249 protein-coding genes, 9 tRNA genes, 3 rRNA genes and 5 pseudogenes (1 of these 266 cut by a window edge) are annotated in these 230,686 nt (G+C 44.7%); 90 read left to right on the top strand and 176 right to left on the bottom strand.

The genetic code is table 11. From position 1 onward, the window contains the following. Both H6759_01330 and H6759_01325 read right to left on the bottom strand, forming a co-directional pair. On the bottom strand, positions 1-246 hold the 5' end (the start) of the coding sequence (locus H6759_01330) for an NAD-dependent epimerase/dehydratase family protein (protein ID USN52702.1). Its footprint begins 768 nt before the window's first position; the window shows 246 of its 1,014 coding nt (coding positions 1-246); the start codon lies at positions 244-246; its stop codon lies beyond the left edge, outside the window. Positions 247-265: 19 nt separating this feature from the next. Then, entirely contained in the window at positions 266-1,465 is a 1,200-nt protein-coding gene (locus H6759_01325; protein USN52701.1) for a S8 family serine peptidase, read from the bottom strand. 54 nt (positions 1,466-1,519) lie between these two features. Between H6759_01325 and H6759_01320 the strand changes: the two genes are divergently transcribed. Continuing rightward, entirely contained in the window at positions 1,520-2,896 is a 1,377-nt protein-coding gene (locus tag H6759_01320; protein ID USN52700.1) for a sugar transferase, read from the top strand. A 3-nt stretch (positions 2,897-2,899) separates the two neighbouring features. Continuing rightward, on the top strand, positions 2,900-4,156 hold the full coding sequence (locus H6759_01315; protein USN52699.1) for an oligosaccharide flippase family protein: 1,257 nt from the start codon (positions 2,900-2,902) through the stop codon (positions 4,154-4,156). On the opposite strand, the gene H6759_01310 is transcribed toward H6759_01315, so the two are convergent. Beyond that, the gene (locus tag H6759_01310; protein USN52698.1) at positions 4,129-4,785 is read right to left on the bottom strand and encodes a class I SAM-dependent methyltransferase; all 657 of its coding nucleotides are present in this window, start codon (positions 4,783-4,785) and stop codon (positions 4,129-4,131) included. The genes H6759_01315 and H6759_01310 overlap by 28 nt on opposite strands. Before the next feature lie 32 nt (positions 4,786-4,817). Between H6759_01310 and H6759_01305 the strand changes: the two genes are divergently transcribed. After that, positions 4,818-5,483 (top strand): methyltransferase domain-containing protein, encoded by a 666-nt coding sequence (locus H6759_01305; protein USN52697.1) that lies wholly within the window; start codon positions 4,818-4,820, stop codon positions 5,481-5,483. On the opposite strand, the gene H6759_01300 is transcribed toward H6759_01305, so the two are convergent. The 18 genes from H6759_01300 to H6759_01215 all read right to left on the bottom strand — a co-directional run bounded on the left by H6759_01300 (position 5,458) and on the right by H6759_01215 (position 24,132). After that, entirely contained in the window at positions 5,458-6,123 is a 666-nt protein-coding gene (locus tag H6759_01300; protein USN52696.1) for a class I SAM-dependent methyltransferase, read from the bottom strand. The genes H6759_01305 and H6759_01300 overlap by 26 nt on opposite strands. After that, entirely contained in the window at positions 6,116-7,144 is a 1,029-nt protein-coding gene (locus H6759_01295) for a glycosyltransferase family 4 protein (protein USN52695.1), read from the bottom strand. Before H6759_01295 ends, H6759_01300 begins: the two co-directional genes overlap by 8 nt. Then, positions 7,141-8,226, bottom strand: coding sequence for a glycosyltransferase family 4 protein (locus H6759_01290; GenBank protein USN52694.1), 1,086 nt, complete (start codon positions 8,224-8,226; stop codon positions 7,141-7,143). Before H6759_01290 ends, H6759_01295 begins: the two co-directional genes overlap by 4 nt. A 1-nt stretch (position 8,227) precedes the next feature. After that, the gene (locus H6759_01285; GenBank protein USN52693.1) at positions 8,228-8,830 is read right to left on the bottom strand and encodes a class I SAM-dependent methyltransferase; all 603 of its coding nucleotides are present in this window, start codon (positions 8,828-8,830) and stop codon (positions 8,228-8,230) included. Then, positions 8,827-9,948, bottom strand: coding sequence for a glycosyltransferase family 4 protein (locus tag H6759_01280; protein USN52692.1), 1,122 nt, complete (start codon positions 9,946-9,948; stop codon positions 8,827-8,829). The genes H6759_01285 and H6759_01280 overlap by 4 nt, the downstream gene beginning before the upstream one ends. 3 nt (positions 9,949-9,951) lie before the next feature. Continuing rightward, a complete protein-coding gene (locus H6759_01275) occupies positions 9,952-11,082 on the bottom strand; it encodes a glycosyltransferase family 4 protein (protein USN52691.1) in 1,131 nt (376 codons plus the stop codon). A gap of 1 nt (position 11,083) precedes the next feature. Further along, positions 11,084-12,019 carry an SDR family oxidoreductase gene (locus H6759_01270; protein USN52690.1) on the bottom strand — a complete coding sequence of 312 codons (936 nt, stop codon included), beginning with the start codon at positions 12,017-12,019 and terminating at the stop codon, positions 11,084-11,086. 42 nt (positions 12,020-12,061) lie between these two features. After that, positions 12,062-14,404 carry an O-antigen ligase family protein gene (locus tag H6759_01265; GenBank protein ID USN52689.1) on the bottom strand — a complete coding sequence of 781 codons (2,343 nt, stop codon included), beginning with the start codon at positions 14,402-14,404 and terminating at the stop codon, positions 12,062-12,064. A gap of 171 nt (positions 14,405-14,575) precedes the next feature. Beyond that, complete coding sequence (locus tag H6759_01260) at positions 14,576-14,797, bottom strand: DUF559 domain-containing protein (GenBank protein USN52688.1); 222 nt, start codon at positions 14,795-14,797, stop codon at positions 14,576-14,578. A 474-nt stretch (positions 14,798-15,271) separates the two neighbouring features. Next, a complete protein-coding gene (locus tag H6759_01255; GenBank protein USN52687.1) occupies positions 15,272-16,828 on the bottom strand; it encodes a hypothetical protein in 1,557 nt (518 codons plus the stop codon). Next, positions 16,825-19,005, bottom strand: a complete 2,181-nt coding sequence (locus tag H6759_01250; protein ID USN52686.1) for a hypothetical protein — start codon at positions 19,003-19,005, stop codon at positions 16,825-16,827. Before H6759_01250 ends, H6759_01255 begins: the two co-directional genes overlap by 4 nt. 267 nt (positions 19,006-19,272) lie before the next feature. Next, positions 19,273-20,454 (bottom strand): hypothetical protein, encoded by a 1,182-nt coding sequence (locus H6759_01245; protein ID USN52685.1) that lies wholly within the window; start codon positions 20,452-20,454, stop codon positions 19,273-19,275. Then, positions 20,447-21,022, bottom strand: a complete 576-nt coding sequence (locus tag H6759_01240) for a sigma-70 family RNA polymerase sigma factor (protein ID USN52684.1) — start codon at positions 21,020-21,022, stop codon at positions 20,447-20,449. The genes H6759_01245 and H6759_01240 overlap by 8 nt, the downstream gene beginning before the upstream one ends. 85 nt (positions 21,023-21,107) lie before the next feature. Next, complete coding sequence (locus tag H6759_01235) at positions 21,108-22,298, bottom strand: glycosyltransferase family 4 protein (protein ID USN52683.1); 1,191 nt, start codon at positions 22,296-22,298, stop codon at positions 21,108-21,110. A 103-nt stretch (positions 22,299-22,401) separates the two neighbouring features. Continuing rightward, entirely contained in the window at positions 22,402-22,782 is a 381-nt protein-coding gene (locus H6759_01230; protein USN52682.1) for a YraN family protein, read from the bottom strand. Between the two features lie 52 nt (positions 22,783-22,834). Continuing rightward, on the bottom strand, positions 22,835-23,257 hold the full coding sequence (locus tag H6759_01225; GenBank protein ID USN52681.1) for a hypothetical protein: 423 nt from the start codon (positions 23,255-23,257) through the stop codon (positions 22,835-22,837). Continuing rightward, positions 23,254-23,871 carry a methyltransferase domain-containing protein gene (locus H6759_01220; protein ID USN52680.1) on the bottom strand — a complete coding sequence of 206 codons (618 nt, stop codon included), beginning with the start codon at positions 23,869-23,871 and terminating at the stop codon, positions 23,254-23,256. The genes H6759_01225 and H6759_01220 overlap by 4 nt, the downstream gene beginning before the upstream one ends. A 3-nt stretch (positions 23,872-23,874) precedes the next feature. After that, complete coding sequence (locus tag H6759_01215) at positions 23,875-24,132, bottom strand: hypothetical protein (GenBank protein USN52679.1); 258 nt, start codon at positions 24,130-24,132, stop codon at positions 23,875-23,877. Positions 24,133-24,174: 42 nt separating this feature from the next. On the opposite strand from H6759_01215, the gene H6759_01210 reads away from it, so the two are divergent. Beyond that, the gene (locus H6759_01210; GenBank protein USN52678.1) at positions 24,175-25,524 is read left to right on the top strand and encodes a methyltransferase domain-containing protein; all 1,350 of its coding nucleotides are present in this window, start codon (positions 24,175-24,177) and stop codon (positions 25,522-25,524) included. A 42-nt stretch (positions 25,525-25,566) separates the two neighbouring features. Here H6759_01210 and secA read toward each other — a convergent pair. Both secA and raiA read right to left on the bottom strand, forming a co-directional pair. Further along, a pseudogene (secA, locus tag H6759_01205) lies at positions 25,567-28,265 on the bottom strand (preprotein translocase subunit SecA). Positions 28,266-28,361: 96 nt separating this feature from the next. After that, entirely contained in the window at positions 28,362-28,664 is a 303-nt protein-coding gene (raiA, locus tag H6759_01200; protein ID USN52677.1) for a ribosome-associated translation inhibitor RaiA, read from the bottom strand. A 108-nt stretch (positions 28,665-28,772) separates the two neighbouring features. Here raiA and H6759_01195 point away from each other — a divergent pair, with 108 nt between their 5' ends. Next, entirely contained in the window at positions 28,773-29,210 is a 438-nt protein-coding gene (locus H6759_01195) for a hypothetical protein (GenBank protein USN52676.1), read from the top strand. 51 nt (positions 29,211-29,261) lie between these two features. Here H6759_01195 and murB read toward each other — a convergent pair whose 3' ends face one another. The 5 genes from murB to H6759_01170 form a co-directional block, all read right to left on the bottom strand. After that, the gene (gene murB, locus H6759_01190; protein USN52675.1) at positions 29,262-30,248 is read right to left on the bottom strand and encodes a UDP-N-acetylmuramate dehydrogenase; all 987 of its coding nucleotides are present in this window, start codon (positions 30,246-30,248) and stop codon (positions 29,262-29,264) included. Between the two features lies 1 nt (position 30,249). After that, positions 30,250-31,449: a hypothetical protein gene (locus H6759_01185; protein ID USN52674.1), complete on the bottom strand. Its 1,200-nt coding sequence runs from the start codon at positions 31,447-31,449 to the stop codon at positions 30,250-30,252. Then, positions 31,446-31,565: a hypothetical protein gene (locus H6759_01180; protein ID USN53021.1), complete on the bottom strand. Its 120-nt coding sequence runs from the start codon at positions 31,563-31,565 to the stop codon at positions 31,446-31,448. Before H6759_01180 ends, H6759_01185 begins: the two co-directional genes overlap by 4 nt. Beyond that, positions 31,561-31,656, bottom strand: a complete 96-nt coding sequence (locus tag H6759_01175) for a hypothetical protein (protein ID USN52673.1) — start codon at positions 31,654-31,656, stop codon at positions 31,561-31,563. The genes H6759_01180 and H6759_01175 overlap by 5 nt, the downstream gene beginning before the upstream one ends. Before the next feature lie 73 nt (positions 31,657-31,729). Then, the gene (locus tag H6759_01170; protein ID USN52672.1) at positions 31,730-32,011 is read right to left on the bottom strand and encodes a hypothetical protein; all 282 of its coding nucleotides are present in this window, start codon (positions 32,009-32,011) and stop codon (positions 31,730-31,732) included. A 60-nt stretch (positions 32,012-32,071) separates the two neighbouring features. Here H6759_01170 and H6759_01165 point away from each other — a divergent pair, with 60 nt between their 5' ends. After that, positions 32,072-32,821, top strand: a complete 750-nt coding sequence (locus H6759_01165; GenBank protein USN52671.1) for a glycosyltransferase family 2 protein — start codon at positions 32,072-32,074, stop codon at positions 32,819-32,821. On the opposite strand, the gene H6759_01160 is transcribed toward H6759_01165, so the two are convergent. The 8 genes and pseudogenes from H6759_01160 to H6759_01125 all read right to left on the bottom strand — a co-directional run bounded on the left by H6759_01160 (position 32,808) and on the right by H6759_01125 (position 36,963). Next, positions 32,808-33,251, bottom strand: coding sequence for an ATP-binding protein (locus H6759_01160; GenBank protein ID USN52670.1), 444 nt, complete (start codon positions 33,249-33,251; stop codon positions 32,808-32,810). The two genes, H6759_01165 and H6759_01160, sit on opposite strands and share 14 nt — an antisense overlap. Before the next feature lies 1 nt (position 33,252). Then, positions 33,253-34,377: a GNAT family N-acetyltransferase gene (locus tag H6759_01155; GenBank protein USN52669.1), complete on the bottom strand. Its 1,125-nt coding sequence runs from the start codon at positions 34,375-34,377 to the stop codon at positions 33,253-33,255. Positions 34,378-34,449: 72 nt separating this feature from the next. Continuing rightward, positions 34,450-34,935 (bottom strand): 2'-5' RNA ligase family protein, encoded by a 486-nt coding sequence (locus H6759_01150; GenBank protein ID USN52668.1) that lies wholly within the window; start codon positions 34,933-34,935, stop codon positions 34,450-34,452. Positions 34,936-34,992: 57 nt separating this feature from the next. Beyond that, the gene (locus H6759_01145) at positions 34,993-35,244 is read right to left on the bottom strand and encodes a hypothetical protein (GenBank protein ID USN53020.1); all 252 of its coding nucleotides are present in this window, start codon (positions 35,242-35,244) and stop codon (positions 34,993-34,995) included. Between the two features lie 161 nt (positions 35,245-35,405). Continuing rightward, positions 35,406-35,704 (bottom strand): annotated as a pseudogene (locus tag H6759_01140) (methylated-DNA--[protein]-cysteine S-methyltransferase). Beyond that, positions 35,701-35,904, bottom strand: a complete 204-nt coding sequence (locus tag H6759_01135) for a hypothetical protein (GenBank protein ID USN52667.1) — start codon at positions 35,902-35,904, stop codon at positions 35,701-35,703. The pseudogene H6759_01140 and the gene H6759_01135 overlap by 4 nt, the downstream one beginning before the upstream one ends. A gap of 547 nt (positions 35,905-36,451) precedes the next feature. Then, positions 36,452-36,691, bottom strand: coding sequence for a pentapeptide repeat-containing protein (locus tag H6759_01130; GenBank protein USN52666.1), 240 nt, complete (start codon positions 36,689-36,691; stop codon positions 36,452-36,454). Next, entirely contained in the window at positions 36,637-36,963 is a 327-nt protein-coding gene (locus H6759_01125) for a pentapeptide repeat-containing protein (GenBank protein ID USN52665.1), read from the bottom strand. The genes H6759_01130 and H6759_01125 overlap by 55 nt, the downstream gene beginning before the upstream one ends. A gap of 66 nt (positions 36,964-37,029) precedes the next feature. On the opposite strand from H6759_01125, the gene H6759_01120 reads away from it, so the two are divergent. Further along, the gene (locus H6759_01120; protein ID USN52664.1) at positions 37,030-37,383 is read left to right on the top strand and encodes a hypothetical protein; all 354 of its coding nucleotides are present in this window, start codon (positions 37,030-37,032) and stop codon (positions 37,381-37,383) included. Here H6759_01120 and H6759_01115 read toward each other — a convergent pair whose 3' ends face one another. Genes H6759_01115 through H6759_01105 form a run of 3 tightly spaced genes read right to left on the bottom strand, consistent with a single transcriptional unit; the run spans position 37,384 to position 38,282 of the window. Further along, complete coding sequence (locus H6759_01115) at positions 37,384-37,755, bottom strand: DoxX family protein (GenBank protein ID USN52663.1); 372 nt, start codon at positions 37,753-37,755, stop codon at positions 37,384-37,386. Positions 37,756-37,759: 4 nt separating this feature from the next. Then, the gene (locus H6759_01110; protein USN53019.1) at positions 37,760-37,999 is read right to left on the bottom strand and encodes a cytochrome b5 domain-containing protein; all 240 of its coding nucleotides are present in this window, start codon (positions 37,997-37,999) and stop codon (positions 37,760-37,762) included. Continuing rightward, positions 37,989-38,282 carry a hypothetical protein gene (locus H6759_01105; protein ID USN52662.1) on the bottom strand — a complete coding sequence of 98 codons (294 nt, stop codon included), beginning with the start codon at positions 38,280-38,282 and terminating at the stop codon, positions 37,989-37,991. The genes H6759_01110 and H6759_01105 overlap by 11 nt, the downstream gene beginning before the upstream one ends. An 82-nt stretch (positions 38,283-38,364) precedes the next feature. On the opposite strand from H6759_01105, the gene H6759_01100 reads away from it, so the two are divergent. The 7 genes from H6759_01100 (at position 38,365) to H6759_01070 (ending at position 43,149) form a co-directional block, all read left to right on the top strand. Further along, positions 38,365-38,772, top strand: a complete 408-nt coding sequence (locus tag H6759_01100) for an SRPBCC family protein (GenBank protein ID USN52661.1) — start codon at positions 38,365-38,367, stop codon at positions 38,770-38,772. Positions 38,773-38,840: 68 nt separating this feature from the next. After that, positions 38,841-39,104 (top strand): metal-sensitive transcriptional regulator, encoded by a 264-nt coding sequence (locus H6759_01095; protein USN52660.1) that lies wholly within the window; start codon positions 38,841-38,843, stop codon positions 39,102-39,104. A gap of 1 nt (position 39,105) precedes the next feature. After that, positions 39,106-41,400, top strand: a complete 2,295-nt coding sequence (cadA, locus tag H6759_01090; GenBank protein USN52659.1) for a cadmium-translocating P-type ATPase — start codon at positions 39,106-39,108, stop codon at positions 41,398-41,400. A 9-nt stretch (positions 41,401-41,409) separates the two neighbouring features. Continuing rightward, complete coding sequence (locus H6759_01085) at positions 41,410-42,093, top strand: sulfite exporter TauE/SafE family protein (protein USN52658.1); 684 nt, start codon at positions 41,410-41,412, stop codon at positions 42,091-42,093. 69 nt (positions 42,094-42,162) lie between these two features. Beyond that, the gene (locus H6759_01080) at positions 42,163-42,450 is read left to right on the top strand and encodes a sulfite exporter TauE/SafE family protein (protein USN53018.1); all 288 of its coding nucleotides are present in this window, start codon (positions 42,163-42,165) and stop codon (positions 42,448-42,450) included. Then, positions 42,443-42,835 (top strand): cupredoxin domain-containing protein, encoded by a 393-nt coding sequence (locus H6759_01075; GenBank protein USN52657.1) that lies wholly within the window; start codon positions 42,443-42,445, stop codon positions 42,833-42,835. Before H6759_01080 ends, H6759_01075 begins: the two co-directional genes overlap by 8 nt. Before the next feature lie 101 nt (positions 42,836-42,936). Next, positions 42,937-43,149: a hypothetical protein gene (locus tag H6759_01070; GenBank protein USN52656.1), complete on the top strand. Its 213-nt coding sequence runs from the start codon at positions 42,937-42,939 to the stop codon at positions 43,147-43,149. 93 nt (positions 43,150-43,242) lie between these two features. On the opposite strand, the gene msrA is transcribed toward H6759_01070, so the two are convergent. Together msrA and H6759_01060 are read right to left on the bottom strand one after the other, a co-directional pair. Continuing rightward, positions 43,243-43,737, bottom strand: a complete 495-nt coding sequence (gene msrA / locus H6759_01065) for a peptide-methionine (S)-S-oxide reductase MsrA (protein ID USN52655.1) — start codon at positions 43,735-43,737, stop codon at positions 43,243-43,245. Positions 43,738-43,761: 24 nt separating this feature from the next. Continuing rightward, positions 43,762-44,310, bottom strand: a complete 549-nt coding sequence (locus H6759_01060) for a hypothetical protein (GenBank protein USN52654.1) — start codon at positions 44,308-44,310, stop codon at positions 43,762-43,764. A 111-nt stretch (positions 44,311-44,421) separates the two neighbouring features. Between H6759_01060 and H6759_01055 the strand changes: the two genes are divergently transcribed. Then, positions 44,422-44,706, top strand: a complete 285-nt coding sequence (locus H6759_01055; GenBank protein USN52653.1) for a DUF2132 domain-containing protein — start codon at positions 44,422-44,424, stop codon at positions 44,704-44,706. A 115-nt stretch (positions 44,707-44,821) separates the two neighbouring features. Here the strand turns inward: H6759_01055 and H6759_01050 are convergent, their stop codons facing one another. From H6759_01050 to H6759_01000, 11 genes and pseudogenes are all read right to left on the bottom strand, one after another. Continuing rightward, positions 44,822-45,886 (bottom strand): glycoside hydrolase family 3 C-terminal domain-containing protein, encoded by a 1,065-nt coding sequence (locus tag H6759_01050; GenBank protein USN52652.1) that lies wholly within the window; start codon positions 45,884-45,886, stop codon positions 44,822-44,824. Continuing rightward, complete coding sequence (locus tag H6759_01045; GenBank protein USN52651.1) at positions 45,838-46,407, bottom strand: hypothetical protein; 570 nt, start codon at positions 46,405-46,407, stop codon at positions 45,838-45,840. Before H6759_01045 ends, H6759_01050 begins: the two co-directional genes overlap by 49 nt. Positions 46,408-46,412: 5 nt before the next feature. Then, positions 46,413-46,643 carry a hypothetical protein gene (locus tag H6759_01040; protein ID USN52650.1) on the bottom strand — a complete coding sequence of 77 codons (231 nt, stop codon included), beginning with the start codon at positions 46,641-46,643 and terminating at the stop codon, positions 46,413-46,415. Positions 46,644-46,714: 71 nt separating this feature from the next. Then, complete coding sequence (locus H6759_01035) at positions 46,715-47,212, bottom strand: NUDIX domain-containing protein (protein ID USN52649.1); 498 nt, start codon at positions 47,210-47,212, stop codon at positions 46,715-46,717. A gap of 26 nt (positions 47,213-47,238) precedes the next feature. After that, positions 47,239-47,627, bottom strand: a pseudogene (locus H6759_01030) (SET domain-containing protein-lysine N-methyltransferase). Positions 47,628-47,651: 24 nt separating this feature from the next. Then, complete coding sequence (locus H6759_01025) at positions 47,652-47,903, bottom strand: NAD(P)/FAD-dependent oxidoreductase (GenBank protein USN53017.1); 252 nt, start codon at positions 47,901-47,903, stop codon at positions 47,652-47,654. 165 nt (positions 47,904-48,068) lie between these two features. Continuing rightward, positions 48,069-48,350, bottom strand: a complete 282-nt coding sequence (locus H6759_01020) for an NAD(P)/FAD-dependent oxidoreductase (GenBank protein USN52648.1) — start codon at positions 48,348-48,350, stop codon at positions 48,069-48,071. Continuing rightward, the gene (locus H6759_01015; protein USN52647.1) at positions 48,341-48,895 is read right to left on the bottom strand and encodes an NAD(P)/FAD-dependent oxidoreductase; all 555 of its coding nucleotides are present in this window, start codon (positions 48,893-48,895) and stop codon (positions 48,341-48,343) included. The genes H6759_01020 and H6759_01015 overlap by 10 nt, the downstream gene beginning before the upstream one ends. Before the next feature lie 123 nt (positions 48,896-49,018). Continuing rightward, positions 49,019-49,225, bottom strand: a complete 207-nt coding sequence (locus H6759_01010) for a hypothetical protein (protein USN52646.1) — start codon at positions 49,223-49,225, stop codon at positions 49,019-49,021. A 3-nt stretch (positions 49,226-49,228) separates the two neighbouring features. Next, entirely contained in the window at positions 49,229-49,549 is a 321-nt protein-coding gene (locus H6759_01005; protein ID USN52645.1) for a hypothetical protein, read from the bottom strand. Between the two features lie 246 nt (positions 49,550-49,795). Further along, positions 49,796-49,912 (bottom strand): hypothetical protein, encoded by a 117-nt coding sequence (locus H6759_01000; GenBank protein ID USN53016.1) that lies wholly within the window; start codon positions 49,910-49,912, stop codon positions 49,796-49,798. 269 nt (positions 49,913-50,181) lie between these two features. Between H6759_01000 and H6759_00995 the strand changes: the two genes are divergently transcribed. Both H6759_00995 and H6759_00990 read left to right on the top strand, forming a co-directional pair. Beyond that, positions 50,182-50,742, top strand: a complete 561-nt coding sequence (locus tag H6759_00995; protein USN52644.1) for a YihA family ribosome biogenesis GTP-binding protein — start codon at positions 50,182-50,184, stop codon at positions 50,740-50,742. 36 nt (positions 50,743-50,778) lie between these two features. Beyond that, entirely contained in the window at positions 50,779-51,288 is a 510-nt protein-coding gene (locus H6759_00990) for a hypothetical protein (protein ID USN52643.1), read from the top strand. A 51-nt stretch (positions 51,289-51,339) separates the two neighbouring features. On the opposite strand, the gene H6759_00985 is transcribed toward H6759_00990, so the two are convergent. Continuing rightward, entirely contained in the window at positions 51,340-52,104 is a 765-nt protein-coding gene (locus tag H6759_00985) for a MerR family transcriptional regulator (protein USN52642.1), read from the bottom strand. Between the two features lie 90 nt (positions 52,105-52,194). On the opposite strand from H6759_00985, the gene H6759_00980 reads away from it, so the two are divergent. After that, a complete protein-coding gene (locus tag H6759_00980) occupies positions 52,195-53,484 on the top strand; it encodes an FAD-dependent oxidoreductase (protein ID USN52641.1) in 1,290 nt (429 codons plus the stop codon). Here H6759_00980 and H6759_00975 read toward each other — a convergent pair. Continuing rightward, positions 53,444-54,901: an NAD(P)/FAD-dependent oxidoreductase gene (locus H6759_00975; protein ID USN52640.1), complete on the bottom strand. Its 1,458-nt coding sequence runs from the start codon at positions 54,899-54,901 to the stop codon at positions 53,444-53,446. The two genes, H6759_00980 and H6759_00975, sit on opposite strands and share 41 nt — an antisense overlap. Continuing rightward, complete coding sequence (locus tag H6759_00970) at positions 54,885-55,094, bottom strand: NAD(P)-binding protein (GenBank protein ID USN52639.1); 210 nt, start codon at positions 55,092-55,094, stop codon at positions 54,885-54,887. Before H6759_00970 ends, H6759_00975 begins: the two co-directional genes overlap by 17 nt. Before the next feature lie 98 nt (positions 55,095-55,192). Between H6759_00970 and H6759_00965 the strand changes: the two genes are divergently transcribed. Beyond that, positions 55,193-55,969 (top strand): DUF817 domain-containing protein, encoded by a 777-nt coding sequence (locus H6759_00965; GenBank protein ID USN52638.1) that lies wholly within the window; start codon positions 55,193-55,195, stop codon positions 55,967-55,969. A 49-nt stretch (positions 55,970-56,018) separates the two neighbouring features. Here H6759_00965 and H6759_00960 read toward each other — a convergent pair whose 3' ends face one another. Next, complete coding sequence (locus tag H6759_00960; protein ID USN52637.1) at positions 56,019-56,456, bottom strand: MarR family transcriptional regulator; 438 nt, start codon at positions 56,454-56,456, stop codon at positions 56,019-56,021. Between the two features lie 73 nt (positions 56,457-56,529). Here H6759_00960 and H6759_00955 point away from each other — a divergent pair, with 73 nt between their 5' ends. Then, entirely contained in the window at positions 56,530-58,617 is a 2,088-nt protein-coding gene (locus H6759_00955) for an MFS transporter (protein ID USN52636.1), read from the top strand. Between the two features lie 22 nt (positions 58,618-58,639). Here H6759_00955 and H6759_00950 read toward each other — a convergent pair whose 3' ends face one another. The 4 genes from H6759_00950 to H6759_00935 all read right to left on the bottom strand — a co-directional run bounded on the left by H6759_00950 (position 58,640) and on the right by H6759_00935 (position 61,585). Further along, on the bottom strand, positions 58,640-59,383 hold the full coding sequence (locus H6759_00950; GenBank protein ID USN52635.1) for an SH3 domain-containing protein: 744 nt from the start codon (positions 59,381-59,383) through the stop codon (positions 58,640-58,642). A 111-nt stretch (positions 59,384-59,494) separates the two neighbouring features. Next, the gene (locus H6759_00945; GenBank protein USN52634.1) at positions 59,495-60,073 is read right to left on the bottom strand and encodes a DUF3486 family protein; all 579 of its coding nucleotides are present in this window, start codon (positions 60,071-60,073) and stop codon (positions 59,495-59,497) included. Positions 60,074-60,077: 4 nt separating this feature from the next. Then, a complete protein-coding gene (locus tag H6759_00940) occupies positions 60,078-61,010 on the bottom strand; it encodes a hypothetical protein (protein USN52633.1) in 933 nt (310 codons plus the stop codon). 2 nt (positions 61,011-61,012) lie between these two features. After that, entirely contained in the window at positions 61,013-61,585 is a 573-nt protein-coding gene (locus H6759_00935; GenBank protein USN52632.1) for an RNA polymerase sigma factor, read from the bottom strand. Positions 61,586-61,698: 113 nt separating this feature from the next. On the opposite strand from H6759_00935, the gene H6759_00930 reads away from it, so the two are divergent. The 4 genes from H6759_00930 to H6759_00915 all read left to right on the top strand — a co-directional run bounded on the left by H6759_00930 (position 61,699) and on the right by H6759_00915 (position 65,816). Then, positions 61,699-61,863, top strand: coding sequence for a hypothetical protein (locus H6759_00930; GenBank protein ID USN52631.1), 165 nt, complete (start codon positions 61,699-61,701; stop codon positions 61,861-61,863). Then, positions 61,842-62,081 carry a hypothetical protein gene (locus tag H6759_00925; protein ID USN52630.1) on the top strand — a complete coding sequence of 80 codons (240 nt, stop codon included), beginning with the start codon at positions 61,842-61,844 and terminating at the stop codon, positions 62,079-62,081. Before H6759_00930 ends, H6759_00925 begins: the two co-directional genes overlap by 22 nt. A gap of 63 nt (positions 62,082-62,144) precedes the next feature. Beyond that, complete coding sequence (locus H6759_00920) at positions 62,145-64,094, top strand: Zn-dependent oligopeptidase (GenBank protein USN52629.1); 1,950 nt, start codon at positions 62,145-62,147, stop codon at positions 64,092-64,094. A 219-nt stretch (positions 64,095-64,313) separates the two neighbouring features. Then, complete coding sequence (locus H6759_00915) at positions 64,314-65,816, top strand: DEAD/DEAH box helicase (GenBank protein USN52628.1); 1,503 nt, start codon at positions 64,314-64,316, stop codon at positions 65,814-65,816. Positions 65,817-65,847: 31 nt separating this feature from the next. Here the strand turns inward: H6759_00915 and H6759_00910 are convergent, their stop codons facing one another. The 8 genes from H6759_00910 to H6759_00875 all read right to left on the bottom strand — a co-directional run bounded on the left by H6759_00910 (position 65,848) and on the right by H6759_00875 (position 69,907). Continuing rightward, positions 65,848-66,372, bottom strand: coding sequence for a hypothetical protein (locus tag H6759_00910; protein ID USN52627.1), 525 nt, complete (start codon positions 66,370-66,372; stop codon positions 65,848-65,850). Positions 66,373-66,491: 119 nt separating this feature from the next. After that, complete coding sequence (locus tag H6759_00905) at positions 66,492-66,728, bottom strand: hypothetical protein (GenBank protein ID USN52626.1); 237 nt, start codon at positions 66,726-66,728, stop codon at positions 66,492-66,494. A gap of 199 nt (positions 66,729-66,927) precedes the next feature. Next, positions 66,928-67,902 carry a polyphenol oxidase family protein gene (locus H6759_00900; GenBank protein USN52625.1) on the bottom strand — a complete coding sequence of 325 codons (975 nt, stop codon included), beginning with the start codon at positions 67,900-67,902 and terminating at the stop codon, positions 66,928-66,930. Between the two features lie 48 nt (positions 67,903-67,950). Continuing rightward, positions 67,951-68,145: a hypothetical protein gene (locus H6759_00895; GenBank protein ID USN52624.1), complete on the bottom strand. Its 195-nt coding sequence runs from the start codon at positions 68,143-68,145 to the stop codon at positions 67,951-67,953. Positions 68,146-68,161: 16 nt separating this feature from the next. After that, positions 68,162-68,728 (bottom strand): hypothetical protein, encoded by a 567-nt coding sequence (locus H6759_00890; protein USN52623.1) that lies wholly within the window; start codon positions 68,726-68,728, stop codon positions 68,162-68,164. 9 nt (positions 68,729-68,737) lie between these two features. Next, positions 68,738-69,130: a DoxX family protein gene (locus tag H6759_00885; protein USN52622.1), complete on the bottom strand. Its 393-nt coding sequence runs from the start codon at positions 69,128-69,130 to the stop codon at positions 68,738-68,740. A 111-nt stretch (positions 69,131-69,241) separates the two neighbouring features. Beyond that, positions 69,242-69,315: transfer RNA gene (locus tag H6759_00880), tRNA-Gln, on the bottom strand. 91 nt (positions 69,316-69,406) lie between these two features. Beyond that, positions 69,407-69,907, bottom strand: coding sequence for a hypothetical protein (locus tag H6759_00875; protein ID USN52621.1), 501 nt, complete (start codon positions 69,905-69,907; stop codon positions 69,407-69,409). Positions 69,908-70,028: 121 nt separating this feature from the next. Between H6759_00875 and H6759_00870 the strand changes: the two genes are divergently transcribed. Then, positions 70,029-70,105, top strand: a tRNA-Val gene (locus tag H6759_00870). A gap of 45 nt (positions 70,106-70,150) precedes the next feature. Here the strand turns inward: H6759_00870 and H6759_00865 are convergent. From H6759_00865 to map, 10 genes are all read right to left on the bottom strand, one after another. Further along, positions 70,151-70,879, bottom strand: coding sequence for a ZIP family metal transporter (locus H6759_00865; protein USN52620.1), 729 nt, complete (start codon positions 70,877-70,879; stop codon positions 70,151-70,153). Positions 70,880-71,128: 249 nt separating this feature from the next. Next, positions 71,129-72,629, bottom strand: a 16S ribosomal RNA gene (locus tag H6759_00860). Positions 72,630-72,871: 242 nt separating this feature from the next. Next, positions 72,872-73,684 carry a ribosomal RNA small subunit methyltransferase A gene (rsmA, locus tag H6759_00855; GenBank protein ID USN52619.1) on the bottom strand — a complete coding sequence of 271 codons (813 nt, stop codon included), beginning with the start codon at positions 73,682-73,684 and terminating at the stop codon, positions 72,872-72,874. Positions 73,685-74,020: 336 nt separating this feature from the next. Next, positions 74,021-75,151, bottom strand: a complete 1,131-nt coding sequence (prfB, locus tag H6759_00850; protein USN52618.1) for a peptide chain release factor 2 — start codon at positions 75,149-75,151, stop codon at positions 74,021-74,023. A gap of 87 nt (positions 75,152-75,238) precedes the next feature. Further along, positions 75,239-76,459: a hypothetical protein gene (locus tag H6759_00845; GenBank protein ID USN52617.1), complete on the bottom strand. Its 1,221-nt coding sequence runs from the start codon at positions 76,457-76,459 to the stop codon at positions 75,239-75,241. An 81-nt stretch (positions 76,460-76,540) separates the two neighbouring features. Then, positions 76,541-77,212, bottom strand: coding sequence for a uracil-DNA glycosylase (ung, locus tag H6759_00840; GenBank protein ID USN52616.1), 672 nt, complete (start codon positions 77,210-77,212; stop codon positions 76,541-76,543). Further along, positions 77,199-77,948: a DNA alkylation repair protein gene (locus tag H6759_00835; protein USN52615.1), complete on the bottom strand. Its 750-nt coding sequence runs from the start codon at positions 77,946-77,948 to the stop codon at positions 77,199-77,201. The genes ung and H6759_00835 overlap by 14 nt, the downstream gene beginning before the upstream one ends. Positions 77,949-77,957: 9 nt before the next feature. Continuing rightward, entirely contained in the window at positions 77,958-78,776 is an 819-nt protein-coding gene (gene mutM / locus H6759_00830) for a bifunctional DNA-formamidopyrimidine glycosylase/DNA-(apurinic or apyrimidinic site) lyase (GenBank protein ID USN52614.1), read from the bottom strand. Positions 78,777-78,856: 80 nt separating this feature from the next. Beyond that, the gene (locus H6759_00825; GenBank protein USN52613.1) at positions 78,857-79,840 is read right to left on the bottom strand and encodes a hypothetical protein; all 984 of its coding nucleotides are present in this window, start codon (positions 79,838-79,840) and stop codon (positions 78,857-78,859) included. Between the two features lie 387 nt (positions 79,841-80,227). Then, entirely contained in the window at positions 80,228-81,007 is a 780-nt protein-coding gene (map, locus tag H6759_00820) for a type I methionyl aminopeptidase (GenBank protein USN52612.1), read from the bottom strand. Between the two features lie 48 nt (positions 81,008-81,055). Between map and H6759_00815 the strand changes: the two genes are divergently transcribed. After that, positions 81,056-82,303 (top strand): serine hydroxymethyltransferase, encoded by a 1,248-nt coding sequence (locus H6759_00815; protein USN52611.1) that lies wholly within the window; start codon positions 81,056-81,058, stop codon positions 82,301-82,303. Positions 82,304-82,307: 4 nt separating this feature from the next. Here H6759_00815 and H6759_00810 read toward each other — a convergent pair whose 3' ends face one another. The 29 genes from H6759_00810 to H6759_00670 form a co-directional block, all read right to left on the bottom strand. After that, on the bottom strand, positions 82,308-82,955 hold the full coding sequence (locus tag H6759_00810; protein USN52610.1) for a nucleoside monophosphate kinase: 648 nt from the start codon (positions 82,953-82,955) through the stop codon (positions 82,308-82,310). 89 nt (positions 82,956-83,044) lie between these two features. Continuing rightward, complete coding sequence (gene secY / locus H6759_00805) at positions 83,045-84,325, bottom strand: preprotein translocase subunit SecY (protein USN52609.1); 1,281 nt, start codon at positions 84,323-84,325, stop codon at positions 83,045-83,047. Positions 84,326-84,337: 12 nt separating this feature from the next. Beyond that, positions 84,338-84,784 (bottom strand): 50S ribosomal protein L15, encoded by a 447-nt coding sequence (gene rplO, locus H6759_00800; GenBank protein ID USN52608.1) that lies wholly within the window; start codon positions 84,782-84,784, stop codon positions 84,338-84,340. 2 nt (positions 84,785-84,786) lie between these two features. Beyond that, positions 84,787-85,479: a 30S ribosomal protein S5 gene (gene rpsE, locus H6759_00795; protein USN52607.1), complete on the bottom strand. Its 693-nt coding sequence runs from the start codon at positions 85,477-85,479 to the stop codon at positions 84,787-84,789. Positions 85,480-85,482: 3 nt separating this feature from the next. Continuing rightward, positions 85,483-85,845, bottom strand: a complete 363-nt coding sequence (locus H6759_00790; GenBank protein ID USN52606.1) for a 50S ribosomal protein L18 — start codon at positions 85,843-85,845, stop codon at positions 85,483-85,485. A gap of 11 nt (positions 85,846-85,856) precedes the next feature. Then, positions 85,857-86,402 carry a 50S ribosomal protein L6 gene (gene rplF, locus H6759_00785; GenBank protein USN52605.1) on the bottom strand — a complete coding sequence of 182 codons (546 nt, stop codon included), beginning with the start codon at positions 86,400-86,402 and terminating at the stop codon, positions 85,857-85,859. A 30-nt stretch (positions 86,403-86,432) separates the two neighbouring features. Beyond that, positions 86,433-86,825: a 30S ribosomal protein S8 gene (gene rpsH / locus H6759_00780; protein ID USN52604.1), complete on the bottom strand. Its 393-nt coding sequence runs from the start codon at positions 86,823-86,825 to the stop codon at positions 86,433-86,435. A 3-nt stretch (positions 86,826-86,828) separates the two neighbouring features. Further along, positions 86,829-87,014 carry a type Z 30S ribosomal protein S14 gene (locus H6759_00775; protein USN52603.1) on the bottom strand — a complete coding sequence of 62 codons (186 nt, stop codon included), beginning with the start codon at positions 87,012-87,014 and terminating at the stop codon, positions 86,829-86,831. A 3-nt stretch (positions 87,015-87,017) separates the two neighbouring features. Then, positions 87,018-87,554 carry a 50S ribosomal protein L5 gene (gene rplE / locus H6759_00770; GenBank protein ID USN52602.1) on the bottom strand — a complete coding sequence of 179 codons (537 nt, stop codon included), beginning with the start codon at positions 87,552-87,554 and terminating at the stop codon, positions 87,018-87,020. Between the two features lie 4 nt (positions 87,555-87,558). Next, entirely contained in the window at positions 87,559-87,822 is a 264-nt protein-coding gene (locus H6759_00765; protein ID USN52601.1) for a 50S ribosomal protein L24, read from the bottom strand. 6 nt (positions 87,823-87,828) lie between these two features. Further along, entirely contained in the window at positions 87,829-88,200 is a 372-nt protein-coding gene (gene rplN / locus H6759_00760; GenBank protein USN52600.1) for a 50S ribosomal protein L14, read from the bottom strand. Between the two features lie 5 nt (positions 88,201-88,205). Continuing rightward, positions 88,206-88,472, bottom strand: coding sequence for a 30S ribosomal protein S17 (gene rpsQ, locus H6759_00755; protein USN52599.1), 267 nt, complete (start codon positions 88,470-88,472; stop codon positions 88,206-88,208). A gap of 2 nt (positions 88,473-88,474) precedes the next feature. Next, positions 88,475-88,672, bottom strand: coding sequence for a 50S ribosomal protein L29 (gene rpmC, locus H6759_00750; GenBank protein USN52598.1), 198 nt, complete (start codon positions 88,670-88,672; stop codon positions 88,475-88,477). 3 nt (positions 88,673-88,675) lie between these two features. Continuing rightward, positions 88,676-89,086, bottom strand: coding sequence for a 50S ribosomal protein L16 (gene rplP / locus H6759_00745; protein ID USN52597.1), 411 nt, complete (start codon positions 89,084-89,086; stop codon positions 88,676-88,678). Between the two features lie 6 nt (positions 89,087-89,092). Next, positions 89,093-89,953 (bottom strand): 30S ribosomal protein S3, encoded by an 861-nt coding sequence (rpsC, locus tag H6759_00740; protein USN52596.1) that lies wholly within the window; start codon positions 89,951-89,953, stop codon positions 89,093-89,095. Positions 89,954-89,956: 3 nt separating this feature from the next. Continuing rightward, positions 89,957-90,370, bottom strand: coding sequence for a 50S ribosomal protein L22 (rplV, locus tag H6759_00735; GenBank protein ID USN52595.1), 414 nt, complete (start codon positions 90,368-90,370; stop codon positions 89,957-89,959). Between the two features lie 5 nt (positions 90,371-90,375). Then, positions 90,376-90,663, bottom strand: a complete 288-nt coding sequence (gene rpsS, locus H6759_00730) for a 30S ribosomal protein S19 (protein USN52594.1) — start codon at positions 90,661-90,663, stop codon at positions 90,376-90,378. Positions 90,664-90,666: 3 nt separating this feature from the next. Then, positions 90,667-91,506 carry a 50S ribosomal protein L2 gene (rplB, locus tag H6759_00725; protein ID USN52593.1) on the bottom strand — a complete coding sequence of 280 codons (840 nt, stop codon included), beginning with the start codon at positions 91,504-91,506 and terminating at the stop codon, positions 90,667-90,669. Positions 91,507-91,514: 8 nt separating this feature from the next. Next, on the bottom strand, positions 91,515-91,934 hold the full coding sequence (rplW, locus tag H6759_00720; GenBank protein USN52592.1) for a 50S ribosomal protein L23: 420 nt from the start codon (positions 91,932-91,934) through the stop codon (positions 91,515-91,517). 5 nt (positions 91,935-91,939) lie between these two features. Further along, on the bottom strand, positions 91,940-92,566 hold the full coding sequence (rplD, locus tag H6759_00715; GenBank protein USN52591.1) for a 50S ribosomal protein L4: 627 nt from the start codon (positions 92,564-92,566) through the stop codon (positions 91,940-91,942). A gap of 4 nt (positions 92,567-92,570) precedes the next feature. After that, complete coding sequence (gene rplC / locus H6759_00710; protein USN52590.1) at positions 92,571-93,176, bottom strand: 50S ribosomal protein L3; 606 nt, start codon at positions 93,174-93,176, stop codon at positions 92,571-92,573. A gap of 217 nt (positions 93,177-93,393) precedes the next feature. Next, positions 93,394-93,729, bottom strand: coding sequence for a 30S ribosomal protein S10 (gene rpsJ, locus H6759_00705; protein USN52589.1), 336 nt, complete (start codon positions 93,727-93,729; stop codon positions 93,394-93,396). Between the two features lie 99 nt (positions 93,730-93,828). Continuing rightward, complete coding sequence (gene tuf / locus H6759_00700; protein ID USN52588.1) at positions 93,829-95,019, bottom strand: elongation factor Tu; 1,191 nt, start codon at positions 95,017-95,019, stop codon at positions 93,829-93,831. 107 nt (positions 95,020-95,126) lie between these two features. Next, entirely contained in the window at positions 95,127-95,471 is a 345-nt protein-coding gene (locus tag H6759_00695; protein USN52587.1) for a hypothetical protein, read from the bottom strand. Positions 95,472-95,554: 83 nt separating this feature from the next. Continuing rightward, positions 95,555-96,067 carry a hypothetical protein gene (locus H6759_00690; protein USN52586.1) on the bottom strand — a complete coding sequence of 171 codons (513 nt, stop codon included), beginning with the start codon at positions 96,065-96,067 and terminating at the stop codon, positions 95,555-95,557. An 81-nt stretch (positions 96,068-96,148) separates the two neighbouring features. Next, a complete protein-coding gene (gene fusA, locus H6759_00685) occupies positions 96,149-98,233 on the bottom strand; it encodes an elongation factor G (GenBank protein USN52585.1) in 2,085 nt (694 codons plus the stop codon). A gap of 115 nt (positions 98,234-98,348) precedes the next feature. Then, a complete protein-coding gene (gene rpsG / locus H6759_00680) occupies positions 98,349-98,816 on the bottom strand; it encodes a 30S ribosomal protein S7 (GenBank protein USN52584.1) in 468 nt (155 codons plus the stop codon). Between the two features lie 14 nt (positions 98,817-98,830). Next, positions 98,831-99,259 carry a 30S ribosomal protein S12 gene (gene rpsL / locus H6759_00675; GenBank protein USN52583.1) on the bottom strand — a complete coding sequence of 143 codons (429 nt, stop codon included), beginning with the start codon at positions 99,257-99,259 and terminating at the stop codon, positions 98,831-98,833. Between the two features lie 92 nt (positions 99,260-99,351). Continuing rightward, positions 99,352-99,996, bottom strand: coding sequence for a site-2 protease family protein (locus tag H6759_00670; GenBank protein ID USN52582.1), 645 nt, complete (start codon positions 99,994-99,996; stop codon positions 99,352-99,354). Between the two features lie 66 nt (positions 99,997-100,062). Here H6759_00670 and rpmB point away from each other — a divergent pair, with 66 nt between their 5' ends. Then, on the top strand, positions 100,063-100,311 hold the full coding sequence (rpmB, locus tag H6759_00665; protein USN52581.1) for a 50S ribosomal protein L28: 249 nt from the start codon (positions 100,063-100,065) through the stop codon (positions 100,309-100,311). A 45-nt stretch (positions 100,312-100,356) separates the two neighbouring features. Here rpmB and H6759_00660 read toward each other — a convergent pair whose 3' ends face one another. From H6759_00660 to H6759_00645, 4 genes are all read right to left on the bottom strand, one after another. Next, positions 100,357-100,956 (bottom strand): TIGR00730 family Rossman fold protein, encoded by a 600-nt coding sequence (locus H6759_00660; protein ID USN53015.1) that lies wholly within the window; start codon positions 100,954-100,956, stop codon positions 100,357-100,359. Positions 100,957-101,322: 366 nt separating this feature from the next. Further along, the gene (locus tag H6759_00655) at positions 101,323-102,153 is read right to left on the bottom strand and encodes a hypothetical protein (GenBank protein ID USN52580.1); all 831 of its coding nucleotides are present in this window, start codon (positions 102,151-102,153) and stop codon (positions 101,323-101,325) included. A gap of 92 nt (positions 102,154-102,245) precedes the next feature. Further along, entirely contained in the window at positions 102,246-102,527 is a 282-nt protein-coding gene (locus H6759_00650; protein ID USN52579.1) for an HU family DNA-binding protein, read from the bottom strand. 204 nt (positions 102,528-102,731) lie between these two features. Continuing rightward, positions 102,732-103,385: a phosphoribosyltransferase gene (locus H6759_00645; protein USN52578.1), complete on the bottom strand. Its 654-nt coding sequence runs from the start codon at positions 103,383-103,385 to the stop codon at positions 102,732-102,734. Between the two features lie 161 nt (positions 103,386-103,546). Between H6759_00645 and secE the strand changes: the two genes are divergently transcribed. The 9 genes from secE to H6759_00600 all read left to right on the top strand — a co-directional run bounded on the left by secE (position 103,547) and on the right by H6759_00600 (position 110,266). Then, entirely contained in the window at positions 103,547-103,861 is a 315-nt protein-coding gene (gene secE, locus H6759_00640) for a preprotein translocase subunit SecE (protein ID USN52577.1), read from the top strand. Positions 103,862-103,884: 23 nt separating this feature from the next. Further along, on the top strand, positions 103,885-104,436 hold the full coding sequence (nusG, locus tag H6759_00635; GenBank protein USN52576.1) for a transcription termination/antitermination factor NusG: 552 nt from the start codon (positions 103,885-103,887) through the stop codon (positions 104,434-104,436). A gap of 110 nt (positions 104,437-104,546) precedes the next feature. After that, positions 104,547-104,972, top strand: a complete 426-nt coding sequence (rplK, locus tag H6759_00630; GenBank protein USN52575.1) for a 50S ribosomal protein L11 — start codon at positions 104,547-104,549, stop codon at positions 104,970-104,972. Positions 104,973-105,018: 46 nt separating this feature from the next. Continuing rightward, on the top strand, positions 105,019-106,146 hold the full coding sequence (locus H6759_00625) for a glycosyltransferase family 4 protein (GenBank protein USN52574.1): 1,128 nt from the start codon (positions 105,019-105,021) through the stop codon (positions 106,144-106,146). Between the two features lie 65 nt (positions 106,147-106,211). Beyond that, complete coding sequence (rplA, locus tag H6759_00620) at positions 106,212-106,901, top strand: 50S ribosomal protein L1 (protein USN52573.1); 690 nt, start codon at positions 106,212-106,214, stop codon at positions 106,899-106,901. Between the two features lie 103 nt (positions 106,902-107,004). Continuing rightward, positions 107,005-108,120 carry a 2'-deoxycytidine 5'-triphosphate deaminase gene (locus H6759_00615; GenBank protein USN52572.1) on the top strand — a complete coding sequence of 372 codons (1,116 nt, stop codon included), beginning with the start codon at positions 107,005-107,007 and terminating at the stop codon, positions 108,118-108,120. Between the two features lie 79 nt (positions 108,121-108,199). Continuing rightward, positions 108,200-108,709, top strand: coding sequence for a hypothetical protein (locus tag H6759_00610; GenBank protein ID USN52571.1), 510 nt, complete (start codon positions 108,200-108,202; stop codon positions 108,707-108,709). A gap of 210 nt (positions 108,710-108,919) precedes the next feature. After that, complete coding sequence (locus H6759_00605; protein USN52570.1) at positions 108,920-109,150, top strand: hypothetical protein; 231 nt, start codon at positions 108,920-108,922, stop codon at positions 109,148-109,150. 9 nt (positions 109,151-109,159) lie between these two features. After that, complete coding sequence (locus H6759_00600; GenBank protein ID USN52569.1) at positions 109,160-110,266, top strand: cytochrome P450; 1,107 nt, start codon at positions 109,160-109,162, stop codon at positions 110,264-110,266. A gap of 54 nt (positions 110,267-110,320) precedes the next feature. Here the strand turns inward: H6759_00600 and H6759_00595 are convergent, their stop codons facing one another. After that, positions 110,321-110,872, bottom strand: a complete 552-nt coding sequence (locus H6759_00595; GenBank protein ID USN52568.1) for an AAA family ATPase — start codon at positions 110,870-110,872, stop codon at positions 110,321-110,323. Positions 110,873-111,015: 143 nt separating this feature from the next. Here H6759_00595 and thyA point away from each other — a divergent pair, with 143 nt between their 5' ends. The 5 genes from thyA (at position 111,016) to gatB (ending at position 115,549) form a co-directional block, all read left to right on the top strand. Further along, positions 111,016-111,918, top strand: a complete 903-nt coding sequence (gene thyA, locus H6759_00590; protein USN52567.1) for a thymidylate synthase — start codon at positions 111,016-111,018, stop codon at positions 111,916-111,918. 18 nt (positions 111,919-111,936) lie between these two features. After that, positions 111,937-112,437: a dihydrofolate reductase gene (locus tag H6759_00585; protein USN52566.1), complete on the top strand. Its 501-nt coding sequence runs from the start codon at positions 111,937-111,939 to the stop codon at positions 112,435-112,437. Beyond that, on the top strand, positions 112,434-113,159 hold the full coding sequence (locus H6759_00580) for a hypothetical protein (protein USN52565.1): 726 nt from the start codon (positions 112,434-112,436) through the stop codon (positions 113,157-113,159). Before H6759_00585 ends, H6759_00580 begins: the two co-directional genes overlap by 4 nt. Before the next feature lie 58 nt (positions 113,160-113,217). Then, a complete protein-coding gene (locus tag H6759_00575) occupies positions 113,218-113,952 on the top strand; it encodes a hypothetical protein (GenBank protein ID USN52564.1) in 735 nt (244 codons plus the stop codon). 91 nt (positions 113,953-114,043) lie between these two features. Then, a complete protein-coding gene (gatB, locus tag H6759_00570) occupies positions 114,044-115,549 on the top strand; it encodes an Asp-tRNA(Asn)/Glu-tRNA(Gln) amidotransferase subunit GatB (protein USN52563.1) in 1,506 nt (501 codons plus the stop codon). Between the two features lie 61 nt (positions 115,550-115,610). Here gatB and H6759_00565 read toward each other — a convergent pair whose 3' ends face one another. Next, complete coding sequence (locus tag H6759_00565) at positions 115,611-115,868, bottom strand: RNA-binding protein (GenBank protein USN52562.1); 258 nt, start codon at positions 115,866-115,868, stop codon at positions 115,611-115,613. Between the two features lie 477 nt (positions 115,869-116,345). On the opposite strand from H6759_00565, the gene H6759_00560 reads away from it, so the two are divergent. Then, the gene (locus H6759_00560; protein USN52561.1) at positions 116,346-116,552 is read left to right on the top strand and encodes a hypothetical protein; all 207 of its coding nucleotides are present in this window, start codon (positions 116,346-116,348) and stop codon (positions 116,550-116,552) included. Positions 116,553-116,615: 63 nt separating this feature from the next. Here H6759_00560 and H6759_00555 read toward each other — a convergent pair whose 3' ends face one another. The 4 genes from H6759_00555 to lexA are packed head-to-tail and all read right to left on the bottom strand — an operon-like array spanning position 116,616 to position 119,144. Beyond that, complete coding sequence (locus H6759_00555) at positions 116,616-116,969, bottom strand: hypothetical protein (GenBank protein USN52560.1); 354 nt, start codon at positions 116,967-116,969, stop codon at positions 116,616-116,618. Then, positions 116,969-118,225 carry a DNA polymerase IV gene (locus tag H6759_00550; GenBank protein ID USN52559.1) on the bottom strand — a complete coding sequence of 419 codons (1,257 nt, stop codon included), beginning with the start codon at positions 118,223-118,225 and terminating at the stop codon, positions 116,969-116,971. Before H6759_00550 ends, H6759_00555 begins: the two co-directional genes overlap by 1 nt. 10 nt (positions 118,226-118,235) lie before the next feature. Further along, complete coding sequence (locus H6759_00545) at positions 118,236-118,487, bottom strand: hypothetical protein (GenBank protein ID USN52558.1); 252 nt, start codon at positions 118,485-118,487, stop codon at positions 118,236-118,238. 33 nt (positions 118,488-118,520) lie between these two features. Then, entirely contained in the window at positions 118,521-119,144 is a 624-nt protein-coding gene (lexA, locus tag H6759_00540) for a transcriptional repressor LexA (GenBank protein USN52557.1), read from the bottom strand. A 198-nt stretch (positions 119,145-119,342) separates the two neighbouring features. Here lexA and H6759_00535 point away from each other — a divergent pair, with 198 nt between their 5' ends. From H6759_00535 to H6759_00520, 4 genes are all read left to right on the top strand, one after another. Continuing rightward, the gene (locus tag H6759_00535) at positions 119,343-121,613 is read left to right on the top strand and encodes a lamin tail domain-containing protein (protein ID USN52556.1); all 2,271 of its coding nucleotides are present in this window, start codon (positions 119,343-119,345) and stop codon (positions 121,611-121,613) included. After that, entirely contained in the window at positions 121,610-121,792 is a 183-nt protein-coding gene (locus tag H6759_00530) for a hypothetical protein (protein USN52555.1), read from the top strand. Before H6759_00535 ends, H6759_00530 begins: the two co-directional genes overlap by 4 nt. Before the next feature lie 45 nt (positions 121,793-121,837). Continuing rightward, positions 121,838-121,912, top strand: a tRNA-Gly gene (locus tag H6759_00525). 142 nt (positions 121,913-122,054) lie between these two features. After that, positions 122,055-122,131, top strand: a tRNA-Ile gene (locus H6759_00520). Positions 122,132-122,206: 75 nt separating this feature from the next. Here the strand turns inward: H6759_00520 and H6759_00515 are convergent. The 7 genes from H6759_00515 to H6759_00485 all read right to left on the bottom strand — a co-directional run bounded on the left by H6759_00515 (position 122,207) and on the right by H6759_00485 (position 129,178). Continuing rightward, positions 122,207-122,761 carry a hypothetical protein gene (locus H6759_00515; protein USN52554.1) on the bottom strand — a complete coding sequence of 185 codons (555 nt, stop codon included), beginning with the start codon at positions 122,759-122,761 and terminating at the stop codon, positions 122,207-122,209. A gap of 34 nt (positions 122,762-122,795) precedes the next feature. Continuing rightward, the gene (locus H6759_00510; protein ID USN52553.1) at positions 122,796-123,524 is read right to left on the bottom strand and encodes an FAD-dependent oxidoreductase; all 729 of its coding nucleotides are present in this window, start codon (positions 123,522-123,524) and stop codon (positions 122,796-122,798) included. Position 123,525: 1 nt separating this feature from the next. Beyond that, the gene (locus H6759_00505; GenBank protein ID USN52552.1) at positions 123,526-124,068 is read right to left on the bottom strand and encodes an inorganic diphosphatase; all 543 of its coding nucleotides are present in this window, start codon (positions 124,066-124,068) and stop codon (positions 123,526-123,528) included. 648 nt (positions 124,069-124,716) lie between these two features. After that, on the bottom strand, positions 124,717-126,351 hold the full coding sequence (locus H6759_00500) for a transposase (GenBank protein ID USN52551.1): 1,635 nt from the start codon (positions 126,349-126,351) through the stop codon (positions 124,717-124,719). 658 nt (positions 126,352-127,009) lie between these two features. Continuing rightward, the gene (locus H6759_00495) at positions 127,010-128,704 is read right to left on the bottom strand and encodes a DEAD/DEAH box helicase (protein ID USN52550.1); all 1,695 of its coding nucleotides are present in this window, start codon (positions 128,702-128,704) and stop codon (positions 127,010-127,012) included. Then, a complete protein-coding gene (locus tag H6759_00490) occupies positions 128,613-128,861 on the bottom strand; it encodes a hypothetical protein (GenBank protein USN52549.1) in 249 nt (82 codons plus the stop codon). The genes H6759_00495 and H6759_00490 overlap by 92 nt, the downstream gene beginning before the upstream one ends. Before the next feature lie 35 nt (positions 128,862-128,896). Next, positions 128,897-129,178, bottom strand: a complete 282-nt coding sequence (locus tag H6759_00485; protein ID USN52548.1) for a hypothetical protein — start codon at positions 129,176-129,178, stop codon at positions 128,897-128,899. Between the two features lie 96 nt (positions 129,179-129,274). On the opposite strand from H6759_00485, the gene H6759_00480 reads away from it, so the two are divergent. The 3 genes from H6759_00480 (at position 129,275) to H6759_00470 (ending at position 130,853) form a co-directional block, all read left to right on the top strand. Next, a complete protein-coding gene (locus H6759_00480) occupies positions 129,275-129,751 on the top strand; it encodes a hypothetical protein (protein ID USN52547.1) in 477 nt (158 codons plus the stop codon). Between the two features lie 68 nt (positions 129,752-129,819). Then, positions 129,820-129,957 carry a hypothetical protein gene (locus H6759_00475; GenBank protein ID USN52546.1) on the top strand — a complete coding sequence of 46 codons (138 nt, stop codon included), beginning with the start codon at positions 129,820-129,822 and terminating at the stop codon, positions 129,955-129,957. Between the two features lie 5 nt (positions 129,958-129,962). Beyond that, positions 129,963-130,853, top strand: coding sequence for an A/G-specific adenine glycosylase (locus tag H6759_00470; GenBank protein ID USN52545.1), 891 nt, complete (start codon positions 129,963-129,965; stop codon positions 130,851-130,853). A 170-nt stretch (positions 130,854-131,023) separates the two neighbouring features. On the opposite strand, the gene H6759_00465 is transcribed toward H6759_00470, so the two are convergent. From H6759_00465 to rsmI, 4 genes are read right to left on the bottom strand one after another with little or no spacing between them, the layout of a single operon-like run. Continuing rightward, complete coding sequence (locus H6759_00465) at positions 131,024-131,872, bottom strand: TatD family hydrolase (GenBank protein ID USN52544.1); 849 nt, start codon at positions 131,870-131,872, stop codon at positions 131,024-131,026. A gap of 2 nt (positions 131,873-131,874) precedes the next feature. Continuing rightward, positions 131,875-132,360 (bottom strand): CvpA family protein, encoded by a 486-nt coding sequence (locus H6759_00460; protein ID USN52543.1) that lies wholly within the window; start codon positions 132,358-132,360, stop codon positions 131,875-131,877. A 3-nt stretch (positions 132,361-132,363) separates the two neighbouring features. Continuing rightward, on the bottom strand, positions 132,364-133,989 hold the full coding sequence (locus H6759_00455; protein ID USN52542.1) for a methionine--tRNA ligase: 1,626 nt from the start codon (positions 133,987-133,989) through the stop codon (positions 132,364-132,366). A gap of 1 nt (position 133,990) precedes the next feature. Further along, positions 133,991-134,665 carry a 16S rRNA (cytidine(1402)-2'-O)-methyltransferase gene (gene rsmI / locus H6759_00450; GenBank protein USN52541.1) on the bottom strand — a complete coding sequence of 225 codons (675 nt, stop codon included), beginning with the start codon at positions 134,663-134,665 and terminating at the stop codon, positions 133,991-133,993. A 64-nt stretch (positions 134,666-134,729) separates the two neighbouring features. Here rsmI and H6759_00445 point away from each other — a divergent pair, with 64 nt between their 5' ends. Both H6759_00445 and clpB read left to right on the top strand, forming a co-directional pair. Next, positions 134,730-135,434 carry a hypothetical protein gene (locus tag H6759_00445; GenBank protein USN52540.1) on the top strand — a complete coding sequence of 235 codons (705 nt, stop codon included), beginning with the start codon at positions 134,730-134,732 and terminating at the stop codon, positions 135,432-135,434. Between the two features lie 67 nt (positions 135,435-135,501). Further along, positions 135,502-138,132, top strand: a complete 2,631-nt coding sequence (clpB, locus tag H6759_00440) for an ATP-dependent chaperone ClpB (protein ID USN52539.1) — start codon at positions 135,502-135,504, stop codon at positions 138,130-138,132. Here the strand turns inward: clpB and H6759_00435 are convergent. Beyond that, positions 138,116-138,817: a 16S rRNA (uracil(1498)-N(3))-methyltransferase gene (locus H6759_00435; protein USN52538.1), complete on the bottom strand. Its 702-nt coding sequence runs from the start codon at positions 138,815-138,817 to the stop codon at positions 138,116-138,118. The two genes, clpB and H6759_00435, sit on opposite strands and share 17 nt — an antisense overlap. A 2-nt stretch (positions 138,818-138,819) precedes the next feature. Beyond that, positions 138,820-139,224 (bottom strand): YtxH domain-containing protein, encoded by a 405-nt coding sequence (locus tag H6759_00430; GenBank protein USN52537.1) that lies wholly within the window; start codon positions 139,222-139,224, stop codon positions 138,820-138,822. A gap of 78 nt (positions 139,225-139,302) precedes the next feature. On the opposite strand from H6759_00430, the gene H6759_00425 reads away from it, so the two are divergent. Together H6759_00425 and fba are read left to right on the top strand one after the other, a co-directional pair. Further along, positions 139,303-140,313 (top strand): carbohydrate kinase family protein, encoded by a 1,011-nt coding sequence (locus tag H6759_00425; GenBank protein USN52536.1) that lies wholly within the window; start codon positions 139,303-139,305, stop codon positions 140,311-140,313. Positions 140,314-140,315: 2 nt separating this feature from the next. Continuing rightward, entirely contained in the window at positions 140,316-141,233 is a 918-nt protein-coding gene (gene fba / locus H6759_00420) for a class II fructose-1,6-bisphosphate aldolase (GenBank protein ID USN52535.1), read from the top strand. Between the two features lie 70 nt (positions 141,234-141,303). Here fba and H6759_00415 read toward each other — a convergent pair whose 3' ends face one another. The 6 genes from H6759_00415 to H6759_00390 form a co-directional block, all read right to left on the bottom strand. Beyond that, positions 141,304-141,651: a hypothetical protein gene (locus tag H6759_00415; protein ID USN52534.1), complete on the bottom strand. Its 348-nt coding sequence runs from the start codon at positions 141,649-141,651 to the stop codon at positions 141,304-141,306. A 141-nt stretch (positions 141,652-141,792) separates the two neighbouring features. Then, a complete protein-coding gene (locus tag H6759_00410) occupies positions 141,793-142,254 on the bottom strand; it encodes a carboxypeptidase regulatory-like domain-containing protein (protein USN52533.1) in 462 nt (153 codons plus the stop codon). After that, the gene (locus H6759_00405) at positions 142,200-146,582 is read right to left on the bottom strand and encodes a hypothetical protein (GenBank protein USN52532.1); all 4,383 of its coding nucleotides are present in this window, start codon (positions 146,580-146,582) and stop codon (positions 142,200-142,202) included. The genes H6759_00410 and H6759_00405 overlap by 55 nt, the downstream gene beginning before the upstream one ends. Positions 146,583-146,672: 90 nt before the next feature. Beyond that, a tRNA-Leu gene (locus tag H6759_00400) sits at positions 146,673-146,759 on the bottom strand. A gap of 133 nt (positions 146,760-146,892) precedes the next feature. After that, the gene (locus tag H6759_00395) at positions 146,893-152,274 is read right to left on the bottom strand and encodes a hypothetical protein (GenBank protein ID USN52531.1); all 5,382 of its coding nucleotides are present in this window, start codon (positions 152,272-152,274) and stop codon (positions 146,893-146,895) included. A 125-nt stretch (positions 152,275-152,399) separates the two neighbouring features. Further along, positions 152,400-153,086, bottom strand: coding sequence for a VTT domain-containing protein (locus tag H6759_00390; GenBank protein ID USN52530.1), 687 nt, complete (start codon positions 153,084-153,086; stop codon positions 152,400-152,402). 73 nt (positions 153,087-153,159) lie between these two features. Here H6759_00390 and ruvB point away from each other — a divergent pair, with 73 nt between their 5' ends. Genes ruvB through H6759_00365 form a run of 5 tightly spaced genes read left to right on the top strand, consistent with a single transcriptional unit; the run spans position 153,160 to position 156,349 of the window. Then, the gene (ruvB, locus tag H6759_00385; GenBank protein USN52529.1) at positions 153,160-154,206 is read left to right on the top strand and encodes a Holliday junction branch migration DNA helicase RuvB; all 1,047 of its coding nucleotides are present in this window, start codon (positions 153,160-153,162) and stop codon (positions 154,204-154,206) included. Beyond that, complete coding sequence (locus tag H6759_00380; GenBank protein USN52528.1) at positions 154,203-154,451, top strand: hypothetical protein; 249 nt, start codon at positions 154,203-154,205, stop codon at positions 154,449-154,451. Before ruvB ends, H6759_00380 begins: the two co-directional genes overlap by 4 nt. 1 nt (position 154,452) lies before the next feature. Beyond that, the gene (locus H6759_00375) at positions 154,453-155,064 is read left to right on the top strand and encodes a PH domain-containing protein (protein USN52527.1); all 612 of its coding nucleotides are present in this window, start codon (positions 154,453-154,455) and stop codon (positions 155,062-155,064) included. 28 nt (positions 155,065-155,092) lie between these two features. Beyond that, positions 155,093-155,515 (top strand): hypothetical protein, encoded by a 423-nt coding sequence (locus H6759_00370; GenBank protein USN52526.1) that lies wholly within the window; start codon positions 155,093-155,095, stop codon positions 155,513-155,515. A gap of 3 nt (positions 155,516-155,518) precedes the next feature. Next, a complete protein-coding gene (locus H6759_00365) occupies positions 155,519-156,349 on the top strand; it encodes a hypothetical protein (protein USN52525.1) in 831 nt (276 codons plus the stop codon). Positions 156,350-156,393: 44 nt separating this feature from the next. Here H6759_00365 and H6759_00360 read toward each other — a convergent pair whose 3' ends face one another. Beyond that, positions 156,394-156,984 (bottom strand): hypothetical protein, encoded by a 591-nt coding sequence (locus H6759_00360; protein ID USN52524.1) that lies wholly within the window; start codon positions 156,982-156,984, stop codon positions 156,394-156,396. A 53-nt stretch (positions 156,985-157,037) separates the two neighbouring features. After that, a complete protein-coding gene (locus tag H6759_00355; GenBank protein USN52523.1) occupies positions 157,038-157,769 on the bottom strand; it encodes a class I SAM-dependent methyltransferase in 732 nt (243 codons plus the stop codon). A 19-nt stretch (positions 157,770-157,788) separates the two neighbouring features. Between H6759_00355 and H6759_00350 the strand changes: the two genes are divergently transcribed. From H6759_00350 to H6759_00320, 7 genes are all read left to right on the top strand, one after another. After that, positions 157,789-159,492 carry a tRNA uridine(34) 5-carboxymethylaminomethyl modification radical SAM/GNAT enzyme Elp3 gene (locus H6759_00350; protein ID USN52522.1) on the top strand — a complete coding sequence of 568 codons (1,704 nt, stop codon included), beginning with the start codon at positions 157,789-157,791 and terminating at the stop codon, positions 159,490-159,492. A 233-nt stretch (positions 159,493-159,725) separates the two neighbouring features. Then, a complete protein-coding gene (locus tag H6759_00345) occupies positions 159,726-160,124 on the top strand; it encodes a hypothetical protein (protein ID USN52521.1) in 399 nt (132 codons plus the stop codon). 72 nt (positions 160,125-160,196) lie between these two features. Then, on the top strand, positions 160,197-160,952 hold the full coding sequence (locus H6759_00340; protein USN52520.1) for a pirin family protein: 756 nt from the start codon (positions 160,197-160,199) through the stop codon (positions 160,950-160,952). Continuing rightward, positions 160,934-161,116 carry a hypothetical protein gene (locus tag H6759_00335; GenBank protein ID USN52519.1) on the top strand — a complete coding sequence of 61 codons (183 nt, stop codon included), beginning with the start codon at positions 160,934-160,936 and terminating at the stop codon, positions 161,114-161,116. The genes H6759_00340 and H6759_00335 overlap by 19 nt, the downstream gene beginning before the upstream one ends. A gap of 655 nt (positions 161,117-161,771) precedes the next feature. Then, positions 161,772-163,619: a ribonucleoside triphosphate reductase gene (locus tag H6759_00330; protein USN52518.1), complete on the top strand. Its 1,848-nt coding sequence runs from the start codon at positions 161,772-161,774 to the stop codon at positions 163,617-163,619. Beyond that, on the top strand, positions 163,613-164,314 hold the full coding sequence (locus H6759_00325; GenBank protein ID USN52517.1) for an anaerobic ribonucleoside-triphosphate reductase activating protein: 702 nt from the start codon (positions 163,613-163,615) through the stop codon (positions 164,312-164,314). Before H6759_00330 ends, H6759_00325 begins: the two co-directional genes overlap by 7 nt. An 18-nt stretch (positions 164,315-164,332) precedes the next feature. After that, on the top strand, positions 164,333-164,827 hold the full coding sequence (locus H6759_00320) for a hypothetical protein (protein USN52516.1): 495 nt from the start codon (positions 164,333-164,335) through the stop codon (positions 164,825-164,827). A 31-nt stretch (positions 164,828-164,858) separates the two neighbouring features. Here H6759_00320 and H6759_00315 read toward each other — a convergent pair whose 3' ends face one another. From H6759_00315 to H6759_00275, 9 genes and pseudogenes are all read right to left on the bottom strand, one after another. Next, the gene (locus H6759_00315) at positions 164,859-165,374 is read right to left on the bottom strand and encodes a metal-dependent hydrolase (GenBank protein ID USN52515.1); all 516 of its coding nucleotides are present in this window, start codon (positions 165,372-165,374) and stop codon (positions 164,859-164,861) included. A gap of 12 nt (positions 165,375-165,386) precedes the next feature. After that, positions 165,387-165,851 (bottom strand): annotated as a pseudogene (locus H6759_00310) (HIT family protein). A 20-nt stretch (positions 165,852-165,871) separates the two neighbouring features. Beyond that, positions 165,872-166,368: pseudogene (locus H6759_00305) on the bottom strand (NUDIX domain-containing protein). A gap of 510 nt (positions 166,369-166,878) precedes the next feature. Then, positions 166,879-166,952, bottom strand: a tRNA-His gene (locus H6759_00300). A gap of 446 nt (positions 166,953-167,398) precedes the next feature. Continuing rightward, entirely contained in the window at positions 167,399-168,139 is a 741-nt protein-coding gene (locus H6759_00295) for a slipin family protein (GenBank protein ID USN52514.1), read from the bottom strand. 129 nt (positions 168,140-168,268) lie between these two features. Beyond that, positions 168,269-168,345 (bottom strand) — tRNA-Arg (locus H6759_00290). A gap of 51 nt (positions 168,346-168,396) precedes the next feature. Next, positions 168,397-168,726: a nucleoside triphosphate pyrophosphohydrolase family protein gene (locus H6759_00285; protein ID USN52513.1), complete on the bottom strand. Its 330-nt coding sequence runs from the start codon at positions 168,724-168,726 to the stop codon at positions 168,397-168,399. After that, a complete protein-coding gene (locus tag H6759_00280; protein USN52512.1) occupies positions 168,723-169,250 on the bottom strand; it encodes a hypothetical protein in 528 nt (175 codons plus the stop codon). The genes H6759_00285 and H6759_00280 overlap by 4 nt, the downstream gene beginning before the upstream one ends. Beyond that, positions 169,180-170,187 (bottom strand): tyrosine-type recombinase/integrase, encoded by a 1,008-nt coding sequence (locus tag H6759_00275; GenBank protein USN52511.1) that lies wholly within the window; start codon positions 170,185-170,187, stop codon positions 169,180-169,182. Before H6759_00275 ends, H6759_00280 begins: the two co-directional genes overlap by 71 nt. Before the next feature lie 162 nt (positions 170,188-170,349). Here H6759_00275 and H6759_00270 point away from each other — a divergent pair, with 162 nt between their 5' ends. Genes H6759_00270 through H6759_00260 form a run of 3 tightly spaced genes read left to right on the top strand, consistent with a single transcriptional unit; the run spans position 170,350 to position 173,954 of the window. Further along, on the top strand, positions 170,350-171,777 hold the full coding sequence (locus H6759_00270) for a sugar transferase (GenBank protein USN52510.1): 1,428 nt from the start codon (positions 170,350-170,352) through the stop codon (positions 171,775-171,777). Positions 171,778-171,831: 54 nt separating this feature from the next. Continuing rightward, positions 171,832-173,004 carry a glycosyltransferase gene (locus H6759_00265; protein USN52509.1) on the top strand — a complete coding sequence of 391 codons (1,173 nt, stop codon included), beginning with the start codon at positions 171,832-171,834 and terminating at the stop codon, positions 173,002-173,004. After that, the gene (locus tag H6759_00260) at positions 173,001-173,954 is read left to right on the top strand and encodes a glycosyltransferase family 4 protein (GenBank protein ID USN52508.1); all 954 of its coding nucleotides are present in this window, start codon (positions 173,001-173,003) and stop codon (positions 173,952-173,954) included. The genes H6759_00265 and H6759_00260 overlap by 4 nt, the downstream gene beginning before the upstream one ends. On the opposite strand, the gene H6759_00255 is transcribed toward H6759_00260, so the two are convergent. Next, a complete protein-coding gene (locus H6759_00255) occupies positions 173,926-174,558 on the bottom strand; it encodes a hypothetical protein (GenBank protein ID USN52507.1) in 633 nt (210 codons plus the stop codon). The two genes, H6759_00260 and H6759_00255, sit on opposite strands and share 29 nt — an antisense overlap. Positions 174,559-174,830: 272 nt before the next feature. Between H6759_00255 and H6759_00250 the strand changes: the two genes are divergently transcribed. The 6 genes from H6759_00250 to H6759_00225 all read left to right on the top strand — a co-directional run bounded on the left by H6759_00250 (position 174,831) and on the right by H6759_00225 (position 184,100). Further along, positions 174,831-175,160 carry a GIY-YIG nuclease family protein gene (locus tag H6759_00250; protein ID USN52506.1) on the top strand — a complete coding sequence of 110 codons (330 nt, stop codon included), beginning with the start codon at positions 174,831-174,833 and terminating at the stop codon, positions 175,158-175,160. A gap of 355 nt (positions 175,161-175,515) precedes the next feature. After that, positions 175,516-176,592 (top strand): S1 RNA-binding domain-containing protein, encoded by a 1,077-nt coding sequence (locus tag H6759_00245; protein ID USN52505.1) that lies wholly within the window; start codon positions 175,516-175,518, stop codon positions 176,590-176,592. Positions 176,593-176,689: 97 nt separating this feature from the next. Further along, on the top strand, positions 176,690-178,534 hold the full coding sequence (hflB, locus tag H6759_00240) for an ATP-dependent zinc metalloprotease FtsH (protein USN52504.1): 1,845 nt from the start codon (positions 176,690-176,692) through the stop codon (positions 178,532-178,534). A 50-nt stretch (positions 178,535-178,584) separates the two neighbouring features. Beyond that, positions 178,585-181,104 carry a hypothetical protein gene (locus tag H6759_00235; protein USN52503.1) on the top strand — a complete coding sequence of 840 codons (2,520 nt, stop codon included), beginning with the start codon at positions 178,585-178,587 and terminating at the stop codon, positions 181,102-181,104. Between the two features lie 174 nt (positions 181,105-181,278). Further along, positions 181,279-182,190 (top strand): hypothetical protein, encoded by a 912-nt coding sequence (locus H6759_00230; GenBank protein ID USN52502.1) that lies wholly within the window; start codon positions 181,279-181,281, stop codon positions 182,188-182,190. Between the two features lie 35 nt (positions 182,191-182,225). Then, entirely contained in the window at positions 182,226-184,100 is a 1,875-nt protein-coding gene (locus H6759_00225) for a type II/IV secretion system protein (protein ID USN52501.1), read from the top strand. On the opposite strand, the gene tsaE is transcribed toward H6759_00225, so the two are convergent. Both tsaE and tsaD read right to left on the bottom strand, forming a co-directional pair. After that, a complete protein-coding gene (tsaE, locus tag H6759_00220; GenBank protein USN52500.1) occupies positions 184,097-184,540 on the bottom strand; it encodes a tRNA (adenosine(37)-N6)-threonylcarbamoyltransferase complex ATPase subunit type 1 TsaE in 444 nt (147 codons plus the stop codon). The genes H6759_00225 and tsaE overlap by 4 nt on opposite strands. After that, positions 184,537-185,583, bottom strand: a complete 1,047-nt coding sequence (gene tsaD, locus H6759_00215; GenBank protein ID USN52499.1) for a tRNA (adenosine(37)-N6)-threonylcarbamoyltransferase complex transferase subunit TsaD — start codon at positions 185,581-185,583, stop codon at positions 184,537-184,539. Before tsaD ends, tsaE begins: the two co-directional genes overlap by 4 nt. Before the next feature lie 181 nt (positions 185,584-185,764). Here tsaD and H6759_00210 point away from each other — a divergent pair, with 181 nt between their 5' ends. Then, on the top strand, positions 185,765-186,202 hold the full coding sequence (locus H6759_00210) for a hypothetical protein (GenBank protein USN52498.1): 438 nt from the start codon (positions 185,765-185,767) through the stop codon (positions 186,200-186,202). Between the two features lie 63 nt (positions 186,203-186,265). Here H6759_00210 and H6759_00205 read toward each other — a convergent pair whose 3' ends face one another. The 3 genes from H6759_00205 to H6759_00195 all read right to left on the bottom strand — a co-directional run bounded on the left by H6759_00205 (position 186,266) and on the right by H6759_00195 (position 188,458). Further along, on the bottom strand, positions 186,266-187,138 hold the full coding sequence (locus H6759_00205; protein USN52497.1) for a hypothetical protein: 873 nt from the start codon (positions 187,136-187,138) through the stop codon (positions 186,266-186,268). A gap of 495 nt (positions 187,139-187,633) precedes the next feature. Beyond that, positions 187,634-187,708: transfer RNA gene (locus tag H6759_00200), tRNA-Glu, on the bottom strand. Positions 187,709-187,849: 141 nt separating this feature from the next. Continuing rightward, a complete protein-coding gene (locus tag H6759_00195) occupies positions 187,850-188,458 on the bottom strand; it encodes a hypothetical protein (protein USN52496.1) in 609 nt (202 codons plus the stop codon). Positions 188,459-188,540: 82 nt separating this feature from the next. On the opposite strand from H6759_00195, the gene H6759_00190 reads away from it, so the two are divergent. Continuing rightward, a complete protein-coding gene (locus tag H6759_00190) occupies positions 188,541-191,126 on the top strand; it encodes a cation-transporting P-type ATPase (protein USN52495.1) in 2,586 nt (861 codons plus the stop codon). On the opposite strand, the gene trmD is transcribed toward H6759_00190, so the two are convergent. The 3 genes from trmD to H6759_00175 form a co-directional block, all read right to left on the bottom strand. Further along, a complete protein-coding gene (gene trmD, locus H6759_00185) occupies positions 191,119-191,838 on the bottom strand; it encodes a tRNA (guanosine(37)-N1)-methyltransferase TrmD (protein ID USN52494.1) in 720 nt (239 codons plus the stop codon). The two genes, H6759_00190 and trmD, sit on opposite strands and share 8 nt — an antisense overlap. 35 nt (positions 191,839-191,873) lie before the next feature. Beyond that, the gene (locus H6759_00180) at positions 191,874-192,566 is read right to left on the bottom strand and encodes a hypothetical protein (protein USN52493.1); all 693 of its coding nucleotides are present in this window, start codon (positions 192,564-192,566) and stop codon (positions 191,874-191,876) included. Positions 192,567-192,659: 93 nt separating this feature from the next. After that, the gene (locus tag H6759_00175; GenBank protein ID USN53014.1) at positions 192,660-193,043 is read right to left on the bottom strand and encodes a KH domain-containing protein; all 384 of its coding nucleotides are present in this window, start codon (positions 193,041-193,043) and stop codon (positions 192,660-192,662) included. Between the two features lie 339 nt (positions 193,044-193,382). Between H6759_00175 and rpsP the strand changes: the two genes are divergently transcribed. Continuing rightward, positions 193,383-193,694 carry a 30S ribosomal protein S16 gene (rpsP, locus tag H6759_00170; GenBank protein USN52492.1) on the top strand — a complete coding sequence of 104 codons (312 nt, stop codon included), beginning with the start codon at positions 193,383-193,385 and terminating at the stop codon, positions 193,692-193,694. A 62-nt stretch (positions 193,695-193,756) separates the two neighbouring features. On the opposite strand, the gene H6759_00165 is transcribed toward rpsP, so the two are convergent. From H6759_00165 to H6759_00155, 3 genes are all read right to left on the bottom strand, one after another. Beyond that, entirely contained in the window at positions 193,757-194,470 is a 714-nt protein-coding gene (locus H6759_00165) for an AAA family ATPase (protein USN52491.1), read from the bottom strand. Between the two features lie 141 nt (positions 194,471-194,611). Further along, on the bottom strand, positions 194,612-195,010 hold the full coding sequence (locus H6759_00160; protein USN52490.1) for a hypothetical protein: 399 nt from the start codon (positions 195,008-195,010) through the stop codon (positions 194,612-194,614). A gap of 81 nt (positions 195,011-195,091) precedes the next feature. Next, positions 195,092-195,997 (bottom strand): AAA family ATPase, encoded by a 906-nt coding sequence (locus tag H6759_00155; GenBank protein USN52489.1) that lies wholly within the window; start codon positions 195,995-195,997, stop codon positions 195,092-195,094. An 87-nt stretch (positions 195,998-196,084) separates the two neighbouring features. On the opposite strand from H6759_00155, the gene H6759_00150 reads away from it, so the two are divergent. Continuing rightward, entirely contained in the window at positions 196,085-196,432 is a 348-nt protein-coding gene (locus H6759_00150) for a ribosome-binding factor A (GenBank protein USN52488.1), read from the top strand. A 35-nt stretch (positions 196,433-196,467) separates the two neighbouring features. Here H6759_00150 and H6759_00145 read toward each other — a convergent pair whose 3' ends face one another. Then, the gene (locus tag H6759_00145) at positions 196,468-197,175 is read right to left on the bottom strand and encodes a hypothetical protein (GenBank protein USN52487.1); all 708 of its coding nucleotides are present in this window, start codon (positions 197,173-197,175) and stop codon (positions 196,468-196,470) included. Between the two features lie 91 nt (positions 197,176-197,266). On the opposite strand from H6759_00145, the gene H6759_00140 reads away from it, so the two are divergent. Further along, the gene (locus tag H6759_00140; protein ID USN52486.1) at positions 197,267-198,253 is read left to right on the top strand and encodes a DHH family phosphoesterase; all 987 of its coding nucleotides are present in this window, start codon (positions 197,267-197,269) and stop codon (positions 198,251-198,253) included. Between the two features lie 54 nt (positions 198,254-198,307). Next, complete coding sequence (clpP, locus tag H6759_00135; GenBank protein USN53013.1) at positions 198,308-198,886, top strand: ATP-dependent Clp endopeptidase proteolytic subunit ClpP; 579 nt, start codon at positions 198,308-198,310, stop codon at positions 198,884-198,886. A gap of 61 nt (positions 198,887-198,947) precedes the next feature. Here the strand turns inward: clpP and H6759_00130 are convergent, their stop codons facing one another. From H6759_00130 to H6759_00100, 7 genes are all read right to left on the bottom strand, one after another. Continuing rightward, the gene (locus H6759_00130) at positions 198,948-200,492 is read right to left on the bottom strand and encodes a hypothetical protein (GenBank protein ID USN52485.1); all 1,545 of its coding nucleotides are present in this window, start codon (positions 200,490-200,492) and stop codon (positions 198,948-198,950) included. Between the two features lie 152 nt (positions 200,493-200,644). Continuing rightward, positions 200,645-201,376 (bottom strand): hypothetical protein, encoded by a 732-nt coding sequence (locus H6759_00125; GenBank protein USN52484.1) that lies wholly within the window; start codon positions 201,374-201,376, stop codon positions 200,645-200,647. A gap of 22 nt (positions 201,377-201,398) precedes the next feature. Next, positions 201,399-203,411 carry a hypothetical protein gene (locus tag H6759_00120; protein USN52483.1) on the bottom strand — a complete coding sequence of 671 codons (2,013 nt, stop codon included), beginning with the start codon at positions 203,409-203,411 and terminating at the stop codon, positions 201,399-201,401. Positions 203,412-203,523: 112 nt separating this feature from the next. Next, positions 203,524-204,318, bottom strand: a complete 795-nt coding sequence (locus H6759_00115; protein ID USN52482.1) for a LytR C-terminal domain-containing protein — start codon at positions 204,316-204,318, stop codon at positions 203,524-203,526. 43 nt (positions 204,319-204,361) lie between these two features. Then, positions 204,362-212,569, bottom strand: a complete 8,208-nt coding sequence (locus tag H6759_00110; GenBank protein USN52481.1) for a hypothetical protein — start codon at positions 212,567-212,569, stop codon at positions 204,362-204,364. Positions 212,570-212,615: 46 nt separating this feature from the next. Beyond that, positions 212,616-213,860 carry a hypothetical protein gene (locus H6759_00105; GenBank protein USN52480.1) on the bottom strand — a complete coding sequence of 415 codons (1,245 nt, stop codon included), beginning with the start codon at positions 213,858-213,860 and terminating at the stop codon, positions 212,616-212,618. A 12-nt stretch (positions 213,861-213,872) separates the two neighbouring features. Then, positions 213,873-214,592 carry a hypothetical protein gene (locus H6759_00100; protein USN52479.1) on the bottom strand — a complete coding sequence of 240 codons (720 nt, stop codon included), beginning with the start codon at positions 214,590-214,592 and terminating at the stop codon, positions 213,873-213,875. Between the two features lie 64 nt (positions 214,593-214,656). On the opposite strand from H6759_00100, the gene H6759_00095 reads away from it, so the two are divergent. After that, positions 214,657-216,102 carry a flippase gene (locus H6759_00095; protein ID USN52478.1) on the top strand — a complete coding sequence of 482 codons (1,446 nt, stop codon included), beginning with the start codon at positions 214,657-214,659 and terminating at the stop codon, positions 216,100-216,102. Positions 216,103-216,130: 28 nt separating this feature from the next. Here the strand turns inward: H6759_00095 and H6759_00090 are convergent, their stop codons facing one another. The 3 genes from H6759_00090 to H6759_00080 all read right to left on the bottom strand — a co-directional run bounded on the left by H6759_00090 (position 216,131) and on the right by H6759_00080 (position 220,432). Continuing rightward, positions 216,131-216,949, bottom strand: a complete 819-nt coding sequence (locus H6759_00090) for a hypothetical protein (GenBank protein USN52477.1) — start codon at positions 216,947-216,949, stop codon at positions 216,131-216,133. Between the two features lie 102 nt (positions 216,950-217,051). Further along, positions 217,052-217,170: ribosomal RNA gene (gene rrf, locus H6759_00085) — 5S ribosomal RNA — on the bottom strand. A gap of 228 nt (positions 217,171-217,398) precedes the next feature. After that, positions 217,399-220,432 (bottom strand): 23S ribosomal RNA (locus H6759_00080). Positions 220,433-221,028: 596 nt separating this feature from the next. On the opposite strand from H6759_00080, the gene H6759_00075 reads away from it, so the two are divergent. The 4 genes from H6759_00075 (at position 221,029) to H6759_00060 (ending at position 223,432) form a co-directional block, all read left to right on the top strand. Next, entirely contained in the window at positions 221,029-221,508 is a 480-nt protein-coding gene (locus H6759_00075) for a 23S rRNA (pseudouridine(1915)-N(3))-methyltransferase RlmH (GenBank protein ID USN52476.1), read from the top strand. 4 nt (positions 221,509-221,512) lie between these two features. Continuing rightward, a complete protein-coding gene (locus tag H6759_00070; GenBank protein ID USN52475.1) occupies positions 221,513-221,662 on the top strand; it encodes a hypothetical protein in 150 nt (49 codons plus the stop codon). A 142-nt stretch (positions 221,663-221,804) separates the two neighbouring features. After that, positions 221,805-223,253: a hypothetical protein gene (locus H6759_00065; protein USN52474.1), complete on the top strand. Its 1,449-nt coding sequence runs from the start codon at positions 221,805-221,807 to the stop codon at positions 223,251-223,253. Between the two features lie 2 nt (positions 223,254-223,255). Beyond that, entirely contained in the window at positions 223,256-223,432 is a 177-nt protein-coding gene (locus H6759_00060) for a hypothetical protein (GenBank protein ID USN52473.1), read from the top strand. Positions 223,433-223,489: 57 nt separating this feature from the next. On the opposite strand, the gene H6759_00055 is transcribed toward H6759_00060, so the two are convergent. Together H6759_00055 and H6759_00050 are read right to left on the bottom strand one after the other, a co-directional pair. After that, positions 223,490-224,254 carry an NAD-dependent protein deacylase gene (locus tag H6759_00055; protein ID USN52472.1) on the bottom strand — a complete coding sequence of 255 codons (765 nt, stop codon included), beginning with the start codon at positions 224,252-224,254 and terminating at the stop codon, positions 223,490-223,492. Beyond that, on the bottom strand, positions 224,247-224,690 hold the full coding sequence (locus H6759_00050; protein USN52471.1) for a hypothetical protein: 444 nt from the start codon (positions 224,688-224,690) through the stop codon (positions 224,247-224,249). The genes H6759_00055 and H6759_00050 overlap by 8 nt, the downstream gene beginning before the upstream one ends. Before the next feature lie 139 nt (positions 224,691-224,829). On the opposite strand from H6759_00050, the gene H6759_00045 reads away from it, so the two are divergent. Next, a complete protein-coding gene (locus H6759_00045; GenBank protein USN52470.1) occupies positions 224,830-225,390 on the top strand; it encodes a hypothetical protein in 561 nt (186 codons plus the stop codon). A 104-nt stretch (positions 225,391-225,494) separates the two neighbouring features. Further along, the gene (locus H6759_00040) at positions 225,495-226,235 is read left to right on the top strand and encodes a hypothetical protein (GenBank protein ID USN52469.1); all 741 of its coding nucleotides are present in this window, start codon (positions 225,495-225,497) and stop codon (positions 226,233-226,235) included. A 61-nt stretch (positions 226,236-226,296) separates the two neighbouring features. Here H6759_00040 and H6759_00035 read toward each other — a convergent pair whose 3' ends face one another. Both H6759_00035 and H6759_00030 read right to left on the bottom strand, forming a co-directional pair. After that, complete coding sequence (locus H6759_00035) at positions 226,297-226,821, bottom strand: hypothetical protein (GenBank protein USN52468.1); 525 nt, start codon at positions 226,819-226,821, stop codon at positions 226,297-226,299. 111 nt (positions 226,822-226,932) lie between these two features. Continuing rightward, on the bottom strand, positions 226,933-227,388 hold the full coding sequence (locus H6759_00030) for a hypothetical protein (GenBank protein ID USN52467.1): 456 nt from the start codon (positions 227,386-227,388) through the stop codon (positions 226,933-226,935). Between the two features lie 174 nt (positions 227,389-227,562). Between H6759_00030 and H6759_00025 the strand changes: the two genes are divergently transcribed. Both H6759_00025 and H6759_00020 read left to right on the top strand, forming a co-directional pair. Beyond that, a complete protein-coding gene (locus H6759_00025) occupies positions 227,563-227,895 on the top strand; it encodes a hypothetical protein (protein USN52466.1) in 333 nt (110 codons plus the stop codon). Positions 227,896-227,996: 101 nt separating this feature from the next. Next, positions 227,997-228,302, top strand: coding sequence for a hypothetical protein (locus tag H6759_00020; protein USN52465.1), 306 nt, complete (start codon positions 227,997-227,999; stop codon positions 228,300-228,302). 100 nt (positions 228,303-228,402) lie between these two features. Here the strand turns inward: H6759_00020 and H6759_00015 are convergent. Together H6759_00015 and H6759_00010 are read right to left on the bottom strand one after the other, a co-directional pair. Beyond that, positions 228,403-228,489, bottom strand: a tRNA-Leu gene (locus tag H6759_00015). A gap of 42 nt (positions 228,490-228,531) precedes the next feature. Next, positions 228,532-229,107: a DM13 domain-containing protein gene (locus tag H6759_00010; GenBank protein ID USN52464.1), complete on the bottom strand. Its 576-nt coding sequence runs from the start codon at positions 229,105-229,107 to the stop codon at positions 228,532-228,534. Between the two features lie 89 nt (positions 229,108-229,196). Between H6759_00010 and H6759_00005 the strand changes: the two genes are divergently transcribed. Next, positions 229,197-230,686, top strand: a 1,490-nt coding sequence (locus tag H6759_00005; protein ID USN52463.1) for a hypothetical protein, incomplete at its 3' end; no start/stop codon positions are given.

Raw genomic sequence — 230,686 nt, 5'->3', positions numbered from 1 at the left:
CTTGATTTTGAAACGTTCTAACTCAGGAAAATCACGCAAGTCAAAAGGCTTGGTGATATCGTGGTTGATGAGCTCAAAGTGAGGATTTTGTAATAAGTGATTGATATTCTCAATATCACTCGTAGAAAAATTATCAATACAGATAACGTGATGGTCTTTTACAAGCGCATCACAAAGATGTGAGCCGATAAAACCAGCTCCACCTGTTACAACAACATTTTTTCGTTCAAAGATCGGATTCGCCATAACGCTGATTATAGCAGGTTTACCGACCCAACCAAAAGCGAAAGACCCTCCCCCATTGTGGCTCTTGTCCAATTGCGGGTTTTACTGATTGAGAACCAGCAAGCGAAGCCGTTGAAAGAAGCGCTTTTTTTAGGGCTTTTTCTGCATTTAAACGCCCGTATCCAAGCTGCCCTTTTTGACCTGGGGCAATACCTGGCTCGATAGAATCTGTTGTCGTTAAAAGAACTTGTCGTATCTCTGCACCGGTGAGTTTTGGATTTGCTGATGCAATAAGTGCCGCGGTCCCTGCGACCATTGGTGAGGCAACACTCGTTCCTGTTAAGCCGGCAACATGTGTATAGGTCTCGGTCTCTTCGGAGCCGCTTGGTAAATCAAGTGGATGCGCTCCAATAAGCTCATGGCCAGGTGCTGCGATATCTGTACACGAAGCACCAAAGTTTGCATGTGGCGCATGCTGATCAATAGAGTCCGTCCCCGTTACTCGAATAAACGTACTTGTTTTTGTATCTTTACCGTTACATGCAGGATACACCGAGACTTCGTCAAGATTCTGCCCTTCCACAGCTCCGCTATTACCAACGGCTGCAACAATCACAATCCCTCTTTGTTGAGCTTCGTAGAGAGCAAAACGCACTTCGTCATTATCTTCAAAGCCCGTTACGCTGATATTCATGATGCGTACATTTTTTGCTGTTGCATATCGAATAGCAGATGCCAGATTATTATTTGCACCAAAACCATCACCATCTAATACCGTGATAGGTAAGATTTGGACATTTGGGGCAACGCCTGCCATGCCATAACGATCATTTGCTCTTGCGGCAATAATCGAGGCCACAGCCGCACCATGGCTGTAGGACTCATCAAGTTGATGCATAACCTTCATTGGCTGTGTATCGGGTGAATCGTTTACAAAGTTCCAACCATGAACATTATCAATATAACCATCATTATCATCATCGATACCATTGCCGGCAATCTCATAGGGATTTGTCCAGATGGCATTTGCAAATTCAGGCTGATTCATATCAATACCCGTATCGATAACCGCTACAACAACAGCAGGATCACCCATAGTGATATCCCAAGCCGCCGGAACATGCGTTTGACGCAAACTCCATTGCTGAGCAAAGAGCGGATCATTCACGGTCGCCGCAAATGCACTTGTTGGGATTGCGCTTAAAATAAAGAGAAAGGTGAAATATCGTAATGGTTTCATAGCTGGACAGGTTGATCTCCAAAAGTCTACACTTTAAACAGATTTCTCGCGAATATGCTTACAGGAAGACATAGACTCAAAACACTAGGATTTGTCCTTGGAGACTTGGTCTTTTTTCAGTTTGCAATGGTGATAACCCTCTTTGTGCGTTACGGAACATTTCACCAAGAACAGTGGTCGCTCCACGCATTGCCATTTTTTCTCCTCTCATTGATCTGGGTCGTAGTATTTTATGTTTCTGGCTTATACGGTTTTCTTCTTATTAGAGAGCCGATTAAGCTTTTTCGTCAGTACCTTGAAGGAATGCTTGTAAATGTTCTTATTGGGTTTGCCTTCTTTTATTTACTCCCCTTTTTCGGGATTGCTCCTCGACGTATCCTCGTTATACAATTTGCTGTTTTTCTCTTTTTTGGATATGTGTGGCGGATCATTGTTGGTCATCTTTTATCAAGAAACGCTACCCCAGCAATCACCGTCTATATTGGTCCAGCAAGTGAAGCCATGCCAGTAGCGCGTCTACTAGAAGAGAGCCCTCTTGGGTTAAAACTCACACATGCTTTTATCACGGGAGGCATGGCAACAAAAAATAGCTTTTTTGAAACCTATGAAGGACTACAACAATGGGAGGATTTTCTCGTCATGCATCGTGTTCAAACGATTGTACTTGGGGCGTCACCAGAAACACACGAGTCTCTACGTAATGCCGTGTATCAAGCAGTGTTCTATCCAATCACTATCTTAGACCGCGCAGAAATCGAAGAAGCAGCGACCGGTCGTATTCCTCTTCGTTATGTCAATGAAGCTTGGTTTCTTCATCATCTTAAAGAGGCGGACAAAGCTTGGTACGAGATCGTAAAGCGCGGCACAGATGTTTTGATGGCCATCCCTTTTGGCATCATCACCATCCTACTCTACCCTTTGATCGCTGGGATTATTAAAGTCTCGTCACCAGGACCTGCGCTCTATAAACAAGTACGCGTTGGCAAAAACGGCCAACGATTTACCCTTTGGAAATTTCGTACCATGCATCTAGACGCTGAAAAAGAAGGTGCGCAATTTACCTCAGATGCAAAAACAGATCCGCGATTATTTAAAGCAGGTCGCATACTTCGCCAATTACGTCTCGATGAATTACCGCAGATCTGGAATGTCTTTATTGGTGATCTCTCCTTTATCGGCCCTCGACCAGAAAGGCCTGAGTTTACTGCACCACTCGAAGAACAGATGCCTTATTATAAGTTGCGTCACCTTACACGCCCTGGACTCACCGGCTGGGCACAAGTTTCGTACTTAATACCAACGGCTGTACTCGAAGACAACTTACGTAAATTACAATACGATCTTTTTTATATTAAACATCGCTCATTATTTTTGGATACCCTTATTCTTCTAAAAACCATTGGCGTCGTCTTACGTCGTCAAGGCACTTAAGTCATGTCTATTCTTCAACAACTTGAGCATCGACTTAAAATCAATGTACGTGAGCATGCAAAAAATAGTAGCTTGCTCGTCGTAGGTTCTTTTATTGCTGCTATTTTTGGCTTAGGAGTAAATATTTTGTTTGCTAATACCCTGAGTAAAGAGGTTTTTGGCGAATACCGTTTTATCTTAGGTTTGTTAAATGCTTTTAATAGCTTTGCATTATCCGGAATGAACATTGCCGTTGTCCAAGCGGTTGCAAGAGGGCATGAAGGGGCTTTAGCGAGTTCTATCCGCTACCAATTAAAGTGGGCTATACCACATGCTATCGGAGGCTTTATAGCCGCCTCTTTCTTTTACGCTCAAAGCAATACGACGGCCGCCTTTTGTTTAGCGGCGATTGCCTTGGTGATGCCGGTATCGAATGCCTTTAATACCTATACTGCTTTCTTACAAGGAAAAAAAGCGTTCGAAGCTTTTTCTACTAGCAATGTTATTCAAGCGCTATGTATCTACGGGACGATTGCTATTGCGCTTATTGGTACACAAAGCCTTATCGTTATTACGCTAGCAAATATTGGCGCCACTTTGCTAACGAATTTGCTATTTCACGCTTATACCGTCTATCGCTACAAACCAAATACCTCAACCGATAAAGCCACCATCCCCTATGGTCGTCATATCTCTATCCTTTGGGGGCTTCGACTTGCTGTTGATCAAATAGAAACATTTCTCATCCACGCAATCCTTGGTCCGGCATCCCTTGCGGCCTTTGCCGTTATTACAACCATTCCAGAACGCTTAAAGGGCTTTATAAAAATAGGCCCATCAGTGGTTTTACCAGATTATGCAAATCGAAACCTAGGTGAAATTGTTCCATTGTTACGTAGAAAAATGGCGTTGCTTTTTGTTGGTCTCAGTTTTACTGCCTTGGGTTATGTCTTGCTTTGCCCGCCGGTATTTACGCTCATCTATCCAAATTATACAGACATTATTCCTCTCGCACAGCTATACGGGATCAGCTTTCTTTTTGGTCTTTGGTCGATACCGCTCACCATCCTCTTTTCTCAACAAGAGTCCGATACTTTAAGCAAAGTCCTCGTCACTTCATCTATACTTCAAAGCGTCATTATGGCGATTGGGTTATTCCTTGGCGGATTGGTCGGCGCCGTTATTGGTAAGCTCCTTTTTCAAGCTATCCAAATGTTGGGATATCAGATCGGATTAGAGTTTGCCGCCAAACGTCAGATCGCTCTCGCCTCTACCAAATAACCAAGCGGCCAATTCTGAGCTTGCTTTGGACGAAGACGAATATACCATCCATCTAGCGCATAACAGATAGCAAAAAATGGTAATGACATCCAACCAGGCACAAGCGTCTGCCACTGTGCCAAGGCAGCAGTGAGCGGACCCTTGCCTAACACAAGAATCGAACGAATCGAAAACCCAGCATCAGTAAAGAGTACGCGCAATCCAGATTCGGTATAACGAAAATAATCATCTGGATCACCATGTACTCTGTGCAAAAATGGCACCATCAAGATAAAGCGTCCATCTGTTTTTATAACACGACGAACTTCAGACAAGACATGCTGTGGACGTGCGACATGTTCTAGTACATTAAAACAGATAGCGGCATCGTATCGCGCCGTCTCACAAGGGATTGTGGCAGCATCGGCGACAATATCAGCGCCTACGGAATCCACGATATTTAGCACCTCGACCATTCTTACATCGTCGATGGCCAAATACCGATAATAACTCGCCATTGGTACCCTTGTGCCTCCTACATCCAGTATACGGCCACTTAATGCCGATATTCGAGGCAATGTGCGATTAAAAGCAGATCTTGTTAAAGAAGAACCTTTTAACAGGTCTTGAACAGTCTCTGCAAAGCGCATATGGTTTAACCGTATGCTATCTGATGGGTAAAATGCCATCAACTATGATCTATCCTAATAAGCAGGCATTGATAGCCGCAACCATCACTCCATCAGATACCGTTCTTGATATTGGTTTTTTAGGCCAAGGAAAAACACCTGCCGACTCTCATTGGTTGCACAGAACCATCAAAAAGATCGCAAAAGAAACCTATGGTTTAGACCTGCAAACTTACGAAACAAATCTGCCGCAAGACGAAGGACGCTATTTCAAACAGAGCGCAGAACACTTTACCCTCCCAGTCACCTTTGATGTCATTTTTGCAGGTGATCTTATAGAACATCTTTCAAATCCTGGATTATTTTTAGATGCATGCAAAAAACATCTCAAGCCAAATGGCCGGCTTATACTCACAACACCAAATACCTTTAATCTCTTTAATATTGCCGAAAAACTCACCAAAGATGAACCTACAGTAAATAGCGATCACACGTGTTACTTTAATAAAAAAACTATAAATGTCTTACTAAGAAAAAATGGCTGGACAACGACATCATTTGATACCGTTTACTCACTCGAGCTTTCACACCAAGAAAGCCTAAAGAAAAAGTTTTTAAACATCTTGTACCGAGGACTTTCACGTCTAACAGAAAAATATATTGAAACACTTGTTATCACGGCTGTACCAGAAGTTAATTCTGATTCTTCTTTACGCTAAAGTACAAATCAAAGGCAAATACGGAGGGCATCTTTTTTGCAAGCCAACGAAAAGGCAATCTTGTATAACCAGAAATCGTTATTGTGTTTGAAATCACAGATAAGACTCGTCTTAGTTCTTTTAGGTTGAATTGGGTGATATGCGTTGGATCAGAGATTGGCGTACCTTCACGTAACGCAAATAAATAACGCAAACGATGCTTTAAGAAAAACGCATTTGGTATTGTTCCAATAAAAACACCGCCTGGCGCTAATAAGCTTGAAACCTTTTCTGCAACACGTTGAGGATAATAAACATGTTCTAATACCTCAGAACAAGCGATAATATCAAATTGATGCCCTTGTAACTCACTCCAATCACCAAGTAAATCCATTTGAAATAACTCAGCTTGCGGTAAACGCTTTTGCGCCTCAGCTATTGCGGATGCGTCAATATCAACCCCAACAAGGGTAGAAGCAAAAGGTGCATAATGCCGCATCAAGGTAGCGTCTCGACATCCTAGGTCTAGGATACGTAAACCTTCTTTCTTTGGAAATTGAGATAAAAGCCATGCAGAACGCTCTTTTTCAAAAAGAGTAAAACCAAAACGCTCATTTTCTGCATGATGTTTTTGGTAGAGCTCCGCAATGTGATTATTCATATCTCGTAAAGAGGTTTGCAAGACGCTCAATTTGACCTCGCATCGAATGATCACGAATAGCCAACTCACGTACACGCTTAGCGTATCGAGTGCGTTCTTCGGAGGCAAGAGAAAGAATCTTACGTATTGCACGAATACGCTCTTCTGGTGTTTCGGCCACCATCCAGCGCCACTCTAATGGCACGGTATGACAAAGACCACGTGTTGCAACGACCGGAATCATCCCCATCATCATAGATTCCACAATAACCTTATCAAGACTTCCAGAATAGGCATTTACTAATACGTCTTGCTCAGCAAGCAAAGATGGAATCTCATCATACGACAAACCCTTTATCCAACGAATATCCTTTCTACCAACACATAAATCTTCGATCTCTTTTTCGTAGTCTCTGTCTAGAGCGGGACCTACAATAGTTAATTGCGCTTTGCCACCATAAGCGCCTTCGCGAATAAATTCACTCACTATTTCTTTTACCCCCTTAATTCTCTGAACGCGACCTAAGACAAGCAATCGTAGCATCGCATGTTCTGTTTTTTCATGCACCAAAAAACGAGATTCATCGATCCCCTGACCTAATCGTTCTGCCATCATTGCTCGACCTGGGTAGGCTTCTGGTACCGATGTTACAACGACTGTTGCTATCTGTTCTGCAAAAGGCAAAAGCTTATTTGGCTTATAGTGGGCATACCAAAATACAACTGGTTTTGCTAAAAGTCTCCATAACCAACCACATAAGAGAACATAAATAGCGTCCGTACGCACAAAGACACCATCATACATTTTTCTGCGTTGCCATGATGTACGTACGAGTGTCCAAAAGGCTTCGAGCTTTGACCTCGAGCCTGCTTTACGCATCGGGATAATGGTTATATTTTTTGGCAGATCATGTCTACCAACGCGCAAGGCAAGTACCGTTATTGCATCAAAATGATGTGAAGCTTCTTTTAACCATTCATGAAAAAACCCGTTTAATGGATCATCTAAATCAACGGCTTGTATCGTAATCAAAATATTCATAGCATTGATTCAAAAGAGTCACGGATAGACTGAGTCATTTGTTCTGGTGTTGGTAATGCGAGAGCATTTTTTTGCGCTTCTCGACCTAAACGTGTAGCAACTTCTGGATGCTGAAAAAGAAAACCTATCGCCTTTGCGAGAGCCTCCGAATTATTGGTAGGAATGACTATCCCAGAATGATCATGAATAATAACCTCTCCCGCACAACCAACATTCGTCATCACAATTGGTTTTGCGGCAGCCGCAGCTTCGATAACAGCCATACCCCAGCCTTCAAATCGTGACGGTTGTACTACTATAGACGCCCATTCCAACTCATCGCGGATATGAGGCAAAGCACCCCTAAAAACCACCGAGTCACTTAATTCAAGAACATGAGACTGAGCAATAAGCGCTTCTTGCAATTTGCCTGTGCCGACAATATGCAACCGAGCTTCTGGAAAAATTTTAATCAGCTTGTGCCAAGCTATCAACAACGTATCCATACCTTTTTGCCACTCTAAACGTCCTACGCACAAAACGGTTTTTGCCTCTTGTTTCGCTGGTTGAAGAGCTGCATACGCTGAAACATCCGTCGCGATAGGGATCTCTATGACTTTTTTTGGATGCACGCCTAACTTTGTGGTAGCCATCACCCCCCTATGACTTACTGTTCTGATTTTATCAGCGCGTTTTGCGATATGACGAGCAATTGGCGTAAACAAACGTTCTTGAATGGTTTTTAAACGTGATACAAAAAACTCGCTATGATCTTGCACATAGAGTTTTGCGCCCACATCACGAGCAACGCGCCAAGCGATCAACCCCGTCCACAAAAAGTCCTGTCCTGAAACAATCTGCACATGTTTTTGTTGGGCTAAATTTTTTGCAAGCTTATAACCACGCATCAACGCTATGAGCTTATTTGATCCACCCGATAGATGGACACGAATATTTGGCGCAATTTCACTTATTGATGACGATCCAACCGATAACACAACCATATCACAATCCCAATCACGAAAATAAGCGATTTGTCGCTTAGCTGACACCGAAGCGGGGTCAGCAAGCGTTCTATCTAATCCAATGGCAAGTATCTTCATACTACTTCATTAACAATACACTATAAAACGCCGTTGTTGTCTTTTTCTGTGTTGCAAAAACGTTATCAAAAAATAGTGCGATATAATCAAGAGACTTTCTCATAAGCGCTTGGCCGGGAAAGAAAAATGACATCGCCAAAAACCAACCGCCATGTCTCACGATTTTGTATGAGGTAAATGACTCCCCAAATAGCTCAAGCGTATCATCAAAAAAACGCCAATAATCTTTATAGGCTCCTACTCCTTTTCGTGCATGGTATGGATACGTCGATGGTACCTGTAAAAACAACAGGCCACCGGGCTTAAGAATACGATGGAGTTCTATTATAGCGACGTTCGGATTTTTTACATGCTCAAGCACTGAGCGGCAAATAATCGCATCAACGCTTGCATCCGCTAAAGGGATAGCATGAATATCCCCTACAATATCAGGCGAATAATCAGACGAAATATCCATGGTTTCATACGCTGTATTTGCAAAGAGTGATTCGTATGTCTTCATCCCCTTTTGAAAACGAGAACCGCCACCCACATCCAAAACACGATCGCGTTTTGCGATTTCTTGCATACATTCTCGTTCAAATTGTTCGTGAGCGAATTTCATATATTTTTACCTTTTAACACAGCCAACGTACTTGTAGCCATATCTTCAAATCGCCATATGGAGCGTTTATACTCTTGTGTAGTTTTCTTTTGTACGTTTTGGATTGCGTTTAACCATGCGACACGATCAAGATACGGTAGCACTGTGATCAAAGAGCCAAATTGCTCGACCGTTTCTGGATTACCACCTTTATCACTCACAAAACATGGCACACCCATTGAGGCAGCCTCAGCGACGACATGTGGATATCCTTCGTAACCAGAGTCTAATAAAAAAGCATCGCTTAGCGCGTATTGCTCCGCCATTTGATCGCGAGTAAGTGTACCGCGATAGTCTATACGCTCTTTTACGGGCGAGGCTTCGATAAGAGACCTCCAAAGTTCTGCATCTGGCCCAGAACCCGCAATAACCAATCGATGCGTCTCAGACGTATCCTCCCACCATTGAATAAGCTCTTTCACCCCCTTCCAAGGCACCGCCCTCGCTGCCGTAAAAAAAATACAATCGTTATCCCCTTTTTCACGTAGTGAAAGAGGTGCCGCGCGAATAGCGCCGGCGGAGAAAGCCTTCAGCGGTTCTTGCGCATTCAAAATAACCTTAATCCTATCTGATGGCACTCCCCATCTCTCGACAACCGTTTTAAGATAACGACTTGGTGTGATGATGTACTTTGCCTGCCGCGCCGTCCAACGTTCGACAATCTCCATCAAACGGATCTTGCCTTTATGTTTGGTTTGTAAAAACTCATCTAATAATGCCGTTTCACCATTTTGCTGTGCTTGCTCCCAAGCATAATCCCCTACGATTTTCATTACCGTGGGTTTACCTGCAAGTTTAGCGGCAATTGTCCCAGGAAGCCCTTCAGAAACCGGTCCTTGTACATAAACGATATCCATCTGCTTTGCTGCTAGGTAAACGGCTTTTACATAATGCACATACCGACTAAACAATGACCCATTGCGAGAAATGCGTACCACTTCGTTACCAGGCGCGTCGCTATAACAAATAACCGTTACTTGATGACCTTCTTTTTTTAACCACGTAAATAATGCCTGCGTATAACTCGCAGGACCTCCTGTGTCTGGCGGATAAATACCCGTAGCAAGAACAATACGCATATTCTAGATCGAGCGAATCATCTTTCCGATATCTTCGGCGATGTTTTCCCAGTTATAGCTCTCGGATACTAACGCAGAACCTCTTACGATCAAGGTATCTCGCAAGCCTGGTACATTTTGTATTCGTAATACCGCCTTTGCAATTGATTCTGGATCCCGAGGCTGACAAAATACACCCGTTTCTCCATCCTGAAGAAAATCCGGGATGCCCCCAACAGGAGTTCCGATAATCGGAAGCCCAACAGCCATCGCTTCTAAAAATGAAATCCCCAAACCTTCTGAAAGTGACGGTCGGCAAAAAATATCACAGGCCTTTAAAACGGATGGTAGTTTTTCATGAGAAAGACCTCCTAAAAAAACAACACGTTCGGTAAGTTGCTTTTGTTGTGTGAGTACGCGTAATTTATCACGATCATCACCATCACCCGCGATAATGAGCTTATAGTTTTTTGGCAAAAAAGTAAGCGCTCGAATAAGATCATCGGTGCCATTTTTTAACACCAGTCGAGATGCTGTCACAACAAGAATATCTTCTTGTGATACTCCCCACTGTGTTCGTAATGCAGATAATGCACTTGTATCTTGCGGAGCAGTAAAACGCGCAATATCAACACCGTTAGGGATAACAATTGGCACGCCTTTAAAGCCCATCTTTACCGCCCAATCAGCAAGAAAATGACTGATCGCTTGCACAGCATTCGCTCGCTCAAAGATCTTAACAAAAAAGCGATGAAAAATACCCACACGCTTTGCGATATAGTCGAGCGGATCCCCTTCTTGCAAGGTAAGTAACATTTTTGCTTTTGGACGTACCCAAGTATAGACAAGTGCCGCAAAGCCACCATAACTTGCCATGAGTGACCAGATGACTTGCACCTCTTCCTTCTTTGCGATTCGCAAAGCACGCCATACACCAAAACAAGGGAGCAAGTATTTATCAACAGGCATTCCAAAACCGCAACGATGAACAATCGCATTACCAAATCGTTCCGTTCTTGCTAACCCCGGTTGGATTTTTGCGGTAATGACATGAAACTCCCACTCGTGAAGACGATCAGTAATTTCTTTCATGGCAACTTCAGCACCCCCAACAAGTGGAAAATAGGCCGTAGAAAAGATAAGAACTTTTTTCATATTAAACGACGGTTTTAAAATACTCGATGGTTTTTCTTAGTCCTTCTACTAATGGAACTGAAGGCTCCCAGTCAAGCTCTTTTTTTGCTAGATCGATATGTGGTTTACGTTGCTTAGGGTCATTTTGTACCGCTGGATGGTAGGTAATCGTTGATGAAGTTGGTATTTGTGCAATAACCATTTCTGCGAGCTCCTTAATCGTAAATTCAGACGGATTGCCGATATTTACTGGCCCTGTAAACCCTTCTTTTTGCATCATCTTGATCATTCCATTGATAAGGTCATCAACGTATTGAAAAGAGCGCGTAAAGGACCCGTCACCGTAGATAGTAATATCCTCACCCCGTAATGCTTGTACGATAAAATTCGAAACAACGCGGCCATCGTCCATCGCCATACGGGGGCCATAGGTATTAAAGATACGAATCACACGAATATCGATACCAAATTCACGATGATAATCAAAGCACAATGTTTCGGCACAGCGCTTTCCTTCGTCATAGCAAGCGCGTTTTGAAATCGGGTCAACATTCCCCCAGTACTCCTCATGTTGTGGATGACATAAAGGATCGCCATACACTTCTGATGTTGATGCCTGAAGAATCCGTGCCCCGGTTGTTTTGGCGAGGTCTAGCATCTGGATCATCCCCAAAACGTTGGTACGCACCGTAGCCACTGGATCAAATTGATAATGCTTTGGCGACGCTGGACATGCTAAATTAAAAATCCAATCTACTTGAGCAAAAAACGGCAGCGTCACATCACGCTCAACAAAGGTAAAACGTTCATGATGAGCAAGATGCTCAATATTTTTTTTAGACCCTGTAAAGAGATTGTCGAGACAAATAACATGATGTCCATCGGCAATCAAACGATCGCAAAGATGTGATCCGACAAATCCCGCACCACCTGTTACTAATACACGTTTGGAGATCATAATAATAGAAAAACCCTAGCACTAAGTACTAGGGTCGTCCACTTAATTTCGCGGGCCTTTATAGGTACCTGTAGCCACCTGACTCGTCGAGGTAACACTCGTATTTGCTGGCGTTGCCGCAGCCTCGGTTGTGGTCGTAGCTGCCGGCGTCGTAAGAATCGTTGTATATTCTGCCATAGTGTTTTGATCGATTTCACTTGCAGCTTGTAAGAAGGCGTCTCTCCACTCAATCTTATTTGCTTGATGCAAGCGAACAGCGATTTGACCGTATTCTGTTGCCGTTAAACGCGGAAAGTAATCCGTATTTGCAAGCTCTCTTATAAAGCGATCAAATACCGCTTGATCATTTGAGACAATGAGCGCGTCCGTCAAAACGGTAAGTTCACGTGCATTTGTAAAGCGATATGGGTAAGCCGCTGTTTGAGACTGCATAATCGCAGCGACACCACCGTCTACATCTTTTTTATCAAATAAGAGTGAGAGGCCGTAATTCCAGAATGGTTCACCCGCATCTGGATCAAAAGTTGTGACGTCTTTTAGAATCGCGAGCGCATCATCTACACGACCAGCCATAAGATAGAGACGCGCAAGACTAAAGTGCAATTGCTGACGTTGTGGACTCAATTTTATCGCCTCTTTGTATTGGTCTAATGATACTTGGCCTTCTGGAGCATCACCAACAAAAGCTTCTTGTGCTAAACGTGCCAAAATAAAGCGTGGATGCGTATTTTTTGGATGACGAGAGATTTCTTCGAGGCTAAGCTCTTTTGCTAACTGATACCCGTCCTTCCAAATCGGTGATTGTACCGCCGAAGGCTGTGCGCCCGCAATTGAAATGAGATTTCTGGATAGCAAGAATGATTGCTCATCAACATACGGTGTCCAACCGTAGTCTCTCGCTTGTTTTGCAAGGTCGATACCCATTTGTGGGTTTGAGCTAATAAGACCATTGGAACGTAAAGCGATACGCGAAATATTGAATGGTGTGATTGAATATGCCCACACAATAAAGAGCGCAGCGAGCGAAATCGCGCCATACGCAATCCAAGGAGCTTCGTGACGACCTTCGGCCTCTTCTTTTACTTCTTCTTTGGATTTTTCACCAACAAAGTCTTTTTGTGTTGCACCTACAACGAGAGCAAAGAGCAAATAGCTCATGGTAAATCCAGCTGGGTGGTCAAAGACAAAAAGATTTTGTACAAAATACGCTATCGGTAAAGAAAACAACATTGCCGCAATAGGTAAATCGATCCAGCCTTTTTTATAGGCTCTCCAGGAGGAGTAGAAAATCGTAATATAAATAGCAATGAAGCCAATAAGACCAAAGAGCCCAGTCATCGACATCACATCTAATACCGTATTATGCGCACGATCAAACCACGTTTCGTACTGACCAAAGCGTAATGATTGTGGGTTATAGTGCTGGTTAAAGATGATGTGGAAATTATCAAAACCCCAACCCGTCAAAGGACGCTCTTTAAAACCCTTCCAAGCAATATCCCATGCAATAAGACGCGTGGTAATCGTCGCTTGAAAATCCACAAGACGATAAAGCGGTGAAGCTTTGATAAATGGTACATCGCGAGCTACATAGAGCCCTCCGTATCCAATAGCGAGTGCTGCCAAGCCACCAAAAACCGCAAGCTTATGTTTTTTGCTCTTTGAGAAAACCCCGATATAAAAAGCAAAGGCCAATAACCCAACTGCCAACCCTACAAGAGCACCACGAGATTGTGCCAAGAAAAACGCGATAATGGCCAAAAGAGCGATAAATCCATAGCCCCACTTCCAGCCTTTGGATTTTTCTTTCCACCAAAGCAGACCCAAGAAGAACAGGTTAAAAATCTGATACGCTGCCATGTAAATTGGATTATCCAATAATCCACCCACACGAGGACCAGCAGGAAACATCAATAAATTTGGATTAAGCTTTTGCAACATCGCGATTATCGCCATAAAACCACCAATACATACCTCAAAACGCAAAAGCTTTTTCCATTCATCCCAAGTACGAATAACGCCCGTAATCATCAAGAACCACGCCAAGAAATGAAGGAGGGTAAATAACCCATTCATACGCTCTTGATTACCCCACCAAGCACGCATTGGATCAACAGCAAATAATACCGAAAGCGCTACCGCGGCAAAATACCAAAGTAATGCACCCGTAAGTAAATGCTTCTTAGGACGATATGCAGGCTCCATCCATGCCAAGGCGATATACGCAGGAAACGTAATACCGATAAGTACCTGTAAGAAAATGAGTTTAGAAAAGACAAACGGAAAGATAACAACCGGGATAAACATCGGAGGCACAAGTAAACCCCCATAAACACCGAGAAGCGTAATAGCTTTAAAGAACTTGATAGCAGAAGAACGATTCATAATGATGTATAGGATACACCGTGAGGCCACATGAGCACAACGTACGGGGTGCCACTCACCCAATTCATCGCGTTGCGATAAATATCCCTCTCTGTGAGAGAGGGTGTTCGGAGGCCGCGACTGATGGCAGAGCGTACGTTATTTTTTATAAAAAATAACGTACGCTCCAGATCAGTCGCAGCCTTCCGAACACCCTCTCTCCACAGAGAGGGACCGGCTCTTTGCTTTAGCAAAAGCCAGGGTGAGTTGCGCGAAGCCGCGCCACAACCTCCCTCTCTCATATAAAACCTCATCATTCGTAAAGCGAATCACCCGCAAACCATATTCTTCTTGTAAGACGAGCGTTCTTTCTTCATCTCTTTCAACCTGTGATTCATGGATCTTGCCATCCATCTATCAACAACAAGCCTTAATTCTGTGCAATAAAAATCAACAATAAAATGTTACCAAGAGGTTTTTGTCTACGCCAGGTAAACATATGAAATGGTGGTTTTTGAGAACCTCGTACCAAAAGATCTTTTCTGCCTGAGTTTGGTTTTTCTTAGTTCTTGTGAGCGCGCTTTTAAAGCGCGGTTATAGTTAGCGATGATCATATCTACCCCGTTCCATATGAATGGGGGCATCGTCAAGCCTTCGCGCTACTCACCCAATTTATACCTTCGGCATAAATGTCCCTCTCTGTGAGAGAGGGTGTTCGGAGACAGAAGATCCCCCTCCAAAAGGAGGGGGATCTTCTGAGGCTACATCAGAATTCTGAAAAACCTCTCTCCATAGAGAGGGACGATTTTCATCTTTGATGAAAATCCGGGTGAGTTATTAAAAACCCCGCCGTGAGGCGGGTTTTGTGAGACAGAGTCTTAAACGCTATTAGCGTGAAAGGCTTGTGCCTGCGAGGTCCTCGAGATAAACATCGTTGATCCAGTCTTGTGACGAAGGACCAGCAAATACATCTGAGTGAGGAATTTCTGAGTTGTCGGACCATGCGAAGAAGACATCGTCTGCTCCGATTTGTGCGCCAACTGTACCAGGAGCTGTGATTACGCCAGTGAGAGTACCGTTTACGGTATCACGAGCGAAGTCAACACTAACCTGATCACCAGAAACTGAACCAGCGACTGAAGCTACAAGTGTGTAGACAACGCCGGAACCACTAATGTTCTCTTCATTTGTGAAGGTTACGATTACTTGGTTACCAGCGAAAGCAGCCGGAGCATTAAGGTCAACACCATTTTCGTCTTGAATAGAAACATCCGATGTGTTCATAAGTGTAGCACCTTTCTTCAAACGGAAGTTTGAAAGAGCGGTAGCACCACTAAAGTTTACATCGAAGGTCATTTCTTTCAATGCAACAGCACCATTAGCATCAGCAGAGACCTGGAACTTGTGTAAGTCCTTGTCTGTACCATTTGTCAATGTGCTTGAAGCAAGAGCTTGGCGAGTAATAGTTGGTTTGGTCTTGCGAACAACAAACTGATTACCAACGATTGCTGCACCTGCTGGTGCATACAAACGGTCACCAGAAGCTTGACCGATCAAGCGAACGTTAAGGTTACCTGCGTATGCAGCATCCCATTCACCTGCTTGGAGGTTGTATTGGATACCAGCTTGGACAAGGTTACCAGAACGAGCGATACCTGCACCTGGGTTGGCAATAACACCTACGACTGGTTTAAGTTTAACCCAGATTTCGAAGGTTGTATTACCATCCTTAGGTACCATGATAGGAGTTGTGAGGATAATATCCTTATCGACACCTGTGTTACCTGCAGGAAGAGTCGTTTCACCCTTTACAGCACCGCCTTGAGCGATAGCAATCGAAGCAATAGATGCTGATTCGATGGTGTTAGGAAGTGTTACAGCAACACGGTCAATAGCAACTTCTTCGTACAATGCGGTTGCTTTGTAAGAAGAGATGTTTTGCCAAGTTGAGCCGTCAGCAACGAGAATCGTTGATTGACGAAGACTGTTAGCAGTAACAGTTACGTCACCACCGGTCTTAACGTTTTGAGCTGAAGCGTTAGCTGGAGCTGCGTTTGTACCGGTGAGCGTCAAAGTGTTGTTGTCTGCATCTTCTGCAACGATATCCGTTACATTGCTTGCAATACCAACACGGAAGAAGTCACCCGTACCGGCAGTTACCGTTGAGTCAGCAGTACACTTAACAACAAGGGTCTTTGATGAACCAGCAGCAACTACCAGGTTCATATTTGTGATCTGGATTGTACCATTGGTTGAATCAAGGCTTTGTGTTGTACCAAGCACTGTCTCACCGTCATAAAGGCTACAAGCCGTTACAACGTCTTTGAAGTTAGCAACGCCGACAGGACCAGCGCCAACCTTACCTTCACCGGTAAGTTTGATCGAGCGAACAGTAACATCAGATTGCGCACCAGAAGTGAGCGTGATGCCTGTTGCAGGAATCATCTGTTGCTTTTAACGGCAATGGATGAAGCTGGGTTAGCAGCGAGAGTAACGTCAAGACTTGAAGTCTTAACCGTCATTGGGTTACCCGCAATATCACTATTAGGGATAATTTTTGCTACATCAAGGTATTCACCCGTTGCAGTGATGCGAACATCATTTGCACCGAAGAGAGCACCGTTACCAAGCGTTACACGGTATTGATTACCAAAGAATTCTGCAGCACCGTCCTCGTTATTAGCAAGGTCAGCTGTAATAGCAAGATTCATCGTTTTCCCTGCTGGGATGTAGAATGATTCATTGAGATTAATTGCAGTCTTCGAATCAGCGTTCGTGTAAACCGAAGGAGTCGTTGGACCCATCAAAGTAGCGTTTGTGTCAAGATTCTTCACGCGAAGATTGCGGAAGTAGTCTGTACCAGACGTACCTTTAAGAAGAGCACCAGAGAGACCTTCAACTACGAAGTCGAGGTTACGGATTTCAACATCGCTCTCTGAAGAGGTGATGGAGAATTTGAAGAATGGTACGTTTTGCGTGCCTTTAGCAACGTTACCAGTAGCTGGGCCGTTAGCAGCGATCGTAAGAGCGCCACCTTCAACGTCAACAGAGATAAAGTTAGAAGCCGTACCATCAAAACCAGAAATATCAACAGAAGCGCCGGAGTTGTAGAGCTTGTCTACAGCATAAACGTCAGTTGTGTATTCGATAAAGGTCTTGATATCACGATCCGAGCGACCAGAGATGTCCGCCTTGAGGGTGAACGTACGTGTGGTGCCGTTAGGGATAACAACTGCTGGGTTGAAGTTCAACACAATCTTATCACCCATGAGGGATGAAGCTGAAGCTACCAAAGTTGCACCTTGGTAAAGATTCAAGTTCTTAAGATCTGAGTTTGAGATTGAACCAGCTTGGAGAAGCGTAATACGGCGGACTTCGATGTCGTTTGTATTAGCTTCGAGCTTGAAGTTGGAGATTTCAGCTTGAGTCGTGCCCGTGTTTGGGTTCGAAGGCGTTGTGCCCTTCGTTACATTAAGAACACCAGCTGAGATTGTACCAACCGTGAACACGTTACCAGCAACTGGGAAGGAGCCGGATACAACACCACCAGTCATGACAGCAGAAGCGTCAATGATTTGGAATGAGTGCTGACCACCAACCTGTACAGGAGCAGAGAAGTCACCTGTTACAACAAGTGATTTTGTCTGACCAGCAGCGAGGGAGATGTTCAAGTTGTTAAATTCAACTTCGTTTGTCTGTGAGTTGATCGTGCGACCCGTCGTAAGACGTGCGCCGTTCGCGTCATAGAGGTAAACGTTTGCAAGATCTGATGTTGCACCAACACCAACGCGGCGAAGACGGAGACCACTGATGGTCGCAGCTTCTGAACCTGCAGTGAAGTTGTATTTAGCAAGCATTACAGATGATGCGTTCATAGGAACGACCATACCAGCAGGTGTGTCTGAAGCAAGAGCTACAGTGATGCTGCCGGATACAGGCGTACCTGCACCGTAGATAACGTCAGCAAGACGACCTTCACGAGCCGTTACGTTTGAACCAGCCGCGTAAGCGATGGTCGTAGGGATTGTGAAAGCAGCGTTGTAGCCGTTTGAAGCAAATACGGAGTCATCAGAGATCATGCGAGCTTTACCAGCGTCGATAACCCATTTTGAACCGTCTTTGGAAACAACTGTACCGTCAGGGTGAACAGCCGTTGAAACGGATGTGCCGACAGTGTAGTTGATGAAGAAAGCATCAGGTACGTCAATGACGCGCTGTGCCCAATTGTCACCGTAGAGAGCCTTAGCGATAGCTTCGGACTCAATCCAGTGGAAAGTACCATCGTGTGATACAGCGTATACTTTAGGATCTGTCGTTACCTTTGCGAGGTAAGTACCAGGGCGAAGAGTTACGTTGCCACCAACAAAGATGGATGCGAGTTCTGAATCCGAAATGGTCTTAACGGATGAGAAGTCTTTGAACCAGGAAAAATATGTCTTCTCGTTAGGGAAAACATAGCGCTTACCGTCTGTGTGGTAATAGTACACAGCAGGACCGGAAGCCTTGATGAGGTCACCAGCAGTTGCAGCTGAAGCAATTGATGGAAGTGCAAGAGCACCAGCACCAACGGACCATGCAATGGTCGTCGCAGATACAATACCGGAGAAAATCTTCTTAAACATGTAGTATTTGGGCCTTATGGCCAATTGCGTCCGCCAATAGATCCTTAATTGAATCATAGAGGCAGGGCTTAGGAAGGTTTTGAATGAAGTGCCCTGATGCATTCGAAGGCGAATGCTCGACGTTTATAATCTGGGCCTTGGCGGAATCGAGCGCGAGCGGAAGCACAAGGTACTTGCTGGGATGAGTAAACTCATCGGAGCGATAGATTCCCCCGCTCGTCAGGGCTACCCTGCGATTGCAGCGTGGCCCTGTTTGGCGGAGAAATCTTACTTGGCTGTCGTTGTCGTCGCTTTAGTTGTTGAACTTGTTACCGTGGTCGCTTTAGTACTTGATGTGCTAGTTGGTATAGGTGTTTCTGGCTCTATACTTGGCGCTTGTTGCGTTGTTGACGATTTACTCGCCACCATATCAATAGACGTATCTGCCTGAACTAAGACTTTGGCTGCTTCGACGAGTTTTGTAGAGGCTTCGTCGAGTTTATTATCTTGTAAGTAGTCGCTTGCTTGTTGTAATGAGGAACTCGCTGAGTTGATTTGCTCTGCTGACGAAGAAGCTGTTACGGTAATAGAAATCGTTGCTGATGAATTACCCGCTACGATAACCGGCGTTAACGTTGTCGTGGGCAAAGCGTTTAGCTTATCTGTTGCCACCGTAAGATCTAATCGGAAAGATTCAACTTTTGTCGCAACCGCTTGTGTTACTTCTTCGGTAGAAATGGCAGAGTCGGGATTTTTTTGTACTTCTACCAAGACCGCTACTGCGCTAACGGATGTATCTACTGCTGCTACCTGCGCTTCTGAGAGCGATGCTTTTACATTTGTGAGCGAGTCTTCATTTTTCATTGTCTTTAAATCTGTTGCTACCTTGCTTGTTGCTTTATCAACAATCTTTGCAACATTTGCCGTTTCTGCAGCTGGTAGCTCTTGTTTTGCTTCTTTGAGTTGTTGTTTAACGGTATTCAGATCACGCTTTAAGGTTTCGGCCGCGAGCTTTACGCGTTCTGGTTGTGCGCCTGGTTGATTTACAATCTCTTTCATTTCATTAACGCGTCTTTCTACAAATTCTGTTTTGAGCTTTACCTTGTCGGTTTTTGTTTTTGCAAAAGCAAGCCTTGTTTGTTCAGAAGCAATTTTAATTGGATACAATAATTCGCCCGGGAGTGATCGCTCCGAGGCTGAAACGCTAAATAGTGATCCACCAAGCAATGCCATCGCAACGGATGACAAAATCAAGGCAGGACCTCTAATAGCAGAATAGGATTGTTTTACGAACATGCTAAAAGCTGTTTTGGCTTTAGCGGGTATTGGCATTGGTTCAGCAGGTAATGAATGCTTTACCTGCGTCATAAGCATTGTACGTGTATCGCTCATCCATTGCTTATCTGGCGAAATCAAACGCTCAGCCGTCTTTACGGCTTGCATACGTTTGAGAAGTTCGCGTTTATTCATGTTCTGGTGGGACGAGGCCATCGAGCGCTTTAATCGCACGATGGTAGATAACACGGACATTACCAACGCTTTTATCCAAGACCTTACCAATATCACCAAAGGAGAGTCCGTCGATGAGACGTAGCATGAGCACGTCACGATAACTTTCTTTTAAGCGTTCGATTTGGTCGAGAATCAAGCGTAGGTCAGCTCGGGCTTCGATCGCGCGTTGATTTGCGGATTGATCCGAGTAGACTGGGTCCTCATCTATAGAAGACGTTTCAGAACCCGAAAACGTTACACTCGCATCTGATGCTTGCTTTCGGTAGTAGTCTGCAATGGTATTTCTTGCAATACGATATAAAAAGGCTCTTACATTTCTAATCGGTTCTTGATTTTGTAATATAATCTGCCAGAGCTTCAAAAAGGTTTCACTTGTTACATCTTCTGCAGCAGCTTTGTTTGGGAGCTTTAATGAGACAAAACGAAAAATCGACTCAACATAACGATCGTACACACGCCCAAAGGCATCTGCATCACGTTTTGTGCGCAGTCGGTAGAGGTCAAATTGGTCGATGAACTGACTCATGCGTAGAATGCCGTGGAATCGGGCGCAGAACAGTCGAAATATAGTAACGAGATAACGAGATATAATCAAGTGATCTCTGATCCTATTATAAAGACGCTAAGGGGTTTGAACTTAATTGAATTGGCGTAACAAGATCACGGGACTGACCAAGTACATCAGCATAGACGCGAACCATATCGTTTGCACGTTCATCGCAGTCGTGAACACGTGCAACATGTACTTGTGCTCTTTGACCAAGCTCGCGACGTTCTGCTGGATGACGCTCGGCAATACGTACCAAAGCTTCTGACATTCCTTCGATATCTTTTAAGCCAACCGGAATCATCCAACCACCCGTCGCTTCGCGGTTTGCAGGGATATCAGTAGCGATAACCGTTTTACCGTACTGACAAGCTTCGACAATAGCCAAAGACAATCCCTCACTTGATGACGGAAAGACATGCGCCATAGCACGTGACTGTAGTACAGCCATCTCTTCACCATAGCGCTCACCTAAATAATGCACGCCGGAAATAGCGGCAGCGCGATGGATAAGAGACTTTGCATAGCTATCACTAAAAGACGAGGCACCAACCAAAACAAGAGGGATCTTTTTTACCGCTTGTGATTTTTGTGCAGCGAGTGCATAAGCCTCAATCAATAAATGCGCCTCTTTATCAGGGATAAGACGTCCAACAAATAAGAAATACTGGTCTTCGGTTAGCTCATGCTTTTCAAGATACTCTTGTGCTTTAGCTGGAAACTCAGCTTGCGGAATACCATGTGGGATATACCAAGGCTGAACACCATAGGTTTTTGCGCAATATTGAGCGAGATCTTGAGAAACGGTTACGGTACGATGCGCAAGATGACAAGAACTCCATTCGCCAATAGAAAAGACGAGTCTTGCAAAACGACCCCATTTTGTCAGAACACGATCAATACAATGAAACGTAACGACAACTTTTGCTTTTGGTACCAGTAGACGAACAAGTGGAACAAGAACAGCAATGCCTGCACCATGTATATGAACAATATCAGGACGTAGCTTACGTGCGGCAAGAATAGCCGTAAACGAATGTGTAATTGCATCAAGATGCTTTGTCTTGATGCCTTTTGTAATAATTTGCTCAACACCGTTTGGTGCCTTGCTTTGAGCAACATACCAGGCACGACCAAACACAATAACGCGGTGACCGCGTTCTACGAGGCTTGTGGCAAGATGTTGAACATGACGTTCAATACCTCCTGAGCGGGCTGGAAGACCCTTTTGACCAATCATGGCGATAGTAGGCATAGGCGTGTCCTTTTTAAGGGAGACCGACGATATTGCCTTATTTTAGCCATTTTGTCAAGGGTAATTGGCAATAATTACGCTAATATTAGCCAAATAATATGATTCAAACCGCAGGAGAAATCCATGTATACTCGACGTCTTGTCCCGGTAAAGCCAAAATCGCTAAAACATCAATCTGAATAGAGCGTGCCTGCAAACCGCGATCTTGCAGATACCGAAGAACCGCTAAACGAATACGCCGAAGCTTTTGAAATGTCACAGACTCCTCCGGTCTTCCATAGGTTAACGATCGTCGATACTTTACTTCGACAAAATGCAAAACATGATCACGCTTGATGACGAGGTCTATTTCACCAAAGCGATATTGGACATTTTGATCGATAATTTCAAAACCCTTTTTGATAAAATAGGTAACAGCGAGTGATTCTCCCCCATCGCCGATCGCTCGATGAGAAGGAGAAGACACAAAAACGGAGTAGGTCATAGAACCTACTCCGTTCACTTTTTTCTTTTTTCTGTCAAACGATTTTTTAAAATTACTTACGACCTTTTGGCTTTGGTAAATACTTTTCGTATGCGGCGCGCTCTGGGTCATGCGTCATACGTGCATCGCGTTGCTCTTTTTGATAACGGCGAAAGATCATTACTTTCCAGGTACCAAAGATACCGAGCCAAAGAAGCCAAAAAATTCTGGCCGAAAGAAATGGGATATTTTCATATGTCATGAGCCAGAGCAATAACCCAACAATAACCGAAGTAATACCGCATGTCGCTAAACGACTTGCTGCGTGGCGTTTTACGATATCTTTTAGTTGGCGCTTCCATAACAAAAGAAGAATAGAGCTAAGTGCTAATACCGCCAACAAAATAAGAATAAGCTTACTTACCCATGGTGAAAAAGGCGTAGCATAATATGAAAACCAAAATGAGAGTGAAAACAGTGGTGTAATGAAGTTCATAGAGATGAAGAAAGAATAGCGGGTTGCGACACAGCTACCGACAGAGCCTCAGCGAGAGCAGCGACGCGTTTTTTCTTAAAGACGAGTGCATAGTGCTCATCTCCTGCGTCAAAACGCTCTACAAAAACACATTCTGTTTGCTCGAAGCATGACTTTACTTCGTCTTCGCTCATACGCGCATCAGCAGGAGGCCCGATAGGTCTTTGACCAGACTTCCATTCGATAACACAAATGCGTTCGCCCGGCTTCGTAAGACGTATCGCCTCCGAAACAAGACCATGTCGATCGCTTGAAAGATAGAGGTTATTTGCAATAAGCGTCAAGTCTACTGTGCCTGGCGGAATACGCGTGGCACCAACAATGTCAATATCAGACCAAATAACTGACACCTGAAAACAATGGTCGTTTTTTGCCGTTCGTTCTATGGCATGAAGCGCTGTTTTATCAATATCAACGGCATAGACCTTGCCACCAGGGCCGACAAGCTCTGCCGCAGGAAAAACAAAATGCCCGTGAGCGCCACAACCAAGGTCGGCAAATACCTCGCCATCTGACAAACCGAGACGTCTACAAACGGCTGCAGCATCGATGAGCTGATTACGGCTTTGTTTCATACGCTATTGAATATCTGGCTTTGGAAAAAGAGATCCAAGGGTCGCCTGTAAAAAGCCTCCCCACAAATTTAACCCCCACATCAAACCTCCAATAATCACGATAATACCTAAAAGCTTGATAAATAGTCTTGAACCACCTGAACCAAGGTACTTTTCAGCTGTTGGGATACGTCCAACAAAATCATAGATAGGCTCAGTCTTGAGAATCATGAGCGTACCAAGAGCGGCAATAATCATGCCAACAAAAAAACGTAGGATCATAGTATTGATTTTATTCTCATTTAGTGTACCATGCGCGCCATTATGCCAAAACCCTCCTATCCCCGCTCCTCCAGCTCAAGCTACGGGGACCGTAAACCTTCATACGGTGACAGAAAACCGTCTTTTGGCGACCGCAAACCCTCATTCGGTGCCCGTAAATCCTACGGCGATAAGCCCGCTTATGGCGCTAGTCGCCCATCTTACGGTGACAGAAAACCTTCATACGGAGGTTCAAGCCGTCCATCTTATGGTGATCGCAAGCCATCTTACGGTGGTGATCGTCCATCCTACGGAGACCGTAAACCATCCTTTGGCGGTGATCGTCCATCTTATGGTGATAGAAAGCCAGCTTATGGCGCTAGTCGTCCGTCTTATGGTGATCGCAAACCTTCTTACGGTGGTGATCGTCCATCTTATAGTGATAGAAAGCCAGCATATGGTGACAAAAAACCTTACGTTTCTCGTCCTTGGGGTGACCGCAAACCATTTGGTGGTCCAAAAACATTTGGCGACCGAAAACCTTACGGTGATCGCAAACCTTCTGGTGACCGTGAAGAGCGTACTTACAACGACCGTCCATTTAATGCGGACAATAGCTCACGTAAGACCTATATCACTCGCAGCACTCACAACCCTAAATCCAGTTGGGAGCCAGTGGCACCTTGGTATGATGACTATATGGGCAAATCCGGCGGTGACTATCAACAAGACGTTGTATTTCCAGCCGCTATCAAGCTCTTGAGTCCAAAAGAAGGTAAGACCTATCTTGATCTCGCTTGTGGACAAGGTGCCTTTAGCCATTTACTTGCAACAAAGGTCAGCGCCAAAGTTATTGGTCTTGATGCTTCACCTACCTTGATTGAATCTGCAAAAAAAGGAGCAAAGCAAAATGAAACATTCGAAGTTGGTGACGCTCGTACCGCGCTCTTACAACGCGAAGAAAACGAATTTGATGGCGCTGTGATCAATCTCGCTATTCAAAACATCGATCCACTCGAATCTATGTTCCGTGGACTTGCCCGCGTTCTTAAACAAAATGCAACGCTTGTTATCACCCTCAACCACCCAGGCTTCCGTCAACCACGTCAAAGTGGCTGGGGTTGGGATGAAGAACGCAAATTACAGTTCCGCCGTATCGACCGTTATCTAACGGAGTACGAACAACCAATCCAAATGCATCCAGGTGCAGCGCCAGAAGAGAAAACCTATTCGTACCATCGTCCATTGCAAACCTATATCAGCGCCCTCGCTCGTCATGGTTTCGCTGTTGACGGTCTCGAAGAACTTATCTCTAACCGCGTATCAGACTCCGGTCCAAAAGCAAAAGCAGAAAACTTCGCTCGTAACGAGTTTCCACTTTTTATGGCCATTCGCGCCATCAAAATCAAATAAGCAAACCAAATAAAAACACTCCGTCATTGCGGAGTGTTTTTATTACGAGGCACCGTGGCACTTTTTATATTTCTTGCCACTCCCACAGAAACATTCGTCATTACGACCAAGCGTACCTGGATCAACCATCTCGGTAGTTGGCTTGCTTGGATCAAAGATATCGTCGTTTTCGCGTGGGTTCTCTGCAGGTACTTCGACCTTAGGTTCATCGCGAATCAAACGCACTCTAAAGAGGTTCGTTACGATGCGTTGATTAAAGGCAGCAAGCATCTCGTGAAAGAGTCTAAATGATTCGCGTTTATATTCAACGAGCGGATCGCGTTGGCCATAGCCTTGCAAACCAACACCCTGACGTAGGTAATCCATATTCTCAAGGTGATGCACCCAGAGATTATCAATGCTTTGCAAAAGCAGTGAGCTCTCAATGTTCGTCATCATACTTGGATCATTCACATCTTTTGCAAGACGATCATATCCAGCGCGAACAAGTGCCTGACCTGCTTCGATAAGCTTTGTACGTAGTAACACAGCATCACCTTCTTCTTTTAGCGCATCAATAGCTTTTAGCCATTCTTCACTTAGAGGCATACCTTGCGGCAAGAGTGATGCGACAGCCTTTGTCATCTCATCAGCATCCCAGTCTACATTGACCTCGGCAGCTGAGTGATGTGAAACGATTTGTTCAATCTCTCCATCATACGCTTCGAGAACAATAGACTTAAGAGGACTTTCGCCATCAACTGTTGGCTTCATCGAAGCCTCCAAAATATCACGACGCTTACGATAGATAGACGTACGATGCTTATTTAATACATCGTCATATTCAAGCACGTGTTTACGTAGATCAAAGTTATGACCTTCGACTTTTTGTTGTGCGGCCGTAAGAGACTTTGTTAACATTTTGTGCTCAATCGCATCATCTTCTGATAAACCAAGCGTATCCATCATCTTTCGCATCCGCTCAGAGCCAAAAATGCGCATTAGGTCATCCTCCATCGAGAGATAGAACTGCGTTGAACCTGGGTCACCCTGACGCCCAGCACGACCGCGTAACTGATTATCGATGCGACGTGATTCATGTCGTTCTGTACCTAGAACAAATAATCCTCCAAGCGCTTTTACCGCTTCTGCTTCTTTTTCGTCAGCAGGATTACCACCAAGAAGAATATCCACACCACGACCGGCCATATTTGTCGCTACCGTAACAGCACCACGACGACCTGCTTGAGCAATAAACTCCGCTTCTTTTTCGTGATTTTTCGCATTGAGCACATTGTGAGGCACGCCTTCAATCTCAAGCATCTTTGAGAGAAGCTCATTTTTATCGATTGACGCTGTACCTACAAGCACCGGCTGACCCGTTGCGTGACGCGCTTTGATTTCGCGAACAACGGCACGATACTTACCAAGCTCACTTTTATAGACGCGATCAACAAGATCCTGACGTTGATTTTGTTTATTAGTCGGGATGGATAATACTTCGAGTTTGTAGATCTTATGGAATTCTTCTGCTTCTGTTTCTGCCGTACCCGTCATACCAGAAAGCTTTTCGTAAAGACGGAATAAGTTTTGAAATGTTACCGTCGCAAGCGTAACAGACTCGCGCTGAATCTTTACACGTTCTTTTGCTTCGATGGCTTGATGTAACCCATCCGAATAACGACGACCCACCATAAGACGACCTGTAAACTCATCAACGATGACGATCTCACCATCATGAATAACGTAATCGCGATCTTTTTTAAACAAAGCTTTTGCTTTTAAGGCTTGTTCGACATGATGTACCGTTTTTAATCCCCCATCTTCATAGAGGTTATCGACACCGAGTGATTTTTGCACTTTTTCGACACCGGCATCATTCAATCCTACGGTCTTAAGTTTTTCGTCCAACGTATAATCATCGGTTTCGATAAGATCATGTACAACATCAGCAAAACGATAGTAGACCTCACCCGCCTCTTCTGCAGGCGCGCTGATAATAAGCGGCGTACGAGCTTCATCGATCAAAATCGAATCAACTTCATCGATAACAGCAAAATGAAGACCGCGCTGAACAAGACCGTTAGCGCTTGAAGCCATATTGTCGCGCAAATAATCAAAACCAAACTCGTTATTTGTTCCGTAGGTAATATCTGCGGCATACGCTTCTTTACGCGTACAAGGACGAAGATAGTCGTGATCTACTTTAAAATTACCTGTCTCATCACGCTCTGCATCATGTTCTGCTTCATTTTTAAAAGAAGCATCATAGAGAAAACTTTTATATGGTTGAGTACAAGCAACCGTAAGTCCCAAAAAATCATAGACTTGTCCCATCCAAACCGCATCACGACGTGCAAGATAATCGTTTACCGTTACAACATGTACACCTTTGCCTGTAAGAGCATTCATATACACAGGTGCAGCAGCGCTGTAAGTGTTTTACCTTCACCGGTGCGCATCTCGGCAATCATACCTTTGTTTAAGGCGAGACCACCAATAAGCTGCACATCATACTGACGTTGCTTTAATACACGTCTCGATACTTCGCGAACAACAGCAAATGCCTCCGGAATCATTTTTTCAGAAGACTCTCCTTTTGCGAGACGTTCTTTAAATTCGGCGGTTTTTGCTTTTAACGCATCATCTGAGAGCGCTTGAATCTCAACTTCAAGAGCGTTGATCTCATCAACGGTTTTGCGAAACTTTGCGACTTCTTTGGCATTTGGGTCGCCAAAGAGCTTTTTTATCATAGATTGCATGCGGGGATCTTAGACTATTGAGGCTTTTTTTGCCAATACTTGGCTCAACCAGGCAAAAGAATCTCGTTTTTGTGTATTTATTACAAAAACAACGCACTAAGTGCGTTGTTTTTCCTTCCAATCAGTGATTTCTACACGAAGATGGTCACGGACCTTGTCGATGGCCTTGTAGAGATCATCAGCATCGCGCTCTACGATGATAATATGCCCGTTCACATCAACGATCATTTTACAGAAAAAAACGTCGCCTGAGTGATGGTGGGCGCTTTGCTTACCCACTTCAACATCAATGTGATTGATATTATCCGCGTATTTATCAAGCGATTGAGCTTTTTCTTCAGAAAATGCGTGAATGGCTGGCGTCATCTCGATGCCTTTGGCTTTTACGTTGATAGTCATATGATATATTTTCGCGCATACGCACCGAGCATGCAAGCCGCCTCGGCACACCTTAACCAATTGACATCCAAAACTATATCTGAGTAATCTCATTGAACTGGAGGAAACATGTCCCTTTATAATGAGCGTCTCAGTGAAATTGGCTCCGTTCTCAATAAGCACAAACTTCTGGACAAGAGCCAAAAACTCGATCCAAAGAAAGTAAAGGTAACCGCGACCAAAGAGGGAGCGGAGCGAAGTCCTGTACCTTATGAAATTCTACGCCTCGTGCGACACAAGCTCGAACTAAAAATCATCGTCTTCTCGGACGAAACGACAGCTGTATTCGTCAGACCAACGTACGAAGATAAAATCGTTCTCGGGCTTATCGCGACTAGCAACAACGAAGGCTGGACGCTGCATGTAGAGCAAAATCCCTTCGTCGTGGTTACGAACATGTCGAAAATTATTGATCAGGTGAAAAAAAGCTCACCCATTGATAACAAGTACACCCTTACCGAAGGATTACGCGCGCTCGACCGTCTATGCGCGGCCTACAAAAATTAGACAATCAGTAATGTCTATGGTTACGACACCGTCACTCGGTGTTGTTTTATTTCAAAACCCCAATAACTGCACTTCTTCTTCTAGTTCAATCCCGTATAAATCTCTCACCTTCATTTTTACACGTGAGATAAGCGCGACAATATCTGCCGCTTTCGCCTTGCCTTTATTTACCATAAAGTTACCATGCTTTTCGCTTACCGCGACATCACCAATTGAGGCACCAAGCATATCCGCTTGATCAATGAGCCAACCTGCCGAAACGCGTTTTGCTTTTAACATCCCTTCTGGAATTTCTGGAATCTCTCGTTTTAAAATAGTTAATTGCTCTTCATTTTGATAATCCCAATTCTTAAAAGCACATCCAGCGCTCGATTCGCCAAGCGGTTGCTTGTCTTTACGTTCATTCATCACCCATTGCAATTTTTCTTTTGAAGCTTCGACATCTGTTGATTGTGCGATCTCCATGGTCGTCGATAAAATGACATGTGGCACTTTTTTAAAGTAACTCGAACGATAGCCAAATACACATTCTTGATTGCTATACGTTACCAAAGAAAAATCCGACAAACGTAATGTTTCAACAGAAACAACATGATCTTTCATCTCGCCGCCATAACACCCCGCATTACCATAAACAGCGCCACCGATAGTACCCGGTACACCAACCGCCCATTCAAAACCCCCGAGTCCATGGTCTACGGCTTTGCGCGCAACCATACCAGTGATGGCACCCGCTTCTGCTTTGACCTTGGTACCTTCGATCTGAATATCTCGCATACCGGTTTGGATAATAACTCCTTCGAAACCTTCATCGGCGACAAGAATATTTGAACCTCCACCATAAACAGCAAAAGGAATCTGCTGCTCTTGTGCAAAGCGCACCATTTCTATTAAGTGTTCGGCGCTCATTGCCGTTACATATAAACGCGCAGGACCACCAACACGAAAACTCGTATGCTTCGCCATCAGCTCATCGCGCGTAACACCAGAAAACGCTTTTTCAAATGCTTCTTTTTTTTGTTCTGATAAAACCTCCATATTATTCAAGCTCCGTTGCGATTTGATAAATATCTCCAGCTCCCATAACAAGAACAACATCTCCCGGACGCATCCAACGCTTTACCAGTTCTTTTGCCGCCTGAACATCGGGTGCATATTCGACATGTCTCATAACCCCACGTTCTAAGTCGTTGCGTACCACTGCTTCTTGTAAATCTCTCGAGCTAATCGCAAGCCCTGTCTCACGACCGGCAACATCATAAATCTCAACCAACGCCAAGGCGTCCGCTTTTTCAAAAGCTGGGATAAAAGCATCAAAAAGATCTTTTGTTCGTTGACGCTGATGAGGTTGAAACGCCAACACAATTCGTCTTCCTGGATAAAAAAGCTTCGTTGCCTCAAGCGTTGCCGCGACCGCCGTTGGATGATGACCGTAATCTGAGATAATCGTATGATTATTTGCTTCTGAAATAATTTGAAATCGACGCCAAATACCTTTGTATTCTGAGATTGGTTTAACAAGTTTAGAAAACGAAACCCCGATCGAACCAACGAGTGCGAGTGCTGCTGCTGCATTCATTACATTCATCTTGCCAGGAACATGCATGACAAATCGATGTGGACGTCCTTCGAGATCACGTAACATAAAAGACTGCTCCCCTGCTTTCGTCATATAATCTGTCACTGGAATATCCGCATGCATACCAAATCCAAATGTCTTTACACGAATGCGTCGTGCCTCGAGTTGCGCACGTACACCACCGATAACCGTTTGCACATGCGGATCATTAGCGTTTGCAAGTACGATCCCTCCATCTTGGACGTTTTCTAACATTTCGCGAAAAGCGTCTAACATTGCCTCGAGATCAGGATAGATATCCGTATGATCAAGTTCGATATTATTTACGATCACCGCAAATGACTTGAATTCAAGGAAATGTTTTGCGTATTCGTCACCTTCGATTACGACCCAATCAGAATGACCATGACGAACATTACCATCAGGAAAAGACGGTACACGACTCCCCACAATAACGGTTGGGTCTGCGTCTACACTCTCGAGTAATAATCCCGTGATAGAAGTAGTGGTGCTTTTGCCATGTGTACCGGTGATTAAGAGCACACGTTTATTTTTTGTCCATTCTCCGAGAAATTCAAAGTTTGTGAGCTGATGAATATTGCGCTTCATCGCTTCTGCGCGCTCTGGATTGGTGACGGGTACCGCAGAAGAATAGATCACCAAATCAACATCTTTTGGGATGTTTTTGCGTCGTGACCAATCACAACCGTAACGCCGATTTTTTCGAGCTCATCGGTAGCTTCAGACTTTGCCGCATCAGAACCACTTACTTCAATACCCGGATCGTTTTAAGATTTTTGCCACACCGGACATGTTAATACCACCAATGCCGATAAAATGGACGCGCTTTAATTCTGTGAGATTCATAGACAGAGAATAGTAGACAAACAAGAAACAGAAAACCCCTACCCGCTTGCACGTATTGCAAAACAGGAGGGGTTCATGGCCAAAGTGGCTGAATAGCCTTTAATTCTGCAGGTCGAATATCAACCGCTTCGATGGCTTTTAGCCAATAGTCACGAGGGACTTGAAAGTGCTCTTTGTAGATCTGAACCGCCTCAGTGAGTGGATATGTGGCGATATATGCATAATTATCGTCATAGACCCGAAAAAAGGCATTACGTAGACTTATACAGAAATCGAGTCTGCCCATATTGTGCTCGTGCAAATAACGAGCAAACTTTATGACTTCTTCTTCATCAAATGTAATGGCTTTGGTCACTGAGACCTCCTCTCCTCCAAAGGTTAAAAGGAGGTTCGTATTTAGAATAATTGAGCAAAGATGTCAATTTTACCCCATCTTGCTACACTTATTTTATCAATGGAATATTCCATTATCGTCCCTGCTTATAACGAAGAGCAGAGTATCGAAAACGCCCTAAACAGGATTGCGGAGGTTTTTGACACCTTGCAAAAACCCTATGAGATCCTTGTTATTGATGATGGTTCAACGGATGCAACCGCAACCCTTACGAGCAACCTTGTATCAAAATACCCAACAACGAAACTCCTTCGTCACGAGATAAATAAAGGCAAAGGTGAAGCGGTAAAAACAGGAGTAAGTGCAGCGAAAGGTGTTTATACCGTTTTTTTAGACGCTGATCTTGCGACTGAACCATCTACATTTTTATCATTTATCCCAGCGCTCAAAGATCACCCTATCGTTATTGGTTCAAGAAAAATTCGTGATGCTCGTATCGCTAAACCGCAACCCTGGTATCGTCATGTTTTTGGTAATACATTTAATGCAATCATTCGACATACACTCGATTTAGAATACACCGATACACAATGTGGATTTAAAGCCTTTCAAACACCAGTCGCAAAAGAACTCTTTCAAAACCTTGAAACGACAGGATGGACCTTTGATGTTGAGATATTGCTAAAAGCAAAACAAAAACAATACTCCGTAAAAGAACTACCTGTTACCTGGAAGAACGGATCGATGAGTCGTGTAAAATTAAGTGAAGCGCCGCAGATATTGAAAGAAATACTCGCGTTAAAAAAACGTTACCAATCTACGAACAAATAATCGTGCGGTTAATATTTTTAAAAATTCTCGGCATCTTTTCTGTTTCGCGCTTAAACATTTCTGCGATAATTCGTAGCTTTTCTTCGGTGAGTAATTGCTTGCGAGACCAAGCTAAATCCGCAGAACATTCAAACGTTAAAAGTTCTACATCATACCCGTAAGCACCTGCCGCTAAAACATAAGGCGAATATTCCCAAGCTTGCACATTGGTATTATCAACAACAATCCACTCTTTACCAGCCACTAAAGAATCTAAATATAGTCGAAACGCCTTGCGATGATTTTCTTCTAACTTGGTGATATCGAAGGTATAAACGCCATCAACGATAAAAAAATCATCCGTTGATATGATCGTAGCGTCTTGAGCATTGCTTTTCGTCCACGTTGTTTTTCCGGATCCAGAGATACCGCGAAGGATGGTGACTTTCATATTAGATTTTTTTGGCAACAATATTAAAGAAATGCCAATGTTTTGGTGCTCCACTTGACGTGCGTGAATCACGTTCTACTTCTTCAAACGTTAACAACTCCATATCTGAAAACAACGCTCTCGCTTCTTCTTCAGAATGAAACGTCATTTCTTTTCCTGGGGTATTCCACTCATCACGTTTGCCGAATAATTGACCGACGAAGATACCATTTTGTTTTAATGATCGCTTAATTCCAATCATGACTTTTTCAAATACTTCTGGCGAGGCAAACGGTATCGCATATTGAGCGTTCACTAAATCATACGTGTTATCTTTGTAGTTAAAAGCATCGAATGTCGCAGTTGTTACTTTAACACGCTCGTCTTTAAGATCTTCAACCAAACTCTCAACAGCTGGCTCGGCATCAACAACATCAATATGTAAAAAATCTTGCGTTAAAAGATACCTCGTATCTTTAAGCTGTCCTGCGCCCAAATCTAAGGCGCTATTTCTTGCATTATGATCTGCCATTGCCTTAACCAATAATGGTGATGGCGGATATTCTCTGGTTTGCTCGAGATACTTCACCCAGTCATGCTTGTTTTGGTCTTTGGCAGGCCTTATCATCTTTATCGAAGGTAATATTGCACCTGAAGTAAACTGCGGCGATGAAGCTGGTTCATCAACTTCTACTAATCCAAACGACTTATACAATTCAATAGCACTCGTCGAGATAGTCGCAACGTTAAGTTCAAGTGGCTTTTCATCACCGAGCCAATCAATCACTTTCTGCATGAGCTCACGCCCGATGCCTTTGCCGTGATACGCAGGTAAAACATAGAGCCCCCAACATTCATTGTGTGATTCACCTTTTTTACCCTGACCATAACCAATCACGGTCTCATGATCTTTTGCAACAAAAACCTTTCTTGTGCTCAATGGATTCTCAATGGCTTTTTTCCAGTTCAAGATTTCTTGTTCGCTTTCTAGATCCTTTGAAAGAATATCCTCGACATTAACTCCTAATTCTTCATTAGGATACGTCGCTAACCACGTCTCTTTTCTGACACGCGCAATACCAGCAGCATCTTCGGGCTGGGCTTCACTAACCACATAAAGCTTTTCAGAGCTTGGGATCTTTTCCATATTAAAGACACGCTAACATAATAGCCGTCGAGTGACGACTTTCAGGCAGAGCGGTGACCTCATATACCTTGTTCAGCCTAATAATGGATGCACAGAAAGAACCTTCCAAGTCCTATCTTGTTGTTGCTCCAGTATTGCGACAGCATCAAGAACAAAATAATCAATTGGTGGCTGTCTATCCTTGAGGTACTCGCCGATTGCTTCAAACTTTTCTGGAGTAACATCTCTGAATGCCAAGGTGCAATGAAAATAAACATCCGAGAAGCGTCGTTGATCGACGATATTAAGCGATGATTTTATTAAGTGTGTAATAGCATCTTTAATAGCATGCAACTCGGCTTTTTGTTCAAGGTCCAAAAACCACACCTCATTATCGAAAGGTTTGAAGCCCACAACAGACAAAGGAAGCGCTGTTATTAATTTTACTAATTTATCCAAATCATGTTGCAAGCGACCAATATTCTCAGCTTCCGTATCAAACGGATAGAACAACGTAATATGCGGAGGTATTCTCAGGGCTTCGTGCACGTCAAATGTACGAGCAATATCATTACGCAAGCACTAATTTTCTCTTCGGCTTCACCTCGAAATACATAGGCAACAAAGTAGGTCATATCACTTAATAGTATTTTTAAAGTATTCTAGATCTTCTTGTGTTTTTTCTGTCAGATCGTAACGACTTAATTCTGACAATGCTATCCAATCAAATCCCCGACCCTCTCCCAAAACTAAATCACCAACGGACACTACAGATTCAACATAGAATACATACCGGTAAGTACTTAACTCTTCATTGAGATAATCTCTTAACAAGAGCACTTCTTCACTTTCAACAACTAAACCAATTTCCTCAAACAGCTCCCTTATAAAACCCTGTTGAGGTGTTTCGTCCCCCCTCGTTTAAACCACCAAAAATGCCCACTTATTAGGGTTAACTGCAGCCTTCTCATCGCGTTGGTGAAGCAAAACGCTCTGTGTCTTGGGATTAAAGAGAAAACCCCTGAATACGTCTTTTCCATAAAACAACGCTAGCACAAAGACCTCTCCCTCTCAATCAGTTTCTGCTTTCGCTCTACTCCCCAATGATAATTGCCAATTCCTCCAGATGTTGGGACGACGCGATGACACGGAATGAGTATCGCGATTGGATTTTTTCCTATTGCTGTACCAACAGCACGCACAGCTTTTGGTTTTTGATAGCTTTTGCTATCTCACTATAGGTTGCTGTATCACCTCTAGAAACGCGTTGTAATGCGCGCCAAACACTTAATTGAAACGGCGTACCGTAAAGATCGAACGTCACAGCAGAGGCATCTCCTGTTTTTATTGCTTGAAGCGCACTTTTTGAAAGCTATCTAACTTATTGATGAGAGCTACGTTTACAAAACGTGCTTGCAATTCTTTCAATGCCGTCTCTTTATCCTTCATCACAAATCCTAAATAACAAATACCGCGCCCAGTTGAAGCAATAAGAATATCGCCAAAACGGCTTTTTGCGAATTGATAATAAATAGTCGATTCGTTCATAGAATATCAAATATCCGATCGCCAAGCTTGATATCGTTGCGGTAATACCTCCGATAAGAATAGGAGCGCTGATGATCATAATAAAGATGATAGCTATAAGAACAGCCTCCATCTGACCCGACCAAAGCGCAAATAAAAATTCTCTCTCGCCTTGATTACGCGCACGACCGCGTATCATTATCAAAGGTAAACCCACTATTACCGGAACAATAAAACCAACTAAACCACCAAACCAAGCCCATTTACCCAATGACTTCAGCGACTTATGCGCTGCCTTTATCCCGAAACAAAGAACAAGCAAAAGCCATATACTTGAGCTCACCTGATAGGCGATATGCGTATTATCTACCTTGAAAAGCAGTGCGATCATTATAATGGTACCAATAAGAAATACCCTTAACATAACCGCATAGGTCGACAGGATATTCTTAATACCAACAAGACCCGCTTCTTTTATCTTGGGTAAAAGTATATTCATATTAGCGGATATTAATACCAAGCGCCGATAAAAGCGAAACGACCTCAGGTAACGAAAACTCTGCACCTTTCACTTTGTTTTCCGTAATATCAATTTCGTAATTTTTGCACGCGAAAGATCCGCTTTATTGAAATCACATTGTCTAAAACGACTTCCGGCAAGATCACTTCCGCTAAAATCTACCTCAGTTAAATCGGTGGCATAGAACGTAACGTCTTGAATTCTGCATTGAAGAAATGGTGTGCGTTTAAGTTTTAACGAAGAAAAATCACATGTTGAAATAAGGCATTGCTTAAAGGCGATGTCCAAAATTTACTATTACTCTTCGAGAAATTTGCACCAACAACTTTACCTCCATCAAATTTTACGCCATACAATGTTGTTCGATAAAAATCAGGTGAACTTAGTTCACAATTCTCAAAGACACAGTCATTAAAACTTGCTCCAGAAAAATTCGCTTTATCAAAACGACACTTACGAAAGACGCAATCAGAAAAGGTCACGTCACGAGCATCGAGTGCTGATAGACTTATTCCTTCGAAGGTCTCACGTGAGTAATCTTCGCCTTTTAGAATCTCCATAAATAAGTCTAGACGATGGTTTCACAAATAGCCAACTTATCGTTATACTCCCCCAACTTGAACCTTATGTCTAAACTCCAAGAAATCCACGCACGCATTCGTGCCAATAAAGAAGAAAAAAGAAAGGTAAACGTCATTTTTAAAGATGTATTAGCCCAATCAAAGCCCTACCAAGATATTGTTGAAGAGCTTAATGAGCTAAAACTCAAAAAAACACGCATCGAAAACGAAATTCGCTCAGACTTTACCAAAGAACTCGAACGACTCGAGAAAATTGCTTTAGACGTAAAATCAGACGAAATGCTCCTCACCGATCTTTCGCTTACCATGCTCATGAAAGGCCAAAGCCTCGAGCTCATGGACGAAAATGACCAAAAGTACGAACCCGTCTTCAAAATCAGTTACAAAAAAGCGCAGTAATTACTGCGCTTTTTGTTTTGCATCCAGAGCCCAATCGTCAGTCGGTGAAAGCGCTAACGCGATACCGATCATTCCAAGCGCTGTATCTCTCACGCCAATAGCGCCCCCTGTCGTAAAAGCGATACCAAAAAGGTGCAAGGCAAGAAAAGCTGCGATAATTCGTGTATAAAGACCGATAAGCAGCATGAATGCGCACACAATTTCTAACCATCCATTTAATTGCACCAACATCTCACCCGGAATCGGAAAATAGCCCGTAAACTCTGGCAAAAAACCAACCCAGCTTGCAGGTGAAAAAAGTTGCTGCGAACCAAACCAGAAGAATAACGCCGCAAACGACCACCGCAAAATAAGACGTGATGAAAAAGTCATAGGCCTATTTTAGCGTACCAATCTTGAGCAAAATAAGCGCTGCTTGTGCAGTTTTGTTCTTTCCATGCTGACGATCAAAGTTTGAACTAGCATCGCTTCCGCAAAGGTTTTTAATTTTTGATGCACCGCCAGGATGGCGATCGATCCAAGTAGTGAGATCATAAACGCTTCCGTTAATAGCGGCCCAACAACTACTCGGTGAGCTATGAGCTTGAACATCCGCCAATGTATAGCTAATTTGGATCTACAGGTGTTGGTGCTTTAGCGATAGGCGTCGTTGGTTCAACTTTTGGGTCCTCCTTAGGGAGATCCTTTGCAGAAGCGGGAACCGATACAGCTTCTTCAATCGCATCAGCTACTGTTTGTGCCTCATTCGTATCCGTGTCTGTAGCTACTACCGGCGCGCTTTCATCAAAGACTGCCTGATTCTGCATACGAATCACTGGACGACCAAAAAAGAGAATAGCTCCGACGCCTACGAAAAATACGGTAAGTATTCCAAGGGTTAAGTACTGTTTTTTCTGCATATGCTAGGATGATGTCAAGCGATTTAATCACCGTCAATAAATCTATTACGCAATTAGACGTAAATATCTTTCACATTAAATTATGAAACTATCCATACACACGACAATAGACGCTCCGCTTTCAAAAGTATGGGATTATTACAACGATCCAAACCACATCATGCTTTGGAATCACGCTTCAGACGACTGGACTTGTCTACTCGCAAAAAACGATCTACGCGTCGGTGGTGTTTTCTCTTCTCGCATGGAAGCAAAAGACGGTAGCTCAGGCTTTAACTTTGGCGGTACCTATACGGTCGTTATCCCAAACGAGCGTATTACCTATACAATGGCTGATGGACGCGTAGCCGAAACAGATTTTTCTGAGGTAGACGGTAAAACCACCATCGCCACCACCTTTGATGCAGAAAAAGAAAACCCTGAAGAAATGCAACGCAATGGCTGGCAAGCTATTTTGAATAATTTCAAAAAGTACGTTGAGAATAATTAGTAGTAAAATCACTACTTATCCCCAGCGCTAAGTTGCGAAGCATACCCCCAAGGGGGTATGCTTTTTTCATGAAGACACATCAAGAAAAACTTATTCGTCGATTAAAAATTGTCGAAGGCCAAGTACGTGGCCTACAGGAGATGCTTTTAAATGACAGTTATTGCATCGACATCATCACACAAACATCTGCCGTAAAAAGCGCTCTCTCCAGCATCGAAGATGTTTTATTAGAAAATCATCTTTCGAGCTGTGCGTTAAAGCAAATCAAAGAAGGTAAAGAATCAAAAGCCATTACAGAAATTTTAAAGGTTTACCAACTAAAACGTAAATAATATGAACCATAAAAAAACCGTTGCTATCAAAGGCATGCACTGCGCATCTTGCGCGATTACCATTGAAAAAACGCTAAACAAAACAGATGGCGTTGATGCTGCTCAAGTGAATTATGGCACCGAAACAGCCGCTATTCAGTTTGATCCATCCAAAACAACGCTTGAAAAGCTTTCTTCTACGATTGAACCGCTGGGTTATACTTTTTCGATGCCTACTGCAGAATCCATGAACATGTCAACTGATGAACATGCGGCGCATTTAGGGCTCAAGCAATCCAAAGAAGATAAACTCAAAGAAATATCTTCGATGAAAAAAATGGTCTACTCAATTTTGCCATTAGCGGTGATTAGTATCATAGAAATGACGTGGAGTATCCTAGCGCAATTCAATGCCCTCCCCGCACCAAATACCTTCATCCAGATGGCCTTTCATCAGCTCATGCCACTCATGGCGACCTATGCGCTCTTTGTTGTAGGAAAGCCTTATTTACTGGGGATCTACCGATTCGTGCGTTATGGCAACGCCAATATGGATACGTTGATCGGTATTGGTACGAGCGTTGCCTATGTTTATAGCTTGGTCCTCGTTCTGTTTTCAGAAGCGCTCAAACCTTATTTAGATGTTCAACATCTCTACTTTGATGCCACTATCGTTGTTATCGCTTTTATCACTCTCGGTAAATATCTCGAAGCACGCGCAAAAATAAAAACCGGTGATGCGATCGAAAAACTCCTCAATCTTCAAGCAAAAACAGCACTCGTAATTCGTGACGGCAAAGAACAAGAAGTCGCTATCAACGAGGTAGTCATAGGAGATCATATTATCGTAAAACCAGGTTCAAATATCCCTGTCGACGGCATCCTTACAGAAGGTGAATCCTATGTAGATGAATCGATGATTACTGGAGAATCAATGCCGATTCAAAAAACTACCGGCGACACCGCCATCTCTGGAACGGTAAACACCACCGGAACCTTTACCTTTAAAGCGACAAAAATCGGCTCTGAAACGCTGCTCGCAAAAATTATTACCATGGTGCAAGAAGCTCAAGGCAGTCGCGCTCCCATTCAAGCGCTTGCTGATAAAATCTCTTCTGTATTTGTGCCAATTGTGCTCGTTCTTTCTGTTATCACTCTCGCCGCTTGGCTCATTATTGGCACCGGCCCATTAGGATTTTCTCAAGCACTAACGTTTGGACTCACTTCTTTTGTAGGGATTCTTGTAATCGCTTGTCCTTGTGCACTTGGGCTCGCTACACCTACCGCTATTATTGTTGGTGTAGGTAAAGGGGCGAAAGAAGGCATCCTGATTAAAGATGCCGCCACTCTCGAAAAACTCCATAAAGCAGACACGATTATCGTTGATAAAACCGGTACAATCACCAAAGGTAAGCCCGAGGTCGTAACCGTCTACAATCAAACAACAAAACCAGAAGCAGAGCTCATCAGCATTCTCGCGACATTAGAACAAAAATCTGAGCATCCTATCGCTTATGCCATAACAAGCTACGCAAAAACACATAACGCACCCATTACAAAGGTTACAGACTTTGAAATCATAAAGGGCAAAGGCCTCAAAGGCTCAATTGATAACGTCGAATATTTTGCTGGTAATACAAAGCTCATGGTCGACCTAGGTCATACATTAGACTTTGCTATTATCGAAAAAGAAACAACGGATGGTAAAACGCCCGTATTCCTTGCAACAAATAACGCGTTCCTTGGTTCCGTATATGTAGCAGACGCCATCAAGCCAGAGGCTACGCAGGCAATCAAAGATCTACACAAATTAGGCATGACAGTCATCATGGTGACGGGCGATATGAAAAATACGGCTCAAGCGATAGCTCGTGAGGTAGGGATCGACGAAGTGATTGCCGAAGCACTTCCAGAAGAAAAGCTCACCAAAGTAAAATCCTTACAACGACAAGGTCGCGTAGTGGTTATGGCAGGAGACGGCGTAAATGATGCACCTGCACTTGCACAAGCAGATATTGGTATTGCGATGGGCACAGGTACAGACGTTGCTATCGAAACAGCCGGCATCACCTTGCTTCATGGCGATATCTCAAAAATTGTGAAAGCTATTCGCTTATCAAAAATAACCATGACCGGTATTAAGCAAAATCTTTTTTGGGCTTTTATCTATAATATCATTGGTATTCCTCTTGCGAGTGGCCTATTCTATCCCCTCTTTGGCTGGTTATTAAGCCCTGTATTTGCAGGGCTCGCGATGGCATTATCAAGCGTCTCGGTTGTTGGTAATTCCTTGAGATTAAAAACAAAGAAACTCTAATATATCGCTATGCAAAAAACCTATACCTTTCACGTGGATGGACTTCATTGTCAGTCCTGCATCCTGTTAACACAAAACGAGCTTAAAGAGATGCCTCAGATCACTAATGTACAAACATCTTTAAAGACAAATAGCATTCAAGTCACGGGCGACTTTGGAGATAAAAGCGAAGCGGAGCTATTACCAGAACTCTCAGAAATCTTAAAACCTCTTGGTTATACGCTTAGTCTAAACCCTACAATAAAACCTGTCTCTTGGTCTGATTTTGCTATCGCAATACCAGTTGCGCTCACCTTCATTTTTGGCTTCATCTTGCTTCAAAAACTCGGCATCGTAAATCTTGTGAATACAAGTGAAGTCACTTATGGTACCGCATTTTTCGTAGGGCTTATCGCCTCGGTTTCAACATGCATGGCCGTTGTTGGTGGACTAGTACTGTCTCTATCAGCAAACTTTGCAAAAGAAGGCGATAAAACAAAACCGCAAATATTGTTTCATATTGGCCGACTTGTTTCATTCTTTCTCTTTGGTGGTATTATTGGAGCACTTGGTGCTTTTGTGCAATTTAACCAAACAACATCACTGGTATTAGGAATATTCGTTGCATTTGTTCTTGCTAGTTCTAGGTATCAATCTTTTAGATGTTTTTCCTTGGGTAAAACGTTTGCAACTCTTTATGCCGAGTTCACTTAGCAATAAGGCGAATACTCTTAAAAGACAAATCATACACTCACTCCGTTTCTTGTTGGAGCAGCTACGTTTATTCTACCGTGTGGATTTACTCAGTCTATGCAGTTCTACACCTTAACGACTGGAAGCTTTTTTAAAGGAGGCTTAACCATGTTCGCATTTGCTCTTGGTACACTCCCTGTTTTAGCATTATTAAGTTTTAGCTCACTAGGCATTCACAATAAAGGTCAATCGAGTATTTTCTTTAAAACCGTTGGACTTGTTGTTATCTTCTTCGCAATCTTTAATTTATTGAGCGCGCTTGTAGGCGCTGGTATCATTGATCCATTCTTTACCCTGACACTGCTTTACTATGAATAAAGTTCTTATCGGCTCAATCCTCACAACCGTTATAGCCGTTGGCGGCCTCATTGCCCTCGCAACCAGCAGCCCAACAACAACGAATACAGCAACACAAAACAATGTTGTCTATGCTAACAACAAACAAACGATCGCTATTACAGCGAAGGGCGGCTATACACCTAGGTTAACCGAAGCAAATGCTGATACCCCTACAACAATCAATATCACCACGAATGGTAGTTATGATTGCTCAACGGCCTTTACTATCCCGAGTCTAGGTATTCGAGAGAATCTTCCTCCATCAGGAATAACAGCTATTGATATTCCTCCGCAAAAATCAGGAACAACGGTAAAAGGTCTTTGTTCTATGGGGATGTATTACTTTACTATTGCATTTAAATAAAAATGCATTGCTCTGACATTCTTGTCTCATCATCTTACACAAGATATTATAGAGAAAGAATATTAATCATTGAACTATTTAACATCGTATGAGTGAAAAAAATGCCATCCTTTACCGAAGCTCCAAGCATTGAGGAATCCATAAAGATTAAAGCGCATGAACTTGCACAGATGGTGCGCTTCTTGGGCAGAATGGACGACGTCGATAGTATGTTTAACGACCTAGCTGACTGGGCTGAAGGTAATAATCTAGATAACCCGGATTTAGAAAAAACTACCCCGGTTGGACGGCTGAAGATTTTAAGAAACTCCTAAAAGAAAGCGGCACCTCCGTTGAATATATACGTTCACGAATCGGCTAATAGCATGTGAGAATAAAAAAACATCCATCTTATAGGCGGATATTTTTTATTTCAGATAGCTCTCCATTCTAACAAAGTGACAGGTATATCCGCCAGGGTTCGTTTGTAAATAATCTTGATGTTCGGGTTCTGCTTCTGTGAAGCTCTTAAATGGCTCGAGCGAAGTCACAACAGGATCCTCCCATTTACCTGATTTGTTTACGAGCTCAATAAAATCCTCTGCTTCTTTCTTTTGTGTCTCATCAAGATAAAAGATCGCCGAACGATAGGATGTACCGATATCATTACCTTGGCGGTTTAACGTGGTTGGATTGTGAATACGAAAAAAGAAATCCAACATTGCACGATAATTTGTCTTTTCAGGATCAAAGGTGATTTTTAATGCTTCTGCATGACCGGGGTGATTCTGATAGGTAGGGTGTTCATTTTCGCCACCGGTGTATCCTGTAACGGTATCAATAACACCTGGAAGTTTACGAAAAAGCTCTTCCATCCCCCAAAAACATCCGCCCGCTAATATCGCTGTTTGTGTTGTAGACATAAAATAAGGATAACACCTACTCACCTAATGACGAATACCCAGAATAAATGGCCGAAATAACTGTGTCAGAATACCCACGATGATGAGAAGCCCACAATAAAGCCCAAGCGTCTGCACAAGTGTAAACGGCACTGATGGTAATGCGCCCAATAGCACCGCGCAGAGCCAAGAAGTAACAGATATAGATCCTGATAACAGCATAAAGCTGCTCCGTTTTTTAAATGTCGATGACTTAGGCATATTTTTACCTGCATGACGCTTCATGTGCGGAATATGATAGGTATGAAACACAATCCCGTTCAAAATGATCACGAGCACGATACTCATCTTCGCGATAAACTTGACTGAGTTTAGCAACTCTTCTGGACGTGCAAGAAACATCGCAATACCTGACAATACCAATAACCCTAATCCGAGCCAAACCATCACACCTGCGGTATTTAATAGCTTGATCTCATCATCAGATAAAACTCTATCACGCGCTGAGCGCAAAAAGAGCGCATCGCTTACAAATGCTCCGCCAGCACCGATAGCTACACCGAATAGATGACCGATGACTAAAATCAAATGCATATCACGCAGAGAATATCACGTGACGACAGCCTTTAACAGCAATACACCCTAGAAACCTGTGTTAGGGGTGCTCGCTGGTGAAAAACAACAAAATACGCTAGCCTGCCACTCATGACCCCTGCAACACCCTCAACTCCCCACGTATCCAAAGATCCACTTCATGGCAAAACCCTGAAAGCGATTCTTGAATTCCTCGTTGATAAATACGGCTGGGAGGAGATGGGTCGACGCGTCAAAATCCACTGTTTTCAGACAGATCCAAGCATCAACTCAAGTCTAACGTTTTTACGCAAAACTCCATGGGCTCGCCAAAAGGTAGAAGCCTTTTATCTCATGGCCACCGGAAACGAGGTTCACCCGCTAGATTTACCGCTTGATCCAATTGAGCTCGATTAACCATCTTACGCTATCGCAATGCTACCGTTACCGTATAGCTATATGAGAACCATGACATGAACAACTCATAAAAACCTCCGTATTTACGGAGGTTTTTATGAGAATGTAGACCTTTTTATAAGTCCCAAATGATGGGCAATACCCCTACAAAAGGTTTGTCCCCAAACAGTACATCAGCAACTCCTTGTCCTTCACTTCCAGGGAGCCAGGCGGCGATGACCGCGTCCCAATCTTTCACAAAGTCTTTGATATTTAACGGTCTACCAGAAACAATAACAACCACCACTTTCTTGCTAACACGTTTAAGCTTAGCAATTGTCATCAAATCTTCTGAAGAAAGCGTTGGACTCTCAATGTCTCCCCAGCCTTCTGCGTACGGGCGCTCTCCTATAACGGCGATCCCTATATCTGCTAATCCAGACGTCTCGGCAAAATCTGCCACAAGGCTATATTCAACTTTTGTTGATGATGAAACCTTATCCTGAATACCCTTAAGGATTGTGGTCCCCGGAATCCAGTTACCATCAATCCCCTGCCATTCAACGGTCCACGCTCCAGATTGCATCCCGATATTATTCGCCGCAGACCCAGCAACAAAAATCTTCGGCGTTTTCTTAGAGATCGGAACAACCTTGTTATTTTTAAGCGAGACAAGTGATTCGCTTACTGCTTTTTGAGCAAGTGCTCTATGTTCTATTGTGCCGATATCACTAGCTTGCTCTAGCAATACTCCATCAAATAAACCAGTTTCAAATTTTGCTTTTAGGATTCTACGCGTCGCTTCATCTAGTCGCTCCTTGCTGATGTCGCCATTTTTCAAGGCGCGCTGCATATCATTAGAAAACGTTTTGTAATCAAACGGAAGCATCACCATATCAACACCTGCATTTATTGCTTTTACAAGCGCCTGATAATTATCCGTCTCATTTTCATAAACCCCGTACCAATCAGAAACAACAAAACCCTTGAAACCCAATTCATTTCGTAATACATCCGTCAAAAGATATTTATTAAAAATAACTTTTTCTCCGTTCCACTGATTAAGGCCAACCATTATCGACTGTGCATTCGCCTCGATCGCCGCACGAAAAGGTGTGAGCTGCGTCTGACGTAACGCAATATCCGAAAGCGTTACATTTCCTTGATCGATCTTAAAATCTTTATTCGTTGAGCTCCCCACTCCGTCGCTCCGTTGCCTAGATAGTGCTTTGCCGTCGCAGCTACTTTTAGACCCTCATTATCAAAAGATTGGATTCCTTCTACAGAAGCCTTGCCTAGAGTGCTGACGTTTGATGGATCTGAGCCAAACGTTTCATAAACACGACCCCAACGCATATCTTGCGCAATATCTACATTAGGAGAATAAACCCAGTTAACTCCTGTTGCAGCAGCTTCTTTGGCGGTCGCATAAGCAATATCTCTAACAAGATCAGCGTCTTTGCTCGCACCTAAACCAATCGCATGCGGAAAAACGGTCGCTCCAGGCACATTGGTATGACCATGAATCGCATCCACACCATAAAACAAAGGTATACTTAATCTCGTCTTTGTTGCCTGCTCTTGAAAATCCTTTACCATCTGAAACCAACCTTCAGCCGTATTCGACTCAGGTTTAGCACCAGCACCGCTCAAGAGCGCACCAAGTCCATATCTCGCAATGTCCTCGGGGTTATGAATACTGTTCTTCTCAACCAATGCCAACTGACCTATTTTTTTTCTGTCGTCGTCATCCGACTCAAAAGATCATCTGTTCTTTCATCAAAAGAAAGTGCATGATCTTGATAAGGAAGATCTTTAGGATGACATGTACCGCTCTGACAAAACACCACGTACTGTTCAGAGCGAGTCTTCGGTAAGAGCTCAAAATACGCAAGAGCAAAAGAGAACATCATCCCAGCCAGCCCCACGGTAATGACTGTTAAAATGATTTTTTTCATCTCTCTCAAATGAGCCTTGCTGACTTTTGACATATTGTTTGGACTATATCATGTCCGCTACCTAAAAACTCTTAGAGATAGAACCTCTTAATTGTGCTAACGATATCCGTCTTTGCAAGCTCTCCGCCTTCAATGCGATCAATAATCTCTTGTGGACTCATCCAGCTCGCATCAGAATAATCGTCCGTATTATAATCTGGATCGCTGTCTAAAGTGATTTCATAGACCATTTGAAAACAATGCGAACCTTCGTTTGGCGTCAATTTACCAAGTACACGCCACGGAATAACCCGAAGATCAATATTCAGCTCTTCGCTCGTTTCACGAAAAAATGACTCTTGGTAAGATTCTCCAGCTTCAACATGTCCTGCTACACTATAGTCTAATGCATTCGGATAGATCTTTTTTGTGGCTGTGCGACGTGGGATCCAAATATTGCCTTCTTTATTTACGACAAATCCATGAAAAACGCGGTAATTATGGAGCCGCTGTTCGTAAATTTCTCTTCGAGAAAGCTGACCGGTTATTTGGTCTTGATCATCCACCAAATCTAGTATTTCTTCGTTCATATGAGTGTTTTGTTTATATAATAATTTCACCATCTCTTGGGCGTGAACCAAAGCTTAACACTCGTATCGCCCCGAGTATAATCCACTAGAATCTCATCACCTTTTTGAATAGCTTTGTTTGCGGTGATACGTAAGACACCAGCTTCATAATCCTGTAGATACGTAGCATTATTTTGAAACGAATGATTATACAAACTAGCGTAACCAAGTGCGATAGCAGCCCCTGCATTCCAACCAAAGTAGTAGTTAAATAACTCGGTCGAATCCAAAGAGGTAAAGGTTTCTTCGGATAAAGAAATAACAGGGCATTTTCAATAAGTTCGTCTTTCTTGAAATTGCGCGTCGCAAACACGCCGTAACCCTGTATCGCTTCTATATATTTGATCTCGATTGCCGGAGGAATAATTGCGTTCATATTATGTCGTTTGGTAATTCGCGATTATCTAATGGCAGACCTACCAATACTCTCCCCTACTAAATGCCCTGTTGCCCATGAAGCCTGAAGGTTGAATCCGCCTGTAAAACCATCGATATTGAGGATCTCTCCAGCAAAGTAGAGGCCTGGAGAAATTTTAGATTCCATCGTGCTCGGATCTACTTCATCAAGACTCACGCCACCAGCCGTTACAAACTCATCACCGGCATCGCGACCAATCACGGTGAGCGGGATATTTTTGAGCCAGGTGATTATTTCGGCGAATTCTTTTTTGAAACTTCATTGGCACGACGATCAGACAAGACTCCTGTCTCTTGGCAAACAACTTGCACCAACGATTTTGGCAAAAGAATATCAAGCACATTCGCTATCGATTTTTTGGATGATTGGTGACAGCCGTCATAAGACGTGCAGATAATTCTACGGATGTTTCGTTTGAAACAAATCTATCGTTACCGAGAGCGGCTCCTGCGGACCATAAGGCTCAAAGGCAACAAGTGACGAAAGCGCAAAAACCGCTGGACCACTCACGCCGCGATGCGTAAAGAGAAATGGGCCCGTGAACGTGGTTTTCTTTTCGCGATGTGCAGTAAAAGTCGCCTGCTCGAATGATAGTCCTGAGATGGTTTTTGGCCATTGTTCTTTTGTCGTAAACGCATTCAGACTTGGAGCAAGTGGCGTGATTGTATGACCTAACTCCATCGCAAACGCATACCCATCCCCGTCGAACCTGTGTGACGATAGGCTTGACCGCCTGTTGTTAAAACAACGTTATCGACGATTATCGGCGCTTGGTCATCCTTAAAAGAAATCTTATAGCCAGCTGAATCTTTTTCTACATGAGTCACTTGCGCCTTTAGCATAATGCGAACACTTGAATCACCAAAGAGATCTTCGAAGGCTCGCACCACATCCTCACCATTATTCGACTGCGGAAAAGCTCGCAAATCCTCTTCAATCTTCATCGGTACCCCATGTGCCTCAAACCAGCTATAAACTGCCTCAGGCGAAAAAGCATACATCGCTTTTGATAAAAACTTTGTCCCACGAGGATATTTTGTAAGAACCGTTCGAATATCGCGAATACCTGTTGTGACATTGCATCGTCCTCCACCAGAAATAATCACCTTCTTGCCTAACCCATTATTTTTTTCAATCAACCAAATATCCGCTGAAGGATTCGTCTCCATCAACGCCGCTGCCGCCATAAGCCCTGCAGCTCCCCCGCCAATAATCGCAACTTTCATTTCAGGGACACTATCACGGGTTAATACATAATTAAAGGAGTACGCTTTTCTCTATCATACGAAAATCACCCTCTCGAGTAATCCTATGGTAATTATTAGCGCAGAGCATCATCAAGCAATGTCTTATAGTTTACCTAACTCTTTTAAGTCACCATCAGGGAGATAGAGAATAAGTATACCGATAATAATACCTCCAACGACGGTAAAAAAACTATTACCGTTAAAGAAAATCTTGTCGACATAGTCGAGCGCATACCATAGCCCTCGCCAAATAAGGAGTATTCCTAAGGCGATCGAAAATTGTCTCACGAGCTTTAGAATTTTATTCATACGCTATCTTGACATCCAAGCGAGAATTGCAAAAGCAAAAACGGTAAAACCAAACAAAAAACCTATTGTCGCCATCAGTAGTGAAACAGCCTCTTTCTTTTTGCCATCAAGATACCAAAGAATAGGTCGACCCAAGATAAGCGAGCCCGTGACTGAAGCTGAGAGCACAAACAAAAGCAGCATCGCAACCGGAATAATCACGGTGCCTTCTGCCTTTGATCCAAATACCTGAGATGCATGAGAAAGAAACACCGCAACAAGCGCGATATAAAGCGTAGTGCCCGTGGCATTAAGTCCAGCAAGAGTCGCAATAGATTTATTCATATAAGATTACTATACAACCGTAAACAATATTTGGCGACAACATAGAGTCATGGTCTAGACCCTGAATCATCGTAAAAACCCACACAAAAAATCCACGGACAAATCCGTGGATTTTTTTGGCAGGGCGGAGGGAGGAATCGAACCCGCGCTAGCGGTTTTGGAGACCGATGTACTACCATTATACGACGCCCCTATCTGTTCTTTTGCCGGATGAGAATAGCCTATCACCAACAATAAATCAACCTATTACTCATGCCAGGCATTAAAACCACCCTCAAGACTTTTGACGTTCGTATAGCCCATATTTTGTAGATCTTCTGCGGACAATGCAGATCTTCGCCCTGCGGCACAGTGCAAAACAATGAGCTGGTCTTTTTCTTTTGCAAATCATCAATTTTCGCCCCTAACTCCCCCATTGGTAGTAAAATAGAGCCTTCGATATGACCTGCAAAAACGCATAATCTCTACCTACCAGAAGATATTATTTTGCTACGTACGCTGCCTACTCGTCCGAACGCGCGTTAACGAAATAGCACGAACTATTTTGCTCTTTTCCGACTATCTAAGTAGCCTCGAACCCTGTTTGTGGCTACTTTTTTGTCCTTTTGCTCAATAACTGCTAGCCTGCCCTCATGATTACGTTTGTCAAAAGTGGCACCACCACCGAACACCTCCCAAAAGGCAATAAACCACAAATTGCCTTTATTGGTCGTTCTAACGTTGGCAAGTCCTCACTTATCAACCACCTCGCTGGTCAAAAGCAATTAGCGCACTCAAGCTCTACCCCAGGACGTACGCGCACGATTAATGTCTTTGATGTCGACAAACGCTATTTTTTGATTGACCTCCCAGGCTATGGCTATGCCAAGGGCCGAAAAACCGCAGGCTACTTTTTTGATGACATGATTGGTGGCTATCTCGAAAACAATCCCCTCCTCAAACTGGTCTTTGTGATTATCGATGCGCGACTCGGTCCAACCGAACTCGATCAACAAATGCTTTCGTTTTTACAAGCCGAGAAAATTCCATTTGCGATTATCGCGAACAAGGTGGATAAACTTACGCACTCAGAAAAACTAAAACTAAGAAAAGAGCTTGAGGCAAGTTATGCCGGACTCAATGTCGTTATGCATTCAAGCACAAAGACCTTGGGTAAAGGAGATGTTCTTGATTTAATTGATAAGCATCTTTAAGCTAACGAAAGATACTCTTACTAAAGGAGAATTCTGATGTTCACGGTTCCGGACTCACCTGTTATTACCGTACCTTCTTATCGCCAAAATCTCGGCACAACTCCCCTAATATTTTTGGCTGGTCCTATCAAAAATGCGCCAAATTGGCAGGCGGAGGCTATCAGTATTTTCTTGGCTATGAAGCCACAACCGACTATCGCTAACCCTCGAGGATCTGATCCGTGGCACGGCGACTACAAAGCGCAAGTCGATTGGGAGCGTCTACACTTGAATCATGCCTGCAAATACGGCGTTGTACTGTTTTGGATGTCACGCGAGGCATCACATGATTGTCGACGAAGTTACGCCCAAACAACACGCATCGAGTGGGGGCGTGTATTTGAACGCTTTCTCAACCAAGGAGCGCGTATTGCGATCGGCGTAGAAACTGGATTTTCAGGAGAAAAGTACATAAAGGATATGATAGATACTGAGGCTCCTGCTCTACGCATCAACTCCGACCTTACAGATACTTGTTACTCGGCTTTCAATTCTCTCAAGAGCTAGCCCTGCTAAAAACCACACCGAATAAATCGGTGTGGTATTTTGTTCATCACGTTATTTACCTTCTTTTTTATCAGCATAAAAACGCATACCTTCAACAAGTTTTTCAGGAAGATGTTGATGGAATTTGCGATAGTAATCAGCAAAACGTTCGTCTTGTAAATACATATCAGCAAGACCACGATAGATCTCCATCGAACAATCGTAGAAAACATTGATACCTTCAAAATGCCTTTGGACAAGCGCCTGAAATTCATCGCTTTCTGGCGCAATACCGCGTTCAACGGCATCGGCTAACTCACGACAAAGTACTTCGCCCGCTTCTTTTATTTCAGCAATCTCTTCTTTAGAGAATTTTGCATAGCGTTCTTGCGATTGTTTATAAGCATCCGTGCCGCCCCATCGGGCTTTTGCTTCATTTTTATATTGTCTGATTTCCTCATCAGAAAGCGATCCGTAAAGATCACGTTCTTGGTCAGTAATGTTATCATCTTGCATAGATGTAAGAGTAGTGTCGATAGATTTAATAATTGCACCTAATCGTTTGCGCTTTAGCTCTAGCAAGCCACGCTGATAACGAAAGGCGTCTGCGAGATCAAAACGAGGATGATCAATCATCTTCTGAATCTCTTCGAGCGGAAAATCGAGTTCGCGAAAAAATAAGATCTGCTGCAGACGGATCAATTCATTTTCGCTGTACTGGCGATAACCGTTCTTGGCGATTTCGGCAGGCTTCAAGAGGCCAATGCGATCATAGTGACGCAAGGCTCTTGGTGTAATGCCGGCTTTTTCTGCCAATTGGTTTACGGTATACATCATAACCATGGACTAGCATAAACCTTGACGTTACGTCAATGTCAAGGCTTTCGATACTGCCAGAAAAGCTTCTATTTGCTACAGTGTGACCATATGAAACGTATTGCGATTATTGGCGCGGGTATTTCAGGTCTTACCGCCGGATATGAACTCAAAAAAGCAGGCTTTGATGTGACGGTTTACGAAAAAGAAGCACTCGTAGGAGGACGCATGTCCACACGTGTGATCGAGGGTTTCCATTTTGATATCGGCGCTGATCATCTTTGCAACCTCTATCTTCATATGAAGGATTATTGCAAAGAGTTCGGTATTGAGTGGCAACCAATGGCATTTGATAAGTACGGGATTATAAAAAATCATCAAACAACTCGCCTTGCACAAGGCGTTGGTTTTTTTAGTAAACTACGAATGACTTGGCATGCGCTCACCATGAAAAAGATTGATGAGCTTTTTAACTTCAATCTTATCGCTGATCATGATACGGAAAATGCCAAACACTATGCTGATAGAATGCTCGGCAAAGAGGCGACGCAGTATTATGTTGATGGCTTTACCAGCGCATATCAATTTCATCGTGCTGACGAAATAAGCATCGCTCCTTTTTTAGCTATCATGAGCTCTATCAAGCGCGATGGCCCTCTATGGAATCTTCATCGTACAAAAGGCGGTATGATTGCCTTACCAAATGCTCTTGCAAGTAAACTCAACGTAAAAACATCCACTGAAGTTGCATCCGTCACAGGTAAATCTATTACCTTAAAAGACGGCTCTACCGAATCATTTGATGCCGTCATTATGACGGCTCCAGCACCGATTGCGCTTACGCTTATCAAAGAACCAACACCAGAAACAACCCACCTCCTAGAAAACAGCAAGTTCGCAGCAACGATCAGTCTCACCTTTAAACTCCCAAAAGATCTTGCGCCAAAAAGAGGTGTGACCTGGGTGCCGTATGTAGAAAGCACCATTATCGCAAGTATCTCCAACCAAGCAATGAAGGGCGAAGACTGCATTATCGGTGATCAATCACTCGTTTCGATCTGGCTTCATGAAGACGCAGCAAAATCCCTCATGAAAAAAACAGATGTAGAAATATCAAACATTGTTCGAACTGAGCTTGCTCGTGTTACAGATTGGCTGTCATCAATAGATCAGCTTTCATTACTTGATCTTCAACGCTGGGACTATGCGATGCCAAAATTTAGCTTAGGTCATCAAAAGCTCGTCAAAAACTACTTAGAGCATCATCAAGGTAAGAACTGCCTTTATCTTTGCGGGGATTACATGAACGCCCTCTGGACAGAGGGCGCGCTTCGCTACGGTCAACGATTAGCTGATCGTATTAAAATTGATCTGGATAATACTTCGGTAACTCAGCAATAAGTTGCTCGTCACTTACATCTACGTAGAAGTCATCACCAGTGAGCTGTGTGTACAACTTCATACCTGTATTTGTTGTGCCATAGATACCGCCCCAACCACTCGTAGCATTACACCAAAAGAAATTGCTAAATGGCGTCGTCCCAAAGAGGCGCTTTTTTAGATATTTTGGATAAAGCGCTGCTCCGTATGCATTACCACGTGGTGCCATGACAAAGTCTTCGTTTGTTGTAGTGGTCCCAACAACTTTAACAGCGATATGTTTTTTGAGATCCGGGATAAACTTTTTTTCAACGATGTCCAAAAGCTTGTCTGCGATTTCATTTTTACGCTTAAGATAATCTGTATAAGACTTATTCATCAAGTCTTTCATCTCTTGATAATCAACAAGAGTTTCTATCTCAAGAATAGAACCGCCTTCTGGGGTCGTACCAGGAGCATCGCTATGCAAGGTTGGTGTCGACAAAAAGACCCAAGGATTCGTAAAGTTACCACCAAGTAATTCCTTCCACGTCTTATTCATGTCCCATTGTTCTTGATGCCAGATATTAAAACTACCAAAGTCATACTTTCGTAAATCAATATCCTTTAACCCAAGATAGATAATGAGACCGGATGGAGAATACTCATAATCGAGCTTCTTTTTATATTCAGCAGGAAAGTCTTCACCAACAATGAGCTTCGCCGCCAAGGCTGGATCAGCATTACAGATATAGTTTTTACCCTTAAAGACCTTACCGTCTTTTGTTTCAATATGCTGAACCTTACCGTCTTTTGTAACGATCTTTGTTACCTCAGTTTCATAATAAATATGGCAACCAGGCTTATCGGTAATAAATTGCACTAAACGATCAACGTAGTATTTAAAATGCTTCGTTGGATAGTAAGCGCCAGTATTGTATCCGCCAAAAAGACCAGCGAAAGCAAAGAACGAGAGTTTGTCTGCGCATTCCATAAAATCACCTGCGCCAGCCATTAATACATCTTGTGATTCACGAGCAACGCCACATTCATCAAACACCTGCTGTACGGTCGCATTTTGATATTTAATCAAGCTCAAAACCTTGTACCAAATGGTTGCATAGTCTTTGATCGTCCAAGCGCGCGCGGGCAAGTAAGAAAATTCTTTTCTTACCTTCATCATAATATCTGAAAACTTCTTTACAGCCGCACCTTGTCCAGGATAGGCCTCCTCAATATTTTTTACCAAATTCTCAAAGTCATAAGGGATACCAACACGCTTGCCGTCCGGCATCGACATCACGTCATATCCTTTTGGATCTAATAATTCAAACGTAATGTCTTTTTCTAAGCCAACATGTTTCAGAAATTCGTAGATTTTACCACCTGGCCCACAGCCCCAAATATAGTGGACCTGACCACAGAAATAATATTCACCCATCTTAAAATGACTGAACATAACCACCCGGGATATCATGAGCCTCAAGAATACAGACCTTGTACCCTTTGTTTACCAATAGTGAACTCGCTACCAATGACGAATTACCACTACCGATAATAACGTAATCATAATCGTGACCCTCTGCATAACGAGCGTCTTGCGCTTGCTTTTGTTCAGCGGTTAACGCTGTTGTGCTGTGTTTTTTCGCCATAGAATACACACACTTTACCACAAACACCCGCAAAAATCTGATAATGGTCAAGTATCTGTCACTCCTACCTCCATCAGACGTTATGATAATATCTTTCTATGCAAAAAGGGCTTTTAACTGAATTCTGGATCTTCGGACTCAAACAAACCCGCGCTTCTATTTTTGCTGGCTCGTTTTTCATCCTCCTTTTCCTTTCAAATTACTTACCTTTGGGCCCTCTGTATCGATATGACTTTTTATTTCTTGCTTCGTTAGCCCTTCAAGTAGTACTTTATTACACAAAAATTGAAACAAAAGACGAAATAAAAACCATCACCCTATTTCATATTTTAGGGCTGTGTCTCGAACTTTATAAAACCCAACCATGGGTAGGCTCATGGTCTTATCCTGAACCAGGCATCTTTAGAATCAGCACCGTCCCACTTTTTAGCGGCTTTATGTATGCCGCTATCGGAAGCTATATCAGCCAATCATGGCGAATCATGAAGCTAAACCTCACAGGACCCGTCCCTTATTTTGCTTCTGCTGTTTTAAGTGCGCTTATTTATCTCAACTTTTTTACGAATCATTTTGTACAAGACATTCGCTGGATTCTCATCTTCGGAGTCTTTTATATCTATAGAAAAACCTGGGTAGCATTTATCGTCACGGATAAAAAAAGACGTATGCCGCTCTCGCTTTCGTTTTTACTCATCGCCTTTTTTATCTGGATTGCAGAAAATATCTCTACTTATCTAGGCGCCTGGAAATATCCTGACCAACATATTGCCTGGAGCATAGTCTCTCTACACAAGATTAGTTCTTGGTTTCTATTAGTCATTATCAGCGTTATCTTGATCGCAAACCTTAAGCACGCAAAACAAAACCGCCAATAAGGCGTCAGCATAGCTTCCAATCTAGATTTTGACTTTGTGTACGCTTACGTTACTTTTTAACCACGCTTGAAGTGATCTTAATAAGAATGCTTTCAAATTGCTTGCGTTCATCTGTATTTAAACAAGATAAAATGGTTGTTACGCGTTTTTTAAAACAGGCTTCTTGCTCAACGAGAATAGCCTGACCCGCAGAAGTCATTCGCAAAAGTATACGACGGCGATCTTTTTTATCTATGCTACGACGCACATACTTTTTAGTAATCAAACTATCTACCATTACCGTTGCTGTTGGTGGCGTGATACGTAAAGCTTCAGCTACATCTCGCATCGTTGGTAGTGTTTGCTCAGATATATAGCGTAATACTTTAAAATGCCCCATAGCCAGCGGGTCTTGCTCGTCACCCGTAGGAGACTCTTTGATGGCGCGTCCTGTTACCAAAATCAAGTCCGCTAACTTGGTAATCTCGCGTTTTGGACTTATAGGCATATTTAGTTAGTAATGCAAACTATTTGACTAACAAAGTGTAACTTGGTACGGTCGCGCCGTCAATACCTATAATATGATTATCAACGAATCAAAACGCAACATTTTTATCATGGGTGGCGTGATGCTTGCCATGCTGCTTTCGGCTTTAGACCAAACAATACTTTCGACAGCCATGCCAAAGGTTGTTTCAGAATTAAATGGCTTTGAACATTTAAGCTGGGTCTTTACTGCTTACATGCTTGCATCAACTATTACTGTGCCTATTTTTGGTAAGCTATCAGATCTTTTTGGACGTCGTGGCTTTTATTTATTAGGTATTCTGATTTTTTTAGTGGGCTCCGCTCTCTCTGGCATGTCACAAAACATGACACAGCTAATCCTATTTCGAGCCATTCAAGGTATCGGCGGTGGTGCCATTATGGTCAATTCTTTCGCGATTATCGGTGATATATTTCCTCCTGGTGAGCGTGGAAAGTATCAGGGCATGATTGGTGGCGTCTTTGGACTTGCAAGTATTATTGGCCCATTACTTGGAGGCTGGCTCACAGATAATGCAAGCTGGCGTTGGACCTTTTATGTCAATATCCCGATCGGTATCTTGGCTCTTATAGCTCTTGCTATCTTGTTGCCTAAAATTAAACCAGACATTAAATCGGTTTCAATTGATTATGCTGGTGCATTAACGCTAGCCGGTACGCTTGGCACGCTTTTACTTGGTCTTGTTTGGGGCGGAAGTCAATACGCGTGGAAATCGCCTGAGATCCTTGGCTTGTTCAGCGCTTCTGCTTTTTTAGCAACATGCTTTGTCTTGATTGAATATTATGCCAAAGAGCCTATCCTGCCGTTAGAGCTCTTCAAAAATAGAGTCTTTACCGCGTCTGCGATGAGTGTGTTTCTCTCATCAATGGGTATGTTTGGTGCAATCATGTATATTCCACTCTTTGCGCAAGGAGTGATTGGTGTAACCGCCACGTATTCAGGGCTCATTCTCACGCCATTAATGCTTGGTCTCATTGTTGCTAGTGCCGTGACAGGGCAAATCGTTTCAAGAACTGGACGCTATAAACTCTTAGCTGTACTCGGTATGGCTATTACCGCTAGCGGGATGTATCTACTCTCTCGTATGAATGTAGATACGAATCAAACCGTCCTCGTGATCAATATGATTGTATCAGGCTTTGGTCTTGGTATCGGTATGCCGATTTTTACTATTGTCACCCAAAGCGCATTTGATCATTCTAAGCTTGGTACGGTAACGGCGGGCGTACAAATGTTTCGTTCGATTGGCGGTACCGTAGGCACAGCGATTCTTGGCTCTGTATTAAATGATCGGATGGCAAAAAATTTATCAGGCATTGAACATAACTCTGTCTACGTAGCACTTGAGAGAATCTCTCCTACCGGCGTTGATATCAATGCTCTGACACAATTTTTAACCAAAGATGGCAAAGAACGTCTATCGAACTTAATAAGCCAAATGCCTGGTCAATCATCTGCAGCACTTGCCACGCATTTAGATAACTTTAATCATTTGATTGCGACAGCCTTTGCTTCATCCGTGGGTGAAGTCTTTGCTACAGCGACTATCATTGTAAGCATAGGCGTATTAGCGGCTACGCTCTTACCTCGTATCGAAATACGTGGTCGTAAGTCTGTTGCTCCAGCTACTATACCGAATTTAGTTCAACCACCATCTGAAGTTATCCAGTCATCAGTTCATGTACCAATATTAACAGAATCCGAACCGACATCTTGGGAATTACGCAAAACAGCAAATGCTCTCTTTGACCTTAAATATCACGCAGTGATAGGTACGAACATAGCTCTCCCAACGTTTTCTGCTGAATTACTAACACAGGTTAATAAGAGTTTACTCCAATTACATCACGAGTTTCCTGACACAGAAATTACTCATATTGATGTACGTTCTGAAGCTTTATACGTATCATTTATCGCTTCACCAAGCATTAGATTGCAAGATGCTATCGAGCGCATAAAACAAAAAGCCACTCAATACCTTGAGTTATCAGAATCACCCTGGTCTCATGGATATCTTGCCGTTGCGGGAACACCCATAGATACAGAGCTTGCCTATTCTTATCTCGCGCTACAATCGCAAGAAGAAAAAGGTATGATAAAAATCCGTTTAATCGCTCCATAAAAATAGCCCTAGGGCTATTTTTTTATTTGATCTTTAAAATGCCTTCGCTGATTTTTAACAAATCCGCATCCTTGATGCCAAGGCTTAACTTACGCATGAGCTCGTAGGCAACGGCTCCGTCCTTAAGGTAATGCACCGTTCCATTTGGGTGAATATAATAAGCTTCACCGTGTTCTTGCACACGTAAGACGATTTTGCCTTTCAAGCGATCAATAAACGGGCCGTTACCTACAACAAGCTTTGCATAATCACTTTCTGTAATCCCTAAGCCAAAAGATCGCATCATTTGGTAAGCGGTAGCGCCGTCTTTCATATAGTAACGAGCGCCATTTTCTGGCGAGACGTACCAAGCTTCACCGTATTTTTCGACACGCAATAAAATATACCCACGTAATCTTGTTGCGGCAGGCGAAGAGATAACCAGCTCAGGCTTTGGCTTTATTGTAACGGGAGGCGCTGTAAATGGCGTCTGAGATACGCTTACCAATTGCTGACCAACCCAACCAACCTTTCCATCAACTGTTTTTATCTTGTACCAACCATCTGTCTCTCCTATTAACGCAACCTTGCTGCCCACGGCAATTGTTGTGAGTACCGTTGAACCTTCCATACAAGCAACATCTCTTACGCGAGCACCGGTTGTAACCGTCGCCGTCCATTGACGATCATAAATAGGATCTTCAAAACATCCTCCAGCAAAGGCGGTACTTGGCATCGTCGTTGAAAACAACGACAGCATTGATACAATAGCTAGGGTTTTTCGCATATATATACAGAGTAGCACCGTGGGTCTTTCACAACAATAAAACCGCCAAATGGCGGTTTTATTGCATGCTTGTTTGACCTTATCGAACGCTATTCCCCTATAACAACGTTCTTATTTGGCTGTTTCATTTTTATTTGCACTCCATGGCTTTTGAAAACCATTTCGTACTTTTTGTTTGAACTGCTTGTGTTCTTTCATTAGCTTACCGATATCATGCTTCACAATATCTTTAAGCAATTCTTTTGCACCCGCTTCATCACCTGCGGCACGAAGCTTCTCAGCTTCTACAAGCTTTGCAAAAGCGTCTGCATCAATATCACCTGCAAATGGCTTGTCAGCGGTTAGTTCTTTAAAGGAAGCGAAGTCATTGGCAACAATAGCTGCCGTTACGGCTTCATGTTGTTGTTTCATCTCTTCGGTTGGCTCTTTCACACCCTTTTTATAACGATGCATAGCTGCTCGTCCTGTGGGTAAGCCAGCATCTTTGATAAGCTGCTGCGCTTCATCCTTCTTACCTTCATCGATGAGTGTTTTCGCTTTTGCTAAAACATCTTTTTGTTCTTGTGTAAGAGGTGTCTTTTCACCACCGAAACCATGTGCTGATACGCTCGAAAGCGGAGCTACGATGACCATGAGGGCAAACAGCGGGATAATAAGTGCTAATGAGTAGGTTGTTTTACGTTTATTCATAATGTTAGAGGGTTAGCGCTTCTTCATTCCGAAGCGTCTTGAGGAATTGATAAGGTCGTACGCCCTTACAATCACTACTACGCTCTGACGAAAATTTTCTTTCACGAAGTTCTTCTGACAACTCAGGAAACGGATTTATAGGTTCAATCTTTCTCATAGAAAAACTTTTCGTAAATTCTTTTACGGATAAACCCTTTAGCTCCCAAGGAATCGCAAAACACGCATGAAACACACGTTCATTGAGCTCTTGTTGGTTTTTGATTGGTAGTCCAACAAAGCGGATTTCTTTTGACGCAAGCAATGCCTGACAGTCACGTATGCGTAAATCTTCACCATTTACCTTCCATGTCGAACCATCAAACGACCGAATCGTTACAATTGAAAAATCTTTACTAAAATCAATAATCTCTCCTGCCAATAAACCCTGTTCTGGCTGATTCCAGAGTTGCATTTGTTGCTCAATCGTAGGCCTATGTAGTGGGATATGCGAACCAATACGCTTCTCCACTTGCGAACCTAAGCCCGTTATATAGACCAATGTTCCGCCAACAGCAGCAATACATACGCCGCTCGCCAATAGAAGAAAGAAGGAATAACGATACCCTCGTCCAGTATGACGAATATTTTCGTAAGCGATAAAAAGCGCCACCCCAAAGATCACTATCCAAAACAACGGCAAAATATCAAAAAGAAATGACCAAACCCCTGAGTGCGTTACACGATAAAACTCAAAGCCAGAATTTACAAAGGCAAAAACAGCTACACCAGAAGCTGCCGCGGCTAATACAAGGGCAAGTACAGCAAAAAACCATAACAGTTGTTCTTTCAATACAAATTGCCAGCGCGGACGTGGAGTCACATGCTCTTGTTCGATGAGTCCAATAACCTTGTCGGCAATCGGATCTCGCTCTGGCGTTGTGTGTTGAGGTGTATTCATAATTAACGTGGGTCTTTTGCAAAATACTCTTTGAGTTTTTTCTTTGCTCGAGAAATAAGCGTACCAACAGTACTCACAGGTACCTGTAAAATATCCGATATTTCGTTATATTCACGCTCTTCAAAATAACGCAGCACGAGAACATCACGATACTTGGCATCCAGCTTATAGAGCGCTTTACGAAGGATGTCGCTATCTAAAGATTTGCTTGCTTCGGACTCTATATCTAATAACGAAGGCAAAACATCGAGCACGATTTCGCTATCCCCGATAAGTGAACCTTCAGGACGAGCTTTACGTGAACGAAAAAAACTCATAGCTTCGTTATGAGTAATACGATAAATCCATGAAGAAAATTTCAAAGAAGAATCAAATCCATTGAGATTACGATAGGCTTTGATAAAAACATTCTGTAGAACATCCTCCGCATCCTCACGTCGAAAAACACCAAGACGTTGAATATATCTCGTAAGTTTATCGCTATATCGCCTTACGAGCACACCAAAAGCCTCCTTATGCTCTAAGGTTTGAGAAACGAGCTGTTCATCCGTCATGGTATCTAAAAGCATGGACATGACTATCTACTAATACGCGACATCTAGATAAATATTCTAATAGAGAATATGCCGCGCTCTTAATCGTACCCCTTTTGAAACAGTTCTGCTATTGTGTGTCAGAACTTTGTTTTATGAATAATATCTCACGTTTTGATGCCGCCACCATTCATTTTGCACAAAAAAACGGTGAAGCTATGGCGCGTATCGCATTGTTTATTATCTATTTTTGGTTTGGTTCTTTAAAGGTCTTTGGGCTCTCCCCGCCAATCCCCTTGTGCGCGAATTACTTGAGGTGACACTACCAATGATCGCGCCTGAAACATTTATCTTTTTCTTTGGTGTATTAGAAGCGCTCATCGGTATTCTCTTCTTATTTAAAAATGAATGGATTAGCCGAGTAACAATCGCGATTATGTGGCTTCATATGTCACTTACCCTCTTGCCACTGTTCATCCTTCCACAAATCGCCTGGAGCGCACCGTTTGTACCAACTAGAAGGACAATATATCATTAAAAATGTCGCCCTCATTGCTCTCACGATTCAATTAGCGGCCCACATGCATAAAAAGAAATTCCTATGAACATCGAAACACATCCGCTTGAAGCCTGCCTTACCGCCGAAGGCGTACGCATGCACGCAAATCAACACCTAGAGAAGGCCAAAACCCTCCAAAAAAACATCGCTGCCTTAAAAGAAAAATCTCCTCTTACCTGGGAAGAAACCTTTGACGCTCTCGATGATTTACACTTTATGATTGGTGAAGCGAGCTCCATCCCGCACCTTATGGCAGCCACACATCCTGACAAAGAGGTGCGTGATGCCGCACGCGAAGGAGAACCAAAAATCAGCGCTTTTATCACCGAACTCCTTTTAGATGAGGATGTATTTCATGTACTTGAACGATTTGAAAAACAACAAAGCGAAACCGAACCTTCGCGTTTGCGCTTTATGCGTGAATCGTTAAACGAATATCGTCGCAATGGTCTCGGACTCCCAAAAGACAAACAGCAAGAATTAAAAGATCTTAATAAAAAACTGACCGATCTTGGACAGGTATTTGATCAAAATCTTGCCGAAACGCTTTCGATAAAAATAAAGCCCGAACAACTCGTGGGACTTTCTGAGCAATACATCGCTCAACACCAGCCAGATACTGAGGGAGTCATACATATTACGACCGACTATCCAGACTTGGTGCCTTTTATGCGTGATGCAAAGGATCGTGATGCCGCATTAGAACTTTACACGCTTAATGCAAATCGTTGCTTAGCCAATCTTCCATTACTTAAGGAGATGATTGCTTTGCGTCGTCAAAAAGCCGCGCTCCTAGGTCACAACACTTGGGCGGATTATGTGCTAGAACCGCGTATGGCAAAAGACGCAAAAACGGTCGAAACTTTTTTACACGATCTTCATCAAGGACTTATTACACCACGCGAAAAAGAATTTGCTATCTTTGACGAACTCGCTCAACGATTAGAGCTTCCTCATGGCAATCAATTGCGAGCAAGTGACTCCTCCTATCTAAACGAAAAAGCAACTCAAGAACGCTTTCAATTGGACGGACAAATACTTAGCCAATATTTCGAAGTAAACGCCGTCAAACATGGCATTCTTCGTGTTATTGAGGATCTCTACAATGTGCGATTTGAAGAGCAGCCAAAGCAAGGTGTTCACCCTGATATTGAGACCTACCACGTCATTGATAAAGGCGAAGTTATCGGTACATTGCATCTTGATCTTTACCCACGCCCAGACAAGTATAAACACATGGCTGTTTTTGGGATGCGTGCCAGCAGCAAAAAGAACGGAAAAGTCATTCTTCCAATATGTTCGCTTGTTTGTAATTTTGCTCAATCAAAAGATGGTACGCCGGCACTCCTCACTCATAGCGATGTCGAAACATTCTTTCATGAAATGGGTCATGCGATGCATCGAATCTTTGGTCAAACGGAGCTCGCGAGTCAGAGTGGCACCAGTGTCGCTTGGGACTTTGTCGAAGTCCCTTCTCAACTTTTCGAAAACTGGGCTTGGGATCGTGTCGTTCTTGATCGTTTTGCAAAACATCATCTTACTGGAGAGACTATTCCTCAAGACCTCTTTGATGCTTTGACAGCCTCGCGTAACTTTGGCGAAGCAACGTTTACAGAACGGCAACTCTTTCTCGCAACACTGGACTTTACCTATCACACCGCTCCAGCGATTGAAGACACCACAAAAGTCTATGATGGGCTTTATCCACAGTTCTCACATTTCAAACGCCCTGAGAACACCCACCCAGAGGCAAGCTTCGGCCACCTAAACGGCTATGACGCCGCCTATTATGGCTACCAGTGGGCCTTAGCGATCGCTCATGATGTTGCGAGTCGCTTCTTCTCTGAAGGCCTCATGAACCCCGCCACAGGCGCCGCCTACCGCGAAGCCATCCTCTCACAAGGAGACAGCGCCGACGGATATGCTCTTGTTGAGCGCTTTTTAGGCAGAAAACCAAATAATGAAGCCTATAAGAAGTATTTGGGGCTCTAAAAATCGATATCCCCTTTTTCACGAAGTGAAAGAGGTGCCGCGCGACGAGCGTCGGCGGAGAAAGCCTCTGGTTGACTTTTTTATTATAATAAGGTATACTTTCGCTCTCTCAAATCATTGGCTCGAACCTTTGCGTATACCGCTTGTCCTCTAAGGAAATCGAGTCACCTGCCTGTGTTTGAGAATTCTTATTAAGGCAGAACTCAACTCGTTTTCTTTATGAATACGCCAGAAACCAAGGCCGTACCAGCTTTTAGTGAGCTCGGTATTGCCCCTAAGCTCCTCGAAGCCCTTACGGCTCGTGGCTTAGTCACGCCAACACCTATTCAAGCACAGGCAATCCCTGTCGCCCTTGAAGGTAAAGACATGATCGGTATCGCTCAAACCGGTACTGGTAAAACCCTCGCTTTTGCGATTCCGATGATTCAACGCATCTCAAAATCCAAAGGACGTGGTCTTATTATTCTTCCAACACGCGAACTTGCTTTGCAGGTTGAAGAAGAACTCCAAAAAATTGCTAAGCACATCGGCTTACGTACAACGGTTTTGATTGGTGGCCAGTCTATGCGTCCTCAATTGGACTCATTACGTCGCAAACCACATGTGATCGTAGCAACCCCGGGTCGCCTTATTGATCACCTTGATCAAAAAACGGTTAAACTCGACGATGTCCATGTACTCGTTCTTGATGAAGCTGATCGCATGTTAGATATGGGTTTTGAACCACAAATCAAACGCGTGCTTCAAACCGTACCTGACGAACGTCAGACCATGTTGTTTTCAGCAACCATGCCTCCAGAAATTGTGCATATCGCCAATAAATACATGGAGCAACCAACACGCGTAGAAGTTGCCACCGCTGGTACTGCAAACGCACGTGTTACCCAAGAAATGATCTTGGTCCCTCGTCAAGATAAAATTCGTCTTCTTGAAAAACTCCTCACGGATACAAAAGAAACCGTTCTTGTTTTTTCACGTACAAAACACGGTGCGCATAAAATCGCTTTTCAAATTCAACGCATGGGCCACACGGCTGCTGAGATTCACTCAGACCGTTCGCTCAACCAACGTAAAGAAGCCCTCGCAGGCTTTAAGAGCGGCAAGTACCGTATTCTCGTTGCAACTGATATCGCTGCACGTGGTATCGATGTGAAAGAGATCGGTCTCGTGGTTAACTTTGATCTTCCGGACAATCCAGATGATTACGTTCACCGTATTGGTCGTACCGGTCGTGCAAGCCACGAAGGTCGCGCTATCTCCTTTGCAACTCCTGATCAAATTCGTGACATTAAGTCGATCGAACGCATCATCCGCAAAGAAATCCCTCGTTCAAGATTGCCAGTAGATCTTCCTGCGCACCGCACTGCGGTAACCAACGAAGAACTCGGTGATTCTCGATCCGTCTACGGACGTGATCTTGGCGGTCGCGCAACCTATGGACGCGCACGCGAACAAGCTCGCTCCTATGGAAAAAGCTCAGGTTCTAGCTCAAGCTACGGCAAACCTCGCACATCATCCTATGGTGCATCTCGCACGGATTCATTCGGTGGCCCAAAATCCTTTGGAAGCAAACCTTCTTACAGTGATCGCAAGCCTGCCTATGGCGCAAAACCTGCCTACGCAAAAAAGAACGATCGCAGTAAATACAGCAATCGTTCAACTGGTTCATCAGACATCCCTCCAGTAATCATTACTGGTGGCCGTGTAAAAATCCACGGATAATAAAACATCCCGCGAAAGCGGGATGTTTTATTTAGTATGAAGTGATAACACACTGACCAAGATGCTCCCCTGTCTCCATACTGGATACGTCCGTGAGCGACTGAGCTGCATTCTCTGTGCCCTTCACTTTATTATCTCTCAATAGACGGAGGTAGCTTAATACCTTTGCTCTCGTTTCAAATGTGCAACGTGATTTTACGCCAACAAACTCCGTTGCCCCAAGATTATAAAAATCACCAAGCTGTGTAAGCTCTTCTTCAGTTGTACCATTTCTCAATAGCTCTTGTCGTCCAGCTTCGGTGATCGTTACAGATCCACCTTTAACAATCACATCAAGAGCATAATCTTGCCCCGCTCTTGAGAGCTTCATACCTGTTGTCGCCTCTACCAAAATACCCGAAAGCTCTTCTTTCACCTTCCAATTAACTTCTGATAACTGATCGAGCTCCAATGCTGAAGTCACGCAATGTGTATCCTCAAAACAATTCATAAGCTTTGTGGTAACAGGGATCTTTGCGAGATTCGCATTTGTAATACCAAGACCAAAAGCACGCATAAGAGCATACGCATCACTTGAGCGACCAAGATAATACCGCTTAAGATCAACCGGATTTATCCACCAGGCCTCACCATGCGCTTCTACCTGTAAAAAGATCTTTCCTGAGTTTGCTCTTGCTAAACCGGTATCATACTTGGTTGCGTCACGGCTTTTTGGATTTGTTCCTTTATTAATTCATCCGCATCAGAAACTCCGTCCCCATCTGTATCTTTTTTGTTGAGATCGGTCCCGATAGATTTTTCCATATCATCTACTAAACCATCGCCATCGGTATCAGTACCAGCTAACGCATAAAACCCAACCGGGATTTTTTCTAAGTTTGCATTCGAGATTCCAACGCCTTCTTCGCGCATAATCTGATACGCCTGCTCCGCACGAAAAAGAAAAATGCCGTGTCTGTGTTTTTGGATTTACATACCAAGCTTCACCATGACGCTCCGTCTGCAACAAAATCCGACCAGACAACTGTGACCCTAGTGTTGCTGCTTGTGCTTGAGGAGCGATAAACAAACTTACCGCTAATAAAGGAACTAAATACTGTGTCTTCATATATTACTTTAAAACAGCCATTGCCATTAATGTGTCTCTATTATTAAAACCCTCTTTTCTGTCTGATGATAGCAATTCATTATCTTTCATCGTGGACAACTGACTCACTTCGATATTCTCTCTATTTACACCGGCTTTTTCTGCCTGCAAGCGTATTGCTTCCCCGTTATCATACATGACCTTAGCCACATCTGTGGGGTGTGGTTTAAACATCTTTTTTAAATCATCTTCAGTATAAGCCGGTTCACCATCATCATTTTTCTGATTACGAAACTGCTCTAATAAGCCCGTATCAATCTCATAACTATCTCCGTCTGCATATGGACCAACAGAAACGATCAAGTCTTCTGGCTTGCATTGGTATTCTCTGGCCATTGTTTCTATACCCTTTCTGGCAATGCCAGCCACAGTACCTCGATACCCCGCGTGAAAAACACCTACCGTTTCTGTTTTTGGATCATAAATGATAATCGGCGCGCAGTCTGCGGCAGCTACCATGATCGGAATATGCTTCATCCGGGTGATCAATCCATCGGCAGCCATCATAGCTTGCTCTGCTTTAGGAAGGGCGAGATATTCTTTATCAACAAGAACAATATTTGTACCATGCGTTAAACGCGTCTTTAGCATGTCACGAGGATTTGCCTCAAGATCTAAGTTTCGGAGCATGCGAGTTAATTGCATACCTGCAGCTACTTTTCTGCCACGAAAATCATCAACGCTTTCACCGGTATTCTTCGCTTTTAAACTTGCTTCTAACTCATCACGGTCTTCGATAACGCGACTAGGATCGCTCGTGATACGAAGCTGAGGTAAATGCCCGGCTCCTGGCGCTCTTACTTCGGTAAGTTTGGTCGTAGAACCTACGCCTAACTTATCGGTAAAGCGATCCATGATTCCCGGTCGCCAAATACCTTTTTCAATACGCTCCCCTTTGGTGAGCGCTGCTTCGGGCGTATTTACGATATATTTCTCCATGAAGAGATAATACTCTGTATGCAATCACCGAACAACAACTAGATTGCTTTATCCAACATACTGCCAAAACTCCGCCTCTTCCGTCTCATAGCCTGTCCAGCCATCCGGTGTACCCGCAAGACACACTTCGCACGTTTCAAATTTATCACCTTGCTCAAAATACTGCGTATGCCCGCAAGGTACGCAGAGATACGTACCGGAGACTGGTACGATATCGGTGATTTTGAAAAGATTATCCTGCATAGCACCAAACGTATACTTAAAAACTAACGCATGCAATTAGTAAGGATTCATTAAACGTCTCAAACTCCTTAGAAAGCTTCTTGATTGTAGTAACATGCTTACGCATCACCGATGGAGTTATTTTATATTTGCGAAATTTCACTAAACCTTTCACCGTATCCAATTTTACATCAACACGAACAAAGCCTTTCGTGTCCAATGTAGTCCATCTTGCATGGGCTATCTTATTTCTTACTTCAATAAGATCTGTGATTTTCTTCTTAATTAAATCAAGTTTGATAATTTTATTAGCCGGTTTATTTGAATTAATGATCAGCGTGAGAGCAAGCCCGTAGTATAAATCGATTTTTTTAGACATTTCCATGCTCTTTATAAAGAGATAGGAATATGAATGCGAGTCATCAAAAATAATGTCTGCAAGTCCAGTATCAAATACATGTTCAAATGAACTGAAGTACAAGAAAAACAATCCTATGCATTTTGAGTAGCTATCAAGATTCTTCGATTTTGACCACTGTTCATCCTCAAAATCATACTGATCAGCCCCTTCATATTCGATTTCAAATTGTGGCTTGTCGTTCATATTGACTACCTACTTCCGCTCAAATAACCCCTTAAACTTATCCCAATACGCATACCCAAGATAAGCGGTCATCAGCGAAACCACGATACCTGATATCAGATATGCCGGCACAGTAAAAAGATCATAGACGATAACACCAACGCAAATCGGAGCCACGAAGAGCAAGGCAAGCGCTGGCAAGAAACCAAAGATCAACATGAGGCCGGCGACGATTTCGGTGATTTTGATCATTTGAAAAATCCCCATATCCCACAATTGCATTTGGGTGGTGAGCATCGGAGCTGGGATCTTGCCTTCCATGCCTGTAAGGCCTGCAGCCATACCTGAGACGCCACTGAAGACGAACATAAGACCGAGCAAGACACGTACGGTCATCACTGCTTTTTTATTACGATAGTTCATAGCAAAATACTAATACTCGTGCAACGAGTGCACAACACTGCCACAGGCGAAACCCGGCTAGCCACGTGAGCCAAAAGCAAAAAGCCCCGCTTTTTAGCTAAGGCTTTTACGTGGCTCGGAGACTTGGACTCGAACCAAGATACACAGCTCCAGAGGCTGTAGTCCTACCATTAGACGATCTCCGAATGTGGCCAGATAATACTGAAAAAAGACAAGATCGTCAATCAAGTATAAAGAGAAAAAAAATCCGCGTAAAAGCGGATTTTTCTTCTTAGACTACTCGTCTGTTGGAGTGGTAATTTTTGGTTGAGTTGGCTTTGGAAGCGTCTTTTCGAGCTTCTTTACATCCGTTTCTGGCTCGGTATTACCCTTTAAAAGGTCACGCGTCTCGGTTGAAACACGTTCAATACGATTGAGCTGTTCAATAACCTGTGCGATATCAGCACGATTTGCGTTCTGCTTTTGTAGTGCGCGTGCAGCCTGTGTTGATTCAGCATTTGCTGCCTGAAAAGCGATCGTACCCGTAACAACGAGAGCAAGGCCCGTAACAACAGCCGCCGACCAGATATGCGTTGATGCTTGAGCAAAATGCGTTGCGTGATGGTCAGCGATTTGCGAGGTTGGGCCAACGTATCGAACATTGCAAGCATTGCTTGTGCAGTGTCCGTCATGCCCGCAAACAGCGTTGCCCATGCTTGGAGCAGGGCTGTTTCCAGCTGGTTTCTTGGTTCTTGTTGTGCGCTTACGCGTCGTTGTTTTTTTGATAGGTTCGCTCATAGCCAAAGTGCTTAAATCCTCAAGGAGTTAGTTATGTATAGAGTATACCACATTATACAAAACCTGTTTGTGGATGGTTGACGATACTCTCTAAATCCCCTACTATTTGGTCACAAATTGCGCGCGTATAGCTCAGTTGGTTAGAGCGTTACATTGACATTGTAAAGGTCTCAAGTTCGAATCTTGATACGCGCACCACAAAAAAACCAGCCAAACGGCTGGTTTTTTTTAATGGCTGCTAGCCTAGTGCCCGATGGTCATAATGATCAAAAATGACACGATAACACCTACTGCCGTCATAGCAATTGTCTTCCAACCTGAGTGCTTCGCATGTGCTTCGGGCAATACATCTGCTGCAGCAATATACAAAAGAACACCTGCAAACCAACCCAAGACAACAGGCAAAATAACATCTGGCACATGAACAACCATGCTAAGAACACCTCCCAAAAGAGGTGCGACGGCTGTAGCTACCAAAAACAAAACGGTTTGTTTTTTAGAATTCCCATGACGCACCATAAAAGAAACGGTATTTAAACCATCGCAAAAATCATGAGCAAGTACGGCCAAAGCAACACTGATACCAACCGCGTCTGAGACCAAAAAACTTAAACCAATAGCCAAACCATCAAAAAAGGCATGACCAATAATTGCCGCAGACTGAGCCTTACCCATATGCGGATGAGTATGCGATGCATATTCATCCTCGTGCGCATGATGCATTAAGATCGTGCGTTCGAGTACATGGATAAGAAAAAAACCAATAACAAAACCCATCATCGGGATCCAGTGTTCGATACCTGCCGACTCCGCCAACTCAAGTGACTCAGGGATCAATTCAAATGACACCATCCCCAAAATAATACCGGCCGAAGCGCCTAGTAATAAATGTGAACGATCACGAAATTTTAAACCCACTAATCCACCTAACATGATCATGGCAAAGGCCAAGATAATAAAGAGAAATACCATAGAGTTGGGGGTATCCTAGCACATACAAGCTCATTGTCACTATCACTCTCACTATTCACGCAACGATAAAACCCCGCTTACGCGAGGCTTTTAACTTTGACTCTCAAAAGAGTGATTGGAAACCTTCGTTCAATCTAGCGTACGACGTTCCTACAAAAATATGTAGGTCGTTTCGCACTAAATTTTCTGACATAAATGTCAGAAAAATCGACCATCGGTCAATAATTCCATATTTGGAAATTTCTCCCTAGAAAGGAGGTGATCCATCCACAGCTTCCGCTACGGATGCCTTGTTACGACTTCATCCCTATCGCTGTCTCTACCTTCGTCCCCTCATCGGGGCCTTCGGGCATATACAACTCTCTTGATGTGACGGGCGGTGAGTACAAGACCCGAGAACGTATTCAACGCGCCGATGCTGATACGCGTTTACTAGCAAATCCGGCTTCATGAGGGCGAATTTCAGCCCTCAATCCGAACTGGGGCTATGTTTGGTGGGATTAGCTCCGTCTTACGACTTGGCAGCCCATTGTCATAGCCATTGTAGCACGTGTGTAGCCCTAGGTGTAAGAGCCATGCTGATTTGACGTCATCCCCACCTTCCTCCCCGTTATCCGAGGCGGTCTCCCATGAAAAAACAACATGGGACGGGGGTTGCGCTCGTTACCCGACTTAACGGTACATCTCACGACACGAGCTGACGGCAACCATGCAGCACCTGTGTAGCACCCTCGAAGGCGGCCAAAGTTTCTTTCGGCTTGCAGCTACATTTCAAACCTAGGTGAGGTTTCTCGCTTACCGTCGAATTAAACCACATGCTCCTCTGCTTGTGCGGGTCCCCGTCTATTCCTTTGAGTTTTAGTCTTGCGACCGTACTCCCCAGGCGGAATGCTTAATGTGTTAACTATTTTAAACGACACTGAGAGGGTCGATACTCCCAATATCTAGCATTCATCGTTTAGGGCGTGGACTACAAGGGTATCTAATCCTTTTCGCTCCCCACGCTTTCGTCCCTGAGTGTCAGCAATGTCCCAGTAAGCTGCCTTCGCATTTGGTGTTCCTACTGATATTAACGCATTTTACTACTACACCAGTAATTCCGCTTACCTCTTCCATGCTCTAGCTTAACCGTATCGACAGCGGTGTTGAAGTTGAGCTCCAACATTTAACCATCGACGTGAAAAGCCACCTGCGGACCCTTTACGCCCAATAAATCCGGATAACGCTTGAGGTCTCTGTATTACCGCTGCTGCTGGCACAGAGTTAGCAACCTCTTATTCTCCGAGTACCGTCATGATTCTTCCTCGGCAAAAGCAGTTTACGACCCGAAGGCCTTATTCCTGCACGCGGCGTCGCTCCCTCAGCCTTTCGGCCATTGGGGAATATTCTCGACTGCAGCCACCCGTAGGTGTCTGGGCAGTGTCTCAGTCCCAGTGAGGGGGGTCGTGCTCTCACACCCCCTACCCGTCATAGCCTTGGTGAGCCGTTACCTCACCAACAAGCTGATAGGCCATAGGCCCCTCTCAAAGCGTCTTGCGACTTTACATCGAAGGAATCTCACCTTCGATGACTATCGTGGAATTAGTCCCACTTTCGCGGGATTATGCCCGACTTTGAGGCAGGTTACCAATGTGTTACGCACCCGTTTGCCACTAACTGTTCTAAGTATTGCTACAAATAACAGTCCGTTCGACTTGCATGCCTTAGACACGCCGCCAGCGTTCATCCTGAGCCAGGATCAAACTCTCATATAAAACCCACAACTTCCCTGGCGGAAAGTTGGGATCAAAGTAAATAGACTTGAACTTAGGTTCCAATCACTCTTCTGCTGTCAAAGTTTCGCTTGCGAGGCCCTTGCGGATCTCTCAAGTAGTGCGGGAAGTTTAATGAAAAACATCAATGATGTCAAGTATTCAAGGCTTTTTGCCTACTACGTTCTTAAATGTGAAAAAACCCTAAGAAAAACCCACCTTTTACTGGTGGGTTTTTTGCCTATTTTACTGTCTTTGCAAGCTCTGCCCACTGCCTTGGGGATAAATCCTCTGCTCTCGCTTTTGGATTTATACCGAGCGATTCCCATGCTTGGGACTGATCCTCAGAAACGTCTATATTTGATCGCAAGAGCTTTCGTGGTTTCGCGAAACCTTTCTTTGCGAGAAGCATAATTTGCTCTGGCTCTATCCCCCAATGATTTGCACGATCTTTTACTGGCATTGGCTTTACATAAAGCACCGCTGAATCAACTCTTGGCGGCGGATAAAAACACCCTGGTGGAACTTTACGCAAAATGCGCATTTCACTCGATACGAGCGCTACCATGAGCGAAAGCAATGATTGCTTACCATCACGCGAAATAGCACGCTCTGCCACCTCTTTTTGCACAAGCACCACCATGCATTCTGGAGGATGCTTTGACCACAAGCCAAGACGCAACGCATAAGACGTAATAGCGTATGGCAAATTCGCGATAAACTTCCATGGCTTTTTACCAACAAGTTTTAGCCAATCGAGCTGAATCGCATCACCTAGCACAATCTTCAAGTTCTTGAGTTTGCGAGATTCATGGTAGGCCGCATAACGCTTGTCTTTTTCGATGGCAATAACGTTAGCGCCGCGATCTAAAAGCTCATTTGTTAATACCCCTAGTCCCGGACCAATCTCAAGCACCGTGTCACCCTCTTGAATCTCCCCTGCTTCTACAATGGTTTCTAGCGTCGCTCCATCAATCAAAAAATGCTGACCCAAGCGCTTATTTGGCGCTCCGCCTAACTGTTCTAATAAAACTTTGATTTCTGAGGGATTCATAACGGTACTCTACTCGTTTCTTTGGCTATTAAAAGCAAATAAAAAACCACGCGCGCCTGCATGGTCTTTACAGAGTTCGTCATTTTACGACTTTGAGTAATTTGCCATTTGGCATTAGCAACTGAGGCGACTTGCCTGCCTTCGCAAGAAAGTTTATAGCGTGCACAGCGCGCAAAATCATCATTGCAATAGTTGTCTTGCCAGATTTTAGCGGTACGACTTAATAGGGAAAACATGGGGCACTCTTTCAAGTGCGGACAGTCTTTATTGCTCGACATGCTGCCTCCGTTTGCGCACTATAAACATCCAACGAACAAAGTCAATCCATTGAGCATCTTAATCCTTATTGAGCTCCGCTGGTACATCGTGTTTACCCGCTTCCATTCTAAGGTAGCCCTCAATAAACGCATCAATATCACCATCAAGAACTTTTTCAGGATCGGCGGTTTCAACATCGGTACGATGATCTTTGACCATCTTATATGGATGCAAAACATATGAACGAATTTGATTGCCCCATTCTGCGCTTTGGTATTCGCCACGAAGTTGCTGTTTTTCTTTTTGTAATTCTTCTTCGCGTAATTTTGCTAATTTTGATTTGAGTACACGCATCGCAAATTCTTTGTTTTGCGTTTGTGATCGCTCATTTTGACACGAAACCATAATACCCGTTGGTAGATGCACGATACGCACGGCTGAGTATGTTGTATTCACCGACTGTCCACCTTTTCCACCGGCGGTAAAGGTATCGATACGCAAATCTTCGTTTTTAATCTCAATATCAGAATCATGCTCGATTTCAGGAATAACTTCTACAAGGGCAAAAGACGTTTGACGTAACGCATCGGCATTAAATGGCGATTGACGAACTAAACGATGTACACCGTGCTCGCTCTTTAAATGACCATAAGCAAAACGACCTTCAACGCGAAAAACAGCCGACTTGATACCCGCTTCTCCACCTCTCGACTCATCCAATAATTGCACCTTCCAACCTTTACGTTCAGCAAAACGAAAAAGCATTCGCATTATCATCTCTGCCCAATCCTGCGCATCTGTCCCGCCAGCGCCAGCATGGATGCCAATAATCGCATTCGCCTGATCATGGTCACCCGAAAACATTAGGCTAAATTCTAACTTGGTGAACTCTGTTTCTAATTCAGCAAGCTTTTTTTCAATTTCTTTGACTGTGTCTTGATCTTTCTCGGATTCTGCCATGTCGAGCAACTCTAACGAGTCTGCGATTGCTAGACGAATAACCTCCCATTCTTCGATTTCACGTCTAAGCTCTGCAAGCTTTTGGGACTCACGTGTGGCACGCTCTTGATCCTGCCAAAAATCCGCCGACATCGTTTCGGCCTCAAGAGCGGCTATTTCTTTTTTTGTCGTATCCAAAGCCAAAATACCCCAAGCTTCATCCACCTTGGTTTTTAGCGCTAGTAATTGCTCACGCAGCTCTTGGATCATGCTGGGAGAGTAAAGGATTGTGGTAAAAAAGGAAAGGACAAAAAACACCCCTACCTACATTCTTTCTATAGACAGGGGTGAGTTATATCAGCCTCTTTTGAGAGAATGCAGTCGCGTGATAGAGACATGCTTAAGTTGCTCAGCTTGTGATGGCAAAAACATGATGTCGTCACCAACATTGATTTCCCATCCAGCGTATCGGTCATGAAGGTAGATCTGTTCATTCAACCTGCAGCCGATTCTATATTTTGGACTATCGAGCGGACTCGGGATCAAGATGAGTTCGGCACGAGAAAAAATCCAACCACCTTGGACCATGGTGTGATGTATTTCATCCGACCAGTGCTGAAGCGCTACGACATCACAAACGTTCTTTGGTGGTAACAGCTGGGTCATAACCTGATATACTAGTGCGCTTTCGACACTTTGGGTCAGTCCGCGTACACGAAATATTGCCGCATCTAATTTTTCAGGGTCAAGTCGAATAATCATCTCGCTTAATAGCAAAAACAATAATTCAACTTCTTCTCTCGAGTGTGTATTTATTTTTACTCGCATCAATAGCTGATAGAGCTCGTGTATTTTTACCAATACTAGATAACGAGCGTTAATTCCTGACAGCGAAGTAAGCGCCTTAACACACCGAATGACAAGTGTGTCGGTTGGCGCATAAAATTCTTCTCGGATCGCCTCAATGCGCGCAAGAACCTTTTGAGGAAGTAAATCTGCGATGAGATGAACCTCTTCAAAGAAGACTTCCTTGCCCAAGAGATGCCACACTCCATGATAGACCGTCTTTGGTCGAAAGAACTTATGACCTTCGTTTAAAAACGCTTGTGTAAAGCTTGTTGCGCGCGTACAAACACCAAGCTCTTGATCAAGACGAAGTCGGCTCACAACAAGCGCACGAACACGGTGAGCCTCCATCCCAATCTCGAGAAGATTCTGCACCCAAAGGATATTTCCTATTGAGTGCTGACGAATGACGGATTCTACAAACGTGTATCGCTGCGACTCATCTCTTATAGCCGTAAGATATTCTTTCTGACACAAAATAAGCACTGCGTATGGGCCATCGAGAATAAACTTACGATGAAAATCCAGAGGGTCACGAACAATACGATGAAACAGATTTGCCTGTTCCTGCATCCAGGAGATGCCTACTGACGTAGTCAGCCCCAAGTCATGAACGTAGTAATATTCCCTAGCTTTAATCGCTAGAATAGCTTCGGTGAGAGTACCTCGATGAGCAGCTTCGATCAAAGAGTTTGTCTGCTTCTCGAGCGCATCCGCTGAAATTTTTTTCACGACAATCTCCTTGTGTTGTTAAAGGGCGATGACTTCATTAGAGAACCAACCTCAACATCTTTCGTCAAGTAAACCTCATGACTACCACTGAATTGGTTGCTTACCTTTTGCTATCAGATACTCATTTGCCTTACTAAAGTGCTTGCAACCAAACCATCCAGCATAAGCGCTAAGCGGTGATGGATGTACCGTTTTTAATACAAAATGCTTGGACGTATCTATTAGTGATTCTTTTTGTTGCGCATATCGTCCCCATAGCAAAAAGACAATGCCTTCGCGTTGATCCGAAATAACCTTAATTGCAGCGTCGGTAAATTTCTCCCAACCCTTACCCTGGTGTGAACCCGCCTGTCCCTCACGCACCGTTAACGTTGCATTTAAAAGAAAAACACCTTGTTTTGCCCATCGAGACAAGTCACCATCTTGCGTAAGTGGCGTACCTATATCATCAGCAATCTCTTTAAAAATGTTTTTGAGTGATGGAGGTATCGCAATACTCTTACCTACAGAAAAACAGAGCCCATGCGCTTGCCCTGGTCCATGATAAGGATCCTGCCCAATAATAACGACCTTTACTTGATCAAATGGACATTCATCGAATGCGCGAAAAATTTGTGCTGGCGCCGGATAAACCTTTGTCGTTTTATATTCGTTCTTTACAAATTCAGCGAGCGTTGAGAAATATCCTTGGCCAAATTCGGCATCAAGTGCCTTTTTCCAACTTGCTTCGATAGTCACATTAGCGCTGTTCATAGATATTCAAATCAATACCATCCTTCAACTTCATAAAACGCTTTTTTGCAAAAGCTGGATGACGTTCAAGCGCGTAACGCAAAGCCGTGCGCGGCATAGTCGCTGCATGTTTTTCTAAGAAGCCATTAAGCTTTGCCATACTGGCGTGTTTACCAACCTCGCGTAACATCCAACCAACAGCTTTTTGCATCAAATCATGTCGATCATCAATAAGCGCCTCCGCAACAGTCAGTGCAAGATCAGCCTCTCCTTTTTTAATGAGATAAAGTGTCGAAATCATCGCCATGCGACGTTTCCAAAGAAGCTTTGAACGAATAAGTGGACGAAGATACTCATAACCAAATTTTTCGACCATCGGGCCAAGAACAGCGACAGCAGACGTATCAACAAGATCCCAGTTATTAATGCGATCAGCATGACGAAGATAAAAGGCTGCTAATGTCTTTTGTGTTTTTTCATCTTTCGCTTTTTTTGCTTGTTCAGCTAAAAGAATAACCGCCGCCAAACGCACCTCATGCCAAGGAGATTGCAAAAGCTTTTCTATTTCGTTCAGTTCAAGTGCCTTGTATGGGATACAATCCTTACGAATAGAAGGCACGGACAATCCCAAAAAAAGATCTCCCTCTCCGTATTCACCGGGACCCGTCTTAAAAAATCTCTGCAAAAAAACACCGCGCTCAATATCTCGACGTTTTATCAGGGTCTGCTCAAGGTTCTTTGCAAGAAGTGATTTCATAAAGATAGTTTACGCTATTTGGCACTTTGGACAAAAATGTGTCCCTCGTCCGGCTTGAGTGATTTTTTGAATAGTCGTTTTCTTGCAGCTCACACACTTCTCCCCTGCCCGACCATAAACACGTAGCAATGACAAAAAACCGCCGCGTTCACCCTGAGTATCAACATAATCATTTGCGCTCGTCCCCTTTTGCTTGATAGATTCTGTCAAAACCAGCTGAATCTCTTTTGCTAAGAAAAAGCGTTGCTCGTCGGTAAGTAGATGTGCACGTGTAGACGGATGTATGCGCGCACGAAAAAGCGATTCGTCAGCATAAATATTGCCGATACCTGCAATGACTTTCTGATCCAACAAAACCGATTTGATCGCACGCGTCGAAAATCGTTTTAATGCATCCGCAAGAATCTGAATCTCATGCTCTAAAGGCTCTGGTCCATAATCCGCAATCTCATCTTCAAGTTGTTCATCGGTAAGGAGATTCACAAAACCAAATTTACGCACATCTGACCAAATCATTGTGCTGCCGTCATCTAAATAAAAGAGGATATGATCATGCTTTTTTGGTTTATACCCCTTCTCTGCAAAAAGAAATTTACCTGTCATTTTAAGATGAGCTGTCATAACACCGCCATCCATAAAATAAAAAATGAGAAGCTTTGCACGACGTTTAACGGCGATAATCTTGCGATCTTTGAGTTGATCAACAAATAGAGCCTCTCTTGGAAATTCACGGCCAGAGTGGATAACTTCAACGCCAATAATACGCTTATTGACCAAGCGCTCATTTAACTGTCTTTTAATCGTTTCGACCTCTGGTAATTCGGGCATACAACAGGTTATTAACAAACAAAATCACCTCGCGCCAGTACCCTCTAAAAGAGGTGGCGCGAGGTGACAGATTCGGACTCTCAAAGCTCGGCCGTGACCAAAAAGCTCGAAAAGCACTTCATGTCATTACGCATGATGCCATGATGAGAAAAGTTATTTCTAGAGCAAAGCCGCAGTTTTTCTAGCCAAGGGTCTAGCCCCGTAAGCAGAGATAGCGACGCGTTTTGCTCGTCGAGAATCTTTTGATGAAGTGTAGCAATATCTCTTTGCACAACGTCAAAGATACGTGAGCGATGCTCTCTTTCTGACGTTTCGGCCAACTGTGGCTCGAGCAAGGTAAGCGGCAATACACCGTCTCGCTCAACACGAACAATTAACCGCAGCAGCATCACACGAAAGCACACTTCTTGAAAAAGCGCCTCCATGTCCACTTCGTGATGTTCGCCAAGACTTACAGTCTCGCACAATTCATCACTCAATTGTTTTGCACGCAATGCCTGCGGAGCAAAGGGCTGAATCCATGTCAGCATCAGAATGCCGTCAGAAAAATCCCCTAGCTCAGTAATCAGATCATTGCGCGTCTGCCTATTGATACGTGATTGAAATGCGCGATAGGCACGAGTAAGACGACCGTTTTTTGCCAAGGCTTGTGCAAGTCTATGCAGTCGATCTTCGAGCTGTCTGACAACTCCCCTCACCTGCAAGAATCTTGGCTGAAAGTAATGCAGCATGATATGCGTATTACGTTGACGTCTTTCGAGATGTGCTGCACCTCGATAGGTCGTCATCGCATGTACAGCATTGCGCATTGGTCGCGGGTCACCGTCTACACCTACCTGCATAAACAGATCTCCTGCGCGAATCTTGAACTCATCACGAAAGTCTGGATCCGTGTACTGAGCCTCAAGTCGCAGTATAGCCGACATGATGTGGTCGTGCTCTCCTTTGGTGCAATGCCCCTTATTGAGTAGTAGATTCGCCGTGGCGCGCGCCTCCTCAACGGATCGCTTCATCCGAGCTCTCTCGTCTTTAAGACCAGAGACGATATACCACTGTTGCCTCATATATCCGTAGATATCCGCGACAACATAGTGAGTAACACTCTTTTGAGTGGAGTTCTGACGACTCCTATTTGGCGCAATAACAAACCCCGGGTAACTCCATCGCTTTTCAGCAAATCTTCTACGACCATGACGTACAGACTCAGAAAGTGGTGTTAGCGATGAAAAAGCTCTACCTGGGAGATATATACCCTCTCCTAGAATAGGACCTTCCTTGAGCTGAGCTTTATAGCTCTTTTTTCATGACCCATGGACGGACATCCTTCGCTAGCAGCCCCACATTAGGCTCGTTTTTTGCATTGGATGACTTTTGGTTTATTTGTGTCAAAGGTGCCTCCTTGCCGTTTTACGGTACAAGGACGCTAGCAGAAACCAATAATAAAATCAACCCTAGGCATCTGGCCAAGGGGTGATTAATTCATAACCTGTTTTTGTAATAGCAACGGTAACCTCTGAGTGCGCGCAAATACTTTTGTCATTTGTTGCGATCGTCCATTGATCATCTTTCATATGGACGCCAGGTTTTTTAAGAGTGATCATTGGTTCAATCGCGATAACCATCCCTTCGAGCATTTTTACCTTAGGCATATGTCGATCGCGATAATTAGGCACAAGCGGATCTTCGTGAACAGCATGACCAACACCATGGCCGACAAGATCTTTAACTATGCCAAAGCCATAAGGTTTAACAAAATCTTCGATCGCGGCACCAATGTCATGAATATAACGACCCGCTTTTACGACAGAGAGCCCCTTTACCAGTGCCTCTCTTGTAACCTTTACGAGCTCTTTTACTTTTTCATCTACTTCGCCAACAATGACCGTCATCGCCATATCGGTACAGAGTTCTTTATACCAACAGCCAATATCTAAGCTTACGACATCGCCTTTTTTAATGACGCGATCAGGTGTTGCTAAACCATGTACCACCTCTTCGTTAATCGATACGCAGAGGGTATCAGGATATGGAATCCCCTCACCATGTATACGGTACCCCAAAAATGACGGTGTTGCTCCAGCGTCTTCAATGACCTTGCGTGCAATAGCATCAAGGTCTTTTGTATGCGCACCTTCGACGCAGGCGTCTGCTGCGGCACGAAGTGCTCGAGAAAGGATAATACCCCCCTCTTTCATGATAGCGATCTCTTCTGGTGTTTTGAGCAATGACATGTGGCGAAACATAGCAAAAACTGGTACTTTATACAAGACACCCCTCCTATGAAAGACAAGAAAATCCAGTATTTAATTACAAAAGAAGAGGTTCGCCAAAAGCACACCATCAATCTCATCGCCTCAGAAAACACCGTTAGTCAAGATATATTAGAGGCGACAGGTTCCGTACTTACGAATAAATATGCTGAAGGTAAGCCCTTTAAGCGTTATTATGCGGGATGCGAAACGGTAGATACGATTGAACAGATTGCTATCGAGCGAGCAAAAAAGCTCTTTGGCGCGAGCTGGGTTAATGTCCAACCGCATTCTGGCACACAGGCAAATCTTGCCGTCTATCAAGCTCTCCTCTCGCCGGGTGACACGATTCTTGGATTAGACCTCAAACACGGTGGACATCTTTCGCACGGATTCATAGCAAATGCGAGCGGTAAAAATTATCGTGGCGTGAGCTACCAACTTGACCCAAAAACAGAACAGCTCGACTATGCTGCGATTCGTCGTATCGCAAAAAAAGAAAAGCCTAAACTCATTATCTGTGGCGCATCCGCATATAGCCGTGACTGGGACTATAAAACACTCCGAAAAATCGCTGACGAAGTAAAAGCTCTTCTGCTCGCAGACATCGCGCATCCAGCAGGATTAATCGCAGCTAAACTTCTCAATGATCCGTTTGATTACGCGCATGTTGTTACATCTACAACACACAAAACGCTTCGCGGTCCACGCGGTGGAATTATCATGTTACGCCACGACATCAATCATCCGTACAGCAAATTAAAAGCAAAGAAAAAACTAAGTGAGCTATTAGACTCCGCTGTCTTTCCTGGTACACAAGGCGGTCCGCTTGAACACGTGATTGCCGCCAAAGCAATTTGCTTTGCAGAAGCCGCAACGCCAGCTTACAAAAGCTATGCAAAACAAGTGATAAAAAATGCCCAATGCCTTGCAAACGAGCTTTCAAAAAAAGGCTACCGAATTGTATCGGGCGGCACAGACAATCATTGCTTTCTTGTTGATCTCACACCAAAAAAGATTACCGGTCTTGAAGCGCAAGAAAAACTTGAATCTATTGGCATCACCGTAAACAAAAATCTTCTTCCTTTTGACGAGCAATCTTCAACAGTCACCTCAGGCATTCGACTCGGTACTGCCGCCGTTACATCACAAGGCTACAAAGAAAAAGACATGAAACAAATCGCGACATGGATTGATCAAGCGCTAACAACAACTGAAAACAAAAACTTGAACCTACTAAAAAAAGAAATTCAATCTTACGTAAAGAACTTGCGTTAATAAACTAAAACCCAAGCTTGGTTAATTTACGAAAAAGCTCTTCGGAAAGTTGAGGTAATGTCTGTTCAGCTTTTATCGCTAACAAAATTCCGCGTTGACGATAATAACCTGATAATGGTTCCGTCATAAAATGATACTCAGCCAAACGGCGCATCACAAAATCCGCTTCATCTGCGACACGTTTTTTCACTTCTCCTCCACAGACAGGACACTTTTTTATAACTTTTAAAACAGAAAATGGAACAGCTGATCGACAGGTCGCACAGCGTCCACACTCACTTAAACGCTTTACAGATTCTTTATCAGACATCTTTAGTTGAATCGCAATATCAAGCGCGGTATGACGATCAAGTGTTATTGCTTGTTCTACATTTCTCGGAAATCCATCCAAGACAAAACCCGTAGAAAGATAGGGTTTCATTCTTTTGATGATAATCGCCTCCACAACTTCATCTGGTGCAATCACTTGAGACGTCACATATTCTTTTGCGAGCTTTCCGAGCGCCGTCCCCTCCGATATCTCATCACGCAATAACTCCCCAGAAGAAATATAAGGCACCCCATAGCGATCAGAAAGCGCCCTCCCTTGGGTGGTTTTACCGGCGCCTTGTGGCCCAAATAAGACGGCTCGTAAGCGGCGTTTTTTCGCCATAATATCTGCAGACTAGCACTCAACGATAAAAACGAAAAGCCCAAACACAAAACCCCTCCTGATCTTTGGGACAGGAGGGGTTTTGTTACTTAGTACACGTCGTACGAACGCATTGTAATCTGAGCTTCAATTTGCTTGATAGACTCAATGACTACAGATACGACGATAAGCAAGGATGTACCACCGATATTCACCGTCGTCGAGCCAGTAAGGGCCTGAGCGATGAGTGGAGTAACGGCGATAAAGCCCAAGAACAATGCACCACCTAGGGTGATACGCTCAACAACCTGTAAAAGATAGGCTGCTGTTTGCGCTCCTGGACGAATGCCCGGGATAAAACCACCTTGTTTTTGCAAGTTCTCCGATACACGTTCTGGCTGAAAGACGATGGTCGCGTAGAAGTAGGTAAATCCTACAACGAACAAGAAATACAGCACGCCGTAAATCGTTTGGTTCTGCAACGTAACAAGAAGCCAGTTTGCTGCATTTGCAACAGCTGGTGTTCTTGCTTGCGCAAAGAACTGTGCGAGCACGGACGGGAACAAGAGCATCGACACAGCAAAGATGATCGGAATAACACCCGTCATGTTTACTCGTAATGGCAATGATGACGTAATTCCGCCGCTACCCGTTCCTGATAGAGAACGTGATTGGCGAGCGTATTGTACCGGCACATTACGTTGACCTTCGTTTACAAAGACGATACCTGCAACCATTGCAATGGCTGACGCGGCGTAAAGCACAACCGTCAACCATTGGGATGAGTCATAGGTCGCAAAGAAACGAGAGACCGTCGATGGCAAACCCGAAACGATACCAGCAAAGATCAGCAACGAGATACCGTTACCAACTTTACGCTCCGTAATGAGCTCACCTAACCATGTTAAGAACATCGTACCTGCCGTTACACAGGCAATAAGCATCACAATATAGAGAGGCTCTTGCGTTGTAAGGATAGGAAACGACGAATTACGCATGATCGAAAGAAGCGCAAATGACTGAACGATCGCAAGTGGCACCGTCAAAAGACGTGTCCACTGGCTAATACGCTTTTGTCCTGCCTCCCCTTCTTTTTGGATTTCTTCTAAGCGTGGAACAATCATCGTCAACAACTGAAAAACAATCGAAGACGTGATGTAAGGACCGACACCGAGAGCAACAATGCTAAAGTTAGACATTGTGCCACCCGAGAAGACATTGAGAAGGCCAAGCAATTGATTCGCTTCAAAAAAGCGTCGCAAAGCAATAAGGTCAATACCCGGAAGCGGAATATTTGCCGCTACACGAAAAATGACCATCATTGCAATAACGAACAAAAGCCCGTTACGCACCTCCTTCACACGCCACGCTTGTGTCAATGTATTCCACATAAGAAGTTGGGATTAGGTGCGGTCTTTAACGGAACCGCCGGCAGCCTCAATAGCTGCCTTAGCGCTTGCGCTAATGGCTACACCAGAAACATTAAGTTTCTTCGAGATAGCTTCGTTACCCACGATTTTTACAGCTTTCGCTGTACGCGTTACGAGGCCACGCTTACGAAGTTCTTGCATTGTTACCATAGAACCCGTTTCAAACGCCTCAAGACGCTTTAACGTGATCGTGGTTGCTTTGTCATAACGACTACGGAAACCTCTCACCTTTGGAAAGGAGAGGAGCATCGATTTCATACCGAGACGCTTTAAGCCATGTTTACCACCGGAGCGGGATTTCTGACCATTTGCACCACGACCGGATGTTTTACCGATACCAGTACCTTCACCACGACCGATACGAAAGGATTTCTTTCGTGAGCCATGCTTTGGTTTTAGAGAATGTAATGTAAGCGACATAATTATTTCTTCGCTACAGCAGATTCTTCAGACTTCTCTGTCTTCACCGGAAGGCGAAGCATACGAAGCGCCTCAAACGTTGCTTTGACGTTGTTGGTCTTATTGTTTGAACCGAGGATCTTCGAAACAACGTTCGGGATACCAGCAAGTTCAAGCACGATACGAACAGCGCCACCTGCTTTTACACCAGAACCTTTTGGAGCTGGCTTAAGAAGCACCATAGCTGCACCGTATTTTGCTGTTACAGCATGAGGGATCGTTTCGTTTACAAGTGGGACGGTAATAAGCGATTTTCTTGCTTGAGTGCTTGCTTTATTGCTTGCACCTGCAACATCCACGCCTTTCGCGAGACCAAAACCTGTGCGGCCCTTACGGTTACCAATAACCGAAAGAACACGAAAGCGCATACGCTTACCACCCTTGGTTACACGTGTAACACGAGCAACCTCAACGTTCTTTTCTTCATAGTCTGCCTCAGCAGGAACGTCACCGCGTCCGCGACGATTGTCACGTCGGCCGCCACGAGCGCCACCGGCACCACCACGACCACCGCGTCCACCTGCACCAAAAGCTGGACGAGCACCACGAGGTGCAGGCTTATCCGTTGGTGCTGGAGCTGCGACAGGGGCTTCAGCAGGAGCTGGAGCCGCGGCAGGAGCTGTGCTCTCTGCTGCTTGTTTGATTTCTTCAGACATAGATTAGAACGTGAGACCCGCTTCACGAGCGCCTTCGGCTAATGCCTTAACGCGACCATGATAGCGCTTATCGCGGCGATCGAATACCGCCTGGTTAATACCCTGTTTCACAAGGCGTTCGGCAATCATCTTGCCTACCTCCGTTGAGATTTCAGTTTTCTTTTTACCTTTTCGTTGTGCTTCAGCGATATCAGTATCACGGACAGACGCGAGCGTCTTTTGTGCGACATCATCAATGGCTTGCACATAAATATGAGAGATACTACGGAAGACGGCCAAACGCGGACGTGTTGCCGTTCCGGAGATGCGAGCGCGAACGCGAGCAATGCGGCGAGCTTTCGCCGTGGAAGTGTTGAGATTCGACATACGTTTAGGCGTTAGGATTTGGCTGCCTTACCAGCTTTGCGACGAACAACCTCATCAGTGTATCGAATACCTTTGCCCTTATAAGGCTCTGGTGGACGTACACGGCGAATTTGTGCCGCTACTTCTCCTAACAAGTGTTTGTCAGAAGAAACAAGCTTTAGGATTTGTTTATCAACACTCGCTTCGAGCATTGGAGGCACAGGGTATTTCACCTGATGCGAAAAACCGACGTCCATGACAATAACATTGCCTTGTAGTGCGACTTTGTAACCAACACCAACGAATTCGAGGGATTTCTCGTAAGGTTTCACAAGGCCTTCTACCGCGTTCGCGATGAGCTGGCGAGTGAGACCCCAGAGAGCACGCTGTTTCACATTGTTTTCGTCTTTGACGTTTACAATAACAGCACTTGGCTCTGCCTGGATCTCGATCGAGACATCCGAGTGGAGAGGAACCGTGAGAGACTCTTTAGGGCCTTTCACAGTTACCTTCCCAGCTTCGACAGTCACGTCAAAACCCGAGGGCAGGATAACCGGTTTCTTACCGATACGAGACATACAATAATAGTGAAGAATGAAACGAAGATCTTACGATACTTCGCAAATAATTTCTCCGCCGAGCTTACGCTTACGTGCTTCGTGATCAGACATGACACCAGCGGATGTTGAAATCACGCGGATACCCTGACCAGATAACACATGAGGGAGTTCAGTGGTTTTACGATAGACACGGCGTCCAGGAGTTGAAATGCTCTTGATAGAACGAATCAATGGAGTCTTGCCCATGTATTTAAGAGTTACGACGAGGGTCTTTTTTGGACCTTCTGACGTTTGTTTTGCGTCTGCAAGAAAGCCTTCTTCGACGAGCACCTTGGCGACAGCCAATTTCAAACGGGAGCCCGGCAAAGAAACCGTCTCATGACGTGCGGCCTGCGCATTACGAATGCGTGTCAGGAAGTCGCTGATTGGATCGTTTTGCATAGTTTACCAGCTTGATTTGGTCACACCTGGAAGCTCAGCGCGGTTAGCGAGCTCACGGAAGCAAATACGGCACAATCCGAAGTCGCGCATGTAGCCATGCTTACGACCACAGCGCCAGCAACGGCGCACTTCGCGAGTCGAGTATTTCGGCTTGCGGTTGGATTTTGCGATTTGAGCTTGTGTTGCCATAAGTTAGTTCGTGAATGGAAAGCCGAGGCCTTTGAGCAAAGCGGTACCTACGGCGCGTTCACCAGCCGTTGTCGTGATGGTGATTTGCAAACCGTGGATACGTTCAATTTCATCCGGACGGATTTCAGGGAACGCAATGTTCTCACGAAAGCCGAGGGATAGATTGCCATGGGCATCCATCGATTTGGACGAAATACCGCGGAAGTCACGGATACGTGGGAAAGTAAAGTTCGTGAGGCGAGTGAGAAAATCCCACATGCGTTGACCACGAAGCGTTACCATCATACCCACAACCATACCTTCACGGATTTTAAAGCTTGAGATTGATTTCTTCGCTTTTGTTTTTGCTGGCTTTTGACCAGTAATACGCTCAAGCGTTCGTTCAACCGTTTCAAGGACCTTCGGATCCTTAAGACCCTGCGAAAGACCGACGGAAATCGTCACGCTCTTCACTTTTGGAACGGCCATGATGCTTTCGATACCGAAGTCCTTTTTCAAGGCTGGCACGACAGCTGATTGGTACTGTTCTTTTAGAGTCATAGGATTAGGCAGCTCGTTTATTATGACGAGCAGGTTTACCACCGATAACAAGCATCACATTGGATGAGTTCATCGGCATTGAGAACTCAACGGTCTGACCTTGGGCTTGAGCACTCGCAGCGCGCATATGGCGTTTGCGAATATTCACACCTTCAACCACGACACGATTGAGTTTTGGAAAAGTCTGGATGACTTTGCCTTTTTTGCCTTTGTCGGCCCCGGCAATCACGATGACTTCATCGCCGGTTTTAATACGGAGTTGTGTCATAGGATATTAGAGGACTTCAGGCGCAAGAGATACAATCTTCGTAAAACCTTTTGCGCGAAGTTCGCGAGCAACTGGTCCGAAGATACGAGTACCTTTTGGTTCTTTTGTTTTAGGATCGATGATAACGCCAGCGTTTTCGTCGAAGCGAATGTACGTACCGTCTGCACGACGTGTCTCTTTACGAGAACGCACAAGTACAGCGTGGACGACATCGGATTTCTTTACAACGCCACGAGGATCTGCGGATTTGACGGCGCAAGTCACAACGTCCGCGATGCGGCCGTAGCGCTTTTGGTAACCACCATTCACACGGATCACCTGGAGAATTTTAGCTCCTGAGTTATCAGCAACAGAGAGCATTGAGCGATGTTGTACCATAGAGATTATGCAGCTTTAATGGTGGACAAATAACGCCAATTCTTGTCGCGGCTCACCGGGCGGCACTCTTCGATTTCGATGATGTCACCCATATGGGCAGCACCAATTTCGTCGTGGACCTTGAATTTCTTCGAGATCGTGAAGTACTTACCGTACTTCTCGTGCATAACACGGCGGTCTACACGAACCACAGCGGTTTTTGCCATCGCTGTTGATACAACAACGCCTTGCAAGCGATGTGGTTGTGTTTTGGATGATTGAGTCGTTGACATAATTACTTGGTAGCAGTCGCTTTAGCGAGTGCGTGAACTGTACGGGCAAGTTCGCGACGTTTAACGCGCACTGTACGTACTTTGAGATATTGACGTGTCTTCACTTTGAAGCGGAGGTCGCGCAATTCGGCACGAAGCTCTTCAGCTTGGCGACGAAGTTCGACAGGCGTCTTCAGTGAGAGCTCTTTGAAGTTCGACATAGCTTATTTGCTTATAAACTTACAAATCGGCGATAGCTTATAAGCAGCGCTCTGTAGAGCTTGCTTAGCCATATCAGCCGGAATGCCGTCCATTTCATAAAGGATTGTACCTGGACGAATAACCGCAACGTAGTGATCCGGGGCACCTTTACCGGAACCCATCGGTACTTCGTTACCTTTTTTCGTTACAGGCTTATCAGGGAACACGCGAATCCAGACTTTACCGCCTTTTTTTACATAGCGAGTGAGAACACGACGACCAGCTTCGATTTCTTGAGAAGTAATCCATGCTGGAGTCATTGCTTTCAAGCCGTATGAACCAAAAGCGAGCTCAATCTTTGTGGATGCCGTGCGAATGTTGCGAGCGCGACCTTTTTGCCACTTGCGATGTTTGACTTTCTTTGGAATCAACATAGGGCATTAAGATGCTTTTTCTGATTGAGAATCGGCAGGAGCAGCTGGAGCGGATGGAGCCGCTGACTTACTAGCACCTGAACCGAATGAGACAGGGCGACCCGTACCACCACCGCGACTATCGCGACGTGGAGGACGACCACCACCCATACCGTCACGACGTGGACCGCGATCATCGCGACGACGTGGAGTTGTTGGCTGGTAGATCGCTGGACGTTCGCCGTTAAAGATATCTCCGCGGTAGATCCAGACTTTTACGCCGATAGCACCGGCCTTTGTCATGGCAAAATTTGCGGAGTAGTCGATATCAGCACGAAGGTTTGTGAGTGGGATTTTTCCCCAAGCTAACCATTCGCGACGAGCAATTTCAGCACCGTTCAAACGACCTGATACAGCGATTTTTACACCGAGTGCACCAGATTTTTTGACGCGTTCAATCGTCATCTTGAGGACGCGGCGAAAAGCCATGCGACGTTCAAGATCTGAAATAACGGATTGAACAACGAGAGCGGCTTCAATACCAGGGTTTGCTACCTCTTGAATATTAAGGTTTACGCGAAGTGTTTTGATTTGCCCTGGAAAGAATTTCTTTTCGATTTTCTTTTTGAGCGCATCTGAACCTTCACCTCCACGACCAATGGCAATGCCAGGACGTGCCGCATGAACCGTAATGGTAACAACGCCACGTGAGCGTTCGATTTCGATGCGGTTTACACCTGCGTCTTTCAATTCTTTCTCAAGGTATTCACGAATACCAAGATCCTGTTGAAGTGATTGACGATAGACATCATTGCGGGCGAACCAGCGTGATGGCCAGGTGGTGGTCATTCCGAGACGGAAGACTTTTGGATTGACTTTGTGACCCATAGGTTAGGCGGTTACTTGCGTAGCAGCTTTCTTAGCACGAACGACTTTCTTCGGAGCAGCTTCTACTTTTTCAGTAGGAGCGTCCTTCTTTTCAGCAAGTACAATCGTGATGTGAGTGGTGCGCTTACGAATCGGTGCTGCACGACCAAAGGCACGTGCACGAAAACGTTTAAGCGTTGGACCGCCGTCAGCAACGATAGTCTTTACGTATAAGTCTTCTTTTTGAAGATGAAAGTTATGTGTTGCGTTGGCAACCGCTGAGAGCAAGAGTTTGAGTACCGGCTCAGATGCGAGCTTGGGCACAAACTTTAGCTTTGTTTCGGCGGCTGCGACCGACATTCCTCGGACAGTATCCACAACAAGGCGAACCTTACGTGGAGACATACGGAGAAAGCGGAGTGATGCTTTTACTTCCATAGCGATTATTTCTTAGCAGCGTCAATGGACTTAGTTAACTTACCGCCATGACGTGTGAACTTACGTGTTGGCGAGAATTCACCAAGTTTATGACCCACCATGTTTTCAACAACGAGCACATTTACATGTTGCTTGCCATTGTGAACACCGAAGGTAAAACCAACCATCTCCGGCGTAATTGTCGAAGAACGGTACCACGTCTTGATGATAGCCTTTGAACCAGGGCCAGCTTTCTTCACTTTTTCAAGAAGCTTTGGCTCGGTGAAAGGTCCTTTTTTGAGACTTCGAGACATAGATTAGAGAGTGTTGCCCTTGCGGCGGCGAATAATGAATTTGTCGCTAGCAAGATGACGGCGACGCGTTTTGACACCGAGAGCATGTTTGCCCCACTTGGTCTTAGCGTATTTCATACCAATTGGATGTTTACCTTCACCACCACCGTGAGGGTGATCTACTGGGTTCATGACTTTACCGCGAACCGTAGGACGGATACCGCGATGGCGCATGCGACCAGCTTTACCCCAACGAACGAGGTGCCAATCTTGGTTTGAAACGGAGCCGATGGTTGCCATACAACCCTTCGGAATACGGCGGGTTTCACCGGATGGAAGTTTGATGACAGCCCAGTCGTCTTCGACAGCCATGAATTCGATACGGGAGCCGGCACCATGGCCAAGCTGTCCGCCTTTACCCGGTGCTAGCTCTACTGAATGAACCGTAGTACCAACAGGGATCTTGCTTAACGGAAGACGGTTACCAGGAAGAATTTCTGCTTCTGTAAGTGAGGAGACAATTGTCATACCCACTTGTAACCCGTCTGGTGTGAGTACGTAGGATTTTACACCGTCCTTATACGCAACGAGCGAAATACGTGCGCCGCGATTAGGATCGTACTCAATAGTTTTTACTGTGGCAGGAATATCGTAACGGCTGCGAGTAAAGTCAACTTCACGAATGAATTTTTTGTGACCTCCGCCTTGATGGCGAACAGCGATTTTACCGCCATTACGACCGGCCTTGTTTTTGCGCGAGATGATGAGAGATTTTTCAGGCTTACTTGCAGTAATATCTGAGAAATCCTGCACCGAGATATTGCGCTGCCCAATTGTTACTGGGCGAATTTTTTTGATCGGCATAGGGAGGATTAGACGCCTTCGTAGAGATCAATCTTCTGACCAGGCTTTACAGTCACAAGAGCTTTTTTGAGATCGGATCGATAGCTTACACGGCGGCCTTTTTTAACAGGCTTACCACCAACATTGATAATGCGTACCGATGCGACTTTGATACCATAGAGGGATTCAACAGCGCGCTTGATAGAGATTTTCTCTGCATCTTGCGCGACTTCGAATACGTAGGTCCCCTTTTCTGCGAGACGCGCAGCCTTTTCGCTCACGCGTGGAGCGCGCAACAAACGACTTGAGAGCGCATTGCCCTGTGTAGCCTTTGATGCCACAGCACCTTCGTCAGCAGACTTTGCTTTCTTGGCCGGAGCACGCTTTGCTTTGGTGTCTTCGGTTGTAACCGCAGCCTTAGGCTTACGGATTTTATCGAGGATAGCCATAGAATTTAGGCGTAGAGTTTCTCGAACGAAGTGACAGCGTCCTTTAAGAAAGCTACCGACTTGTAACCGAGAACATCGACCAAGTTAACAGAGTTAGAAGAGACAAGCTTTACCGAAGGAAGATTGCGAACCATACGCATGAGCGATTCATCTGCCTTAGGAGTTACCAAGAGGACCGTACGACCTACTGGGAGCTTCTTAATCATCTCAGCAAGAATTTTTGTTTTTGCTGCTTCAGTATTCACTGATTCGATAACAAGAAGTTGCTTGTTTGTAAGCTTGTCAGAGAGTGCCATGAAAAGCGCTTTCTGCTTTGCTTTACGATTGATTTTAAGTTCAAAATTACGTTCTGAGCGTGGACCAAATACGATACCACCGCCAATCCACTGAGGAGAGCGGATCGAACCCTGACGAGCGCGACCGGTACCTTTTTGCTTCCAAGGCTTTTTACCACCACCACGGACTTCTCCGCGATTTTTTGTGTTTGCGATTGAACGACGTGCGTTAGCGCGTTGTGCGATAACGGCTTCGTGTACAAGCGCTGGGTTTGATTTTACACCGAAGATTTTGTCATTGAGTGCGAGATCGCCGACAACTTTACCTTCTTGGTTGTAGATAGAGATTGTAGCCATACGATTACGCAGCAATGATTTCAACGATTGAGTGACGTGCACCAGGGACAGCGCCTTTCACCGCGATGATACCGCCTTCGCGGATCTCAACAACGACTAAGTTCTGTACCGTTACGCGTGCATCGCCCATGTGACCACCCATACGGTGTCCTTTAAAAACGTGTTGTGGACCACCAGCACCACTTGAACCAGGCATACGGAGTTGATCCTTATGACCGTGAGAAGCTGGGGAACCGCTAAAGCCATGACGCTTTACAACACCGGCAAAACCACGACCTTTTGACGTACCGACAACGTGTACAACGTCACCGATAGCAAAGGTTGAAGCATCGAGCGTGTCACCACGCTTTAATGTTGATTCGCCATCGACACGGAAGTCGCGTAGCACTGAGAGGGATGGAAGGTCCTTAAGATGTCCTGCTTCTGGCTTATTAAGACGCTTAGCCTCTTTAAAACCGAGTTGCACTGACGAAACATGATCTTTTTCTGCTGTCTTGACTTGCGTCACGACACATGGGCCGGCCTTGATGAGCGTCACCGGAACTACCGTTCCGTCTTCGCGGTAGACCTGCGACATCTCGATCTTTTCGCCGATAATGAACTTTTTCATAGTTCGGATTGGTCGCTAAATATGAATGAAAAAAATCCCGGGGTCTGCGGGCGATTTTCGACATCGTCCCCAAACCCCGGGCGCAAAATTGCGTACGGAACCGGTTCACGGATGTGCGATTCGCTGCAGGGAGGTTATCCACCCGGCAAAGCTACAAGTAGCTTGCTGATTCGGGGGAGCTTTCTCCTTGGGAAACGTTTGTAGAATGAGACAAGATTTACATCTTGATCTCAACGTCGACACCAGCTGGAAGAGTTAACGATGTTAGAGCATCGATTGTCTTCGCACTTGGGTCAACGATGTCCACGACGCGCTTATGAATACGCATCTCGAATTGCTCACGAGCATTCTTATGGACGAAGGTAGAACGGTTAACCGTCCACTTCTTTTTCTCTGTAGGCAAAGGAATCGGACCGATAACTTTAGCGCCAGAGCGCTCCGCCGTCTCAATGATCGTGCGAGTTGCTTGGTCGATAATTTTATGGTCGTAGGCGCGAATTTTGATACGCACGCGATTTCCTGCTGTAGGAGCTTTTGCTTTTGCTTCAGTCATGTGGTTTTGAGGGAGGCCATGGCATTCCTCATCTCCGTTTGATTACTGAGAGAACTCAGAAACCAAACGGAGAGGAGGAAACCTCCTCTCGCTATTGGATTATTTGATGATCTTGAGAACAACACCAGCACCGACCGTGCGACCACCTTCGCGGATGGAGAAACGCATCTTGTCTTCGATAGCAACTGGGATGATCAACTTAACCGTCATCTTTACTGTGTCACCAGGTTGAACCATGGCTACATCAGCATTGAGAGTAACTTCACCCGTTACATCAGTTGTACGAATGTAGAACTGTGGTTTGTAACCAGTAACGAATGGCTTGTGGCGACCACCTTCTTCTTTTGTAAGCGCGTAAACTTCGGCTTCAAATTCAGAGTGTGGAGTGATTGAACCTGGTTTAGCAAGAACCATACCACGTTCAATATCTTCTTTCTTTACACCGCGGAGAAGGAGACCAGCATTATCACCAGCCAAACCTTCGTCGAGTTGCTTGTTGAACATTTCGATACCGGTAACCGTCGTTGGACGAGTTTCACCAAGACCGACAATTTCTACAGCTTCGTTGATTTTGACCATACCGCGTTCGATACGACCAGTAACAACAGTACCGCGACCTTCGATAGTGAAGACGTCTTCAACAGGCATCAAGAATGGTTTGTCTGTTTCACGAACAGGTTCTGGGATCCATTCATCACAAGCCTTGATAAGATCGAGGATTGGCTTTGCAGCTGCTTCGTCTTTTGGATTCTGAAGAGCTTTAAGAGCTGAACCACGAATAACAGGCGTATTCGCACCGTCAAATTCGTATTTTGTAAGAAGTTCACGAACTTCTTCTTCAACGAGATCAACAAGTTCAGCGTCTTCAACCATGTCTACCTTGTTAAGGAATACAACCATGGAAGGAACACCAACCTGACGTGCAAGAAGAATGTGCTCGCGAGTCTGAGGCATAGGACCATCAGTTGCGGACACAACCAAGATAGCACCGTCCATTTGAGCGGCACCCGTAATCATGTTCTTGATATAATCAGCGTGTCCTGGACAGTCAACGTGAGCATAGTGACGCTTGTCGGATTCATACTCAGTATGAGCCGTTGCAATCGTAATACCACGTGATTTAGATTCAGGTGCTTTATCGAGATCATCGATCCCTTTTGTTTGAGCCGTCATGCCATGCGCACCGAGAACGGTGAGGATAGCTGCGGTTGTTGTTGTCTTACCGTGGTCAACGTGGCCAATAGTACCAATGTTGACGTGCGGTTTAGAACGGTTGAACTTGTCCGCCATAGTGTTATGGAAAAATAATCGCCAAAGATGATTAAAGTTCGCTATAGAAAAGCGAGTGGCCAGATAGTACCAAAAAGGCCAAAAAGACGCAAGAGTTAGCCCTAAATTTAAAACATCAGGCGTTCAGAGGCTGAAAAATCGCTAATTTGAGCAAAATTTTGACCCTGATCCTCTCGCAAAAAGCCGGTAAAAGGCATGGCTGGTGATGCCACCTCTTCGAGTATAACAGATTCTTTTTGTTCGTTCATATCGGGCAATAAGAATGTCTCATCCCCTATCGCTTCGACCGCTTCAGGCTTAGCGCCCTCTACCTCTGTATTAATTTCATCTTTTATTATTAGTTTTTCGTAGGCGGTGAGGGGCATGATAATCAACGGCTCTTCTACTCCCTCCGTCACAATCATCGGCAATTTTGTGCGACGGATGACATTCTCGATGCGTTTCCATTCCATAGTAGAGATCCTAGCAGAGATGATTGCTGATGCGAACCCACCAAGAGAAGCTCAACGACCCTCCCATGGCTTGGTATAACTAATTATTTAATACGTGTTAATACTGCTTTGTACGCCCATGTTAAAAACGGCACACCAACTAAAATACACCCAGGAATAAATAGAAGGTCAAGAAAAGCTTCACGTTGCATGAGAGGCAGGGGCACACCCTTGATCCAAATCAATGCAAGTATTCCACCAGATAAACATACGCTCCATATTCTTAGCTCTGGTCGAATCCAGTCAATAAAATACCTTCTCATCCCAATAGCATAAATAAACCAAATAACCCACCAGTATAAGACAATATCTATCCTTGAATTAATAACCACTGGGACAGACGCTAATAGAACTGGCAGTAACAAGCTTATAGGCGCAATCAATATAGACCCTAGAAGATAACCAAAGTGAGCTTGTTTATACTCTTTTAAGCCAAGTATCGCGAGCGTTAATAATCCTATCGGTAGATATATCAACGAATCCGAAATTCTAAATATGCCAATAATAGCAGCGACCAACAAGACGAGTGCAATGATTCTCCAATTTTTTTGTATCATATACCCTTCTAACGCAACTCGACACAATACATTACAAAACACCCTCTCATCGTTCTGATGAGAGGGTGTTTCAATTTGTTTTTACTTCTTTGAACGACCTTCAACGATCGTTTTTGCAACGTTACTTGGAACTTCGCCATAGTGGCTAAATTCCATCGAGAAACTTGCACGACCTTGTGACATCGAACGAAGATTTGTTGTATAGCTAAACATTTCTGAAAGCGGTACAAGCGCGTTGACGATACGAACACCTGCGCGTTCTTCCATGTCTTGGATTTGACCACGCTTTGCGTTCAAGTCACCGATAACATCACCCATGTATTGTTCTGGTGTTGTTACCTCAACCTTCATCACCGGCTCAAGCAAGTAAGCACCTGCTTGTTTTGCCGCTTCTTGAAACGCGAGTGAACCCGCAACTTTAAAGGCTGCTTCAGATGAATCCACATCATGGTATGAACCATCAACGAGGGTGACTTTTACATCAAGTACAGGATATCCTGCGATAACACCACGTTGCACAGCTTCTGAAATACCTTTGTTGATTGGCTGAATAAATTCACGTGGGATAGCACCACCTTTGATTTCTTCGATAAATTCGTAGCCCTTACCTGGTTCATTTGGTTCAAGGTTGATCACACAGTGACCATATTGACCACGACCACCCGATTGACGAACGTATTTACCTTCGATGTTTTTAACAGCTGTACGGATTGCTTCACGATATGAAACCTGTGGAGCACCAACGGTTGCATCAACCTTAAACTCACGCTTCATACGATCAACAATGATTTCAAGATGAAGCTCACCCATACCCATGATAATGGTTTGAAGTGTTTCTTCGTCTGTACGTACGCGGAAAGAAGGATCTTCTTCAGCAAGTTTTGAAAGCGCAACACCCATTTTTTCTTGATCACCTTTTGTTTTTGGCTCAATAGCAATCGAGATAACAGGCTCAGGAATCACGATGGATTCGAGAACAAGAGGACGACTTTCTTCGTAAAGAGTGTCACCCGTAAATGTTGATCGAAGACCTACGGCCGCAGCAATATCACCTGCATACACCTCGCTGACTTCTTCGCGCTCATTGGAGTGCATACGAACAATACGTGAAATACGTTCGCGCTCACCTGTCTTTGCGTTAATAACATATGAACCAGATGAAAGCTTACCTGAGTACACACGGAAGAAAATCAATTTACCAACAAATGGATCCGTCATCACCTTAAACGCAAGCGCAGCAAATGGCTCATCGTCAGATGGGTGGATATCAATCGCGATTGATTCATCGTCGATATTACTTGCCTTTGTAGGAGGAACATCAAGTGGAGATGGGAGGTAAGCAATAATAGCATCAAGCAAGAATTGCACGCCTTTGTTTTTAAGCGCTGAACCACAAAGCACAGGGTAGATTTGGTTTGTGATCGTTGCTTTGCGAAGACCTGACTTAAGCTCATCAACCGTAAGCTCTTCACCAGCGAGATACTTATTCATGAGCGCTTCGTCTGTTTCTGCAATTGCTTCTACGAGAGATGCGCGATATTCTTTTGCCTTTTCAAGATATTCAGCAGGGATTTCGCGTTGTTCAATTTTTTGACCCATTTCATCGAGGTAGAATTCTGCCTTCATGTCGATAAGATCGATGATCGCATTGAAGTTACCTTCTGTACCAATTGGTAATTGAATCGGGTAAGCACGCTTTGTGAGCTTGTCGTGAATGGATTTTACATCTGCGTAAAAATCAGCACCCGTACGATCAAGCTTGTTAACAAAACAAATACGAGGAACATTGTGCTTATCTGCCTGACGCCAAACCGTTTCAGACTGAGGCTCTACACCTGCAACACCATCAAAAACCGTAACAGCACCATCGAGTACGCGAAGAGAGCGCTGAACCTCAATAGTAAAGTCAACGTGTCCTGGAGTATCAATAAGGTTCATGCGAGTACCCTTCCAAAAACAAGTGGTAGCAGCAGCCGTAATTGTAATACCACGCTCCTGTTCTTGTTCCATCCAGTCCATGGTTGCTTCACCTTCGTGAACTTCACCGATTTTGTGTTTGCGACCAGTATAAAAAAGCACACGTTCTGAAACGGTTGTTTTACCAGCATCAATGTGAGCGATGATACCAAAGTTACGGGTATCTTTGAGTGAGAATTCGCGAGGCATATTCGTTAGATAAGTGAAATAAATTTGAGTGTGTAAGTAAACGAGAGATTGTTTTTATACAAAACCGTGGACCACAGGGAGCCTATTCAGCCCTCCGCGATCCACGGGTGATGTGCTATTTCGCGAAATGAGCGAAGGCGCGGTTTGCTTCGGCCATGCGCTGTACGTCAAGCTTCTTCTTAACGGCGTCGCCCTGATTTTGAGCGGCTTCCATGATTTCGAAGGCGAGCTTTTCGGACATTGCCTTACCTTTACGACCGCGAGCGGCAGCAAGGATCCAGCGGAACGCGAGCTGAACACGACGTTCTGCACGTACCTGGAGTGGTACTTGGTAGTTTGCACCACCAACACGCTTGGATTTAACCTCGAGGAGCGGAGAAACATTTTTCATTGCTTCTTCGAAGACTTCCATAGCTGGTTTTTTTGTTTTTTCTTCGATCTCTTCGAAGGCGTCGTAGACGATACCTTGAGCGATAGATTTTTTACCCGAGTACATCACGTAGTTGATGAGCTTCGCAACCGTTTGGTTGGAGAACTTCGGGTCTGCAGCGACTTCGCGCTTTGGAGCTTTTTTACCTCGCATAGTTCAAGTAATAATTACTTAGCTGTTTCTTTAGGGCGACGTGCACCGTAAAGTGAACGGCTGCGACGACGATTAGCGACACCTTGAGTATCGTATACACCGCGAACGATATGATAACGAACACCAGGAAGATCTTTTACACGGCCACCGCGAATCATCACGATAGAGTGCTCTTGAAGGTTGTGGCCTTCACCAGGGATATAAGCAGTAACTTCAGTACCATTAGAAAGGCGAATACGCGCAATCTTACGAATAGCTGAGTTAGGCTTTTTTGGTGTCATGGTGGTGACCTTAGTGCAAACACCGCGCTTAAAACCAGAACCCTTGCGGAGTTCGGTGCGCTTACGGTGAAGCGTGTCCATAGCGTACTGAAGCGCTGGACTCTTGGACTTGATCTTCACAGCCTTTCGAGGGCGGCGGATCAGCTGGTTTACTGTAGGCATGTCGGATATTGGTTCGTCCGTATAAAAAGACGAAAATGTGCGCGTAATCTAGCGCCTTTCTTGGCAGTCGTCAAGGTTTTTGTCGGGATATATCAGAACAAGCTCAAGATCGCAGTAAAAATAACGTCAGAAAGTACCGTTATCCAGTCAAAAACTGGTAAAATACCGGAAATACTCAAAATGATTGCAATCAACAATAGATAGGAGCCGTTTTGCGCCAGCCATGTGTGAGCTCCCCTCGTCTGTGGACGATCGAGAGCATGCATCAAGACCTTAGACCCATCTAAAGGCGGGAGTGGCACGAGATTAAACAATGCAAGAACGATATTGACCTTGGCCAAAAACCACAAGGCGACAATAAGTAAGTTATTCGGCCCAAGCTTTGTATAAAGGAGTGCGTAGCTAATAATAGCGATAATTCCCAATAATAAATTACTTATAGGTCCTGCTAATGCTATAAGTACTGGCCCCCATTTAGGATCTCTTAGTCTGTAGGGATTGTAGGGTACGGGTTTTGCATAACCAAAACCTGCAACAATAAGCAATAGGAGCCCAACAGGGTCAATATGTGATAATGGATTGATCGTAAGTCTCCCCTGTTCTTCGGCGGTTTTATCCCCAAGCAAGCTCCCCACCCAAGCATGAGACATCTCATGAAAGGAGAGGGCAAGCAAAAAACCCGCTAAAAGCACAATAAAAAGCAGTGGTTGCTCAAAGGCGATTGTTAAAAAACTCATGAAGGTATTCTCTCATGCGTTCGCCCTCTTGCCAAACTGAAACGTTTTGGCTAAGATCCGGCCCATATGTCACGTATTTGCGCTATTACCGGCAAAGGCCCACAAGCAGTGAACTCCCGCAGTCACTCCAACGTTGCTACTCGCCGTACACAAAAGGTAAATCTCCAAACCGTTCGCATCAACGGTCAGCGTGTTCGCATTGCTACAAGCACCTTGCGTACAATTAAACGCATCGTTGCAAAGGCTCACGGAGAAATCCCAACCAAACGCCAAAAGAAGGCCGCAAAGAAAGCTGCTCTTGCTGCAAAGGTGTAAGCCAAATAAACAAAAAACCCTCCAGTATACTGGAGGGTTTTTTGTTTAAAGCGAACGTTCGCGCGTGGTTTTAATAATCTCAAAAGCTTCTTCTGCCGTTTCAACGAGATGAAAAATATCTAGATCACCCTTAGCAATATAACCATGTGCATCCAATACTCGCTTCTTAATCCAACCCAATAAAGGCTTCCAAAACTCTTTACCAACAAGAATCACAGGAACACCATCAGACATTTTACCGGTTTGAATCAAGGTAACAATCTCAAAGAGCTCATCTAATGTACCAAACCCACCAGGCATAAAGACATATGCTTGAGCAGAAGCGCTCAACATAACTTTACGTGTAAAGAAGTAATGAAAATCCACCGAGCGCTTAACGTACTTATTTGTTCGTTGCTCCATCGGTAATTGGATGGTTAGTCCGATCGACTCACCCTTTGCTTCAAAAGCCCCTCGATTTGCCGCCTCCATCATACCAGGACCGCCACCTGTAACCATCGTATAACCGTGTTTTGCACATAATGATCCGATCTTTCTTGCGACGGCATAGTAAGGATCTTTATGACTGCAACGCGCACTACCAAAAACAGAAACTTCTTGATGGAGTCGTGAAAGAAATTCAAATCCTTCGACAAACTCTGCCATAATTTTAAAAATCTTCCATTGTACATCACCGGTAAAATCATCATTTGCAGCAGGTACACAAGTATTATTGTTACCAACAACCCAGTGTTTAAAACGTTCTGCTGCAAAGGATTGTCCCGTCCAACTTGGTTGCCATTGAGGAGAAAGTGCCGCCTGTTGCAAAATATGATCACTCTTTTTTGATACACTAAGCTCTTTTTGTGCTTTTGTTCTGCGAGAAGACTTACTTACACGCTTTGCGGTAGCTTTATTGTTTGTTGTTTTTTTTGTTGCTTTCTTTGAAAGTGCAAACGGATTTTTTAATGACTTTGGCATAATGATAAATAGGATTATACCATAGAAAAAAGCCGACGTATGACATCGGCCTCATGAAACGCATTCTAGATAATGCGATCTATGCAAATCACATTCATGTATCAGTTGCTTATAGATAAACTGATCTGTGTAGTTTTGCCCAGCCACGATAATAGGTACCTTGGTGTTCGCGTACATTGCGCCCGTTCCTGAGCTCTTCACTTGTATCGGTATTGGCGGGGCTCCGTCATTGCAGTGTACCCAAAGATCAATACCTTCTTGAAAGTCCTCGTATTGAGTGCTGCTCGTTATAGAATGAAACCAAGCTGGCCTCTCACCGACGGACCAGACCGACCGATCAAAAAGATCAATGACGCGTAATTCTGATAGGAGTCCTACCAGCTCTGCTGGCCGTAACTTTATCAAGGACGAAAGCTTTATCCGCGGACTATGCGGCACCTTGTGATTCTTGCTTGTGACAGACTTCTTTTTGTGTCTGGACTTTTGTTTTGTAGTAACATCTTCTTGATGTAACTCCATAGGAAGTCGGTACACTTCAAAAGGAGGCTTATCGTCACTCGCAAACTGCTTTTGCCCCAATAAATCACGGATGAGTAGATAGGGAGCATCTCGCAGCTTAATAAAGCGCTGAATGGCATTTTCTAGAGCTTGTGACTCTGTCGACCCTGCCTCGAACCCATTCGCCTCTAACAAGAGACTTCCGTTATCATCGTATAGCTTTACCACCCACCCTTCTTGGTGCGAAAACTGCGCCCAATAGAGTAGCCGGAAAAAAATCGATCCATACCTTCCGCCAAGCTCATAACGCATGACATGTACTTTTGCACGCGTGAGACCTCCGAACAGAGGCTTCACGGCACGCGTCTTTAACGGCGCTTCCATGGTGACCTCCTTCGTAATTGATTTGTAGCAGACTATAATATTTTGTCAAGCAAAAGACCCCTTTTTAAGGGGTCTTTTGTGATGCAATTCTCTTAGAGAACAGCGTCCTTTGCAGCCTTTGCTACGCGGAACTTCACTACCGTTTTTGCAGGGATCTTGATGGATTCACCTGTTGCTGGGTTGCGACCTACACGAGCAGGGCGTTTTACTTTAACGAGCTTACCAATGCCTGGAAGAACAAATTCACCGTTCTTCTTTACTTGAGTCAAAGCCATGTCTACAAGTGTTTCTACAAACATTGTCGTGTCTTTCTTGCTGAGACCAGTCTTAGCAGCAAGCTCGGACATGATCTGGGATTTTGTCATTTTTGCCATAGGGCGATGCGTTAACCCGAGGTTATGATTAAGAAAAAGTCGGGTTTGTAAGGACATTATGAACGCAACGTTCAGAATACGCAAGAAAACTGGGGATATTGTCAAGGGTAGTCTCAGCAATACGTCAACCACCTCCACGAAACACGTCCACAAAATGAAAACACCACGATAGCCTTCGTGGTGTTTTTCAGAAATAGCTGGTGATTATTCTGTCTTTGCGTGAAATCTCAACTTTTTGAGATAGCTCGCACCCTTTCCAATATCTGTACGGATCGGGATACCTGTTGCACAGAGCGGACACTCTTCTTCGGTATAACTGTTCATTTCAAGGTCAAATAATGAATGAAGTCTTGGCACACCACCAAGTTGTTCACACGTTACGTTGCCTCGATTACAAAGCGCTGCGACCCCTGTCACTACTCCCCCACAAGCGCGTACAGCCTCTACAACCTTACGAACGCTACCGCCAGTTGTAAGTACATCCTCAACGATGAGGACATTACTATCACGAATAAAAGCGTCATATCCGCGATTGAAATGGAATCCTTTGGTTCCATCCCGAAGCTTTTCTGCGTAGAGTGATAAAATATCACGCCCCGCCATATTAGTAAGGTGATGCGCTACGTGTTGTGAAAGAATGATTCCTCCGAGCTCTGGCCCGACCACAACATCAACCGACTCGTCGGCAAACCCCTTCGCCAGACCATCGCAAAACCATTTTGTATAGTTCGTATGTGGGTACAAAGCGTCTTTGTTGATATAGGCGTCACCATGCAATCCAGAAGCATAGACAACATGGCTCTCGCGAATCAGGCCGCCTAGATGTTCTAAGATTTGAATATATTCTTTGGCACCCATAGCTATCCCCTTTTGTTGGAAAGAACGTAACAAGGATTACCTTAATACCTAATAAATAACCTAGCAATGTCTTTATAGATCTAATATTGGACAAACTCCCCGCTTTTTGCTATCCTGTAGCCATCGGTCCGCCCTGTGCGGGCTTTTAAAAAACACGCTTTATGAAAAACCCTATCCGCCCAATTTTGAACTACTTTTCTGCCTCAAGAGCTGAGCTTGCAAAAGTCACCTGGCCAACACAAAAAGAGGTTATTCGTTATTCTGTATTAGTAATTCTTATCGCTGTAGGCACCGCTCTTTTTTTTGCCTCTATCGACTTTGGTCTTACTAAGGTAACAGATCTTATTCTTGAGAAACGTGGTATCTCAAGTCAGGCACCACAAACACAAACAACAGAAATTCCTGTTGAAAATCTAAAGGTAGACAACGTAGATGTAACGACAGAACCCGTTACAGAAGGCACACCTAACAACTAACGCACTTTTTTTTCTAAACAACTATGGCAAAACAAACCGCCTCCTATGGACGACGATGGTACGCCGTCCATACCTACTCAGGATATGAAGAGAATGTCGCCGAAAGCCTCATGCAGCGCATCGAAGCGCTTGGCATGAAAGACTTCATCTTTAATATCATTGTTCCAAAAGAAAAAAAGGTAAAAATTAAAAACGGCAAACGTCGCGTTGTCGAAGAAAAAGTTTTTCCGGGTTACGTACTCGTAGAAATGAACGTCACCGATGATTCTTGGTACGTTGTGCGTAATACACCTAATGTCACTGGCTTTATTGGTATGGGTAATACCCCGTCACCACTTTCACAAGCTGAAGTCGATGCACTCTTAAAACGTGCTGAGGCAACCACTGCTGAACCAGAAGTAACCATTGATCTTCAGGTAGGGATGGCTGTCAAAATTGGCGATGGACCATTTAAAGGCTTCGAAGGCAAGATCAATGAGATTGATGCTACTCGTGGCAAAGCCAAAGTCTTGGTAAGCATGTTTGGACGTGAAACACCGCTCGAACTTGACTTCTCCCAGATGAAAAAGATATAAACCAATTCACTTTTGGGACCGGAGAGGCCGCCCGCACGGCACGCTTCTCGCTCCGTCTCCCTTATTCACTTGTTGCGGCGACACTTGGATAACCCTTCAACAACACTACTATGGCTAAAAAAGTAAAGACCTATATCAAGGTCCAGGTCATCGGTGGCCGTGCAACTCCAGCACCTCCACTCGGTCCTGCCCTTGGTCAGCACGGTATGAACATCGCCGAGTTCTGTCAGCGCATTAATGCAGCTACACAGGATCGTATGGGCGAAGTTGTACCAGCAATCATCTCACTTTATGAAGATCGTACTTACGACTTCATTCTCAAAACGGCACCTGCATCAGCTCTTTTGATGAAGGCAGCAAATATCACTTCTGGTTCTGGTAAGCCTCACACCGACAAAGTTGGTAAGGTCACCAAAGCACAAGTCCGTGAAATTGCCGAAATCAAAATGCCTGACCTTAACTGCTCCACCATCGAATCTGCTATGAAGCAAATCGAGGGCACAGCACGCAACATGGGTATCACCGTTTCCGAATAAAAGATTTGACGAAGAGCGTGTTTCAAAGCACGCTCTTTGTATATCTATGAAATTTGCCATTTGCATCACACGAGCCGTTCCGGGCGGTGCTACCGTCTTCGTTTTTGATTTGGCACGTTTTTTGAAACGAGCTGGTCATGAAGTACATGTACTTGCCGGTGACGGTGAGTGGCTTGTCGAAAAATGTACTGCGGAACAAATCCCCTTTCATCGATTACATTGGATGCAACGCGAGCTCCATCCATACAAAGATATACGCGCACTTATTGAACTTACGCAGATACTCAAAGCACTCAAACCTAATGCCATACATCTTAATAGCTCAAAGATGGGTGTACTTGGTTCTCTTGCTGGATATTTTTCAGGTATAAAAAATATTGTGTATTGCATTGGTGGTTGGGCTTTTCTCGAACCAATGTCAAAAACAAAACGTACGATGATTATTTTTGCTGAACGCATCGCCGCAAAGTTTCGTGACGTTATTGTTTGCGTGCATCCGGGTGATGTTGATGCGGCAAAGCGTGAAGGCATTCAACCAAAGCAACAACTTCTTTCTATTCCAAATGGTGTGGACGTCGCGAGTTTTGATGCGCAGCTTCTCACGCGTGAAATCGCTCGTGAAACCCTAGGCCTCCGTCGCTCAGATTTCATCTTCGGTTCAATCGCGAATTTTTATCCTGCCAAAGATGTACCAAATTTCATACTTGCAACAAAGCGCTATCGTGAACTCGGCGGCACCGGAGTAGTCGCAATTATCGGTGATGGACCTTTGCGTACTGAAACCGAAAACGCCATTCAAACCACCGGCGCAGATTCGTATTTCATCTTGCTCGGCGCCAAAGAAAATGCCTCGCAATATCTCGCAGCTTTTGATGCCTACGCATTACCATCCGCCAAAGAAGGGATGCCTATCTCGCTCCTCGAAGCTATGGCAGCTTCACTCCCCTGCATTGTCTCAGATGTCGGTGCTATGCGTTGGATGATAGAGCCTGACGCCGGACTCATCGTAGACGCTCATAACCCAGAACATCTCGCCAGAGCTATGTTACGCATCGAAAGAGACCCGGACTCACGCGAAGCCTTTGGCCACCAAGCGCGTCGCGTCGTCACAGAACGATTCCCTCTTCAAAAGACCTTAGAGGCTCACGAAAAGCTCTTAACCTTGCCAAATTAACCATTATAAGCTACCATCCAGCCACTAAAAACTAACGTGGAAGGCTATATGCCGTCCGAACCACTATGCCAAGCAAACGCTACGTAGAAGCTGCAAAGCTTATTGATGCGAACAAGCTCTACTCACCAGAAGAAGCCCTTGAACTCGCTAAAAAATCTTCAACAACCAAATTCGTTGGTTCTGTCGAAGTTCATATCAATCTCGGTATCGATGTCCGTAAAGGCGACCAACAAGTTCGCTCAACCCTCATCTTCCCTCACTCCATTGGTAAAGCAAAACGTGTTATCGCTTTTGTCTCCGGCGGTAACGAGGCCGTCGCAAAAGAAGCAGGTGCTGACATTGTCGCTGGCGAAGAATACATCACTGAACTCGCTCGTACCGGTAAAATCGACTTTGACGTTGCAGTAGCAACACCAGACATGATGCCTAAGCTTGCTAAGGTCGCAAAGATCCTTGGTCCAACCGGTCTCATGCCTAACCCAAAAACAGATACCGTTGGTGCTAACGTCAAGAAAATGATCGAAGATGTGAAAAAAGGTAAAGTCGCTTTCAAAACCGACAATACCGCAAACCTTCATCAGGCTGTTGGTAAAACAGAGCTCGGCACCAAAGAACTCCTCGAGAACTTCAATACTCTTCTCGACGCTGTTAAAAAGGCTAAGCCAGCTTCTGCAAAAGGTACCTATCTCAAGTCTGTTACGATCTCCACGACCATGGGTCCTGGTATCAAAATCGATACAGCAAAGATCGCGTAAATTCATAAAAACCCTCTTACATTCGTGAGAGGGTTTTTGATTTGCGAGGTTTTTTCTAAAGTGCTTAGATGCATGAGACTTGAACCTTTGAAAGAGGTGTATCGTGACACGAGCAACTTATGGCACCCTCCCCATTCAAACACTTCGTGAGCTTATTGAGCGCGGTGAAATCATCGGTGCTAATGAGGAACATTTGCAACCGTCTTCTATGGATCTACCTATTTCCATTGAGGAAGTCTATCGGATGCGTGGATCTTTTTTGCCACGACCGCAGGAGAGCATTAGTGACCTCGTAAAACGCGGATCTATCGGAGATCGGATCCCGATAGGCACACCGTTGCGCCGTGATGATGTGCATCTGATCCGTCTTGCAGTTAGTCTAAAGCTCCGCGAATCGGTTGATGGATCGTCTAGTAGCAAGAGCTCAACCGGACGCGTTGACGCGAGATGTCGCCTCCTTGCAGACAAGGTTTCTCGCTACGATTATATCCCCAAAGGATATCATGGCGATCTCTGGATCGAGGTTGTACCGAAATCCTTCGACATTATTCTTTCTGAAAAGATGTGTCTCAATCAGCTTCGGCTGTTTTATGGCGACGGAAGACTTAACGTCATTGAACATGAGATGGCATTTGCAAAATACAATCTCCTTCGGGCGCGAGACGGATCTGCTCTACCGGGGGCTGATCACATCACGCCGGACGGTGTTTTGATGACGGTAGATCTGAGCTCAAATGAGATCATCGCCTATCGATCCAAAAACCACTGGCGAGCCGTGGATCTGAGTCAACTCAAGAGTGCGAATCCGAATGACTACTTTGAGGCAATTCACAGGCCAGCCAACGATGAACTCGTACTCAAGCCTGGAGAATTCTATCTCCTAGGGACAAAAGAACGCATCAGCATCCCACCCTGCTACGCAGCGGAAATGGTGCAGTACAATGCGACGATCGGTAATCTCTTTACGCACTTTGCCGGATTCTTTGATCCTGGTTTTGGTTGGCGTGCGGATGGTGACACTTCAATCAAGGGCAATGTTGCCGTACTTGAAGTCGAAGTACATAGCAGCTCTACCGTCCTACGAGACGGGCAACCGATCTGCATTATGGCCTACGAAAAAATGCTGCGCGAACCCGAGACGATGTATGGATCGGGCATCAACTCAAATTACGGCATTCAAGATGATATTAAGCTCGCAAAATTCTTTCGAGAAAGCTGAGCTATCTAGCCAAGGAACTCTCATTCCTTGGCTATTTCTTTTGTGCTAGGCTACCCGCGTCCGAAAAGGAGATGTGATCATGCCAACTCATGTCATCAACTGCTTACCTCAGGTGTTCTTTGAAAATCACGTTGACTTTGATCATTTTGAACCAATTCATGGTCACTACTCTAACCCGAAGCTCATTCACTGCTCGTACCAGGACAATCAATACACCGCCGTCTACTCATTGTGTTATGGTAGGTTTTTAAAACGCACCATCGTTTATCACTACACCGTAACAAGAATAAGTGAGACGAGATGGCAAGCAACAATTGACACCAAAGATCTTGGCATCAATTATCGCGTATCGTATGAAGCTGAGGCAATAGCCGACAAAGAAACGACTATTCGCATAGACGTTCGTGCTTCTGCGCCTCTGCTGCCAAACATCGCCTGTCATGGGTTCTCAATGATGGCAAAACGACTCACTACTCGTGAGTTTTATCGAGACAAATCTGTTATCGAAGGACCCACGAAGCGCTTTCCGAAGCCTCATCTCGAGCCAAGCGACACAGCGATAAAAATCTTCCGTACATTTGCGAAATGACTTGATAAGACCTAGCAGCAAACAAAATGTTTGCTGCTTTTTTTTCTTTGAAGAAAAATATTTATCCACAAAAAATATGCCATTTTGATTGTAGGACGAATACTCACAAGATATACTCCTCGCCGATGACATGTTTCTAAGCAAACGATAAACGTTCGTGCACTTAAAAACAGGTCATCATGTGTCAAAACAAAAGACAAAGAGGTTCCCGTGAATCAGCAAACGACTCCTGTCGTCCTTACCCCCAACTATGCTGCACCAGGACAAGGTGTCATCAATCGCGTGTTGTCAGCATCCAGAATTCCCAACATCATCTTCAATCCGGTTGGTCTCGCAAAAGAAACCTCGGCAAAGTATGGTCCGGTGTCTATCTGGAACGCAGGTGTTTTTGACCTGACGTATCTCTTCGGAGACAAGACCTATTCACCGCGCGCCTTTTAAGACTGGTTCATGAAGCAGCCAGCCGACCGAATGCGTATCGGTGCTGTTATCGCCAAAATCCCTACGGTGGGATACTGGTTTGATAAGACATCAGATGATCCAGACTACGTGCAGAAGCTCGTGATTCCTGGACGTCAGTTCATGGCCAATGTCCTTTTCTCAAAGGATCGAGTCCAGCAGATGGATAGCTCGATTGATGCCGTGCTTGAGACCTATCTCGAGACATGGCGTCATCAAGAGGCTATCAACTTTACCACCGAACTCGTTGAGCTCTATCACGAGGCTGCGTGCGCCGCCATTCTTGGTATGGATTTGTGGGTCAAGATTCGCACTATCCGTAAGGATATGCGCGAGATTGCCGATGGTATTGAGATCCCGCACACCACTGGGACCATCCTTCGTGGTCGACTTGATAGCAAATACCGTGCCACTAAGCGCGTCGAAACTTTTCTTCGTACTGCCATGCAAGACCCAGAGGTCCAACAGACATGGTTCTACAAAGAGATGCGCAAGGTTATCGTCAATGATGCACCTATCAACGATCGCGATCTTCCGTGGTTCGTGATGTGGACGGTGTGGAATGCCATGACCTATCCCGGTGCCTACGGCATGTGGAATATGGTGGACATCTTAGGTAATACCGAGGTGCTCCAGGCGTTCGCGGCGTCAACCGATAACGAACGTCAGACTCTTCTCGAGCACTGCCTCACAGAGACGATTCGTATCAATCCAATCTCTTCTGTGATTCGCAATCCCGATAGCGCACAAGAAGTGACGATTGGCGATAAGACGTGGAGACTCCCTGACAAGGGGTTCATTGGTGTCTTCACCATGGGCATCAATCACGATCCTGACCTCTTCGAATCTCCAGAGGAGTTTCATCCGTTTCGTTACTACGACAAGAGCGTAGAGAAACCGATCACTTTTGGTAAAGGCGCCTTTGGCTGCCCTGCACAAAAACCTACGCGTAAAATCATTACGCGTATCAATAAGCGACTTCTTTCTGAATTCGAGTTTTCGCTCCCTTCGGGGATCGAAAAAAAGTATGTGTGCGTGCACCTCACGTATGCAAAGAAAAACATCATCGTTGGCATCAAGCCAATAACCTTCAACTGAACGTTTCTCGCAAGAGAAATACAAAACCCTGCACCATATGGCGCAGGGTCTTTCTTATTTTAACGTTTGTAGAAATGCTTCGATCTTTTTTACCAACTCTTCTTGCGTGCCTGAATTATCAAGTGTGATAGTAGCTCGTTTCATGACAGCAGGGATCGTAGTCTCCGTGGGCGCTTGCTCTTCTCGTTGAAACTGCTCCCATGTCATATCAGACTCAGTTGCCTTTTCACCGCGTTTTTTCATACGTTCAAAGCGGATTTCTGCTGGGGCATCAACACCTATCAAAACAAACTGAGGTAAAGGCTCAAATGCCATAATATCTTCTAATCGGCGAATACCATCCACAACAACAATCTCTTTGTCAGACAGTAGCGTTTGACGAACAACAGCATGAGACAAGATGTCTTCACCAAATTCTTTTCGTAATACCTCCGAAAGACGAACAAACTCATCACGCGACTTATCGAGTGCTAAAGCTTCTAAAATAGTACTAAGAATGGCACTAAAACGAACATAACCAGCACCGTGTTCTTTTTGTAAAATGTCGGCAACTGTACCTTTGCCGCATCCAGCTGGGCCTACAAGACCAATAATAAGAGATGGCATATATTTGAGCATCATACCGCGTGGATCACATAGACAAAAGACTGGGTCAAGACTCGACTTGCCTCGAGAGCGACAAATCGCTAAGGTCGTTGCGATCTAGCCATGCTGGCCGGAACGGACATTAGAAAACCAAGGAGCTACCAGTGACCACTCCAACATCCGAATATCATCGCATCATCGAGGACGTACTCAATACCGGCTCCCTGGAGCCCAATCGGACAGGAGTTAGCGCCGTCAAAATCGCCGGCGCGAGCTTCACCTGCGATGCTTCGCTCGGGTTTCCCGCCATCACCACCAAGAAGCTGTTCTTTGAGTCGATGGCTGTAGAACTCGAAGGATTCATTAACGGTATCACCGACAAGCAATGGTATCAAAATCGCAAGTGCTATATCTGGAACCAATGGTGTCGAGCCGACATCATTCCTCCCGAACTCAAGGCGGACAGGATGAAGAAGGAGAAGGACGCGTTCCAACTCAACGAACGTGACCTCGGCCCTGTCTACGGCTTTCAATGGAGACATTGGAATGCCGAATACAACGGCCACCTGGCGGACTATACCGGTATGGGCATCGATCAGCTCAAGAACGCTATCGACGCCATGCGCCGGGATCCGTCGAATCGCCGTGTTATCGTGATGGCTTGGAATCCAAGTCAGCTCGACATGATGGCGCTACCCGCTTGCCACACGAGCTTTCAGCTCACCACCATCGGTGGAAAGCTGAACCTGCTCTGGAGTCAGCGGTCTTGCGACCTGATGCTCGGCATCCCCTTCAACATCGCCTCCTACGCGCTCTTGCAGCATTTGATCGCGCGCGATCTCGGAATGCCGGTCGGCAGACTCGTGGGACATCTCAACGACGTGCATATCTACGAGAACCATCTCGAAGGTGCACGCGAACAGCTCTCTCGCGATCCCGAGCGACATCAACCGCCGACCATCGTCACCACCGGAGAATCGACATCGATCTTCGATTGGGATCACACTATGACCAAGCTCGTCGGCTACGAGCATGACCCCGCCATCAAGATGGAAGTCGCCATCTGAAGGAGCAAGGAGAACCACATGTACGGAAAAAGCAAAATCTCCCTCATCGTCGCGGCAAATAACCGCGACGTCATCGGCGCCGATGGTGGTATCCCCTGGGGTCCCATCAAAGAAGACATGAAGCGCTTTCGCGAGCTGACCATGGGTAAGCCCAATGTCATGGGTCGCAAGACCTGGAACTCACTTCCGGAGAAGTTTCGGCCCTTGCCGGGACGGATCAATGTGGTGATCTCGCGACAGAGTAACCTCTCGCTCAAGGGCGCTTTCGTGGCGCCTTCGCTCGAGACGGCGCTCGACGTGCTACTGGTACCGGAGGTCTGCATTATCGGCGGTGGCGACATCTACAATGCCGCCCTGCCCTATGCAGACACTGTCTACCTCACGCGCATCGTGAACGACATGAACGGCGACGTCTTCTTCAAGCCCCTCGACCGCAAGATCTGGAAGCTTGAGACCGACACCGTCGTCCGAGGTGACGGATATCACTTCGCGACGTATCATCGAGTGGTAGCCACATGAACTCCAAAATATTTGTCTTCGAAGCAATTGACGGCGCCGGCAAGGACACCCTTGCCCGCACCATTCTCGACACACTCGCCCAAGGCGGACGTCGCGTTTTTGATGCGATCGAGTTTCAGAAGGAGTACGGACAGCTACCGCTGCCCGATCATCCTGATGTACTAAAAGCCGAGTTCTTACTCGTCTGCGAACCAAGCTATGTGACGCATAGAGGCGCATCCTATCGCCTACGTGACCACATCGTACCTGGTAGTCAGACGAGTCAACGCACACTTGTGAAGATGTACGGTGAAGATCGCTTAGCGCTCTATGAGCAACTTGTGATCCCGTTTCTCAAAACTGGTGGCACAGTCATTCAGGTGCGAGGACTCTCGTCTTCGCTCGCCTATCAGCCTGCAGTTGATCCATCGATCACCCTCGATGAGATCATGAGCGAGCCGGGTAACCAACTCGAACTCAGATACGCGCCAAAAGCCCTCCTCGTCCTCAGCATCTCCAACAAAGAAGCTGAGCGTCGACGTAAGGCACGCGGACCAAAAGAAGATCCTTCGATCTTTGATGCAGAGGCTGTTCAAGACGCCTGTCGCACCAACTATCATTCCCAAGAACTGCGAAAAATCTTCACAGATCAAGGTACTCGTATCATTGATATTGGCGTGCAGGGTTCAAAACAAGAAAATTTTGAGCGAGTCTTCACGGCGCTCGCACCCTATCTCGGATAGAGCCCCCATCACTGGGGGTTCTTTATATTTTTACCTATTTTTGCTAAGATTAGATCATATGAATAAACCCCTCATCTCCGCCGGCGAGCTCATCCGAACGAGCTGGGACCAATTTCGTAATGATTGGCGCTTTAATCTTGAAGGTGCTGTACGCTTTTTGATTGCAAACATTATCGCGGCACTTCCTGGTGCTTTTATTGTAAAAACGGCTACAGATTTTACTCCAACGAATACCGTTATTTTCTTGCTTTTTACCATTGCAAGCTCTGTTCTCTTGATTCATACATCAAATAGCTTTACACATGCTTTATTAAGAAAAGCAGCCGATCAAAAAGTAACAGCACTCGACAATGCTATTGGCTGGAAATACTTTTGGCCGGCAATCTGGGTTGGTATTATTCAAGGTTTTGCTATTTTAGGTGCGACCATTTTGCTTATTATCCCAGGTATTTGGCTTGCAGGTCGTCTTGCCTTTGCTAATGTCGTACTTCTTGATGAAGACAAAAGAGGTGTTGAAGCACTTAAACGCTCATCTGAACTTGTTAAAGGGCGCTGGTGGGCAGCCTTCTGGCGCAGTCTCGCAAGTGGCCTTGTCTTTGGTATTTTGATGGTTCTTGTTACCCTCATCCTTGGTGCCTTTATCGGCTTACTTGTTGGTGGTCTCGGCCAAGCTTCAGAAGCTTCTACAAGCTCATTTGGTCAAATGCTTAGCGCTGTTGTCCAATCCTTCTTTATCCCACTCTTTCTTATTTTTACGGTTCGTCTTTATAAGAACCTCAAAGAAACGGCTTAATCCCCTTCTTGGTTTGATCAAAATCCCCGCTCTTGCGGGGATTTTGCTTAATTGACCCCAAACGGTAAACGGGGTAAAAACTCTGTATTCTATGCCTCGTATTACCATTATCGGCCTCGAAATCCATGCCCGACTTAAAACCAAGAGCAAAATGTTTTGCTCTTGCCCTAATGTTGACGATGCCACCGCACCAAATACAGCTATTTGCCCCATATGTACGGGTCAGCCAGGAGCATTGCCTGCCGTTAACCAAGAAGCTGTTCACCTCGGTGTACGCCTAGGTCTTGCCCTTGGATGCCGTATCCCTGATGAGGCACACTTTGATCGCAAAAACTACTTTTATCCCGACTTACCAAAAGGCTACCAGATCTCCCAATTTGATCACCCAATTTGTATTGATGGCGAGCTCTGGATTGATGTTCCGGGACAAGAAGCTCCGAGAGATCGTATTCGCGTAGGCATTACACGCGCCCATCTCGAAGAAGACGCCGCAAAGAATTCACATGATGGCGCCTCTCAAGCCACACTTGTTGATTATAACCGAGGCGGCTCTCCTTTGATTGAGATTGTAAGCGAACCTGATCTGCGCTCACCAGCCGAAGCAAAAGCATACGTACAAGAGATGCAAAACATTCTACGCGCGATCGGCTCATCTGCTGCTGACATGGAAAAAGGCCATATGCGTTGTGACGCAAATATCTCGCTTTTAGAAGTCGACGAAAATGGTCGCCGTCTTCAAGATGAGTTCAATCCAAAAGTAGAGATCAAAAATCTGAACTCATTCCGTTCAGTAGAGCATGCATTAACGTATGAGATTGCACGTCAAAACGAAATGCATGACCGAGGCGAAATCCCTCAAGGCGCAACACGTGGCTGGGATGAAAATACCGGCAAAACCTTTGAACAACGTAGCAAAGAAAATAGCGCCGACTATCGCTACTTTCCTGAACCAGACTTACCACCACTTGTCCTTAGCGCAATTCGCGAACAAGAAAAGACACGTCTCCCAGAACTTCCTGCTGCAAAACGTGCACGTCTTGTTGAGGAGTATCAATTTACCGCTGATGACGTAAAACTCATTGTAAGTAATGGCTGGACGGATTTTGCTGATCAAATCATGAGTGAATTAAAAGCTTGGATGAATGCGGCAAATATTGACGCAGATATTTCTAAGCTCTCGAAACTTATGAGTGGCTGGCTCTTAAGCAAGCTACCTGCCATTCTCACACAAAAAGAAATCTCCTTTGAGGATCTACGCATCACTCCAGAAAATTTTGCTGAGTTTGTAAAACTTGTCTACGAAGGAGCGGTAAGTAGCACGAATGCACAAAAGCTTCTTGCTCTCATGGTTGATAGTGGCGCCGATCCAAGCCAGCTCATGGAAGACCATACGCTTGGACAAATTAGCGATCCTGCCATGATCACAGAAACGGTTGAGCGCTTAATCACACAAAACCCACAACAAACAGAACAGATAAAAAATGGTGAAGTAAAACTCGTTAAATGGTTTGTTGGTTGTGTCATGAAAGCAACAGAAGGACGCATTAATCCTGAGCTCGCAGAAGAAGAGCTTAAGAAACAACTCGGGATCGTATAAAAAACACATAATAAGTAGCAAACAAAAAACCACTCTTGCGAGTGGTTTTTTTGAGATAAGATTAACGGCGTTCTTGTGGAAGCGCGAGGTTAACCTTGATCTGACGGCCGCCAAAGTCCTGTTCGTTGAACATTTCAATAGCTTTTTCAGCCGAAGCTTCGTCAGCCATAGTGACGAAAACGAAGCCACGAGGACGACGAGTTTCGCGATCGAGAGGGATGAATACCTCTACAACCTCACCAGCTTGAGCGAAGTGGTCGCGGATTTCCTCTTCCGTAGCACGGAATGGAACGCCGCCGACAAACAATTTTGCAGACATGTGCGTGTACAATGGGCTCGAAAGCCCAAGAAACAATAATGAGTCAGGATAACCGTTTGCGCCTGACCCACAAAACCTTGAGGCTTCTCGCACGTGATATCCGCCTACACGGTGACATAATAAACGGCTATTGTCAAGATGCCCTACCTATCCCCTTCTTTTTTTTTACGAAGTTCACACTTCAATTTTTTTCATCATCAAAAAAATATACACCCATCTTATGTTGTTTTCATCACCTCATCTTAAGAAAAATATTTCTTAAGATGAGGTGCCATATTCTACAGAGAAATGATTTTCATTTTTCTTTTTTGTTTAGAGCAAGAAAATTTTTTTCGAAAAAAAAATAATCCACAGGCTACACTTCACACACAAATAGAAAAAGATGTGTTATACTATTTGGTGCATGCGTGAATCAACATCACGCGCTCGATCACACGCTAAGTGCGACGACCAAACAGAAAGGCAGGTGTAATCACTATGATGAAGAAAACAAAGAAGACAGTAAAGAAAGCTGTTAAAAAAGCTGCTCCTAAAAAAGTTGCTAAGAAGACAGTAAAGAAAGCTGTTAAAAAAGCTGCTCCTAAAAAAGTTGCTAAGAAGACAGTAAAGAAAGCTGTTAAAAAGACCGTTAAAAAAGCTGCTCCTAAAAGAAAAGCTGCTAAGAAAACGACGAAAAAGCGTTAATCTTAAAACGGAGGAGATCCTCTCATCTTAGATGGGAGGATTTTTGTTTTAAAAAAATCAGCGCTAAGGCGCTGATTGAAAAATCTGTTCTGCGATAATTGTTTTTGACTCTAATCGATAGAGAACAACCTTATTTGAGTAACGTAATACCCAATCACCTACTTTTGCGTTTTGATAAAATTCTGGATTCGCTGCTTTTAACGTTGGTAAGTCATCCACAAATGAAAGCGCTGGTACATCGTTTTTATCTATACCCGTTTCTCTTTCGACTTGTTCGACTACCTCCTGATAACGTTGTTGCTCTATTTGTGTTTGATTGTTTTGCTTAGGTAATACCGCAAAACGAACATACAAAAAAGAAACGGCTAACAAGCAGAACACAATAAGAAGGTATCCTTGTCGAAAAGTGGTTTTCATTAGGCTATATCATACCCCGGTCCTTCGATCTTGCGAAATCCTATTCGATCGGGTGCTTGTTTATCTTGCAAGGCTGCCCATTCTCTCCCTAAGAACAGCACCTCTTCTCCATAACGCATACGCACACGATCAAGACCCGTTGAAACATCTCGCCAATCTATAAGCGAGCTCGCTGAGCGGTGTTCGTGCAACATTGGGAGAACGAACTGCTCCGAAGGACGCCTTAAGTCTGTAAGTGTCACCGCTAAAAACGTCACACGCTCACCTCGCCAAAGTAAAACGAGCAATTCAGATGCTTGAGCTTGCAATACCAATACATCATCTGTCTCGGGTATAAGTTTTTTCTGATGATGGCGATAGAGCTCTTCGTTATGAACACCGACAATTATTGAAAACGCATGTGCTACTAGCTCCTTTTCTCTGAGTCGATTACCTGCGCGTGCGACTAATCGAGCCAAGGTTGAAGCAACCTGCCCATCCACATTTACACGATTTGGTACGCAGTAAGAATGCCCAATACTCTTAGGCGTCTCCGGAGAAGTAAATAACGCTGAACACTCGATACCATTTAATGAAGCCCAGAGCGTATAACCGGTCTTACCAAGTGAGCGCAAAAAAATCATTGGGTCTGCATAACGTAATTGTAATGGCGTAAAAATACCTAAACGCCATAGCTGTCGACGCATACGTTTTCCTATCCCAGGAAAATCCTCAAGATCGAGCGTAGCATAAAAAGTATCAAGCTCATGAAACCGGATCACCGTAAGACCGTTTGGTTTTTGACGCTCAGAGGCAACTTTTGCTAAAAATTTTGTTGAAGCAATACCAATGGAACATGGGAGCCACTCCCCAATCTCTTCTCGAATACGCTCTTTGATTTGTGTTAAAAGGAAGGCGGCTTCTGCCTCGTCACGACACCAACCCGTCATATCAAGAAATGCCTCATCGATAGAATATGGCTCCATCTTGTCTGTCACCTGACGAAAAATAGCAAATATACGCTTCGTAACAGAGCGATATTTTGTAGGATCATTTTGAATAAATTTTGCCCCCGGTACCACTTCGCGTGCTTCTTTGAGCGTCATACCCACCTTCATCCCCTGACGCTTTGCCTCGATTGAGGCCGCGATAATACAGCCTTGCTCGTGCAAGTACGCACAAACTCCTAGTGCTTTGCCACGTAATAACGGATTCGCCTGTTGCTCAACGCTCGCAAAATAGGAATTCATATCGATATGAGCAATGATACGTTCCATAGGGCTATAGTTAAGAAAGCACCCTCACCTCATCCATGTGCCAATGAAGGGTTTCTGTCGAAAAAGAGAGTCTATACGCGTTGGCATTATCTGATACAGAAAAGTAGTACACCTTATCGCGACCGATACGCTCCGAATGAACGAGGTGAATTTTTTGAATACGAATATAGCGTTTTCCCCATTTAATGATAAAGGGCTCTGGTTTACGTTGTTTAAAGACAACAACAACCTCTACAGGTTGTTTGACCTGCTCATATGTCATATAGATATTTATTCTTAAAAGCGAAGCTTTTGACTAAAAATTACCGTATGAACGTATTACTGCCTTCACCACACCCTGAATCAGAGGATCGTAACAATAGATAGGTTGCATCGTTTTATTTGCAGGCTGTAAACGAATGCGATCTTTTTCTCGAAAAAACTTTTTCAGTGTTGCGTGAGAGTTTTCAAGCAATGCCACAACAACATCGCCATTTTTAGGTGATGGGTTGCGTTCAATAATGACATAGTCACCATCATGAATACCCTCATCAATCATTGACTCCCCTTTTACACGTAGCACATAGGAGTTTGCTGCATCAGGAACAATGTCCACTGGCACCGCTAGGGTTTCGCGCTCTTCTACCGCCTCGATAGGTAGACCCGCGGTAATAAGACCGACGAGTGGCAAAATAACGCTACGCCCCCACTTTGTTGCCTTGTCTGTTGGCTCAAGCTCACGAGCTGATCCCGAGGCTTCGGCGCCACGTAAATACCCACGCTCTCGCAAAGCTTGAACATGCGCATGCACCGTCGAAGGTGAAGCTAACTTAAGACCGCTCGCGATTTCGCGATAAGAAGGAGGGTATCCTTGGTCTGAAATAAAGTTGACGATATAATCGAGAACTTCTTTCTGCTTGGGGGTAAGTGATGGAGTCATAGCTACTAGAACAAAAATAGAACAATAGAAGCCTCTCGTCAATAAGTTACATTCACCTCGTATTTATTGGGTTATTCACAGTTTTTCTGGAGTTATCCACATACCCCCTCTCATTTTATGGCAACGGAGTAGAGAGAGCGGAACGTTATCATGGGTATTCGCGGTTAGCGGATCGTGATTCGGACGCCACTAAGCTCTATGCTCCGACGCCTTCTGGGCCATCTTAGTCTCATTACCATCCTTGGTTCTTTTTTAGGTCCCTTTGCTCCTCATGTGCAGGCTATCGAACCAATAGCGGTACGTATAGGTGAAATTTCTTGGGCAGGATCAAGCTACTCTATTGCTGATGAGTGGATTGAGCTTTGGAATACGAGCGATGCCCCACTCTCTCTTGCTGGCTATCGTCTTGAGGGAGCTTCGGCGTCACCTTTGCTGTTTGATGAAGCAGCTATCATCGCTCCACAAAGCAGTTATCTCATCGCAAACTATGACACGAATGACGAGAAAAGCATTCTCGCGACAACAACACACTTTGTTACAACATCCTTATCTCTTTCAAATAGCCAACTATCCCTTCGTCTTTTTGATGATGAAGACATTTTGATGGATGAGGTAGAAGGCAACCCACCAACCGCGGGATCTAGCACGCCAAAAGCAACAATGATTCGCTCCCTGATTGATGAAAGCTGGATCACCGCAACAACAACACTCTTTATGAAAGATGGTGTTACAGATTTTGGCACACCTGGATTCTGTGACGGTTGTCTTCAAGAAGACTCTATAGCGTCTTCTGAGGAGATCTTAGACATAGACCCTCTCCCCGAAACGCTTGAAACAGAGCCTATAGACAACGAACCTGTTGAGCCGATAGAAGCAGTAATATCAACAGAAATAACGATAGACACTGATGTAAATACAAATACGGATAATGAAGAAAATCCAGAAGAAGTTTTTATCGAAGAAACAAAACCGATCGAATCAACCGAAACAACTTCTACACTTGAAATTCCGATAGAAGAACCACCTACGTCAGCAATAATTCCAACAATTGAATCTCCAGTAGAAACACCTCCTTCAGAGATCATTCTCCCCTCAGCAGCTCTCCGATTACAAGCTGTCTTTCCGGCACCGGATAACGCCTATGAGTGGATTGATCTCGCTTGGCTAAATGAAAACAGAAATCTTGCTGCGCTTGATGGCTGGTATCTACAAAATAGTCGCAGTAATACAATTTTTCGCTTTTCTACTTCAACAAGAACAAATCTGATTGAGCATGATGACCTTGTGCGTGTCACATTAAAAAGTGCCGTGCTCTTAAATGCTGGTGATACGCTTTCTTTTTACGATGCTTCCGGAGAGCTGGTCGATACCATGAGCTATCCAGAAACACCAAAAGGAAGCACTTGGATTCTTGATGGTACTTGGCAAAACGCCGATCTCATCGCCCTAACCGAAGAAGAAGATATTCTCAACTCCGAAACTATTACCAGCGAAACAGATACTGCGGTCATAACAAATACAATAACAACACCGGCCAAAACAGTAACAACATCAACGACACTCATGAGCACACAAACAGCAAAAGCTCCGGCAACCTCTACCAAAGCAACAACAAAAACCAGCTCAACTCCTGCAAAATCAACAGCTACAGCCAAAGCAACTACCAGCAAGACAACTACACCCAAAACAACAACAGCAAAAACAGCAGCAGTAAAAACAGCAACGCTTTCAAAAAGTGCGATAGCAAATATTATTCATCCTTCAACGATTGAACAAATCCTTATGCAGCCACAATCCTGGCGAGTACGTGTGCAGGGTATTGTCGGCACTGTGCCGGGAATCCTTTTAAAGCGACAATTTATCCTTCAAGCACCAGATGGACGCGGACTCTTGGTGAAAGTACCGACCGGACAAAAAACACCGGTATTCGGTAGCACCGTCGAACTCACCGGAGATATTACAAATGATGACGACGGCATTATTCTTACGATGAAATCGGATGATACTTGGAGTGTCCTTCGTACAGAACCTTCTCCCGTTCCAACGCGTATCGTTGATATACTTGCCGAAGAAACGGCTGATGCGTGGAGCAAAATAACGGTAACAGGAACCATCATCTCCATTACTGCCGGCAAAGCCGAGCTTAACGTAGACGGCATTAATATGACGGCGACCATTAAGGCTGCTACCCGTTATCGAGTACAACGACTAAAGAAAGATGATCTCGTTACTATCACTGGTGTACTCAACTTCTCAAGCGATGGACCCATTTTATACCCAGTCACTGCCGAAGATATTACCATCCTAAAAAGCGCGTCCGAAATAAAACCCGTAGCACAAACATCACCAATACCAGATTGGACACCTTTTGGTGCCGCCGGCATTACCGTTGCTGCCTATGAAGGCTTTAAGCGCTGGCGCAAACGTAAACCTCTTCATCAAAAAACACTCACAAAAGCTTCGCTATGAACAATGAATGGTATCCCTTTGGATCGTGGATGGATCAATGCGAGCAACTCGTCGAAGAAATTCGCGAGCTCCAACAAACCCACGCCATGCTCCTCCATCGAACCCAAGAACTCGCAGAACGCCTCAATAGCCCCTCCGGACCCATTGCCCGAGAATTTGGGGACTTGCAACTCTTGTAAGGTTTTGCTAATCTGTGGCCACTCGCAGTAATGCGAATTGGTCACGCGGGTATCGTATAATGGCTATTATGCTACCTTGCCATGGTAGAGACGGGGGTTCGATTCCCCCTACCCGCTCCATACAAAAAACACCCCAAACGGGGTGTTTTTTGTTATTTTGCCTATGCCCACTTGCCTTGTTTAGAAAAATTCGTTAATCTACCGCCACCCTTCGACTCGCTCTGCTCGCTCAGGGCAGGCATCGAACATACAGATAAATTAAGGGCGTATAGCTCAGTTGGTTAGAGCGTTACACTGATAATGTAAAGGTCCCTGGTTCGAATCCAGGTACGCCCACCACGTAAAAACCGCAGGAAAACCTGCGGTTTTTACTATGCGGTTCACGTGGCGGGGCCAGCGTGAATACCTATTTCATTATTCAGTAACTTCAGCCGTAAGCGTCATGGTAACCATGGTCTTAGCGGTTTCGTCTTCGCTATCTCTTACAACCATCACCGTCATTTGTGACGATTCTTTTTCATAGCTACGCACGATCGTGCCTCCAAGGTTTGCGTCCGATGCGCGCGTATAACCCATCGCTTTTACCGTTGTATCAATACTCTCCGCAACTGCAGCGATATCTGTATTATCTACCATTTGAACCAAGGCAGCAGAGCTCTTATCACCCTTAGCAGAGATATGAGAGACACTCGCACCATCAATCTTTTTTAAGTCGCTAGGAAAGTCACTTGGGATAGCGAGGTCCTCACCATAAGACTGAAAGTCCCCCGTCTTCTCATCTTTAAAGGTCGCCGTGTTTTTATTAAGGTCTACTTTGCCACCCGTAGATTTTTCAATCACCGTTTCTGCAACCTTCTCACCAATCTTTTCAGACACCTTGTCTTGCATGGCATCAATAGGATTCTGACAACCTAAACCCGTTAAAGCGACTACCGCAGCCATCGCGACCAAGAGAGCATTTTTGTTCATAGGAGAAATAGTATGATAATAGCCGTAATAAAACCTAGCCGAACGATTCTTGTTTGTATCTTGTCTTTACATCCACACCCTTTGCCGCGAGGAGCTCTTTGACGCTCTTCATAAAGTCATCAGGTCCACAGGCATAAAACATCGCCGTATCGAGTACAGGTGCCAATTTCTCGATATGTGATTCGTTTAAACGACCGACAGGCTCTGGCCAGTCATCTGGTGCGTCACGCGTGAGAATTAAGATCGGAATCAACAGATCTTGATCAGCGAGTTTTTGAATCTCTGCCATAAACGGCGCCTCTTCGATGGTGCGATTAGAGTAGACGAGTACAATCGGGTGTTTACTCCCCTGAATGACGCATTCTTCTACATAAGAACGAAATGGCGTCACACCAATACCACCTGCAAAAAAGACCACCGGCTTATCAGATTCAATCGCAGGACAAAAAACACCAAATGGCCCTTGCATACGCACCTTGTCGTCTGGCATGAGCTTAGAGGCACGTTTAGTAAAGTCACCCGCGAGTTTGATAGAGAGCTCCAGCGTTTGTTTTGATTGACTTGGAGCAGAAGCTACCGAGTAAGCTGCACGAGCCCACATCGTACCGTCATCATTTAGTAAATGGAGATAAAGCCATTGACCTGGCTTATAGTCATAATTTAGTAACCCATCTTCTGGAGCTAAGACCAAGGTAAAGGTATCGGCGGTTTCCCACTTAAGTTCTTTCACCACGAAAGGGCGTTCGACAAGAGATGGATGCATGTTAGTGCTTTGCTTTATAGGCCTCAATAGAAGCTGTGATTTCAGCCTTTGCTTCGTCGACTGATCCAAAACCATTAATCACGATTTGATCATACTTTTTCTTTTCGAGTTTTTTGTACTCTTTGAAGAAAAGTAAAAACTCTTCTTGTACATGTTTTGGAAGCTGTTCATACGATGTAAGCTCATCAAAACGAGGATCAACTTTCGAAACAGGCACAGCGATAATCTTTGCATCATCACCATCTTGGTCTGCTGTTTTGATCATGCCGATCGCACGAGCCTTTACGACACATCCAGTAAACGTTGGATGCGTGAGCAATAAACAAACGTCCGTAGCATCGCCATCACCTGCATGCGTTTGTGGGATAAATCCATAATCAAATGGATAAAATGTTGGTTGATGTAAAACGCGATCGAGCTTAAAGTAACCGCCTTCTTCGTCGTATTCAACCTTGTTTGCCGAGCCTTTTGGAAGGTCGATAACAACGTTAAATTCGTCTGGCGTACCGCAAGAAACTTCGTGATAGAGATTAATGCCTTTCATAGATGTAGAAGATAAAAATGATACGGATAAGCCTAGCAAATAGAGATTTTGCGGTCAAAGAAACACAAAAACCCCTTGGTCCCCACGCTTGTGGGAATAGCGGCTGATAACTAAAGCTGAATCAGGAGCAAATAAAAACCCCCAGCACGTTTGCACGCGCTGGGGGCAAGAGAGCGACAAACGAGCGACAGTCTTTCGACACGGTCTACTTAGTCACTCTCATAAAGTGCGGGTTTTGGGACAACGCACCGTTAGTCTTTCGACACGCCGTTCGAAGTCCCGCCACCCTAATGATTCATCAACATGTGATTGATAGATCATTAGGATGCTCAATGAAACGAAGTTATTCGTACCGTTGAGCGAGAGAGTGACAAACTCCCAATAGTCTTTCGACAACTGCGGGCTAGTCACTCTCATAAGGTGCGGGTTTTGGGACAATTCGGCCTTAGTCTTTCGACATTCAAGTGGTAGTCCCTCCACCCTTATGAAACATCAACCTTGTTGATACCTCATAAGGGTACCCGACCAAACTTCCTCAGACCTCCCCACAAATGTGGGGAATGAGGGGTTTGGTCGGGTGATGGTGAGTAGACAATAGTCCACAAGTCCTTCAACACGTGTCGCATAGTCCATTCACCAAAATGTACGTCACTCGGCGGCCACGGCCTCCGAGGTGGGTTCCTCCTTCACGTCGACGACGAGCTTGCTCCACTCGTTGTAGACATGCTTGAGAAACTGCTGACCGAGCCAGCGCAGCGCCTTTTGATGAGCGCTACCCTTCAAGCCCTTGAGCTTCTTGGCGAAGTCCTTCTCGGTCTTGGTGAGCACCGTCTGCTCTTCTTCGTCCTCGTCGGTCTCGATGTCCTGCAGAACCTCTTCGTCGCCACCCTTCTTGAAGGCGACACCGAAACGATTCTGCAGAGCTTCGAGATGATCGGCGAGAACGGTGAAGTCACCCGGCACGATGTCCTGCACACCCTTGATGGTGCGCTCCATGTAGGCGACGGGCACAACCTCGATGTCGAGATCCGCGTCCATCGCCAGCTCCTGCCGGTTGAGCAAGAGCTTGTAGAGCTCGAACGCCTTGCGGTGCTCGAGCCTTGCGTTCCATGGGCTCTTCTTGTTCTTCACCGTCTGGTCGCAGAAGAGATAGACTCCCTGCTTGAGATCGGTGTTCCAATTCGAGACCTTGCCTGCAACGCGACGAGCGCGAGTACCATCTTCGAAGTGGTGATAGCCCGCATAGGCCTTGAGCGCCGGAGCGCTCTTGAAGCGGCGGATGTCGACGATCGCCGCGATCATGCGAGCCGCAATGAGCGGACCACAGCCGTCGATCGGTTCGAACACCGTCTTGTAGACGTCGCTTGCAGGGATGATGTCGAATTCCTTCGTTCCCTTACGACGAACCTTGCCGCCCTGGAGCACACGCTCGACAGCCTTCTTCTGCGCCTTGAGACGATCGAAGATGGTCGAGCGAAACTTATCGCTCTCGAGAAAGGCTCCGACGAGCTTGGCGATATCTTCTTCGGTAGCCTGAGCCGGCAGACCTTCGTTGCCGAACGTCTTACCGATGAGGGCGAAGAAGTCCGCACGCTCGGTCTCGTTAGCCTCACCACCGAGCAAGTCCTCTAACAACATCTCGAGGACATTGTTCTCGGTCTCGGCGAAGGCTTGCGCGATGAGCGCCTGATCACGGTACGACTGCAACACGCCCTGATAAGCGCGCATGGTCGCCTTGAAGCTACGCACGTACGAGCGGTACACGAGCTTCAGCCGCAGGTTGGTCACGTCACCCTCCGTCATCGGACGAAGGCTTTCATGTCCATGGATACCGACCACACACATCGCCATGGCACGCGCCTTACGGAGCGTGAGAATAGCACTGGTCTCGGTACCATTGGGCTTCTCAGCCTTCACGACCGTGATGCCATGTTGGTTGAGTAGTGCCATGGCGCGCGAGCGGTCGAGAGCATCTGCCGCATCGTCCTTCTTGGCCGGGTGTTCAGCACCCCCGAGTACGGAGGGCGCAAACCGCAGCACCTTGATGCCACGAGCGCGGGCATAGAGAGCAAAGTAGTCGCTCACTCCCCCATTCTCGATCACGAGTACATCGTGATCTGGGTCGAGTGATTGGATGAACTCGATCTTTTTCTCGCGAGAACTCGGCTTCTTGGCCGACTCCTTGAGAGCGATCGTGGTCAAATTGCCATTCGCGCCGCGAGTGGCGACAAAGGCCGTCCCCTTTGGGGCATAGGCCACTGCTACGATTCGCTTACCATTCATCTAACACCTAGAGCTATTTGGGCTAGCTCCGAGCCACTTTTGGGTTGTAAAAACGCCTTTTTACGGGCGTATCCACTGACAAGGCTACAGTCTTACGACAAAAATCTCGTCAGAGACCTGTAACTAACCATATATTATTGATTTTGTCAACCTTCTGATGGGCAACATGAAACCCCTTGGTCCCCACACTTGTCACGTTGCTCGCGAGCAATATAACTGGTGTAGACAACGATTGAAAAATAAAAATTCCTCCGACACGTTTACACGTATCGGAGGAAAGAGAGTGACAGCAAGTACTAAGTCTTTCAACAGAGGTTCGTTAGCCACTCTCAAAAAAGTTTCCCCTTGGTTTTGAGACCGAGGGGATTTGGAGAAAAAGACAGTTTCGCCAAAGTCTTTTGACATAGAGTGCGTAGTCTTCTTCTCACAAAACTGCGGGTTTTGGGACAGAGATCTTTTAGTCTTTCAACAATCGTACTTCAGTCCCTCCACCCTTTTCAGAAACACTCCTGTATCCTCTCTGGAAGAGAAAAGGCTGAGGGAGGGGTGCTAAAAAGGGTGCTCAACGCAACAAAATAATGCCGATCTGAGACCGGCACTATTATCATATAATATGATCGCTGTCAACTCAGGGCGGTCAATTATTCAAACAAGCCCTTCACTTCTTCCCATGTAAGTCCTTGAAGATCAGCTTCTGTTTCTTGAACGAGAGCGTCAAAAGTTGGCGCTTGCGTTCTTGCAATTCCATCACCTTTTCTTCAACGGTACCTTGTGTGACGAGCTTATAGACATTCACTGTTTTCTTTTGACCAATGCGATGAGCACGATCCATTGCTTGTGACTCAACCATCGGATTCCACCATGGGTCAAAGAGAATAACAGTATCGGCTTCGATAAGTGTTAGACCCGTACCACCAGCACGCAAGGACAATAAGAACACGGTAGTATCTGGATTATCGGTAAATGATCGCACCTGTGCTTCACGATCCTTGGTTTTGCCTTCAATGGTCGCATGACCTATACCGTGTAAGTTAAGCGCATCACGAATAAGATCAAGCATGCTCGTAAACTGACTAAAGAGCAGTACCTTATGACCACCTTCTTTTGCTTGACGAATAAGCTCGAGTGCAAGCTCCATCTTACCTGACACCTCTTCTGTTGCTGGCAAACGAGGATCAACAAGATGTGGATGATCACAAATACGACGCAACTTCATTAATGCCGAAAGAATCTCGATTCGAGATTGCTCGAAGCCTTTTTCAGCAACTGTCTTCATGACCTGAGCGCGGACATCATCTAGTGTTCGTCCATACACAACCAATTGCTCGGCCGTAAGCGTTGCGTGACTCACCTGCTCTACCTTAGGAGGAAGATCATGTAACAATGCCGCCTTGGTACGGCGAAGCATGAACGGCTTTATACGCGTACGTAAACGCTCGAGCGTTTGCATGTCACGCTTTTCTTTGATAGGTCGCTCGTAGCGAGTGCGGAACGACTTGCTATCGCCCAAAAAGCCAGGCATGAGGTAATCATAAATAGACCATAACTCATGAACGCCGTTTTCTAATGGCGTACCCGTGAGAGCTAGATGCAGCTCTGCTGGAACTGCTTTTACTGCCTTGGCTGTGGCGGTAGAGGCATTTTTAATAAACTGCGCCTCATCAATAATACAAAGACGAAAACCTTTGTGATCAAGATATCCCTGAATATCACGTTGAACAGCAGGATACGTGGTGATAACAAGATCATAATCACTAGTTGATTCTAGCGCTTGCAAACGCGATTCTGCTACACCTTCGATAACCAATGTCTTGAGCCAAGGTACATATTTTTTTGATTCGTCCATCCATGTGAGCGTAAGCGTTTTTGGACAAATAACGAGATCCGGCTTATCCCTTTTTTTTCTTGTTGCTGCAATATAGGCAAGTACCTGCAAGGTCTTACCAAGACCCATATCATCGGCCAAAATTCCACCAAAGCCATACTTATGTAAAAAAGCCATCCAAGCAACACCCTCTTTTTTGATATGGGCGCAAAAAATCGCATCAAGTGAATCTGGCAACTTAACAGGCTCAACCGGTTTACCAACTTCAACTTCATTTAATAAGGCAGCAAATGCTGCATCGGTTGAGGCCATGCGCGCTTCTTGCATGCGATCAATCAACATCTTCATTTCTGGCGCATCAAAAAGATGTGATGAGAACGAACCATCCTCATGTCGTTCAGCACGTTCTAAAAATTGCGCGATACGTTCTACGTCTTCAATATTTTCGTATTCGATAAAGGAACCATCGGCTGTGCGTACAAATGGCTGCCCTTTTGATAGCGGTAAGGATATCTTTTGTTTCGACATCGTTGGTTTCGCAATGCCAGGCGATAGAAAAATCAAACCAACCCTGACGTGATGAACGAACACCAATATCTGGCGTAATAGAAAGACGACGAATCGTAAGCTTATCCAAAACACCTGGATCAGCGTGGATCGTGTATTGGTATTCGATCTCAGGCAAAATATCTTTTGTAAACGTATAAACGTCTTCTGGTGCTACACGAAAACATGGACCTTTTCTGTTGGAATCACCGGATACGCATGCGCTAAAAATGTGCGAGCCTCCGCTTCTACCTCAAGATCACGCTCTGCTTCGTGCATGACGCCTTCTATCTCTTTATTATTGTCCTCAACTTCGTGAGAAAGGATAGGGATCAATAATGGGCCGTATTCTCCAAAAGCCTCAAGACGAAGAGCGCCTAACTCCATAAAAGAGAGGCGAATACGTATCGTTTCGAAGCCATGGATCTCTGGACGGGGTGCTCGGGTATTCGACATGTGATTAATCGCGGATTATACGGACTTTTTGACTTTTGTAAAGCGCTCCGAAACTTATGGTCATGTCATGCACCGCCTGCTATGGTGTGCCCATCTATGTCACGCACTCTCAAGGTTATTGGCCTTATCGCGATTGGTGCCGCTGCTACCGGATTAAGTACAGGATATTTTCTGTTTGCAGCGAATCGAGATCGTCTTGATTTAGCACAAAAAATAACCGCCGCAGAACAACAAGTGAGAGATCTCGAACGACAAAGTGAAGCGCTCGCCGATGACGCCGCAGATCGCATCGAGCAAGCAAATACCGAAGTCAAAAAAGCTCAAGCGCTCGTCGTCGCGCTACAACAAGAGCAGCAACTTTTTAAGCAAGCAACACCCCTCACTCCGAGCAAATCTACTCAGAGCTGGAAAGAAATTCTTTCACTCCCTCTAGGGATTACCGTGCGTATTCCATTGAGCGCTACAGAAGAACAAACGACTTCGATTATTACAGCGAAAATTAATGATCGTTTTGATAACTGGCTTCAAATTGAGCCCTTTGCAGAGAATAGACTCGAAGCTATGCGCCCTTAAATGCTTCGTCTACTGAGGATTATCTTGCGAGTGTTAACGACGCGCTTCTTATTGGTCAACGATACCAAATGCCAGATCGAACCATCCAATACGCACTCAGACTTCAGAAAAATGCCTCTTCTACGCATCTTCTTTTCTTAAATACACAAAGCGGTATGACAGAAAAACAATTGTTAGACACGCTTTCTACCATTAAAACAAAATAGCTTTCATGAAGTGGTCTACGTCACTACTCTCTTGGTATCGCCGTAATGGTCGCGATCTCCCTTGGCGTCATACAAGGGACCCTTATCGTATTTTGCTTTCAGAAGTCATGTTGCAACAAACGCAAGTGACACGCGTAGTAGATTTTTACAAAGCTTGGCTAAAACAATTTCCAAGCTTTAAAGCACTCGCTACTGCAAAAACATCAGATGTTCTCAAAGCTTGGGCAGGACTTGGCTATAACCGCCGAGCGCTTGCACTTCAGAATATCGCAAAACACATTACAGCAAACGGCCTACCAAAAACGCGCGAAGAATGGTTAACGCTAAAAGGCATAGGCCCCTATACAGCAGACGCTATTGCCTGTTTTTCGTTACATGAGCGCCGTTGGCCTATCGATACCAACCTTAGACGCGTTGGTGGACGGCTATGGCTAGGCATTCTCTACCCTGAGTTAAAAGACGATGAACGTATACGCGAACGTGCACTTATAGAGCTACCGAAAAAAGGCGATGTTCACGAGATCCCACAGGCAGCTTTTGATTTAGCTGTCGCCATTTGTGCAAAAACACCACAATGCGCGATCTGTCCGCTACAAAAACACTGTCTTTCTGCTAAATCATTTTTAAAGGGTGATGTTTCAGCTCCTAAACGCATGACCAAAGCGAGCAATGAAACGATTCATCCTGGTAAAAAATACCCAGATCGGATTTATCGTGGCCGTATCCTTGCGCATATACGAATACAAAAACGTGCCAAGAGACTTGCTATTGGCAATGTGATTGATCAACATTTTGACTCACCCAAAGATCAGCTATGGGTAGACGCGATGATTGATCGATTGATTAAAGATGGATTGCTTATTGAAACAAATAAGACGCTGAGGCTGCCGGACTGATCGCTACATTGCTGCCACTCACCCAATTTATACCTTCGGTACAAATATCCCTCTCTGTGGAGAGAGGGCGTTCCGGATCAGAAAACCCTCTCCAAATAGAGAGGGACCGGCCACGTATCAGCTGCGGAGCAGTGTTACGTGGGCAGGGTGAGTTGAGTGAAGGCTTGCGGCTAGATGGCAAAAAGTCTCCGCGCATTCTCCGTTGTGATTCTTGCCACCTCTTCAAGAGGAATCCCACGCATCTTTGCTACATGCTCTGCTACAAAACATACATTTGCTGGCTCGTTTTGTTCGCCACGATGCGGAACAGGTGCAAGATAAGGCGCGTCTGTTTCTAAAACGAATTGCTCAAGTGGCATTCGCTCAATAACACGATTAAGCACCGTTTCTGGATCTTGTAGTTTTTTTGGAGGAAACGTCGCAATGCCATTTATCCCAAGAAAAAAACCTAACTCGAGTAGTGGTTGCGCTTCGATCCAAGTCCCCGTAAAAGAATGAACAACTCCACGCGGCTTCCATCCGTCCATGTGACATTCTCGTAATAACTCTGCCAAACGCGGTAATGCTTCTCGACAATGGATAACAAGTGGTAAATCGAGCTCGCGCGCTGCCTTTAAGTGCTCACGAAAAATCACCTCTTGCTTTGCTTTTTGTTCTGCGAGCACGTTTGGGTCTTCTGATAATCGATACCAGTCTAAACCACACTCCCCGATCGCGACACACTTTTTTGATGTTTTTGCGATCTTTATTAATTGTTCGGCTTTTACCGTCGCTTCTGGTTTTTCGCCTTCTTGATGATCATGATAGTCACTTGTGACATGGTCTGGATGTAAACCAGCAGTAGCAAATATCGTTTCATGTTTTTCTGCAAACGCGATACCTGCCTCAGAGTTTTTTGTTCCAGTCCCAATCGTCATCGCCCAAATATCATGATTTGCAAGATGCGCTAATACCGTTTCACGATTGGCATCAAAAGCCGGAAAATGGATATGACAATGCGTATCAATCAAAAACGGCATACCTATACTAAAAAGAACAAGACGTTCATGAATGTTTTTTGACAATAACCCGCAATAACGGATGAGCCGAACCACTGCATAAGCTGAGGATCAAGCATGGTGTGCATAACAAGATATGCCGTAGCACCAACAAAAATCACACTTAGGGCAAAGCCAAGTACTGCGCCAAAAATCTTATTAAACCACGAAATAATGGGTAATTTTGTGACTATTTTGAGCATGGTGACAACGATGCCAAAGAGCATGCTGATAATCTTCCAGATCGTAAAGAAGAGCAATACAAACGAAACAAAGTAGACGATCCCTCCGTTTGCATGTGGCGCGAACAACGCGATAAGTTTTGCAAAAAATCCATAGGTCCAACGCGCAAGAAGAAACGCGATAATCGATGATAAGATATCCGCGATCCCCTGCACGGCACCAGCCTTATAACCACGGCCAATACCGAGCAAGAGAAAGAGACCGAAAACGATTTCTGCAAGAATCATATATTAAGATTGTACCTCAAGCCGAGGAAAAAGCGGAGTTGGTTCAGGTAACGAGCCACCTATAGCTAGCTGCCCCCATGTAAGCGATTCTGACCAAAGCCTTTCGGATTCGTTCTTTGCGTCTAGACCAAGTGACGTAAAGATTTTTTGAGATGTTTCTGGCATAAGTGGACCAAGCAATACCGCATACCAACGCAATGACTCGAGTAATGCGTATAAAATCTTGTTGACCGCTTCTGGATCCTCTTTCACAAGCTTAAATGGTTGTGTTTCTTCGATAAGTTTATTGGCTTGCATGAGACCTGAGCGTTGCGTATCACCAATACCAAGCCAAATAGCCTCAAGGGCTTGGTCGGCACGATCAACATGCAATGATTCTTTAACCGTTTTTGCTATCGCTTCTAGTCCTTCACGTCCAGCCCAAGCGCTTTCTTTTGAAAGCGCTAATGAGGCCTCGAGAACATCAGTCGTTGGAATGGCGTTATTCGCATACTTACGCGACATCGCAATAGTGCGTTGCAATAGATTGCCAAGTGTATTACCAAGATCGCTCTCATAACGCTCTTGTAGACGAGCATGTGAGAAATCTCCATCTGAGCCAAAACCGATTTCACGCAAAACGTAATATCGTACGGCGTCCAATCCATAACTATCACGAAACTCGAGCGGATCTATAGCGTTACCAAGTGACTTAGAAATCTTTTGACCATTTATCGTAAAGAAGCCATGTGCGTGTACGCGCTTTGGTAATAACGCTTTACCCTGTTCATCCTGTAAGAGTGGATCGGTTTGTGCTGCCGACATAATCATCGCAGGCCACAAAGCACAGTGAAACTTTAAGATATCTTTACCAACCAAATGTAAATCTGCTGGCCACCATTGTTTAAAGAGCGCTTCGTCCGTCCCATAACCTACGGCGGTAATATAGTTTAACAAGGCGTCAAACCACACATAAATCACTTGAGTTTCATCACCAGGTACCGGAATACCTACACCAACCGCTTTTGCCTCTCGTGAGATCGAAATATCCGTAAGATGATCTTTTACATAATTACGAATTTCGTTGCGTCGCTCTTCTGGCAAAATAAAATCAGAAGATTCATCGTAAAGCGCTAATAACTGATCACGATATTTTGTAAATTTAAAAAAGTAATTTTTTTCTTTGAGTTGATCGAGGTCTTTGTTTGGATGAAGTACACAGCGATTCTCAACAACTTCTGAGTCATTTTTAAATGCTTCACAGCCTGTGCAGTACAAACCAATATATTCACCCTCATAAATATCACCACTCTTTTTTACTGATTCCCAAAAACGCTTCACGCCTTCTATGTGACGTGGCTCTGTTGTGCGAATAAAATCATCAAAAGAAATACCTGTATCCTTCCAGGTCTTTTGCCATGTACCAGCCATACGGTCGAGGTAACCGTGAAGATCACTCTCTCCTACCTTCTCCATCGCTTGAACATTTTTTTGACTATTCTCGTCTGTCCCAGTTACGAGGCGTGTTTCATCACCAAGCAAGCGATGAAAGCGCGCTAAAACATCCGCCACGACCGTCGTGTAGGCATGCCCGATATGAGGCTTATCATTAACGTAATAGATTGGAGTCGTGATGTAATAGCGAGACATATTATTTTTCTGAGCTGACAATGATAGTAAACTCACCCTTCAAACTTGTTTCTTTTAACGAAGCGATGACTTCGCTTACGGTGCCTCGATAAAGCGTTTCAAACTTCTTCGTAAGTTCGCGTCCCACAAAGATGAGGCGTTTTTCATCAAGAACTTCTTGCAAGCTGACGAGTGCTTTTTCGATACGGTGCGTTGATTCTAAAAAGATCGTTGGAGCTTTGCGTTCTGCGATTGCTTTTATCAATGTCTGCCTCCCCTTTTTATGTGGTAAAAAGCCTACATAATGAAACTCGTCCATAGCAAATCCACATGCGCTAATAGCTGTAGTAAGTGCCGAAGGCCCCGGGATAGGAATAACGGTAATACCACGTTCAAACGCTGCTTCAACAAGCTTACCGCCTGGATCATTCATTCCCGGCGTACCAGCGTCTGAGATATAAACGGCCTGCTCTCCTTTTTCGACACGGTCTAAAAGCAGTCCTACCTTTTGCATCGACGAATGTTGATGCAATGATAAGCAATCCTTTTTAAGTTCATAAGCGTTTAAGAGCACCTTTGAAACACGTGTATCCTCGCAAGCGATCACATCTGCTTCTTTTAATACACGAAGAGCTCGAAGGGTAATATCTTCGAGGTTTCCGATAGGCGTGGCCATTACGTAGAGTAAGCCTGACATGGTGCATTTGTAGCAAAAACCGTAGAAAAAAGCGAATTTCCAAAATTTGCTATACTGTAAGCATATGAGACGAATTTCTTTGATCCCACTTCTTGCTATCGCCTTGATGGGAGCTGGCTGCAATTCTAACAAGCAACCAGAGACGCCAACGACAAAAAGCCCACAGCAACCAGGTACAATCGACCAGGTAACAACCGTAAGTCCAGAAGCTTATGAATACGTTGATCCAGAAACAACCTATGCAAAGCAGGCACTTTTAAACCTCGCGACAGCAAACTCTTTTCATTCTCGTATGGTTATCCCGGGTATCAACGAAGATGTCACTGCTGATCTCGTCTTTGTTAAAAATCAAGGAATGCGTGGCACGCTCGCCATCCCCTCCGACCAAGGAACGACGATCTCCGAAGTCTACCTAACAGAAGCCGAGGTACTCTTTAAACAAGGTACAAACCCCTGGCAAAATATTAGCGGCACCGACGAAGCAAAAGAACTTGCGACATCCCTCAAAGGTTCATTTAGCTTTGATGAAGAAGAAGACTTTATTCTCAATGGCTCAGAGCAATATCTAGGAAAATCCTCCGGATCAAATTGCACGATTTATCGCTTTCGACAGGTCACTACCGAGGGCCGACTACAGCCGTTTAGCGTCTGTATCACCAACCAAGATCTCCCAACCTATGTAGAGATTGATACGCTCAGCGAACGCCCAATACGTATCGAATATTCAGACGTTAATACCGTAGGATCCATTGAGCGCCCCCAGCTTTAAAGCACATTGACCGAGTTACCGCTCAATGGTATGGTTTTAGCAGTCTCATACATAGAGTGCTAAAACTATGATCCCACAAAACCTTACCCGTAAAAGCCAAGAAGCCTTAAATACCGCCCAACATATCGCGGTAAATAACGGCCACCCAGCCCTCGAAGCAACACACTTGCTCGCAGGTCTTTTTACGCAAGAACAAGGCATTGTTCCTGCGCTTTTAAAGTCTATCGGTGTTGATCCTGGACATTTTCGCGCCCAATTAGAAGAAGCGCTTTCACGTTATCCTCGCGTCAAAAATGGCCAAGTAGGACAGCTCTTTTTGTCTGAAAATATCAACCATGTCTTTCAGGCTGCGTCAGAATTTGCTACGCAGTTTAAAGATGCTTTTATCTCAACCGAGCACCTCTTACTCGGTATTGCCCAAGGCAAAGATGATGCCGCTGCCATCTTGCGTGCTCATCAAGTAACAGAGGACGCCATCTTAAAAGCACTAAAGACCGTTCGTGGATCTGTAACAGTAGATAGCCCGGAGCCAGAAGCAGCGTACCAAGCTCTAGAAAAATACTCACGCAATCTTACGGCGCTTGCTCGTCAAGAAAAACTTGACCCCGTTATTGGTCGTGACGGAGAAATCCGTCGTGTCATGCAAATACTTTTACGTCGGACAAAAAATAATCCGATCTTGATTGGTGAAGCGGGTACAGGAAAAACCGCTATTATCGAAGGTCTTGCTCAGCGTATTGTTGCGGGTGACGTGCCAGAATCACTCAAAGAAAAAGAAGTGATGGCTCTTGATATTGGCTCACTTGTTGCCGGAACAAAATTTCGTGGTGAGTTTGAAGAACGTCTCAAAGCCGTCATGCGTGAAGTAGAAAACTCTAGCGGAAAAATCATTTTGTTTATTGACGAGATCCACACACTTGTTGGCGCCGGCGCTTCGGGCGAAGGTGGGACGCTAGATGCAGCCAATATGCTTAAGCCAGCCCTCGCTCGCGGAGAATTGCGCGCTGTTGGTGCAACAACGTTACAAGAATATCAAAAGCATATCGAAAAAGATCCAGCCCTCACGCGTCGTTTTCAACCCGTGCTTGTTGATGAGCCTTCTGAAGAAGATACACTCGCTATTTTGCGTGGGATTAAAGACAAGTATGAAGTGCATAGCGGTATTCGTATTACCGACGGTGCACTCGTTGCTGCCGTGCAACTCTCTTCGCGCTATATCACAGATCGATTTTTACCAGATAAAGCCGTAGATCTTGTTGATGAGGCAGCCGCAGCATTACGCATGCAAATCGACTCAATGCCAGAAGAGCTCGATAAACATAAGCGCGCTATCATGAAACTTGAAATTGAAAAACGCGCCCTCCAAAAAGAAGAGGATCAAGATTCAAAAGACCGCTTAAGTGGCATCGAAAAAGACCTTGCCGAAGAACGTGAAGCCGCCGAAGGCATGGAGCTTTCATGGAAGGCAGAGAAATCTCTTATCGAGGCTATTCAGTCAGCAAAAAAAGAATATGAGCAGCTAAAGAGTGAGGCAGATATTGCCGAGCGTCGAGGTGATCTCGAAAAAGCTTCGGAGATTCGTTATGGTCAACTTCCGGTTGCTGAAAAAAAGCAAAAAGACACTGAATTAAAACTCAAAGAACTTCAAGGAAAGCGAGGTCTACTAAAAGGCGCGGTGACCGATGAAGAAATTGCTGCTGTTGTAGGTCGATGGACAGGCATCCCTGTCTCACGCATGCTCGAAGCAGAAGCCTCAAGACTTGCACACCTCGAAGAAGAGCTTCATAAGCGTGTTATTGGTCAAGATGAAGCGGTAAAAGCCGTAGCCAATGCTGTACGTCGATCACGTGCTGGTATTAGCGAAGAAAAACGCCCGATTGGCTCCTTCCTCTTTTTGGGACCAACAGGTGTTGGTAAAACCGAGCTCGCTCGTGCATTAGCAACCACACTTTTTGACGACGAAGACGCCATGGTCCGTGTCGATATGAGTGAGTACATGGAGAAACATGCTGTTTCTCGTTTGATCGGCTCACCACCAGGATACGTTGGTTATGACGAAGGCGGTCAGCTCACCGAAAAAATCCGTCGTCGTCCATATGCCGTGATCTTATTAGACGAAATTGAAAAGGCTCATCCAGATGTCTTTAACACCCTTCTTCAAGTTTTGGACGATGGTCATCTTACTGATGGTAAAGGTCGCAAGGTTAACTTTAAAAATACCGTTGTGATCATGACATCAAATATTGGATCAGATCTTATCTTAGACGCAGGCAAGCGTGGCGAGATTGGATTTACCGATGAATCAGCAGATGCTGTCAAACGCACACACGAACATATTCGTGAACTTGTGATGGGACGTTTAAAAGAGCAATTTAGACCTGAGTTCTTAAATCGCGTTGATGAAATTGTTGTTTTTGAAGCTCTTGATAAAGAGGCTCTAAATCAAATTATCGACCTTCAACTCGAAAATGTTGTTGAACGCTTGAGTAAGAAAAAGATTCAGCTCACATTTACAAAAAAAGCCAAAGAACTTATTGCTGAAAAAGGCTACGATCCAAGCTTTGGTGCCCGCCCTCTAAAGAGAGCGATCCAAGATCTTGTCTTGGATGAGCTCGCTCTCAAAATGGTCGAAGGCACGGTAAAAGAAGGTGATACCGTAGAATTTGGTGTAAAAGATGGGGCTATCGTGATGAAGTAAGAAGGTGTACTCCAATTGCACAAGCCGTCTCACCTCTTAACACCAGCTTACCTAGCGAAGACGCCGTTGCTCCGGCGCTTTTTGCTTGCGCGCGTTCTTCGTCACTCCAACCACCTTCTGGGCCAATAAATAATGCCACACGACGTGCTCGTTGCATTGACTCAGACTCTGGTAGATACGTGTCTGCAAAAAGAATCTGATCACAGGCTCGTGATTCTGCTAAAGCCTGTTCAAATCCCATCACGTGAGACACTTCAGGGACCTTTGCACGTCCACACTGCTCTGCCGCCTCTTTTGCTATCGCTTGCAAACGATCTTGCTTGATACCTGTCTTAATCGTATGAGCAGAAATAATCGGCACAATTCGAGAAACGCCACATTCAACAGCTTTCTGCACAGCCCAGTCAAAAGATTCGCGTTTTAATACTGACGCATACAAAACAACTTCAGTTATCGGCTCAGTAAGAATAGCTTTTTTGCCAAGTAAGTCTACCGTTACAGAATGCTTTTTTACCTCAAATACGCGAACACGAAACTCTTCGCCTTTACCATCAAGAATAACAAGCTCTTCTCCTGGTTTGATACGCAAAACACGAGACAGCTGATGGACTGTCTCGTGATCAAGGATCTCTCCCTGTTTGCCTTGCCAAGAGAGGTCCGCAAAAAAACGATGGACCTTTTTCATGACTATTTTTTCGTTACTTTTTTGACAGCCTTAGCTGCTTTCTTTTGCACTGTTTTTACTGTCTTTACAGCATCTTCGCCAACGTTCTCAAGCTGTGATTCGATACCTTTCCATTGTGACATGAGGTATTTACGAACTTCTGGAATTTCTTTTACTGCGATCTCTTTTGAAGAGGCATAGTATGCGACAACCTTGTCGACAATCTCTTCGTATTTTTGTTCAGAAAGCGTGCCTGCATCTGCGAGCATCTTCATGACCTGCTTTTGCAAGAGCTTAGACTTCTTTTGCGCATCGGCTACGAGAACCTTGCCTTTACGTGAATTAAGAAAAAATCCTGTTGCGAGGCCAATAACAGCACCGGCAGCAAGTCCCGCTCCTAGATGGGAGGATGGTTTTTGTTGAGCCATAGTAAGTGTATGATTAATAATTACCCTGTAAGTATAGCGCTCCCGCATAATTAGCAACAGTGCTATGATAAAAGCCATATGTTAAAGAAATCTACACAAAAGAAACCAAAGTACGACATGATCGCTATAGGAGAGGCGGTTTTAGATGTTTTTCTAGAGGTTGATGAGGCAACCGTGGCTTGCCAAGTAAAAAAAGAAGAATGCCAAATCTGTTTTGATTTTGGCGAAAAGATCCCCGTTACCGCAGTGACTCGTGTTCCTGGAGCCGGTAATGCTTCAAATGTGGCCGTTGGATCATCAAGGCTCGGGCTAAGCTCTGCCGTCTATAGTGTTATCGGCAATGATCAAGCCGCAAAAGAAATTCGTCAAAACTGGAAGAACGAGCATGTCGCAATGCCATTTGTAGTGACGGACAAAAAACGTCCAACAAGCTATTCTACCATCTTATTTAAAGAGGGAGAGCGTACGATCCTTGTCTATCATGAGCCACGTAAATACGAGCTTTCTAAGCTACCATCGGCAAGCTGGATTTACTACACGTCCATTGGCGCGGGACACGAAAAACTTGAGAAACAACTCATCGCTCATTTAAAACAACACCCACAAACACCGGTAAGCTTTAATCCTGGCACGCACCAATTGCGCCGAGGCTTAAAATCATTACTCCCTATCATCAAACTCGTAACGGTATTTATTGTTAATAAAGAAGAGGCTGAGTATTTACTTCAAACAAAAGAAGCTACCATGCGTACATTGTTACAATCTTTTATCGACCTTGGTGTAAAGATTGCTGTTATCACCGATGGGCTTAAAGGATCCTATGCAACAGATGGAACTACTTTTTGGCATCAGCCTATTTTTAAAGGCGATGCCTACGAACGCACTGGCGCAGGTGACGCCTTTGGTACAGGCTTTTCATATGCCTTAGCTACCGGGCATGAAATACCGGAAGCGTTGCGCTACGGTACAGCCAATTCGTGGAGCGTTGTAAAATATATCGGTCCACAAAAGGGCTTACTTACAAAGACTCAAATGAAAGCAACCCTTAAAACATTTGCCTCGACAAAGGCTGAACTCCTTAAAGACTAACTATGCTCGTTGCCGCACTCCCTATCTTAAAAAAAGCACGCGCCGGTAAATATGCCGTTCCTGCTTTTAACATTAACAATCTTGAAATCCTCAAAGCTGTTATCGAGGCCGCTACTGAGCTCAAGTCCCCTATTATTGTACAAACATCAGAAGGCGCTATTGAATACGCTGGCATGGATTACCTTATTGCTATGGTTCGCGTAGCAGCAAAGGCCAAAATCCCTGTTGTACTGCACTTAGATCATGGTAAAAATTTAAAAACCATTAAACTAGCAATAGACAGTGGCTATACAAGCGTGATGTTTGATGGCTCATCGCTCCCTTATAGAAAGAACGTACAATCAACAAAACAAGTAGTAGCCTGGGCAAAAAAGAAAGGCGTTAGCGTAGAAGCAGAAATTGGCGTTCTTGCTGGCATCGAAGATTTTGTAAGCGTCGAAGCTCGTGATGCCGCTCTCACTGATCCAAAGCAAGCGCTCGCCTTCTCAAAAGAAACGGGTTGCGACTCACTCGCGATTGCTATAGGTACCGCACACGGCGCCTACAAGTTTAAAGGCAAAACACATCTTGATATTGATCGACTTAAACACATTGCCGCCCTCGTAAAAAAACCACTCGTTCTCCACGGCGCCTCAGGTGTCCTCGAAGACGTCAAAGCTATGGCCGAACATTATGGCGCGAAACTCGGCGAAGCACGCGGTGTCATGGATCAAGACATCAAACAAGCCATCAAACATGGTATCGCAAAAATTAATATCGATACCGACCTACGTCTAGCGTTTACCGCAGGTATACGCGAAGCCGTAAATGACCTACCAAAGGTCATTGACCCACGCAAACTCCTCGAACCATCGAATCTATTAATTAAGGAAGTCGCGAAACGTAAGATAATGATTTTTGGGAGTAAAGGAAAAGCTTAAACCAAAATAAAATGCACGAGTATATCTCGTGCATTTTATTTTATCTTTGCTAAGGGATTCTACTATCGTTCTAATCAGTAAATGGATTGGGCGTAGGCGTAGGCGTAGGCGTAGGCGTAGGCGTAGGCGTAGGCGTAGGCGTAGGCGTAGGCGTAGGCGTAGGCGTATCCCCCACCTTCTTTAAGGTAATAGGTCGCTCAATGGTTTGAGCTTCGGCATGGGTAAGGTCGATGTCTTCGGAGATAAAGCGTTCATAGCCCTTTTTGTCTGCGGTCACAAAGTAGAGGTTTTTGTTGGCTAAGAATCCATAGCGTCCTTTGGCGTCGGTTACTTGTGTCTCAAGAAGTTTGTTGTATTTCTTGTCGAAGATACGAACCACCGTGCTGCCGATAGGTTTGTGAGAATCTGCTTCAGTCACAATCCCCAGTTCTTTGGTTTGCGTACAGCAATGAGTTTTCTGAAGATGAGATAGGTAGCTAATTGAAGAGCAGCAAGACCAAGAAGCAACATACTTGGGCGTAGAGCAAGAGCACCGAGGGTCACCGCAAAGGAGAGAAGACTAATGACGTTTTTGCTTTTTGTGTAAAGCGCTTGCGAAGAACTTTTGCGTGAGTTCTTTTGGATGATTTGGATCAAGAGGGATATTTAAGGTGAGATCCGTCTCATTTTCAACGTGTACCGGAGTGCCGTGATAGACATCGAGGTATTCGTTGTCTTCGGTGAGATCCTTGGCGACGAGACTTGGGAAGACATGTCCTGCTTTCACGGCTTCGATGCGATAGTCACCTGGTTTGACGTGAAAGAAGTAACGACCGTTTTCATCTGTGATACGTGTTTGAAGCACGCGTCCTGTTTGTGCATCCATCAAACGAACAGCCGCAAGATTTGTTCCTTGTTTGGTGATGGAGTTGTAGACCACACCCCACTTGTTGCGCTTGCGTGCACCAATGAACATGAGTGGTTGTGTTAAGAGATACCAAAGGAAGTTAAAGAGACTTGCGACCGTGGCGATATTTGCCAAGGTAACAGCGGTAGCGACAATACCGATAGCATCAGGTTGAACAGGAAGGGTTTTTGGAGCTCGATATCTGAGCCTAAGATCGTATTGGTGACGGTATAGATACGTTCGATAGTGTCATAGCCATCTTTCTCAACACGGATACGATAGGTACCACTTGGGACAGAGAAACCCCATGAGCCATCCTCTTTTGTTGTCTGTGGATTGAGTTGATTGGTTAAGCGCCCTGACCAGGTCTGCCATTGTCCATTTGTTTTTGTCTCGAGAGTGACGCGAGCACCTTCGACAAGACGTACTTCTCCAACAAGAGGGATATCTCTTTCGATGACACGACCAGGTACACGTACATCAAAGATCGTGGTGACGCGTGCCACGGTACCATCTTCATAGCCAAAATCAATCTGAGCATTCTGCTGACCAATGCGTGTTGGCATAAAGGTCGCTGTCCAGTCTCCATTTGATTGCAATTCAAGTAATTGACGATTGTCATCAAAGGTTAAGATAGCGATGGTTGGTGATCCTTCAACTTGAGCCGCTTTAATACGCATCGATACCTTTGGTCCAGGTGTGATAGCGATTTGATTGTTTTGATTTGCGGTTAATGGCACCGAGCCATTGCCCATGGTGTATTCAGGGTTAAGCGCCATGGTACGCACAGGAGCTGTACTCAAAGAAATGATAGATGGCTCTTCAGCTGGAACTTCTGGAGGCATTGGGATACCTGAGGGTTGCTCTGGATTGGTAGGTTCGGGAGCTGGTGGTACCGAAGGAGGTTCTGTAGGGGTGCTTCCGGAGGATTCGGAAGAGCCGGTCGTATCACCTTGGCCGGATGGTGTATTCACCTCTTGTGCTGGTGGTACCTCTGGTTCTGGAGCAGGTGGTACTTCTGGTACAGGTTCTTTTTCTGGTTCTGGTAATACACCTGTTGGTACGGCTTGGGCGAGAGCCCCGGATGAATAATTGTTTTGGGTATTGTAGGCAAAGTTCGTATAGAAATATGTTTTGCCTGATACAAGACCCGTATGAACAACTTGCTGCCCATCCCCTTGATACACAAAAGCACCATCAATTGGGTTTTGAGGATATCTGTCTGTTCTTGCTAAAATGCGTACTTGAGCAAAATGGTCATTCGTTGGATTCACCCAAGACAAGGTATTTTGTTCGAGACCGCTCTTGGCACTGAAGTTAAGTGGGTTTGCTGGAGGGGCGCTGTCTACTTGAGTAAAGAAGGTGATGTCTTCTGTAGAAGTTGTGACGTCGGCATCACTAGAAGTGAGCTTCATGTGATATAGCGTACTTGGTGTGAGACCACTTAGGTTCACGAGATGCGACATCGTAAGGGTGGTGCTCTCTGCTGTCATGCCATAGTCACTGGTCTCACCATATGTCACGAGACTTTGTAGCGGGACATTTGTCTTCCAAGATACAACGGCAGTTGTATCGGTGAGATACGAGACCTGTACTTCGTAGATTTTAGGGTCTTTGGCTAAATCTGCATACGTAAGGGTCTTGAAGGTGTCATCTTCGAGAGCTCTTGTCTTGCCCATACTGTCTGCTGCTTGGATACGGAAGTGATACGTTTCTCCTTCTGTCAGCGTATTGAGTAATACCGAGTGAGAAGTGACAAGAGTTGCATCCCCTCGGAAACCGCTTCCGTATAGATCACTGAGGCCAAAGTAGAAGGCGGTTGTAGCGGGTACACTTGTATCCCAAGAGACTCTGGCAGTGGATGTGGAGAGTTCAGTAACACGAATATTGGTGATATCAGGACCAACAAGAACAGGGGCAGGTGTTGTTGATGTTGAAGAGAGTGTTGTTGTGCCACAACCGACACCAACACAACCTGGGTCTGCACCAGCACCACCGAGACTTGGGATCTTGGTGAAGTTAGCTGTGACGGTGATATTGCTTGTAACGGCTATGTCCGTTCTTGGATTTGCGGTTGAGGCATCTGACCAATTAGCGAACTTGTATCCGGAGTTTGGGACAGCCGTGACAGCGGTGCCATCGGCTCCGTCGGCGACGATTTGAAGAGCTGTGCCGGTGATGGAGCCGTTGGGGCCGGCGGAGTAGGTGAGGGTATAGGTAGGAGCACAAGAAAGAATATCTTGAGCAACGGTATCAATGAGACGGATAACGTCAGGAGATTGAGCTGTGTAGAGCGTGCTCCCAACGAGAGTAAGCGACGCTGGCGCTGATCCTATAGCAAACGTTTTGGTCACGGTTTTTGTTCCAGTATTGATAATTGCCATCTCCGAGGTATCACCGATGTAAATATAGAGATCGGTGCCAACTAATATAGAGCGAGTTGGACTGTCTCCGACAACGATCGTGTCAGTAACAGTGTTGGTGAGCGTATCAATGACCGACACTGAATCAAGGTACTCATTAACAACAAAAAGATCGGTGCCAACGACATGAATATCATGAGGACCATCGTCGACAGCAATCGTATCCGTAACGGTATTCGTCAGCGTATCAATAACCGAGACATCATTCGTATCTTGATTGGTGATATAAAGCTGAGTCCCAACTAAGGCAGCACGACGCGAGCTATCTCCAACCGCGATCGTATCAGTAACGGTATTCGTGAGCGTATCAATAACTGAAACGCTGCTCGATTCTCCGGTTATCACATAAAGATCAGAACCTACTAGAACGCCAAAGGATGAGCCATAGTCGATAGTAATAGTATCGGTAACGAGATTCGTTAATGTATCGATAACCATGACCTCGTCAGAATCCTTATGGATGATATAGAGACTCGTCCCCGCCAAAACAGCATACCTTGGCTGAGAACCAACGGCGATCGTATCTATGACAGCACTTGTGCCAATATCAACAACAGAAACACTACCTGAACCATCGTTCAATACATATAAATCACCACCAACAGCAAGAGAGAACCGTGGACTATAACCGACAGCGACAGCAGCACAGCTTATAACGCTGGCCGTATAGTTCGTAAAGGTTGTAACCGTGTTCTGCGATAAGTCCTGAAGGGGATTTGTTACAGGATGTGTATACCCAACACGAACATCGCTCAAAACACTAGGTGCGCTCGCCATTTCCAAAACAACGTTTGAACCGATAACGGAAACTGAATTAACAGGTATCGCGGGCCCAATAATACCCGTATAGCGTACGGTAAACTGACTAGGATCTGGAACTGAAGCAGGATCAAGAGGCTCATCAAAAACAATGGTTAGCTCTGTATTGCTAATAGAGGCACTTACTCTCAATGGCTTACCAACTTCGACAAGGGTATTCGTATTCATGTCGAGCACACTCACATTATTCGAATTCGCATTTGAAATAAATAGCAAATCACCAACAAACTCGGCATCATAAGGTAAATCGCCAACAGCAACTGTTGTCGTAACGGTTTTTGTTAATGTATCAATCACAGCAACCGAATCCATTGTATAAAGCAAAGCGTACGCATTTGTGCCAACGATAATTATTTTAAGAACATTGCCTGCAACAGGTATCGTGTCGGCAACCGTATTTGTGAGAGTGTCTATAACGGCGATATTCGTACTACCAAAGGTTGACACATAGAGGTCTGTTCCGACTAAAGCAAGCTCATATGCCCCTGAAGCAACAGGGATCGTAGTATCCAACACGTCTAGCGTCGAATCGATAACGCTAACATTGGCGCTATTTTGGTTAGCAACATAGACAGAGGTTCCAGCCACAACGATCGTAAAAGGTCTTGTTCCTACAGGAATCGTTGTAATCACTGTTTTTGTTATCGTATCAATAACCGTAACACTATTACTATTGTAATTCGTTACATAGAGCTTCGTTCCGACCAAGCCAAACGATCTTATACTGCCACTTGCAGGAACGCTGATATGCCCAGATACCGTTTTTGTAACAGTATCAATGATAGAAACCGAGCTAGAAGCATTGTTTCCTATGTACAAATCTGTCCCAACAAGAATACCACCCCATGGCTGCCACGTCGCACCAATCGTGATCGTATTTGAAACGGTATTTGTTAAGGAATTAATAACAGAGACTGTGCCCGCACCTGAATTCGTGACATAGAGATCTGTTCCAACCTCAATAGGCTGTACAGGAGTTGTGCCTACAGAAATATTTGAACCCGCCGTTCTAGTCGTTGCATCAATAACTGAAACGCTTGATCCAAACCGATTTGCCGTATAAACGTTCTGCCCAATTTTAGCCGTGTACTGCGGAAATGAACCAACGCTGATATTATAGGTTACGGCTGACTCAGCAGATTTTCGCGTAAAAAAGGTACCTGCGATAGCTAAACCAACCAATCCAATTGCCATGGCGAAAAGGTGCTTCTTGTATTTCATAAAAAACATAGATAATTAGGCACAGCATACCATATTTGGAACATACTCTCTTGAATACAAATACCTCCGATATCTTCGGAGGTATTTGTGTGGTGCCCAGGGCGGGACTCGAACCCGCACGCCATTTTCAGACCAGGGATTTTAAGTCCCTTGCGTATACCATTTCGCCACCCGGGCTCTATGCGCATATCTCTACACGCTTGTGCGACATTCAATCATTTTTTCAAATGGTTGTCACGTTTTGCTTTTTAGCCGAAAAAACTTGTAAAACAATATCGCATAAGCTTTTGCCTATGCGATATTGTTTAACCTATACCGATTGATCAGTAAATGGATTCGTCGGTGTCGGTGTCGGTGTCGGTGTCGGTGTCGGTGTCGGTGTCGGTGTCGGTGTCGGTGTCGGTGTCGGTGTCGGTGTATCCCCCACCTTCTTTAAGGTAATAGGTCGCTCAATGGTTTGAGCTTCGGCATGGGTAAGGTCGATGTCTTCGGAGATAAAGCGTTCATAGCCCTTTTTGTCTGCGGTCACAAAGTAGAGGTTTTTGTTGGCTAAGAATCCATAGCGTCCTTTGGCGTCGGTTACTTGTGTCTCAAGAAGTTTGTTGTATTTCTTGTCGAAGATACGAACCACCGTGCTGCCGATAGGTTTGTGAGAATCTGCTTCAGTCACAATCCCCCAGTTCTTTGGTTTGCGTACAGCAATGAGTTTTCTGAAGATGAGATAGGTAGCTAATTGAAGAGCAGCAAGACCAAGAAGCAACATACTTGGGCGTAGAGCAAGAGCACCGAGGGTCACCGCAAAGGAGAGAAGACTAATGACGTTTTTTGCTTTTTGTGTAAAGCGCTTGCGAAGAACTTTTTGCGTGAGTTCTTTTGGATGATTTGGATCAAGAGGGATATTTAAGGTGAGATCCGTCTCATTTTCAACGTGTACCGGAGTGCCGTGATAGACATCGAGGTATTCGTTGTCTTCGGTGAGATCCTTGGCGACGAGACTTGGGAAGACATGTCCTGCTTTCACGGCTTCGATGCGATAGTCACCTGGTTTGACGTGAAAGAAGTAACGACCGTTTTCATCTGTGATACGTGTTTGAAGCACGCGTCCTGTTTGTGCATCCATCAAACGAACAGCCGCAAGATTTGTTCCTTGTTTGGTGATGGAGTTGTAGACCACACCCCACTTGTTGCGCTTGCGTGCACCAATGAACATGAGTGGTTGTGTTAAGAGATACCAAAGGAAGTTAAAGAGACTTGCGACCGTGGCGATATTTGCCAAGGTAACAGCGGTAGCGACAATACCGATAGCATCAGGTTGAACAGGAAGGGTTTTTTGGAGCTCGATATCTGAGCCTAAGATCGTATTGGTGACGGTATAGATACGTTCGATAGTGTCATAGCCATCTTTCTCAACACGGATACGATAGGTACCACTTGGGACAGAGAAACCCCATGAGCCATCCTCTTTTGTTGTCTGTGGATTGAGTTGATTGGTTAAGCGCCCTGACCAGGTCTGCCATTGTCCATTTGTTTTTGTCTCGAGAGTGACGCGAGCACCTTCGACAAGACGTACTTCTCCAACAAGAGGGATATCTCTTTCGATGACACGACCAGGTACACGTACATCAAAGATCGTGGTGACGCGTGCCACGGTACCATCTTCATAGCCAAAATCAATCTGAGCATTCTGCTGACCAATGCGTGTTGGCATAAAGGTCGCTGTCCAGTCTCCATTTGATTGCAATTCAAGTAATTGACGATTGTCATCAAAGGTTAAGATAGCGATGGTTGGTGATCCTTCAACTTGAGCCGCTTTAATACGCATCGATACCTTTGGTCCAGGTGTGATAGCGATTTGATTGTTTTGATTTGCGGTTAATGGCACCGAGCCATTGCCCATGGTGTATTCAGGGTTAAGCGCCATGGTACGCACAGGAGCTGTACTCAAAGAAATGATAGATGGCTCTTCAGCTGGAACTTCTGGAGGCATTGGGATACCTGAGGGTTGCTCTGGATTGGTAGGTTCGGGAGCTGGTGGTACCGAAGGAGGTTCTGTAGGGGTGCTTCCGGAGGATTCGGAAGAGCCGGTCGTATCACCTTGGCCGGATGGTGTATTCACCTCTTGTGCTGGTGGTACCTCTGGTTCTGGAGCAGGTGGTACTTCTGGTACAGGTTCTTTTTCTGGTTCTGGTAATACACCTGTTGGTACGGCTTGGGCGAGAGCCCCGGATGAATAATTGTTTTGGGTATTGTAGGCAAAGTTCGTATAGAAATATGTTTTGCCTGATACAAGACCCGTATGAACAACTTGCTGCCCATCCCCTTGATACACAAAAGCACCATCAATTGGGTTTTGAGGATATCTGTCTGTTCTTGCTAAAATGCGTACTTGAGCAAAATGGTCATTCGTTGGATTCACCCAAGACAAGGTATTTTGTTCGAGACCGCTCTTGGCACTGAAGTTAAGTGGGTTTGCTGGAGGGGCGCTGTCTACTTGAGTAAAGAAGGTGATGTCTTCTGTAGAAGTTGTGACGTCGGCATCACTAGAAGTGAGCTTCATGTGATATAGCGTACTTGGTGTGAGACCACTTAGGTTCACGAGATGCGACATCGTAAGGGTGGTGCTCTCTGCTGTCATGCCATAGTCACTGGTCTCACCATATGTCACGAGACTTTGTAGCGGGACATTTGTCTTCCAAGATACAACGGCAGTTGTATCGGTGAGATACGAGACCTGTACTTCGTAGATTTTAGGGTTTGCTGCCAAGTCTTGAAAGGTAAGTGTCTTGAATGTTGCGTCGCTATAAATGGTTGTCTTGCCTTGGCCTGTCAGCGTATTGAGTAATACCGAGTGAGAAGTGACAAGAGTTGCATCCCCTCGGAAACCGCTTCCGTATAGATCACTGAGGCCAAAGTAGAAGGCGGTTGTAGCGGGTACACTTGTATCCCAAGAGACTCTGGCAGTGGATGTGGAGAGTTCAGTAACACGAATATTGGTGATATCAGGACCAACAAGAACAGGGGCAGGTGTTGTTGATGTTGAAGAGAGTGTTGTTGTGCCACAACCGACACCAACACAACCTGGGTCTGCACCAGCACCACCGAGACTTGGGATCTTGGTGAAGTTAGCTGTGACGGTGATATTGCTTGTAACGGCTATGTCCGTTCTTGGATTTGCGGTTGAGGCATCTGACCAATTAGCGAACTTGTATCCGGAGTTTGGGACAGCCGTGACAGCGGTGCCATCGGCTCCGTCGGCGACGATTTGAAGAGCTGTGCCGGTGATGGAGCCGTTGGGGCCAGAAGAATACACGAGCGCGTGTGACAGAGGGCAGGCCGTGAGGGCGTTTGTGTTTAGATCGAACGTTTTAAAATTACTTTTTACTAAATCAGCTAGAAGATACAACTGATTACCGATATGAATAATTTGTGTACTATTTGTGCCAACAAGGACAGTATCAACTACCGTATTATTTGTCGTGTCGACAATAGAGATATTTTGCGATGAATAATTTAACACATAGAGCAGTGAGCCCACCAACGCGCTACCAGAAGGTATTGAACCTACTACAAGCGTATTGATAACGGTATTTGTCGTCGTATCAACAACAAAAACATTTACACGATTAGCTATGTACAAATTATTGCCCACGAGAGTCGCATGCAGTGGTTGCCCGCCAATAGCTAGGGTATCGGTAACGGTATTCGTAAGCGTATCAATAACAGACACCGACCCTCCATTATAGTTGAGCGCATAGAGCTGTGTCCCAACTAAATAAAAAGCATGTCCACCCTGAGCTACAGCGATCGTATTTGTTATGGTATTTGTTAGCGTATCTATCGCTACGATATCTGATCCTTTTGAAACATATAGAACATCACCTACCAAGAAACTTGCTCCTGGATTATTAAATGCAGGAAAAGGTATTGTCGCGGTAATTGTATTTGTCACCGTATCTAATACAAGGACTGCAGGAGTTGCTGCTGCAGATAAATAGATCGATTGACCAACGAGAGTAGCGGACAATATATAACGCCCAAGAGCAATGGTATTAACTACGCTATCTGTTGTCGTATCTATGATTGAAATACTGTTAGAGTCCTGATTAAAGACATATAGCTCTGTACCCACTGGTATAATAAACCGTGGTGAATTACCTACGGTGATTGTTCCGATATTCACATTTGTAACGGTATCAATGACTGATATTGTGTCTGGACTTGAAGCTCCAAAATAATCATAGTTATAAACGTAGTACTTTGTGCCAACGAGTGCGCCATGATATGGACCGCTCCCTGTCTGTATGGTGGAGCAATCAGCTTGCGTCGCAGTAACACCAACAAAACTACTAGCATCATTTCCTGATACATCCTGTACAGGGTTACTGACTGGAACGGTATAGCTCAGTTGAACAACATCACTAGAGATAGTTGTCGAATTTAAAATCAAAACAACATTTGCATTGACGACCTGAATAGCTGAAATAGTTACAGGAACCGCATTAACTGTAACGCTATAATCCGATGGACTTGGATTAGAGCCTGTATCAAGCGCTTCGTCATAGGTGAGGGTGAGGATGCTGCCAGAGATATCTGTAGCGGTTAAAACTGGTTTGCCGATTTCAACAAGTGTATCTGTATTCGTATTGATAATATTAAGACTATCAGCACTGGTAGCGACATAGAGCTGACTACCAAAAAGCTTTGCGCTACGCGGCAAGCCATCAATCGCAACCGTATCAATGACGCTTTTCGTAACCGTATCAATGACGCTTACTTGGTTGGTAGACCCACTAAACGCGTAAAGCTTTGTTCCTACTAAAAAGGCTCCAGATACTGAATGACTCATTGGAATCACGCTGGTGACGGTGTCAGTTGATGTGTCGACAACGGACACGTTGCCCGGGTTATAGTGCGTCACAAATAACTCAGTACCAACAGCAAAAGAATCCCAAGGTTGTGCGTTGACGGGGATGGTGGCAACGACAGTATCGGTTAACGTATCGATAACAACAACCTTATTGGACAGTGCACCACTGAGACCAGACACATAAACCTTGGTTCCAGCAAGACCCATTTTAAAGCCTCCTTGCGTGATTGCTAATGTCGTAATAACGGTCTTTGTGAGCGTATCGATAACAGTTACGTTACCCAGATTGGTATTTGAGATATAAAGTTTTGTACCTACTAATAGCGGTATCTTGCTCCCCACACCGATAACGATAGTATTTGATACGGTCTTTGTATTTGTATCGATAACGCTGATTGCATTCGACGTCCAATCCATCGTATAGACATCTGTCCCAACGAGGATTGTTCGACTAGGACCAGTTCCAACGGTAATAGTATCTGTTACGGTATTGGTATTTGTATCAATTACTGAAACGGTATTCGCTCCAGAATTCGCAACGTAAATATCCGTACCAACAACGACAGGGTCTCTCGGAACCGAACCGACAGGGATCGTAGTAATAAGCGTTTTCGTTACCGTATCAATAACCGAAACGTTATTACTACTTAAATTTACTGTGTAAAGAGTCGTCCCGATTTGCTCTGTCGTAAATGCCGTAGTCCCTCCCACGCTAATGCTGTACGACGTCGCAGATTCAGCCAACCTTTGCGTAACAAATGTACCGATTGTCGCGATAACAAATAACGCCAATACCATGGCAGAGATATGCTTCTTATACTTCATGATTATCATATGTTTTATTCCTGGGTATTATAGCACGGCTACTTACAATATTCTCTATAGGATAAACACGAAAAAACACTCTCAACCACGAGAGTGTTTTTTCTGTGAAAATTTGAAAGCCGGTCCTATCGTTTCTTTGTTTGATTGAGACGTTTTGCCTTTTGGTCCAATGCAAATTCATAAACCAAAGGCATAAACGAGAGAATAATAATCGCTATAATAACAATACCAAAATATTCTTGCACAATCGGCAGATTACCAAACCAATACCCAAGCAAGGTAAATAACGAAACCCAAGCGATCCCGCCAAGCGCGTTATACGCCATAAATTGGCGATAATGCATTTTTGTCATACCAGCAACAAATGGCGCAAAGGTGCGGATAATAGGCATGAATCTTGCCAAAACAACCGACAAAAAAGCATGTTTCTCATAAAATCTCTGCGCCTTTGCCAAATGCTCATCATTAATGAGTTTAGAAAGATGTTTATGTTTTAATAGCCTCGTGCCACCCTCACGTCCGATCCAATAATTCACAGTATCCCCTGTAATGGCGGCGAGTATAAGCAACGGTAAAGCGAGATTAATATCAATAACACCTAATGCCGCAAAAGAACCCGTGGCGAATAACAATGAATCCCCCGGTAAAAAGGGCATAATAACAAGCCCCGTCTCAACAAAAATAATCAAAAACAAAATACTATAAACACCCGTTGGATACTGAGCGATTAAACCACCGAGCATTCTATCCACGTGCAAGATAGAATAGATAACCGCCTGACAAATCGCGATAACGTGCTCTAGTAAGATCATATCGCCGCATCTTACTTGATGGCGCTTGATTCGCCAAAGCCGCCTTGTTACTATCGAACAAATCACGAACACTATGGAACAATGGGGCGAACTTGAACCGCGCGAGGTATCACCAGAACTTCAAACAATGGAGGTAAGTTTTGATACAGCATTACGTCCTAAAAGCTTAGAGGAGTTTATCGGTCAACCAACCATTAAAGAAAACCTACGTATTTTTCTCGAAGCAGCAAAAAAGCGCCAAGAACCTTGTGACCACGTATTACTCTATGGCCCACCAGGACTTGGTAAGACAACGCTTGCACATGTAATTGCAAATGAGATGGGGGCAAATATTCGTGTCACAAGCGGTCCTGCGCTAGAACGTGTGGGTGATCTTGCTGCCATCCTCACCAATCTCGAAGACGGCGACATTTTGTTTATTGATGAAATCCATCGTATGAATCGCTCGATCGAAGAAGTGCTATATCCGGCGATGGAAGACTATGCGCTTGATATCGTGATGGGCAAAGGTCCAACGGCACGCACACTTAGACTCGATCTCAAACGCTTTACGATCATTGGCGCAACAACGCGTCTCTCGATGCTTTCTGCGCCTTTACGTGACCGTTTTGGTTCACATATTCACCTAGATTTTTACGGCGAAGACGAAATGCATGCGATCTTGGCACGTAGCTCTCAGTTACTTAATGTGCCAAACGAAGACGCGGCTTTACGACTTATCGCAAAACGATCACGTCGCACGCCTCGTATCGCAAATCGTCTCTTAAGACGCGTTCGTGATTATGCTCAAGTGATGGCCGATGGCACTATGACCGAGCCTATCGTCGACAAAGCGCTCCTTGCGCTTGAGATAGATACACTAGGGCTTGACCAAGCAGATCGTCGCGTTCTTTTGTCGATCATCGAAACGTTTAACGGCGGTCCTGTTGGCTTAAGTACATTATCCGCTGCCACATCCGAAGAGATGGATACCCTCGAAGACGTAATTGAACCTTTCTTGTTACAACAAGGACTTATCACTCGCACGCCACGAGGACGCGTAGCAAGTACAGTCGCGTATCAACATCTTGGCTTTCCAATACCGGCGAGTACCGATACAATAGAACCAACGCTTCTATGACCATTCCACTTTGGATCTTTCTTTATCTCTGGATCGGCATCATGTCGATCTTGAGTGTTGTCGCAATTATCTCAGCCTATATGATCATGCGCTTTGGTCTTGCAGGAAGTCGCACCGTTGTGATTACGATCTTCTTTTTAGGACTCCCGGCCGCCCTGATTCTTGCAACGATACAATATGCCTACGGTGTAGACTGGTCACAAACTATTACGCTCTTTAGCGTCGGAACTACCACCCTCTACTGATATGCTTCACTTAAAACATCTCCCAAATGAGATCCCAAAAGAAAAGGTTGTTCATATTCTACGCCGACATCCAATCACCATACTTTCTACCCTTATTGGTTATGCGGTGATTATCGCGTTTCCTTTTGTCGTCGCGTGGTATCTCAATATCTTTGAACCTACGCTTTATCTAAGCTCACTGTATCAGCCGCTTATTATTCTTGGTGTTAGTGCGGTGTTTTTTATTGGATGGCTCATGCTGTTTTTGAGCTTTCTCGATTACTATTTAGATGTGTGGATCGTAACAACAAAGCGTATTCTCAATATTGAACAAATTGGTCTTTTTGCCCGCGTTGTATCAGAAGTACGCTTACACCGCATTCAAGATGTTACATCTTCAGTAAAGGGATTTTGGGCAACCATGTTTAATTATGGAAAACTCGATGTGCAAACAGCTGGTGAAAAGCTCATTATCTCCTTTGAAGACATTCCAAATCCCATCAGAATCTCAAAATCTGTCACTGAGCTCTCAGAACTTGATCGACGATCTCAACTTGATGAAGCCGTGCAAGATTTCTCGTTTCCGCAAACCGATACCCCTGAGCATCACCCATCAACATCACGCCCTTCTTGAGAGAGGGCGTTTTTGTTATGCTACATCTATGAAACCCCTAACACCTTATCTGTCGCCCATCGAGGGCAAATCTGGTCTCGCTTGCTTAAAGATGGTTCTTGAAGAGGCAAAAATAGACGTTATCGAATTAGACCTTGCCGCTGATCTTGGTATTAGCGTCGAAGAAAAAGAACCAACTCGCGAACAGCTCGTAGAGGCCGCAAAAAAAGAACGCGCAAACCTATCTACAAGTCCAGATGGAGAAATAGATGATTTACGCATGCTCACTGAGCAAGATATGGCTTGCTTAGTGGAGTTAAACGAGCCACATCAATACGTTATCGTCTATCAAATCGGTAAGACAAAAATCTTTTGTATGGATCCTCTTAGCGAGAGAGGTATCCGCATCATGACGATAACTGATTTTGAACACCGCTGGAGTAAATGGTTTCTTGGTGTCTTTGCAACATAAGGTATGAACGCTCTTTGGCTGCACTTTTTTCCACATCGAGACAATAACCATCGACCGCATGCGATGGCGCATCGTCATCTTGCTTTTGCCGGAATAACACTTATTGCCTTAAAAACGCTTGCCTTTGGTGCATTGATCATCTGGCCTAAGGAACATGCAGCCTCACAAGCAATCACAGCACCCGCTATCATTGCGCTTACAAATGAAAGTCGATCAGCTGAGCGTATAAGTCCCCTAAAAGAAGACGCTCGACTTACGATTGCTGCACAGCAAAAAGCAAACGACATGCTTTTACGTGGGTATTTTTCTCATACCTCACCTGATGGACAACAGCCCTGGAGCTTTATCGATAGAGCAAATTATCCCTACACTGTTGCTGGAGAAAACCTCGCTGTTCATTTTCAAGAAGCAGAAGAACTAGAAAAGCATTGGATGATGTCTCCTTCACATCGCGAAAATATCTTAGACAAACGCTATACCGACATTGGTATCGGTATCGCACAAGGCCAGTTTGAAGAGAAAAGATCTATTGTTGTTGTTCAGTTATTTGGTTCTACGTCATCAAATGATGAACGAGGCATGCTCCATATGTTGCCTGGACGTTCGATCGTGAAAGCGGCTGGCACACAAGAACTTTTTGGATCAACACTCCCCTTTGCGAGACTCGGATCAACAACCGAAGGTGCTATCACTTTTATCATCATCTTTATTACCGCGCTCTTAACACTTTCGATGTTGCTCTACGTAATGGAACGTAAAACACATCATGGTCATCTCCTTATTGCACATGCTCTTAGCATAATAGGCACAGGTGTCATTATCGCTCTTTGGTAAAGAAAAATAGCCCTGCACACCATTGTGTAGGGCTATTCAGATTGCTAAATGTAGCGCTTAACGATTGCGTAACGCTCACCAAGAAGCGGATCATTCACGTCTTCTCGTCGTGTAGAGAGGAGTCTTATCCCAGCATCACTGCACAAAATAGGTGTCGTCTTGCTACCGTTTCTGTGAAGAGATCTGCTTGATCCTCCAAAATAAAGTGCTTCGTGTCCCAATCTATGCGGAGCTTCATTAAATCGTTTCATCCCCTCATAGAGGTCTGCGTGGTCCGCGTCTAGTCCACGCAAGATAAGAGAAAGCGCACCAGGGTACAAGAGAGATCGAGGCACACTTAACTGACCAAACCGAAATCTCTTACCAATATGCAAGCGTGAGTTTCGCAAACGACTAAAAAACATTACTTCTTCACAAGAGATAGACTGCTCATGAAGATTCATCCCCTCATAAAGGGCGTCGATAGACTCTCTGCCATAGACAGAAAGCGGGTTCGCTTCTAGCCGATCTTTGATCGGTTTTAGCTGTTTTTTGAACGCAGCCTTCTTTTTGACGAGATCTTCTCTTTCGCCGTCACGCTCACTGACAAATAGAGCATTTGCCGTACTTACCAATGTTCGAGGACACCTGATCACGTATCACCTCCAAATAGATAGGGGTTCTAAACTAGACGAAATAATCAATATTGTCAAAGAATATGCTCTTTTTCAGGCTTTTTTACACAAAGGAGGATATTCTTACCCTCTAGTACCGTTGTTGTTGAATCATTTATATACTCACATTGGAGCACTTTTCCGTAGCGAGCACCTAAACGTTTTAGTTCACGCTTGGTCCATGCATAGACATATCTCTGTGTTATTTGCTGATCTGACTTCCAAGGAACATAACACTCGCCCGAAGATAACCCCTTCCATAACGGTATTCGTAGCCATGCCGCAATCCAAGCTCGAGGATAACGCAAAAACCCCTTACCTCGTGCATTCCAAACGCTAATATAGATAGAACCCCCTGGTTTTGTAATACGAAAAAGCTCTGCAAATACAGCTTCGTGCTGTGTTTTTGGCAAATGATGCAAAACAGCTATACAAACCGTAATATCCGCTTGTGCATATTGAATAGACAGATGAGGCAAACTCCCCTCTTTTATCACCGATCCTTGGCGTAATTTCGCGGTCGCTGCTTCACGTAATGCGCTTGATGGTTCGATACCGATATATTGCACGCCATCAACAAAGGCTTCTGAAAAGCGACCATTACCAGCGCCGACATCAATGACCGTCATACCAGGTTTTGCGTGATAAGCTACCTCCTTCATCCACGGCCACAAGGCAAAACGCGTGCGCGCAAAATGCGCTCCAAAGTCTTCGTAAAACGTTGAAACTTCTTGCATGCGCTTGCGGGATTGTTCGATGTTTGCCATTCTACGGCCAGACTATCACATGAATACATCTCGTCCAGTAAAACTGAGTCAAAAAGCGCAAAACGAGCTTTTTGAGCAGGTGATTATCGAAACTCTGGCGCACGATTCCCCGACCCGTGCTCTTTTAGCGACCACCGCGCGCAAACTCCTCAAAGGTACTGGCGTACAATTTCCTACCCTCTACCATTACTGGACAATGTATCACAAGCTCGTAAAAGAAGAGCGTATTCAAGCTTCTGAATCCTTCGAAAAAAGTTTGCGTGTAAAAGATATTCGCACGGACTCAGGTGTCGCACCAATCACCGTTCTCACAAAGCCTTACCCATGCCCAGGTAAATGTGTTTACTGTCCTACAGAAACACGCATGCCAAAAAGCTATATCTCAAGTGAGCCTGCAGCAGCACGCGCGCTATCGCTAAAGTTCGATCCCTACCAACAAGTATGGCAACGCGTTACGACACTCGAACACAATGGCCACGAAGCAAAAAAGATTGAGCTTATTATCAAAGGAGGCACATGGTCTTCGTATCGTTGGGATTATCGCAAATGGTTTATTAAACGTTGTTTCGATGCAGCAAACCACCTAGGTCAAGTAAAGAAAACGCGTTACGGATCACTTGCTGCTTCGCAAAAAGCAAATGAGACAGCCGAATATCGCATCATTGGTTTAACCATTGAAACTCGTCCTGATTGGGTTACAGCAAAAGATCTTATTCGTTTACGCGAACTAGGTTGTACCCGTGTTGAGCTTGGCGTACAAACACTCCAGAATGACGTTTTGGATATCACCAATCGCGGTCATCATATTGATGCCACTATTCGTGCAAATGCATTATTACGCATGATGGGTTTTAAAACGGACTTTCATGTCTTACCTGGACAACCTGGATCAACGCCCGCAAAAGACATCGAAGACATGCGGACATTGTTTAACGATCAAAGATATTGTCCTGATATGATTAAGCTTTATCCATGTGTCGTTTTGCCTCTGGCTGAGCTCCACGAATGGGCAAAAGATGGTCGCTTTACTCCACTCGAAGGTGACGAGCTCAAAGAAACACTTATCACCATGCAGACGCTGATTCCGCGCTATTGCCGTGTCTCGCGTCTTATTCGTGATTTTCCAGAAAACGATATTTCTTACGGTAATAAAGTCACCAATCTACGCACTGTTATAGAAGATGAGATGAAAGCACGTGGACTTTCTTGTGAATGCTTGCGTTGTCGAGAGGTTGGACATGTAGCAGGAATTGATCCAAGCAATGTTACAACCCAAGTTTTTGAACAACGCTTTGACTCAGCTGCTGGTACAGAAATCTTTTTAACCGTCGAAGACACCGAAAGACGGGCTGTTTTTGCTTTTTTACGTCTCCGCTTACCTCCTACACTAAAAACACTTTTGTCTCATCCTGATTATTCTGAAGATAAACGACTCGCAAAAGAAGCCCATGAGCTTGTTAGCGCTTTCCCCATCATCGAACATACTGCCTTTGTTCGCGAACTTCATACCTATGGCACCGCGTTAAATCTTACACAAGACAATAAAGACGCCTCCCAACACCGTGGCTACGGACGCTTACTTATGCAAAAAGCCGAAGAGATTTCGAAAGACGAAGGGTACGAACATATCTCTGTCATCTCTGGTATTGGCGTTCGCGAATACTATAAAATGCTCGGTTACGAAGAACGCGAAAGCTACATGGTGAAAACTCTCAAAAAATAAGCATTACTTGCCCTATTTTACATTTTCTGATAGTATACGGCTCCCTTCAATTAGGAGCAGTATTGCGTGAGTAAAGTTCTTTCAAGAAACTCTCAAGTTAACGAATTACGACCATCTGAAGCGCGTCTTAGTGTCATCATTCTCGATTATACTAAAGATATGGAACCTTATGCTGAAGAAGCCTATGACGCTCTGTTAACAGCTCTGCTGGACAATCGGCATATCAATCAAAAGTGGCGTTATCCATCTATCAAGGTGACTATCTTGAACTCTATCACGAAGATCATCTACGCCTAAAAATGATCGATAGTATGCCCGTCTTCGGCAAGTACGGTGGCGCTAGTCGTGCCATTACTCAGGTATTGGAATCGGTATTTCGCCGTTATTCAATCGAGCGTGAGCCCCTACTTGCTGACGTGCTCTACATTGGTAGCGGTAATAATACGGACGAAGACCAAGACTGGATTCGTAGACGTGACCGCGCTATTCGACAAGCTCTTCGTTGGGGATGGACATTTGATGCTATTTGTTTTGGTGCTGACGAACCAAATCAATATGAAGACATCGGCTTTGACGCCGTCCTAGAATCGCCCTTTCCTTCGTCAAAAACAAAAACCACGCTTATTGCCTAAACAAGCCCTGACCTCCCCAGAATACGGGGGTTTTCATTGGCAAAAAATTTTCTCTACAGGTAGCATCACACCATGATCAACATCATCACCCCTGAACTTTGGGGAAAAATGAATATCGATTGGCTACAGGCAAAACATCTCTATAGCTTTGGACAATACTATAACCCAAGTCGTATGGGTTTTGGACCATTACGCGTGGTAAATCACGATATTATTGCCGCCGGCAAAGGCTTTGATCCCCATCCGCATAGCAATATGGAGATTATTACCATTATTCTCGAAGGCGAGCTCCACCACGCGGATACCTTTGGTGGTCACGGCGTTATACGCGTCGGTGATGTTCAACGAATGAGCGCAGGTACCGGTATCACGCACTCAGAAATAAATGCCAGCGATAAATCAACTCGACTTTTTCAGATTTGGGTTGAACCAGATAGCTATCATCTCACTCCATCTTATGAACAACGAAGCTTTGATCAATTAGCACCCGCTACAGTACTGATCTCACCCGATCAACGTGATAATTCATTGATCATTCATCAAAATCTCACTATCCGACATATTCGTTTAGAAAAAGATGAACAATGGACAAGCCAGAAAGATTTCTCAACATGTTTGTTAATAGGTAATGGCGCTGTAAACCTACGAGACACTCCCCTGCCAAGAGGTACAGCGTTTGAGATTGATAAAGATGAGGCTTCGATTACCGTAACTGCTACCGAGCGCCACCGATCTCTACGAGATCAGCTGGCCATAATAGACTGGACGTATAGAGAAAGGCTCGTTATGATCCAAAAATACTCCATTCTATGTCATTACCTGAACTAAAGCTCAGCGAAAGCGAAGTCGCGTCCTATATTAACTCGCGTCTCGTTGCTGACTACCCTCAAAAAGTCGCCATGCTTCAAGCCATCGTAAATGGTGATTTTGAAGAAGCCGTAAACAAATCGAATCCGCCATCGAAGAAGAATCTCTTGATGACGTTGAATTAGCTGGATTTTTTTAGACGCCGAGGGACTATTACTTGAGTCACTCGTCCCTATCGCCCAACATCTCAACGATGAATATTCACGCGGAGTCTTATACGAATTTGCTAGCGGCGGCCTCGAAGGATACGAAGAAAGTGATCCAGAATATCTTGTGTATAAAAAGTGATTGAGACATTTGATCCTGAAGAAGAGTAATAAAAAACCTTGCCACGCGGCAAGGTTTTTCTTTATAGAATATTTTTTCATCATATTCATACATTTACTATATCTTGTGTTCTATTTCGTTTTTTACCACTACATATTGTGGATAACCCAAAAAAGCGCTTACCTATCATCCCTTTACGCAAGGTCGTTCAACGTCTATCTTAGAGACAAGCCTATGCCAAACTGTGTCAGCGATTATCGATGTAACCATTGCCACAAGCTATTCTTCAAAGGAATGCTTGTCGAGGGCACCATCGAAGTCAAGTGTAAAACTGCCACACGATAAATAGCATTCAGGCTTCTCAATTCAATGAGCTTTTATGCCTCATCAAAAATGTCCAAATCGTATCAGTTGGGATTCTGCTAAAGAATCAAGCTAAGTCTCGTTTCAACGCATAGAAGCTCTCGAAGCTCACTGCCAGTGAGTTTTTTTTATTTTTCTCAAATCCATTCTATGACCACACGTAACACAGACATCAAATCAGCCGGAGCAATGATCGACGTCGAAAAAACGATTACCGAATATCTCAATCAATCAGATTGGCGGGTTAACGAAAATGCAAACCAAGGCTATTCGCTTGGTGGCATGATCTTAAATACATCTGGAAAAATCACAGCTAATTATTGGCTCAATACTATTTATCCAGAAGCCGTACGTAATGCTCATACCGAAGGCGATCTACATCTTCATGATCTTGGGATGTTTTCTGGCTATTGTGCTGGCTGGAGTTTGCGTCAACTCCTCACCGAAGGCTTTAACGGAGTCGCCGGAAAAGTCGAATCCTCGCCTCCAAAGCACTTTGAAACAGCGTTAGGGCAAATGGTAAATTTTCTTGGAACGCTCCAAAACGAATGGGCAGGCGCACAAGCTTTTTCTTCGTTTGATACGATGCTTGCACCCTATGTAAGAAATGACGAGCTCACCTATGCGCAAATCTATCAAAATATTCAGCAGTTCATCTTTAATTTAAACGTACCTTCGCGTTGGGGGATGCAAACACCTTTTACCAATATCACTCTTGATTGGGTCGTACCCGAAGATCTTAGAGAAACACATCCAGTTATCGACGGTAAAGAACAGGCCTTTACCTATGCTGACTGCCAAGAACAAATGGATCTCATCAATAAAGCCTTTATCGAGGTTATGACAAAGGGAGATCAAAACGGACGTGTCTTTACCTTTCCGATTCCAACGTACAACATTACCAAAGATTTTATTTGGGATAGTGAAAACGCAAAATTATTGTTTGAGATGACGTCAAAGTATGGCATTCCGTACTTTCAAAATTTTGTGAACTCATCTCTTAAGCCAAGTGATGTGCGAAGTATGTGTTGCCGGTTGCAACTCGATTTACGCGTCTTACGCGCACGCGGCGGTGGTCTCTTTGGCTCAGCAGAAATGACCGGAAGCGTTGGCGTTGCAACCATAAACCTACCGCGTATCGCCTACCTCACAACAACAAAACAATCCTTTTTTGAAAAACTTGGCGAGCTTATGGATATTGCGAAAGACTCCCTAGAAATCAAACGAAAGGTCGTACAAAACAGCATTGATCGCGGTCTACTTCCTTATACCAAACGCTACCTACCCTCTTTGCGTAATCATTTTTCAACCATTGGACTTAATGGCATGAATGAAGCCTGTCTCAATCTATTGGGTGAAAATTTAGGCTCTGAAGCAGGCAAGCAATTCGCTCATGAGGTTCTTGATTTTATGCGAGACCGTCTCGTAACCTACCAAGATGAAACAGGTATCCTCTATAACCTTGAAGCCACCCCCGCGGAAGGCGTCACCTACCGATTTGCAAAAGAAGACTTAGCTCGCTATCCAGATATCATTCAAGCCGGCACACCGGATGCGCCGTATTATACCAATTCTTCACATCTCCCCGTTGGCTACACAGACGACCCACTCTCTGCACTCGAGCACCAAGATGACTTACAAACAAAATACACCGGCGGCACAGTTCTCCACCTCTTTTTAGGTGAGCGCGTCGCAGACTGGAAAACGTGTGCAAACCTTGTAAAAAAGGTAGCTGAGTCGTACCACCTCCCCTACTTTACGATCACGCCCACCTTTAGTATCTGTCCAAAACATGGCTATTTAACCGGCGAAGTACAAACCTGCCCAAGCTGCTCATCTACCTGTGAAGTTTGGTCGCGTGTTGTGGGATACTTTCGCCCCGTTGATCAATGGAACAAAGGAAAGAAAAGTGAATACAAAGAACGGTCTGAGTACATTATCGAGAAGCAAAACACACCACAGCCTCAACCGGACCTCGCGTGTAAAAGAGTATGTTGATTTCAGGTTTTCAACCCCTCAGTCTCCTTGATTATCCTGGTATCATCAGCTCAATCATCTTTACGCAAGGATGCCCATTTCGTTGCGTCTATTGTCACAATCCCGAGCTAATTCCTACCCAACCAAAAGACATTAGCAAAACATTTAATGAGCAAGATATACTCGAGCACCTCAATCGACGCAAGCACATTGTGGAGGGTGTCTGTATTACTGGCGGAGAACCAACCGTACAAGCCGATCTTGTTGAGTTCATCAAGAAGCTCAAATCATTAGGATTGCTAGTAAAGCTCGATACTAATGGACTTAGTCCTCGTATGATTGAGCAGTTGATCAACGAACGATTAGTCGATTTTTTCGCGATGGATCTCAAGCATACATGGGCGCGCTATGGTGAAGTGATCGGCATCAATCAAAAAAAGGTTATCGATAACTGCCAAGAGACCTTTCACCTTATTCAGAATTCCTCTATACCTCATGAATTTCGTACAACCGTCTATTCTGGATTGCATACTCAAGCAGACTTAGAAGAAATTGCTGCTCAGCTAAAAGACGGTGAGTACTATGCTTTACAAGAGATACGTTATAACACAACACTAGACCCAAGCCTTCCTAGATTGGAACGCATAGACCTTGATGCCGTAGCTCGCAATATCCGCGCAAAACAACCTCAGCTACATTTAGAAGTTCGAACTTAACAATATTTACACCATCATATGAAATTACCTCGTATATTAACCCATCCTGCTTTTGTCTCTATTAGCATGCAGCTTATTCTGGCTTATCAATGGCTTCATTCTGGGTGGGGCAAAATCTACGGCGGCACATTTGTTGGGAGTATTCATTCATCATTCGTCCGATTTGAAAACGGTAATCCGCATAATTGGTATATCGATTCTGTCTTAAAAAGCGCAAAAGAGTACCCGGCACTCTTTGCCAATCTCGTACAATGGGGTGAAATTCTAACCGGCCTCGGACTCCTCTTCGCTCTCACGCTATACTGGTTTAGCAAGAAGTCCATCAACAAAAATATTGCGCGATGTATTGCTATATCAGCACTCACTGGAGGAGTCTTTATGAATCTTAATTTTTATTTTGCTGCTGGTTGGACAAGCCCGAGTACAAACGGACTAAATATATTGATGTTATGGATGCAAACTGTATTGCTTGTCTCTTGGATCGTTATTCGTACAAAAGACCAAAAACAATGACATAAAGCATCCCGCTCATTAGCGGGATGCTTTATGTCGCAATATATAACAAGTGCGTCAATATATACGCCACTAAACCAAAAACACCAAGAAGAAAGAGAAGATTATCCCCGATTGAACCAACGCGAAATTGCATCCATTTCGGAACAAAGGTTACGCGCTTTTTCAATGGATAGAAAAACTCTAAACCACAATTCCAATTATCAATAACGATATGGCTTGCATACCCAGCCGTTAATACCATTGGTACAAACGGATCAATAAACCAAGCAAGCGGAGTCGACAAGCAGAAAACTAAAACAATACACATGAACGAATGAAAGAATCCCCTATGACGAAACACGTTTTGAAAAGGCTTAAAAATACCACCACCGATATAGTGAATCTTAGCACCGTAACTCTTGCCACCACCCGCATCAATGTCCGGCAATAACCCGCCAAAAGCACCAATAGTTAAATAAACAATCGGTGCCTGAGAAGCATCTCCAAACAATGCCGTTAACCAGATAGCGTTCGCGCCTATCGCTGCATGAGTGTGCCATTGCATAGCTTTTCTCTATCAAAGTGACTTAAATAAAATTTCTAAACGGCTAAGTTCGTGCTGCAGCTTATCTCTTAATACAATGAGCTCTTCCTTCGTTGGGCGAGCGGAATCTCCGTTGCGTAATTCTTTATCGATCAACCAAACAGGTCCACGTGGCAAAGGATCATCCGCGTGTCGCGGAAAGAGATGCCAGTGCAAATGACTATCCGAATTGCCCAATAGTTCGTAATTCATTTTTACGGGCTTAAAAGCATTAAAAACCGCCTCCGCAACCAAAGACATCTCCTGTAAAAAAGCGCTCGTTCAGTAGACGAGAGCTGATGTAATTCAGTACAATGATTTTTAGATAAAAAACTGTATAGCCATTAAAGAATTGAAAGTCACCAAGCACTACATAACCCGTATTAAGTTCAGTGACAAAAATGGATTCGTCCCATCCTTTATTTGCTCAATACGCCCACAAACGAAGCAATTGTTCATAGATACTGATAACGCTGGATTTAAAAATAGAATCTTTTAACGGTAGTCACGATATCCGTCTTGGCTAGCTCTCCCCTTCAATACGATCAATGATTTCTTGAAGCGACATCCAAAAAGCCTCAGTATAATCTGAAGTATTGTACACAGGCGCTGTCTCTAGTTGGATTTCATACACCATCTGAAAACAATGAGCACCTTCTTTTGGCGTCATTTTTCCAAGTGGTTTCCATAGAGTTTGTTTAAGATCTATATTAAGTTCTTCGGCTGTTTCACGAATGAATGACTCTTCGTAGGTTTCGCCTGCCTCGACATGTCCAGCCACACTATAATCTAATGCGCCTGGATAAATCTTCTTTGTGAGCGTGCGTTTTGGAATCCAGATTTTTCCTTCTTTATTGACCACAAAACCATGAACAACCCGATAGTTATGTAGACCTTGTTTGTAGACTTCATCTCGTGAAAGCTGGCCGATAATCTGATCATTTTCATCCACTAAATCCAAAATTTCTTCAGTCATAGATAAAGACTATATCAAAGCACCTAAGTGATCAATGAGAATCTAAATAAAAACATCATCAAGCCTATTCAATGGAGTTTAATCGAGCTCAACAAATCTGACGTCGCTACTAAATACATTTGGCTCAACAGATTGTTCGCCTGGCCGCCCTTTAACGATAATTTTGTGATGATATTCTTTAAGTACCTATCCTCGCGCATAGCCTTTAGTCGTCTTAGACCTCTTTTTTGTCATCAATTGTCTCCCCATATCATCCATAACAAAGATCAGGGTAAAAGTTCGCCCAAGTTTACCTAATTGCTTCATCGCATCTTTAAAATCAAGATAATCAGCATCCAAAAGAGCATTGATACCTCAAGGTCACCAAATGTTTCTGGCGATCTTCTAAGGGTGTCCTTGAGACTCTCTAGTCTGGACATTGGTTTTTGTGGGCGTTCATTGTTCATGAGTCATAAGATACCTGATACGCAACCAAACAAAAACCTCCGACGCGTGTCGGAGGGTTTTTGATGGGGTGGCCAACGGAATTGAACCCGTATTACTGGAACCACAACCCAGTGTGTTAACCATTACACCATGGCCACCATGGCGACTGTTTTTGCTGTGGTGGTGGCAGAATAGCCCTTTTAAAAAGAAAATCAAGAGGATAATCCTCTAAGATATAGACAAGCTCTGTTTTGACAAAAATAATACGCCTTTAGAGAGGTATCTTTTAGCTGCTTACTAACCGACTCGTTATTTTTAACCGTCATGGTATAGAGGCAGAAAGTGAAACCTATCGTACGTGATAACAAAAACAGAAATCAACCAAATCATCCAACTGGCGCTCGCTCAAGGACATCACCCCCGTCTCGAAGAAGCGCTCACTGCCAAGGGTATGAGTCTAGAGGAATTTTACTTCTGGCTTAACACTCTAAATAACGTCACTCGACATCGCGATCGTCGACTGATTCTCATCGCTACCGGAAACTCTCGGTAGACAGAAAGCCTCCAATATCTATTGGAGGCTCTTTCTATTATGCTGTTTGGTTTATTTCTTTGTGAACGACTCAAAAGCGCGTAGCACCTCAAGCGGCACAGCAAAGATCACGGTATTGCTTTGATCACTTGAGATATCATTGATGGAATTCAATGTACGCAAGTGAAGGGCGCCTGGATTTGCTGCAAGAATTTCAGAAGCTTTGCGAAGATTTTCTGCAGCAGCGATTTCACCTTCGGAGTTAATGATCACAGCACGGCGTTCACGTTCAGCTTCAGCCTGCTTGGCAATGGTACGCTGCATATCTTCAGGAAGAGAGATATCTTTAAGTTCAACGCTTTGAACTTCAATGCCCCAGCTACCAGAGTGACTTGCCACCAATTCACGAATACGAATAGAGGCTTGGTCACGTTCTGAAAGTAATTCATCAAGCGTAAGCTCACCAACAACATTACGCATTGTTGTTTGCGCGAGCTGAGAAACAGCATTCCATACATTTTCAACTTCGATAACAGACTTTGCTGCATCAACAACACGATAGTAGATAACAGCGTTAATCTTACAAGAAACGTTATCTTTCGTGATGGCATCTTGATAAGGAACCTCAACCGCCTTGGTACGAATATCAACCTTGGTCATGCTTTGAAATACCGGAATAATCACACGCCAGCCAGGTTGTACGATGTCTGAAAATTTACCAAGGGTAAACTTCACACCTCGCTGATATTGGTTGATTTGGCGGATGAAAGAGAGGTACACAATAAAGAGAACAAACAAGATAAACTGCCACATAAACGATTTGTATCAATAATGAGTTATATCTCTACCTTTACTCTTAATGCCTAGATCGTCAAGCATTGGTTTAGGCACCCCCACGTGAGTCGCACAGTAAAAGCCGCAGGCTTACTGCGGCTTTTTACGTGGTGTCCCCGGCTGGATTCGAACCAGCGACCTACAGCTTAGAAGGCTGTTGCTCTATCCAGCTGAGCTACAAGGACGTGTTGGCAGCAAAACTACCGCCGAAACACCAGAACGTCAAACACGAAAGATTAACGTAAATCACCGTTACCGTGCAAAACATCCCTATCCATTCGAGAGGCAAGCTTATCAACATTCATTTGTCCGACCTCTTCTAGCGAAATCCCTAATTCTCTCGCAACCTGCGACACATACCAAAGAACATCGCCCAATTCTTTTACCATCAACTGACGACGCTCTTCTGTTAATACACCTTGATCATCTCTTATCATTTTTTTCATTTTTTCTGCGAGCTCACCCGACTCTCCGCAAAGACCTAATATCGGATAGAGAAGATTGTTTCCCGATTCTGGATAGAGAGCTGTTTTTGTTGCAGCGTTTTGATAGTCATTGAGTGTCATAGAGTGATGAGATAGTTGAGTTCTTCTTTTAATTGTACTTCTCCTTGTTTTAGTTGCTTCGCGTCACGCCAACGTATAGCAATACGAATTCCCATCGAAATAAGGACGACGAGCATGACTCCCGTAGCAAAGAGCAAGCAATCACGGACCGTCCAAACGGGTAGCTGCCCTATCAATTCAAATGTTGTTGACGTGGGCACATAAGAGCCAAGATCAACCGTTCTTGCGCCAAGTGCCGGTATCGGAATAGTGATAGATAGCTCTGTTAATTTCTTATACCAAAGTGCTATTTGAGCGAGCTGCGCGAGAACAAAGACAAGCACAAAGCTGATAACCCCGGTAAATACTATGGTTTTTACAAAAACTATTGGATGAAAACCGATGAGAGATCTAAGTTCGGTATACATCGCTAACCGTCGGCGCCGATCTTCAATGGCGTGCTGCAAAATACGATCACGTTCTTGCGGATATTGCTTTATTAGCAAGTCTGTCTCTAAACATCCTGTAGGGATTGTTGAAGTCATAGCTATTCTTTTCATCAATCGTTTTACCATGAAAAGCTTTGTGCACTTCTCGCAATTGTTGATTTGTTACATGCGTATAAATTTGTGTTGTTGTGATAGACGAATGACCGAGCATCGCCTGAACGCTACGCAAATCAGCGCCATTAATCAAAAGATCCGTTGCAAAAGAATGTCTCAATGTATGAGGAGAAACCTTTTTTGGAATACCTGCTGCGGCCGCATAGTAATGTACCAAGCGCTCTATCGAACGTGGCGTTAGTGCACCGATATCTTTTACACCACTTTTCGCGCGATCATGTCGTACAAAAAGATAGGGCGCCGTATCCTTACGTAAACCAAGATAATACTTTAACGCAGCTCGTGCTTGATGCGACAAAAAAGCAACGCGTGTTTTGTCACCCTTACCACGTACCGTAAATTCATCACGCTCTAGATTAATAGAAGTAATTTTGAGCGAAGCGAGTTCTGAAACACGCATCCCCGTAGAAAAGAATAGCTCAAGAATTGCTTTATCACGTGCTTTTACCAAAGGTCCATTATCTGTTTTTTCTGGTGCTTCTAATAATCGTTGTAGATCTGAGCTTTCTAAAAAAGCAACATCACGACTCCCCTGTTTTGCGAGCTCAATCTTTTCTGGAGAGAGCGACGCGATATCACGCTTTGCTAAAAACTTAAGATACGAACGCAAGGCAATAAGATGATAATTTTGTGTAGACTTTTTTAAGGTCTTTTGCGCATCACCTGTTTCAAGTCTATTAAGATAGAGACGATAATTATGAATCATCGACGCGGTAATATCCTCGGTATCAGGATCATTTGCCCATTCGATAAAACGACGAAGATAGAATTCGTAATTACGTACCGTTAATAATGAGCGCCCCTTTTCTATTTCTAAATGCTCCAGAAAAGGGCGTAGATGTTTTGAGACAGTCGACATATATCTAGTTTAACATGCGTCGCAAAAGAAAACACGTGGGGCTTTTCCCTCCTCATCACTTTACTCAAATAAACCTGTATTAAATCGATATCCCCTTTTTCACGAATGTAAAAGAGGTTGCCGAAGGCCGGAGAAAGCCTCATATGGTATGATACTGGCTATATGCGCCGCTTGGACCTTGCTTTTGCCGCCCTTCTTTTGCCTATCGATGCTATCGCCTTATTTGGTGCAGCAATCTCTGCTTATGCATTGCGTTACTCTGATGCCGTAACAGATATACGTCCGATCTTTACCGATATATCCCTCGAGACCTATATTGGTTGGTCGGTTGTTTTTGTGGGTGTATGGATGGCGCTCTTTATGCTTGCTGGTCTCTACACGATTCAACCTCGTCGTTTTTGGAGCACCATGGGTCGGGTGATTCTTGCATCTACGGCAGGTATTATGGTTGTTGTTGCGACAGTCTTTTTCGGACAAGCGTTTACGACTTCGCGTTTTATTCTATTGACCGTTTGGGGACTCGCAACCGCCTACGTTATTGTCGGCAGAAGCTTATTACATATTGTTCGCCGTAGCTTATTGCGACGTGGCATCGGTCATCGCAAGCTCATTGTGATTGGGCAATCACGTTCTGCACTTGATCTTATTACCCTCTATCGTCAACACCCAGTAAATGGCTTTACGGTCGTAAAACACCTCAAAAAATGGACACCTGGCGTTGAGAGTGATTACGCAAAACTTCTCGAAACAAAAAAAGCCGACGCGGTTTTACTCGCCGAGCCAAATCTTGATCCGGAAACATCGCAACGTATCCACGCAATTGCAGAGCTTTATCATGCAGATTTTCGTTATCTTGCTAATCCCTTTGCGAGCTCATTTTCTCGTATTGAAATTGATACTGCTGGCGGTATACCGGTTATAGAGACAAAACGCACCCGACTTGATGGCTGGGGACGCATCTTTAAGCGTCTCTTTGATATCTTTGTTGCATTGGTACTTATCATCCTCACATCTCCTGTGATGATACTCACCGTCCTTGCATTGATGATCGAAGACGGCCTACCAGTGATTTATGTAAGTGAGCGCGTAGGTGAACGCGGATCTATATTTCCATTTTTTAAGTTTCGTTCGATGTGGCGCAAATTCTCAATTGGCTCACAATTTAAACAATCAACCAAAGCTAATCTTGCATTAGAAAAAGAGCTGATCGAGTCTCAAAGCATCAAAAAAGGACCGGTTCCAAAGATCGCTAATGACCCACGTGTAACAACCGTAGGACGTATTATTCGTCGTTGGTCTATTGATGAGTTACCTCAATTTTTTAACGTGCTAAAAGGTGATCTTTCACTCGTTGGTCCACGTCCACATCTTCCTCGTGAGGTGGCAAATTATGAGCCACACCATCGTCGTGTGCTCGCCATCAAACCAGGCATCACAGGCCTTGCTCAAATCAGCGGTCGTTCAGATTTAAGCTTTGACGACGAAGTAAGTCTCGATACTTGGTATATCGAGCATTGGTCACCGGCATTAGATATCTACATTTTGCTCAAAACTCCCTTGGCCGTATTTAAAGGAAGCGGAACCTACTAACCACCCTTGACGAGAAGATCTGACAAGGCGTTGCGTTCTATGTAGCATAGAGTTATGAGTGTAGCGCCGCAGCCTTCTCGACACGAACAACGCACTGAACCGCGTCGCATTGCCCTCGTCCATGACTATCTCGTGCAGGACGGGGGCGCTGAACGTACCCTACTTGCTCTTCATGAAATGTATCCAAGAGCTCCGATCTACACCCTTTTTCATAATCCAAAACGCACTCACGCTGGATTCAAGGGGGCAGATATTCGTACAAGTTCTTTAAACAATCTTCCTTTCGCAAAAAAACTTTATACGTGGTATTTGCCGTTTATGCCTCAAGCCATTGAGGAGTTTGATTTGCAACGCTACGATCTGGTCATCTCTTCAAGTTCTAGTTTTGCCAAAGGATTGATTGCCGCACCACACGCTTTACATATCTGTTACTTACACACGCCAACGCGCTACCTCTGGCAAGAACGCATGGGCTACGTTAATGAGCAACGCATGCCTTCAATCGTAAAACGTTTTCTCCCATCGTATCTTCATCGTTTGCGCCAATGGGATTTTCAAGCAGCTACGCGCCCTGATCATATCCTCACCAATAGTCTCCTCTCTCAAGCGCGCATTAAACGCTATTACGCTCGTTCATCCGTGGTATTGCCGCCACCTGTAGACGTTGAGCAAATCCCTCTTTCTACGAGACCTGGCACCTATTGGTTAACAGGAGGTCGCTTGGTTGCCTATAAGCGTTTTGATCTTGTTGTACAAGCATTTGCCAAACTTAATATGCCTCTAAAGATTTTTGGTGAAGGGCCAGAGCTTAAAAAACTCAAAAAGATGGCTGGACCAAAAACCGAATTCTTAGGGCATATTTCAGAAACAGCAAAAAAAGAACTCTTTCGTGAGGCGATTGCTTTTTTACATCCACAAATTGAAGACTTTGGTATCACAGCAGTAGAAGCCATGGCCGCCGGACGCCCCGTTATTGCCTTTGGACAAGGAGGCGCTACCGAAACCGTCTTAAATGGCATTACTGGTCAATTTTTTGAAGTACAAACATGGGAGGATATCGGTAATGCCGCGATTCGCTTTGATCCAAGCTCGTATGATCCGCGCCGTATCCGAGCTCACGCCGAATACTTTTCTAAAGAACATTTTAAAAAACGTATTCGTGATTACGTCGAACAAGCGTGGTCAGAACGCCAGCAGGTTCAATACCCACATACGCTTTCATCATGAAAAGAATCCTGATAGACGGACGCTGTCTTTTAGATACGCATTCGGGCGGCGTTCGACGTCTCGTTTTGTCGTTTATTGAATCCCTTCTATCGCAAAAGGCAGACGATACCGAAATCATCGTTGGCTTCACGAGCTATGCACCGCTCCCTAAAGATCTCTTGCATTTACCACATCAGCATCGTCGAATACCAAATAAGCTCGTCATCTTACTTAGTTTTGTTGGAATGGCGTACGAGCGTTATTTTACAGGTGTTTTTGACGAAATTATTTACCCAAACCTCGACTTTACGGCACCGAGTAAAACGCCTTATCGAGTACTCGTGCACGATCTCTCTTATCTCATTGAACCAACGTGGTATCCAATAAAATCTCGACTCTGGCACTTTTTATTACGACCAAAACGTCTACTTCGAAACGCCCAAAAATTGCTCGCTGTTTCAACATGGACGGCGCGTGATCTAGAGATGCTTTTATCTATCCAAAAAGAAAAGATAGAAGTTCTAACATTGCCACCATTTTTACTATCAACAAAACAACAAGAAATCCCCCAGCTCAAAAATACCTCGTATTTTCTTTTGCTTGGTGCAAACAATATACGTAAAAATAGCGAAACGGTTTTACGTGCCTTTGAACAAGTCTATAAAGAGAACGAAACAATCTTTCTGGTAACAACAGGTAATACCCCCCAACAACCTGGTGTCATTCAACTTGGTTGGCTTGGTGACGAAGAAATCTCGTGGCTCTTTTATCATGCAAAAGCACTCCTCTATCCGAGTTGGTATGAAGGATTTGGTATACCGCTTCTCGAAGCAGATCAAGCGAAAATCCCAATTATTGCCTCGACTTCATCCTCTTTGCCAGATATTGCTCCCTTATCAGCTACGTTTGTACCGCCACATCAACCACAACTCTGGACTCTGGCTATGCAATCGGTAATTCGTCGCGGATAAGCTCAATAGGTAACCACTCCCCAAGCAAAAAAAGTCGCACTTCAATTTGCTGTAAAGCATCGAGCAACCGTTCTTGATCTTTGCCCGTTTTTGTAAGCGCGTCTTCTTTTTGACGTTTCAAAAACTGACGAATACCTTCGAGCTCAGAAGACATTTCTTGGGTAACAGGCTCAAGCATCTCTTTATGATCTTGATAGATAAGACGCCATGCTTCTTGGCGAACGAGTTCAATCTCCTGAAGATGCTCCGGATACAACGCATGCTCGATACCCTCTTGTTGCAAAACGTGATCAAGTCCTCCGTCATCGGTTTTTCGTTGTAATAAGAAAAAAGCTACTGGTCGCGAAACATGTTTCGTTACTAAATCCCATTCAAGCTCTTGGCCCATCGAAGTAACAAATTGCCTAAAAGCCTGTCTTGCTGGCCAAGTTAAAGCCCCTGCTTGGAGTGAAAGCTCAATGAGTTGATCAAGTGAAACCGGCGTCTCTTCGCGCTCTGCTAGATACACATCTTCAAAAGGCTTACGCTCTTTGGCGGGTAAATAATCCAAAACAGCCTCCATAGAGTCTAAAAGAGCCTGACGATCACGAAGATCTAATATCATGACCCCAGTATACCATGAAGCTTGACAATAATACTTAATTATGATACCAAGTCCTTAATCCGTTGCGTTTGTTGCAAGACAGATAACGTGTCGGGGTTTGAGAGTGCGCTTGCACACACCCTCAGAAAGGTCCGCTGATTTGCCTATTTTAATAGGCAAAAGCTTGACCTCTGGACCGCCTCAGCTCCTGCAGAGGCGGTCTTTAATTTGCCTGATTTTAGATAAAATTTTTCTCTTTGACGACGCTAAAGATCTGTGGAACGGGGTATTAAATGAAACGAGGCTATACCTATATCCTTTCGAGTGAATCTCGAGTTCTTTATATTGGAATCACGAACAACATTGAGCGTCGCTTAGCCGAACATCGGGCTCCCCACGTGGGATTTAGCGACAAATACCAATGTCATTCGCTCGTATTTCTTGAAGAATATGACCTTGTCATTGACGCTATCGCGAGAGAAAAGCAACTGAAGAAGTGGCGTCGGGAAAAGAAAGTAGCCCTTATTCTGAAACAAAATCCTGAATGGAAGGATCTCTTACCAGCTACAGACCCCTCCACTCCTCCTTCGTCGTCGGTCGGAGTGACGGGTCGCTCATCGTAAACACAAAGGTTGCCCGCCTAGGCGGCGGGCATCATTGTTGACAGTAGGCTGTCACCGTCACCCTGAGCGAAGCGCTAGCGTAGTCGAAGGGTCTGCAGCCGTCATCCCGAGCGCAGCGCTAGCGAAGCCGAGGGATCCCAGCCGTCACCCTGAGCGAGCGAAGCGAGTCGAAGGGTTGACCTTTTAATCATTTTTCGCTAATATTCGCGCCAACTGACACCCTTATTCTTGTATGGACCGGCGAACTTAACGCACGGCATACACCTCGATCGCCTAAGGTCGGGGTCATAACGACAACAGACAGGTTATCGTTAGCTCGGGCGTCAGGTTAACCTGTCGTTATTTTTTTCTCATTATGTCTGAAATCGCAAAGTTACTTGAAGCTCATGCGAATATCGCCTACCCAACAGTTGGTGGTGTCGTAAAGGGCTCCGTCGTTTCTGTCGGTCGTAACGAAGTACGTCTTGATATTGGTGGTCTTGCTATCGGTATCATCCGTGGTCCAGAGCTTGATAAGCACATGGATCTTCGTATCGGTGACGAAGTTGAAGCTACTGTTATTCATCTTGATAATGAATTCGGCGAGCTCGAACTTTCCCTCAAAGGCGCTGGTCGCAAACGCTCATGGGACAAGATCAAAGAAATCATCAAAGCTGATACTGTTTTTCAAGCAAAGGTCTTGGATGCAAACAAAGGTGGTCTTATCACCCGCGTCGAAGGTATCCCAGCTTTTATCCCTGTTTCTCAACTCTCCCCTGCTAACTACCCACGCGTAAGCGGCGGCGAAAAAGCAAAGATTCAAGAGAAGCTCAAAGCACTCGTTGGTCAAACGCTCGATGTCAAAATTCTCGACATCAACGAAGATGACGAAAAGATCGTTGTTTCCGAAAAAGCTGTTTGGGAAACCAAGCAAGAATCCGTTCTCTCTAAATACAAAGTTGGTGATCACGTAGAAGGTAAGGTAACAGCCGTTACTGACTTCGGTGCATTTGTCCGCTTTGATGAGAACCTCGAAGGTCTCGTACATATCTCCGAAATTGCTTGGCAACGTATCGATCACCCTCGTGACGTGCTCAAGATCGGTGATCATGTTCGTGCCGAGATTATCAACATCGAAAACGCAAAGATCTTCTTGTCCATGAAGAAACTTGTCGACGATCCTTGGAAGTCCGTTGCAGCAAAATACAACCTTGGCCAATATGTTAAGGGTACGGTTCTTAAAATCAATCCATTCGGTCTCTTTGTTGAGCTCGACCCTGAAATCCACGGTCTTGCCCACATCTCTGAGCTTGCCAACAAGCCAGTAAAAGACGCGAATGAAATTGCTCGTGTCGGTGACGAATTCGACTTCCGTATCATCTCTATAGATGCAGAAAGCCATCGTCTCGGCCTCTCTCTTCGCAAGCCACGCGACGACAAAAAAGAAGAGTAATCTTCTTTTACAAAAAGCCCTGCCAATGGAGGGTTTTTTGATACCTTATTGAAGAGTTGCCTAGATGCGCTTCGTCCGCTAAAGTCCCTCCATCGCTATGAACTCCACAACACGTAATATCTTGATCGTGATCGGTTCTATTGTGCTTATTGCCATTGGACTCGCGACCGTATCCATTAAAGAACAAACCAAACTCGACATTGCAGGCTTTGCCTCAAAGGTCGCAGCTAATGAAGTAAAAGAAATCTCTGTCGAAGGCACCAAGATGACCGTTCTTCTTACAGACGACTCAACGGTGATTGTTAACAAAGAATCAGGTCTTGCTGTCTCTGAATTGCTCCAAAACTACGGTGTAGATCCAGAAAAAGCTCGCGCTATCAAAACCGAGATCAAAGAACCGTCCGCTGCCGGTATTTGGGGTGGCATTCTATTGCAGACGCTTTTACCCGTTCTCTTGATCGGCTTCTTGATGTTCTTTTTCTTTCGCCAAGTACAAAGTCAAAACAATAAAGCAGCGAGTTTTGGTCAAAGCAATGCACGCGAACTTGATCCTACAAAAGGAAAAGTAACCTTTAAGGATGTTGCTGGTGTTCGCGAAGCAAAACAAGAGCTCGAAGAAGTCGTTGAATTCTTAAAGCAGCCAGAAAAGTTTTCTAAGCTTGGTGCTAAAATCCCAAAAGGCGTTCTTCTTATGGGTTCGCCTGGTACGGGTAAGACATTGCTTGCTCGCGCCGTAGCCGGCGAAGCCGATGTGCCCTTTTTGCATATCAGCGGTTCTGAGTTTGTCGAAATGTTCGTTGGTGTTGGCGCCTCGCGCGTGCGTTATCTTTTCTCAAAAGCAAAAAAGTCTGCTCCATGTATCATCTTTATCGATGAAATCGACGCCGTAGGTCGCCAACGTGGTACGGGTCTCGGTGGCTCACATGACGAGCGCGAACAAACGCTTAACCAAATTCTCGTAGAGATGGATGGCTTCGAGACAAACCTTGGTGTGATTGTCATTGCCGCAACCAACCGCGCTGATGTGCTTGATCCTGCTCTTCTTCGCCCTGGTCGTTTTGACCGTCGTGTAACACTTGATCCTCCTGATATTCGCGACCGTGAAGAAATCCTTCAAATCCATGCACGTAATAAACCAATGGCAAAAGATGTAAATATTCGCCAACTCGCAGAACGCACCCCTGGTTTTTCTGGTGCAGATCTCATGAGTCTTATGAATGAAGGCGCCATTCTTGCTGCACGTGGTAACAAAGCAGAAATCTGTATGATGGATCTCATCAACTCCATCGAAAAAGTCATGCTTGGCCCTGAGCGCAAAAACCATCTCATGAATGAAGAAGAACGACGTGTCACCGCCTATCACGAAGCAGGTCACGCCCTTGTTGCTCATCTTTCTAAACATGCAGATCCTGTTCACAAAGTATCCATTATCAGCCGTGGACGTGCCGCCGGTTACACGATCAAACTCCCTATCGAAGATCGCGCCATGCGTCGCCGTGCGGATTATATTGATGATATTGCCGTAAGTCTTGGCGGCTATGCTGCCGAAAAACTCATCTGCGGTGACCTCACAACAGGCGCTTCAAGTGATATGCAAAAAGTCACACAAACGGCTCGTAGCATGGTCACGCAATGGGGTATGTCCGATAAACTCGGGCCGCGCACCTATGGTCAGAGCGACGAAATGGTCTTCTTAGGGCGTGAGATCCACGAAGCGCGTAACTACTCCGAATCTCGCGCTATCACCATCGATGATGAGATCGATGCCTTGATCGCAGAAGGCCTCAAGACAGCAGAAAAGATCATCACGGATAATCGCGAAGCCATGGATCGTATTACAGAATACCTCGTAAAGAATGAAACAATCGAACGTGAGCAATTTGAAGATATCGTCGGTCTTCCGCCGGCAAATGCAAAAAACTCATTAAAGAAAGAAGCCTAATAAAATTCCCTCCTATTATGGAGGGAATTTTATTGCTATAATAAAGGTCTATGCTTAAACAGAGTGGTGAAAAAAAACAATCGACATCGGCTTCGGAGCAAGCTCGGAAAACAGAAAACATTCAACCAACGAAAGCAGAAAGTAACTCAAAAAAAGTTGCTCTCTATCACGAAATTGGAACAAAAATTAAATCAGGCGAGCTCTCTCCTGAAGAAACGGCTGGTATTGTTAAAACCTTACTTTTTCAAAATGACGAGCGTATGGCATTGCGTATTTGTACGGTAGCAAAGCTTGCTCCCGATACAGTCAAGTCTCTTTTTCGACAAAGTAATGTCGCCAATAGAGCAAATTTAATACTGCAATTAGATAAAATGCCTCTTGACGCAGAAGGAGAATCCACAACAAAACCTGCGTACTCAAAAGAATCTGCGGCAATAGCAAAGCAAAAAATCGAGAAGACTCCTACCCTTCCACCAGCAACAAAGCTAGAGATTGCTCAAAAACATGCCTATGATGCGATAGAAGGGTTAAGAGGCTGGCGAGGCGGAGAACCAACGATTGGTGATAGACTAGCTAAATCTGAGGGAGGTTTTGGCTTATATGCGCTAATTAGGCAACTACAGAGTGGTGAGAGGGCAAATACCGGGTACTCTTCGGACAACCCTGAGTCAGTCATTCGTAGCTATCTAAGGTCTTATCGTTCATCACTCAAAGATTTTCTTAAGGCTGAAGAAAAAACTGGCGATACGATAAATAGTCAGCGTGCTCAATTGATAAATGATTTTTTAGAAGATCTTGCAGAAGTAGATGACGTAAGCAAAATTAATCTCGACGCATTACAAAAACGGAGTCAAGAAATTAGCGAGCTACTTAAGATAAACGTCCTCCAAACAAGGGCCGCTAAAATCGACAAATGGATAAAGCCAGGTCTATTCAATCAGCCAAGCATTAAGTCATTAGGCTTTATACAAGAAATAAAAAAAACGGCTCCTGAATCCATACGGTCTCCATTTCAAGAAAAAAATTTAAGAGGCAATATCTCTGTTTACCTCAAAATTGCTTACCCAGACAAGCCAGAATTCTTAGAACAGCTGAAACAGCACCTAGGTACAGGATCATTTTCTACCGTTGATAGGCCATTTAGACCAAAGGATTTTTATAAATCCGCCGCTGACTCTGGAGATCCAAAAGAAACTCCTAAAATCATTGGCACCTTGTCCAAACCGTATTCGGGAATGCTTTATACCGAGATCCATGACCGTTTTGTGACTCCTTCGGAAAATAGACCCGAAGCCTGGTTGAGTAGTCTCGATGCACAAAAATATCCTCCCCATAACACTGCAAATGCTCCATCAGATGAAGTTATTACCGTTACACTACCAAACCAAGAGTACCCGCAAAGACTACCTAGACCATTAAACCAACTAGGTACAAAAGAACTGGTTTATTTTGAATCAGATCAACCAGATGGTGAATTTGAGGTAACCACAACTAGCCGACATGGAGGCTACGACACACAAGACCCCGTAGAGAAACCTCGGCTGCATTTTGATATTGCCCCTCAAGGCCCTCAGCCCCTACCAGAACGAATTACAACAGCACAGTACGCAGAAAAGGTGGCTGCGCCTGAGATAGAATTACAAGAATATACCAAAAAGAGCTTGCCTGTTCATGCAAAGGCATTTATAGAGAGTATCCGCTCATTACCTGTACCTGATCAGGTTAAACAAATTGAAGCTTATAGCAAAAAATTTGGTTTTTATGATTTTGATAACGGAGAAGTCAGAGACGAGAAATCTCGTTACGCAGATATGAAGAGTCAGTTTGCTTTTATGCAAGAAAGACTTGTCGAGCTCAGTCTTACCGAGGATACGGCAGGTAAACTCTATGCGGGTGTATGTACGGATTTTCAAGCTCTCACTTCAGCGATGCTGATGGCCAACGGTATAAAAACAAGTGTTGGCGCTGGATATCTTGTTGATGGAACCGAGATAAAAAACACAGATTCACACGTTGTTTCTTTGGTTGATTTACCTACACAAGATGGTACTGTTGGACGTTTTGAAGTCGATGGCACACCTGTTGCCGGTACCCGAGGCTCAGAACAGCAATTAGAGCAACTTCAAAGAAGTGCCTTCACTGAAGCACTTTTAGAAACAAAACAAGCGCTAGAAAACCCTCAAGAAGAATCTCAAGAACCTAGCGCGATTGAAGACGTGGATAAGATACCAACGATAAGCCACCAAGAGACCATACTTACGCTTACGTTTTCACCAGAAGAAAAACAAGAAGCGCTCAGTATCGCGAATGCTATACGATTTTCTGGACTCCTGTCTCTCACTGAAGAGCAATTGAACGACCCACAAACCATGCTTTGGCTAAGTCAAACAATAGATACAGCAAGCGAGCCAAAGATCCGTGACGCATCCAATTCACCAATGAGCGACCAAGACGTTATGAAAAGCTTTACTTCATTAAGCGCTGAAATAAGCAAGCTCGATAAAAAGACCCAAGACAAACTTCATAAGATAATCCAACCCATTATCCATAACAATGTCCCACCAAAATAGCTGCATTTTTCAAGTCGCTTTAATACAGGGTAAAAAAGTCTCGACATCATGTCGAGACTTTTTATCTGTGGTATAATATTACGGTATGATTCGCAAAAACAGAGCACCTTATTTCGCTCCTTTTACCGTCACGTTCTCCCAAGCGCATTTCAGAAAGCTTGGCATGAAAAATGGATGTGGCCTTGGGCAATCCTCGCAAGCACGATCATCAGTGGGGGTATTTTTGATGTCGCCGCGAATATCTTTCAATCCGTCCGAAGTACGGGATCCCTATTATTTACACCAGCTGTCTTTCAAACGGTGCTTGGTTGGATTCAAGACTTTACCTCAAGTCCTTCAAGTTACGCGTTTAACGCCTTAAACATCACGGTTACGATTCTCGTTGCTATCGGCGTTTTTCTACTTACCTGTTTTGCTCAAGGTGTTATCGTTTATGGTCATGGTGGTCGTGCTGATGCAAAGAAACCCCTCTCACAATTAGCTTATACATCCGCCTCAAAACATCTTTGGCAAATTGTTGGTCTCACCTTTGTTACTGGTTTCTTGGCATGGATTGTTCGTTTCGCCTTACTATTACCGTATGTTCTTTCACAAAGCACGCCGAGCGTATTACTTACCCTCGTTTCGGTTGTTGGAGCAATATTTTATCTCGTGCTTACAGTACTCGTAATCGCTACCCATATCTTTGCGTTAAATGCGATTATTCATCAAGGCTCTCGTCTTGCGGAGAGCATTCTACGTGCTTGGGACCTTGCTCGTCGCGAATGGCTTCATCTTGTTGAGCTTGGTTTTGCGCTTTGGTTTATCAATACAATCGCCTTATCTGCTGTTGCTATCTTATTTGCCGTAATGGGAGTGCCTATTTTCTTGGTGATGGTTGCTGCTGCCTTGTTAAATAATAGCGCAATTCTCTACGCTGCCTATCTCTTTGGAGGTACACTTTTCATCGCTTTAATGTTTGTAGCGGCTGCGGTAACCGTTTCGTTCCAATACGGAGTATGGCATCACCTCTTTATAGAGCTGGGTGAAGGTGGATTAGCCCCAAAAATACACAGAATCATCCGTTGGTTTATGAGGAAGGCTTAAGCCTTCCTTTTTCGTGCTAGAATAGAGTCATATTTATGACAACGATACGTTCTATTGAAGACCTTCTCAAAAAACCTTCTGGTTCAAGCAAAGTAGGAGACGATACTTCGGATACCTCCGGTAAAAAAACTGCCTCAAAAGGTGGCGGCTTAAAACCGCCAACCAGCAAGCCTTCTGACAAAAAAGCGCAACCTCTTACTGACAACCAAAGCGCACCACAAGCCCTTCAGAGTAAGATTGGAGAGATTGCTCTGCAAGAACAAGAAAAACAAACGGCTGCCAAAGCAAGTCAGTTAGGGTTGCAGTATATTTCTCTTGAAGGGTTTCCGATTGCGCCTGAGGCATTGATGCTTATTTCGCGCGATACCGCCGAAACGCTACATGTCGTACCATTCTTTCTCGTTGGTGATGAAGTACGACTTGCAACCACCGCTTTCAATAAAGATATTGAAGCCTTGGCTGCATCTATCACCAAAGATCGTCGTGCGAATGTAAAGATTTATCTTGTAAGCGAGCACTCTCTGACAAATGCTCTTAAACTCTACGAAAAGCTCCCGACCCCAAAAGAAATCATCTACGGTTATCGAATCAATGAAGAAGACCTCGCAAAATACGAAAAAGAAATCGGTAATTTTCAAGACTTGCAAGACAAGATTAAACAAGTTAATACGAGTGACATTATTACCCTGATGTTTGGTGCTGGGTTAAAAGTTGGCGCATCAGATATTCACGTAGAAGCAGAGGAAGAAGACGTAAAAATACGTTTTCGTATTGATGGACGCTTGCGCGAAGGCGCCTCTCTTCCAAAAACAGCCTGGAAACAAATCATCACCCGTCTTAAATTACTTGCCGGTGTAAAAATCAATATTGAAGATGTTCCGCAAGATGGTCGTATCACCATTTATCTCACCAACGAAAAAGTAGATATTCGTGTGAGTTTCTTACCTACAGCTTTTGGCGAGTCTGTTGTTATGCGTTTATTGCGTCCTAAAGCGATTGCGCTCGAATTTGATAAACTTGGTATTCGTGGACATGCCTTTGAAGCGCTAAAGGCCGAGATCGAAAAGCCTAATGGCATGATTATTACAACGGGTCCTACTGGATCAGGTAAAACAACAACGCTTTACGCGATTCTTCAGCAGCTTAATCAACCAGAAGACAAAATCATTACCCTCGAAGATCCGATCGAGTATAAACTCCAAGGCATCAATCAAAGCCAAATTGAACATGATAAGCACTATGGCTTTGCCGAAGGTCTACGCTCTATCCTCCGTCAAGATCCAGACGTGGTGATGGTCGGAGAAATCCGTGATACCGAAACAGCAGAAATCGCCATTCAAGCAGCTCTTACTGGCCACCTTGTTGTTTCGACGATTCATACCAACTCCGCAGCTGGCGCAATTCCTCGCTTTCTTTCGATGGGGGTAAAACCATTTCTACTAGCTCCTGCTCTCAATGCCATTATCGGACAACGTCTCTTACGTCGTCTTTGTCCTGATTGCAAAGTAGAAGTAAAACTCAACACCTCCCAAAAACAACAAGTAAAAAGATTATTAGACGCGATCCCAGAAGCAAGTGGCGAGATCGTACCTCCAGAATCTGCCTGGAAATTTATGGGCCCAGGTAATGATAAGACCTGCCAAACCTGCGGAGGCTTTGGCTATAAAGGCCGTGTTGGTATCTACGAAATTTTTACTGTTACAAATGATGTTGAAGAAGCCATCCTTCGCCCAGATGCAGATGCAACCGAAGCAGAGATCCAAGGACTCGCCATGAAGCACGGTATGATTACCATGGCTCAAGATGGCTTATTAAAGGCTCTTGATGGCATTACAAGCGTCGAAGAGATCTTTGCGGTAGCAAATGTTGACTCCGAACTTTTAGAACCAGGTACGGGCAAAAAAGCCTAAATCTGTTCAAGCGTTACGTGCCGCGTCTCCCCTTCTTGAACGATCGAAAACATGAGGACTTGCTTCTCATGTTTTTTGATCCACCCTTCTACACGTTCTGGCCACTCTAATGCAAGAATCGCATCACCTCCTGCGAGCTCTTCGTCTAAATCCAGGACACGAAAATCCTCATCGCTTTCGATACGATATGCATCAACATGAATCAAACGTTTAATGCCCGATGTCGTTTTAACCGAATACGTACGCATTAACGAAAACGTTGGACTCTTTGGCGCGCTCTTAGAACCCATCGCCGCAGCAAGCGCTTGAACAAAGGTGGTTTTACCAGCTCCTAAATCACCCTGCAGGGCAAAAATTTGGCCAGGTACTAAAATCTTCGCAATATCTTTTGCGAGCGCTTCCCAGTCATTGAGTGTTGTAATCGTAAATGTTTGCGTCATACATTCCATTCTGGTTTTGCGTCCATCGTCTTCCAATTATGCGACTCACCAAGTTGATAGCGCCAATAGCCTGCCGCCGCAATCATTGCCGCATTATCCGTAATATATCTTTTGTCAGAAGGAAAGTATCGAACGTCAGATAATTGCGTTTCAATAGCATTGCCCAACGCTTCACGCAAAAGAGCATTAGCCGATACACCTCCAACCAAAAGTATTGCTTTTACTTGGTGTTTTTTTGCTGCCTTTATGGTTTTGTATACGAGCACATCAACAATCGCGCGCTGTACCGAGGCAGAAAGATCTTCTTTGGCTTGTTCTCGAGCCTCACCTTCTTTGCTTGAAACCGTTTGCCAAGCCAAACGTACTGCAGTCTTTAGTCCACTAAAGCTCATATCTAGGGTTGCGTCCTTAAGCATTGGACGCGGCAAATCGAAAGCCTTTTCGTCACCTTCAAGTGCGAGCTTTGAAATCTGTGGACCTCCCGGATATGGCAATCCCATGAGTTTTGCGGATTTATCAAAAGCCTCACCTGCTGCATCATCACGCGTTTGACCAACAATCTTATACTTGCCTGGCGCTTTCATAAGTACGAGTTCGGTATGACCACCTGAAACAATCAAAGCCAGCATCGGGTACTCCCAGTGTTCACGCGCTTTCTCATCAAGCCAAGCAGAGGCCAAATGACCCTCGAGATGGTTTACGCCAATAATCGGCTTACCGCTTAACATCGCCAAAACACGGCCAGCCTCGATACCAACACGCAAAGCTGTTGCGAGACCTGGTCCTTGTGTAACAGCGATAACATCAAACGAATCCATCCCTTTATCACCCAAAGCCTGCGTTAAAAGCGAGACTGTTTCTGGCACATGCGAACGCGCTGCTACCTCTGGCACCACACCACCATACTTTTGGTGAATAGGAATTTGCGATGAAACCAAATTGTGTACAAGTTCGACACTTTTCCCCTTTGCATCCACAGACAAAACAGCGATCGCTGTTTCGTCGCAACTCGACTCAATGGCTAATACACGCAAATCTTTCATGGCCTGAGCTTAGCCAAATCAAATACTTTTGTCTATTGTAATACATTGACAAAATGGGGATTTTCAGGTCTTCTATAGCCGTCTCGTACCAAAGTTAGGAGTGCTAATGTCATTTTTTGGAGTTGAAAACCCAAAGCCACCCTCGCTCAAAACACGGAGAGCCGGAAAGCCTGGTCACAATATGAGCGGTCATACGCTCAAGCCAAAAGCTAGCTCACTTCGTCTTCGTGTCATGGATACTGACTCAGGTAAGCTGATAACGTATTTCGACATCACTCATGAAGAAGGGCGTACATTGACGCCAGAAAGAGCGAAAGCCTCTCTCATCAAGATCTCCCAACGGATCGGATGCAGAATCGACGTTGTCATCGCACGCGTTCTTCTCACAAAATGCCGCACGCATTATCGCGAAGTCCACTACTCGCTAGAGTCCGATAACTGCATTATTGTAGAGGCTCCCCAAAGCCAATACATTCACCAGCAAAACGAGATAACCTATATCCTCGGACAAGACGATTACTTCTATCGTCTGGTCGAAGACCCTGCTTTGCAGGCGCCCATCAAGCGCTTCACTCCTTTTTGGGAAGCCGAAGAGACGCTCCTAGCCCAGAAATCCTGAACCAACCATTCACTCCCCAAGTTTCACCCGCTACTTCGCGGGTGTTTTAATAAGCAAATTTAGCTACTCTTTTACACGATCCGACATCATCTTTCTCAGTGCCGATTCTTGAATAAGAGCATGAGCTGAGCCATAGACGATAAAAAGCTTTTTAAATTCATTGAGATACTTCTGTAATTGCTCTACCATATACCGGTCTCGATATTCTCCCCAAGCTGCTGAAGCTTTATTTGTAAGTCCGTAAGGTTTTCCTTCCCATGGCACAGGATCACTAGCTAGTTTATAAAAGGAGAGATTTTCTGGTTGATATGGGACACCAAATATCTCTTGATGAATCACCTTAAAGCGCTCAAGAGAAAAATCATAGTCATCCCACTTAAATTGTTTGGACATCTCCAATAGATAAGGCGCAACATACGCCTCGATATTGGATTTTAATTGTGTGCGGTCATACTGTGCGAGTAAAGCAGAAACTCTCTGAGCAAAAATCACATCACGAGGAATACCCTGTTGTTCTATATATTGAACAGCAAGCTCATCACTCGGCTCTGGCGAAACAACTTTAATACCACGATCAATGGCGAGCTTTGCCGTATAAAATGCTTCGCCATAACTTTGTATCAACTCAGCATTAGGCAGAGTCGGCATACGTTTTTGAAGATCTTTCCTTGATTGTGAATTGATAGACGGCATCCCCTCAACAATAATAAGATCTGGTTTTTGGTTATCAAGCTTATCTTTAATATGTTGAAAAAATGGATCCTGAGGATCATTCGTATGTTTTACACCTAGAAAATCAACGATCTCATCACCAGCCACTAAACGATACTCATATAATTGCGGATGCTTAACTTTGGCATATTCTGCATAGCTCATTAAATCAGCACCAAAATTTGGTTTTTCGTTTCTTGGTTCTTGGTGACTTGGTTTTTCCATAGATGAAATGATTTCAGTCTACCAAACGAGCAACGATGAGAAAACTACTCACAATCGATAGCGACTAGACATTCTAAGCTCTGCCGCTCGCCTAACACAAGGTTGGTTGTTTATTAATTTGTAAGCGATGATGAATCTATTGAAAAAACCTTTGGGTGAGGCTACTATGAATTCACAATCCTCAACAGGAGACATTCACATGTGTTGGAGAGACGACGTAAGAAAAGCCCGCTATTGCGGTTCGTGCCGTGCAGAATACTTTGGCGACCTCGGTCACCGCAACTGCCCCGCTCTCACGAAGAAAACCGCCAGCCCTCCAATGGAGGCCGACGCCCCCAATGCCGAAAAGCCTTCACCGGAGCACATCGAGTTTCCTTTTTAACCCCTAGCCCCTTCTCCTGAAAATTCCTCAGACACTTCGCCTGCCACGTCCCACCTCTTGCTAGGTGGGATTTTCTATAACAAAAACCACCGCATTACTGCAGTGGTTTTTGATGGTAGCCCCAAGGGGAATCGAACCCCTCTTTACTCCGTGAAAGGGAGTTGTCCTAGCCGATAGACGATGAGGCCACGGTCGCTCACGAGCGACGTGGCACTGCCACAAATCGCTATTCGCGTGACGGAAAGATACTAAAAAATGAGAAAAAGGTCAAGTTACAAAAGACCCTGCGACAGGTGGCAAAAACCACTACTATCACAGGGCTTGAGCAGCTAGTTGAGCTGCTTATTCTTACAGTGTTGCTCACGTAAACACTTGGGACAAAGGAACGGATGATGCTCTTCACGCGCCTTAAACATACAGCTCGTATGATGAATTACTTTTCTCAGTGACCTTCGTACCTCTGCATAATCAAAGGCGGCTTGAGCGAAACAATCGATCGAAACTTCGCTCGAGGTAGGCGCATTCTTTGCGAACAGTAGAAGCTCATCGCTACCTTCGGCAAGAGTCGCGGCCAACTCCGTAAAGCTCGTAAGAGCCATAATACCGTTTACTGTTGCATGCTCTGCATTCTCTGCAATCCTTAGCTTATAGTCATGAATGACCGACTCACGTTGGCTAAGGCAGTGTACATAGTACTCATACCCTCTTTCGAGCTTTTGTGCCGACTGCGCAAAAGAGGACGAAGACTCCATATCCTGAACCTTTGGGGCCAAAGTACGGTATAGTCGTTCACCTTCAGTACCTGGAAACAATCGCTTTCTTGTCCTCGGCAAAACGTCAAAAGCCTTTCCGAATTCGGTCAGTGACTTATTGAGCTCAAAATACGCTTGAGTAAATGGACGAATCCTCTGACTAAAATGCAATCTCTCGTCACCCATCTTGCCTCCAATGTTCGTTAATAAAATGTTACATACTTTTCAACATTCGTCAATCCACAAACCACGATTACTGAGTGACGATATGCCCCAAAACAAGTATGATACAGCCATGAATATCCCTGTTTCTCCTTGGTCTTTAGAAAATGATCTGGTCCTACAATCGCTCGAATCATCAGAAGACGGCATTAGCGAACAAGAAGCGCAAAAGCGATTAATCGATTTCGGCTCAAATACCATCCCACTCAGCGGCAAGCATGGGCCACTGAGTGTTTTTCTTAAACAGTTTAAAGATCCGCTCATTATTATTTTGTGCTGTGCGGGATTATTAACACTCGTACTCGGCGAATGGATTGAAACCATTGTGATTGCTGCGGCGATCTTAGCCAATGCTAGCATGGGATTTTGGCAAGAATGGAAAGCGCAAACCGTCCTCGAAAAACTCAAAGATTTTGTTGTTGTTCGTGCCCGTGTAAGACGAGGCAACACCGAACAAGAGCGTGACGCAAAAGACCTTGTTCCGGGTGATATTATTATTTTGCGCGCAGGCGATCGTGTACCAGCAGATATTCGCTTGATGAACGAAATCGGTTTAAAAATCGATGAAGCCATTTTAACCGGTGAGTCTATCCCTGTAGAAAAGAGACCTACCCCTGTTAGCGAAACTGCCGAGATCCACGAACGGATAAATATCGTTATGAGCGGCACCCTTGTAACTGATGGACAAGGCGAAGGCGTTGTCATTGCAACAGGTGCACATACGGTTTTTGGTTCAATTGCAAAGCTTACTGCTGAAAGCCACGTATCTGCTACGCCATTGCAAAAATCCGTCACCAAGCTATCAATTAAAATTGGTATAGCGGCCATTATTATCACAGCAATTGTATTTGGATCGGGACTTGCATCTGGCTCACCACTAAATGAGATGGTTCTTTTAGCTATCGCTATCGGTGTTTCGATGGTACCGGAGGGTTTACCGATTGCGATGTCAGTTATTCTTGCTGTTGGTGTTGAACGACTCGCAAATAAAAAAGGTGTCGTACGCAAACTCTCTGCCGCAGAAGCGCTTGGCTCAACAACCCTTATTCTGACTGACAAAACAGGCACACTGACAAAAGCCACACTTTCACTTGAGCATATCGAATCGGGAGATAATGAAGAAATTTTAACATTAGCAAGCCTTGCGTCTGCTGCCGTTATCGAGAACCCTGAACAACCACCTGAGCGCTGGCGCATTATTGGTAGCCCTGTTGATACGGCTATTTTGCGCGCTGCCGGGCTACATAGTATCGATATTTCTGCGGTAAAAAATCAGTATACCGTACTTGACCAACTCCCCTTTACCCACGAACGTAAATACGCCGCGACCTTGGTAGAACATCAAGGAACATTATTGATTGTAATGGTTGGTGCACCGGATGTTTTGTCTGCCTTATGTCCAAATGGTTCAAGCGATCAAGAACTACAAACGCTCGCAAAAAACGGCGCCCGTCTTATTGGTGTTGCCACCCAAAAAACAACAGCAAAAACATTTGTTGACCAAGAAAAAGACAAAACATCTTGTCGATACTTAGGAACGTTGGCCTTTGAAGATCCGCTTCGTCCTGATATCCAAAAAAGTGTTACCGCTATTCGCGAAGCTGGCGTACGGACGGTAATGGTTACAGGTGACCATCCACAAACAGCTGCTGCTATCGCTCTTCAAGCTGGTATTGCTCAACGCCCCGTTCAAGTAATGCTTGGTGTTGATCTCGCAAAGCTTTCGGATGACGAATTAAAAGAAACCATTCAAAACTACCATGCCTTTGCTCGTGTTACACCTGAGCAAAAATGGCGTCTCGTTCAAATCTACCAAAGTCTCGGTGAGGCAGTGGCGGTAACGGGTGATGGCGTAAATGACGCTCCAGCCCTTCGTATAGCTGATGTTGGAGTTGCGATGGGTTCAGGTACTGATGTTGCCAAAGAAGCCGCCGATATCGTCATTTTGGATGACTCCTATCCAACGATTGTAGGGGCGATTAGCGAAGGTCGACAGATGCTTAATAATATTCAAAAAGCGACCACCTATCTTTTTTCGAATGCCTTTAATGACGTTCTTCTTATCCTTGGATCATATGCTCTCGGAATCCCAGCACCGTTAAATGCGTTACAAATTCTCTACGCAAATTTCTTTACAGACTCATTTCCTGCCATTGGTTATGCCTTTGAAACAATGAAAGACCGAGGTCTCTCCATTCGCGAACCACAAAAACATGATGATGTCTTAGGTCCACGATTACGAAAGATCACTATCATTACCGCCGCGGCAAATGGAGCGATCTTGCTTACCGGATATTGGATAACACGACAATTCTTTAGCGATGCTGAGGCACGTACCATTGGCTTTGCCTCGATGGCCCTCTCGCATATCTTTGTTGCTATCGCCTTTCGCAGTCTTCATCTACCTTTGCAAGCCTATTGGCTTAAAGGAAACCGTGTCTTCTTAGGAGGTATCAGCATCGGTCTCATTCTTATAACGCTTGCGATCTATCTCCCGATTTTGAATGTCGTTCTTGATACTACCCCGCTTTCGCCACTAGGTGTCTTCATCTTTGTATCATTATCTGCACTTGCGTCGCTACCAGCTGAGCTAACAAAAGACCTTATCAAACCAAAACCGCTCATTAATTGAGCGGTTTTCGTTGTTCTTTTTTCCATTTCTCGATATGCGCATGATTACCGGATAAAAGAACTTCCGGGACATCCCACGCTGTTTTCATGCCTTTAATTTTATAGGATTCAGGTCTTGTATACTGCGGCTCTTCACCAATACCCGTAACAGTATGTGATTCGACATCAAGCGATGCATAATCACCGAGCACACCTTCACGTAAACGAGCAGCGGCATCCGTCATTGTCATGGCTGCAAGCTCACCTCCTGTTAAAACATAATCTCCGATACGTAATTCTTCATCACAAAGGTGATCGATAACGCGTTGATCAATACCTTCATAACGTCCACAGAGAAAAACAAGTTGATCATAACTCGAAAGACGCTTGGCATCTTCTTGCGTAAAGAGCTTTCCTTTTGCGCTCGTGATAATCACACGTGCTTTTTTTGCCTTGGCTGTCGGTGTGCCATTTGCCCTACGCAAGCCCAGCTCCATTAAGGCTTTATGGAAAGGCTGAACCTTCATCACCATGCCAGGACCTCCGCCAAACGGCTTATCATCTACCGTCTTATGCTTGTCTTCCGTCCAATCGCGAAGCTGGTGGGATTTTAATTCAAGCAAACCCGCCTTTTGACCACGTCCTAAAATAGACCCCTTGAGATAAGGGTCTACAAGCTCCGGAAAAATCGTAATGATATCAACCTTGAGCGGTTTTTGGTTTCGCTTCTTCATGCTGGCAGGGTACCTGTTTTAGTAAATATGGCAACCTAACAGCTCGTTCCGGTGAAATGAAAGAATATTTCTTTTGGTGAGACGTAAATCGGCTCATAGACCCCGTTTGATTCATAGATAACCGGATCATAAGAAGAATTGTGAAGTTCGTTAAACGAAGATTCTTCTAAGACACGTTTATTTACAGGAAATGGCCCTCTATCTTCTTTTACTTTACCCGTGTCATCCAGACGCGACGTCATAATCAACTGATTCGTTAATGTCATTGACCAATGACCATACTCATCAAGAGAAACCTCATTGACCGTATACTGACTCTTAGTAGACATACCACCACAGCCACCGTCTAAGGTGAATGGCTTACCAACGCTCACGTGTAAGAGCTGCCCTTCATTATCAAGCAAGACTTTCGGCGGCTCTGCTGCTGTAGATGCTTTTACGGACCGATGTATGACATCCGTAGAAGTAGCAATCACATCGAAAATATACTCACGCAAAGGATCTTCAAGTGATGCTAGCCCATATCCAAATAGGATATTTCCTGCTGGCTGAGCTTCTGGCACATTCATCTCAAGTTGAACGGGGTTTTGTGGGGGCGTTATGGTGGTGATCTTCGCAGGCAGCCGATGTGCATACCACGCAACCGCTGAAGCGCCAACAATCCCACCCAAGATAAAAGGCGCCATAATTAGAGCGATGCCCATCAGTTGTTTATTTGGTGTATTCATAGTAGTTCGTTAATCTACATTCTATAACGAAATACTACTTTCGTCATGACGCGAGTTCGTCGCAATTAAAAAACCGCCCTTAGGCGGTTTTTACTAGATTCCGAGATCTTCGAGATCGGAGTCTGTGACGAGACCGGAGTCACCGTGAACACGGACTTTGCTTGGCATCTCATCGGACATGCCCATGCCATCACCTTTGCGTTCTTGGTGTTGGCGACGCATATCGTCTGGTTCGTAGATAACCATGCTAACGCGCTCATCTGCCTTAGCGCCTACGATCTTAAGCAAGATACGCAATGCACGAGCTGTTTGACCTTGGCGGCCAATGATATAGCCCATATCCTCTGGATTAACGTGAAGGGTGATTTTTACACCGCGATCATCGATCTCACGTGTTGTTTTTACATCCTCTGGATGATTTACAAGAGACTTAACAACGAACTCTAGAAACTGTTGGTCTGTGTGGTTTTCTGCCATATTCATATATTGTCCCCTTAGCCGGGGTTAACAAAATATTAGCAAGCGACCACCACAAAGGCAACCACCCCAAATCAACTCCCTCATTCCCTCTTCTTTATTTAAAGAAGAGGGAGGTCTAAAGCGGCAAAAGGTCGGTCGCTCCCCTTCTTTAAACAAAGAAAGGGCCGGGGATGATTCTGTGCCATAGTTGACGAAAACCATGGTTTTTACTATTATCTTGCCATGCTCTTGAGGACACCTTCTGGCGAAGATCCTCATACGGATTCAAAGGCTTGCGATCCTTTGACCTCCAAGTAGCCCGTCTCATCGCTCAATCTATCCACTAAACCTATTACCATGTTGACCATTCGTCTCACCCGTATCGGTAAAAAGAAGCAACCACTCTACCGCTTCATCGTTTCAGAAAAAGCACGTGATCCTTGGGGCAAAGCTCTTGAGATTCTTGGCTCCTACAATACGCTCGTTACCCCTTCTGTCGCTACTCTCGACGAAGATCGCGTAAAATACTGGATCTCAAAAGGCGCTCAAACATCCGACACCGTTTGGAATATCCTCGTCGACAAAAAAATTGTTGATGGCGATAAGCGCAAAAAGCAAAGCGTTTCAAAACGCCGCCGCGAAAAGCTCGATAAGAAAAAGAAGGCTTAAACCCCTTCGTACGGTTACGTTAAAACACCCCCACGCTTGTGGGGGTGTTTTTATTTCTACTGTTAGTTATTCCTCATCTTCTCAACCTCTTCTAAACTCACCGAAAGCAATTGCGATACTCCATCGTCACCCATAGTTACACCGTAGAGAAGTGATGCTTTGGCCATGGTTGCGCGGTTATGTGTGACGACAATAAATTGTGTCTTGTCTGCGAGTGACGCAACAATCTCAGCAAATTTACGCGAGTTGGTTTCATCAAGTGCCGCGTCTACTTCATCAAGCACAACAAACGGCGATGGGTTCGTTGCCATAATGGCACAGATGAGCGCTATAGATGTTAAAGCACGTTCACCGCCAGATAAAAGGCTAATGGACTTGAAGCGCTTGCCTGGAGGCGTGACCATAATATCAATACCTTTTCGCTCTTCTTTCTTTTGCTCATCGTCTTGAGCCTCCTCATAATCTTCATCCTCATCTTCTTCGTTTGCTTTTTTAACTTCTGGTTGAAGCTCGATAATTTGTGCTTCGCCACCACCAAATAACGTTTTAAAGTAACGAGCAAATTCTTTATTTAATCGTTCAAAGGCATGTTTGGCGCGTTCGTTGATCGTTGTATCTAATTCAGCCACAACAGTCTCAAGTGCCTGCAACCCTTCGCGAATATCCGTTAATTGAACCTCGAGTTCGTCTGAACGTTTTTTTGTTTCTTCGTATTCTTTGATGGTCTCTGGATCAATACCCCCAATCCATTCGAGTTGTGAACGCAATCTCTGCATTTTTGTTGGGGTATCACTTGGTGTATCACCCTGAAAAATTCATCACGTAAAAGCTCTTCTTCAAGATGAGGTGCATGTAGACGAACATCTACGAGGACACCTTCGCGACGTGTCTCAAGACGTGCAAGTTCAATACTCGCTTCACTCCCCCCGTCGCTCTGCACTTTGCGCATCATGACGAAGTTTTGTTAAAGCGCGTTGCGTATCAAAAATATGCGAGCGCTTACCGTCTTCTTCTTTTTTGCCATGCTTCAAGTTGCTGCTCTGCTTCTTTGATCTTCGCATCCAAAGCGGTTTTTGTGTTTGAATCGTTTCCCATTCTTCTTCTATCGACGTATCAATAACTGCAGCTTTTTCTGGCTCAGGCGCTGGACGCTGTAACTTACTTACTAATTCTTGAGTGTCTGTTAATAGACCGCTGACCTGTTTACGTAATGCTTCTAAATCAGGCGTTTCTTTTGATAGTAATTCTTTGAGCGTTTCGTGACGGCTTTTAAACGATTCTACTTGTTCAATAATCTTGGTGAGTGGTAATGGCACCCAAGGCTTTTCTGCGCGCACCTCTGCAACCGCTCGTTTGGTTTCTAACTTTAACTCTTGTTCACGAAAAAGGCGCGTTGTTCACGAAGTTGATCGATCACAGCACGTCGCTCGCGAAATCCTTCTGCTTGCGGTGTTGTTTTTTCCCATCTCAGCAAGCTTTGCCTCTAGCGCTTGCGCCTGCGTTTCGAGCGTCGTCTCTTCTTGTTTTGCAAACTGTAACTTTGCCATCATGGTCTTGATACTGACATCAAGATTGCGCCACTCGTGACCATAATAAGCCTTTTCGAGAGCATGTAGCTCTTCTTCGATCTTTTCACGTTCGGCTAAACGCTTTACTTGTTTTTCTAAAAGGGTGAGACGTGGTCCAAGCTCATTCATCATGAGTTCAATCTGACCAATATTTTTACGTGAATCATCCATCTTATTCATGGCTTGAGTACGCTTCATCTGAAAAGGCTTTAAACCAAAAGCCTCATCAAAAAAAAATTCACGACGCTCCATTGGGCTCGCGACCAAAACCTGATCAATCATACCTTGGCCGATCACACTATAGGTACGCTGACCAATGCCAGCTTGAGCCAAAAGAAGAGCAACATCCGACAAACGTGCCGATTGCTTATTTACCTCATATTCGCTTTGACCGTCACGGTAAAGGCGGCGCGTTACCTGAATTTCTTCGGTGCCAATACCGGTTTTTTCTGGATCAGCATTATCTAGAACCATGGTCACCTCGGCAAATCCTGAGCGTGAACGTTTTTCGGTACCACTAAAAATCACATCTTCAGACTTTTTGCCACGCAAAAGACGCATGCTTTGCTCCCCCATCACCCAACGAATAGCGTCGGCAATATTGGATTTACCCGAGCCATTAGGCCCAACCACGGCCGTAACCGTACGCTGCCCACCCGCATCCGGACGAAACTCCACCGTGGTCTTTTGAGCAAAGGTTTTAAACCCCTGTATTTCAATGCGCTTTAATGACATAGATTGTCTGTATACTAGCCTTGAATCCCATTTTGATCCAGTAACTGGACGATTTTATCAAAATAGGTAAAGATAAAACCATATCCTATGTCATTACGTGTCGAAGCAGGATTTGAACATATCCGCGAAGCCATGGCTGAAGTCCTCAGTCGCGATATTGAATTACCCGTTGGCACATTTATCACGGTTTTAAGCGCCAAGGTCACCGCAAATACCGGACATGCAAAATTCATACTCTCCGTTTTTCCTGAAGGGATGAAAGACGCGGTACTCACCATCTTAAAAGAGCGAGAAGCCGATATTAAACAAGGTCTTTCAGAACGTGCGCGTTTGCGTCGCATCCCAAGGCTTCATTATGGTTTTGACGAAACCGAGGCTGTAGCAGAAGGGATTGAACGAACACTTTTCGAGTTAAAACAAAAAGGTGAACTCTAAAGAAAGAGAGGCGGCAACCAGGTGGTTGCCGCCTCTTATAGCAGTCTCTGTTCTGTTAACTCCAGAACTTTTTTAAAAACATCTTTGCGAAAGATCAAACCAGCGTGGTTGGTATCAAGCACATAGTGCGACCAACGATCTGGTAACATCGTAATACGTCGAGGTACAACCTCATCGTGTCTAGCAGCTATCGTATAGCTTTTCAAACGCGTATGAGGCGAATAGTAAATCGGCTCTCTCGGTAGCAGTAGTGAAGCCGCTCCTCGCAAAGCAATACCCGCTCTCAGATATTGATCCTGAAAGAACCTAGGTTGCTTACGCTGAAATGGCGCTCCAAGGGCAATCACCGTAATATGCTTACGGTAAAAGTTATGCTTGAGAAGGGTTGTTGCAAGCCTGTATGCGTGCAGACCCCCAACGGCATGCCCAATGATAATGAGGTCGGGCTGCTGGTCTTCTTTTACGGGCATTCTTGTACGAACCGCATCTACAAGTCGACGCTGCTGCTCTTCAAAAGAACATTTTTCGTACAAAGCATCCGTCATATAATCCACCTGATACCCAGCTCGCTTGAACCGGTTGGCCATCGGACGCATTAACGGTCTTCCGTAATAATAGCCCGAGATCAATACAACAACCGGCAAATCGCCATAACGCTCACATACTGCCAAAGGAACCGTAGGAATGAGCGAGGGACGCATGGTCTCCCCTAGCTTACGAAACATGTCACGAACTGAACTCATGTGTCACCTCCGATACCTTGCCTATCATAGTTTATAATATTTTGCAATCATTGACCTTTTAGCCAATAAACCCTAAGTTAATCTATTCATTATGGCCGAAAGAACGTCTCATGCCCTTAAGAACGCTGTCGATATTGCCAAGCGCATTCTTATTGTTGGTGACGGGCGTCCTGACGGTGATAGCATCGGATCTTCTACCGCTCTCTATAGGCTAATGCGCAAGCTCGGCAAAGAGACCAAGCTTTTTTGCATAACACCAGCGCCCGAGGTTTTTTCGTTTATCGATCACCTCGACGAACAAATCACCGACCCTGACATCTTTCGTGAGCCATGGGATCTCATCATTACCGTTGATGGAGGTGACTTGCAGCATATCGGTATCGAAGAACATCTAAAACTTCTTCCGAACAAAGCCATTATTGCCAATATTGATCATCACGCCACCAATGCAGATTTTGGCACGATTAACCTTGTAGATAAACAAGCCTGCTCAACCTGCGAAGTAATCCATACATGGTTCACGAACCATGAGCTAGAAATAGACTCACAAATTGCTACCTCGCTCCTCTTGGGTGTAATGACGGATACATCGACATTTCATAATTCAGGCACAAATGAAACCGGTATGCGCGCCGCTGCAGATCTTTGCAAGCAAGGCGCTCGTAGCCACGAAATCATTCGTCGTATTACCATGAATAAAGACCCCGAATCATTTCGTTTATGGGGGACGATTCTCGGTCGCCTACGCTTTCTTCCTGAGCAAAAGCTTGTATACACCTATGCAACAAATGCGGATTTAACAGATACAAAAAATGGCCAAGAAGCGCTTGATGGTATTTCGAACTTTCTTAATGCCTCCTGTTCAGACGCGGATACTGTTTTAGTCTTGCGTGAGCTGCCTAATAGTCACGTAAAAGGGTCATTTCGCAGCCTAGAACGCGATGTAAGCGTTATTTGCCAACAATTTGGTGGTGGAGGACATAAAAAGGCGGCGGGCTTTATTATCGAGGAACCCTTCGCTCTCACATCAGATGGTGAACCCCATGTTTTAGAACGTATTAAACTAGCACTCTCCTGATTTGACTGCTAATCTAGCTCAAGGTATCCTATCCCCCATATGCCGAACAATTTCTTGATTCCAACAGTTATCGAAAAAACCCATGCCGGTGAGCGTGCGTATGATATCTACTCACGTCTATTAAAAGATCGTATTATTTTCTTAGGTACTGGTATCGATGATGATGTCGCTAATGCCGTAGTCGCTCAACTTCTCTTTCTCGAAAGCCAAGATAGTGAGAAAGATATTAAAATCTATATCAACTCCCCTGGTGGCTCAGTAACAGCAGGTCTCGCAATTTACGACGCCATGCAACATGTAAAACCAGACGTGCAAACTATTTGTATCGGTATGGCTGCATCAATGGGGGCTGTCCTTCTTGCAGGAGGTGCTAAAGGCAAGCGCTTCGCGCTTCCAAATGCAGAAGTCATGATTCACCAAGTACTCGGTGGCGCACAAGGCCAAGCATCTGATATCAAGATTCATGCAGAACGTATTTTAAAAACGCGCGATCAACTTAATAAGATTCTCGTAAAACATACCGGCCAACCAATGAAAAAAATCGAACAAGACACCGAACGCGATAACTTCATGGAAGCCAAAGAAGCTGTTGCCTACGGACTCGTTGATAAGGTGATTACAAAAACAGCTTAAACCCCGCAATCAATAAAAATAATATACCCCCACACATGTGGGGGTATATTATTAAATTCGATTAGAATCGAAACTGTCCACGTAGTACTTGGTCTAAACGACGCACCCAACCTGCACGTGATGGTGTAGCGTTTGCGCTAGAGCGGCTTCGGTGAACAGAAAGAGATCTTTGCGCTGCTGCAATTCTTTCTCTGCGCTCTGCACTAAGATCTCTAGCAGAGTTTACCGTCAGAGCTCTTGTGCGCTCTTCTTCATTCATACCTTCCAGGTTAATGATACCCTCATTATCATCCGTCTCGATTCGAGCATTCTGAGGTAGTATCGCTAAACGCAACCCCATATTCGTTCTTTCTTGCGCTAAAACAGGTTCTTCAATTATGGGAGCGCGAGGATTGCGCGCTTGTAGACCTTCACGTAGCGATCTAGTTTCTGTAATCCCCGTATTAAAACGATTTGTATATTCTGGACTATATATATCTGTAGAATGAAAAGGGTCATCTAAAAGAATATTACTCACTTGTGGCTGCGCGGATCGTTGTCTCACAAGATTACCTAACCTTAGTTGCCTTTGTTGATAATCTTCAGCGCTTACACCTTCTGAGATCTGCATAGCTGTATTTGATAGATCTAACTGGCCATTAATTGCAGAGATAAACACTGTATATGTACCGTATTGAGCATCGTGTGAAATATCTACAACCCGTAAATCAAGGATCGCCGTTTGGATGCTTTCATGCGAAATACTTAACTCCCGAGCCATATCACCCTCGTTGTATTGTACGGATCCAACCGTACGCGGAGTCGCACTATAGATACGTCTGCAAAACTGTTTTATGTAATTTCGAATAGCTGTATCGAGGGCTTGTGCTTCACTAAAACCAACTCCTACCGAAATGTTTCTTATTGAAGACCTAGTTGCGTTTTCTGCAAGAAGTTCGATATTAGGGTCTATTGCTGAAATTGTCATCTGATATCGTTCCGTAAGTGTCGTGCCTGATGGTGTTACCTCCCTCTCTTCGTTGATACCTTCCGTGATATAAAGATTTATCTCCCCTAAATTTAGACTTGGTCTATCAGACCCATCAACTTGATGAGACTGACCCGATTCAATAAAAGTAGGCAACGCTCCTGTATTCAAAAAATTCAACAAAGGTGCTCTATTTTCCTCTTCAGAAGGCAGACTTAATGCGGTAAGCCTCCAATTATTCTCCGCGACAGAACGATATCGATCAAAACCATTACTCACTGCCACAGGGACAAGGCCATTCATTTCAATATTTACCTCTGGAGCTACATGTTCGCCGAGATAGGTCGAAGCTTCAGCTCTAAGGGCAGTTGTAAGATCAGAATACTCTTCAAAAGAGCTTGCTCTTAGCACTCTAGAATCACCTCTTCTTTCTTGCTGAGCCGAGGCGTCTTCTGTAACCTCGTCAACAGCCCTACTGGGAGCCTGCGCATAAGCTCCTTGAGAAGCAGCTGTCATGCCGGCTATGAAGCCTACCGTTTTTGCAAGATTTTTTATTTTGCTTTTTGGGCGTTTTCTCTCTTCTGGTGCTTTTGGAGCAGAAGGTTTTTCACTTCCGGTAAATGGGTTTTTAAATGACATGATGCTTTGTTTTACTATTTACGTCACAGACGCTAATATGATTACTCCTAGGTACATATCAAGATAGTATCATGCTGTTATTGAACACAAAAGCATACTTACAAAATTCGTTTAAAGCATTCGTAAAAACATCCGCCAATGGCGGATGTTTTTTATTCTGGAAAAACGATACCAAATGTAGGCGAGAGAACTTTATCAACCTTGATACCGGCCTTCTCTAGATCGATTGAACCATCCGTACCGTAGAAGACGAGGCCGTCGGTGCTTTTGACGGCAGCAATAGCATGACCCGTACGGTAGGCAGCATAGAATCCGAGATCTGATTCATACAATGGGACATTTGCACCGAGCGGCGCCATGCCAGTAGGCTGCACTTTCTCTAACATCTCACCGCGAAAGGCTTTAGCGTCACCCATTGGGTCTGTTGCCTGATTTGCGTACTGCTCAAAGGCGACGATCTTGCGCGCAGTATCGGCCAATGTTTTTGCAGGATCATTATTTGCTTTAGATTCATCTGCCGAGTGCTTTGCTAATACCAACCACAACCACTCTTCAGACGAATCGACACCAAGCGCACCAGGGCCACGTTGATGAGCTAATGAAATAGCTTCTGTTGCTTGTTCTGGGGTCAAACCGAGAATCTCAGCAATTTTATTTACCGACTCAGGAACAGTGCGATTGAGCAATTCAGGATCTGTACCTTGATTGAGAGCGCGATTTGCTATGAGAGCAAAGTCAGGGCTTTCTAACGCTTGAATACCAATACGTTCTTGATCTCTAGTGACTTTACGAGATTCACCTAATTGCTGAATCTCTACGATAGTACCATGCATACCTTTTTCTGCTGTTGCCTCTGTATTTGATGTGTTTTTTTCATTTGTCATAAAATGTATTGTTATTTTTTGTTTATTTATAAGCCTTCATTAGCTCAATCCCTGTATAGAATTGCTTTAAGATTTGTTCGTAGTTTTTACCTAGTGTCGCATCCATATAGAGCGCACTTGATGCTGAAAGACCAACACCGTGACCCCAAAGTGTTTTGCCTTCATCACCCGGAGCATTTACGGCTTTGAGCCAATCGATAGGCTGACCTCCCCATACATCTTCGTAGTTACGCGTACGTCCATCAGAGCGTGAGAAATAAGGCGTGATAGCAAGCTTGCCTTTATAGGTCACGATTTGTCCGCGTGTTGCATCAACGGCTGCGCTAATTGTAGGTGTTCTTGCTTCTTGACCATAGCCACGATAGACCTGGTCATAGGTTGCATCAACAATAAAGTTTTGTGATGCGTGCTTGGTACCACGATTCACGTGATACATAGCATAGGTACGAGCGCCGGTTAATAATGCGCGCTGATACTGAGCCGGACTTACATTAGATGTTTCTGCAATACCTTTTAGATAGGATTCAATCGGTAGCTCGTTAATAACCCAAATTTCATCTGGTTTAGAAGCGTAACGAAGTTCAAGCTGCGCTCTAAAGGTATTGTCATTGGCGCCAGGCAACCAACTCACTGGACGTACATAATCTGTGAGGGTGATTGGTGAAATCCCGTCATTTGCACGAACAACATACCAAGCACTCGATGAGACATTGCCACACGTTGAACCACTTAAAGAATACTTACTTGTAACCTTGCTATAAGAAACTTCGATCTCTTCGTTCATCGGCACGGTACAAACGAGTGCACCATTGTTCAATACCTGTAATGGCACGTGACTTGCTTTAACCGTCATCGCATAGTCTTCTGGATTTAATAAACCGACACGAATCAATGGCTGATCAGGTAACGTCGAGCTATCACCGTTAAGCGGTTTTGGATTTAATACAAAGCTTGAGATCGGTGTTGTTGGTGGAGCCGCCACTGGTGTAGGTGCTGGCGTTGGCGCAGGGGTTTGCGCTGGTGTTACAACGGGCTTTATTGTCTCAGGCTCAATATACCCATCGGCTGTTACGGTGATAGGAATTTCTACAAAAGCTCCTTCTACCTGTTTATTGTCTGCGTAGAGTTGAAAACGCGCAGTATAGACACCTGCCTTTGCTGGACCTTGCAAGCTAAAAGTAACAAAAGCTAACTCACCTGGATTTGTAATCCCCGTAAGACTGATAGGCGTTGAAGCATCCAACCAGGAGTCATCACGCACCGAGCCCAAGCGGTCACCGAGCGCTGGCTGAATACCGCTCACCTTAACGGAGCGTGAACTCCAGGTAGCCGTACCATTATTTTTAAATCCGAACGAAAATTGCTTACGACCATTACCACTTACAACCATCTCAGCATCAGAACGCAACATGAGAAAACCCGCATACGATGCATCCGATGGTTGCTCTGGTACAACGATTTGCTGTGGCTTTGGAGCAAAAGCACTCGCCTGTGTTGGCGAAGATGGTAGTACCGAAGTAGCTACAGGATCACCCGTGACATTGATTGAAAATTTCGCGCGTCCTCCCCCCATACGGATCAAGTTTTCTGCGACAAGAAGAAAATCAAGATCATAGGTACCCGTTCTTGCTGGTGCGATAAGAGGAAAACGGATTGTGACTGTTTCTCCAGGATTAACACGATCTACCGGTAGTTTTGCTGGACGTTCACTCGCATCCCAACCCGCTGGACCAAAAGCACTTGGGACCTCTAGCTTTTTGACACCGTCATAATGATAAAGAGAGACAAAATTTGTGCCCGTTTTATACCATGGGGCAGATCCAGTGTTTTTTAATACCATCTCAACCTCAGCTTCTTTGCCAGGGTTCATGATCGATGGCGCATGCACCACAATAAGGCTTGATGCGTAATCAGAACGCGTCCAAGCAACAGAAGGCACCATTGGCATCAACGATACAAAAAGCGCTCCAAGCAATACAAATGCAAGCGAGCGCTTTGATCGATAATTCGTTGAAAGAAAGGAGCGAAATGACATAACGATTAGTCTTATAATAGCACAAAAAAGGCCTTTTGTCAATCATATTATTCTGCTTAACAAAGCAAAAAATCCCATTTCTGGGATTTTTTTATTGCCAAAAAACATCTCACTACCCACCGATAACGACAACGATATCAGATGTGATCGCCGCCTCGCCTGAAAGGCTCGTCACAATGTCCGCATTAAGCTCTTTTTGGAGTTTTTCGACAATATCAGCCTGGATATTAGCCCCGGCTACAAAGATTACCGTTTTTGTATAATCTTTTTTGCTTGCATCTACTGGAGCGACCGTATTAAAGCCAGCTGCCTTAAGACTATCTGCCGTTATACGTGCGCGACCCGGTGTTGGGGTACCATTACGTACCTCGACGGTTGGATTTTTGTTTACTGTTTCTGAAGTTGCTGCTGTAGACGATGTTGCAACTGACCCTTGATTTGCATTGAGGGTAGAGATAAGACGCTCAACATACTGAATATCGTCTTGATCTTTGATAAGAGGCATGACCGAGAGCACCTTCTTTTGGCTAACAGAATAGACAACGGCCTTATCAGACCAAACGAGCAAACGGTCGCCATTTTCTGCACCGCGGTACAAGATAGGGTTTTGTGCTCGCACGAGTCCAATATCCTCAATTGTTGCCACAGAAGGAATCTCATCTTTGCTTACAACAACAAATGAAGAGACGCTTTCGATGAGTTGCTGGATTTCTCGAGCATCACCTTGGGCGACTTGTGCGTTATTTGTACCAATTCTTACATTGGTATTCTTAGATTTGTACGCATAAGCGCCAATCAAGATAAGAACAAGTAATGCGAGCAAGAACGGCAAGGCACGTGCTGCACGTGATGCCTCTTGAACAGCGGGAGATGCAGCTTTTGCTGCAGAAGGAGCGCGTTTTGTCATAAATCGTTTTTAGTATAGCATGAATATTTTATCCTGTTCAATTTTACTCTCCAATCACCGGTATCTCCGCAGGCTCACTCGTCACAACCTCCTCTACAACAGGTATGGTGACTTCGTCTACAGGCTCTACGACCTCGGGCGGTGTATCCACCACCTCTTCTACTGGGATTTCTTCCGGAATCACAACATCTTCAATAATCTCTTCTTGTGTTGTGGTAGAGGTGCCGCTTTCACTATCAACTTCTACTGAATCTTCTGGCGCCGGCGTCTCGACATCCGTTGTACTACTCGATGAGACAAGAATCGGTTCTTCAATTTCTGGTTCTTGGAAGTAGGCGAACCAATCCATCGATAATACGGCTGGACATGGGTCATAATACTTACATAATCCAAGTCCCGGTAAACGAATCTCAAAGCCTTCTTCGGTAATATTGGCGATGTAATAGGTTCCATCCCAAACATCATTATCAAATGATTCACTACTATTCGCTTTTTCAAGTCTCGCTGTTACTTGTACGCGAGGAATCGACGCCATCGGCTGCTTAAAGGTTACCGTAACTCGATCAGTATTAGCCTCAATGACAGCAGTACCAGACAAAGACGATCCGAGATACAAGGAGCCACGAATACGTGTATCACCCTCAATGATGATCATTCCACGTACGGCGAGCTCTTCTACCACGAGTGTTTGAACACCGATACCTTGAGCGATTTGCGAACCGAGTGGCAAGCTAATCTCTGGTGCAGAATTTGCAGGCTGAATTATTTCAGCAACGTTATCACCTTCTGGCGCATCATCATTATTTAACAGCGCAATTTCTTCGGCAATCACTGACTCGGTAGGTCCAAAGTGATAAGCGGTTTGCACAAAAGCCACGACCGTTGCTGTTTCTTCTGTACTGGTAGAGCCAAATGCATAAGATTCAAGCGAGCGACCCACAATTGTCCCCTGTTGTGTGGCCTTCATGGCATAACCAGGTATTGATGATGGTGCAAGAGCATCACCCGCCTGAATAGAACCACCTTCTGCCGTTACTTTAACCGGCACACGACCAGCAAGGGCAACCGGAACAGCATTCTCTGCCTGCTGACCAGAGAGAACAAATCCAGGACGTGTTGAAACGATACCGATCGTATTTTTATCATACGCATCCTTCGTCTTTCTGATTTTTCCTGGGTTATTGGTATCGATAGCAACAACATCACCCGCTTCAAGACCATCTTCTGAGGTTGGATACATTTCGGCTAAATCGTAGGCACCAGCTTCTGCAACAAGACTATGTGAAAGTTTAAAGACACCAATCGTAGAACTTGCATCTTGACCTGCACCTGTCGAGCTCTGATCTTCTTCTTCAAACCATAATGAACCGGTAGAAGTACCTGTATTAAAGGTGATGCGGCTAGAGCTAAGCTTAGGGCGTTGGTATAACCAAACCTGACCATTACCCGCTGAGTTACCACGACCAGCATAGAGATAACCGTTATACGTCGCAAAAGAATACGTAGCCTGCAACGACGCCGTGTCATGCGAGGTTGATGCTACCGAAGATTCAAATTGATAAATATCACCGTCACCTGCCGAACCTTCGGTACCAAACCACAAGCTACCACCATAATTGATCATGGCTGGAATACGCGTGATAGAAGCTCCCGGATCAAACGTTGTGCCGATTTCAGCGGTACCGTCACAAAGTAACGCATCAGGCTTATAACGGGAGTCACAACGCTGAAGATCACCCTCGCCAGGATCATTGCCTGTACCTAGATAAAGATAGCTATTTAACACTGCTGCCGAGACATAAGAATCTCTACCGGCACCATTATTAATGGTACGCACCCAATCAGTTGTGCTATCACAAATCCTTTGATTGCCAGACAAAGCAGGATCACAGGTGAGAAGATCGTAGTCACCGTTTGATTGCCCCATAAGGGCAACAAGTCTATTGTTATAGATCACAAGACCGTTAATAAGCTCATAGGTACCCGCAAATGGCACAACTCTCGTCCAATCACTTGCATCACAAATATCTGCTGCTCCGGTGAGTTCAGGACTACAGTAATAAGTAGATTCTACCCCTTGGAATCCCGTATCACCTGAAGCATATAGCGTATCTTCGTAAACAATTAACTGTGTAATACGATCCATGCCAGTTGTTGTTGATACCGCCCAGTCTCCCGAATCACATTTTTGCGTATTACCCGTAGTGCCTGGTGTACAGACTCTGATAATACCCTCAAAGAAAGTATCTCCTGAATCACCGGCATAAAAATGATTTTTATAAACAGCAAAGGCACCGATAGAATTAACCGTGGCATTATCAAGAGATGTCGACCAGTCCGAAGCGCTATCACAGACGAGCGCATTACCCGCTACAGAAGGATCACAAATCTTAATGTCACCATCACCCGCGCTATCACCTTGACCAGCATAGAGGTAACCATTGAAAGACTGCATCGCTCGCACAGATTCTATACCTGTTGATGAGAGGCCAGAGTTTGTCCAACTCACCTCTGCAACAGCAGGACTTGGTTGTAGGTTGATATTTCCTGCAGTGAGGTTTGTAAATGTCGCATTTGTACCAATGATATTGGTCGTAGCAATATTTGTCGTTGTTACCGAAGTCATTGTGGCATTTGTCGCTACAAGAGAGCTAAATGACGCAATCGACGAGAAGATATTGGTTGTTGTTACCGATGTTCCTGTTGCATTGGTCCAAACGAGACCTGTTGTTGTCACACTGCCAAAGAAGGCATTCCAACGAAGTGTTGCTGATCCCAAAGAACGTACAAGATCAGTAGACGGTACAAGATCAGTATTAATTCTTGCCGTTACAGACAATAGATCAGACGTTGCATCACCAATAGTCGTATTACCATTAAAGATCGCTGTACCCGAAGCACCCAAGAAAGACGTTGCACTCACAAAGCTACCAACGGCACCACCAAGCAAGGTGAGCGTTGCTGTTGCGCTCGCCCCACGATTTGTAACGCTCAATAACGTATCGATTTCAGTTGAAAGCGGACAATTTGTACCATTTGTTAAACAGACATTTTGACCTCCGACAAGAAGACTTGAGAACGTTGCGCTCGTACCCGCTAGGGTATTAACAAATAGATTACTGATTGTGCTCGATGTCGAGAGAAGATTCGTAATCGTGCCCGTAGTCGCCGTTAAGACATTTAATGACAATGAGCTACCTTGACCCGTAGTAAAGAAGTTGTTTGTTGATGATGCCGTTGTGGCAAAACTATTTGTCGATGTAGTTCGCGTGATTGTTGCCGACGTACCCGTAAGGTTTGTCGTAGCAAGATTTGTCGAAGTGGTATTTGTACCTGTCGCATTTACCCAGCTAATACCTGTTACCGTAATTGGATTAACCAATGACAAGGTTGTGAGCGTAGCATTGGTACCAACAAGATTTGTAACAAAAGCACTGGTACTTGTTGAATTGGTTGTGGTCCCGTTGGTAAATGTATAGCCAGTACCTGAGAGACTTACAATAGATGCAGAGGACGTAACGGTTACCGTGCCTGCTGTCAGCGCAAACAATGTTGATGCCTGTGCTCTAAAGTTATTCGCAAAGAGGTTCGTTGTTGTTGTATTTACCCCCGTAGCATTCGTCCAAATAAGTCCTCCAATCGTCGCCGTAGCAGCGCTAAAGCCATTAAGAACAGATACCGAGGATGCATTTAAATACGCGATATTTGCCGTATTGGTCACATTTAAGTTACTCGATGTCACACCACCAAAGAAGGTAACAGGAGCAGTCGTTGTTCCACCACGCGCCGTTACGGTTGCCAAAGTATCCGCCTCATTTGAAAGTGGGCAATTTGTTCCATCAAGCAAACACACATTTTGACCTGCAACGGTAAGCGTCGTAAACGATGCACTTGTTCCCCAAACGGTTGAGGTAAAGAGATTTACACCGGTAGCGTTTGCAAACTGCAACGTAGTAATCGTTGAGCTCGAGATACCTGCATTCGTTGCAGTAAATGTTGGGGTAAAGAGTGCTGTCGCTGTAGCCTGAGTAAAGGTCGCTGAGTTCGCGACAAGATTATTTGAAAAGAGATTCGTGGAGGTGGTATTCGTGCCAGTAGCATTAGTCCAAATAAGACCACCGATTGTACCTGTTGCAGCACTAAATCCATTAAGAATAGAAACAGACGATGCATTCACATACTGACCACCGATTGTACCGGTAACGTTCAAATTGCTGGACGTCACACCACCAAAGAAGGTAACAGCAACCGATGTTGTTGCTCCTCTCGCTGTTACGCTAGCCAAGGTATCTGCCTCACCAGGATAGGTACAATTTGTTCCATCTGTTAAACAAACCGTTTGACCATTCACAAAGAGTGCCGTTGTTGAAACAGCTGTGGCAAAGAGATTGGTTGTTGTAGCAGCGGTAAACGTTGCATTGGTACCAAGGATGGCGCTAAAGATCCCTGTATTTGAGCTAAGCGAATTAACCACCAATGACCCACCCGTGGCATTTGTAAAGAAGAGGTCAGTAGAAGATGCTGTGTCAGCAAAGAAGTTTGTTGAGGTGGTGTTAACACCTGTTGCATTTGTCCAAAGTAATGACGAAAGATTGAGCGGGTTGGCCAAGGTTAAATTATTTACCGTTAGGTTTGTTAAGGTCGCATTCGTTGCAAAAAGATTGGTTGCCGTAGCGTTAGTCAAGAGAGCGTCTGTGATCTGACCGCTTGTAGCAACAAAATTAGTCGCAAAGAGGTTTGTCGAAGTGGTATTGGTGCCAGTTGCATTCATCCAAATAACATCACCAAAGTTACCATTCCAACGAAGGGATGGCGTACCCAGCGAATAAATAAGGTCTGTCGTTGGCGTGAGATTTGTAGATACCGTGCCAGACACCATAAGAGTACTGGTAACGACAGCATTAGCAATCGTTGCGGTATTCGTCACATTCAATGTATTGGCGATAGCACCACCAAGAAGGGTGAGGGTTGCTGTGGCAACTGAGCCACGGTTGGTAACGGAGAGAAGGGTATCTGATTCCGTGACGGCAAGACAGTTGGTGCCGTCAGCAAGACAGACACTTTGACCGGCGACGAGAAGATTTGTGAAGGATGCACTTGTGCCCCATACCGTTGAAGAGAAGAAGCTTGTTGATGAAGCCGCACTCGATACGAGCGAGGTAAAGAAGGCATTGGTACTGGTGGTATTGGTTGAGGTTGAGTTTGTAAAAATACCATTCGTTGCATTGAGGTTTGTTGCAAAGGCATTCGTACTCGTCGTATTTGTTGAAGTGGAGTTTGTGAAGAGTGCGTTTGTATAAGCAAGATCTATTCCTGAAAGAGCTGTGATCGTACCACTTGCTGCAGAAACCACACCAAAAGTCGCTGTCGTGCCTGAAACCGTTGTTCCCCACAAATTCGTTGCAAAGAGATTTGTACTTGTACTGTTGGTCGTTGTCCCATTGGTTGCGATCAAGTCAGTAATCGTTGCGGTATTGATCAGTGCCGTTGTGAGACTTGCGGACGTACCCCAAAGTGACGAAGCAAAGAGATTCGTTGAAGTCGTATTGGTACCTGTTGCATTGGTCCAAGTAAGATTTGATAGCGTTGATGGCGAAAGAACGGAAAGACTCGTGAAGGTCGCGTTCGTACCAACAATATTCGTAAAGAAGGCATTCGTTGAGGTTGCGCCGCTAAAGACAGAGTTCGTTGCAAAGAGATTCGTGCTTGTACTGTTGGTGGTGGTGCCATTGGTTGCAATGAGGTTAGTCACGGTTGTTGTACCTGCGGTGAGCGAGACAACGGTGAGGTCATTGATGAGACCAGAGGCAGCGTTAAGATTCGTGAAGGTCGCATTGGTACCGATCACATTCACTGAGAAGAGATCCGTACTCGTTGCATTTGTCGCCACAAATTGTGAAACAAAACCATTGGTGGTTGTGGCATTCGTTGTCGTACTAGAGCCAATCAATACATTCGTAAGTGTTGAGCTTGTTGCAACAAGATTTGCAATGGTCGCCGTACTTGTGACGGTAATATTTCCAGCTGTCAAAGAAAGAATGGTTGCTGAATTAGCTGTGAGAGCATCCGTAAAGAGATTGGTGCTCGTGACATTGGTACCGATGAGATTTTCGATAAAGCCATTCGTCGTCGTGGAGTTTGCGATGATGGCATTGGTAAGCGTTGCATTCGTTGCAAGGAGGTCGGTTGTCGAAACACTTTGTGTACTCAAAGAAGACAAGGCAAGCGTATCACCTGTTGCATTGGTAAAAATGAGGTTTGTCACCGTAGCATTTGTGATGCCAGCATTGGTTGCCGTAAAGGTTTGAGTACTAAATGTAGTCGCTGTAGCATTCGTAAAAGTAGCGTTTGTACCAAGAAGATTCGTAAAAGAACCGTTAGTACCAACGATAAGCGAAGAGAAGAAATTAGTACTTGTGACATCACCAAAATACCCATTCCAGCGATTGGTATTGTTACCAAGCGTATAAGCAAGATCAGTTGTTGGAATAAAGTTTGAATTCACTTCACCAAGAACCGCAAAGGCCGTCACGGTGGCGTTCGTACTTACAAGATCATCGATGAGAGCACTGGTTGCATTTAGGTTTGTGGTGGTAACACCGCCCAAGAAGGTCACTGCTGATGTGGTGGTAGCGCCTCGGCCGGTAACCGTCGCAAGGGTATCGGATTCAGCACCAGCAGAAGGACAATTCGTACCATTACTTGTACAAACCTCAAAACCATTCACAAGAATTTGCGTTGACGAAACGAGCGTTGCAAAAAGATTGGTTGTGGTGACACTGGTGAAAGTGGCATTGGTACTAAGGAGGTCGGTGATATTGCCTGAGTTTGCAATCAAAGAACCCATGGTGCCATTAGTGGTATAGAAATTCGTTGAGGTCGTATTAACACCTGTGGCATTTGTCCAAATAATATCTGTAAAAGACGAAGGCGTAAGGACAGAGAGACTTGTGAATGTCGCATTGGCACCGACAAGGTTCGTGGCAAAGAAGTTCGTGCTTGTGCTGTTGGTTGTTGTGGCATTGGTTGCCAAGAAGTTCACAAATGAACCATTCGTACCGGTGAGATTCGTGGCAAAGAGATTGGTTGAAGTGGTATTGGTACCGGTGGCATTGGTCCAAACAAGAGAGGTTGCCGTAGCATTAGCGATAATAACATCACCAAAATTACCATTCCAACGAAGGGATGGTGTACCTAGCGAATAAATAAGATCTGTCGTTGGCGTGAGATTTGTAGACACCGTGCCAGACACCATAAGAGTACTGGTAACGACAGCATTAGCGATGGTAGCAGTGTCGGTTACGTTCAATGTATTGGCGATAGCACCACCAAGGAGCGTGAGCGTTGCCGTAGCCACCGAACCACGATTTGTAACAGAAAGAAGACTGTCTACCTCGTTTGATGCAAGACAGTTGGTGCCATTAGCGAGACAAACATTTTGACCACCAACAGAAAGATTTGTGAAAGAGGCACTTGTACCCCATACCGTTGAAGAAAAGAAACTCGTTGATGAAGCCGCACTCGATACGAGCGAGGTAAAGAAGGCATTGGTGCTAGTAACATTAGTCGTTGAAACACTCGTTGCTGTTAACGCGCCTTGCACATTTAAACCAGCTGTTGATGTGCCACCTGCAAATTGCAAAGCATTTGTGGTATTCGCGCCAGCATTTGTGATATCTTGAAATGTTGCTGTTGTTGCGGTGCCCAAAGTCTTCCATTCGCTTAAGGTTTCGTCGTAATAGTTTAACGTACCGCTTGCAGAATTATAGTACATTCTGCCACCAGTTCCGCTTGGCTGATTTGCGTAACTATTTACACCGCCTGCAGTATACGCATAAGGAACACTGTTCATCGTTACGCGTGGCGTCATTTCACCGTCACCGTTGACTTCAATACTTAAGAAAAGAGGTTGGTTGAAATCCAAAGTAGCAGGAAACGAGGTCACTGATCCCAAATTTGCACTAAAAAACCCTTCGTCGATTGTAAGAACCTGAGTTTCTGACCAAAGAGCTGCGCCGCCTACACTATTAGCGTACAAACGAAACTCGATAGATCGACTTCCGTTAATATTTGTACCGCTCGAATTCTGAAGACGACCGTGAAAACCGACGGTAGCAGGTGCAGCCGCTCTAACGACTTGAGGAGCAGCTGCTACAGATAGCGATAAAGCATTAAAAATAACCTGTAAAAACACTAAAAGCACCGCAAATGCTTTGCGGATTTTCATTTTTACCAAAGTACTACCGAACATGTAAAAGAAACGTCCTATTGGACGTTTCAATTATAGCATTTTTTCTTTATTTCGTAACGCTTTTCTTTTTGCGTCGCCTTGTGGATAAAGATGTTCTTTTCACATCTGCTTTTTCTTCTTCTTTTCTTCGCTTCATGAGCAAAATACCAACAATAAATCCTGTCAGCATAACAAGCAACATCCCAAAAAGAAGAGTCCACCACACATTTGTCTTTTCCTCTTTAGTAAGCATTGCGCCCAGCCTTACTTTCGTAGAGTTTTTTGTGACATTTCCAGCAAGATCCATGGCTTCTACCGTAAACTCACGATTGCCCGTAAGACCACTTAGAGAAAAGAAAGGCTCTGTGGTGGTTGTTACAAGTTTATCACCATCGTAAATGCGATAAAGACTGATTCCTGACGTCTCATCAAGGGCGGCGAATCGTAGATAATTTGATACGTTAGGGTCAATTTGTTCAAAATCTGCACTTAATGCAAAAGGCTTTGGCGCAACCGTATCTATTTGTAAACGATAGTCACGTCTAAGTCTTCTTCCGTCGTTAAAAGTAGCGATAATGTGCGCATACCAAACTCCATCTTTTGGCGCTATAAAACGTTTCTCGCCTTTATTCTCTACTTTTTCTGTAGCTGGTCCCTCTGGCTGATCGTCAAATGCTATAAAAACTGAAGTGAGCCCTTTTCCTAAAATATCCCAGGTAATATCTACCTCACGATTCGTGTACCATTGATCTTCATCTGGATGAGATGCGCTTGCCACAAAAAAATCTGTCGTCGTGGCTACACTACTAGGCGGCACTCTTACGATATCGTCTTTTTTAGGGGCAACGATACGAATTTGTGCACTCGCGACACCTACCAGTTGGTTTACCCCAGCGGCGAGAACTAAAGAATCTCCTTGAAGCGCAACTGTGGCCGTACCCAATTCTTTTGCCGTAAAGGTAAAGACACCTGCATTCGTTGCGCCATTAGCAGGCTCAGCGACAGTAAAAGCCCCAAAAGAATAGGTGCCATTTTGTTGATTAAACCCAGTAGATGGTGAGCGGTTATCAAGCGCCTTGGACAAAGACAACGTTTTTAACTCAAGTAAGTTGGCGCTATAGGTACCATTTAATCGTACCGTATCAACGGCTTGCGCACCTTGGACAACATAATTCACCTGAAATGTTTGACCAAGCGTTACTTCAGTAGGGGCCTGTATAGAAACCGTTGCCGCATGAACCTGAGTAGCAAACAGCCCAACGATAAACGCTGGCATTAAGCCTAAAAGAAGGCGAGAAAGAGCAATTTTCATAGTGTAAAGATATTAGAAACGTTGATGCCAATGACTAGCTAAGAGCGAAAGATCAAGATCATCCACCTTGCCGTCTTCGTTAAAGTCAGCTTCAGGGATTGGTTTGCCCCAAGCACGTGAAAAGAGTGATAGATCAATATCATCAACATATTGACTATCGTTTACATCACCTACTAACCTGCGTCGCATAATGGACTCTGTTCTTTCTGAATATTGCTGACCGTATTGCGAACGAGCGGAGAGTAGATTGTTTCCTAAACCTAGAGGATGAGCAGATTTCTGCCATTGTAAAGCGCCTATATATTCAATACCTACTGTAGAATCGTTTAAAAAAACGATTCCGCCCGCTTCTCCACGCTCACCGTTAATAACGCCTACCGGTAAATACGTCCAAATACGATGTCGCAACGTAGGTGCTCGTTTATCACCCAAACCACCAGAACCGCCCCCTCCGCCTGATGTTGGTGTAGGCACCGGAGGTACAACGACATCTGGTTCTTGAGGAACGGGCGATCCTGCTCCGCCTTGATAATTTGTGCTGGTCAGTCCTTCGCCAACAATTGCCTCTACCGACCCATTTAAAATATAGCCCGGCGAAGAAGCCTCTACCGTGGCAGGTACCGTCCCCATATCAAAACTCTTGTACTGAGCACTTGATCCTGATTGAGCGTATACAAAAAGCGCTGGACTAAGACCAAAAAGTACAATAAATGCTATAAAAGCATGTTTCATGCGCTTAACTATATCATAGTTTTATCCATATACGCGATAGAAGAGAATGCGGTACAATACAACCATGTCTCTCGCAAAAAAAATCCTTTGGAATACGAGTATCCAGGTGGCAGGAAAAATCCTCTCTACCATTATCGGAATCTGGCTGATTATCCTCATGACACGTTCCTTGGGTGCCGAAGGATTTGGTGCGTATACAACGGCAAATACCTATCTACAGTTCTTTGCGCTCTTTTTGGACATGGGACTCAATGTCACCTTGGTCGCACTACTTGGCGAACACGCAGACGATGAGGCATTTCAAAAACGCTGCGTAAGCGCACTCTTTACGCTACGAGTGATTTTAGCAATCACCATGCTTTTCGTTATTGCGCCACTATCCGTGCTCGCGTTCCCTTACTCGTGGCACATTAAACTTGCTGTATTTGCCTTAGCTGGATCTTTTGTTTTTCCGAGCATGAATCAGGTTGTCGTAGGCGCACAACAAAAAGTATTAAAATTAGAGTCTGCCGCTATCGCAGAAGTACTTGGCCGTGTCATCTCCATCATCGGTGTACTAGCTGTTATTCATTATAATCTTGGTCTAATCCCCATGATGTGGGTGATTACTTTTTCGTCACTCATCTTATTTACCTTTAATATTTATCATGCGCGTAAATACTCAAACTTTTCATGGAACTGGGACCCCGCTTTTTGGAAGATGGCGCTCAAACGTTCTTGGCCCGTTGGTGTAACGATTTTACTTGGTTTGTTTTACTTTAAAGCAGACACCTTTATCCTCAGTCTTACCCGAAGCCAAGCAGAAGTTGGTCTCTATGGTGCCGCGTATCGAGTCTTCGAGGTGCTCATCACCATCCCTTTTATGTATGCAGGGATTATCTTACCAATCTTAAGTAATGCCTGGATGAAAAAACAATACGACGCATTCTCAACCCTTATTAGTCACTCGATTGATGGGATGGTTTTTCTCGCAATTCCTATTGTTTTTGGGTCTGTTCTTCTTGGTAAAGAAGTGTTGATTGCTATTTCTGGACCTGAGTTTGTAGATGCTGGCCGTGCACTTTCTATCCTCTCCGTCGCCATTGCTGTGACTTTTATAAACGTTGTTTTCTCGCATGCAGTCATTGCTATCGACGCTCAACGCAAAATGATTCCTCCTTATCTTGTTGTATCTACTATAGCGATTATAGCGTATACCTATTTCATCCCACGCTACGGAATCTGGGCTGCTGCATGGCTCACCGTAGTCTTTGAAACACTCATTCTTATCGCGAATATTACCGTCACTCATCAAGCTCACAGGATCATCTATAAGCCAAAAGTCACCCTTCTTGCTTTTATTGCCTGTATTCCAATGACGGCTATTATCCTTTTTACAAAAAGCTACTGGGTAGGTGTACCTGTGCTTGCAGGCGCCACTACCTACCTTGTAACAGCTCTCGCATTAGGTGCCGCACCAAAGCAACTCATCGATGATCTAAAAGCAAAAAAAACCATTCTAGTTCCATAGCAAAACCCCCGTAGGTACGGGGGTTTATTCAGTATTTTTTCGCCGCAAGGGCATCGTTGATTGAGTCACAATCAGGATAAATCCCAGCCGGCAAATGAGCACCTGCCGGAACTACGCAGTCAGGATACAAAACTACACCGGGCTTTAGAACGGCATTCGCACCAATGCGACACCTATCTCCAATCACAGGGCCTAAGCGTAAGCGCCCTGTATCGAACGTGCCCCTATAACGAGGGTTATCATTCCACACCGTCATTACCCGTGCACCAAGCCATGGGTCATCTTCAGAAAAGCTCGTGAGACGCGCTCCAGAGCCTATAAACACCTCTCCACCGATGACAGCGTCTTTTATCGTGGTGCCTTCTTCAACTTTGGTCTCTGGACCAATAATCGATCTGGTAATTGCTGCAGCCGTTTTCAAATGAACACGATCATCAATAAGCGTTGGTCCGATAATTTTTACCGAAACACGCAAGATCGTATCATCACCAAACCAAGCAGGACCAATTACTAAAGAGTTTGGATCCCAATTTCTATTCCTAGCACCATAAAGACAGGCACTACCAAAGTTTTTTAGAGCGGGATGAGGTGCAGTATTCATTTTTTGCTTTGCATGCGCAGCAAAAATAAAACGCTCTGCAAAATCTTCAGACTTAGACATTTGAGAGAAGCGTTCTTTAACACTCACGATATCAAGCACGTCAGACTCGTTAGCATCAAACGCCCTTTTAAAGACTGAATTTGATGGCAATAGAAATGCGTTAATGCACTTCGAGAATAGTTGAAAGATCTCGCTATTGAGCGGATACTTATTTTTCAGCTCATTCTTAGCGGCTTTTTCACTCATCTCAGCAATCTCCGGTAAATGTACAAAACATTCGCATCCTAGCAATATAAAGAAAGAATGCAAACAATACAAAAACCCAGCTTTCGCTGGGTTTACTGTGTGGTCCGGCAACGGGCTACTCTCCCAGGACCGGGTTGGGTCCAAGTACCATCGCTGCTCAAGAGCTTAACTTCCGTGTTCGAAATGGGAACGGGTGTGACCTCTTGGCTTGAGCCACCGGCATTTAAGGGCATGGATGTCCTCAAATGTCGGTCGCCCAAACATTGCTGGGGCCGATAGAATATTGAAAAATGCTGTTAGAATTGACGATCGAATCGCTTAAGCTCATCAGATCATGATGAGATTCAGCTGTTGTATGTGCAAGGCAGTCCCATTGCATTTATGTATGTATTGGTCGCACTGGTTTATTTCTGATTGTTTAACAATAATTGCGCTTCCATCCTAGCCGGATGGTCGAAGCATTGGACGATTAGTACTACTCTGCTGAAGACATTGCTGCCCTTACACATATAGCCTATCAACCTACTAGTCTCGTAGGGTCCTAATAATGAATGTTAATCTTGGGAACAGTTTCACGCTTAGATGCTTTCAGCGTTTATCTGCACCGAACGTAGCTACCCGGCGGTGCCCTTGGTAGGACAGCCGGCACACTAGAGGTTCGTTGATCTCGGTCCTCTCGTACTAGAGACCAGTTCCCTCAACATTCCGCGCGCACAGTAGACAGGAGACCGAACTGTCTCACGACGTTCTGAACCCAGCTCGCGTACCGCTTTAATAGGCGAACAGCCTAACCCTTGGGACCTTCTCCAGCCCCAGGATGCGATGAGCCGACATCGAGGTGCCAAACCAGGTCGTCGATGTGGACTCTTGGACCTGATCAGCCTGTTATCCCCGGAGTAGCTTTTATCCGTTGAGCTTCCGCCGTCCGATATCGTACGGTCGGATCACTATATCCTACTTTCGTATCTGCTCGGCTTGTTGGCCTTGCAGTTAAGCTAGCTTGTCCTATTGCAGGATCAGCGCGATTTCCATCCGCGCCTAGCTAACCTTTGTGAACGCCTCCGTTACATTTTGGGAGGCAACCGCCCCAGTTAAACTACCCATCAGATACTGTTTCACAAACCAGATTCATGGTTCGTGATAAGAATAATGTCGAGGCAAGGGTGGTGTCTCATTGGTGCTTACGCTCCCACCTACACTGAACATGCCAAGCCATTACCCAATATCAAATTGTAGTAAAGCTTCACGGGGTCTTTTCGTCTGACTGCGCATACAGGGCATCTTCACCCCACTTGCAATTTCGCCGAGTCCCACGTTGAGACAGTCGCAAACTCGTTATGCCATTCGTGCGGGACGGAACTCACCCGTCAAGGAATTTCGCTACCTTAGGACGATTATAGTTATCGCCGGCGTTCATCAGCGCTTCAGCTCAAGGCTGCCGATCTTGCGATCATGACCTCTCCCTTTAACGTTCTGACACTGGCCAGGCATCACTTCCTATACTTCATCTTGCGATTTAGCAGGAAGCTGTGTTTTTGGTAAACAGTCGGTTTGCGTCTTTAGCTGCGCCCCACATTGCTGTGGGGAGACCTTATCCCTAAGTTACGGTCGCTGTATTGCCGAGTTCCTAAACGCGGGTTCTCTCGTTCATCTGAGCACACTCATGCCCACCCACCTGTGTCGGTTTGCGGTACGGTTTCTATAGACTTAGCCCTAGAAGATTTTCTTGGCACCCCAGTCCCACCCCTTGCTTATCTTTCGATAAACTCGCGATGATCACGAGGCTAATGCCTGACGGATTTGCCTATCAGGCACCCCTTGACCCCCAAAGATTCATTCCGAGAATCTCGAGTAGTTGAAGGATGCGTCTCTCCATTGGAAATCTATAGAAGTGCAGGAATATTAACCTGCTGTCCATCGATTACGCCTTTCGGCCTCACCTTAGGACCGACTAACCCAGGGGCGATTCGCGTTGCCCTGGAAACCTTGGGTTTACGATGTGGAGGATTCTCACCTCCATTTTTGCTACTTATGCCAACATTCTCACTTCTGTACGCTCCACGATGGCTCGCGCCTTTCGCTTCAGTGCTGAACAGAATGCTCCTTTACCAAAGTAAAAGTCCGAGGACAATTACAGTTCGTATCTTCGGTATAATACTTAGCCCCGATAAGTTTTCGGCGCCGGATAGCTTGACCAGTGAGCTGTTACGCTTTCTTTAAAGGATGGCTGCTTCTAAGCCAACCTCCTGGTTGTATAAGCCGTCCGACCACCTTTCACACTTAGTATTAATTTAGGGACCTTAGATTACGATCAGGGCTGTTTCCCTCTTGTCCGATGGAGCTTAGCCCCCATGGACTGACTGGTGGGAACACAAAGTGGTATTCGGAGTTTGGTTGAAGTACGTAAGCTTGCGCCCCGGACCTCATTCAGTGCTCTACCCCCACTTTGCTATTAACCACCGCTAGGCCAAAACCTATTTCAAGGAGAACCAGCTATTACCCAGCTCGATTGGAATTTCACCGCTATCCACAACTCATCCCCGAGTGTTGCACGGCTCGTGGGTTCGGTCCTCCACAACGTTTTACCGTTGCTTCAACCTGGTCATGGATAGATCGCCGGGTTTCGGGTTGTGTATGTGCCACCAACGCCCTATTCAGGCTCGCTTTCACTGTGACTTCATCCCCGCAGGGACTTAATCAAGCGACACACAGCACACTCGTTGGCTCATTCTTCAATAGGAACGGTGTGACGGACTTGCGCCCGCTCCACCTCCTTGTAAGCATACGGTTTCAGATACTATTTCATCGCCCTCCCGGGCTGCTTTTCAACGTTCCATCACTGTACTGGTTCACTATCGGTCAGGAAGAGTATTTAGCCTTGCCACATCGTCGTGGCTGCTTCCTACGAGGTTTCTCGGGCCTCGTAGTACTTTGGATCTCAACTCATCTAGCGCTCTATATTTCGTCTACCGGGCTATCACCGTCTTTGGCCAAACTTTCCAGTTTGTTCAACTATATAATGCGTCTTAAATGCGCTTCCCTTGGGGGAAAGCACAGTTGGTCCCATCAACCCCTATAAAACGACAGCCCAAGCTCGCCATTTTGTCTGCGGAATACTTGCGTAGTCTCAGTTCAAAATTTAGTTTTTATAGGTTTAGGCTTGTCCCGTTTCGCTCGCCACTACTCAGGGAATCCTTCGGACTTTTTGTCACGCCACGACCATTGCTGATCATGAGTGACAAAAAGTCCGATTATGTTTGTTTCTTTTCCTCTAGGTACTGAGATGTTTCACTTCCCTAGGTGCCTCCCTCACACCCTATGTATTCAGGTGTGGGTACATGAGCTTTACTCATGTGGGTTTCCCCATTCAGACATTTCCGGATCACAGGTTGTTTGCCACCTCCCCGAAACTTTTCGCAGGCTACCACGTCTTTCATCAGCTCTTCACTGCCAAGTCATCCACCGTATGCCCTTACGTGCTTCGTCCATCCGGTTATCCAAGTTGAAGTCTTGGTACACGTCATCTTCTCTTGCGAGAAGAAGCGTCCAGAGGATGCACAATTATATTTTTCAGATTAAACGATCAAATTTAACTCGTTACGATTATAATTACAAGTGCAATGTTATGCCTTGCACATAAAACAGTTGAATGTTCTACGTACAATTCTAACTGGATCTTATTTTTTATTCTGGAGAATAAAAATGATCCTGTATGCATTTTTCAATATTCTGTTGTCAAAATTGCACTTGGTCGAGAATTGCTTCTGGCGGCCAAGGAACGGCGTCTGAAAGATCAGGCAACGTTCTCTGGTCGTCGTACCGCGAACCTTGAGGTGAAAAAAAGAGCTTGGCGGGGGCCAAGCTCGGTCTCTGAGAGATCCGTGGTCTTGGCTATCCGTGGCCTATTTGGCCGAGAGAGTTGTGAACGTTTTTAGACGTTCTTGACTGTGGTTCTCCAGAGGTCCCTTTCGCCAAACAGCTCGTGCTGAATTCGTGGGACGTGGTCAACTGAATGTGGCGGTAATTTACAGACTTCAGAAGACATTGTCAAGTAAGGCCAAATCCGCGAAACTCTTATTATGAAACCAATCCTCCAGATACGTGCAATTGGCACCCCTCAAGAGCCCTGGCAAGAGGCTGCCGAAGCGCAATATATCAAGCGTTTACAAGCCTTTTCTACCATAACACTCTTTGAGGGAAAAGAAGGTCACAAAGGCTCTGCCAAACCAGACCTACAACAAACAAAAGAACGTGAAGCAGATGAACTTTTAAAACTTATCCCCAATAACAGCTTTGTGATTTGTTTGGATGAACATGCAAAGACCTACGATAGTGCTACATTTTCTAAAGCGATCGAACAATGGTCCGAATCTGGCGCTCGTCCACTTACCTTTCTCATCGGTGGCTCATGGGGACTCTCTGACCGCGTCAAACAACGCGCAGATATCTCACTCTCACTATCGCCTTTAACCATGCCGCATGCTCTCGCACGCATCGTTTTGCTCGAGCAACTCTATCGTGGACTTACGATATTGAAGGGCAAGGAGTATCATAAGTAAGATTATGCTTACTGCTGAACAGCGCATCAAAGCTGCCTGGAACCGCTTTCAAGAAAAGCTCATATCCATAAAAAAGAATGCTATTAAAAACGCTGTAAAAAATGATCAGCAAGAAACAGCCGACGAACTTGAGCAGCTACGTAAAAAGCTATGATAATTCCTAATCCGTTTCGTATATACGTACAGCGTGATAATGATCATTTGCAACGCGCTGAAAAAATGAAACAGGCCTGGATAACGTTTTGCGACAAGCTCGAAATGATAAAACGCAAAGCCAAAGACAACAAACAAAACCTATGAACCTAGAATCAACAAACCATCGAGAACAAGGCATCGCTTCTATTGAGGCAAATAAACACGAGCAAAACGCAAAAGAACTTTCTCACGAGGTCTTGATTCAGGCAGAAAAAGCCATTGAACAACAATCTAATGAATTAAAAGATCTCGTAGGTGAGGATGTTTTTCGCAAAGACTATATCAGCGAGCTCGCGAATGCCAAAACCGAATTAAGCAATGAGTTACTCGCAATTACTGAAACACAAAACGAAAACAATGTAGAGCAACGTACACCCGAAGATCTCGCAAGTAATATGACATTTGAAAGTCTTTCAGCAAATGACTTTGTTACGGTACGAGAAGCAGCAATAAAAAACCCAGAAATGAAAGCTAGTATTATTTCTGATTGGGAGAAAACTATTGGACCCTTCGCAAAAAAGCTTTTTGAAGAACCGGCCTTTTCCGCATCTATAGAAAAGCTTTGGCAAGAACTCAAACAGCCGATACACGAAGGCGGACCCGTAGCCGTCGAAAGCACCACATTGCAAAACGTTATCGCTGTACACGAGATCATGGGACCAAATGCAGCGTCGTTTGCTAAGTCTTGCGATCTAAGAACGAAAACAGATATTCTAGAGTACGACATGTACGAAGGTCAAGGTGCTATCAATGTAAGAGATATGTCGATTGATCCAGAAACGGGAGAAGTCTTTGGTGAAACAAAACTCACACTTGCCTACTTTGATCAGGAAGGTGAGCAATGTGATATTAATCGCATCATCACAAAAAGAAAGCGCGAAGATGGTGAAGTAGAAAAGTCTGTTTATCATGAACGCTTTTCTCTACCAAATAGCGTTCAAGAAGGAGGTGTTGCTGGCAAAGTATTGAAAGAATCTCTTACTGAGTACGACGCTATGGGTATTCAGCGAATGGATTTACACGCAAATATTAGCGTTGGCGGATATGCATGGGCATCTTATGGATTTGAATTTGATAAGAATCATCATGACGAATCTAGCATCGAAGAACTCGCCGAACATTATTCGGATAAACTAGAAATTATATTGGCGACAATGGATTTCTACGAAGAACGTTTTGATGATGAAAAAGATGATTGGGTAAAAGAAGCAAAAATCCCTGCGCTAGAGAAACCGCTGTCAGATGTTTTGAAGCAATTAAAATCTGGCCGAACTCCCCAAGAGATAGCCGGAGCCGGAATCGATGGTCCGTTTTTCTGCCGCGATAAATCTGATGAATGGCACATTTTCGAAGATAAGCTGGAAGCAAAGTCTTTTAGTCAAAAACTCAAAGACTCGGGTCAAGAACATCCTGATTATAAAGGTGCGCTACACGCAGGAAAACTCGTTATGCTTGGCAGTGATTGGTACGGTAGTATCGATCTAACCAAAACAGGTCCGTCGAAAGGAAAAAATCGTGAGCTCTTAGAAAAAGCACTAACTTCGAAATAACTATGGAAACACCAAAAACAACGACACAGAATCTCGATGATAATAAAGCAATGGAGGGCCGCTTCATCACAAAAGACGGTACGGATGAAAAAGACACAAAATTTCATGAAATTGACATGGGCGTAGACGAAGAAGCAACTCTCAACAACCTCCGAGATTTTTTAAACAAGAAAAAGTAGAAACAAAATACCCCACACCATAGAACTGGCGTGGGGCTTTTTTTAGTTGGGCGTTCTTCACTGAAGAAGCTCTGGCAGAATCACTTCTGCTCTATCGCGTAGAACGATATCTGCGTTAATCAACGAGTCTTCTAGATTTACGTTGATAACGGTCAGATCGCGTTGAGTCTGAAACATTTTGAGCTTGTTAGCGATGGCTTTTGCCCGTCGTGCACGCTCAATGAACCTAACGGATGTTGTGACAACACCGCTAGAACCAATGACGATGATGACATCGGCAAAGCCTGCCGCGGAGTTCATCATCCCCCATTCGTTTTCAGAGATCGTTTCTCCGAACCAAATGATAGCAGGACGCTCGAGTTCGTCGCAACAAGGTGACCGAGGCACTTCATCGAAATGGAGCGACCGGTCTTCGCGTTGCTTGCCGCATTTGGTGCAGCGATTGAACCAAAGGTCGCCATGGACATGTGTCACGTCTTTGCTACCAGAGCGTTCATGGAGGTCATCGACGTTTTGCGTCAATAACCACTTCATCGCGCCTTCGCAGGGCTGCCAAGCAGTGATCGCTTGGTGTGCTGCATTTGGGCTAGCATTTGCAACCACCTGACGACGATGCAAATACCACGACCAAACGAGCATTGGATCTGCAGCAAACGCCTTTGCGTTTGCGAGCTCCGTTGCTTGCTTGCCTTCCCACACGATGCCCGAGCCTCGAAAGACCGGGACACCACTCGCCGCCGAAATACCGGCGCCGGTGAGAAAGACAACGTCACGCGCTGCCAAAATGGCATCACGTGCTCGCGCGATATCAGTGCTATTCATGGGAATGATCCTCCACGACAGGCACCTGGTGAGTAGCATGCTTATCATCCGCCAAGAACATCATCTTTGGTGCGATGAATGTTGCAGATCCGTTGGTCTTGGTCTGATCTCTCACGAGACAGACGAGCTCCATATAATCGGGATGCTTCGTCGCCCAAATCGGGCGACAGTCGATGACGGCCGCATCAGTCATGATAAATCCGAAGCGGATTTCTTTGGCGATGAAAAGATCCTTCCAGTCATCGCCGACAAAGTCGACCTCTTGGTGAAGTGGTGACTTTAGCGTCACGTGAACGATGAGGTAGTTACTTCCATCCTCATCTCTGAGTACGCGGCTGTGCAGGTAATGCGCAGATTCGCACGAACCAAACCAGCGTCGCAACAGTGAGAGCCTGTTTTCAGCTGGATCTCTCCGGCTGGCAAAATCAATGACCATTGCAACCTCCTTTCAAGGTGCTGTGAACGATGGCTAATATATACTATATTATGCATTTTGTCAATATTCACCGCTATAGCAAGATACCTACGCTTAAGCTAAACTTTTATTGTCTATTTATTTAATATCTCAACTATCTATGGGCCAATTCGACAAAATCAGTGAGCCATTTAACGAAGAAGATCTTCCAGCTTCAGTAAAGAATAAGCCAGATTTTTTAAAGCTTGATCAACCATTTTCAACGGACATGCCAACGGATGCAAAACTTGTCGAAAATGCACGCGAAGTCGCAGCCGCTGACACCGCTAAACGCCCCTCATTGCAAGATCTTCTTGCAACGAAAGAAAACAATACTCGTCTCGTGAACCTAAATAAACAAGCAACCGAATCAGATGAAGCTGCTCAAAAGCGCATTCTTGCCGCAATCAACGCTGGTGAAACAATCGCTCTTGATAGCGAAGACCTTGAAGAAGTCCCAGATATGACAGCGCATGCCCGCGAAATCCTGGATGACGGTAGTATAAAACTTGAAAGTGCTGATCTAGAAGAAATTCCTGACATGACAGCGCATGCAAGAGAAGTGATGGATGATGGCACTGTAAAGCTTGAAAGCTCGGATCTAGAAGAAATTCCTGACATGACAGCAGAAGCGCAAGAAGTCTCTGATGAAGAAACACCTGATATCAAAAAAGCCGCTTAAGCATAATAAAAATAAGCAGAGTCGATCTGCTTATTTTTATTATTGTTGGATTGACGCTTTTCCTAATTTTGCTACATTTATTTTAGCACTTTCAGGAGGTACTCATGCTAAAACGTTACCAAAGAAGAGCTGACGCCCTCCATGCAAAAGCAAAAAGGGAGATAAGCTTACTAAGACATCCACTCATACTAACGGGTTCTGGTGTCTCCATACCAAGTGGGCTTTCTCATTTTCAGGGTCCGATTGGATTCTGGGATCAGTGCGATTGCGGCGACATTTCTCGCAAAGAATTCGTTCATGCAAATACAAAAAGTATTTTTGAGTACTTCGAAAGAGAACGCTTTGCGATGAGATATGCAAAACCAAACAGTATTCATTATGCGATCGCGAGCTACCTGTCTCGCGTAAAGCAAGATGGCGGTAACCCCTATCTCATCACGCAAAATGTAGACGGACTACACACAAAAGCCGGTTCAGAAACTATTGAAGTTTTTGGCTGTATTCATCGTTGGCGATGCCTAAGTTGTAACCACAGCTTACCCGCACAACTGAACATAAAAAGCTGTCCTATGTGTCGTGGCGGCTTAAAGCATGATATCGCGCTGTTTGAAGACGATATCCTAGTCTACCCAGCTATTACTCATGCTATCACCCACTGTGACGGTCTCATCCTCATTGGAGCAAATAGTAATACTCTCGACACACATGGCCTCGTAGAGATGGTGCGTAACTCCGGAAAAGTCGCCATAGAGTTAAACCCCATCATTAAGCCGAGTACAGCACATATTCTAACGGTTGCTATTGAGCAATCCCTCGAAGAAATCATCCCATTGATTTTCTCATAACTTCTGCAAGACCTCCTCCTTGGAGGTCTTTTGCCATTAAAAAACCGCCTCATCGAGGCGGTTATACAGAAGAAGTGTTTGCATAAACAGTTTTACGCGTTTTCAATTCGGAACCAAATTTTATGAGCACGCGATTAAGTTGAAAGTTTTTCACCGCAGGGTTTGGCGGCAACTCTCTATCATGAACGAATAGATAGATATGGATCACTACACCTTCTTCATGCTTCTTGAATGCTACAATTGGCCCACATACCCATGCGCTATCATTACGTATACATAGCGCGAGCCATTCATTAGCATCAGAAGATGAAGTATTGATCCAATTCTCAAAGTCTTCGTCTTGATAAACATTCGTTCGAAGAAGGAGCTGTAATTCTATCCCCTGCCCATCTTCATCAAAACACTTCCAATACCGAAAGAGGTTATGATCACGTCTCTGTATAATACGTTTCACAGAGAGTAGCTCCACACCCTTGCCTTCATCGATAATGTGATGAAGGATTTGCCAAGGCTTTTGTTTTAACAAAAAGTAGCTGGGTCGATTTACCCTATTGTCTCCTACATCATCTTCGGATGGATTTGTCATGGTCACCTCTTTGCAAAGAACTTTTGCTATCATTGTTCTAAATCAATGTTTTCGTCAATGAAAAAGCCGCCCAGACGAGCCAGGCGGTAGAGAATCTGAAAAGGATAACATTCAACAAGAGCTGTTAGCGAGCGAAAGACAAATTCTGTCTTGCGCTCCTACTACTCTTGCAAGAAATGATCGAGGTAGGTGCTCTGCCTTTATTTTACTTGGCAAATGGAGATCGAAATCTCTAACAAAATGAAGCCGGACCAAAAGACCTTGCTTACCAACGGTGAGGCTATGAATCCTCCCTGCCGACTTCTTAAGGTCCATGCGTTCAAGAGAAAACTCCCAAACAACACTTAATTGTTTGCGTTGTTCGCAAAGCTCTTCAAGCTCCGCATGAGATGCTGATGTTTTAAAGAGCAAGTCAGCGCCCGTAACGGATTCATCGTGCTTACGCTCAGGTGAATGACTGAGATCTACCATCCCAATAACGTCGAACGTTACAGGATTATTAACGATCTTCAGAAATGCATCCCAAGGATCTGTTTGCCGTGGACGAAATTTGAGCAAGATACCCATGGTCTACCTCCAATACGCTGCAAAAGGACTCTAAGTGAATACCATTAATTTATAAAAATGTCAAGTTTTTAGCTAGTTATAGATGTTTTATATAGATTGACAAAATGCCATTTTTGTGATATTATATGATTATAAATCAAGTGCCGTACAAATAAATAACAAGCAAAAAATACTATGAATGAACAAGCAATGAACAGAATCCCAAAACCTGTTGGTGAAACCATGAAAACACTCAGTCAAGCCCAGGCAGCAAATATCAATGCAATAGAGCCAAATACCGGCGAAACATCACCAGAAGTGAACGAATCGCTTAAAGATATTCACGACTTGCACGAAGAAGATTCTTGGCAAAAAGCTATTACCAATGCTAAATCAGCATCTGGAGATATTAACGCTATGATAGAGACATCAGGTCCAATCCATGAAGTTGGCGATAAGCCCCTAGACCCTAACACTTTCGCTAAAGGAGAAGATGTAGATCTCTCTGAACTCAATGACACAAACTAATATCACGCTTAAAAAACATGCCCTTCGGGGCATGTTTTTGTTTGTGCATAAATAAAAAACGAAATTATGCTATAATAGATTCATCTTTATATAGCTCTTTTATGCCCACAACAAAACGCACCTCCAAAAAACCTAAGGCTGTTGCCTCAAAATCTGCAGCACCCGTTATCGTTAAAAAGAAATCCGAAAGCCATATTCCTACAGCTGCTGTTATGTGGATCGCTGTACTAGCCATCGTGTTTTCATTTACCGGCATTTCGCTTTCTGCGATGGCAAAAGGATTTCCAGCTCGCCCTGCTCAAGAAAGACCTGATCTCAAACCAGAAATCCAAAATATCGTTGAGCGCCTCGAACGTATTGAAGCCAAAGTTGATGCGTTAAAGGTTACTCCTGCATCAACAAACTAGTTTGTTGATTACAAAAACCACAGGAAATCCTGTGGTTTTAAAAACGGCGCGCCACGTGAACACCACGTAAAAACCGCAGGTTTTTCCTGCGGTTTTTACGTGGTGCTGGGAGAGGGACTTGAACCCTCATAACCTTGCGGTCGCTAGGTCCTAAGCCTAGTGCGTCTGCCAATTTCGCCATCCCAGCTCTTTTGTTGTGCCAGCACGGTAGCGCGGACTTTAAATCTGGTCAATTGATAACAGCATTTGCCAAGGTGAGCTGATACGGCACATTTACAATATCGATAGACTTGATCTCATCGAGCGTGAGCGTAGATGGGATCTCGTATACTTGAGTCCCGCGTGCTGATTTAAGCTCGCCTAAATCAACCGTATTATTTTGATTGTCACCAAAAGTGCCTGTTCCATTCTTCGTTAGGTACACACGCAACGTAGGTGCAGGCGTAAGAGTGACGCTTTCATCAAAAACAACATAAAGTAATTGATTATAGCTTACAATTCTTACCATGCCTTCTACAGAAGTATCGTCAGCAGAAGTGAAGTTTGCTATACGCTCTGGTATCCCCTCACTTAATACCTCGATGGAGTAGTTATTTTCTGCTTGTTTTTGCTCGGTTGTAAGCTCGGTTACAACCACCTCACCCGTTGGCGCCTTGGTGAGTGCAAGACGCTTTTCTCCGTCATCCATACGAGCTAAGGCAAATTCTGTTGGCGTAAACCCAATATAATAGCCGTAACGTAAAAAAGCCCAGCCAAAAGTGAGGCTCATTAATACGATACCAACTGTCAGCATTTGCTTCTTCATACGTTGCAAAGAATAGCAAAATAGCTCACATTTGAACAACGAGCTCTTTGACGAAATCCTTATTTTATGCATACAATACTCATATGACTATGAAAACACGTTTTCTTGCTATCGCGCTCTTAGTTGTTGCGATCGCTGCGCCAAAAGCCCCAGCTTCGGCAGCCTCTATATCTACTAATTCTGCCATCAAAGGCGTTTCTAATAGCGCTGTCTATTGGTATGCAACGGACGGCAAACGTTATGTTTTTCCTACCGAAGGAACGTATTATTCTTGGTTCTCTGATTTTTCTCAGGTAAAGATTATTAGCGATCAAGAACTTTCATCCATAACGATCGGTGGCAACGTCACCTATCGCCCAGGCGCAAAGCTTCTTAAGATCAACACCGACCCACGTACCTATGCTGTTTCAAAAGGTGGTTACTTGCGTCTTATCGCTTCAGAATCTGTAGCATCTAACTTGTACGGATATAATTGGGCAAAACAAGTTCATGACCTACCAGATACATTTTTTACGAATTACAAAATGGGTAGCGCGCTATACTCCTTTTCCGATTACAATGTTTCAAACGAATACAATGGTGTAAGCAATCCAAGCGATACGATATTTAACAACGGTACACCAAATAATCCTTTCCCAGATTATCCAACATACCCAAATAATCCATCAACAGTCACGCTTACAACAGACCGTAATTCGATTAACGAAGGTGAATCCATCACACTTAGCGGCCGCGTCTTTAACGTACCATCCTATAGCTACCGCTTAGAGATCAAGGACACGCGTAACGGCTCTAGTATTCGTTCATGCGATAATACAACGTATTGTGATACGACTGTTCGTCCTTATCGTAATACTACCAATCAAAACACGGTCCAATACTTTATGGTATTGAAACGCACTTCTGATAATCAAGAGATGGCGCGTGAATACTCACAGGTGATTTACTTTAACGGTTATTCAAACGGAACATTCTCTTCAGGATCATCAAATCTTCAGACCAACAAAACAAATGTAAACAATGGTGAGTCCGTGATTCTTACAGCGACCGTAACAAATGTAACCGTAGCTGATAATCAGTTACGTATGGAGTTCTACCGCGAACGCGACAATACTCTCCTTTACACTTGCTATGACGCTCGTACTTGTACCTATACGGCCCAAATCAATGCAGTGAATGGCTCAAACAGCGAACGTTTTTACGTCATCGTGAAAAACGATAACAATGAACAAATCCCTGCTGCCTACAGCTCACGTATTAGCATTAACAACATCAATAACAACTACCAACTCACAACAAGCGCAAGTAAATCGTACATTACAAACGGCGAAAGCGTTGGCTTTAACTTGCAACTTACGAATGCTCCAAGCACAAGCTATCGTTTAGAGATCTACGATCAAAATGGCAGCATGCGTGCGATTTGTACAAACACGACGAACTGCTATCTCACAGAAAACGTTACCAAATCAGGTGGTCAGACAACTGCTCAATACCAAGGCTATATCAAAGATAATTACGGCAATGTCTTATTGAGTAAGAGTTTTCCTGTAATCACGTTTAACAATACAACGAACTATTC

This window comes from Candidatus Nomurabacteria bacterium (assembly GCA_023898425.1).
Lineage (GTDB): Bacteria > Patescibacteriota > Patescibacteriia > 2-12-FULL-60-25 > 2-12-FULL-60-25 > HK-STAS-PATE-2.
Note: the sequence above shows the minus strand (reverse complement) of the source record. Positions and strands in the feature narration are given on the sequence as shown.

Bases quoted from the DNA above. Each gene is read 5' to 3' on its own strand.
- H6759_01325 (USN52701.1), bottom strand. From the start codon at position 1,465: ATGAAACCATTACGATATTTCACCTTTCTCTTTATTTTAAGCGCAATC.
- H6759_01320 (USN52700.1), top strand. From the start codon at position 1,520: ATGCTTACAGGAAGACATAGACTCAAAACACTAGGATTTGTCCTTGGA.
- H6759_01315 (USN52699.1), top strand. From the start codon at position 2,900: ATGTCTATTCTTCAACAACTTGAGCATCGACTTAAAATCAATGTACGT.
- H6759_01310 (USN52698.1), bottom strand. From the start codon at position 4,785: ATGCGCTTTGCAGAGACTGTTCAAGACCTGTTAAAAGGTTCTTCTTTA.
- H6759_01305 (USN52697.1), top strand. From the start codon at position 4,818: ATGCCATCAACTATGATCTATCCTAATAAGCAGGCATTGATAGCCGCA.
- H6759_01300 (USN52696.1), bottom strand. From the start codon at position 6,123: ATGAATAATCACATTGCGGAGCTCTACCAAAAACATCATGCAGAAAAT.
- H6759_01295 (USN52695.1), bottom strand. From the start codon at position 7,144: ATGAATATTTTGATTACGATACAAGCCGTTGATTTAGATGATCCATTA.
- H6759_01290 (USN52694.1), bottom strand. From the start codon at position 8,226: ATGAAGATACTTGCCATTGGATTAGATAGAACGCTTGCTGACCCCGCT.
- H6759_01285 (USN52693.1), bottom strand. From the start codon at position 8,830: ATGAAATTCGCTCACGAACAATTTGAACGAGAATGTATGCAAGAAATC.
- H6759_01280 (USN52692.1), bottom strand. From the start codon at position 9,948: ATGCGTATTGTTCTTGCTACGGGTATTTATCCGCCAGACACAGGAGGT.
- H6759_01275 (USN52691.1), bottom strand. From the start codon at position 11,082: ATGAAAAAAGTTCTTATCTTTTCTACGGCCTATTTTCCACTTGTTGGG.
- H6759_01270 (USN52690.1), bottom strand. From the start codon at position 12,019: ATGATCTCCAAACGTGTATTAGTAACAGGTGGTGCGGGATTTGTCGGA.
- H6759_01265 (USN52689.1), bottom strand. From the start codon at position 14,404: ATGAATCGTTCTTCTGCTATCAAGTTCTTTAAAGCTATTACGCTTCTC.
- H6759_01260 (USN52688.1), bottom strand. From the start codon at position 14,797: ATGGATGGCAAGATCCATGAATCACAGGTTGAAAGAGATGAAGAAAGA.
- H6759_01255 (USN52687.1), bottom strand. From the start codon at position 16,828: ATGATTCCTGCAACAGGCATCACGCTCACTTCTGGTGCGCAATCTGAT.
- H6759_01250 (USN52686.1), bottom strand. From the start codon at position 19,005: ATGTTTAAGAAGATTTTCTCCGGTATTGTATCTGCGACGACCATTGCA.
- H6759_01245 (USN52685.1), bottom strand. From the start codon at position 20,454: ATGAATAAACGCGAACTTCTCAAACGTATGCAAGCCGTAAAGACGGCT.
- H6759_01240 (USN52684.1), bottom strand. From the start codon at position 21,022: ATGAGTCAGTTCATCGACCAATTTGACCTCTACCGACTGCGCACAAAA.
- H6759_01235 (USN52683.1), bottom strand. From the start codon at position 22,298: ATGCCTACTATCGCCATGATTGGTCAAAAGGGTCTTCCAGCCCGCTCA.
- H6759_01230 (USN52682.1), bottom strand. From the start codon at position 22,782: ATGACCTACTCCGTTTTTGTGTCTTCTCCTTCTCATCGAGCGATCGGC.
- H6759_01225 (USN52681.1), bottom strand. From the start codon at position 23,257: ATGAACTTCATTACACCACTGTTTTCACTCTCATTTTGGTTTTCATAT.
- H6759_01220 (USN52680.1), bottom strand. From the start codon at position 23,871: ATGAAACAAAGCCGTAATCAGCTCATCGATGCTGCAGCCGTTTGTAGA.
- H6759_01215 (USN52679.1), bottom strand. From the start codon at position 24,132: ATGATCCTACGTTTTTTTGTTGGCATGATTATTGCCGCTCTTGGTACG.
- H6759_01210 (USN52678.1), top strand. From the start codon at position 24,175: ATGCCAAAACCCTCCTATCCCCGCTCCTCCAGCTCAAGCTACGGGGAC.
- raiA (USN52677.1), bottom strand. From the start codon at position 28,664: ATGACTATCAACGTAAAAGCCAAAGGCATCGAGATGACGCCAGCCATT.
- H6759_01195 (USN52676.1), top strand. From the start codon at position 28,773: ATGTCCCTTTATAATGAGCGTCTCAGTGAAATTGGCTCCGTTCTCAAT.
- murB (USN52675.1), bottom strand. From the start codon at position 30,248: ATGGAGGTTTTATCAGAACAAAAAAAAGAAGCATTTGAAAAAGCGTTT.
- H6759_01175 (USN52673.1), bottom strand. From the start codon at position 31,656: ATGAATCTCACAGAATTAAAGCGCGTCCATTTTATCGGCATTGGTGGT.
- H6759_01165 (USN52671.1), top strand. From the start codon at position 32,072: ATGTCAATTTTACCCCATCTTGCTACACTTATTTTATCAATGGAATAT.
- H6759_01160 (USN52670.1), bottom strand. From the start codon at position 33,251: ATGAAAGTCACCATCCTTCGCGGTATCTCTGGATCCGGAAAAACAACG.
- H6759_01155 (USN52669.1), bottom strand. From the start codon at position 34,377: ATGGAAAAGATCCCAAGCTCTGAAAAGCTTTATGTGGTTAGTGAAGCC.
- H6759_01135 (USN52667.1), bottom strand. From the start codon at position 35,904: ATGAACGAATCGACTATTTATTATCAATTCGCAAAAAGCCGTTTTGGC.
- H6759_01125 (USN52665.1), bottom strand. From the start codon at position 36,963: ATGGAGATTCTAAAAGGCGAAGATTACTCACGTGAGACCTTCGAAGGA.
- H6759_01120 (USN52664.1), top strand. From the start codon at position 37,030: ATGTCTAAACTCCAAGAAATCCACGCACGCATTCGTGCCAATAAAGAA.
- H6759_01115 (USN52663.1), bottom strand. From the start codon at position 37,755: ATGACTTTTTCATCACGTCTTATTTTGCGGTGGTCGTTTGCGGCGTTA.
- H6759_01105 (USN52662.1), bottom strand. From the start codon at position 38,282: ATGCAGAAAAAACAGTACTTAACCCTTGGAATACTTACCGTATTTTTC.
- H6759_01100 (USN52661.1), top strand. From the start codon at position 38,365: ATGAAACTATCCATACACACGACAATAGACGCTCCGCTTTCAAAAGTA.
- H6759_01095 (USN52660.1), top strand. From the start codon at position 38,841: ATGAAGACACATCAAGAAAAACTTATTCGTCGATTAAAAATTGTCGAA.
- cadA (USN52659.1), top strand. From the start codon at position 39,106: ATGAACCATAAAAAAACCGTTGCTATCAAAGGCATGCACTGCGCATCT.
- H6759_01085 (USN52658.1), top strand. From the start codon at position 41,410: ATGCAAAAAACCTATACCTTTCACGTGGATGGACTTCATTGTCAGTCC.
- H6759_01075 (USN52657.1), top strand. From the start codon at position 42,443: ATGAATAAAGTTCTTATCGGCTCAATCCTCACAACCGTTATAGCCGTT.
- H6759_01070 (USN52656.1), top strand. From the start codon at position 42,937: ATGCCATCCTTTACCGAAGCTCCAAGCATTGAGGAATCCATAAAGATT.
- msrA (USN52655.1), bottom strand. From the start codon at position 43,737: ATGTCTACAACACAAACAGCGATATTAGCGGGCGGATGTTTTTGGGGG.
- H6759_01060 (USN52654.1), bottom strand. From the start codon at position 44,310: ATGCATTTGATTTTAGTCATCGGTCATCTATTCGGTGTAGCTATCGGT.
- H6759_01055 (USN52653.1), top strand. From the start codon at position 44,422: ATGACCCCTGCAACACCCTCAACTCCCCACGTATCCAAAGATCCACTT.
- H6759_01040 (USN52650.1), bottom strand. From the start codon at position 46,643: ATGAAAAAAATCATTTTAACAGTCATTACCGTGGGGCTGGCTGGGATG.
- H6759_01035 (USN52649.1), bottom strand. From the start codon at position 47,212: ATGAACGAAGAAATACTAGATTTGGTGGATGATCAAGACCAAATAACC.
- H6759_01020 (USN52648.1), bottom strand. From the start codon at position 48,350: ATGGAGTTAGGTCATACAATCACGCCACTTGCTCCAAGTCTGAATGCG.
- H6759_01015 (USN52647.1), bottom strand. From the start codon at position 48,895: ATGAAAGTTGCGATTATTGGCGGGGGAGCTGCAGGGCTTATGGCGGCA.
- H6759_01010 (USN52646.1), bottom strand. From the start codon at position 49,225: ATGAATAAAATTCTAAAGCTCGTGAGACAATTTTCGATCGCCTTAGGA.
- H6759_01005 (USN52645.1), bottom strand. From the start codon at position 49,549: ATGAATAAATCTATTGCGACTCTTGCTGGACTTAATGCCACGGGCACT.
- H6759_00995 (USN52644.1), top strand. From the start codon at position 50,182: ATGATTACGTTTGTCAAAAGTGGCACCACCACCGAACACCTCCCAAAA.
- H6759_00990 (USN52643.1), top strand. From the start codon at position 50,779: ATGTTCACGGTTCCGGACTCACCTGTTATTACCGTACCTTCTTATCGC.
- H6759_00985 (USN52642.1), bottom strand. From the start codon at position 52,104: ATGATGTATACCGTAAACCAATTGGCAGAAAAAGCCGGCATTACACCA.
- H6759_00980 (USN52641.1), top strand. From the start codon at position 52,195: ATGAAACGTATTGCGATTATTGGCGCGGGTATTTCAGGTCTTACCGCC.
- H6759_00975 (USN52640.1), bottom strand. From the start codon at position 54,901: ATGTTCAGTCATTTTAAGATGGGTGAATATTATTTCTGTGGTCAGGTC.
- H6759_00970 (USN52639.1), bottom strand. From the start codon at position 55,094: ATGGCGAAAAAACACAGCACAACAGCGTTAACCGCTGAACAAAAGCAA.
- H6759_00965 (USN52638.1), top strand. From the start codon at position 55,193: ATGCAAAAAGGGCTTTTAACTGAATTCTGGATCTTCGGACTCAAACAA.
- H6759_00960 (USN52637.1), bottom strand. From the start codon at position 56,456: ATGCCTATAAGTCCAAAACGCGAGATTACCAAGTTAGCGGACTTGATT.
- H6759_00955 (USN52636.1), top strand. From the start codon at position 56,530: ATGATTATCAACGAATCAAAACGCAACATTTTTATCATGGGTGGCGTG.
- H6759_00950 (USN52635.1), bottom strand. From the start codon at position 59,383: ATGCGAAAAACCCTAGCTATTGTATCAATGCTGTCGTTGTTTTCAACG.
- H6759_00945 (USN52634.1), bottom strand. From the start codon at position 60,073: ATGAATAAACGTAAAACAACCTACTCATTAGCACTTATTATCCCGCTG.
- H6759_00940 (USN52633.1), bottom strand. From the start codon at position 61,010: ATGAATACACCTCAACACACAACGCCAGAGCGAGATCCGATTGCCGAC.
- H6759_00935 (USN52632.1), bottom strand. From the start codon at position 61,585: ATGTCCATGCTTTTAGATACCATGACGGATGAACAGCTCGTTTCTCAA.
- H6759_00930 (USN52631.1), top strand. From the start codon at position 61,699: ATGAATAATATCTCACGTTTTGATGCCGCCACCATTCATTTTGCACAA.
- H6759_00920 (USN52629.1), top strand. From the start codon at position 62,145: ATGAACATCGAAACACATCCGCTTGAAGCCTGCCTTACCGCCGAAGGC.
- H6759_00915 (USN52628.1), top strand. From the start codon at position 64,314: ATGAATACGCCAGAAACCAAGGCCGTACCAGCTTTTAGTGAGCTCGGT.
- H6759_00910 (USN52627.1), bottom strand. From the start codon at position 66,372: ATGCGTGCTTTTGGTCTTGGTATTACAAATGCGAATCTCGCAAAGATC.
- H6759_00905 (USN52626.1), bottom strand. From the start codon at position 66,728: ATGCGCGAAGAAGGCGTTGGAATCTCGAATGCAAACTTAGAAAAAATC.
- H6759_00900 (USN52625.1), bottom strand. From the start codon at position 67,902: ATGGAGAAATATATCGTAAATACGCCCGAAGCAGCGCTCACCAAAGGG.
- H6759_00895 (USN52624.1), bottom strand. From the start codon at position 68,145: ATGCAGGATAATCTTTTCAAAATCACCGATATCGTACCAGTCTCCGGT.
- H6759_00890 (USN52623.1), bottom strand. From the start codon at position 68,728: ATGAACGACAAGCCACAATTTGAAATCGAATATGAAGGGGCTGATCAG.
- H6759_00885 (USN52622.1), bottom strand. From the start codon at position 69,130: ATGAACTATCGTAATAAAAAAGCAGTGATGACCGTACGTGTCTTGCTC.
- H6759_00875 (USN52621.1), bottom strand. From the start codon at position 69,907: ATGAGCGAACCTATCAAAAAAACAACGACGCGTAAGCGCACAACAAGA.
- H6759_00865 (USN52620.1), bottom strand. From the start codon at position 70,879: ATGGTATTTCTCTTTATTATCTTGGCCTTTGCCATGATCATGTTAGGT.
- rsmA (USN52619.1), bottom strand. From the start codon at position 73,684: ATGAATCCCTCAGAAATCAAAGTTTTATTAGAACAGTTAGGCGGAGCG.
- prfB (USN52618.1), bottom strand. From the start codon at position 75,151: ATGATCCAAGAGCTGCGTGAGCAATTACTAGCGCTAAAAACCAAGGTG.
- ung (USN52616.1), bottom strand. From the start codon at position 77,212: ATGAACAGCGCTAATGTGACTATCGAAGCAAGTTGGAAAAAGGCACTT.
- H6759_00835 (USN52615.1), bottom strand. From the start codon at position 77,948: ATGAAATCACTTCTTGCAAAGAACCTTGAGCAGACCCTGATAAAACGT.
- mutM (USN52614.1), bottom strand. From the start codon at position 78,776: ATGCCCGAATTACCAGAGGTCGAAACGATTAAAAGACAGTTAAATGAG.
- H6759_00825 (USN52613.1), bottom strand. From the start codon at position 79,840: ATGAGGCAACAGTGGTATATCGTCTCTGGTCTTAAAGACGAGAGAGCT.
- map (USN52612.1), bottom strand. From the start codon at position 81,007: ATGTCATTGCTCAAAACACCAGAAGAGATCGCTATCATGAAAGAGGGG.
- H6759_00815 (USN52611.1), top strand. From the start codon at position 81,056: ATGAAAGACAAGAAAATCCAGTATTTAATTACAAAAGAAGAGGTTCGC.
- H6759_00810 (USN52610.1), bottom strand. From the start codon at position 82,955: ATGGCGAAAAAACGCCGCTTACGAGCCGTCTTATTTGGGCCACAAGGC.
- secY (USN52609.1), bottom strand. From the start codon at position 84,325: ATGTGGAATACATTGACACAAGCGTGGCGTGTGAAGGAGGTGCGTAAC.
- rplO (USN52608.1), bottom strand. From the start codon at position 84,784: ATGTCGCTTACATTACATTCTCTAAAACCAAAGCATGGCTCACGAAAG.
- rpsE (USN52607.1), bottom strand. From the start codon at position 85,479: ATGTCTGAAGAAATCAAACAAGCAGCAGAGAGCACAGCTCCTGCCGCG.
- H6759_00790 (USN52606.1), bottom strand. From the start codon at position 85,845: ATGTCGAATCTCAACACTTCCACGGCGAAAGCTCGCCGCATTGCTCGC.
- rplF (USN52605.1), bottom strand. From the start codon at position 86,402: ATGTCTCGTATCGGTAAGAAACCGGTTATCCTGCCCTCGGGTTTTGAC.
- rpsH (USN52604.1), bottom strand. From the start codon at position 86,825: ATGCAAAACGATCCAATCAGCGACTTCCTGACACGCATTCGTAATGCG.
- H6759_00775 (USN52603.1), bottom strand. From the start codon at position 87,014: ATGGCAACACAAGCTCAAATCGCAAAATCCAACCGCAAGCCGAAATAC.
- rplE (USN52602.1), bottom strand. From the start codon at position 87,554: ATGACTCTAAAAGAACAGTACCAATCAGCTGTCGTGCCAGCCTTGAAA.
- H6759_00765 (USN52601.1), bottom strand. From the start codon at position 87,822: ATGACACAACTCCGTATTAAAACCGGCGATGAAGTCATCGTGATTGCC.
- rplN (USN52600.1), bottom strand. From the start codon at position 88,200: ATGGTACAACATCGCTCAATGCTCTCTGTTGCTGATAACTCAGGAGCT.
- rpsQ (USN52599.1), bottom strand. From the start codon at position 88,472: ATGTCAACGACTCAATCATCCAAAACACAACCACATCGCTTGCAAGGC.
- rpmC (USN52598.1), bottom strand. From the start codon at position 88,672: ATGTCGAACTTCAAAGAGCTCTCACTGAAGACGCCTGTCGAACTTCGT.
- rplP (USN52597.1), bottom strand. From the start codon at position 89,086: ATGTTGATTCCAAAGAAAGTCAAACATCGCAAGTGGCAAAAAGGTCGC.
- rpsC (USN52596.1), bottom strand. From the start codon at position 89,953: ATGGGTCACAAAGTCAATCCAAAAGTCTTCCGTCTCGGAATGACCACC.
- rplV (USN52595.1), bottom strand. From the start codon at position 90,370: ATGGAAGTAAAAGCATCACTCCGCTTTCTCCGTATGTCTCCACGTAAG.
- rpsS (USN52594.1), bottom strand. From the start codon at position 90,663: ATGTCTCGAAGTCTCAAAAAAGGACCTTTCACCGAGCCAAAGCTTCTT.
- rplB (USN52593.1), bottom strand. From the start codon at position 91,506: ATGCCGATCAAAAAAATTCGCCCAGTAACAATTGGGCAGCGCAATATC.
- rplW (USN52592.1), bottom strand. From the start codon at position 91,934: ATGGCTATCCTCGATAAAATCCGTAAGCCTAAGGCTGCGGTTACAACC.
- rplD (USN52591.1), bottom strand. From the start codon at position 92,566: ATGGCTACAATCTCTATCTACAACCAAGAAGGTAAAGTTGTCGGCGAT.
- rplC (USN52590.1), bottom strand. From the start codon at position 93,176: ATGAAAAAGTTCATTATCGGCGAAAAGATCGAGATGTCGCAGGTCTAC.
- rpsJ (USN52589.1), bottom strand. From the start codon at position 93,729: ATGACTGAAGCAAAAGCAAAAGCTCCTACAGCAGGAAATCGCGTGCGT.
- tuf (USN52588.1), bottom strand. From the start codon at position 95,019: ATGGCGGACAAGTTCAACCGTTCTAAACCGCACGTCAACATTGGTACT.
- H6759_00695 (USN52587.1), bottom strand. From the start codon at position 95,471: ATGGAATGGAAACGCATCGAGAATGTCATCCGTCGCACAAAATTGCCG.
- H6759_00690 (USN52586.1), bottom strand. From the start codon at position 96,067: ATGATACAAAAAAATTGGAGAATCATTGCACTCGTCTTGTTGGTCGCT.
- fusA (USN52585.1), bottom strand. From the start codon at position 98,233: ATGCCTCGCGAATTCTCACTCAAAGATACCCGTAACTTTGGTATCATC.
- rpsG (USN52584.1), bottom strand. From the start codon at position 98,816: ATGCGAGGTAAAAAAGCTCCAAAGCGCGAAGTCGCTGCAGACCCGAAG.
- rpsL (USN52583.1), bottom strand. From the start codon at position 99,259: ATGCCTACAGTAAACCAGCTGATCCGCCGCCCTCGAAAGGCTGTGAAG.
- H6759_00670 (USN52582.1), bottom strand. From the start codon at position 99,996: ATGAGTTTTTTAACAATCGCCTTTGAGCAACCACTGCTTTTTATTGTG.
- rpmB (USN52581.1), top strand. From the start codon at position 100,063: ATGTCACGTATTTGCGCTATTACCGGCAAAGGCCCACAAGCAGTGAAC.
- H6759_00660 (USN53015.1), bottom strand. From the start codon at position 100,956: ATGGCAGAGTTTGTCGAAGGATTTGAATTTCTTTCACGACTCCATCAA.
- H6759_00655 (USN52580.1), bottom strand. From the start codon at position 102,153: ATGGAAGCGCCGTTAAAGACGCGTGCCGTGAAGCCTCTGTTCGGAGGT.
- H6759_00650 (USN52579.1), bottom strand. From the start codon at position 102,527: ATGGCAAAAATGACAAAATCCCAGATCATGTCCGAGCTTGCTGCTAAG.
- H6759_00645 (USN52578.1), bottom strand. From the start codon at position 103,385: ATGGGTGCCAAAGAATATATTCAAATCTTAGAACATCTAGGCGGCCTG.
- secE (USN52577.1), top strand. From the start codon at position 103,547: ATGAAAAACCCTATCCGCCCAATTTTGAACTACTTTTCTGCCTCAAGA.
- nusG (USN52576.1), top strand. From the start codon at position 103,885: ATGGCAAAACAAACCGCCTCCTATGGACGACGATGGTACGCCGTCCAT.
- rplK (USN52575.1), top strand. From the start codon at position 104,547: ATGGCTAAAAAAGTAAAGACCTATATCAAGGTCCAGGTCATCGGTGGC.
- H6759_00625 (USN52574.1), top strand. From the start codon at position 105,019: ATGAAATTTGCCATTTGCATCACACGAGCCGTTCCGGGCGGTGCTACC.
- rplA (USN52573.1), top strand. From the start codon at position 106,212: ATGCCAAGCAAACGCTACGTAGAAGCTGCAAAGCTTATTGATGCGAAC.
- H6759_00610 (USN52571.1), top strand. From the start codon at position 108,200: ATGCCAACTCATGTCATCAACTGCTTACCTCAGGTGTTCTTTGAAAAT.
- H6759_00600 (USN52569.1), top strand. From the start codon at position 109,160: ATGAAGCAGCCAGCCGACCGAATGCGTATCGGTGCTGTTATCGCCAAA.
- H6759_00595 (USN52568.1), bottom strand. From the start codon at position 110,872: ATGCCATCTCTTATTATTGGTCTTGTAGGCCCAGCTGGATGCGGCAAA.
- H6759_00585 (USN52566.1), top strand. From the start codon at position 111,937: ATGTACGGAAAAAGCAAAATCTCCCTCATCGTCGCGGCAAATAACCGC.
- H6759_00580 (USN52565.1), top strand. From the start codon at position 112,434: ATGAACTCCAAAATATTTGTCTTCGAAGCAATTGACGGCGCCGGCAAG.
- H6759_00575 (USN52564.1), top strand. From the start codon at position 113,218: ATGAATAAACCCCTCATCTCCGCCGGCGAGCTCATCCGAACGAGCTGG.
- gatB (USN52563.1), top strand. From the start codon at position 114,044: ATGCCTCGTATTACCATTATCGGCCTCGAAATCCATGCCCGACTTAAA.
- H6759_00565 (USN52562.1), bottom strand. From the start codon at position 115,868: ATGTCTGCAAAATTGTTTGTCGGCGGCGTTCCATTCCGTGCTACGGAA.
- H6759_00560 (USN52561.1), top strand. From the start codon at position 116,346: ATGATGAAGAAAACAAAGAAGACAGTAAAGAAAGCTGTTAAAAAAGCT.
- H6759_00555 (USN52560.1), bottom strand. From the start codon at position 116,969: ATGAAAACCACTTTTCGACAAGGATACCTTCTTATTGTGTTCTGCTTG.
- H6759_00550 (USN52559.1), bottom strand. From the start codon at position 118,225: ATGGAACGTATCATTGCTCATATCGATATGAATTCCTATTTTGCGAGC.
- H6759_00545 (USN52558.1), bottom strand. From the start codon at position 118,487: ATGACATATGAGCAGGTCAAACAACCTGTAGAGGTTGTTGTTGTCTTT.
- lexA (USN52557.1), bottom strand. From the start codon at position 119,144: ATGACTCCATCACTTACCCCCAAGCAGAAAGAAGTTCTCGATTATATC.
- H6759_00535 (USN52556.1), top strand. From the start codon at position 119,343: ATGCTCCGACGCCTTCTGGGCCATCTTAGTCTCATTACCATCCTTGGT.
- H6759_00530 (USN52555.1), top strand. From the start codon at position 121,610: ATGAACAATGAATGGTATCCCTTTGGATCGTGGATGGATCAATGCGAG.
- H6759_00515 (USN52554.1), bottom strand. From the start codon at position 122,761: ATGAACAAAAATGCTCTCTTGGTCGCGATGGCTGCGGTAGTCGCTTTA.
- H6759_00510 (USN52553.1), bottom strand. From the start codon at position 123,524: ATGCATCCATCTCTTGTCGAACGCCCTTTCGTGGTGAAAGAACTTAAG.
- H6759_00505 (USN52552.1), bottom strand. From the start codon at position 124,068: ATGAAAGGCATTAATCTCTATCACGAAGTTTCTTGCGGTACGCCAGAC.
- H6759_00500 (USN52551.1), bottom strand. From the start codon at position 126,351: ATGAATGGTAAGCGAATCGTAGCAGTGGCCTATGCCCCAAAGGGGACG.
- H6759_00495 (USN52550.1), bottom strand. From the start codon at position 128,704: ATGTCGAAACAAAAGATATCCTTACCGCTATCAAAAGGGCAGCCATTT.
- H6759_00485 (USN52548.1), bottom strand. From the start codon at position 129,178: ATGTCGAATACCCGAGCACCCCGTCCAGAGATCCATGGCTTCGAAACG.
- H6759_00480 (USN52547.1), top strand. From the start codon at position 129,275: ATGTCACGCACTCTCAAGGTTATTGGCCTTATCGCGATTGGTGCCGCT.
- H6759_00475 (USN52546.1), top strand. From the start codon at position 129,820: ATGCCAGATCGAACCATCCAATACGCACTCAGACTTCAGAAAAATGCC.
- H6759_00470 (USN52545.1), top strand. From the start codon at position 129,963: ATGAAGTGGTCTACGTCACTACTCTCTTGGTATCGCCGTAATGGTCGC.
- H6759_00465 (USN52544.1), bottom strand. From the start codon at position 131,872: ATGCCGTTTTTGATTGATACGCATTGTCATATCCATTTTCCGGCTTTT.
- H6759_00460 (USN52543.1), bottom strand. From the start codon at position 132,360: ATGATTCTTGCAGAAATCGTTTTCGGTCTCTTTCTCTTGCTCGGTATT.
- H6759_00455 (USN52542.1), bottom strand. From the start codon at position 133,989: ATGTCTCGCTATTACATCACGACTCCAATCTATTACGTTAATGATAAG.
- rsmI (USN52541.1), bottom strand. From the start codon at position 134,665: ATGTCAGGCTTACTCTACGTAATGGCCACGCCTATCGGAAACCTCGAA.
- H6759_00445 (USN52540.1), top strand. From the start codon at position 134,730: ATGAGACGAATTTCTTTGATCCCACTTCTTGCTATCGCCTTGATGGGA.
- clpB (USN52539.1), top strand. From the start codon at position 135,502: ATGATCCCACAAAACCTTACCCGTAAAAGCCAAGAAGCCTTAAATACC.
- H6759_00435 (USN52538.1), bottom strand. From the start codon at position 138,817: ATGAAAAAGGTCCATCGTTTTTTTGCGGACCTCTCTTGGCAAGGCAAA.
- H6759_00430 (USN52537.1), bottom strand. From the start codon at position 139,224: ATGGCTCAACAAAAACCATCCTCCCATCTAGGAGCGGGACTTGCTGCC.
- H6759_00425 (USN52536.1), top strand. From the start codon at position 139,303: ATGTTAAAGAAATCTACACAAAAGAAACCAAAGTACGACATGATCGCT.
- fba (USN52535.1), top strand. From the start codon at position 140,316: ATGCTCGTTGCCGCACTCCCTATCTTAAAAAAAGCACGCGCCGGTAAA.
- H6759_00405 (USN52532.1), bottom strand. From the start codon at position 146,582: ATGAAATACAAGAAGCACCTTTTCGCCATGGCAATTGGATTGGTTGGT.
- H6759_00395 (USN52531.1), bottom strand. From the start codon at position 152,274: ATGAAGTATAAGAAGCATATCTCTGCCATGGTATTGGCGTTATTTGTT.
- H6759_00390 (USN52530.1), bottom strand. From the start codon at position 153,086: ATGATCTTACTAGAGCACGTTATCGCGATTTGTCAGGCGGTTATCTAT.
- ruvB (USN52529.1), top strand. From the start codon at position 153,160: ATGGAACAATGGGGCGAACTTGAACCGCGCGAGGTATCACCAGAACTT.
- H6759_00380 (USN52528.1), top strand. From the start codon at position 154,203: ATGACCATTCCACTTTGGATCTTTCTTTATCTCTGGATCGGCATCATG.
- H6759_00375 (USN52527.1), top strand. From the start codon at position 154,453: ATGCTTCACTTAAAACATCTCCCAAATGAGATCCCAAAAGAAAAGGTT.
- H6759_00370 (USN52526.1), top strand. From the start codon at position 155,093: ATGAAACCCCTAACACCTTATCTGTCGCCCATCGAGGGCAAATCTGGT.
- H6759_00365 (USN52525.1), top strand. From the start codon at position 155,519: ATGAACGCTCTTTGGCTGCACTTTTTTCCACATCGAGACAATAACCAT.
- H6759_00355 (USN52523.1), bottom strand. From the start codon at position 157,769: ATGGCAAACATCGAACAATCCCGCAAGCGCATGCAAGAAGTTTCAACG.
- H6759_00350 (USN52522.1), top strand. From the start codon at position 157,789: ATGAATACATCTCGTCCAGTAAAACTGAGTCAAAAAGCGCAAAACGAG.
- H6759_00340 (USN52520.1), top strand. From the start codon at position 160,197: ATGATCAACATCATCACCCCTGAACTTTGGGGAAAAATGAATATCGAT.
- H6759_00335 (USN52519.1), top strand. From the start codon at position 160,934: ATGTCATTACCTGAACTAAAGCTCAGCGAAAGCGAAGTCGCGTCCTAT.
- H6759_00330 (USN52518.1), top strand. From the start codon at position 161,772: ATGACCACACGTAACACAGACATCAAATCAGCCGGAGCAATGATCGAC.
- H6759_00325 (USN52517.1), top strand. From the start codon at position 163,613: ATGTTGATTTCAGGTTTTCAACCCCTCAGTCTCCTTGATTATCCTGGT.
- H6759_00320 (USN52516.1), top strand. From the start codon at position 164,333: ATGAAATTACCTCGTATATTAACCCATCCTGCTTTTGTCTCTATTAGC.
- H6759_00315 (USN52515.1), bottom strand. From the start codon at position 165,374: ATGCAATGGCACACTCATGCAGCGATAGGCGCGAACGCTATCTGGTTA.
- H6759_00295 (USN52514.1), bottom strand. From the start codon at position 168,139: ATGTGGCAGTTTATCTTGTTTGTTCTCTTTATTGTGTACCTCTCTTTC.
- H6759_00285 (USN52513.1), bottom strand. From the start codon at position 168,726: ATGACACTCAATGACTATCAAAACGCTGCAACAAAAACAGCTCTCTAT.
- H6759_00280 (USN52512.1), bottom strand. From the start codon at position 169,250: ATGACTTCAACAATCCCTACAGGATGTTTAGAGACAGACTTGCTAATA.
- H6759_00275 (USN52511.1), bottom strand. From the start codon at position 170,187: ATGTCGACTGTCTCAAAACATCTACGCCCTTTTCTGGAGCATTTAGAA.
- H6759_00270 (USN52510.1), top strand. From the start codon at position 170,350: ATGCGCCGCTTGGACCTTGCTTTTGCCGCCCTTCTTTTGCCTATCGAT.
- H6759_00265 (USN52509.1), top strand. From the start codon at position 171,832: ATGAGTGTAGCGCCGCAGCCTTCTCGACACGAACAACGCACTGAACCG.
- H6759_00260 (USN52508.1), top strand. From the start codon at position 173,001: ATGAAAAGAATCCTGATAGACGGACGCTGTCTTTTAGATACGCATTCG.
- H6759_00255 (USN52507.1), bottom strand. From the start codon at position 174,558: ATGATATTAGATCTTCGTGATCGTCAGGCTCTTTTAGACTCTATGGAG.
- H6759_00250 (USN52506.1), top strand. From the start codon at position 174,831: ATGAAACGAGGCTATACCTATATCCTTTCGAGTGAATCTCGAGTTCTT.
- H6759_00245 (USN52505.1), top strand. From the start codon at position 175,516: ATGTCTGAAATCGCAAAGTTACTTGAAGCTCATGCGAATATCGCCTAC.
- hflB (USN52504.1), top strand. From the start codon at position 176,690: ATGAACTCCACAACACGTAATATCTTGATCGTGATCGGTTCTATTGTG.
- H6759_00235 (USN52503.1), top strand. From the start codon at position 178,585: ATGCTTAAACAGAGTGGTGAAAAAAAACAATCGACATCGGCTTCGGAG.
- H6759_00230 (USN52502.1), top strand. From the start codon at position 181,279: ATGTGGCCTTGGGCAATCCTCGCAAGCACGATCATCAGTGGGGGTATT.
- H6759_00225 (USN52501.1), top strand. From the start codon at position 182,226: ATGACAACGATACGTTCTATTGAAGACCTTCTCAAAAAACCTTCTGGT.
- tsaE (USN52500.1), bottom strand. From the start codon at position 184,540: ATGACGCAAACATTTACGATTACAACACTCAATGACTGGGAAGCGCTC.
- tsaD (USN52499.1), bottom strand. From the start codon at position 185,583: ATGAAAGATTTGCGTGTATTAGCCATTGAGTCGAGTTGCGACGAAACA.
- H6759_00210 (USN52498.1), top strand. From the start codon at position 185,765: ATGAGCGGTCATACGCTCAAGCCAAAAGCTAGCTCACTTCGTCTTCGT.
- H6759_00205 (USN52497.1), bottom strand. From the start codon at position 187,138: ATGGAAAAACCAAGTCACCAAGAACCAAGAAACGAAAAACCAAATTTT.
- H6759_00195 (USN52496.1), bottom strand. From the start codon at position 188,458: ATGGGTGACGAGAGATTGCATTTTAGTCAGAGGATTCGTCCATTTACT.
- H6759_00190 (USN52495.1), top strand. From the start codon at position 188,541: ATGCCCCAAAACAAGTATGATACAGCCATGAATATCCCTGTTTCTCCT.
- trmD (USN52494.1), bottom strand. From the start codon at position 191,838: ATGAAGAAGCGAAACCAAAAACCGCTCAAGGTTGATATCATTACGATT.
- H6759_00180 (USN52493.1), bottom strand. From the start codon at position 192,566: ATGAATACACCAAATAAACAACTGATGGGCATCGCTCTAATTATGGCG.
- H6759_00175 (USN53014.1), bottom strand. From the start codon at position 193,043: ATGGCAGAAAACCACACAGACCAACAGTTTCTAGAGTTCGTTGTTAAG.
- rpsP (USN52492.1), top strand. From the start codon at position 193,383: ATGTTGACCATTCGTCTCACCCGTATCGGTAAAAAGAAGCAACCACTC.
- H6759_00165 (USN52491.1), bottom strand. From the start codon at position 194,470: ATGCAGAGATTGCGTTCACAACTCGAATGGATTGGGGGTATTGATCCA.
- H6759_00155 (USN52489.1), bottom strand. From the start codon at position 195,997: ATGTCATTAAAGCGCATTGAAATACAGGGGTTTAAAACCTTTGCTCAA.
- H6759_00150 (USN52488.1), top strand. From the start codon at position 196,085: ATGTCATTACGTGTCGAAGCAGGATTTGAACATATCCGCGAAGCCATG.
- H6759_00145 (USN52487.1), bottom strand. From the start codon at position 197,175: ATGAGTTCAGTTCGTGACATGTTTCGTAAGCTAGGGGAGACCATGCGT.
- H6759_00140 (USN52486.1), top strand. From the start codon at position 197,267: ATGGCCGAAAGAACGTCTCATGCCCTTAAGAACGCTGTCGATATTGCC.
- H6759_00130 (USN52485.1), bottom strand. From the start codon at position 200,492: ATGTCATTTAAAAACCCATTTACCGGAAGTGAAAAACCTTCTGCTCCA.
- H6759_00125 (USN52484.1), bottom strand. From the start codon at position 201,376: ATGACAAATGAAAAAAACACATCAAATACAGAGGCAACAGCAGAAAAA.
- H6759_00120 (USN52483.1), bottom strand. From the start codon at position 203,411: ATGTCATTTCGCTCCTTTCTTTCAACGAATTATCGATCAAAGCGCTCG.
- H6759_00115 (USN52482.1), bottom strand. From the start codon at position 204,318: ATGACAAAACGCGCTCCTTCTGCAGCAAAAGCTGCATCTCCCGCTGTT.
- H6759_00110 (USN52481.1), bottom strand. From the start codon at position 212,569: ATGTTCGGTAGTACTTTGGTAAAAATGAAAATCCGCAAAGCATTTGCG.
- H6759_00105 (USN52480.1), bottom strand. From the start codon at position 213,860: ATGAAAATTGCTCTTTCTCGCCTTCTTTTAGGCTTAATGCCAGCGTTT.
- H6759_00100 (USN52479.1), bottom strand. From the start codon at position 214,592: ATGAAACATGCTTTTATAGCATTTATTGTACTTTTTGGTCTTAGTCCA.
- H6759_00095 (USN52478.1), top strand. From the start codon at position 214,657: ATGTCTCTCGCAAAAAAAATCCTTTGGAATACGAGTATCCAGGTGGCA.
- H6759_00090 (USN52477.1), bottom strand. From the start codon at position 216,949: ATGAGTGAAAAAGCCGCTAAGAATGAGCTGAAAAATAAGTATCCGCTC.
- H6759_00075 (USN52476.1), top strand. From the start codon at position 221,029: ATGAAACCAATCCTCCAGATACGTGCAATTGGCACCCCTCAAGAGCCC.
- H6759_00070 (USN52475.1), top strand. From the start codon at position 221,513: ATGCTTACTGCTGAACAGCGCATCAAAGCTGCCTGGAACCGCTTTCAA.
- H6759_00065 (USN52474.1), top strand. From the start codon at position 221,805: ATGAACCTAGAATCAACAAACCATCGAGAACAAGGCATCGCTTCTATT.
- H6759_00060 (USN52473.1), top strand. From the start codon at position 223,256: ATGGAAACACCAAAAACAACGACACAGAATCTCGATGATAATAAAGCA.
- H6759_00055 (USN52472.1), bottom strand. From the start codon at position 224,254: ATGAATAGCACTGATATCGCGCGAGCACGTGATGCCATTTTGGCAGCG.
- H6759_00050 (USN52471.1), bottom strand. From the start codon at position 224,690: ATGGTCATTGATTTTGCCAGCCGGAGAGATCCAGCTGAAAACAGGCTC.
- H6759_00045 (USN52470.1), top strand. From the start codon at position 224,830: ATGGGCCAATTCGACAAAATCAGTGAGCCATTTAACGAAGAAGATCTT.
- H6759_00040 (USN52469.1), top strand. From the start codon at position 225,495: ATGCTAAAACGTTACCAAAGAAGAGCTGACGCCCTCCATGCAAAAGCA.
- H6759_00035 (USN52468.1), bottom strand. From the start codon at position 226,821: ATGACAAATCCATCCGAAGATGATGTAGGAGACAATAGGGTAAATCGA.
- H6759_00030 (USN52467.1), bottom strand. From the start codon at position 227,388: ATGGGTATCTTGCTCAAATTTCGTCCACGGCAAACAGATCCTTGGGAT.
- H6759_00025 (USN52466.1), top strand. From the start codon at position 227,563: ATGAATGAACAAGCAATGAACAGAATCCCAAAACCTGTTGGTGAAACC.
- H6759_00020 (USN52465.1), top strand. From the start codon at position 227,997: ATGCCCACAACAAAACGCACCTCCAAAAAACCTAAGGCTGTTGCCTCA.
- H6759_00010 (USN52464.1), bottom strand. From the start codon at position 229,107: ATGAAGAAGCAAATGCTGACAGTTGGTATCGTATTAATGAGCCTCACT.